The sequence below is a fragment of the Candidatus Nealsonbacteria bacterium genome, assembly GCA_011050465.1.
Taxonomy (GTDB): domain Bacteria; phylum Patescibacteriota; class Minisyncoccia; order Minisyncoccales; family RBG-13-36-15; genus RBG-13-36-15.
In genome coordinates this window covers 1-230,686 of record DRFQ01000009.1, presented here as the reverse complement: position 1 = coordinate 230,686, position 230,686 = coordinate 1, and the positions used below count along the sequence as shown (strand labels likewise).

At 36.9% G+C, this 230,686-nt stretch carries 233 protein-coding genes, 6 tRNA genes and 3 pseudogenes (1 of these 242 cut by a window edge); 113 read left to right on the top strand and 129 right to left on the bottom strand.

What is annotated here, in order from left to right; genetic code table 11:
• The 5 genes from ENH66_03100 to rplU all read left to right on the top strand — a co-directional run.
• Positions 1 to 1,766: the 3' portion of an HAD family hydrolase gene (locus ENH66_03100; protein HDZ54666.1), read on the top strand. 949 nt of this gene lie to the left of the window's left edge; only the last 1,766 of its 2,715 coding nucleotides appear in the window; its start codon lies beyond the left edge, outside the window; the stop codon is at positions 1,764 to 1,766.
• A gap of 9 nt (positions 1,767 to 1,775) precedes the next feature.
• On the top strand, positions 1,776 to 2,906 hold the full coding sequence (locus ENH66_03095) for an amino acid permease (GenBank protein HDZ54665.1): 1,131 nt from the start codon (positions 1,776 to 1,778) through the stop codon (positions 2,904 to 2,906).
• Between the two features lie 8 nt (positions 2,907 to 2,914).
• Entirely contained in the window at positions 2,915 to 3,871 is a 957-nt protein-coding gene (locus ENH66_03090; protein ID HDZ54664.1) for a sodium:calcium antiporter, read from the top strand.
• A gap of 51 nt (positions 3,872 to 3,922) precedes the next feature.
• Positions 3,923 to 4,954 carry a DNA recombination protein RmuC gene (locus ENH66_03085; GenBank protein HDZ54663.1) on the top strand — a complete coding sequence of 344 codons (1,032 nt, stop codon included), beginning with the start codon at positions 3,923 to 3,925 and terminating at the stop codon, positions 4,952 to 4,954.
• Between the two features lie 104 nt (positions 4,955 to 5,058).
• Complete coding sequence (gene rplU / locus ENH66_03080; protein ID HDZ54662.1) at positions 5,059 to 5,379, top strand: 50S ribosomal protein L21; 321 nt, start codon at positions 5,059 to 5,061, stop codon at positions 5,377 to 5,379.
• A gap of 16 nt (positions 5,380 to 5,395) precedes the next feature.
• Here the strand turns inward: rplU and recR are convergent, their stop codons facing one another.
• The 3 genes from recR to dnaB are packed head-to-tail and all read right to left on the bottom strand — an operon-like array spanning position 5,396 to position 7,727.
• A complete protein-coding gene (gene recR / locus ENH66_03075) occupies positions 5,396 to 6,052 on the bottom strand; it encodes a recombination protein RecR (GenBank protein HDZ54661.1) in 657 nt (218 codons plus the stop codon).
• Between the two features lie 39 nt (positions 6,053 to 6,091).
• Positions 6,092 to 6,313, bottom strand: a complete 222-nt coding sequence (locus ENH66_03070; protein HDZ54660.1) for a GIY-YIG nuclease family protein — start codon at positions 6,311 to 6,313, stop codon at positions 6,092 to 6,094.
• Positions 6,314 to 6,356: 43 nt separating this feature from the next.
• Positions 6,357 to 7,727 carry a replicative DNA helicase gene (gene dnaB / locus ENH66_03065; GenBank protein ID HDZ54659.1) on the bottom strand — a complete coding sequence of 457 codons (1,371 nt, stop codon included), beginning with the start codon at positions 7,725 to 7,727 and terminating at the stop codon, positions 6,357 to 6,359.
• Between the two features lie 119 nt (positions 7,728 to 7,846).
• Between dnaB and ENH66_03060 the strand changes: the two genes are divergently transcribed.
• On the top strand, positions 7,847 to 8,659 hold the full coding sequence (locus ENH66_03060) for a hypothetical protein (protein ID HDZ54658.1): 813 nt from the start codon (positions 7,847 to 7,849) through the stop codon (positions 8,657 to 8,659).
• A gap of 50 nt (positions 8,660 to 8,709) precedes the next feature.
• Here ENH66_03060 and ENH66_03055 read toward each other — a convergent pair whose 3' ends face one another.
• Positions 8,710 to 10,098 carry a cysteine--tRNA ligase gene (locus ENH66_03055; GenBank protein ID HDZ54657.1) on the bottom strand — a complete coding sequence of 463 codons (1,389 nt, stop codon included), beginning with the start codon at positions 10,096 to 10,098 and terminating at the stop codon, positions 8,710 to 8,712.
• A 58-nt stretch (positions 10,099 to 10,156) separates the two neighbouring features.
• Between ENH66_03055 and ENH66_03050 the strand changes: the two genes are divergently transcribed.
• The 12 genes from ENH66_03050 (at position 10,157) to ENH66_02995 (ending at position 20,697) form a co-directional block, all read left to right on the top strand.
• A complete protein-coding gene (locus ENH66_03050) occupies positions 10,157 to 10,747 on the top strand; it encodes a GtrA family protein (GenBank protein ID HDZ54656.1) in 591 nt (196 codons plus the stop codon).
• A gap of 1 nt (position 10,748) precedes the next feature.
• A complete protein-coding gene (gene dnaX / locus ENH66_03045) occupies positions 10,749 to 11,870 on the top strand; it encodes a DNA polymerase III subunit gamma/tau (protein ID HDZ54655.1) in 1,122 nt (373 codons plus the stop codon).
• A gap of 4 nt (positions 11,871 to 11,874) precedes the next feature.
• Positions 11,875 to 11,945: transfer RNA gene (locus ENH66_03040), tRNA-Gln, on the top strand.
• A 62-nt stretch (positions 11,946 to 12,007) separates the two neighbouring features.
• On the top strand, positions 12,008 to 12,670 hold the full coding sequence (locus ENH66_03035) for a hypothetical protein (GenBank protein HDZ54654.1): 663 nt from the start codon (positions 12,008 to 12,010) through the stop codon (positions 12,668 to 12,670).
• Positions 12,660 to 13,214 (top strand): hypothetical protein, encoded by a 555-nt coding sequence (locus ENH66_03030; protein ID HDZ54653.1) that lies wholly within the window; start codon positions 12,660 to 12,662, stop codon positions 13,212 to 13,214. The genes ENH66_03035 and ENH66_03030 overlap by 11 nt, the downstream gene beginning before the upstream one ends.
• A gap of 93 nt (positions 13,215 to 13,307) precedes the next feature.
• Positions 13,308 to 14,114, top strand: coding sequence for a hypothetical protein (locus ENH66_03025; GenBank protein ID HDZ54652.1), 807 nt, complete (start codon positions 13,308 to 13,310; stop codon positions 14,112 to 14,114).
• A gap of 483 nt (positions 14,115 to 14,597) precedes the next feature.
• Positions 14,598 to 14,861: a GIY-YIG nuclease family protein gene (locus ENH66_03020; GenBank protein ID HDZ54651.1), complete on the top strand. Its 264-nt coding sequence runs from the start codon at positions 14,598 to 14,600 to the stop codon at positions 14,859 to 14,861.
• Between the two features lie 194 nt (positions 14,862 to 15,055).
• Positions 15,056 to 15,301, top strand: a complete 246-nt coding sequence (locus ENH66_03015) for a hypothetical protein (GenBank protein ID HDZ54650.1) — start codon at positions 15,056 to 15,058, stop codon at positions 15,299 to 15,301.
• Positions 15,302 to 15,898: 597 nt separating this feature from the next.
• Complete coding sequence (locus ENH66_03010) at positions 15,899 to 17,212, top strand: helicase (protein HDZ54649.1); 1,314 nt, start codon at positions 15,899 to 15,901, stop codon at positions 17,210 to 17,212.
• A 365-nt stretch (positions 17,213 to 17,577) separates the two neighbouring features.
• On the top strand, positions 17,578 to 19,683 hold the full coding sequence (locus tag ENH66_03005) for a PAS domain S-box protein (GenBank protein HDZ54648.1): 2,106 nt from the start codon (positions 17,578 to 17,580) through the stop codon (positions 19,681 to 19,683).
• Positions 19,680 to 20,063, top strand: a complete 384-nt coding sequence (locus ENH66_03000) for a response regulator (GenBank protein HDZ54647.1) — start codon at positions 19,680 to 19,682, stop codon at positions 20,061 to 20,063. The genes ENH66_03005 and ENH66_03000 overlap by 4 nt, the downstream gene beginning before the upstream one ends.
• A gap of 34 nt (positions 20,064 to 20,097) precedes the next feature.
• Positions 20,098 to 20,697: a response regulator gene (locus ENH66_02995; protein HDZ54646.1), complete on the top strand. Its 600-nt coding sequence runs from the start codon at positions 20,098 to 20,100 to the stop codon at positions 20,695 to 20,697.
• A 683-nt stretch (positions 20,698 to 21,380) separates the two neighbouring features.
• Here ENH66_02995 and ENH66_02990 read toward each other — a convergent pair.
• Positions 21,381 to 21,638 (bottom strand): hypothetical protein, encoded by a 258-nt coding sequence (locus tag ENH66_02990; GenBank protein ID HDZ54645.1) that lies wholly within the window; start codon positions 21,636 to 21,638, stop codon positions 21,381 to 21,383.
• A gap of 186 nt (positions 21,639 to 21,824) precedes the next feature.
• Here ENH66_02990 and ENH66_02985 point away from each other — a divergent pair, with 186 nt between their 5' ends.
• From ENH66_02985 to ENH66_02910, 16 genes are all read left to right on the top strand, one after another.
• Positions 21,825 to 22,133, top strand: a complete 309-nt coding sequence (locus ENH66_02985; GenBank protein ID HDZ54644.1) for a hypothetical protein — start codon at positions 21,825 to 21,827, stop codon at positions 22,131 to 22,133.
• Positions 22,134 to 22,322: 189 nt separating this feature from the next.
• A complete protein-coding gene (locus ENH66_02980; protein ID HDZ54643.1) occupies positions 22,323 to 22,775 on the top strand; it encodes a hypothetical protein in 453 nt (150 codons plus the stop codon).
• A gap of 14 nt (positions 22,776 to 22,789) precedes the next feature.
• Positions 22,790 to 22,993 (top strand): hypothetical protein, encoded by a 204-nt coding sequence (locus tag ENH66_02975; GenBank protein HDZ54642.1) that lies wholly within the window; start codon positions 22,790 to 22,792, stop codon positions 22,991 to 22,993.
• Between the two features lie 25 nt (positions 22,994 to 23,018).
• Positions 23,019 to 23,231: a hypothetical protein gene (locus ENH66_02970; GenBank protein HDZ54641.1), complete on the top strand. Its 213-nt coding sequence runs from the start codon at positions 23,019 to 23,021 to the stop codon at positions 23,229 to 23,231.
• A gap of 420 nt (positions 23,232 to 23,651) precedes the next feature.
• The gene (locus ENH66_02965; protein HDZ54640.1) at positions 23,652 to 23,855 is read left to right on the top strand and encodes a hypothetical protein; all 204 of its coding nucleotides are present in this window, start codon (positions 23,652 to 23,654) and stop codon (positions 23,853 to 23,855) included.
• Between the two features lie 132 nt (positions 23,856 to 23,987).
• Positions 23,988 to 24,191 (top strand): ASCH domain-containing protein, encoded by a 204-nt coding sequence (locus tag ENH66_02960; GenBank protein ID HDZ54639.1) that lies wholly within the window; start codon positions 23,988 to 23,990, stop codon positions 24,189 to 24,191.
• Between the two features lie 447 nt (positions 24,192 to 24,638).
• The gene (cyaB, locus tag ENH66_02955) at positions 24,639 to 25,205 is read left to right on the top strand and encodes a class IV adenylate cyclase (protein HDZ54638.1); all 567 of its coding nucleotides are present in this window, start codon (positions 24,639 to 24,641) and stop codon (positions 25,203 to 25,205) included.
• A 300-nt stretch (positions 25,206 to 25,505) separates the two neighbouring features.
• On the top strand, positions 25,506 to 26,189 hold the full coding sequence (locus ENH66_02950; GenBank protein HDZ54637.1) for a hypothetical protein: 684 nt from the start codon (positions 25,506 to 25,508) through the stop codon (positions 26,187 to 26,189).
• A gap of 85 nt (positions 26,190 to 26,274) precedes the next feature.
• Positions 26,275 to 27,027: a putative folate metabolism gamma-glutamate ligase gene (locus tag ENH66_02945; protein HDZ54636.1), complete on the top strand. Its 753-nt coding sequence runs from the start codon at positions 26,275 to 26,277 to the stop codon at positions 27,025 to 27,027.
• 140 nt (positions 27,028 to 27,167) lie between these two features.
• Entirely contained in the window at positions 27,168 to 27,557 is a 390-nt protein-coding gene (locus tag ENH66_02940; protein HDZ54635.1) for a hypothetical protein, read from the top strand.
• Positions 27,558 to 27,892: 335 nt separating this feature from the next.
• Complete coding sequence (locus tag ENH66_02935; protein HDZ54634.1) at positions 27,893 to 28,183, top strand: hypothetical protein; 291 nt, start codon at positions 27,893 to 27,895, stop codon at positions 28,181 to 28,183.
• Between the two features lie 155 nt (positions 28,184 to 28,338).
• Complete coding sequence (locus ENH66_02930) at positions 28,339 to 29,337, top strand: HD domain-containing protein (protein HDZ54633.1); 999 nt, start codon at positions 28,339 to 28,341, stop codon at positions 29,335 to 29,337.
• 100 nt (positions 29,338 to 29,437) lie between these two features.
• Positions 29,438 to 30,019 (top strand): hypothetical protein, encoded by a 582-nt coding sequence (locus tag ENH66_02925; protein HDZ54632.1) that lies wholly within the window; start codon positions 29,438 to 29,440, stop codon positions 30,017 to 30,019.
• Positions 30,020 to 30,287: 268 nt separating this feature from the next.
• Complete coding sequence (locus ENH66_02920; protein HDZ54631.1) at positions 30,288 to 30,518, top strand: DUF2007 domain-containing protein; 231 nt, start codon at positions 30,288 to 30,290, stop codon at positions 30,516 to 30,518.
• A gap of 2 nt (positions 30,519 to 30,520) precedes the next feature.
• Positions 30,521 to 31,138 (top strand): hypothetical protein, encoded by a 618-nt coding sequence (locus ENH66_02915; GenBank protein ID HDZ54630.1) that lies wholly within the window; start codon positions 30,521 to 30,523, stop codon positions 31,136 to 31,138.
• 237 nt (positions 31,139 to 31,375) lie between these two features.
• Positions 31,376 to 31,636: an RNA-binding protein gene (locus ENH66_02910; protein ID HDZ54629.1), complete on the top strand. Its 261-nt coding sequence runs from the start codon at positions 31,376 to 31,378 to the stop codon at positions 31,634 to 31,636.
• A gap of 199 nt (positions 31,637 to 31,835) precedes the next feature.
• Here the strand turns inward: ENH66_02910 and ENH66_02905 are convergent, their stop codons facing one another.
• The gene (locus ENH66_02905; GenBank protein HDZ54628.1) at positions 31,836 to 32,579 is read right to left on the bottom strand and encodes a hypothetical protein; all 744 of its coding nucleotides are present in this window, start codon (positions 32,577 to 32,579) and stop codon (positions 31,836 to 31,838) included.
• 294 nt (positions 32,580 to 32,873) lie between these two features.
• On the opposite strand from ENH66_02905, the gene ENH66_02900 reads away from it, so the two are divergent.
• The 8 genes from ENH66_02900 (at position 32,874) to ENH66_02865 (ending at position 39,772) form a co-directional block, all read left to right on the top strand.
• Complete coding sequence (locus ENH66_02900) at positions 32,874 to 33,164, top strand: hypothetical protein (protein HDZ54627.1); 291 nt, start codon at positions 32,874 to 32,876, stop codon at positions 33,162 to 33,164.
• A 239-nt stretch (positions 33,165 to 33,403) separates the two neighbouring features.
• Positions 33,404 to 33,907 carry a hypothetical protein gene (locus tag ENH66_02895; protein ID HDZ54626.1) on the top strand — a complete coding sequence of 168 codons (504 nt, stop codon included), beginning with the start codon at positions 33,404 to 33,406 and terminating at the stop codon, positions 33,905 to 33,907.
• 232 nt (positions 33,908 to 34,139) lie between these two features.
• Complete coding sequence (locus ENH66_02890) at positions 34,140 to 36,398, top strand: hypothetical protein (GenBank protein HDZ54625.1); 2,259 nt, start codon at positions 34,140 to 34,142, stop codon at positions 36,396 to 36,398.
• A gap of 15 nt (positions 36,399 to 36,413) precedes the next feature.
• Positions 36,414 to 37,016: a hypothetical protein gene (locus ENH66_02885; protein HDZ54624.1), complete on the top strand. Its 603-nt coding sequence runs from the start codon at positions 36,414 to 36,416 to the stop codon at positions 37,014 to 37,016.
• The gene (locus tag ENH66_02880; protein ID HDZ54623.1) at positions 37,016 to 37,543 is read left to right on the top strand and encodes a hypothetical protein; all 528 of its coding nucleotides are present in this window, start codon (positions 37,016 to 37,018) and stop codon (positions 37,541 to 37,543) included. The genes ENH66_02885 and ENH66_02880 overlap by 1 nt, the downstream gene beginning before the upstream one ends.
• A gap of 80 nt (positions 37,544 to 37,623) precedes the next feature.
• Positions 37,624 to 38,106: a PH domain-containing protein gene (locus tag ENH66_02875; protein ID HDZ54622.1), complete on the top strand. Its 483-nt coding sequence runs from the start codon at positions 37,624 to 37,626 to the stop codon at positions 38,104 to 38,106.
• Positions 38,107 to 38,160: 54 nt separating this feature from the next.
• Positions 38,161 to 38,568 carry a hypothetical protein gene (locus tag ENH66_02870; GenBank protein ID HDZ54621.1) on the top strand — a complete coding sequence of 136 codons (408 nt, stop codon included), beginning with the start codon at positions 38,161 to 38,163 and terminating at the stop codon, positions 38,566 to 38,568.
• A gap of 202 nt (positions 38,569 to 38,770) precedes the next feature.
• Positions 38,771 to 39,772 (top strand): hypothetical protein, encoded by a 1,002-nt coding sequence (locus ENH66_02865; protein ID HDZ54620.1) that lies wholly within the window; start codon positions 38,771 to 38,773, stop codon positions 39,770 to 39,772.
• A gap of 60 nt (positions 39,773 to 39,832) precedes the next feature.
• Here the strand turns inward: ENH66_02865 and ENH66_02860 are convergent, their stop codons facing one another.
• From ENH66_02860 to ENH66_02850, 3 genes are read right to left on the bottom strand one after another with little or no spacing between them, the layout of a single operon-like run.
• Entirely contained in the window at positions 39,833 to 40,492 is a 660-nt protein-coding gene (locus tag ENH66_02860) for a hypothetical protein (protein ID HDZ54619.1), read from the bottom strand.
• A 2-nt stretch (positions 40,493 to 40,494) separates the two neighbouring features.
• Positions 40,495 to 41,469: a methionyl-tRNA formyltransferase gene (locus ENH66_02855; protein HDZ54618.1), complete on the bottom strand. Its 975-nt coding sequence runs from the start codon at positions 41,467 to 41,469 to the stop codon at positions 40,495 to 40,497.
• 11 nt (positions 41,470 to 41,480) lie between these two features.
• Positions 41,481 to 42,149, bottom strand: coding sequence for a hypothetical protein (locus ENH66_02850; GenBank protein HDZ54617.1), 669 nt, complete (start codon positions 42,147 to 42,149; stop codon positions 41,481 to 41,483).
• Between the two features lie 221 nt (positions 42,150 to 42,370).
• Between ENH66_02850 and thpR the strand changes: the two genes are divergently transcribed.
• The 14 genes from thpR to ENH66_02780 all read left to right on the top strand — a co-directional run bounded on the left by thpR (position 42,371) and on the right by ENH66_02780 (position 58,558).
• Positions 42,371 to 42,943 (top strand): RNA 2',3'-cyclic phosphodiesterase, encoded by a 573-nt coding sequence (thpR, locus tag ENH66_02845; GenBank protein ID HDZ54616.1) that lies wholly within the window; start codon positions 42,371 to 42,373, stop codon positions 42,941 to 42,943.
• Between the two features lie 17 nt (positions 42,944 to 42,960).
• Positions 42,961 to 44,334, top strand: coding sequence for a UDP-N-acetylmuramate--L-alanine ligase (locus tag ENH66_02840; GenBank protein HDZ54615.1), 1,374 nt, complete (start codon positions 42,961 to 42,963; stop codon positions 44,332 to 44,334).
• Between the two features lie 912 nt (positions 44,335 to 45,246).
• Positions 45,247 to 46,797 carry an isopentenyl-diphosphate Delta-isomerase gene (locus ENH66_02835; protein HDZ54614.1) on the top strand — a complete coding sequence of 517 codons (1,551 nt, stop codon included), beginning with the start codon at positions 45,247 to 45,249 and terminating at the stop codon, positions 46,795 to 46,797.
• Positions 46,798 to 46,840: 43 nt separating this feature from the next.
• On the top strand, positions 46,841 to 47,299 hold the full coding sequence (locus ENH66_02830) for an NUDIX hydrolase (GenBank protein ID HDZ54613.1): 459 nt from the start codon (positions 46,841 to 46,843) through the stop codon (positions 47,297 to 47,299).
• 115 nt (positions 47,300 to 47,414) lie between these two features.
• The gene (locus ENH66_02825) at positions 47,415 to 48,863 is read left to right on the top strand and encodes an aspartate--tRNA ligase (GenBank protein ID HDZ54612.1); all 1,449 of its coding nucleotides are present in this window, start codon (positions 47,415 to 47,417) and stop codon (positions 48,861 to 48,863) included.
• A gap of 23 nt (positions 48,864 to 48,886) precedes the next feature.
• On the top strand, positions 48,887 to 49,795 hold the full coding sequence (locus tag ENH66_02820; GenBank protein HDZ54611.1) for a D-alanyl-D-alanine carboxypeptidase: 909 nt from the start codon (positions 48,887 to 48,889) through the stop codon (positions 49,793 to 49,795).
• Positions 49,796 to 49,803: 8 nt separating this feature from the next.
• Positions 49,804 to 50,880, top strand: coding sequence for a hypothetical protein (locus ENH66_02815; protein HDZ54610.1), 1,077 nt, complete (start codon positions 49,804 to 49,806; stop codon positions 50,878 to 50,880).
• A 171-nt stretch (positions 50,881 to 51,051) separates the two neighbouring features.
• A complete protein-coding gene (gene murD, locus ENH66_02810; GenBank protein HDZ54609.1) occupies positions 51,052 to 52,407 on the top strand; it encodes a UDP-N-acetylmuramoyl-L-alanine--D-glutamate ligase in 1,356 nt (451 codons plus the stop codon).
• The gene (gene ftsW / locus ENH66_02805; protein HDZ54608.1) at positions 52,404 to 53,516 is read left to right on the top strand and encodes a putative lipid II flippase FtsW; all 1,113 of its coding nucleotides are present in this window, start codon (positions 52,404 to 52,406) and stop codon (positions 53,514 to 53,516) included. The genes murD and ftsW overlap by 4 nt, the downstream gene beginning before the upstream one ends.
• 214 nt (positions 53,517 to 53,730) lie before the next feature.
• A complete protein-coding gene (gene murG, locus ENH66_02800; protein ID HDZ54607.1) occupies positions 53,731 to 54,879 on the top strand; it encodes an undecaprenyldiphospho-muramoylpentapeptide beta-N-acetylglucosaminyltransferase in 1,149 nt (382 codons plus the stop codon).
• A gap of 10 nt (positions 54,880 to 54,889) precedes the next feature.
• Positions 54,890 to 56,443 carry a glutamate--tRNA ligase gene (locus ENH66_02795; protein HDZ54606.1) on the top strand — a complete coding sequence of 518 codons (1,554 nt, stop codon included), beginning with the start codon at positions 54,890 to 54,892 and terminating at the stop codon, positions 56,441 to 56,443.
• 79 nt (positions 56,444 to 56,522) lie between these two features.
• Entirely contained in the window at positions 56,523 to 56,978 is a 456-nt protein-coding gene (locus tag ENH66_02790) for a hypothetical protein (protein HDZ54605.1), read from the top strand.
• A gap of 168 nt (positions 56,979 to 57,146) precedes the next feature.
• Positions 57,147 to 57,665 (top strand): MarR family transcriptional regulator, encoded by a 519-nt coding sequence (locus ENH66_02785; protein HDZ54604.1) that lies wholly within the window; start codon positions 57,147 to 57,149, stop codon positions 57,663 to 57,665.
• 713 nt (positions 57,666 to 58,378) lie between these two features.
• Positions 58,379 to 58,558 (top strand): hypothetical protein, encoded by a 180-nt coding sequence (locus ENH66_02780; GenBank protein ID HDZ54603.1) that lies wholly within the window; start codon positions 58,379 to 58,381, stop codon positions 58,556 to 58,558.
• Between the two features lie 325 nt (positions 58,559 to 58,883).
• On the opposite strand, the gene ENH66_02775 is transcribed toward ENH66_02780, so the two are convergent.
• Both ENH66_02775 and ENH66_02770 read right to left on the bottom strand, forming a co-directional pair.
• The gene (locus ENH66_02775) at positions 58,884 to 59,216 is read right to left on the bottom strand and encodes a YtxH domain-containing protein (GenBank protein HDZ54602.1); all 333 of its coding nucleotides are present in this window, start codon (positions 59,214 to 59,216) and stop codon (positions 58,884 to 58,886) included.
• Positions 59,217 to 59,236: 20 nt separating this feature from the next.
• Positions 59,237 to 59,455, bottom strand: a complete 219-nt coding sequence (locus tag ENH66_02770) for a hypothetical protein (GenBank protein HDZ54601.1) — start codon at positions 59,453 to 59,455, stop codon at positions 59,237 to 59,239.
• Between the two features lie 174 nt (positions 59,456 to 59,629).
• Here ENH66_02770 and obgE point away from each other — a divergent pair, with 174 nt between their 5' ends.
• Positions 59,630 to 60,601, top strand: a complete 972-nt coding sequence (gene obgE, locus ENH66_02765; GenBank protein ID HDZ54600.1) for a GTPase ObgE — start codon at positions 59,630 to 59,632, stop codon at positions 60,599 to 60,601.
• A 184-nt stretch (positions 60,602 to 60,785) separates the two neighbouring features.
• Here the strand turns inward: obgE and ENH66_02760 are convergent, their stop codons facing one another.
• From ENH66_02760 to ENH66_02740, 5 genes are all read right to left on the bottom strand, one after another.
• The gene (locus tag ENH66_02760) at positions 60,786 to 61,070 is read right to left on the bottom strand and encodes a hypothetical protein (protein HDZ54599.1); all 285 of its coding nucleotides are present in this window, start codon (positions 61,068 to 61,070) and stop codon (positions 60,786 to 60,788) included.
• Positions 61,071 to 61,270: 200 nt separating this feature from the next.
• Positions 61,271 to 61,450, bottom strand: a complete 180-nt coding sequence (locus tag ENH66_02755; protein HDZ54598.1) for a hypothetical protein — start codon at positions 61,448 to 61,450, stop codon at positions 61,271 to 61,273.
• Between the two features lie 610 nt (positions 61,451 to 62,060).
• Complete coding sequence (locus ENH66_02750; GenBank protein HDZ54597.1) at positions 62,061 to 62,633, bottom strand: hypothetical protein; 573 nt, start codon at positions 62,631 to 62,633, stop codon at positions 62,061 to 62,063.
• A 170-nt stretch (positions 62,634 to 62,803) separates the two neighbouring features.
• Complete coding sequence (locus tag ENH66_02745; GenBank protein HDZ54596.1) at positions 62,804 to 63,202, bottom strand: hypothetical protein; 399 nt, start codon at positions 63,200 to 63,202, stop codon at positions 62,804 to 62,806.
• Between the two features lie 434 nt (positions 63,203 to 63,636).
• Positions 63,637 to 63,831, bottom strand: a complete 195-nt coding sequence (locus tag ENH66_02740; GenBank protein ID HDZ54595.1) for a hypothetical protein — start codon at positions 63,829 to 63,831, stop codon at positions 63,637 to 63,639.
• A 287-nt stretch (positions 63,832 to 64,118) separates the two neighbouring features.
• Between ENH66_02740 and ENH66_02735 the strand changes: the two genes are divergently transcribed.
• From ENH66_02735 to ENH66_02550, 38 genes and pseudogenes are all read left to right on the top strand, one after another.
• Entirely contained in the window at positions 64,119 to 64,436 is a 318-nt protein-coding gene (locus ENH66_02735; protein HDZ54594.1) for a hypothetical protein, read from the top strand.
• Positions 64,437 to 64,965: 529 nt separating this feature from the next.
• Positions 64,966 to 65,313 (top strand): hypothetical protein, encoded by a 348-nt coding sequence (locus ENH66_02730; GenBank protein ID HDZ54593.1) that lies wholly within the window; start codon positions 64,966 to 64,968, stop codon positions 65,311 to 65,313.
• Positions 65,314 to 65,523: 210 nt separating this feature from the next.
• Entirely contained in the window at positions 65,524 to 66,567 is a 1,044-nt protein-coding gene (locus ENH66_02725) for a modification methylase (protein ID HDZ54592.1), read from the top strand.
• Between the two features lie 9 nt (positions 66,568 to 66,576).
• Positions 66,577 to 67,665, top strand: coding sequence for a DUF262 domain-containing protein (locus ENH66_02720; protein ID HDZ54591.1), 1,089 nt, complete (start codon positions 66,577 to 66,579; stop codon positions 67,663 to 67,665).
• Positions 67,666 to 67,743: 78 nt separating this feature from the next.
• A complete protein-coding gene (tcmP, locus tag ENH66_02715; GenBank protein HDZ54590.1) occupies positions 67,744 to 68,628 on the top strand; it encodes a three-Cys-motif partner protein TcmP in 885 nt (294 codons plus the stop codon).
• A gap of 7 nt (positions 68,629 to 68,635) precedes the next feature.
• Positions 68,636 to 69,397 (top strand): annotated as a pseudogene (locus ENH66_02710) (radical SAM protein).
• 114 nt (positions 69,398 to 69,511) lie between these two features.
• On the top strand, positions 69,512 to 70,456 hold the full coding sequence (locus ENH66_02705; protein ID HDZ54589.1) for a DUF4268 domain-containing protein: 945 nt from the start codon (positions 69,512 to 69,514) through the stop codon (positions 70,454 to 70,456).
• A 14-nt stretch (positions 70,457 to 70,470) separates the two neighbouring features.
• Complete coding sequence (locus ENH66_02700) at positions 70,471 to 70,761, top strand: hypothetical protein (GenBank protein HDZ54588.1); 291 nt, start codon at positions 70,471 to 70,473, stop codon at positions 70,759 to 70,761.
• 261 nt (positions 70,762 to 71,022) lie between these two features.
• Positions 71,023 to 72,459: a hypothetical protein gene (locus ENH66_02695; GenBank protein ID HDZ54587.1), complete on the top strand. Its 1,437-nt coding sequence runs from the start codon at positions 71,023 to 71,025 to the stop codon at positions 72,457 to 72,459.
• Between the two features lie 7 nt (positions 72,460 to 72,466).
• Positions 72,467 to 73,312: a DNA adenine methylase gene (locus tag ENH66_02690; protein HDZ54586.1), complete on the top strand. Its 846-nt coding sequence runs from the start codon at positions 72,467 to 72,469 to the stop codon at positions 73,310 to 73,312.
• Between the two features lie 40 nt (positions 73,313 to 73,352).
• Entirely contained in the window at positions 73,353 to 73,733 is a 381-nt protein-coding gene (locus ENH66_02685; GenBank protein HDZ54585.1) for a hypothetical protein, read from the top strand.
• Positions 73,734 to 73,855: 122 nt separating this feature from the next.
• Positions 73,856 to 74,128, top strand: a complete 273-nt coding sequence (locus ENH66_02680) for a hypothetical protein (GenBank protein HDZ54584.1) — start codon at positions 73,856 to 73,858, stop codon at positions 74,126 to 74,128.
• Between the two features lie 32 nt (positions 74,129 to 74,160).
• Positions 74,161 to 74,814 (top strand): hypothetical protein, encoded by a 654-nt coding sequence (locus ENH66_02675; protein ID HDZ54583.1) that lies wholly within the window; start codon positions 74,161 to 74,163, stop codon positions 74,812 to 74,814.
• A 5-nt stretch (positions 74,815 to 74,819) separates the two neighbouring features.
• Complete coding sequence (locus tag ENH66_02670) at positions 74,820 to 76,793, top strand: ATP-dependent helicase (GenBank protein HDZ54582.1); 1,974 nt, start codon at positions 74,820 to 74,822, stop codon at positions 76,791 to 76,793.
• Between the two features lie 98 nt (positions 76,794 to 76,891).
• Entirely contained in the window at positions 76,892 to 77,446 is a 555-nt protein-coding gene (locus ENH66_02665) for an HDIG domain-containing protein (GenBank protein HDZ54581.1), read from the top strand.
• Positions 77,447 to 77,624: 178 nt separating this feature from the next.
• Positions 77,625 to 78,554: an aspartate carbamoyltransferase gene (gene pyrB, locus ENH66_02660; protein HDZ54580.1), complete on the top strand. Its 930-nt coding sequence runs from the start codon at positions 77,625 to 77,627 to the stop codon at positions 78,552 to 78,554.
• A gap of 88 nt (positions 78,555 to 78,642) precedes the next feature.
• Positions 78,643 to 79,422, top strand: coding sequence for a radical SAM protein (locus tag ENH66_02655; GenBank protein HDZ54579.1), 780 nt, complete (start codon positions 78,643 to 78,645; stop codon positions 79,420 to 79,422).
• A 38-nt stretch (positions 79,423 to 79,460) separates the two neighbouring features.
• On the top strand, positions 79,461 to 79,802 hold the full coding sequence (locus tag ENH66_02650; protein ID HDZ54578.1) for a hypothetical protein: 342 nt from the start codon (positions 79,461 to 79,463) through the stop codon (positions 79,800 to 79,802).
• Between the two features lie 163 nt (positions 79,803 to 79,965).
• Positions 79,966 to 80,532 carry a hypothetical protein gene (locus ENH66_02645; protein HDZ54577.1) on the top strand — a complete coding sequence of 189 codons (567 nt, stop codon included), beginning with the start codon at positions 79,966 to 79,968 and terminating at the stop codon, positions 80,530 to 80,532.
• 78 nt (positions 80,533 to 80,610) lie between these two features.
• Positions 80,611 to 80,916, top strand: a complete 306-nt coding sequence (locus ENH66_02640) for an ArsR family transcriptional regulator (protein HDZ54576.1) — start codon at positions 80,611 to 80,613, stop codon at positions 80,914 to 80,916.
• A 21-nt stretch (positions 80,917 to 80,937) separates the two neighbouring features.
• Positions 80,938 to 81,171 carry a DUF2769 domain-containing protein gene (locus tag ENH66_02635; protein ID HDZ54575.1) on the top strand — a complete coding sequence of 78 codons (234 nt, stop codon included), beginning with the start codon at positions 80,938 to 80,940 and terminating at the stop codon, positions 81,169 to 81,171.
• Positions 81,172 to 81,227: 56 nt separating this feature from the next.
• Entirely contained in the window at positions 81,228 to 81,836 is a 609-nt protein-coding gene (locus ENH66_02630; protein ID HDZ54574.1) for an endonuclease, read from the top strand.
• A 221-nt stretch (positions 81,837 to 82,057) separates the two neighbouring features.
• Positions 82,058 to 82,615, top strand: a complete 558-nt coding sequence (locus ENH66_02625) for a nitroreductase family protein (GenBank protein ID HDZ54573.1) — start codon at positions 82,058 to 82,060, stop codon at positions 82,613 to 82,615.
• 21 nt (positions 82,616 to 82,636) lie between these two features.
• The gene (locus tag ENH66_02620; protein ID HDZ54572.1) at positions 82,637 to 83,251 is read left to right on the top strand and encodes a hypothetical protein; all 615 of its coding nucleotides are present in this window, start codon (positions 82,637 to 82,639) and stop codon (positions 83,249 to 83,251) included.
• A 235-nt stretch (positions 83,252 to 83,486) separates the two neighbouring features.
• Positions 83,487 to 83,990 carry a hypothetical protein gene (locus tag ENH66_02615; protein HDZ54571.1) on the top strand — a complete coding sequence of 168 codons (504 nt, stop codon included), beginning with the start codon at positions 83,487 to 83,489 and terminating at the stop codon, positions 83,988 to 83,990.
• A gap of 238 nt (positions 83,991 to 84,228) precedes the next feature.
• Positions 84,229 to 84,513: a DUF3175 domain-containing protein gene (locus ENH66_02610; protein HDZ54570.1), complete on the top strand. Its 285-nt coding sequence runs from the start codon at positions 84,229 to 84,231 to the stop codon at positions 84,511 to 84,513.
• Positions 84,514 to 84,603: 90 nt separating this feature from the next.
• Positions 84,604 to 85,398, top strand: coding sequence for an ATP-binding cassette domain-containing protein (locus ENH66_02605; GenBank protein ID HDZ54569.1), 795 nt, complete (start codon positions 84,604 to 84,606; stop codon positions 85,396 to 85,398).
• Between the two features lie 6 nt (positions 85,399 to 85,404).
• Complete coding sequence (locus ENH66_02600) at positions 85,405 to 86,220, top strand: ABC transporter (GenBank protein HDZ54568.1); 816 nt, start codon at positions 85,405 to 85,407, stop codon at positions 86,218 to 86,220.
• Positions 86,221 to 86,226: 6 nt separating this feature from the next.
• A pseudogene (locus ENH66_02595) lies at positions 86,227 to 86,313 on the top strand (prepilin-type N-terminal cleavage/methylation domain-containing protein).
• Positions 86,314 to 86,726: 413 nt separating this feature from the next.
• A complete protein-coding gene (locus ENH66_02590) occupies positions 86,727 to 87,527 on the top strand; it encodes a DUF362 domain-containing protein (protein HDZ54567.1) in 801 nt (266 codons plus the stop codon).
• Between the two features lie 41 nt (positions 87,528 to 87,568).
• Positions 87,569 to 88,006, top strand: coding sequence for a tRNA (N6-threonylcarbamoyladenosine(37)-N6)-methyltransferase TrmO (gene tsaA / locus ENH66_02585; GenBank protein ID HDZ54566.1), 438 nt, complete (start codon positions 87,569 to 87,571; stop codon positions 88,004 to 88,006).
• 320 nt (positions 88,007 to 88,326) lie between these two features.
• The gene (locus ENH66_02580) at positions 88,327 to 88,614 is read left to right on the top strand and encodes a hypothetical protein (GenBank protein ID HDZ54565.1); all 288 of its coding nucleotides are present in this window, start codon (positions 88,327 to 88,329) and stop codon (positions 88,612 to 88,614) included.
• A gap of 16 nt (positions 88,615 to 88,630) precedes the next feature.
• Entirely contained in the window at positions 88,631 to 89,836 is a 1,206-nt protein-coding gene (locus ENH66_02575) for a cysteine--tRNA ligase (protein ID HDZ54564.1), read from the top strand.
• Complete coding sequence (locus ENH66_02570; GenBank protein ID HDZ54563.1) at positions 89,829 to 90,554, top strand: PIG-L family deacetylase; 726 nt, start codon at positions 89,829 to 89,831, stop codon at positions 90,552 to 90,554. The genes ENH66_02575 and ENH66_02570 overlap by 8 nt, the downstream gene beginning before the upstream one ends.
• A gap of 155 nt (positions 90,555 to 90,709) precedes the next feature.
• Positions 90,710 to 91,078, top strand: coding sequence for a phosphoribosyl-ATP pyrophosphohydrolase (locus tag ENH66_02565; GenBank protein ID HDZ54562.1), 369 nt, complete (start codon positions 90,710 to 90,712; stop codon positions 91,076 to 91,078).
• Positions 91,079 to 91,131: 53 nt separating this feature from the next.
• A complete protein-coding gene (locus ENH66_02560) occupies positions 91,132 to 92,319 on the top strand; it encodes a hypothetical protein (GenBank protein ID HDZ54561.1) in 1,188 nt (395 codons plus the stop codon).
• A 984-nt stretch (positions 92,320 to 93,303) separates the two neighbouring features.
• On the top strand, positions 93,304 to 93,765 hold the full coding sequence (locus tag ENH66_02555; protein HDZ54560.1) for a hypothetical protein: 462 nt from the start codon (positions 93,304 to 93,306) through the stop codon (positions 93,763 to 93,765).
• Positions 93,766 to 94,482: 717 nt separating this feature from the next.
• Positions 94,483 to 95,439, top strand: coding sequence for a hypothetical protein (locus ENH66_02550; protein ID HDZ54559.1), 957 nt, complete (start codon positions 94,483 to 94,485; stop codon positions 95,437 to 95,439).
• Between the two features lie 78 nt (positions 95,440 to 95,517).
• Here ENH66_02550 and ENH66_02545 read toward each other — a convergent pair whose 3' ends face one another.
• The 9 genes and pseudogenes from ENH66_02545 to uppS all read right to left on the bottom strand — a co-directional run bounded on the left by ENH66_02545 (position 95,518) and on the right by uppS (position 101,755).
• Positions 95,518 to 96,756: a hypothetical protein gene (locus ENH66_02545; GenBank protein ID HDZ54558.1), complete on the bottom strand. Its 1,239-nt coding sequence runs from the start codon at positions 96,754 to 96,756 to the stop codon at positions 95,518 to 95,520.
• Positions 96,757 to 96,867: 111 nt separating this feature from the next.
• The gene (locus ENH66_02540) at positions 96,868 to 97,407 is read right to left on the bottom strand and encodes a hypothetical protein (protein ID HDZ54557.1); all 540 of its coding nucleotides are present in this window, start codon (positions 97,405 to 97,407) and stop codon (positions 96,868 to 96,870) included.
• A gap of 23 nt (positions 97,408 to 97,430) precedes the next feature.
• Positions 97,431 to 98,342, bottom strand: coding sequence for a flavodoxin family protein (locus ENH66_02535; protein ID HDZ54556.1), 912 nt, complete (start codon positions 98,340 to 98,342; stop codon positions 97,431 to 97,433).
• Positions 98,343 to 98,363: 21 nt separating this feature from the next.
• Positions 98,364 to 98,801, bottom strand: a complete 438-nt coding sequence (locus ENH66_02530; GenBank protein HDZ54555.1) for a hypothetical protein — start codon at positions 98,799 to 98,801, stop codon at positions 98,364 to 98,366.
• A 76-nt stretch (positions 98,802 to 98,877) separates the two neighbouring features.
• Entirely contained in the window at positions 98,878 to 99,192 is a 315-nt protein-coding gene (locus tag ENH66_02525) for a thiol reductase thioredoxin (protein ID HDZ54554.1), read from the bottom strand.
• Positions 99,192 to 99,345: pseudogene (locus ENH66_02520) on the bottom strand (DNA alkylation repair protein). The gene ENH66_02525 and the pseudogene ENH66_02520 overlap by 1 nt, the downstream one beginning before the upstream one ends.
• A gap of 637 nt (positions 99,346 to 99,982) precedes the next feature.
• Entirely contained in the window at positions 99,983 to 100,300 is a 318-nt protein-coding gene (locus tag ENH66_02515) for a hypothetical protein (protein ID HDZ54553.1), read from the bottom strand.
• Between the two features lie 355 nt (positions 100,301 to 100,655).
• Positions 100,656 to 100,955, bottom strand: coding sequence for a hypothetical protein (locus tag ENH66_02510; protein HDZ54552.1), 300 nt, complete (start codon positions 100,953 to 100,955; stop codon positions 100,656 to 100,658).
• Between the two features lie 110 nt (positions 100,956 to 101,065).
• Positions 101,066 to 101,755, bottom strand: coding sequence for a di-trans,poly-cis-decaprenylcistransferase (gene uppS, locus ENH66_02505; GenBank protein ID HDZ54551.1), 690 nt, complete (start codon positions 101,753 to 101,755; stop codon positions 101,066 to 101,068).
• 241 nt (positions 101,756 to 101,996) lie between these two features.
• Between uppS and ENH66_02500 the strand changes: the two genes are divergently transcribed.
• Positions 101,997 to 102,269, top strand: coding sequence for a 50S ribosomal protein L27 (locus tag ENH66_02500; GenBank protein HDZ54550.1), 273 nt, complete (start codon positions 101,997 to 101,999; stop codon positions 102,267 to 102,269).
• 151 nt (positions 102,270 to 102,420) lie between these two features.
• Here the strand turns inward: ENH66_02500 and ENH66_02495 are convergent, their stop codons facing one another.
• The 9 genes from ENH66_02495 to grpE all read right to left on the bottom strand — a co-directional run bounded on the left by ENH66_02495 (position 102,421) and on the right by grpE (position 111,124).
• Positions 102,421 to 104,064 (bottom strand): CTP synthase, encoded by a 1,644-nt coding sequence (locus tag ENH66_02495; GenBank protein ID HDZ54549.1) that lies wholly within the window; start codon positions 104,062 to 104,064, stop codon positions 102,421 to 102,423.
• A 111-nt stretch (positions 104,065 to 104,175) separates the two neighbouring features.
• On the bottom strand, positions 104,176 to 104,622 hold the full coding sequence (rplI, locus tag ENH66_02490) for a 50S ribosomal protein L9 (GenBank protein ID HDZ54548.1): 447 nt from the start codon (positions 104,620 to 104,622) through the stop codon (positions 104,176 to 104,178).
• A 10-nt stretch (positions 104,623 to 104,632) separates the two neighbouring features.
• Entirely contained in the window at positions 104,633 to 104,908 is a 276-nt protein-coding gene (locus tag ENH66_02485; GenBank protein HDZ54547.1) for an acylphosphatase, read from the bottom strand.
• 168 nt (positions 104,909 to 105,076) lie between these two features.
• On the bottom strand, positions 105,077 to 106,303 hold the full coding sequence (locus tag ENH66_02480; protein HDZ54546.1) for a S41 family peptidase: 1,227 nt from the start codon (positions 106,301 to 106,303) through the stop codon (positions 105,077 to 105,079).
• 113 nt (positions 106,304 to 106,416) lie between these two features.
• Complete coding sequence (locus tag ENH66_02475; protein HDZ54545.1) at positions 106,417 to 107,088, bottom strand: hypothetical protein; 672 nt, start codon at positions 107,086 to 107,088, stop codon at positions 106,417 to 106,419.
• 64 nt (positions 107,089 to 107,152) lie between these two features.
• A tRNA-Lys gene (locus ENH66_02470) sits at positions 107,153 to 107,225 on the bottom strand.
• 109 nt (positions 107,226 to 107,334) lie between these two features.
• Positions 107,335 to 108,396, bottom strand: a complete 1,062-nt coding sequence (gene dnaJ / locus ENH66_02465; GenBank protein ID HDZ54544.1) for a molecular chaperone DnaJ — start codon at positions 108,394 to 108,396, stop codon at positions 107,335 to 107,337.
• A gap of 213 nt (positions 108,397 to 108,609) precedes the next feature.
• Positions 108,610 to 110,532, bottom strand: a complete 1,923-nt coding sequence (gene dnaK, locus ENH66_02460; protein ID HDZ54543.1) for a molecular chaperone DnaK — start codon at positions 110,530 to 110,532, stop codon at positions 108,610 to 108,612.
• A 37-nt stretch (positions 110,533 to 110,569) separates the two neighbouring features.
• A complete protein-coding gene (gene grpE, locus ENH66_02455) occupies positions 110,570 to 111,124 on the bottom strand; it encodes a nucleotide exchange factor GrpE (GenBank protein ID HDZ54542.1) in 555 nt (184 codons plus the stop codon).
• A gap of 364 nt (positions 111,125 to 111,488) precedes the next feature.
• Between grpE and ENH66_02450 the strand changes: the two genes are divergently transcribed.
• Together ENH66_02450 and ENH66_02445 are read left to right on the top strand one after the other, a co-directional pair.
• Positions 111,489 to 113,102, top strand: coding sequence for a hypothetical protein (locus ENH66_02450; protein HDZ54541.1), 1,614 nt, complete (start codon positions 111,489 to 111,491; stop codon positions 113,100 to 113,102).
• Positions 113,103 to 113,235: 133 nt separating this feature from the next.
• A complete protein-coding gene (locus tag ENH66_02445) occupies positions 113,236 to 115,119 on the top strand; it encodes a phospholipid carrier-dependent glycosyltransferase (GenBank protein ID HDZ54540.1) in 1,884 nt (627 codons plus the stop codon).
• On the opposite strand, the gene ENH66_02440 is transcribed toward ENH66_02445, so the two are convergent.
• The 12 genes from ENH66_02440 to ENH66_02385 all read right to left on the bottom strand — a co-directional run bounded on the left by ENH66_02440 (position 115,116) and on the right by ENH66_02385 (position 128,938).
• Positions 115,116 to 115,952, bottom strand: a complete 837-nt coding sequence (locus ENH66_02440) for an FtsQ-type POTRA domain-containing protein (GenBank protein HDZ54539.1) — start codon at positions 115,950 to 115,952, stop codon at positions 115,116 to 115,118. The two genes, ENH66_02445 and ENH66_02440, sit on opposite strands and share 4 nt — an antisense overlap.
• A gap of 77 nt (positions 115,953 to 116,029) precedes the next feature.
• Positions 116,030 to 117,064, bottom strand: coding sequence for a peptidoglycan bridge formation glycyltransferase FemA/FemB family protein (locus tag ENH66_02435; GenBank protein HDZ54538.1), 1,035 nt, complete (start codon positions 117,062 to 117,064; stop codon positions 116,030 to 116,032).
• A gap of 52 nt (positions 117,065 to 117,116) precedes the next feature.
• A complete protein-coding gene (locus ENH66_02430) occupies positions 117,117 to 118,376 on the bottom strand; it encodes a DegT/DnrJ/EryC1/StrS aminotransferase family protein (protein HDZ54537.1) in 1,260 nt (419 codons plus the stop codon).
• A 1-nt stretch (position 118,377) separates the two neighbouring features.
• Positions 118,378 to 120,075 (bottom strand): UDP-N-acetylmuramoyl-tripeptide--D-alanyl-D-alanine ligase, encoded by a 1,698-nt coding sequence (locus ENH66_02425; GenBank protein HDZ54536.1) that lies wholly within the window; start codon positions 120,073 to 120,075, stop codon positions 118,378 to 118,380.
• A 6-nt stretch (positions 120,076 to 120,081) separates the two neighbouring features.
• The gene (locus tag ENH66_02420) at positions 120,082 to 120,858 is read right to left on the bottom strand and encodes an alpha/beta hydrolase (GenBank protein ID HDZ54535.1); all 777 of its coding nucleotides are present in this window, start codon (positions 120,856 to 120,858) and stop codon (positions 120,082 to 120,084) included.
• Positions 120,855 to 122,102, bottom strand: a complete 1,248-nt coding sequence (locus ENH66_02415) for a serine--tRNA ligase (GenBank protein ID HDZ54534.1) — start codon at positions 122,100 to 122,102, stop codon at positions 120,855 to 120,857. The genes ENH66_02420 and ENH66_02415 overlap by 4 nt, the downstream gene beginning before the upstream one ends.
• 78 nt (positions 122,103 to 122,180) lie before the next feature.
• On the bottom strand, positions 122,181 to 123,647 hold the full coding sequence (gene lysS / locus ENH66_02410) for a lysine--tRNA ligase (GenBank protein HDZ54533.1): 1,467 nt from the start codon (positions 123,645 to 123,647) through the stop codon (positions 122,181 to 122,183).
• A 220-nt stretch (positions 123,648 to 123,867) separates the two neighbouring features.
• On the bottom strand, positions 123,868 to 125,859 hold the full coding sequence (mrdA, locus tag ENH66_02405) for a penicillin-binding protein 2 (GenBank protein ID HDZ54532.1): 1,992 nt from the start codon (positions 125,857 to 125,859) through the stop codon (positions 123,868 to 123,870).
• Positions 125,831 to 126,352: a rod shape-determining protein MreD gene (mreD, locus tag ENH66_02400; GenBank protein HDZ54531.1), complete on the bottom strand. Its 522-nt coding sequence runs from the start codon at positions 126,350 to 126,352 to the stop codon at positions 125,831 to 125,833. The genes mrdA and mreD overlap by 29 nt, the downstream gene beginning before the upstream one ends.
• A 6-nt stretch (positions 126,353 to 126,358) precedes the next feature.
• The gene (mreC, locus tag ENH66_02395; GenBank protein ID HDZ54530.1) at positions 126,359 to 127,147 is read right to left on the bottom strand and encodes a rod shape-determining protein MreC; all 789 of its coding nucleotides are present in this window, start codon (positions 127,145 to 127,147) and stop codon (positions 126,359 to 126,361) included.
• A 233-nt stretch (positions 127,148 to 127,380) separates the two neighbouring features.
• A complete protein-coding gene (locus tag ENH66_02390) occupies positions 127,381 to 128,667 on the bottom strand; it encodes a hypothetical protein (protein HDZ54529.1) in 1,287 nt (428 codons plus the stop codon).
• Between the two features lie 64 nt (positions 128,668 to 128,731).
• Positions 128,732 to 128,938: a PspC domain-containing protein gene (locus ENH66_02385; GenBank protein HDZ54528.1), complete on the bottom strand. Its 207-nt coding sequence runs from the start codon at positions 128,936 to 128,938 to the stop codon at positions 128,732 to 128,734.
• A 591-nt stretch (positions 128,939 to 129,529) separates the two neighbouring features.
• On the opposite strand from ENH66_02385, the gene ENH66_02380 reads away from it, so the two are divergent.
• Together ENH66_02380 and ENH66_02375 are read left to right on the top strand one after the other, a co-directional pair.
• Positions 129,530 to 130,066, top strand: coding sequence for a hypothetical protein (locus tag ENH66_02380; protein HDZ54527.1), 537 nt, complete (start codon positions 129,530 to 129,532; stop codon positions 130,064 to 130,066).
• Between the two features lie 17 nt (positions 130,067 to 130,083).
• Entirely contained in the window at positions 130,084 to 131,736 is a 1,653-nt protein-coding gene (locus tag ENH66_02375; GenBank protein HDZ54526.1) for a hypothetical protein, read from the top strand.
• 50 nt (positions 131,737 to 131,786) lie between these two features.
• On the opposite strand, the gene ENH66_02370 is transcribed toward ENH66_02375, so the two are convergent.
• The 5 genes from ENH66_02370 to ENH66_02350 form a co-directional block, all read right to left on the bottom strand.
• The gene (locus ENH66_02370) at positions 131,787 to 133,397 is read right to left on the bottom strand and encodes a sensor histidine kinase (GenBank protein ID HDZ54525.1); all 1,611 of its coding nucleotides are present in this window, start codon (positions 133,395 to 133,397) and stop codon (positions 131,787 to 131,789) included.
• 9 nt (positions 133,398 to 133,406) lie between these two features.
• Positions 133,407 to 134,390, bottom strand: a complete 984-nt coding sequence (locus ENH66_02365) for a hypothetical protein (protein HDZ54524.1) — start codon at positions 134,388 to 134,390, stop codon at positions 133,407 to 133,409.
• Between the two features lie 110 nt (positions 134,391 to 134,500).
• Positions 134,501 to 134,902: an HIT family protein gene (locus ENH66_02360; protein HDZ54523.1), complete on the bottom strand. Its 402-nt coding sequence runs from the start codon at positions 134,900 to 134,902 to the stop codon at positions 134,501 to 134,503.
• A 186-nt stretch (positions 134,903 to 135,088) separates the two neighbouring features.
• Positions 135,089 to 136,051 (bottom strand): hypothetical protein, encoded by a 963-nt coding sequence (locus ENH66_02355; GenBank protein ID HDZ54522.1) that lies wholly within the window; start codon positions 136,049 to 136,051, stop codon positions 135,089 to 135,091.
• A gap of 2 nt (positions 136,052 to 136,053) precedes the next feature.
• Positions 136,054 to 137,226: an S-adenosylmethionine synthetase gene (locus tag ENH66_02350; GenBank protein ID HDZ54521.1), complete on the bottom strand. Its 1,173-nt coding sequence runs from the start codon at positions 137,224 to 137,226 to the stop codon at positions 136,054 to 136,056.
• A gap of 187 nt (positions 137,227 to 137,413) precedes the next feature.
• On the opposite strand from ENH66_02350, the gene aroE reads away from it, so the two are divergent.
• Positions 137,414 to 138,283, top strand: coding sequence for a shikimate dehydrogenase (aroE, locus tag ENH66_02345; GenBank protein HDZ54520.1), 870 nt, complete (start codon positions 137,414 to 137,416; stop codon positions 138,281 to 138,283).
• A 4-nt stretch (positions 138,284 to 138,287) separates the two neighbouring features.
• Positions 138,288 to 140,111 carry a hypothetical protein gene (locus ENH66_02340; protein HDZ54519.1) on the top strand — a complete coding sequence of 608 codons (1,824 nt, stop codon included), beginning with the start codon at positions 138,288 to 138,290 and terminating at the stop codon, positions 140,109 to 140,111.
• A 59-nt stretch (positions 140,112 to 140,170) separates the two neighbouring features.
• On the opposite strand, the gene ENH66_02335 is transcribed toward ENH66_02340, so the two are convergent.
• The 3 genes from ENH66_02335 to ENH66_02325 all read right to left on the bottom strand — a co-directional run bounded on the left by ENH66_02335 (position 140,171) and on the right by ENH66_02325 (position 143,383).
• Positions 140,171 to 141,904, bottom strand: coding sequence for a glycosyltransferase (locus tag ENH66_02335; GenBank protein HDZ54518.1), 1,734 nt, complete (start codon positions 141,902 to 141,904; stop codon positions 140,171 to 140,173).
• Between the two features lie 308 nt (positions 141,905 to 142,212).
• Positions 142,213 to 143,061, bottom strand: coding sequence for a coenzyme F420-0:L-glutamate ligase (gene cofE, locus ENH66_02330; GenBank protein HDZ54517.1), 849 nt, complete (start codon positions 143,059 to 143,061; stop codon positions 142,213 to 142,215).
• A gap of 112 nt (positions 143,062 to 143,173) precedes the next feature.
• Positions 143,174 to 143,383, bottom strand: coding sequence for a GNAT family N-acetyltransferase (locus tag ENH66_02325; GenBank protein HDZ54516.1), 210 nt, complete (start codon positions 143,381 to 143,383; stop codon positions 143,174 to 143,176).
• Between the two features lie 263 nt (positions 143,384 to 143,646).
• Here ENH66_02325 and ENH66_02320 point away from each other — a divergent pair, with 263 nt between their 5' ends.
• Genes ENH66_02320 through ENH66_02310 form a run of 3 tightly spaced genes read left to right on the top strand, consistent with a single transcriptional unit; the run spans position 143,647 to position 144,955 of the window.
• Entirely contained in the window at positions 143,647 to 143,796 is a 150-nt protein-coding gene (locus tag ENH66_02320; protein HDZ54515.1) for a hypothetical protein, read from the top strand.
• Between the two features lie 18 nt (positions 143,797 to 143,814).
• Positions 143,815 to 144,447, top strand: a complete 633-nt coding sequence (locus ENH66_02315; protein ID HDZ54514.1) for a transposase — start codon at positions 143,815 to 143,817, stop codon at positions 144,445 to 144,447.
• A gap of 34 nt (positions 144,448 to 144,481) precedes the next feature.
• Positions 144,482 to 144,955 (top strand): NUDIX domain-containing protein, encoded by a 474-nt coding sequence (locus ENH66_02310; protein HDZ54513.1) that lies wholly within the window; start codon positions 144,482 to 144,484, stop codon positions 144,953 to 144,955.
• Here ENH66_02310 and ENH66_02305 read toward each other — a convergent pair.
• The 44 genes from ENH66_02305 to lexA form a co-directional block, all read right to left on the bottom strand.
• A complete protein-coding gene (locus ENH66_02305) occupies positions 144,948 to 145,169 on the bottom strand; it encodes a hypothetical protein (protein ID HDZ54512.1) in 222 nt (73 codons plus the stop codon). The genes ENH66_02310 and ENH66_02305 overlap by 8 nt on opposite strands.
• A gap of 245 nt (positions 145,170 to 145,414) precedes the next feature.
• Positions 145,415 to 145,633, bottom strand: a complete 219-nt coding sequence (locus ENH66_02300; protein HDZ54511.1) for a hypothetical protein — start codon at positions 145,631 to 145,633, stop codon at positions 145,415 to 145,417.
• A gap of 129 nt (positions 145,634 to 145,762) precedes the next feature.
• Positions 145,763 to 146,206, bottom strand: coding sequence for a YjbQ family protein (locus ENH66_02295; GenBank protein HDZ54510.1), 444 nt, complete (start codon positions 146,204 to 146,206; stop codon positions 145,763 to 145,765).
• A 26-nt stretch (positions 146,207 to 146,232) separates the two neighbouring features.
• Entirely contained in the window at positions 146,233 to 147,270 is a 1,038-nt protein-coding gene (locus ENH66_02290) for a polyprenyl synthetase family protein (protein ID HDZ54509.1), read from the bottom strand.
• Between the two features lie 523 nt (positions 147,271 to 147,793).
• The gene (raiA, locus tag ENH66_02285; GenBank protein ID HDZ54508.1) at positions 147,794 to 148,141 is read right to left on the bottom strand and encodes a ribosome-associated translation inhibitor RaiA; all 348 of its coding nucleotides are present in this window, start codon (positions 148,139 to 148,141) and stop codon (positions 147,794 to 147,796) included.
• A gap of 145 nt (positions 148,142 to 148,286) precedes the next feature.
• Positions 148,287 to 148,694 carry a hypothetical protein gene (locus ENH66_02280; GenBank protein HDZ54507.1) on the bottom strand — a complete coding sequence of 136 codons (408 nt, stop codon included), beginning with the start codon at positions 148,692 to 148,694 and terminating at the stop codon, positions 148,287 to 148,289.
• Between the two features lie 193 nt (positions 148,695 to 148,887).
• Complete coding sequence (locus ENH66_02275) at positions 148,888 to 150,150, bottom strand: NAD(P)/FAD-dependent oxidoreductase (protein ID HDZ54506.1); 1,263 nt, start codon at positions 150,148 to 150,150, stop codon at positions 148,888 to 148,890.
• A gap of 301 nt (positions 150,151 to 150,451) precedes the next feature.
• A complete protein-coding gene (locus tag ENH66_02270) occupies positions 150,452 to 151,162 on the bottom strand; it encodes a UMP kinase (GenBank protein ID HDZ54505.1) in 711 nt (236 codons plus the stop codon).
• Positions 151,163 to 151,262: 100 nt separating this feature from the next.
• Complete coding sequence (locus ENH66_02265; GenBank protein HDZ54504.1) at positions 151,263 to 151,868, bottom strand: peptidylprolyl isomerase; 606 nt, start codon at positions 151,866 to 151,868, stop codon at positions 151,263 to 151,265.
• A gap of 233 nt (positions 151,869 to 152,101) precedes the next feature.
• Positions 152,102 to 152,341: an ATP synthase F1 subunit epsilon gene (gene atpC, locus ENH66_02260; GenBank protein HDZ54503.1), complete on the bottom strand. Its 240-nt coding sequence runs from the start codon at positions 152,339 to 152,341 to the stop codon at positions 152,102 to 152,104.
• Between the two features lie 3 nt (positions 152,342 to 152,344).
• Positions 152,345 to 153,721 (bottom strand): F0F1 ATP synthase subunit beta, encoded by a 1,377-nt coding sequence (atpD, locus tag ENH66_02255; protein HDZ54502.1) that lies wholly within the window; start codon positions 153,719 to 153,721, stop codon positions 152,345 to 152,347.
• Between the two features lie 2 nt (positions 153,722 to 153,723).
• Complete coding sequence (atpG, locus tag ENH66_02250) at positions 153,724 to 154,668, bottom strand: ATP synthase F1 subunit gamma (protein HDZ54501.1); 945 nt, start codon at positions 154,666 to 154,668, stop codon at positions 153,724 to 153,726.
• A 4-nt stretch (positions 154,669 to 154,672) separates the two neighbouring features.
• On the bottom strand, positions 154,673 to 156,211 hold the full coding sequence (locus ENH66_02245) for a F0F1 ATP synthase subunit alpha (GenBank protein ID HDZ54500.1): 1,539 nt from the start codon (positions 156,209 to 156,211) through the stop codon (positions 154,673 to 154,675).
• Positions 156,212 to 156,217: 6 nt separating this feature from the next.
• The gene (gene atpH, locus ENH66_02240) at positions 156,218 to 156,613 is read right to left on the bottom strand and encodes an ATP synthase F1 subunit delta (protein ID HDZ54499.1); all 396 of its coding nucleotides are present in this window, start codon (positions 156,611 to 156,613) and stop codon (positions 156,218 to 156,220) included.
• Positions 156,606 to 157,112 carry an ATP synthase F0 subunit B gene (atpF, locus tag ENH66_02235; protein HDZ54498.1) on the bottom strand — a complete coding sequence of 169 codons (507 nt, stop codon included), beginning with the start codon at positions 157,110 to 157,112 and terminating at the stop codon, positions 156,606 to 156,608. The genes atpH and atpF overlap by 8 nt, the downstream gene beginning before the upstream one ends.
• A 5-nt stretch (positions 157,113 to 157,117) precedes the next feature.
• Entirely contained in the window at positions 157,118 to 157,345 is a 228-nt protein-coding gene (atpE, locus tag ENH66_02230; GenBank protein ID HDZ54497.1) for an ATP synthase F0 subunit C, read from the bottom strand.
• An 88-nt stretch (positions 157,346 to 157,433) separates the two neighbouring features.
• Positions 157,434 to 158,171, bottom strand: coding sequence for an ATP synthase F0 subunit A (atpB, locus tag ENH66_02225; protein HDZ54496.1), 738 nt, complete (start codon positions 158,169 to 158,171; stop codon positions 157,434 to 157,436).
• A gap of 4 nt (positions 158,172 to 158,175) precedes the next feature.
• Entirely contained in the window at positions 158,176 to 158,433 is a 258-nt protein-coding gene (locus tag ENH66_02220) for an AtpZ/AtpI family protein (GenBank protein ID HDZ54495.1), read from the bottom strand.
• 241 nt (positions 158,434 to 158,674) lie between these two features.
• Positions 158,675 to 160,243 carry a hypothetical protein gene (locus tag ENH66_02215; GenBank protein HDZ54494.1) on the bottom strand — a complete coding sequence of 523 codons (1,569 nt, stop codon included), beginning with the start codon at positions 160,241 to 160,243 and terminating at the stop codon, positions 158,675 to 158,677.
• A 102-nt stretch (positions 160,244 to 160,345) separates the two neighbouring features.
• Positions 160,346 to 160,903: an RNA polymerase sigma factor gene (locus ENH66_02210; protein HDZ54493.1), complete on the bottom strand. Its 558-nt coding sequence runs from the start codon at positions 160,901 to 160,903 to the stop codon at positions 160,346 to 160,348.
• Between the two features lie 81 nt (positions 160,904 to 160,984).
• Positions 160,985 to 161,227 (bottom strand): hypothetical protein, encoded by a 243-nt coding sequence (locus ENH66_02205; protein HDZ54492.1) that lies wholly within the window; start codon positions 161,225 to 161,227, stop codon positions 160,985 to 160,987.
• 4 nt (positions 161,228 to 161,231) lie between these two features.
• Entirely contained in the window at positions 161,232 to 162,422 is a 1,191-nt protein-coding gene (gene xseA / locus ENH66_02200) for an exodeoxyribonuclease VII large subunit (GenBank protein HDZ54491.1), read from the bottom strand.
• A gap of 97 nt (positions 162,423 to 162,519) precedes the next feature.
• Positions 162,520 to 165,600, bottom strand: coding sequence for a PD-(D/E)XK nuclease family protein (locus ENH66_02195; GenBank protein HDZ54490.1), 3,081 nt, complete (start codon positions 165,598 to 165,600; stop codon positions 162,520 to 162,522).
• 299 nt (positions 165,601 to 165,899) lie between these two features.
• On the bottom strand, positions 165,900 to 166,163 hold the full coding sequence (locus ENH66_02190; GenBank protein ID HDZ54489.1) for a hypothetical protein: 264 nt from the start codon (positions 166,161 to 166,163) through the stop codon (positions 165,900 to 165,902).
• A gap of 227 nt (positions 166,164 to 166,390) precedes the next feature.
• Positions 166,391 to 166,591: a cold shock domain-containing protein gene (locus tag ENH66_02185; GenBank protein ID HDZ54488.1), complete on the bottom strand. Its 201-nt coding sequence runs from the start codon at positions 166,589 to 166,591 to the stop codon at positions 166,391 to 166,393.
• A 1,224-nt stretch (positions 166,592 to 167,815) separates the two neighbouring features.
• Positions 167,816 to 168,391 (bottom strand): ribosome biogenesis GTP-binding protein YsxC, encoded by a 576-nt coding sequence (gene ysxC, locus ENH66_02180; protein HDZ54487.1) that lies wholly within the window; start codon positions 168,389 to 168,391, stop codon positions 167,816 to 167,818.
• 195 nt (positions 168,392 to 168,586) lie between these two features.
• The gene (locus tag ENH66_02175) at positions 168,587 to 169,360 is read right to left on the bottom strand and encodes an aminopeptidase P family protein (GenBank protein HDZ54486.1); all 774 of its coding nucleotides are present in this window, start codon (positions 169,358 to 169,360) and stop codon (positions 168,587 to 168,589) included.
• Between the two features lie 271 nt (positions 169,361 to 169,631).
• On the bottom strand, positions 169,632 to 171,434 hold the full coding sequence (locus ENH66_02170; GenBank protein HDZ54485.1) for a hypothetical protein: 1,803 nt from the start codon (positions 171,432 to 171,434) through the stop codon (positions 169,632 to 169,634).
• The gene (locus ENH66_02165; GenBank protein HDZ54484.1) at positions 171,407 to 172,330 is read right to left on the bottom strand and encodes a hypothetical protein; all 924 of its coding nucleotides are present in this window, start codon (positions 172,328 to 172,330) and stop codon (positions 171,407 to 171,409) included. The genes ENH66_02170 and ENH66_02165 overlap by 28 nt, the downstream gene beginning before the upstream one ends.
• 26 nt (positions 172,331 to 172,356) lie before the next feature.
• Positions 172,357 to 173,394: a hypothetical protein gene (locus ENH66_02160; protein ID HDZ54483.1), complete on the bottom strand. Its 1,038-nt coding sequence runs from the start codon at positions 173,392 to 173,394 to the stop codon at positions 172,357 to 172,359.
• Positions 173,395 to 174,492: a hypothetical protein gene (locus ENH66_02155; protein HDZ54482.1), complete on the bottom strand. Its 1,098-nt coding sequence runs from the start codon at positions 174,490 to 174,492 to the stop codon at positions 173,395 to 173,397.
• 44 nt (positions 174,493 to 174,536) lie between these two features.
• The gene (locus ENH66_02150; protein HDZ54481.1) at positions 174,537 to 175,676 is read right to left on the bottom strand and encodes a hypothetical protein; all 1,140 of its coding nucleotides are present in this window, start codon (positions 175,674 to 175,676) and stop codon (positions 174,537 to 174,539) included.
• Positions 175,677 to 175,826: 150 nt separating this feature from the next.
• Complete coding sequence (locus tag ENH66_02145; protein HDZ54480.1) at positions 175,827 to 178,994, bottom strand: hypothetical protein; 3,168 nt, start codon at positions 178,992 to 178,994, stop codon at positions 175,827 to 175,829.
• 268 nt (positions 178,995 to 179,262) lie between these two features.
• Entirely contained in the window at positions 179,263 to 180,321 is a 1,059-nt protein-coding gene (locus ENH66_02140; protein ID HDZ54479.1) for a hypothetical protein, read from the bottom strand.
• A 476-nt stretch (positions 180,322 to 180,797) separates the two neighbouring features.
• Positions 180,798 to 181,358: a hypothetical protein gene (locus ENH66_02135; protein ID HDZ54478.1), complete on the bottom strand. Its 561-nt coding sequence runs from the start codon at positions 181,356 to 181,358 to the stop codon at positions 180,798 to 180,800.
• A 139-nt stretch (positions 181,359 to 181,497) separates the two neighbouring features.
• A complete protein-coding gene (locus ENH66_02130; GenBank protein HDZ54477.1) occupies positions 181,498 to 181,818 on the bottom strand; it encodes a cupin domain-containing protein in 321 nt (106 codons plus the stop codon).
• A 13-nt stretch (positions 181,819 to 181,831) separates the two neighbouring features.
• Positions 181,832 to 182,356 (bottom strand): histidine phosphatase family protein, encoded by a 525-nt coding sequence (locus ENH66_02125; protein ID HDZ54476.1) that lies wholly within the window; start codon positions 182,354 to 182,356, stop codon positions 181,832 to 181,834.
• A complete protein-coding gene (locus tag ENH66_02120) occupies positions 182,353 to 182,943 on the bottom strand; it encodes a hypothetical protein (GenBank protein ID HDZ54475.1) in 591 nt (196 codons plus the stop codon). The genes ENH66_02125 and ENH66_02120 overlap by 4 nt, the downstream gene beginning before the upstream one ends.
• Before the next feature lie 186 nt (positions 182,944 to 183,129).
• On the bottom strand, positions 183,130 to 184,095 hold the full coding sequence (locus tag ENH66_02115) for a hypothetical protein (GenBank protein ID HDZ54474.1): 966 nt from the start codon (positions 184,093 to 184,095) through the stop codon (positions 183,130 to 183,132).
• A 240-nt stretch (positions 184,096 to 184,335) separates the two neighbouring features.
• The gene (locus ENH66_02110) at positions 184,336 to 184,605 is read right to left on the bottom strand and encodes a hypothetical protein (GenBank protein ID HDZ54473.1); all 270 of its coding nucleotides are present in this window, start codon (positions 184,603 to 184,605) and stop codon (positions 184,336 to 184,338) included.
• Between the two features lie 11 nt (positions 184,606 to 184,616).
• Entirely contained in the window at positions 184,617 to 185,978 is a 1,362-nt protein-coding gene (locus ENH66_02105) for a restriction endonuclease subunit S (protein ID HDZ54472.1), read from the bottom strand.
• 6 nt (positions 185,979 to 185,984) lie between these two features.
• Positions 185,985 to 187,883 (bottom strand): hypothetical protein, encoded by a 1,899-nt coding sequence (locus ENH66_02100; GenBank protein HDZ54471.1) that lies wholly within the window; start codon positions 187,881 to 187,883, stop codon positions 185,985 to 185,987.
• A gap of 5 nt (positions 187,884 to 187,888) precedes the next feature.
• A complete protein-coding gene (locus ENH66_02095) occupies positions 187,889 to 189,844 on the bottom strand; it encodes an SAM-dependent methyltransferase (GenBank protein ID HDZ54470.1) in 1,956 nt (651 codons plus the stop codon).
• Between the two features lie 9 nt (positions 189,845 to 189,853).
• Positions 189,854 to 190,522, bottom strand: a complete 669-nt coding sequence (gene lexA / locus ENH66_02090; protein ID HDZ54469.1) for a repressor LexA — start codon at positions 190,520 to 190,522, stop codon at positions 189,854 to 189,856.
• A 216-nt stretch (positions 190,523 to 190,738) separates the two neighbouring features.
• Between lexA and ENH66_02085 the strand changes: the two genes are divergently transcribed.
• Complete coding sequence (locus ENH66_02085) at positions 190,739 to 192,055, top strand: recombinase family protein (GenBank protein HDZ54468.1); 1,317 nt, start codon at positions 190,739 to 190,741, stop codon at positions 192,053 to 192,055.
• A gap of 255 nt (positions 192,056 to 192,310) precedes the next feature.
• Here ENH66_02085 and ENH66_02080 read toward each other — a convergent pair whose 3' ends face one another.
• From ENH66_02080 to ENH66_02060, 5 genes are all read right to left on the bottom strand, one after another.
• The gene (locus tag ENH66_02080; GenBank protein ID HDZ54467.1) at positions 192,311 to 192,772 is read right to left on the bottom strand and encodes a hypothetical protein; all 462 of its coding nucleotides are present in this window, start codon (positions 192,770 to 192,772) and stop codon (positions 192,311 to 192,313) included.
• Positions 192,773 to 192,892: 120 nt separating this feature from the next.
• Positions 192,893 to 192,966, bottom strand: a tRNA-Gln gene (locus ENH66_02075).
• 38 nt (positions 192,967 to 193,004) lie between these two features.
• Positions 193,005 to 193,913 (bottom strand): ABC transporter permease, encoded by a 909-nt coding sequence (locus ENH66_02070; GenBank protein HDZ54466.1) that lies wholly within the window; start codon positions 193,911 to 193,913, stop codon positions 193,005 to 193,007.
• Between the two features lie 13 nt (positions 193,914 to 193,926).
• Positions 193,927 to 194,607, bottom strand: coding sequence for a cell division ATP-binding protein FtsE (ftsE, locus tag ENH66_02065; GenBank protein HDZ54465.1), 681 nt, complete (start codon positions 194,605 to 194,607; stop codon positions 193,927 to 193,929).
• Positions 194,608 to 194,685: 78 nt separating this feature from the next.
• Positions 194,686 to 195,847 (bottom strand): peptide chain release factor 2 gene (locus ENH66_02060; protein ID HDZ54464.1). Its coding sequence is split into 2 segments (ribosomal slippage): positions 194,686 to 195,786 and positions 195,788 to 195,847, totalling 1,161 coding nucleotides; the frame shifts between segments, so codons are not numbered across the junction.
• Between the two features lie 150 nt (positions 195,848 to 195,997).
• Here ENH66_02060 and ENH66_02055 point away from each other — a divergent pair.
• From ENH66_02055 to miaA, 6 genes are all read left to right on the top strand, one after another.
• The gene (locus ENH66_02055; protein HDZ54463.1) at positions 195,998 to 199,174 is read left to right on the top strand and encodes a DNA polymerase III subunit alpha; all 3,177 of its coding nucleotides are present in this window, start codon (positions 195,998 to 196,000) and stop codon (positions 199,172 to 199,174) included.
• A 103-nt stretch (positions 199,175 to 199,277) separates the two neighbouring features.
• Positions 199,278 to 201,035: a threonine--tRNA ligase gene (locus ENH66_02050; GenBank protein ID HDZ54462.1), complete on the top strand. Its 1,758-nt coding sequence runs from the start codon at positions 199,278 to 199,280 to the stop codon at positions 201,033 to 201,035.
• Positions 201,036 to 201,084: 49 nt separating this feature from the next.
• Complete coding sequence (locus ENH66_02045) at positions 201,085 to 202,689, top strand: hypothetical protein (protein ID HDZ54461.1); 1,605 nt, start codon at positions 201,085 to 201,087, stop codon at positions 202,687 to 202,689.
• 73 nt (positions 202,690 to 202,762) lie between these two features.
• Positions 202,763 to 204,058: a hypothetical protein gene (locus ENH66_02040; GenBank protein ID HDZ54460.1), complete on the top strand. Its 1,296-nt coding sequence runs from the start codon at positions 202,763 to 202,765 to the stop codon at positions 204,056 to 204,058.
• A 200-nt stretch (positions 204,059 to 204,258) separates the two neighbouring features.
• A complete protein-coding gene (miaB, locus tag ENH66_02035) occupies positions 204,259 to 205,587 on the top strand; it encodes a tRNA (N6-isopentenyl adenosine(37)-C2)-methylthiotransferase MiaB (GenBank protein HDZ54459.1) in 1,329 nt (442 codons plus the stop codon).
• Complete coding sequence (gene miaA / locus ENH66_02030; GenBank protein HDZ54458.1) at positions 205,584 to 206,474, top strand: tRNA (adenosine(37)-N6)-dimethylallyltransferase MiaA; 891 nt, start codon at positions 205,584 to 205,586, stop codon at positions 206,472 to 206,474. The genes miaB and miaA overlap by 4 nt, the downstream gene beginning before the upstream one ends.
• A 644-nt stretch (positions 206,475 to 207,118) precedes the next feature.
• On the opposite strand, the gene gatB is transcribed toward miaA, so the two are convergent.
• From gatB to ENH66_01945, 17 genes are all read right to left on the bottom strand, one after another.
• Positions 207,119 to 208,669, bottom strand: a complete 1,551-nt coding sequence (gatB, locus tag ENH66_02025; protein HDZ54457.1) for an Asp-tRNA(Asn)/Glu-tRNA(Gln) amidotransferase subunit GatB — start codon at positions 208,667 to 208,669, stop codon at positions 207,119 to 207,121.
• Positions 208,670 to 208,671: 2 nt separating this feature from the next.
• Positions 208,672 to 209,376, bottom strand: a complete 705-nt coding sequence (gene deoC, locus ENH66_02020; protein HDZ54456.1) for a deoxyribose-phosphate aldolase — start codon at positions 209,374 to 209,376, stop codon at positions 208,672 to 208,674.
• Entirely contained in the window at positions 209,315 to 209,719 is a 405-nt protein-coding gene (locus ENH66_02015; GenBank protein ID HDZ54455.1) for a (deoxy)nucleoside triphosphate pyrophosphohydrolase, read from the bottom strand. The genes deoC and ENH66_02015 overlap by 62 nt, the downstream gene beginning before the upstream one ends.
• Before the next feature lie 85 nt (positions 209,720 to 209,804).
• Complete coding sequence (locus ENH66_02010; GenBank protein HDZ54454.1) at positions 209,805 to 210,077, bottom strand: hypothetical protein; 273 nt, start codon at positions 210,075 to 210,077, stop codon at positions 209,805 to 209,807.
• Entirely contained in the window at positions 210,077 to 210,793 is a 717-nt protein-coding gene (thyX, locus tag ENH66_02005; GenBank protein HDZ54453.1) for an FAD-dependent thymidylate synthase, read from the bottom strand. Before thyX (ENH66_02005) ends, ENH66_02010 begins: the two co-directional genes overlap by 1 nt.
• Before the next feature lie 149 nt (positions 210,794 to 210,942).
• Entirely contained in the window at positions 210,943 to 211,482 is a 540-nt protein-coding gene (locus ENH66_02000) for a hypothetical protein (protein HDZ54452.1), read from the bottom strand.
• Positions 211,483 to 211,497: 15 nt separating this feature from the next.
• A complete protein-coding gene (gene thyX / locus ENH66_01995; GenBank protein HDZ54451.1) occupies positions 211,498 to 212,193 on the bottom strand; it encodes an FAD-dependent thymidylate synthase in 696 nt (231 codons plus the stop codon).
• A gap of 81 nt (positions 212,194 to 212,274) precedes the next feature.
• Complete coding sequence (locus ENH66_01990) at positions 212,275 to 212,871, bottom strand: dCTP deaminase (protein HDZ54450.1); 597 nt, start codon at positions 212,869 to 212,871, stop codon at positions 212,275 to 212,277.
• An 11-nt stretch (positions 212,872 to 212,882) separates the two neighbouring features.
• On the bottom strand, positions 212,883 to 213,305 hold the full coding sequence (rplK, locus tag ENH66_01985; protein ID HDZ54449.1) for a 50S ribosomal protein L11: 423 nt from the start codon (positions 213,303 to 213,305) through the stop codon (positions 212,883 to 212,885).
• Positions 213,306 to 213,308: 3 nt separating this feature from the next.
• A complete protein-coding gene (gene nusG / locus ENH66_01980) occupies positions 213,309 to 213,854 on the bottom strand; it encodes a transcription termination/antitermination protein NusG (protein HDZ54448.1) in 546 nt (181 codons plus the stop codon).
• A 116-nt stretch (positions 213,855 to 213,970) separates the two neighbouring features.
• Positions 213,971 to 214,156 (bottom strand): preprotein translocase subunit SecE, encoded by a 186-nt coding sequence (gene secE / locus ENH66_01975; GenBank protein ID HDZ54447.1) that lies wholly within the window; start codon positions 214,154 to 214,156, stop codon positions 213,971 to 213,973.
• Between the two features lie 155 nt (positions 214,157 to 214,311).
• Entirely contained in the window at positions 214,312 to 216,306 is a 1,995-nt protein-coding gene (gene gyrB / locus ENH66_01970) for a DNA topoisomerase (ATP-hydrolyzing) subunit B (GenBank protein HDZ54446.1), read from the bottom strand.
• Positions 216,307 to 216,518: 212 nt separating this feature from the next.
• Entirely contained in the window at positions 216,519 to 218,624 is a 2,106-nt protein-coding gene (locus ENH66_01965) for a phenylalanine--tRNA ligase subunit beta (protein ID HDZ54445.1), read from the bottom strand.
• Positions 218,625 to 218,790: 166 nt separating this feature from the next.
• The gene (locus tag ENH66_01960; protein ID HDZ54444.1) at positions 218,791 to 219,735 is read right to left on the bottom strand and encodes an NGG1p interacting factor NIF3; all 945 of its coding nucleotides are present in this window, start codon (positions 219,733 to 219,735) and stop codon (positions 218,791 to 218,793) included.
• Positions 219,736 to 219,740: 5 nt separating this feature from the next.
• Entirely contained in the window at positions 219,741 to 220,790 is a 1,050-nt protein-coding gene (locus ENH66_01955; protein ID HDZ54443.1) for a phenylalanine--tRNA ligase subunit alpha, read from the bottom strand.
• Positions 220,791 to 221,046: 256 nt separating this feature from the next.
• The gene (locus ENH66_01950; GenBank protein ID HDZ54442.1) at positions 221,047 to 221,811 is read right to left on the bottom strand and encodes a hypothetical protein; all 765 of its coding nucleotides are present in this window, start codon (positions 221,809 to 221,811) and stop codon (positions 221,047 to 221,049) included.
• Positions 221,760 to 222,506, bottom strand: a complete 747-nt coding sequence (locus tag ENH66_01945; GenBank protein HDZ54441.1) for a hypothetical protein — start codon at positions 222,504 to 222,506, stop codon at positions 221,760 to 221,762. Before ENH66_01945 ends, ENH66_01950 begins: the two co-directional genes overlap by 52 nt.
• A 465-nt stretch (positions 222,507 to 222,971) precedes the next feature.
• Here ENH66_01945 and ENH66_01940 point away from each other — a divergent pair, with 465 nt between their 5' ends.
• On the top strand, positions 222,972 to 223,847 hold the full coding sequence (locus tag ENH66_01940) for a hypothetical protein (protein HDZ54440.1): 876 nt from the start codon (positions 222,972 to 222,974) through the stop codon (positions 223,845 to 223,847).
• Between the two features lie 210 nt (positions 223,848 to 224,057).
• Here the strand turns inward: ENH66_01940 and ENH66_01935 are convergent, their stop codons facing one another.
• The 9 genes from ENH66_01935 to ENH66_01895 form a co-directional block, all read right to left on the bottom strand.
• Entirely contained in the window at positions 224,058 to 224,864 is an 807-nt protein-coding gene (locus ENH66_01935; protein ID HDZ54439.1) for an RNA polymerase sigma factor, read from the bottom strand.
• A 92-nt stretch (positions 224,865 to 224,956) separates the two neighbouring features.
• Positions 224,957 to 225,032: transfer RNA gene (locus ENH66_01930), tRNA-Asp, on the bottom strand.
• A 153-nt stretch (positions 225,033 to 225,185) separates the two neighbouring features.
• Positions 225,186 to 225,258, bottom strand: a tRNA-Met gene (locus ENH66_01925).
• Positions 225,259 to 225,307: 49 nt separating this feature from the next.
• Positions 225,308 to 225,382, bottom strand: a tRNA-Met gene (locus ENH66_01920).
• Between the two features lie 212 nt (positions 225,383 to 225,594).
• Positions 225,595 to 226,089 (bottom strand): hypothetical protein, encoded by a 495-nt coding sequence (locus ENH66_01915; protein HDZ54438.1) that lies wholly within the window; start codon positions 226,087 to 226,089, stop codon positions 225,595 to 225,597.
• 9 nt (positions 226,090 to 226,098) lie between these two features.
• Entirely contained in the window at positions 226,099 to 227,583 is a 1,485-nt protein-coding gene (gene gatA / locus ENH66_01910) for an Asp-tRNA(Asn)/Glu-tRNA(Gln) amidotransferase subunit GatA (protein ID HDZ54437.1), read from the bottom strand.
• Positions 227,584 to 227,595: 12 nt separating this feature from the next.
• The gene (gene gatC / locus ENH66_01905; protein HDZ54436.1) at positions 227,596 to 227,883 is read right to left on the bottom strand and encodes an Asp-tRNA(Asn)/Glu-tRNA(Gln) amidotransferase subunit GatC; all 288 of its coding nucleotides are present in this window, start codon (positions 227,881 to 227,883) and stop codon (positions 227,596 to 227,598) included.
• A 134-nt stretch (positions 227,884 to 228,017) separates the two neighbouring features.
• Positions 228,018 to 229,070, bottom strand: coding sequence for a rod shape-determining protein (locus tag ENH66_01900; GenBank protein HDZ54435.1), 1,053 nt, complete (start codon positions 229,068 to 229,070; stop codon positions 228,018 to 228,020).
• 123 nt (positions 229,071 to 229,193) lie between these two features.
• Positions 229,194 to 230,507 (bottom strand): hypothetical protein, encoded by a 1,314-nt coding sequence (locus ENH66_01895; protein HDZ54434.1) that lies wholly within the window; start codon positions 230,505 to 230,507, stop codon positions 229,194 to 229,196.
• Positions 230,508 to 230,686 lie beyond the last annotated feature (179 nt).

The window sequence follows — 230,686 nt, the reverse complement described above, 5'->3', positions numbered from 1 at the left end:
CTGAAACCCTAGGTTCAACTTCTGTAATTTGCACAGATAAAACCGGAACTTTGACCGAAGGAAACATGCAGGTGGCTGGAATTTATACCGGCACTAAAGAACTTTTAAGCGACGGACAAAAATATTCAGAACGAGTTGATAGAGATGGGGTTGAGTCTCATATTTTAGCTCTAAAAATTGCTACTTTATGCGGCGAAGCTTTCATTGAAAATCCTGATAAACCCCTGGAAGAATGGATTATTCGGGGCAGGCCAACCGATAAGGCTTTATTAGTAGCCGGCATCCAGGCTGGTCTGGATAAAAAAGAGTTAGAAAAAGAGCAGCCAAAAATTATAGATCTTCCTTTTAGTTCAAGCCTGAGACACTCTGCTTCTCTCCACCGTTTTTCAGAGAGAGAAAATATCCTTTATATTTTAGGAGCCCCGGAGAAAATTCTAGAGAAATCAAGATATATAGAGATAGATGGAAAGCAAAAATTATTATCAGAAGAAAAAATCAGAGAATTAAACAAAAAATATGAGACATTAGCTGTTCAGGGACAAAGGATTTTAGCTACAGCTTATAGGAAAATAGCCGTCTCTAAGGAAAAAGCGCCAAGCTTAGAATCATTTGAAGAATTTTCCCAAGATTTAATTTTTGTAGGCTTTATTGCCTTAAGAGATCCCTTAAGAAAAGAAGCGAAAAGGGCAATTAAAATTTGTCGTCAGGCAGGAATAAGGATTATTTTGGTTACCGGGGACCACAGGTTAACCGCAAAAGCCGTAGCTACTGAGATAGGATTTAAAATCTCAGAGAAAAATATTTTTGAAGGAGAAGATTTAGATAAACTATCCGACGAAGAGTTTGCAAAGAGATTAAAAGAAATTCAGATTTACGCCAGAGTTGAACCTAAACATAAGATAAGAATTATTAAGGCCTGGCAGGATAAGGGAGAGGTGGTGGCAATGACCGGCGATGGTATAAATGATGCCCCAGCCCTAAAAAAGGCTGATATCGGCATAGCTTTAGGCTCAGGGACCGATGTTGCCAAAGAAACCTCTGACTTAATCCTTCTGTCAGATTCTTTTGATATCATTGTCGCTGCAATTGAAGAGGGAAGAGCAATTATCGATAATATCAGAAAGGTTATTACTTATGTACTTTCTGATAGTTTTACTGAAGTGATTTTAATCGGAACAGCTATAATGATAAGCAGGATTACTGGCAATTCTTTCATTCTGCCGGTTACAGCCGTCCAGATTTTATGGGTGAACTTGATTGAAGATGGCTTGCCAAGCGTAGCTTTAGCTTTTGAGCCAAAAGACAAAGACTTAATGGAAAGAAAACCCTATGGACATCGTATTCCATTAATGACCAAGGAAATGAAAGTTTTAATTTTCATTATCGGCATTATAACCGATATTATTCTTTTGGGATTGTTTTTCTGGTTAATTAAATATTCGGGATACAGAATCACTCATATTCAGTCAATGATTTTTGTTGGATTAACCATAGGTTCACTTTTTTATGTTTTTTCTTGTAAAAGTTTGAGAAAGAATATTTGGTCTATCAATATATTCTCTAATAAATTTTTGATTTTTAGTTGGTTTATTGGAGTAATAGCTTTACTGGCCGCTCTTTATCTTGAGCCCCTTCAGAAACTTTTAGGTACAGAACCTTTATTGAATCCTTTCGACTGGGTACTTCTTTTAAGCTTGGGGTTATTGAATCTGCTGTTAATTGAGGGCGCTAAATACTATTTTATAAGAAAGAAAAAATTTGATTAAAGAAAATAAATGAAAAAAGTAATTTACGCTATATCTATTCTTTCTGGCACCATTATCGGAGTCGGTCTTTTTTCTTTGCCTTATATTACTTCAAAAGTTGGGATTTTTGTAATGTTGGGCTATTTTTTAGTTTTGGGGGCTTTGGTTATTATTTTGCATTTATTTTTTGGCGAATTATCTCTAAGAACACCAGATTTTAAGAGATTACCTGGCTTTGCTAAGATTTACCTTGGAAAATGGGGTCAACTCGTAGCCTATATCTCAACAATCTTGGGATTATTTGGAGCACTTCTGGCTTATTTAATTATTGGCGGACAGTTTTTAGAAAGTTTATTGTCACCATTCTTGGGCGGTAATTCGTTGTTTTATACTTTTTTCTATTTTGCTTTCGGGGCTATTTTAATTTTCTTTGGAATTAAAGCTATCTCTAAAATAGAATTTTGGGGATTAATTTTATTCTTTATTGTTTTAGTTATTATATTTTTACGTGGCCAGCCTTTTTTCGAAATGAAAAATCTTTTTATTGCCCCGACTTTAAATTTAAATAATTTTTTCTTGCCCTACGGTGTTATTCTTTTTTCTTTATGGGGGGCATCCTTAATTCCCGAAGTAGAGGAGATGTTGGGAAGAAGAAAAGACTTGCTGAAAAAAATAATTCCCGTTGCCATTTTAATTCCAATTTTAGTTTATATTTTTTTTATTTATATAATTTTAGGAATTACCGGACCTCAAACCACCGAATCTGCCTTGCTTGGCTTGCGGAATTTTTTAGGCGATGGAATAGTTTCATTGGGGCTGCTCTTTGGCGTTCTGACGACTTTTACTTCTTTTATTGCTTTGGGGCTAACCTTAAAGAAGGTTTTTTGGTATGATCTGAAAATAGGGAAAAACTTGGCCTGGGCAATTACTTGTTTTTTTCCTTTGGCCTTTTTTTTAGTTGGTATTAAAGATTTTATCCCAGTAATATCTTTTGTTGGAGGAATAATGATTGGCATCAACGGAATCTTAATTCTTTTAATGTACCGGGCCTGCAAGAAAATCAGTCGTTTCTCCCTCTTTTATTTTTTAACATCTTTTCTAATTTTAATTTTTATTCTCGGAGTTTTATATGAAATATTTTATTTCTTAAAGGTGTTTTAATCTACAACATGACTTTTGTCTATATTTTAATTTTCATTATTTCCGTTCTTTTGCTTTTCTGGGCAGGCACTTTTATTATTGATAGTTTAATGAGAATAGCCAAATTTCTAAGATGGAAAGAATTTGTGGTAGCTTTTTTTGTTATAGCCATAGCCTCTTCTATTCCTAATTTTTTTGTTGGAATAAGTTCAGCTTTACATGGAATTCCTCAACTTTCCTTTGGTGATGTGGTTGGGGGCAATATAGTCGATTTAACGGTGGCTGTTGCTTTAGTGGTTTTAATCACCAAAGGTTTGCCAACTACAAGCAATTTAATCCAGGTTTCTTCATTATTCACAATCTTAATTGCCATATTGCCCGTTGTTTTGATTTTAGATGGGACATTGGGCAGGGTAGACGGGATCTTATTGATCGGATTCTTTTTCTTTTATGTTTTTTGGCTTTTTTCCAAAAAAGAAAGATTTATTAAAGTATATGATGGACAGAAACTCCCCATTGTGAAAGAACTAAAGACCTTCTTTAAGGATATTGGGAGAGTGGCTATCGGTATAATATTGCTATTATTGGGAGCAGAAGGAATTGTTAGGTCGGCCAGCTTTTTTGCCATCAGTTTTAATTTATCTTTACCAATAATTGGGGTTTTGATTGTTGGCACCGGAAACGCGTTGCCTGAAATCTATTTCGCCATAGCTTCTGCCAGGAAGGGTCGAACCCGGATGATTTTAGGGGATTTAATGGGTTCTGTTATTATTGCAGCCACTCTTGTTTTGGGAACCGTGGCTTTAATCCACCCCATTGAAATTTCAGATTTCTCCCCATTTGCCATTGCCAGGCTCTTTCTGATAATTTCAGCCATATTCTTCTTCTTCTTTATCCGAACTGGCCGGAAGATTACCAGAAAAGAAGCCCTATTTTTACTTCTGATTTACTTGATTTTTTTAGTCTCCGAAATATTTTTTACATAAACTCAAGCATCGTTCGTTGATTTTTTCTTTAAATTATTATAGAATAATTTAATGACAGAGATAGTAACTGGCCTTTTAGTTTTAGTTATTGTAGGATTGATGATAGTGATTTTTCTGGTATCAAGGAAAAAACCGGAGAAACAGTCAGAATCATTCGTAATACTCCAGCAACAGTTAAATAATATTGCTCAGGTTTTAGATAGCAAATTATCCGAATCAACAAAAGCTATTCAGACTCAATTCGGCCAAAGTACCAAAATTATTCAGGATGTTACCGAGAAGTTAACAAGGCTAGACGAAACCAATCGTCAGGTTGTAAGCTTTGCCGATCAACTGCGCAACCTTCAAGATATTCTGAAGAATCCCAAACAACGAGGTGTTTTGGGCGAGTATTACCTGGAGACTGTTCTGAAAAATGTTTTACCGCCAAGTTCTTATCAAATGCAATATTCATTTAAGGATGGCAGTATAGTTGATGCTGTAGTATTTGCCAACAAACGGATTATTCCTATTGATTCAAAGTTTAGTCTGGAAAATTATAACCGTATACTGGAATCGCATAATCCCGAAGACAAGAGAAGATATGAATTGTCTTTTATTGGTGACCTTAAGGCTCGGATTGATGAAACGGCCAAATACGTAAAACCGGAAGAAAACACAATGGATTTTGCTTTTATGTTTATTCCCTCAGAGGCCGTTTTCTATGATTTACTTATTAATAAGGTAGGAGTAGTTACCGACGACACAAACAATCTAATTCACTATGCCGGAAAGAAAAAAGTTATAGTTGTTTCTCCGACATCCTTTCTGGCGTATTTACAAACTGTTTTACAGGGCCTGAGAAATCAAAAGATTTCCGAGCAGGCTCAGGAAATCATCAAAGAAGTGGAGAGACTGGGCAAACATTTATCGACCTATAGCGAATACATGAAAAGACTTGGCAATCATCTGGGAACAACCGTGGGTAGCTATAATAAAGCTGGTAAAGAATTTGAAAAAATTGATAAAGACGTGGTGAAAATTGCGGGTGGGAAATCGCAAATAAAGATTAAACAATTAGATAGACCAAGAGAACAAGATTAATATAATATAAGAACATACTGGCAGTCATTAAAACGGCAGTAAGCCCAAAAGGTATATCCGTTTTCGACGGCTTACTGCACGGGGCAGGCAGTATCACAAAAAATATGACCTTAGCAGTGATTAAAACAGGAGGTAAGCAATATATTGTTTCCCCGGGAGATAAAATCAAAATTGAGAAATTAGAGGTTAAAGAAGGAAAAGAAACCACTTTCAATGAAGTTTTGTTATTGGAGAAAGGCAGAAAAATAGAGATTGGCACTCCATTTATAAAAGGAGCAAAAGTGACCGGGAAAGTTTTATCTCACGGCAAAAGGAAAAAAGTAATTATTTTTAAATATAAATCCAAGAAACGATATAAAAAGAAAAAAGGCCACAGACAGCCTTTTACCGAAGTAGAAATAACCAAGATTGTACTTAGCCAATAATGATTATTGGCTAATTTTATTTTCGCCCTTCTAAAGCGCTCTCAAGCGTTTCCTCGTCAGCATATTCTAATTCTCCTCCCACTGGTAGCCCCCGGCCAAGCCGGGTGATTTTTTTATTTAAAGGTTTAAGTTTTCTCTCAAGGTATAAGGCCGTAGCTTCTCCTTCCGTGGTTGGATTTATAGCTAAAATGATTTCCTGAAAATCAGCGTCTCGAAGGCCAAATTCTGCAGGATTTTTTATTCTTTCTATCAGTTTATTTATCTTTAATTTTTCAAAGTCTTTTTTCCTTAAACTGGAAATATTTCCGCCTAAAATAAAATAAAGACCTTTGTATTTTTTTATCTTTTCCAAAGAAGCTAAGTCGGATTCTTTCTCTACGACACATAGCAGGGATTTTTCTCGGGAAGGATTCCGGCAGATCAGGCAAAGATTTTTTCCTTCTTCATCCGCAGAAATTTTGCCCGGCAAAATTTGGACGGGCTCAAAAGGATTAAAACAAAAAGAACAGGATTTTATCCTTTTTTTAAGTTGAGAAATTAAAGAAACAAACTCTTCCACTTCTGTTTCTCCCATTCTTAACAAATAAAAAACAAAGCGGGTAGCTGTCCGTGGCCCTACGGTAGGAAATTTTGAGAACTGTTTAATAAGCTTTTGAATTAAAGGAGGATACATGTTCAGATAGCCCAAAGGGCTAGATGGACACCCCGCCCTCTAAGCACCAATTCTCTTTCTGAGGGCTCGCCAGGCACTTCCATAATGTTTTAATCTTCTTTCTCTTATCCTTGCTATTTTTTCTGACAGATAAGCTTCGTAATAAATTAACCGAGATTGATCTTTTCTTTGGTGTTGTTTAACCCTCTTTTTTAAATTATTAGTATAACCTATATAAAAATGACTGTTTCTTTTTCTTTGCAAGATATAAACATAATACATATAGCATAGAGGGCGGGGTTCTCGCTCGTTACGCTCGCTCGAATTATTCTTCGTAAGTTTTTTCCAAACTTCGGAAACTTACTTTTCCTTCGTCAAAATAAAGTTCAGCCTTACCAACGGGGCCATTGCGGTGTTTAGCCACAATAAGATCAGCAATATTTTTCTTCAAGGTTTCGGAACGATAGCGATCTTCACGATAGATAAATAAAACAACGTCGGCATCCTGCTCAATGGAACCCGATTCTCGTAAATCAGAAAGTCTGGGGATTTGGGGAGACCTTTGCTCCACCGCTCGAGATAGTTGAGAAATAGCCAAAACGGGGGTATTTAGTTCTCTGGCTAAAGCTTTCAATGAACGGGAGATTTCAGTCATTTGTTGAACCGGACTGGCAGCTATATTTCTGGGATCAATTAACTGAAGATAATCAATAATAAGTAATCCTAAACCCTTAGATGCCTGCAGCCTTCTTGCCATTGCCCTCATCTGTAAAATATTTGAAGTAGCAGCATCATCAATATAAATTGGAGCTTCAGATAACACTCCCAAGGCTTGTTGGATTCGTGAAAAGTCATTTTCTTCTCCTTCGCTGGAGAGCCGTCCTGTCCTCAATTTCCACAAATCAACATTGGCTTGAGCGGCAATCAACCTATCAACAACCTGATCTTTTGCCATTTCCAGAGAAAATATTCCCACCGGTACTCCTCCATCAACTGCTGCATGTCTGGCAAAGTCTAAAGAAATAGCAGATTTTCCCATTGTGGGCCTAGAAGCCAAAATAATAAGATCAGATTTTTGAAAACCAGAGATTAAATTATCCAACTTAGCAAAACCAGTTGGCAATCCTCTTATTCCTCCTTTTTGTTTGGATAATTTATCAATTCTTTCAAAGGCTTCTTCTAAAGTAGCTTTTACTGGCACAAAATCTTGGCTTAAATTTCTTTGGGCAACACTAAAAATTCTTTTTTCGGCTTTATCAAGCAATACGTCTATATCTTCTGTCTCGTCGAAACCTAAAAGTCCAATCTCATGGCTGGCATCAATTAAGTTTCTCAGTAGTTTTTTTCTCTGGACTATTTTAGCATAATTCAAAGCATGAGCAGCCGTCGGAACAGAGTTGATCAACTCTGTTAGATAGCTATTTCCTCCAACTACTTCTAGTTGGTCTTTTTCTTTAAGGCGGTTAGAGACCGAGAGTAAATCAATAGGTTCTCTTTTTTCGAAAAGATCGTTTATTGCCTGATAAATTCCCTGATGAACCGCCTGATAGAAATCACGGGCCTCTAAGAAGTCAGCTACTCTTAGGATGGCTGAATTATCCAGCATTAAAGAGCCCAAAATACATTTTTCAGCCTCAATGCTTTGAGGAGGGAGCTTATCTGGCAGCTTAAGGTTAGTGGTAGAATTTTGTTCCATTACATTTCTAATATAGCAGAGGTTAAAAACCGTGTCAAAGTTTTGACAAATTCTTTGATAACTTGTATAAAATTAATATCAAGAGGAAATAGCTATTTAACAAAAGAGGAGGGGAGATAATGGGAGAGACCGAATTTTCAGCTGAAGAGAAATATCAGTTTTATCAAAGACTGATGATGGCCATCTTTAGAATGATGCGTGATGCCCGTTTTCTAATTTGTTACCCTTATATTATCGAAGAAGAAGAGGAAGTATCTTTGGAAGAAGGAATGAAGAAGGTTTTCGAAACCCTGCCTGATTTTCCTTCTTGGCCAAAAGAAAAACAAATCCAATTATTAAATCTTAGATTTGGCCTGGAAGATGGGGAAGCACGGAGATTGGCCAAAGTTGCCAAGGAATTTGAAATAACTCGCGAAAGAATTCGCCAGGTTGAAGCTAGGATTCTTCGGGTGTTGCGTCATCCAAGCAGATCAAGGTTTCTCGTGAGATTTCTTCTTCCCACACCAGAACAAGAAGCAGAAAATCTCCGAAGATTCAAAGAACTGGAAGAGAAAAAAGAAGGATTAGAAACAACAATTCAAACACTAGGAGAGGAAATTAGAGATATAAGAGAGGAAAGGAAGAGACTGGAAATCTTCTTAAAAAGATTTAGTCTTACACTAAAAGATCTTGATCCAAGAACTAGAACAAGAACTAGAAGCGGACTTCGGGATGCCCTTCAGAGAGCGGCTTTACGCCGCCCCGGAACTACTCCAAGACTTGTAGTTATAGCCTACAACAGACTAGTGCAAAACGGAATTGACTCCCTTTCTCAGTTAAGAGCGATAATGGACTTTAATGAAGTGAACATTGCCGCAATCAGAAATCTCGGTCAAAAATCATTCTTGTTGATCAGCCAGGCCCTAGAAATGACAAAAGAAGAAACTAATTAACAATAAGGCGCCCCGCGTGGCGCCCTTTCATATTGTTTATAAGTTAAAGTTTATAGTTTTTTAACTTTTGGTCCCTTTTTAGTGTCTTTAAGCCAATAACCTTCTTTTTTTATTTTTTTTCTTATCTGGTCAGCTTTTTTATAATCTCCTCTTTTCCGATATTTTTCTCTTTCTTTGATTAATATCAAAATATTTTCAGGAACTTTTTCTTTTTTAGATTCCTTCCAAAAGATAAAGTCGAAAATTTTATCTATTTCTCTTAAAAATTTTAAAATATCTTGGGCATCTGCAAAAGTTAATCTTTCTTTGTCCAGGAGATAGTTTCCTTGAGTGATGAGGCGGAAAAGTGAGGCTAAGGCAACCGGAGTGTTAAAATCATCATTCATTGCTTTTTCGAATTCTTTCTGAGCCTGCAAAGCTGAATTTTTAGCCGGTCGTTTTCTACCTCTTAATCTCTTTAGTTTGTCTAAAAATTCATCAATTCTTTCTATCCCTTTTTGGGCCTGCCTCAATGCCTTTTCATTAAAGTCCTGGGGAGATCGATAATGGCTGCTAATTATAAATAGGCGAAGAACTCTAGTGGGCCAATTTTCGAGAGCTTTTTCAATAGTAATGTAATTTTTCAGAGATTTTGCCATTTTTTGACCCTTGATAGTCAATAAACCAGAATGCAGCCAATATTTAACAAAAGGTTTTTTTGAAATTAAAGACTCTGATTGGGCAATTTCGTTTTCATGGTGAGGGAAAATTAAGTCTTTAGCTCCCCCGTGAATATCAATCTGTCTTCCTAAATATTTCTGAGACATTACAGAACACTCAATATGCCAGCCTGGCCGGCCTTTTCCCCAGGGACTTGACCAGCCTGGTTCTTTAGAGGATGATGCTTTCCAAAGGGCAAAGTCCGAAGCTTCTTCCCTCTCATATTTATCGGTTTCTACCCTGGTTCCTGCCAAAGTTTTCTTCAATTTAATCCCCGAAAGTTTGCCATAATCTTTGAATTTTGAAACATCGAAATAAACAGAATTTTTCTCTTTATAAGCGCACCCTTTCTCGATAAGCTTTGTAATGAATTTAATTATTTCTTTAATATGTTTTGTTACTCTGGGATAATGATTTGCTTCTTTGATCCCGAGAAGGCGCATATCTTTCAAAAATAATTTTGTATATTCTTCAGATAAATTTAAAAAGGGGACTTTTAATCTTTTCGATTCTTTTATTACATCATCGTGAACATCAGTAATATTCATTATGAATTTCACTTTATATCCCTTATGCTCCAAATATCTTCTAATCACATCAAAGGCAATATAAGTCCTAGCATGGCCAATGTGTCCGGGACCATAGACCGTAGGACCACAAATGTACATTCCTATTTGAAGCGATCCACTTGGTTTAAAAGCCTCTTTTTTTCGAGATAGGGTATTATAGAATTTCAGCATATTAATCTATTTTATCATGCTTTGATTTTTTTGGAAATTCGTGATAAAATAATTGAACATGAAGAAAATTGATATTTTAGCAGCTTTAATTATCGGTGAGGCATCGGCCTTATTGGCTTTGGTTATCTTCAAAAACATTCGCTTGGAAATACCTTTTTTCTGGTCTTTAATAATTATTCTGCCAATCTTGACGTTATTCGGGCTTTGGATAGCTTCTTTAATCGGCAAGAAATTTCTCATTTTATGGCAGGCAGCAAAATTCGCTTTGGTGGGCATTCTGAATACTCTTGTAGATTTAGGAGTTCTAAATGTTTTGAGCTTAATATTAGGAATTACCACAGGTTTTGGTTTTAGTGTTTTAAAAGGGATTTCTTTCATTGTTGCTGTAACTAATAGTTATTTTTGGAATAAATTTTGGACTTTTAGAAAAAAAGAATCAACTGAACCAAAGAAAGAATTTACCCAGTTTTTTATTGTTAGCTTAATAGGGTTTGGGATAAATGTTGGAGTAGCTTCTTTGGTTGTGATTGTAATAGGCCCGCAATTCGGTTTATCAGAAAAGATTTGGCTGAATATTGGCGCAATAACGGCTGCTTTCTTTGGTATGGCCTGGAATTTCCTCGGTTACAAATTTATCGTTTTTAAATAATATGGGTTTGGTTCTTTATCGCAAATACAGGCCAAAAAGCTTTTCTGACATTATTGGCCAGGAACATATTGTTCAAACCTTAACTAATGCTATTTCTGCTGGGATGATATCCCATGCTTATTTATTTTCCGGTCCCCGCGGCAGTGGAAAGACCACCATGGCGAGACTTTTTGCCAAAGCGATTAATTGCGAGAATAGGAAGCCTGCCCGCCATGATGGAGGCGGGAACTTTGAGCCTTGTAATCAATGTTCAACCTGTTCAGAAATTAATCAAGGAAAATTAATTGATTTAATCGAAGTTGATGCGGCCTCCCACCGGGGAATTGATGAGATAAGAGAATTAAGAGAAAGTACACGATTTGTCCCGGCAAAAGCAAAATATAAGGTATATATAATTGATGAAAGTCATCAGATTACAAAGGATGCAGCTAACGCTCTTTTGAAAACATTAGAAGAACCTCCGGGTCATGTTATTTTTATTCTGGCAACAACCGAAATCCATAAAATGATTCCAACGATTCTTTCTCGTTGTCAAAGATTTGACTTTAGAAGATTAACCTTGCCGGAGATATTGAAAAGATTAGAAATAATTTCTAAAAAAGAAAACGTGAAGATTGAAAAAGAAGCATTGGAAATAATTGCTTTAAATTCAGGAGGTTCTTTAAGAGACGCAGAAAGTTTGCTGGATCAGTTAATTACTTTCTCTGGTCAAACAAAAGAAATTAAAAAAAACGACATTAAAGAGCTTTTGGGTATTGTTGATATTGCTTTAATCAGCCAATTTTTAGATTTCATCTCAAAGAAACAACCCCCCCGGGCCCTCCAGTTTCTACAGGAAAAAATAGAGCAAGGATTGGACATTCAAGAGTTCACCAAACAGTTTATCAATTACTTAAGGCAGGGATTGATCTTGAAGATTAATCCTGATTTGTCCAATCCAATAATTTCCGGCCTGTCTTCGGAGGAGAAATCGAAACTCCAGGCTCAAATAGCAAATTTTAAAGAACGGGATATTCAGAATATTTTAAATCTTTTTCTGGAAGCTGAAAATAAAATAAAGTATTCGTCAATACCGCAATTACCTCTGGAATTGGCAGTTATTGATGCCTGTAGTGTTGTTTAAACGGTGCGGGGTCGTCTAAAGGTAGGACAGCGGCCTTTGAAGCCGTCAATCTTGGTTCGAGTCCAAGCCCCGCAGCAGTCTTGTGCTCGGTATCGGTCGACCGAGACGGGTCATTAACATTAAATCGTTATATAATCATGGCTAAAGAACAAAAAAAATATAGTAAACTAGATAAAAAAACTAAGGAAACTACCTATGGTAATCCACAGTTTCCTTATTGTACGGTTCCTAAGTCGCTACGGAAATTTCTTGAAATGATTCCAGGAAAACCAAAACCACCCAAAATTAATGGTGGGACCCTAAAGGTATGGGGGCTCAGAAACGCAAACGACCAATCAATTTTACGCGTTCTTAAAAAACTTGATCTTTTATCGGCTGCAGGTGAACCGACTACTCACTATACGGAATTTATGAAAAAAGAGACTGGTGCTTCTGTACTTGGCGAACGAATTAAAGTCGTTTACGAGACCCTCTTTCAGAATGTGAAGAATCCAGAGAAGGCAGCAACTGAGGAACTGACAAGCTTTTTTAATATCAATTCTGGTGGCGGAGAAAAGACAATTCGCTTTCAAGTTGATACCTTTAAAGCGTTAGCTGATCACGCCACGTTTGATGGTGTCAGTCAATCGGGACAATCAAGCGCTCCCACCGTAGGCGATAATGGTGTAAGTAAGTCTACAAATGAACCAGTTTTAAGAATTGATCTACACATTCATTTACCAGAAAACAAAAGCAAGGCCGATTACGATGCAATTATAGAGAGTATCGCAAATCGTCTTTATAAGATTAATGGTGAATAAAAACATAAAACAACAAGCGGAGATTTGCGCAAGTTTAGCAGAATTCCGGCCTCACCTCGAGGAAAAATTAAAGACAGAATTATCTTATATAGATATTGTGTCTGCTTTAGAGCAGTTTACGGAATGTGTCCGGTATTTAAATACTCGGCGTTCTACTGGTGCAAAATTAAATCTTGAAGGGGAAAATGATGTTCAAGACGCGATCTATCTAATGTTACGTCCTTGGGTAACTGACTTGATTTATGAGAATCCAACAGAAAAAGTAGGTAACAGATTTGCTATTAAAGATTTTCTTTCAAAATCTGCCAAAACAGTTATTGAGGCAAAGTTTATTCGCGATAAGGTACATGGAAAACAAATATCGAAAGAACTTCATGATGATATTGAAGTATACCGTCACCATCAGCATTGTGAGCATCTAGTATTTTTTATCTACGATCCAGATTCTTCAATCCCTGATGTCGTCGCCCTTCGTGAAGAAATAGTTAGCGATAGGATTTATAGTGGTCGGCCACTCTACTGTCATTTAATCGTTCGACCATAAAAACATACTTCATAAAGCACTAACATCTTTTTAATTTAAAAATATTCCGACCGAAACACATCAATGAAATAGAACAATTGTTTTATAAAGAATATGGCAGAAGAAACTACAACTGAAGAGAATATAATAAGTAAACATAATTTCTATTTTGAGACTCCTTTGTATGAAGAAGTGGTTTTAGCGCAACTCGAACAAAATACATTCAATGGTGACGTAGACGCGTATAGTGCCAAGAATAGTTCGGAAACTACATACAATATAAATATGGATGAAATTGATACTTGGGATATATGGGCTAGTGATATCCGTGAACATGTAAACATTGGATTTTATCTAATAACTCTCACTTGCAAGAGAAAATCAGAAGATATTCTGAGATTCATTGTTTATAAAAATAGAGAAATCATTTTTAAGGTTGGGCAATACCCGTCGCTTGCGGATTTACAGTTCTCCGAGATTGGTAAGAAATACGACAAAGTACTTCTAACCGAAGACTTAAAGAATCTGAAAAAAGCAATTGGTTTGGTTGCACACGGTGCTGGTGCGGGGTCTTTTGTGTATTTACGTAAGATCTTCGAAAACCTCATTTTCGAGACGTATACAAAAAATGCAGTCTCTATCGGAGTTGCTGAAGCTGATTTTAAACAACAAAGGATGATGGATAAAGTGGAAACACTTAAAGCATTTTTACCAAGTCAACTTGTGGAGATGAAAAGTATTTATTCAATTTTAAGCAAAGGTGTTCATGAGTTGACCGAGGAAGAATGTTTGAGATATTTTGCACCAATTAAATTATCAATAGAGCTCATACTTGATCAGAAAATTGAGACACTTCAAAGGCAGGAAAAAGACATAAAGGTTAAGAAACAGTTGCAAGATATCCAACAAGAGCTCGCGTAAGATAGAAAAATTCTAATAAAAAAAAGATTACCCCCCGACCGAGACGCGTCAATGAGACACGCCTCAAACCCCCTAATTTCCCTTCAAAACACAGGTTCTAGACCGAGGATGCCAGTATTGAAAACAGAACACCCTTTATGGGTGTTACTGGTTTGAATTAATGCGTAGGGGATTGGATGAGAACCGCACAGAGGGGGTCGGGGAGATTGGGTATCTCCCCGTGTAGGAAAACAGGCTTCTGCCGTTGAGGCAGAAACGTTTGGGGTCCCCGAAATTCTAGCGAAGCGAATTTGGGGTAATACTTAGAACCCGTGGGTGTCTAAAGCGCAGCGAAGCGAGCAGTGAGATTCCAAGCCCCGCAGCCCTTCTTCACTTCATTCATCAGGGCCTTTGGCACTATAAATAATATTGAAGAAGGCACTGAGGCCGTTCGGCTCTGAGAGCCTCAGGCTCGAAGAGAGGAACGACGAAGTGACAAATAGTATGGTATTTTACGTTTACATCCTTGAATGTTCCGATTATTCTTTCTATGTCGGTTGTACTAATAGCTTAGAAAAACGTGTAAAACAGCATAACGAATCGAAATGGGGAGCTCATTACACTAAGATTCACAGACCAGTTGTTTTAAGATATTCAGAAGAATTTGAAACATTAAAAGAGGCTATGCATCGAGAGTCTGAAATTAAGGGATGGAGAAGAGAAAAGAAATTAAATCTTATTAAGTTCGGCAAACCAACCCTTCGGTAAACTCAGGGTTGTCCTGAGTTAAATCGAAGGACAATTATTTTAATCGAGCGAGCAGTGAGACTCCAAGCCCGGTATAAATCAATCGCCAACCTGTCCGCCTATGGAGGAGAAGGCGGTTTTTCATTGACGAATAACTAAGGATGTAATAGGGTTAAGTATCAAATAGTTCTTATACAACTCGGGAGGTGAAGAATATGACGGAGATAGTCGATAGCTCGAAAGAAAGAGCGAAATTCTATATAAGGATATATGTTATCTTGGCGGCCGTTTTCTTGTTTTTTCTTGTCATGGCAATTTTGATGGTAACTGGCACAACGGAAACAAGAAACCTTACTGCCTCTTATGGGATTCTTGCGATATCATCTTTTATGACTTTGTTCTCTCTGTGGCGAATGACAATATATCTTCGTGTTCTTCTTGAAAAAGAGAAAGAAAGTTAATTTTGATATAGTTCTTTATCATTCATAGCCTCAGGCACCAGCTAGAGGCTCTTTTGTTTTGCGGGCTTGACAAAACGGAAATGTGGGTGTATAATAAAGGTAAAAGGAGGGCAGCATAATGCATTGGCTCATTTTAGGCTACGCGGTTATCGCGGCCATATACTTCTCCGTTGCCATGGGGTACATTTCGGCCGTAGGGCTGAAATTAGAGGATGGTTCAACACCTTCGAGATGGCACTGGATTATCCTTGCCGTGGCAGGAGCGATATGCGCCGCTGTCTGGCCAATCAGTCTCTACTTGGGACTGTCTCAGGAGTCCACTAAATCGTAGCCATCATTAAGGGCTTCGGCCCAAGCCACCCGATGAAAAGAGCACAAACACTCTTCAACTACGGTGGCTCTTTTCTTTTTAAACAGCCAATAATTCCCTAGAAATGAGACACCAGAATATACCCTTAAATAGTGTCTCATTCGTCTCATCCCGGCCCTCTATGCTGTATGTTTATCTATTTGCTTAGAGGGCGGGACACCCCGACCGAGACGTCGTTCTTCACCTTTAAGGGAGGGTGATTTTTTGGTAGAGTAAAATTATAAAATATGACACAAAAAGAAGCATTAGATATATTAAAATTAGGGTATAATGTTTATCTAACGGGTCAGGCTGGAAGCGGCAAGACTTTTTTATTGAACAAATATATTTCGTATCTTAAAAAAAATAAAGTAAAGGTAGCTGTAACAGCATCAACTGGAATAGCCGCAACACATATGGATGGGGTTACCATTCATTCATGGTCTGGGCTAGGCATTAAAGAAAAACTAACAGACAGCAATATACGAAATTTATTGAAGAGGAGCTATTTGCAAAAGAGATTCCGGAATACTAATATTATTATTATTGATGAAATATCTATGCTTCATTCTTTCCAGTTTGATCTTATAAATAATATATGTCAGGCATTTAAAAATAATTTGACACCATTCGGAAACATGCAAATAATCTGTTCGGGGGATTTTTTTCAATTACCCCCTGTGCAGAAAGGCGGAGGTGATGGGGCAAAATTTGTTACAGAGTCCGAGGTGTGGCGAAATATGGACATGAAAGTCTGTTATCTACAAGAACAGCACCGACATGTAGATCCAAGACTATCAAAAATACTATTTGACATAAGGAACAATAAAATAAGAGATGAATCATTTCAGTTATTGTCGGGTAGAGAAAACAAAGAACTATCATCTGTCATTAAACCGACCAAGCTATATACTCATAATATAGACGTTGATGCCATAAATCATCTTCAGTTAGATAAAATAGAAGGAAAAGAGTTTGTATATGATATGCATTTGAAAGGAGAGCCTAAACTTGTAGAGTTATTGAAAAGAAACTGTTTGGCGTCTGAGGAACTAACGCTTAAGAAAGGCGCTAAGGTTATGTTTTTGAAAAATAATGTTGACAAAGGGTATGTTAACGGCACACTTGGCAAGGTAGTTGGGTTTGATAATAATGAATATCCTATAGTGAAAATATTTTCCGGTAAAAAAATCATCGCTACCCATGCGAGTTGGACAATCAAAGAGGACGATGTGGTAAAAGCTGAAATTAGTCAAATACCTCTTCGGCTTGCCTGGGCGATTACCGTTCATAAAAGCCAAGGGATGACCCTAGATGCTGCCGAAATTGATCTTAGTAAAGCATTCGAAAGAGGAATGGGATATGTCGCTCTATCAAGAGTAAAAACATTAGATAGTCTAAAACTTATAGGTTTTAATGAAACAGCGCTAGAGGTAAACCCAAAGGTCATTGATCTAGAAATAAATTTGATTCGACAATCAGAAGAAGCACAGCAACATATTAAAACATTGAGTATTTTTAGGAAAAGGAGACTACAAAAAGAATTTATACAGAAATGTTGATAGTTGGCTACAAATTTCTGAAATAGCGAAATATCCCTTCAGGCATCAGTAGGATAAGCTAAAAATGAGACACCAAAATATACCCTTAAATAGTGTCCCATTTGTCTCATCCCGGTCCTCTATGCTGTATGTTTATCTATTTGCTTAGAGGGCGGGACACCCCGACCGAGACGCGTTATTTACGAATTTTAAAATCGTCTAAAAGGCGATTTTTTTAATATCCATGAATTCAATCCTCAAGTGTTGCATTTCGGGGTTGAATATAGGTAGCAGCGGATCAACAAAATTCCTAGGCAGTGGTATAATAAAATTACTATAAGCCACACTTTTATCAATATTTTTGAAGATTCAGAAAAACAATTGGAATGATGAAGAAAACTCCACAATTTAAAATCAGTTTGAAAAAACTATTTCTTCCGTTGCTGCTTTTTATGATTTTCTTCATATTGACTGGTTTTGCCTGGTATAAAACAAAAGAAATTTTGAATCTGGAAAAGGAGGAGAAATTTATTGCGATAGTTACAGAGACCCATATCCATATTCAAGAAAGTATTGATAAATATATAAATATACTGTATGGCATGCGCGGTCTTTTTGCAGCAAGCCAGAAAGTTGACCGCAATGATTTTCGTGCCTACGTAAACTCTTTGTCGATTGAGGAAAAATTCCCGGGAATCCAGGCGCTTGAATTTATCGCTCGAGTGCCCCTAGAAGATAAAGAGACCTTCATGCAAGATGTGCGGGATGATATAGAAGGTATGATATCCGAAGGCTATCCTGATTTTATCATTTATCCTGAAGGAGAGCGCGAAGAGTACTTTGTAGTTACATACATTGAGCCTTTCAAGGGAAACGAGGAGGCTTTTGGTTTTGATCTTTTTTCAAATCCAGCGAGGAAAATGGCTCTTGAAGAAGCGAGAGACACAAATACTCCTGTTACTACAGCGCCTATCCGATTAGTGCAGGAAAAAGAAGAGCAGGCAGGATTTCTTATATTCCTTCCATTGTATGAAGAGGGCATATCTATAAAAACAGTCCAAGAAAGGAGAGAAGCGCTTAATGGTTTTGTGCTTGCTGTGTTTCGGGCTAGTGATTTTTTTGAATCGCTTTTGAGCGTATTTCCAGAATCCCAAAACTTGCACGTTGAAGCGGTGGATGAATCAGGGTCGATACTTTTTGTTCGTAAAGATTTTGAACATAAGGTTGTGCCGGAATTTAATGCGGAGCGAATAATTAATGTCGGGGGCAGGGATTGGAAGCTTTCTTTTCATGACCTTCCGAGCTTTGCCACTTTGATTGGCACTGAAAAATATACACCGCTTGCGGTTGCCGTAGGAGGAGTTTCTTTCAGCGTCTTGTTGTTCTTTGTTTTGTATTCTTTTACCCGAACACAAGTACGAGCTGAAAGGATTGCTGATCGCCTTACTAAAGATTTGAAGAAATTTCAGCTGGCCGTAGAACATGCTTCCGACCATATTATTATCACCGATATCGACGGTTTTATTTTATATGCTAACAAGGCAGCTGAGAAAATAACTGGTTATTCAAAGAAAGAAATGATTGGTCAAAGGCCGTCTTTGTGGGGGAAGCGGATGAAGCCGGAATTTTATAAGAAAATGTGGAATACTCTTAAGGTTAAAAAGGAGCATTTTATCGATCAGCTTAGTAATAAAAGAAAAAATGGAGAGATATATGATGCTGAAACGCATATTGCTCCGGTGCTTGATCAAGAAAACAATGTAATGTTTTTTGTCGGCATTGAGAGGGATATTACCAAGGAAAAAGAAATTGATCGCGCCAAAACTGAGTTTGTTTCATTGGCTTCCCATCAACTAAAAACTCCTTCTGCGCAGATAAAAGGGTTTATTGATAATATGCTTAGTGGTCTTACTGGTCCTTTGAACAAAAAGCAAAAAGAGTATTTAAACGATATGTTTGCTATTGCTGACAGAAACTCAAAACTTATTGATGATCTTCTTAATGTCTCGCGCCTTGAACGAGGAATGCTGACAGCTGATATAAAAAATGTACAAATCAGGAAAATACTTGAGATTGCTTTGTCTCCTCTTATGAAAATGGCGAAAGAAAAAGGCGTTACAATTAAAAAAGAGTATCCCGAGGAAAATTTTTATATTTTGGCAGATTTTGACAAATCAGTAGAGATTATTAGGAATATAATACATAATGCGATTGGATTTACTAAGCCGTCCAGCTCTGTTACAATAAGCTTGCATAAGGATCGAAAAGATGTTGTGATGTCAGTTCAGGATGAAGGTGAGGGTATAACACCAGAGAATCAAAAAACGCTCTTTGCCAAAGAGAAGGTTTTAGGCGGGAAAGTGAAAGCTGCCGGTGCGGGTTTAGGACTCTACCTTGCAAAACAGTTCATCGATCTTCAGGGTGGAAAAATAAACTTTGATACAAAGCCTGGGGAAGGAACTACATTTTATATTTATTTCAAGAAAAAATGATTAAAAAAATAAAGAAAAGAATACTCCTTATTGACGACGATTCTTTTATAAGAAAGATGTATAAGGAGAGACTTTTGGCAGATGGCTTTATAGTTGATGAAGCGGAGAATGGGAGAGACGGTTTGGAAAAAGTTAATTCTGGAGACTATGATTTTGTTCTGCTTGATGTGGTGATGCCTGACATGACTGGAGTCGAGGTTTTAAAAAAAATAAGAGCCAACAATAAGCTAGATACTTTACAAGTTATTATTTTGAGCGCATTAGGGCAAGAATTAGACATTAAAGAGGCTCTAAACGCTGGCGCCAAAGAGTACATAGTTAAAGATAAAACAACGCCACGAGAATTGGTTGAGAGGTTAAGAAATTTAATAAACACTTGATAACTGAATTGCAAAGTTATGCATAAAGAAACATATGAATAAAAAGGACAAGGGGACCATTTTAATTATTGAAGACGAAGCAGGATTCCGGCGTATTTATCGAGACGTTCTTGAAAATGATGGGTACGAGGTTTTAGAAGCTGAAGATGGGGAGAGTGGATGGCAGTTAGTAAAATCAAAAAGACCAGACCTGGTTTTATTGGATTTGATTTTGCCGAAACTGCATGGATTTGAAGTCTTAAAAAATATTCGTGCTGACGCAGCAATAAAGGATATCCCTGTTATTATTTTTTCAGTATTGGGAGGACAAAAAAATATTCAAAAAGGTCTCGAATTAGGGGCAAACGATTATACGGTAAAGGGCTTTTATTCACCGCGAGAAATATTAAGCAAGATCCATGCGTTATTAACAAAAGTGGATATTACAAAAAATATTAATTCTTACAAGCTTGAGGTAAAAGAAGGTAGAGCGGATGCGGCAAAATTACAACAGGATATTGATTTTTCAAAAGGGTTTCGATGTTCTCATTGTAAAACAAAAATGGCTTTAGAGCTGATTCCTGACTATACGCGCACTAATGGCCATTGGTTTGTAGCACATTTTGTATGCCCAAAGTGTAAAAGAGCATTCTAATGGTTTTCCTCAGGGGGAATCGAAGAGTTCTTTGACAGAAATTCTTGAGCACGATTTCACATTTCGTGAAGCATCACGGTTAAATTGAAGGATTTACCAAAAATATTAGGTAGGGGATAATAATTCTTGAGATTGTAATAAAGTTAATTGAGGATAGAGGATAAGTTCCACCCAATTTGTTGTTCTCCTTCTTCGTCCCGCCTTGCGGGACTTCGGACGGACAAGGAAAATCGTCCACCCCAGTACCATATGATACGGTGTAGGTACGAACCGGCTAGTTCTGTACCACGACTCCCAGTTATGAAAAGAAATCGCCAAGAAGGCGATTTTTAAGAAATATTAAGTAGCAGGGTATAGAACGCCCGAAATGAGACACCAAAATATACCCTTAAATAGTGTCTCATTTGTCTCATCCCGGCCCTCTATGCTGTATGTTTATCTATTTGCTTAGAGGGCGGGACACCCTGACCGAGACGCGTCAATGAGACACGCCTCAAACCTCCGAATTTCCTCTTAAATTGTGGGTTCTAGACCGAGGATGCCAGCAAAGTATAACACCCTACTTAGTAGTAGGGGTTTTTGTTTTGACAACAATTCTAATCTAAGTTAAATTAACTACGGATGGGGTTGGGAGGTGAAAGAAAGGAGGGCCACACCCCCAATTATCTATTTGCCAATCAACCTCATCCTCTAATATAGCCCTTTCCCAACTTGGAGGTGGAAATGATACGAGAAAGAAGAAAGCCGTTTCCGTTTATTGCATTTATACTCTTTCTTTTGACAATTATCTTGGCAACAGCTAATCTTGCCCTCAATCTTGATTTTTCGAATTTCGCTTTAATAGGAATCTTATATATAGTAGTGATTATCTGCTGGATAGAAACTCGAAGACAAGATATAACATTTTCTTTTGGGATGATAGCGTTTGGTATCACTGCCATTCAAATACTCTCGTATCTAAAATAAACCTTCATTATCTTTTTTCAGCCTCAGGCACTAGCCAGAGGCCTTTTTGTTTCTAAATAAATATTTGTTTTTTAGCCCTTTTTGGAGCTTTTTTACTTGACAAATAAATTAATTTATATAAAATTAACTTAGTTCATTTAGTCATTAAGGGAGGTGCATAAATGCTGGATAGCGTGAAACCTGCGATACCCGAACTGCCGAAAAACAGAGCAGAATTGAACGATTTGTTGAAAAAAGATTTTACCATTCTAAACGAAAGCGCAGCAGTTGATGCTTATACTGGCGGCGAATATCATCCTGGCGGTGTAGCCTTAAGTATCTTACAGAGGCAATGCCCTTATTGCCAGTTTGTATTTACTGCAAGCCGTAGAGAGGGTTGCTTTTCAAGCAATATTATCCCCCACGATTGTCCGAACTGCCATTTTCCAGGCAATGTTCTTAATGCCATCCTCGCACCAATAAAAGAATAAAAAAGAAACAACCGTTAAGCCCTTCGGGGCTTTTTTGTTTTTAACCTACTAAACAGGTTCTAATCTCATCCGCTAGATGACCCTAGTATTAAAAATCGCCAAGAAGGCGGTTTTTTTGATAAGGGTTGATTTTTTATCAAATCTGATTAAACTAAAGATAGTCCTAGTGTACAAAAAAGGAGGGTAAAAATGGAGTTCTTTGCAGTAACAACTACATCTGTCTATTTGGTGAAAGACGAAAAAGATGAAGAAGGTATCCCTATCATTGAGAAAATCGTATTAAGAGGGGAAAGTAAGATTTCTGTCGGACAAAGACTTAAGAATGGTAGATATGTGGGCATTACTCCTTGTGGAATTATCCTATATGATGAAGATCATCCAAGAGGAATTGAAAGGTCACCCCAAAAACCAGAAGAGGTAAATATTGCGTTTTATGGAGGAAAGACCACTCCGATAATTGCTCTTTTTTTAAGTAAAGATAAAGCTACGACCTGTCTTGATTCAGAGGATTTAGAACCAAGCGATTCCAGATGGGAAAACGAAACCAGGGAAGTGTTGAATTCTATCGGGAATAATCACCCCGTGTTAATTATTTCTTACTGGAGTCCAGACTTATCACAATTCCATTTCCCAGAGAATTAAAAGAAGGAGGAAGAATGATGGCATCTCTCAAAAAACGCCAAAAAGAGATATTAGCAGCTCTAAAAGAATTAGGCGGAACAGCCACAACAAGACAAATTGCAAAAAGGACAGGGCTACACGTTAATGGAGTCGCCCAATCATTAGGAGCTCTCTGCCAAGTTTACTGCCTTGAAAGACGAGGTGGTGAAACTAAATGGAAATTAGAAGATACCGAGTAGATTTCCAAGAAGAAAGGGTGAAAGAATGAAGGCAAGAGAACTCGCTGAAAACGCTTGGTTTAAATGGCCACCTGACTGGAGAGTATTTCAAAGGTTACCAGGGCCAATTAATATTATTGAGGAAAAGGAATGTATCCCCGTTAGGCCGCTCCAGCCGACCGCTAATATGCGAGGAGGCTATATACCAGTAGATGACACAGTAACTCTTTTCAAGGATAAATCAATAAGGCTTGCATAACCCAGACATCAATAACCTAAGCGGTGCGATAAATATCACACCGCCTTTTGTTTTTGTAGTAGGGTATACCCAAAATGAGACACCAAAATATACCCCCAAGTAATGTCCCATTTGTCTCATCCCGGTAGTAAAGCAGAGCTTACTACGGGACAGGTTTTAGCTTAAAATAGCCCCGACTTGTTCCTCCGTAGCTTTAGCGAAGGAGGATTTATCCGTCCGTAATCTTGGCGAAGGGGGACCGAGCCGCCTCATGCCCGAGGTATGTGACCTCGGGATTTTTGTTTTGCAGAGAGGGAGGTATAATGAAATAAAGAAAAAAAGGTCGTATTTATATTTAATAATTTAATCTCGGAAAATATGAATAAAGAATTAAATCCATTGGCACTAGGATATGCAGCAGCGATCATTTCTGCATTAATTATGTTATTACTGGGAATACTTGGCAATTTAGGAATGTATACCGGAGCTGTCGAAATGATGCAACAGTGGCACATTTTTTTCTCGTTAAGTATAGGTGGAATAATCGCCGGCATAATTGAAGCAGCCGTTATTAGCTTCATCTTGATCTACAAATTCGGCTGGTTATATAACAAATTAACCGGAAAGTTAGGAAAAACTGAATAGAAGTTTTGATTGAAGTATTGATTTGATAGTTTTATATTTAAAAGAGAAGCAAGATAATATGGGAAATCATATCGCTGGGCTGTTTTGATTTAAAAAATAGTGAGTAGCAGGGTGGGGAAAAAATAGTAAAATATGAATGGTCTCACAATGAGCCAACCTTGGGCAGAGTTGCTTGTCTCCGGGAAGAAAAAGATTGAGGTAAGAACAAAGAATACCAATCACAGAGGTTGGTTTTATATTTACGTTGCTAAAAAAGATACTAAAGAGAATGTGATTAAAAAATTTGGGTTTCGGAGCCTCCACCCAACAGTTTTAAAAATTTATAAAGAATGTTAAATTATAATTAAAAGGTCGATAATTAGATAATTAAGAAAGGAGATGAAAAAATATGAAATGTGCAAAATGTAATAGTCCTGCCGAGAACTGGAAGTGTGCAATCTGCGGTGAGGATGCGGATCAGCATGATTCCGGCCATACGCATGGTGATCCACCATCTGACCGTCATTGTATGCCTAAGTGTGCTGGATGTGGGCAAGCGGAAGTATTGTGTACATGTGTTAGTGAGTAGGTGGCTAAAGTGGACTCTCTCGATTTCGCTTAGAACTTTTGCTTAACGCAAAAGGAACGTGAAGCGATTCAGTGGGCTTTGTCGTTTGGGTAAGTTACCCAAGATCAAGCTCGAATTACGTTCCACCGCCAAGCTAAGCTAAAAAATCGCTAAGCCCGCCCAAGTTCGCCTCTGCGGCGAATTTAGGTGGGCAAGAAGGCGGTTTTTTTGGTAAGATGAATTATATGAAAAACGTTGAAGTTGAAATCCAAGTTATAATTAAAAACCCAGAAAAGATTGAAAAGAGATTAAATGAAGTAGGGAAATTTGTTAAGTCTCGCAAACAAATTGATAAATACTTTGTGCCGCCACAGAGAGATTTTTTTGCTAAAAATATGCCAGACGAATATTTAAGGGTAAGATATGAAGAAGGCAGAAATCATCTAAATTATTCTTTTTTGCATTTTAGTGAGGACGGTTGGTTAAGGTCAACAGATGAATACGAAACCTTTGTTGATAAACCAGAAATTGCTGAGGAAATTTTTAAGAAAATTGGATTGATTCTTAAAGTTACTGTTAAAAAGACACGAAAATACTTTGATTGTGGTGATTTTGAGGTAACCTTGGACGAGATTGAAGATTTGGGTGATTTTATGGAAGTTGAAGCAAAAAAGGATTTTGGTGGTGTAGACAAAACAAGAAAAGCCTGTTCTGATTTTCTGAATAACTTGAATGTTGAATACGAGATTCAGAAGGAAATGGGCTACCCAAGAATGTTATACAAAAAATTAAACAGAGCTTAAGTCTGAAATACAAACATATCTATCTAATCTCTGAAGCACGGTTCTAGCATCCTTTACGATGGCCAGCCACCTTGAGCGCGGCCTACCCTGAGTTGACCGACCTATCAGTAGTACCCCGTCTTCATCGTTTCTGTGGAGCGGCAGTAGCCCAAATTGCGTTGGCGAAAAATATTAATCAAGGCGGTGTGACATAAAGCCAAACCGCCTTTTTGTTTCTAAATTGATACACCGAATTGCCTTTACGAAAATTACACTCTATCATATAATAAAAATGAGTTTTTAATTATTAACTAATAGAAAATGGCTAAACAGAAAGTTTTATTTCTAATCATCTTTATTGTTTTAAGTTTAATTGTTTTTCAGATTCCTATTTCCGGGATTATCGGTTCAGACCAAAACTTTACTCTTTTTGAACTTATTGCTCCTCTTGGTGGAATGTTTTTGGGACCGTTTTTTGGTGCCCTCTCAGCTTTTATCGTCAGAGGGGCAAATATAATTATTACTCAGCAAACTTTAGATTTCTTGACTGTTATGCGTTTTCTGCCGATGATGCTGGCGGCCGTTTACTTTGGAATGAAAGGAAAAAAGATGGCTATAATTTTTCCTATTTGCATTATTTTATTTTTAGTTCATCCTATTGGCCAACAAGCCTGGCTTTTTCCTCTTATTTGGCTAATTCCTTTAGCTGCTACATTTGGAAAGAAAAGGTTAATTTTAAATAGCTTGGGTGCTACTTTTACTGCCCACGCTGTCGGTTCAACAATTTTTCTCTACGCTTTTGGCTTGACCCCTCAGATTTGGTTGGCCTTAATTCCTGTAGTTTTTATTGAGCGTGGTTTCTTTACCATAGGCATTTGGGCAAGTTATTTGGTGATGAATACCGTGTTGGACAAACTAACTGCGATTAAAGGAGTTCATATTTTAAGACCCCTGGTTAACAAAAATTATCTTATTTCTCCAAGATTCTTTAAATCTCACGCTTAAAATCTGTCTATTCTTTGTCTTTAGATACGGCCTTTTTATGGTAAAATAAAAAGGCCTTGATTTTTAATAAAAGCTATTAATCCTTATGTTCGTTAAATCAATCAAAACCAGGCCATTTATGCCCCCTAAAGATGATTTATTTTCTCTTATCAAGGAAAGTTTTTCAGATTTAAATTTAAAAGAAAAATCAATAATAGTTTTAGCTTCCAAAATCGTTTCTATCTGGCAAGGGCAATGCCTGAAGATTGATTCAATTAAAAACAAAGATGACTTAATTAAAAAAGAAGCTGATTTGTATCTTGATAGAGACAAAGTGCCCAAAGGTTATGTGATGTTGACAATGAAAGATAATGTCTTAATCCCGACAGCAGGCATTGATGAAAGTAATGGCAACGGATATTTTATTTTATGGCCAAAGAAACCATTTCAGGCAGCAAAACAAATTTATAGTTTTATTAAAGAAAATTATCATTTAAATAATTTCGGAATAATTATCGCTGATAGTCATTGCACCCCCTCAAGGTGCGGAACTACGGGAATCTCAATAGCCTATTATGGTTTTTTTCCCGTAAAAGACTATCGGGGAACTAAAGATATATTCGGCAGAGAAATGGAAGTTTCTCAATCTAATATAGCCGATTCTTTAGCTGCCTCAGCTGTTTTTATTATGGGAGAAGGTAACGAACAAACTCCAATTGCGATTATAGAAGATATTAATTTTATAAGATTTGAAGAATTTAACCCCACAGATTCTAATCCGTTAGACATAGATAGAGACGATGATATTTACGCTCCCTTGCTTAAAGCAATTCAATGGCAAAAAGGAGATAATCTCTAAAAAATTATAACTCATAGTCCATCGCCCACGGGTTGTCATCTCGGCTTGCCTTTTTTAATAAAGCCCATTAAAGTATAAGATACAAAGGAGGCGGCACCTTGTCAATTCAATAGAGATTGAGTAAGAGAGGAGGTTACGACATGAGAATACTGATGGGAATAACCGATTCCGAGCAAAAACATTATTACTCTTTAGGACTGGCCACACGACATAGGGTAGAAATTAGGCATTCACCCGAAGAAATAATTGAAATGCTTCCTCCTCCTGAAATAAGGGAACTCTGGGTCTATGACGCTATTGTTCTGGAAGCGTCTCTTGTTTCTCAATCTCCAGATTTGATAGCGAAAATCAGAGAAAGAACCCCAGAAGAAGAAGTATCTTTCAATACGCCAATTGTAGTATTCTTCACCCATGATGATCCTGAGCAAGCGAAAGAGTTAATAGAAAAAGTAGATGGGATGGTTCATTTTCCTTCCCATTCATCAGATATTCTGGTACGTGTAGAGTCTTTAACTAGCCTGGTCCGTTAGAAATAGCCACGCACGGAGGAGAAAGGAAATGACGCCATACGATCATACTGAGAAATTACGGGTAGAAGTATCTTTTCCAAGAAAAGATGATTATGGTGCATAGCAACGCTTTATTTTGCTTATGACTCTGACGGTAACTATCTCGGAGGTAACACTTGGTCAGAGAAATGGTAGTTTTTTAGAATCAAAGAGCGGGGGCAAATTGCACTCCGCCTTTTTGTTTCTAAAGAGAGTTAATTTTACCTGAATTTGTTGAAGAGCCTCTGACTTGACTTTTAATATGAGAATTATAGGATTACTCATAGAATCCTTAACAATCAGTTAGGAGGGAAAAGATGAGCAACCACTTCTTTGATGGTTGGGGAAAACACCTGGAAAAAGAGCTAGGTGTAAGACAAGAAGAAATAGATGTTTTGGGAGTCCTGGAAGATTCACCAAGAGATATGTCTAAACCGCCCCGTGATGGGAACCAGAACACGATGACACTTTCTACTTCTAAAGGACCAATCACTCAGACTGTTACCGATGAATGGCGAGAAGCAATCTTGGACGGCAAGGTCACAAAGATCATAATTGCCATTAAAGAAGCAATCGCAAGCGTTAGGTATGATTACGCAGAACGATAGCTTATTGGATACTCATTGACAAAGGCATCAGCAATAGGTTGGTGCCTCTTTTATAACCCCACAATTCTCCAGGCATCCGCAGTTTAAAAATAGTGAGTAGCAGGGCAGGGTATACTTAAATTCTTGAATCGCCAAGAAGGCGGTTTTTTGATAAAATGAGATATATTATGGAGTATAAAGATCGAATTTATGGAAAAAATGAGATAGGGGAACCGATTATTCTGGAATTAATGAAAAGCAAAAGTATGCAAAGACTGAAAGGTATAGATCAGCACGGACATTTTGAACCATATTTTCCCGACACTAAATGCGATAGGTTTGAACATTCGGTTGGTGTATTAATCTTGCTTAAAAGATTTGGAGCCTCCCTGGAGGAACAGGTCGCCGGTTTAATCCATGATGTTTCTCATACCGTATTCTCTCACGTAGGGGACTATGTTTATGGTTCTGAAGTAAGCCATGATTTTCAGGATAGTTACCACCAAGAATTTATCGAAAATTCAAAAATTCCTGAAATTTTAAACAGATACGGAATTGATTATAAGTTTATCTTGGACGAAACTAATTTCCCCTTAAAAGAAAGTCCGTTGCCAAATCTATGCGCAGATAGGATCGATTATTTTTTAAGAGACGCTGTATTGACTGGAAAGGTTAGCCTTGAAAAAATAAACAATTTCCTGGATAATTTGGTAATTATTGATAACCTCTGGGTTTTTAAAGACAAGAATTTAGCCAGGGAATACTCCTTGTTATATCTAAAAATGAATAATTGGTTTTGGTCAGGATTGGAATCTGCGGTAATGCTTAAGACTATGGGGGAACTATTAAAGTATGCTATTAATAAACAAGTTATCAGTAAGGATGATTTGTTCACAACAGATAGTAATGTATGGACAAAAATAAGGGCTGGGACAGCTCAGGACAATCATTTGGCTCGTTTAATTGAGAGAGCGGATAACAAATTTAAATATAAAGTGAGTGATAAAAATAATTATGACCTATATGCCCAAGTCAAATCACGAGCAGTAGATCCTCTAATCCTGGTAAATAATCATCTTAAAAAACTTTCTGAATTAGATCCTGAATTTATTAATCTTAAAAATAAATACTTACAACCAAAGGAATACTATATAAAATTCTTAGAGGCAAGGTAATGGCAAGTCGTCAAGAAGGCGACTTGATTTTTTTACTAGTATTGTTAAAATTTGTTTAGTTGAAGGGGGAAAGTTCTTTTAACACAGAAGGAGGTAAGTCGTGCTCCTTACTTTTGAGGAAGCTGTAGCTTTACTTAGAAACCACACTGAATGGTGGAGCGCTTGCTTCAACACGCAACAACCTATCTTCCAGTTTTTCAATAGAGAGTTTGTGGATGCATTGGCGCACTATTTAAAAGAAAGAAAAAAAATCTCGAAAAGCAGAAGAATAATCCTTGAAGTTGGAGCTGGCAGTGGTTTACTAAGTGAAGAACTAAGAAAGCGGGGAATTAATATAATAGCCACCGATGACGGGTATGAGGAAATTGTACCCGTTGCCCCAGTAAAACTTCTTGATTATCATGAGGCTATTCGTCGTTTTAGGCCCAATATAGTTATTTGCTCGTGGATGCCTTACCAAGAAGATTGGACTCCTGCTTTTCGGAGGCCCAAATATGTCAAAGAGTATATTCTTATTGGAGAATCTTATCGTGGATGCTGTGGAAGCGATAAGACATGGAAATACCATCCTGGTTTTGAAGAAGTATTTTTAAAGGGCATTAATAAATGGTCGCTCTGTCGGAGAGATTATTCAGAGCACAAACTTCACAGCGTTGTTATTTCATTTAGGAGATATAAATAAGTAAGCGGTGCGATAACATCACACCGCCTTTTGTTTTATTGAAAACATCATAGGATTTACAACAACTCCCTTGATTGATTCAGAATTAACTCAGGTTCTCGAATAAAATTAGCCCACTCAAATGTTCGAAGGCCCGCCTTGCCGGCGAGGTAGGTCGTCCACGACCCCCAGCACTTTGACTTCGTGGAACGAAGGCGAAGTGTCCTGAGTTTATCGAAGGATTGACCCGTATTGTTGCTTGTGGGGGAAGAAGGTATGATGAGAAAAGATGAAGTCAAAAGATTATATTCTTTTAATAACAATCAGCGAAGCAGAAGCGAGAATGATTCAAGAATTATTAAAAAAACAGGAGATACCTTCTGAATTACATCCATCTCCTATGGCGGATGTTCTTGCAGGTCAGGCCGTTCACGGCAACCTTCTTTATCAAGTGCGTGTTCCTAAAGAATCTTTAGAAAAGGCTAAAAAATTATTAAATCTTAATGAACCCAGCAAATAATTATGCCATTCATTGCTCAAGGCAAAATTAACTTAAAATACGTTTTAACTATTGTTATTCTGGCTGTTATTATTGGCGGAGGGATTCTGGCTTATCAGTCTTGGCTTGTTCCAAGAGAGGAAGTTGAGACACCAGAAGTAAAACCACCAGAAGGAGTGGGGCCGGAAGAAACTGAAGTATCTTCGACGAAAGAAGAAACTCCAAATGGACTTATTTCCACTATGTTTGGTGAGGTCATTGAGAGGTTTGGTTCTGAGGATTGTAAACAAAAAGGGAAAGAAGGACTTACTAACCAAGACTACGGTTTCGATTCCGAGCGTATAGATTTAAATAGCGACGGTATAGAGGAATTTATTTTCACGCCTGGATGGATTTGTGGTGAGTCTATCCGTGGTGCTTCGGGAAATGGCCCCTTTTTTATATATCAAAAGATAAATGATTCGTGGATTAGCATAGGCGGAGATATATGGGGCATGGATTACGAGGTAGAAGATTCTAAAACAGACGGACATAGAGATATATCAACTTTTGCGCGCATGGGATATCAAGAGCATTCGGATATGTTCTGGAGGTGGCAAAAGTCTGAATTAAAATATAAAGAAATAAGCCCTGAAGGATAGGTGATTATTGACTAATCTATTCTTTTGTAATTCCAATCACTAAACAGTTTGACAGAGGAAAATATTTCCTGTATATTGGAGAATAGCAGTTCTTTTTTTCTCAAGCACAAGTATAGAATCAAAAGAAGTGCCGTAATCTCTACGTTGAGAACAAGGTCGTTAACTCTTCGACAAAGCTCAGGGTTAATACTGAGCAAAGCCGAAGCGTTAAAATTTAATTAATAAATTTGCTAAAAAATGAATAAAAAACTTTATGTAGGAAGTCTTTCCTTCGATACTACTGAAGATGGTCTTCGTGATCACTTTGCAAAAGCAGGTAAAGTAGAGTCAGCGAATGTTATTATGGATAAAATTTCCGGTAGATCAAAAGGATTTGGTTTTGTGGAAATGTCTTCAGAGGATGACGCGAAAAAGGCGATAGAAACGCTTGATGGAAAAGAATTAGATGGAAGAACCATTGTAGTGAACGAAGCAAAGCCAATGAAAGAAAGGTTTTAAAAAACTCCTAAACCGATGAACAAAAAGCCCCTAAAGGGGCTTTTTGTATTTAAGAAACTTGAACTCAAATTTACTATACCCGAATCTCATATTATAATTTAGGTGGGTAAATTAGTGATTTCTTAGATAAAACAAAAAAGCCGCTGAGTGGAATGTTTAATTCCCGAACAGTGACTTTTATTAATAAAAACCATGATTTCTACAAGAACTTCGGCTTTTTCAGAATTTCATATCTTTCAAGATATTCTTGATAAGAAGCCAATGGTTTTCCGATTTCCTGGCTTGAAATCCCGTTTATCAACGGGAATTGTTGGGCTGAATGAAGGCCGTAACAGAGAAAGAATTCCTTTAGCGGCCTATCGTGCCCGAAGGCAGTTTTCACTCCCACTTCGATGATTTCATCAACCGAAGTGACGAGTGTAATTGATTCATTGGAAAGGTTCCCAAATTTTTCCTGAAGAGCAGTGATTTCTTTCCAACGTTGTTCGTCAAGGGCAACGGCCCAGTAGGATACAAGGGCACTAAAACCGTCGCGTTCGTTTTCCGGGTCACTTCGATCCAGCACCGATTTCGGTATAGTGTTAATGTAGTCGCCGAACGGCACCAGTCCCTCGGCAATAACTTGTTTTAGCTCATCGAGTATTTTGATATCATCGCTTGTCGGAATTTGGTCAATTGTGGGAACTTGGTAAAAACTTCTACCCGGCTTGATGCCGAGCAGGTCAAGTTCGATCGTAGAAGCCGTTCTTTTTTCAAGGCAAATTTCTTCCATTATTTCGCGACGGACTGTGTCTAGCGGGTTTTGGTCGCATTTAGCCGCTTCACCGATCCAATTGCCTCCAATAGGGCAGAGGCATCGGCGAAACGTCTTCATGGGGTAACCGTCATCTTTTAATTCAATAAAAATCTGACTTGGGTTTGAGGCTCTAATGATTATTGCCACGCTCGCTATATTATTAATCTTTTTCCTTTCCAAGAGTTCTCTCCTTTCAGGCCTTCTCCCTCGTTTATTCTTTTAAGCCGGGATTTTAAAGAGCAATGTTATTTATTATATAGACTTAATTAGAAAAAGTCAAGAGCACTAAAATCGTCCTAAGCTAATGTTTTAACCCCAAAACCCTCGAAAAATCCTCCTTCACCCTCGGGCCCAGGGATCTAATAAAAAATCGCCTTTTTGACGGTTTTTTGATACCTAAAAGATTGACAAAACTTTAAAAAAAAATATATAATATGGCATATGATGATGAACAAAATAGCGCTTGTTTTCGGGCTTGTAGTCTTGATTTTAATAGCAGGGTTTGTTATTTTGAGACCGGGAGATGAGGCCAAAGAAAGTGAAATTTCTTTTGAAGAAAATCAGCAAATTGAGGCCTGGATTCTTGAAAATGATTTAAATCAATACGGGGATTCTAAAGACACAGTTTATATTGGAGGGACCCCGCTTTTTGATGAAAAAACCGGTGAAAGCATTGATAAATACGAATACATTTTGAGAAATCATCCTAACAAACCTTGGCTAAGCCAGTAGCTTAAAAACAGACCCCGTTAGAGATTCCGGGAGCAAGAAGAAATGCAAAGAGAACAAATCTCTAACGGGGTAAATTATTATTTAAAAAATCAAGGAGGGTTTGCCCTCTTTTTGATTTGCCTCAGATACGAGGCTTAACCCTGTTAAATAATTTCGCCAAAAGCGAAATTGCCGCAAAGCGGCATTTAATAGGGTAAAGGTCGAACTTAATAAATAATTAATAAGTAAAAAGCAAAAAAATGAAATCTTTAATCGCTTCAATTATGATTTTAGGATTAGTTGGTATGGTCGTGGGAGTGGCGGTTCAAGGAGCTACCACAGACGATGTAAGTGCCACAGTTACTGCGCAGCTCGTCTCCGTTTCAGTATCCGATGGAATTGTTGAGTATGGAATCTTGGCTCTGAATACCACCGAAGATACTGTGACATTAGTTGATACGCAGACTGCGACAAACGACGGTAATGTTGCGGCAGACTTAAGTATTAGAAGCTCTGATGCAGTAGGTGGTACAACTTGGGAACTTGCAGTTTCAGCCGGCAGCGATGCATTTATTCATGAATTTTCCATCGATGCTGGTGTTTCGTGGGCCGCCTTTAATGTTGATAACGTTACCTATTCAACTCTTGTAAACAATGTTGCCGCAAGCGGCAATCAGACGTTTGACTTGAAGATTGGTACTCCGACTGCTTCCACTGACAATGTGGAAAAAACGATTACTGTTACCGTTCAGGCAACAATTTAATCACCCTAAGCATTCTTAATTAAGCTGTAACCGCTGGAGGCAAGTCAAGTCCCTAGCGGTTACAGTGCTTGAGGTTTACCCAGTTAGAAGTCTTGGGCAGAAAAAAATTCTAGAATTTTTTTCTGCTTGAGATTAACGGGGATATCTTTCAACTATGACCAGTTTTAATAAATTATTATTTAGGGGGAAAGACAGACTTCTAACAAGGGTTTATACTAAAAGAAAGTAAATAATGTCAAAAACATTTAAAATTTTCGTATTGATTTTAATTATTGGTGGAATGCTTGCCCCGTTAGAAATGGAATTTCTAATGGGGGTTGGTTTTGGTCAAGGTGCAGCCCAGGAAGAGCTACCAATTTTTGTTAAAGAAGAACCCTCAGAAAAGATAGCTAGGCCTCTTTATGTTCCTGATGAAATTGTTGTCAAATTTAAGCCAGGAGTAAAAAAAGAAGATGTAGAGAATTTTAATCGCCAGAAAGGAGTCGAGGAAAAATACGAGAGTCCTTATACTCATTTTAAAGTCTTGAAGATTCCTCCATTAAAAACTGTGGAAGAAATGGTTGAAATTTATAAAAAAAACCCAAACATTGAATACGCTGAACCAAATTATTATGCCTATGCCACCATGGTTCCCAATGACCCCTACTATTCCCTACAATGGCATTTTGATAACGCAACTTATGGCGGTATCCAGATGGAACAGGCCTGGGATATAACCACTGGAAGCTCAAGCGTAATAGTGGCAGTAGTTGATACTGGAGTAGCTTATGAAGATTACCCAGCTCCTGGCCACTGCCATATTGATACTTATCAGGCCTACGGCGGTTCTGGCAATTCCTGGTGGTGTGGCTTGAATAACCCCAATTGGTCAACGCCACCCGGTTATGGCAATAGCTGGAAGGATTATTTACAGCATTCCTTTGATTTAACAGGAGCGAGCGGAACTATTACTTTTTCTTACCAATACCGGCACGACCTGGAGGTGACAGCCGGAACCGCCTATGATAAGGCCTTTACTGAAATTTTAACCGATGGAGGCGATAACTGGATCATTTTAAAAACCTATACCAAAGACAGTAAGGTGCAGGGTCAGGTTGGCTGGAAAGCCGAATCTTTAAATTTAACCAGTTACGCTGGCCAAAATGTTTTAATACGATTTAGAGTTTATACTGATGAAACCTATAGCGACGAAGACGGGTTTTTTAATTCAGATGGAGCATTTTTTGTTGATGAAATTACATTAGAAGACGGTTCGGGCAATCTCTTTTACGATGATGTTGAGTTAGGGCCAGGAACCTGGGAAGCAACTCAATATAAGCAGGCACCAGATTTAGCCGGCACTAATTTTGTAGCTGGTTACGATTATATTAATGGCGATACCCATGCCAATGACGATAACTCTCACGGAACTCATGTGGCAGGAACTATAGCTCAGACTACCAATAATAGTTTGGGAGTAGCTGGAGTAGCTTTTAATACTACAATTATGCCAATTAAAGTTTTAGATGCTGCTGGCTCTGGGACTTGGCCACAGGTAGCAGATGGTATTTATTATGCTGTTGATAATGGAGCAAAAGTAATTAATATGAGCTTGGGTGGTCCCAGTTCCTCTGTTTTAGAAAATGCTGTTGCCTATGCTTATACTAATGGAGTAACGGTAATTGCTGCTTGTGGTAATAGTAATGTTAGTAGCTGCGATTACCCGGCTGCCTATAATGATTATGTGATTGCTGTGGGGGCGACACAGTATAATGAGACCAGAGCGCCTTATTCAAGTTATGGGTCTAGTTTAGACATTGTGGCCCCTGGGGGTAATACTGGAGTTGATCAAAATGGAGACGGTTATGTTGATGGGATTCTGCAAAACACTTTTGGCGACACACCAGTTGATTGGGCTTATTGGTTTTTCCAGGGGACATCAATGAGTACTCCTCACGTTTCTGGGGTAGTCGCTTTGCTTTTAGCCCAAGATTCTACTCGTACTCCAGATGATATAAGAAATATTCTTCAAACAACCGCCGAAGATAAAGGAGGTTCTGGCTGGGATCAATATTATGGTTGGGGATTAGTTGATGCCTATGCTGCTTTAACGTATGCACCGGCTGTTTCCATTACTTTGACCACCGATGGATTAGTTGAGTTTGGTGTTGTTGCTCTTGGAGTAATGGTAGATAGTTCCGGCGATGTTCAAACTGTAAGTGTGAATACAGGACCTGTTAATTTAGATGTCAAAAGTACGGTTTTTTCTGACAATGGAAATTCCTGGTCTTTAGACTCAACTAATGGAGCAAATCAAGTTAAATGGGAATTTTCCCCGGATGCCAGTACTTGGAATACTTTTTCAACTCCAGACATTCTTTATGATTTGGCAAATAATGTGGCTCAGGGGAACACTCAAAATCTATATTTAAGAATAACCATGCCTACTGCCACCGATTCTTCCGCTCAATATAGTTCAATAGTTACAATAGTAGCCACGACGGCTCCATAATGTATAATTAAATATATGAAAACAAATAAAATTTTACTAAGTTTAATCTTTTTAACAGTTGGTTTTTTGATAGCTCTGCCAGTTGTGGCCCGCATTGGCGTTGGAGTGAATCTCGGAAAAATAGAAATTGATGAACCCTTGAAACCAGGTGGAATTTATAATTTTCCCATTATCGGAGTAATTAATACCGGAGATGAGGCGGGGGATTATGAAGTTGAAGTAACTTATCATCAAGACCAGCCTCAACTTAGGCCAGCCCAAGAATGGTTCAGTTTTGAGCCCCAGCAATTTAATTTAGAGCCAGGCCAATCTCAAAGCGTGGCAATTAAATTAACCCTGCCGGTAAAAACAAAACCGGGAGATTATTTCGCCTATTTGGAGGCCCACCCAATTATTAAAGCCGGGCCGGGAACCACCATTGGAGTGGCTGCCGCCACCAAGACTTATTTCTCAGTCGTTCCGGCCAATCTCTTACAGGCAGTGATTTGGAGAGTATCTTCATTTTTTACAATGTATGCTCCCTGGACTTATGTCGTTTTATCAATAATAGCCGGGGCAATAATCATTACCATATTTAGAAAGTTTTTCGCCTTCCAAATCGGAATTAGAAGAAAATAATGCTGAATTATTTTAAAAAAACTACCATTTTTCTTTTAGCAGTTTTTATTTTAACTGCTGTTTTTTTCTCTGGCTCTGCCCAAGCCTCTTTCTGGGACATGATTAGAGCTTGGGTGACCATTAATCCTTTAGAGGTTGATATTTCTGCCCCCGAAGAAGCAGAAATAAACAAAGTTTTTAAAGTGGAGGCAAAATTAATTAATAAAGGAGAAGAGAAAATTGAAAATGCCAGAGGAGAAATTTTTCTTCCTTCAGGATTAACTTTACTTAAAAAATCTCCGATCCAAAAAATAGGAATAATTTCCGGCAAGAAAGAAAAAAGGGGTTCCTGGTCAGTGAAAGGAGAGGAACTCGGTTATTATCTTATTTCAGTTAAAGCTTCCGGGGAGATAGAAGGAAAAGAATTAAGCAAAGAATCAATCACCATCAAGGTAAAGATAAAAGAAAAAGCTGCTCCCGGGGAAAGACCCCGTTTTAATTTTTTTCAAAATATTTTCAATTTTTTCCAGAAGTGGCTCGATTCTTAAAATTTGACGGCGAATTTAGGTGGGCAGGAAGGCAATTTTCTGTTAAAATTAAAAATGTAAAATCCTAAAAACAAAATATTATGGCTAAGAATATTTGGGCTAACATATTAGAGGAAGGAGAGGAGATTAAATGGGGGTTTTCGGTGGGAAAAAAATACCGTCTATTACAAAGTCTAAAAATCGTCATACCTGGGATTCTAGTTATCTTTGCAGGCCTTTTGGGTATGCTGTTCTCTTTGCTCTTTACTGTTTTAGTTCTAGTGGGGATTTTCTTAACAGCTCTCGGATGGTTTGACTACTGGTATTTAAAAAAAGCTAATAATTTTGCTTTTACCAATAAACGTATATTATGCAGAAGGGGTTGGCTCGGCACTCGCCTTACAGTAGTGGGATATAAAAAGATTACCCATGTGGTGGTAGTGCAATCCTTCTGGGATAAATTCATAACCAATACGGGTTATCTTAAAATAGATACCGCAGGTATTTCAGGTACTGAAATAATTTTTTCCCATATAGAGGACCCTTATCTTATAAGAAAGAAAATGGAGGAATTAAGAGATTGATTCATTTTATAAGAAAGCGTTATAAATAAAAAAAATAAATTGATTCTATGAACTATGAAGTCTGATGAAGAATTGAAGAAGGCGTACCGATTCTATATTGGTAAGGATGGAATTATAAACCTCGAATTTTTAGTTTTATTGGATGATCCAAAGGATCGAGAGCGCATCGCAGAGCTTGTTGATGCGAGGGGCGACGCCATTCTTGCCAAGGATCCAGGTAGACAGTACAACTTTTTGATCGACCTTTCTCGTATTAAAAAGTTTAAACCCATGTCACCCAGAGAGCAGGAACGTTATATAAAGATGATAGCCAAACAACAAGTAAATAAGATTGCTTGTATTGGACTGAATCCTTTCTACAGAACGGTGGCGTATTTGATAGTAAAACTGTCCGGCAAATTGCCAAGGACGGGATTCTTTAATTCCAAAAAAAAGGCGGTGGTGTGGCTAAAGGAAAAATAAGTTTCCCTGCGGGGTTAGTGCCAAATTGGCGATTTTTATTTGAAAAGACAATTTTAATATTGACATATTTTTTAAAATATGTTATGTCGTAAGTGTAATAAGGTGAATTTCCCTGCGTCATCATACTAAAGGGGGAGTGTTCGTTAATAATTGAATATTCTGCACGAAACGCAAGAAACAACAGTGAGGAAAGGAATGGAACATGGTAACTCCTGAGGTTTCTCGTCCAAAAAGAAGCGGGACATACACCAAAAAAATTCAGATTAAGAGGTTTTCTCACAATCCCCTGATAGTTCCTGATCCAAATAGTTCCTGGATGAAAGTCGCCGTATTTAATTGCGGCGTAATCAAAGATGATAAAGATGGTTTTTATAAAATGTTATTTAGAGCCACTTCTCGCAAGGACCACCAATATTCTGATATTGGGCTGGCCTTGAGTGAGGACGGAAAAAACTGGTCTATCCATGATGAGCCGGTATTAAGAAGTGGCTTTAATCAATACTGTGCACGGGGAATTGAAGATCCGAGAATCATTCAATGGGTCGACGGATGGTATTATATCTTTACCGCCGTCAAATCTGCCACTGCCAAATCTGACAATGTGCGAGTGGGAATTTTCAGAACAAGAGACTTCTTTGAATATGAATGGGTAGGTTTTTCTTTTAATCGAGTAGACAGGAATACTGTGGTCTTCCCTGAACCAATAGGGAATTGCGCATTTTTGCTTCACAGAACGTATCCACATATCTGGATTTCAAGGAATGAAGACCTCAACCTTAATAACAACTGGCCGGATGGTCAGATTCTTATTAAATCAGAAGAATTATATCCAAATCCACGCAACGAAATTAAGCCCTGGAAAATTAGCATTGCCTCTCCACCAATCAAAACTCCAAAGGGGTGGTTATTGCTAATTAATACTTCTAGCAAAGAGAGTCGTTATGATGTGGAGAGGGTGGTATACAGCCTCGGATTCGCGGTTTTGGATCTACACGATCCAACCAAGGTAAACTATATTCATCCTGAGCCCATTTTGTGGCCCACCGAAGAATACGAAACTACTGGATGCGTGCCCAACGTATGCTTCTGTTGCGCAGCGGTAGATACCGGGGGAGATGACATCTATGTCTACTACGGCGGCGCAGATACCATTGTCGCCGGGGGCATACTTCCCAAGGAACAATTGGAAGGAATTTGTTACTAAATTATTAAAGTGGTCCATATCTGGACCACTTTTTGTTTTATACGAGAAAGAAAATATTTTTTAATTAATTCTTTTCACATATTCTCCGGTTTCTGTATTTATTTCAATAATATCACCTTCTTTAATAAAAAGAGGAACATTTATTTTAGCCCCAGTTTCTATGGTTGCTATTTTGGTTCCTGGCTGTGATCTATTGCCTTTTATACCCGGCGGAGCTTCAATAATTTTTAGTTGAATTTTTATCGGTAAGGAAACACTAATGACTTTGTCCTCGAAAATTATTGTGCTGACAACTTGGTTCGGTTTTAAGAACTGAGCCTGTGGGCCTATTTGTGTTTTAGTTAAATCAAAACGTTTGGCAGGATTATCTTTCTCGCAAAAGAAATATCGATGGCGATTCACCTTCTCGGAAGACGAAGTGCCAGAACCTTGTTTTCTCTCTTCTTTCGAAAATAAGAACCTGTCTTTGCCAGAACCTTGTTTTCTCTCTTCTTTCGAAAATAAGAACTTTACTTCAGTTTTTGAAAGATTGGCTTCTTCGGCAGTTTCGTTTTGATGAAAGTTTCTGGAAATAACATTGCCGGTAATAAGATTTTTAATTCTAGTTTGGATTATCACTCTTCGCTGAGCTTTCTTTAGAGGCTGAGCTTCCAAAATTTCATAAGGCTCTCCTTGAAGAATAATTTTCACTCCTTTTTTTAAATCAGCGTATGTTAACATAATTATTCTAATATTATTCCGACAAAATCAGGATGACCTCTTAAAAAATCTTCCGATCTTTGAGGTTTTTTACTTTCGGGCTGCAGTTCTTCAATAATCAGAAAATCTTTACCAGTTTGAACGGCAATTTTATTATTAGAAGCCTGAAAAGTTTTTCCCAAGGCGCCAAATGGACCATGAGAGCTCTGTATCAGAGTTTCAGCTTTTAGGATTTTAAATCTTATGTTTTGACCATTTTTTGGCCAGAAACAGAAACTTCCCGGCCATTTTTCGAAAGCTCTAATCTGCCTCTCAATTTCTTGAGCTGGTTTTTTCCAATCAATTCTTCCGTCCTCTTTTCTTATAATTTTAGTATAAGTTGCATCAGCTTCATTTTGGACGGCGGGCTTTATTTCTTCTTTTATCCATTTTGGAATAGTTTTTATCAATAGTTCTGCCCCTAAATTAGCTAATTCTTCCTCCAGTTTTCTATAAGTCCATTTCTCGTTTTTTATTCTTAATTTTCCGCCGGCTATAATTGGCCCATGGTCCATTTTGTTATTCATTAGTATTATTGTTGTTCCCGTTTCTTTATCTCCGGCCAGAATTGTAGATTGAACAGGAGAAGCTCCTCGCCAGCGAGGGAGTAGGGAAGGGTGAAGATTTAGAGAGCCATATTTTGGTATTTCTAAAATTTCTTTTGAAAGAATCTGTCCGTAAGCCGCAACAATGATTAGATCGGGATTTACTGCCGATAGTTCCCTTGCGACCGTTAATAGCTTTTTTGGCTGTAAAACTGAAATTTCATATTTTTCTGCCAGAACTTTTACTGGCGAAGGAGTTAAAATCTGTTTCCGGCCAACCGGTTTGTCGGGAGCCGTTACCACTAAAACAGGTTTAAGATTATCTTGAATCAATCCATCCAAAATAATTGCCCCAAACTTAGGAGTTCCAATAAAAATAATTTTTGGTTTACTGGTCATACTAAACATTATCACTAATTAGGAGGTTATTTTACAATTCGCCACTCAACTTCCGATTCTTTCCCGGCAAATTCTAACCAATTCCCGCCTTCATCAATGACATACCATTTCCTTTTGGTCTCTGACCAAACCATAGGGTTTTCTTGGAAATAGGGCTTCTTGACTATTTCTTTTGGTTTTAATTTGTCCAATTCCAGCCATTTTTTAAAAACGGTTTCAATGGCATAATCTAAATTTCTTGATGTTGCCCATTGAGCGACTTTACTAATAGCTTCTTTTGCTTTTTTTACAGAACCTGCCAATTCCAAGAGTTGTTTGGCCGGTCTGGTAAATCTTGAGTAAATTATTTTTTTCTTTTTGGCGTTTTTTTTAAGTTCCTTCAAAGAAAGACCTTTAGTTTCGAAATAATGAGTAATAATCTGCCGAATAGCAGTTTCCTCTTTTAACTCTTCAAAATATCTAATTTTCCCCTTTTTCAAGTATTCTTCAATTTTCTTGGCAGTACTTTCTCCAATCCTGGTTATTTTCTTAATACCTTTAATACCTTTTTCCTTATAAATCAAAGAAATATCTTTTTCCAAATTTTCCAGGGCTTTGGCCGCTCGACGATAAGCCGCCGGTTTAAAAGCCGTCCCTTTTACTTCCAAAAGCTTGGCGATTTCATTGAATATTTTAACAAGCTCTTTATTGGCCATACCCAGTAGAGGAATTTCGAATAGAATTTTTCTATTCCAATAATTTTAAAAATTTACGACCTTGAGTAGTTTTAAGATAATTTTCTCTTCTGAACCATTTTTTTTACTTAGGTTTTTATATAATAGATCTTCCTCCATAATCCATGGTCTTTCTGCTCTAACTATTTTAATTTTAACATAGATAAGGTATAATTTAAAGGTAAAAATAAAGATATAAAGACATGATCCATCGAATTTTCATAGCAGTCAACCTGCCAAAAGACATTAAAGAACAATTCTTAGCCCAGCAGAAAAGATTGGGAAATTTGCCAATCCGTTGGGTGAAGAAGGACAATTTACACATTACTTTAATTTTTCTTGGTCACCTTAAAGACGAAGAAATAGCAGAAGTATGCAAAACTACTAAAGAAATAGTTCAAAGAACTGCTCCTTTTTCAATAAAATTAAAAGAAGTTTGTTATGGTCCTCCGGGAAAAACTCCACCGCGAATGGTCTGGATTTTAGGCGAAAAATCTTTAGAATTAGCCAAGCTGAAAGATAATTTAGAAAAAGAGCTATTAACAATGCCTAATCTAAATCATCTTAAAACAGACATTCGGGCATTTTCACCTCATATTACTTTAGGAAGAATAAGGCAATGGGAATGGTGTCAGATTGAGCCAGAAGAGAGAATAACGGTAGAAGAAGAACTTTCCTTAAGCTTTGAAGTTAGGTCGATTGAAGTAATGGAAAGCCGATTAAAGAGGGGAGGGGCAGAATATATTATCTTAGAAGCCTGTCCGCTAAAATCATGATTTTTAACTTATAACCTATGAAAGTTCATTTTATTGGCATTGGGGGTATCGGTGTTTCGGCGTTGGCTCAATATTTCCTGAAAAAAGGAGACACAGTTACCGGCTCTGATTTGGTTTCTTCAGAAATTACAGACTTTTTGAGAAAACAGAGGGTTAAAATTTACATCGGCAAGCACAAAGAAACAAATATTTCAAAAGATATTGATTTGGTAATTTATAGCCCGGCTGTGAGCTCGAATAATCCAGAATTACTAAAAGCCAAGAGCTATAAATTAAAAACTAAGTCTTATCCTCGAGCCCTAGGCGAGATTACGAAAGGATATTTTACAATAGCTGTTTCCGGCACCCACGGCAAAAGCACAACCGTAGCAATGATTGCTTTAATTTTAATTAAAGCAGGTTTAAATCCTACCGTAATTTTAGGAACAAAGTTGAAAGAATTTGGCAACAGTAATTTTAGAATGGGCCAATTCCCCGGAGGAAAACCTCCCCATACCATCGCCTCCGGCGAGCTACGGGGCAGGTCGGTTTCTCGCCAGATAGATAAATATTTAGTCATTGAAGCCGATGAATGGCAGGCTTCTTTTTTAAATTATTTTCCCAAAATTATTGTTTTAACCAACATTGAAAGAGAACATCTTGATTATTTCAAAAATCTAACCCATATCCTTAGAACTTACAAAAAATATATCAGTCGTTTGCCAGAAGATGGAATCTTGGTATCCAACAGAAATGATGAGAATGTTTATCGATTAGCGACAAAGAACAGGAAGCCAAATATTTTCTATTCGCTTAAACAAAAAGAAGCAAAAAAAATGAAAAAGACTCTGAAAGTTTTCGGAGACCATAACGTCTCTAACGCTTTAGCTGCCTTGGCCGTTGCCAGGGTGCTGAAAGTCTCAGATAAGATTGCTTACGAAGCGTTGTCAGAATATAATGGGGCCTGGCGACGTTTCGAGGTTATACAAACAGATTTTGACGGACGGAAATTAACAATCATTTCGGATTACGCTCATCATCCAACAGAGATTAGAGCCACTCTGAAAGCTGCCAGAGAAAAGTTTAGAAAGCGGAAAATCTGGGTTATTTTTCAGCCTCACCAATATCAAAGGACTTATTATTTTTTTAATGAATTTGTTAAAGCTTTCGATTTAGCAGATGAAATTATTTTAACCGCAGTCTATGATGTAGCCGGTCGTGAGACAAAAAAAATTTCAAAAAAAGTGAGCATAAAAAAATTAGCCAGTTCCCTTAAAAAAAGAGGGGAGAGTGCCCACTTTATTGAAAATTTCCGGAAAATACCTCAATTTTTAAGAAAAAAAGTAAAACCGGAAGATATTATTTTAATAATGGGCGCAGGCGATATTTATACATTAGTTAATAAATTCTAAGAACTTTTTCTCCAGACAATAAAGTTCAAAAAAACAGAGCTGTAGTTACTTTAAAGGAGTTGACAGCCTCTAATAATAAAGAGAGAATAGAATAAAGGTTGATTTATTTTGTCAATTAAGTCCAAGTTTTTATCTGAAAGCAAAAATTTGGGTAAAACGTTAAACATGGTAGAACTTATTACTCCTATTATTGGAATAATCATAGCGTTGGTCATAATTGCAATAGTGGTTTATTTTCTGATAGTCAAGAGAAAAGGGAGAACGCCTAAGGGCCCAGAATTTCCTCAGCAGCCTTCAGAGCCTCCAACAATTTAAAAAATAGATTAATAAATAAACGAATTTTATGGATTTGCCATTAATTATTTTTGTTTTAGTAGTTATCGTTGTTTCGCTCGGTTACTGGCGGTATCGCCAAAAAGGAGTTAAAGCCGGTATTGAGAATAAAGCAGGAGAGGAAAAAGAATAAGTATTGCGTTTTATCAGTGTGGGGGGGGGATTGACCCCGTAGAGAAATTTTGACTGCTGCGGAACAGCAAAGCAAACAATTAGTCAAAATTTTTCTACGGGGTCAACTTTCTTTTAAGGATGGTTGAAATAGCTCATTAGGGAGGACAACGGACAAAAGGAAAGGAGGGCTAAATTGAACTCGAAGCCGAAAAAAGACCATAGTAATTTTTGGATCGGAATAGTAATAGGTTTCCTTGGAGGATATTTCTTGTGTCTTTTATTTGTAGGAAATCACAATAAGCAAGAAAAACCAAAGAAAATCCTTTAACAAAAAAGGAGAAGAAAATAATTGCGCGTTTTGGCTAAAGAGGACCCTGAGGTCCTCTTTTTATTTTTCCAACCAATTCCGCACTTTGGCTTTCAAAATACGCGGTAAATTGCTAAGATAAATTAGACAACAGCTTTATGGCAAAAATATTAATTGTAAACAAAAGAGACGAGATTATAGGAACCGAGGACAAAGAAAAATGTCATGACAATAATGGGATCTTGCATCGGGGTTTTTCCATTTTAATTTTTAATAACAAAGGGCAAATTTTACTTTCCAGAAGAAGTAAATTTAAAAGACTTTGGCCTTTATTCTGGGATAATGCCTGCAGCAGCCATCCTTTCAAGGATGAGAATTATGAGAGGACGGGAGAGAAGAGGCTTAAAAAAGAGTTAAGATTGACTTGCCCTCTTAGACTAATAGATAAATTCCAATATCAGGCTCAATATAAGAATACAGGATCAGAAAACGAAGTATGCGCTTTGTTAGTGGGAGAATATAACAAAAAAAAGATTAAACCTAATCCCGAAGAGATTGCTGATTGGAAATGGTTGGATGTTCCCGGGCTTCAAAAAGATATTGAAAATAGTCCTAGAAAATATACTCCCTGGCTAAAGATTGGTTTCAGAATATATTTGAAAAAGAAGAATATTTTAGGTGAAAAAATAGATAAAAAAAAGTTGAATTCGATTCTAATTAAACTCACAAAGACTGTTAATCCTGCCATTGAAAGAGTTTTGGTTTCTAATGTTGATAAAAAATTTAAAAAAATTGTCAGTTATCAGATTTCAACTGGCGGAAAAAGACTAAGACCGGCCTTGGCTATAATTTCCTGTAAGATGCTTGGCGGAAAATTAAAAGATGTTTTATATCCTGCCGCCAGCCTGGAAATTTTACACAATATGACTTTAATTGTTGACGATATAATTGATAACAGTAATTTAAGACGGGGAAAGCCAACCACTTGGGCAAAATTTGGAAAATCTATTGCCGAATGTATAGGAGTAAATTATTCAGCTGCTATTTTCCAGACAACAGGTAAATCCAAAAAATCAGCTCTGATATCTGAGCTTTTAGCTAAAACCTTAAAGATTGTTATGGGGGGAGAGATATTAGATATTTTATTTGAAAAATCAGGCAGAGAAAACGAGCTTTATGTTGTAAAGAATCGTTATCGAAAAATTACTGAAAAAGATTATTTTAAGATGATCGGTGAAAAAACAGCCTCTTTGTTCCGGACTTGCTGTGAATTGGGAGGAATAGTAGCTGGAGCTAAAAAGAAAGAGACAGAGGCCTTAAAGAAATATGGTTTTAACTTTGGGATGGCTTTTCAAATTCAAGACGATATTTTAGATATCTTTGGAAAAGAAAAATCTTTTGGCAAAAAGGTAGGTAAAGACATTGAAGAAAGAAAGGGAGGGAATATCGTTATTCTTTTATCCCTAAAAGAACTGAATACGGCCGGTAAAAATAAACTTTTTAAAATAATAAAAAAAAATAGAATTAATAAAAAGGATGTTAAAAAAGCAATACAATTAATCAGAGAAACAAATAGCAGGCAGAAAGCTTATCGGTTGGGCAAGAAATTTGTTCAAAAAGCAAAAGATTCTTTGGATATTCTGCCGAAGAACGAATGGAATACTACCTTGAAAAAACTGGCAGACTTTATTTTAGAAAGAGAAAAATAGACCCCGCACTTTTTGCTTGTAAAAGTACGGGGTAAACTAAATTATGGAAGATTTAGAAATTGAAGATTTTATTAATTTGGGAGTAGTTGCTAATAACAGGAAAGAGGTTTTGATAATCCGCCGAGTTATACAAGAAACCGGCAACGACGGTTCGATTTTAACCTGGGCTTTTCCCGGGGGCAGACAAAAACTAAAAGAGACCAGAACAGAATGCGTTAAAAGAGAGATATTGGCCGAGACCGGCTATGACGTTGAATCGATTAAAGAAATATCTTTAAGATCTCATCCTCACTTTGATGTTTTTATTGTGTATCATTACTGCAGGTTAATTAAACCAAAATCCATTGCCAAGCCTTCAGAACCCCACGAGGTAGCCGAAATTAAATGGGTCCAACCAGAAGAAATTAAAAAACTCTTTACAACCAATATCGATCCAAAGGTTGCCAGAGAACTCGGCATAAAAGGGGAAGAAGATTATTCAAAAAGAAAGAAATTCCTATAGACTTTACCTGAGCCTTAGTTTTTATATAAAATAAACAAAAAAGAGCGTCAAAAGGCGCTCTTTTTACCGGTAAATCATGCTTGATATCCCAAAAATCTTGCGTTATAATGAGCCAATGAAAAGAATTCTTAACAAAGAAACTCCAAAATACTTAGGGAAAAAGGTAAAAGTTGCAGGTTGGATTAATACCGTGAGATCTCACGGTAAAATCATTTTTGTTGATCTAAGAGACAGGTCGGGTTTTTTACAAGTAATTTTTACCCCTTCGACAAGCACTTCGGCCATGAGCTCAGTACCGAATGGCTCAGGGCAAGACCCCAGACAAGAGAATCTCTATGAGCTGGCAAAAAGCTTGAGATCAGAGTGGGTGATTGGTATAGAGGGTAAAGTTCAAAAGAGGCCACCTGGAATGGTAAATCCCAAAATTGAAACCGGCCAGGTTGAATTCAAACCCGAAAGGTTAGAAGTTTTTTCAAAAGCTAAAACCTTACCTTTTTCTATTGAAACTTCCGGTTACGAAATTTCAGAAGAAAAAAGATTAAAATACCGTTATTTAGATTTAAGAAGAGAAAGAATGAAAGAGAATTTAATCTCTCGACAAAGAGTAATTCAGGCAACGAGGGAATTTCTATTTAATGAAGATTTTATTGAAGTTGAAACGCCGATTTTAACCAAATCTACCCCAGAAGGGGCAAGAGATTTTCTAGTTCCTTCGAGATTACAGCCCGGGAGATTCTATGCCTTGCCTCAAAGCCCTCAGCAATACAAGCAGCTTTTAATAGTTGGCGGAATTGAAAAATATTTTCAAATAGCCAGATGTTTTAGAGATGAAGACCCTCGGGCCGACCGCCAGGCAGAATTTACCCAGATAGATATTGAGATGTCGTTTATTGAACAAAAGGATATTTTAAAATTGATTGAGAATCTTTATATTCATATAGTTAGAAAAACTTTTCCAGAAAAGAGAATTCTAAAAATTCCCTTCCCAAAATTAACTTATAAAGAAGTAATAAAAAAATACAAGACCGACAGGCCAGATTTAAGAAAAAATAAAAAAAATTCAGAGGAACTGGCTTTTGTCATAGTTTATGACTTTCCGATGTTTGAATGGTCAAAGAACGATAAAAGGTGGGTAGCTTGTCACCATCCATTTACCCGTCCTAAAGAAAATGATATCAGGAAAATTAAAGCAGACCCCGAAAAAGTTTTGGCTTTTCAGTATGATTTTGTTTTGAATGGCGCTGAAATTGGCGGGGGAAGCTTAAGATCTTACCGACCAGAAATACTTGAAGTAATTTTTGAAGTAATGGGTCACAAAAAACCAGAAATAAAAGAGAAATTTGGCCATCTACTTAGAGCTTTTGAGTATGGGGTACCTCCTCACGGCGGTATAGCCCTGGGATTGGAAAGATTATTGATGATTTTAAGAAATGAAAAGAATATTCGGGAAACGATGGCATTTCCAAAGACAGGAGACTCCAGAGACCCAATGATGGGAGTACCGTCAGAGGTTGAAAAAGAACAATTAAGAGAGTTGCATATCGAAATAAGAAAGAAGAAATAATATCGCAAAGGAGGGAATATTCTATGAGTAGAAATTTAAAGTTTTTTTTCATAGCTTTTTCGGCTAGTATATTTATTTGGGCAGGCATGAATATTTTGACTGACAATCTTGAAGATTTTTTATTTTCTGAAGTTTATCGTTTGTCTTCCCAACCATTATTGGCCCAAATCAATCTTCAAGTTTCCAGGAATCTGGACAAAGAAACCCCAGAGATTGAGGCTAAATCTGTTATTTCGGTTAAGATTGACAAACAAGGTAATGAAAAGATTATTTTTGAGAAAAATTCTGATGAAATTTTGCCGATTGCCTCTTTAACTAAATTGATGACAGCTTTTGTTGCTCTGGAATATTATGATTCTTCTGAAATGGCAAGAATTAGCAAGGAAGCTGTCGCCCAACCGGAAGATTTCGGCCAACTCAAAGTAGGGGAAAGATTATCAGTAGAAAACCTTCTATACATTACACTCATTGAATCGAGCAATGATTCAGCTTATGCGCTTTCAGAATTAATGAGCAAAGAAGCTTTTGTGGATTTAATGAATATCGAAGCTGAATATCTGGGTTTAAAAAATACTTATTTTACAGATCCTGCAGGCTACGATTCTGAAAATCACTCAACCGTTCAAGACTTAGTAAAGTTTGCCAGGTATTTACTGGATAAAAGACCAGAAATCTGGGAGATTACCGTAAATCCGGAGTTTGAACTTTATGATCTGGATGGTGTTTTTCATCATCAACTTCTAACTACTAATGAAATCATCAACGAATTCCCGGAAATAATTGGTGGTAAAACAGGTTATACTCTAGAAGCAAAAGGCTGCTTAATTTTGGTTCTTAAAGATAAAAGAACAGAAAATATTTTTATAAATGTTATTTTAAGATCAGATAATCGTTTTGAAGATATGAAGAAACTGATAAATTATGTCCGGTAGGAAATATTATGCTTTTTAATCAAGATATTTTTTTACTCTTAAATATAGTTAAGATTTTTGTATTGACGGCCACAGCTTTTGTAATAGCTATGGCCTTAACCCCCCTTCTAACCCATTTTTTATATAAATATAAGCTCTGGCGCAAAGAAGCAAGAGAAAAAACAATTACCGGCGAAGAAGCTCCTGTCTTTTTAAAACTTCATAAAGAACGAGAAACAAAAGTTCCTCGGCTTGGAGGGCTTTTAATCTGGGTAACCTGTCTTTTAATGGCAGTTTCATTTTTTGCAATTTCCAGATTTTTTGACAATTTTTGGGCTCAGAAGTTGAATTTCTTATCTCGTCCCGAAACCTGGCTGCCTCTGTTTACCTTGGTTACGGCCTCTATTCTGGGTTTCTTTGATGATATTTTTCAAGTTTTTGGCAAGGGAAAATATGTCGCTGGAGGGATCACTTTTACTAAACGGCTCTTGCTGGTTATCTTTATTGGCTTGATAGGGGCTTGGTGGTTTTACTTTAAACTTGGTTGGGACACTCTTCATATTCCTTTTGTAGGAGATATTACTATCGGACTCTGGTACATTCCTCTTTTTATTATTGTTATATTGGCTTCCTGGTCTGGCGGAGTGATTGATGGCTTAGATGGTTTGGCTGGAGGAGTTTTTGCTTCAATTTTCGGTGCTTTTTCGCTTATTGCTTTTGCTCAAGGGAAATTCGATTTAGCTGCTTTCTCGGCAGTAATCGCGGGCGCTATTTTTGCTTTTTTGTGGTTCAATATCCCTCCTGCCAGATTTTATATGGGAGAAACCGGAATGTTGGGGTTAACTACTACCTTGGCTGTGGTGGCCTTCTTAACAGATTCGGTGCTTGTTTTACCGATCATTGGAGGACTTTTAGTTTTAGAATCTGGCTCTGTAATTTTACAGCTTTTATCTAAGAAATTTCGGAAGAAAAAAATCTGGCTTTGCACTCCAATTCATCATCACTTTGAAGCCAAGGGCTGGCCTCCTTATAAAGTAACAATGCGGTTTTGGATTATTGGGGTAGTTCTGGCTATTATGGGAGTTACTGTTCGTTTGCTCGGTTAGCTCCTCAAATATCCCGGACAATTCGTTCAACGGACGGATGTCTCACCTGATCCACGGCAGGGCAGGTTTAAAAGGATACGCAAGAGTCCCGGCAAGGTACTACACCAGCAGGGCTCTTTTCGTTTTTAAAACCTATTTTTTGTTGAAAATTTATGTTATCTTGTAATTAGAATGAAGCTAAGTGATTTCAAAGGAAAAAAAGCGACAGTGATGGGATTAGGAATTATTGGCGGAGGAGTGGGAACGGTGAAATTCTTAGTGAAGGCCGAAGCCAAGGTTCTGGTTACTGATTTAAAGACAAGAAAAGAGCTGGAAAGCTCTTTAAAAAAAATAAAAGGGTTGCCTGCAAAATTGGTTTTAGGGAAACACAGACCCAGAGACTTTGTCGAAGTTGACTTAATCATCAAAAATCCGGGTGTACCAGACGATTCCCCTTATCTCAAAATTGCCAAAAAAAATAACATTCCAATAGAAACTGATATTGGCATCTTTTTTAAACTTTGTTCGGCTCCCATTATTGGGGTTACCGGCACCAAAGGCAAATCGACAGTTGTTACTTTAATCTACCGACTTCTAAAGAGTAAATATCCAAATATTATTTTGGCTGGCAATATCGGGACTTCACCCCTTGAGTCTTTAGAAAAGATAACTAATAAAAGCAAGGTAGTTCTTGAGCTTTCAAGTTGGCAGTTAGAAGGGCTAAAAAAACACAGAAAAAGCCCGAAAGTAGCCTTAATTACCAATATTTATCCTGATCATTTGAATCGGCATAAGAGCTTTGAAAATTATATCAATTCAAAAAAAATAATTTTCCTTTTTCAAAAGCCAAAAGATATTCTTCTTTTGAATTATGATAATTTAACTGTTAGGAAATTTTCTAAATTGGCGAAATCAAAAGTTGATTATTTCTCAAAAAGAAAAATATCTAAAGATTTAAAAAAAACTATTGGAAATTTAAATATCAAAGGAGAACATAATATTTCCAATATTTTAGCTGCCTTGTCGGTAGCTAAAATATATAAAATTCCCTTAAAGAATATCAAAAAAGTATTAAAAAGTTTCAAAGGAATTTCAGGCAGAGAGGAATTTATTGCCCGGGTTCAAGGAGTAAGATATTTCAACGATACCACAGCCACCATACCAGAGGCCGTAGTTTTAACGCTTAGAATGCTCTCCGAAAGATTTCCTAAATCAAAAATTATCTTGATTGCCGGCGGTCAGGATAAAAAACTGAACTATAAAAACTTAGCTAAAGAAATTTTAAAAAGAGTAGATCATTTAATTCTTCTTCCCGGAACAGCTTCTTTTAAAATTAAAAAAGAACTTAAGGCTTTAGAAACAGCGAAGAAATCTTCGTTATCAATTACTCCAAAAGTCGACTCGATGAAAAAAGCAGTAAAGACAGCTTCGAAGACAGCCGATAGGGGAGACATAATACTTTTGTCACCTGCTGCAGCCAGTTTTAATTTTTTTAATAACGAATTTGACCGGGGAGAACAATTCAATAAAGCCGTAAGAAAATTATGAAAACTCATCCACCCGACTATCCTTTAATCGGCACACTAGCCATTTTAATAAGTCTGGGCGTTCTAATTTTAGTTAGTGTTTCGGCTGTTCTTTCTCAAGAAAAGTTTGATTACCCGACCTATTATTGGTTTCATCAGATAAGTTATGGTTTAATCCCAGGATTAATTTTGGCTTTTTTAGCTTTTAAAATCCCACTATCTTTTCTTAAAAAATGGGCTTTTACTCTATTCATAATAAATTTAATAATTCTGGGATTGGTTTTTGCTCCTAAAATTGGTCTTCAGGCGGGAGGAGCATCTCGCTGGATTAATCTAGGGCCTCTTTCTCTTCAACCGGCTGAATTTTTGAAAGTTAGCTTTATTCTTTATTTAGCTGCTTGGTTCTCCAGCATAGCTAATCCTTCCGCTTTTCGACAAAGAAAACAAAAAGAATTTAATATAATATTGGGAGCTTTTCTGGTTATAATCGGAATTCTAAGCATATTTTTAATTTTTCAGCCCAATATTGGAACTTTAGGAATAATCTTTGCGGTTGCTCTCTTGATGTATTTTGCCGCAGGGACCCCCCTTTGGCATACAGCTCTTATAATCTCAATGGGCATAGGATTACTTTTTGCCTTAATAAAAATCGCCCCCTATAGATTGTCGCGCTTTTTGGTCTTTGTTAACCCAGAAATTGATCCTTTAGGAAAAGGTTATCAGATAAAACAAGCGCTGATCGCAATAGGATCAGGAGGAATTTTCGGTCTAGGGTTGGGTCTTTCCCGTCAGAAATTTGGTTTTTTACCTCAATCAATTGGAGATTCAATCTTTGCCATATTTGCTGAAGAGGGGGGATTTATCGGGGTCATCATTTTGATTTCTCTTTTTCTGTTTTTTGTCTGGCGAGGATTTAAGATTTTAAAAAAAGCTCCAGATAAATTTTCTCAACTAGCCGCCTTAGGTATTGTTTCTTGGATTAGTATTCAGGCTTTCGTGAACATGGGAGCAATGATAGGCATTCTGCCCTTAACCGGCATTCCTTTGCCGTTTGTCAGTTATGGTGGTTCACACTTAATAGCTGAATTAATTGGAGTAGGGATATTGTTAAATATTTCGAAAAACACATGATTACTCGGCAACGAAGTCTCAAAGTACCGAACTACAACTCCAAATCGCTTTCGCGATTTGGAGACCACACGAGGCCTCCAAAATTGCGAAGCAATTTTGGAGTAATAAAAGCTACTTTGAGAACTTGTTGCCTCGTTCATCCTCTATTCGTATATTCGTATTAATTAACCCTCCGGGGAGTCGCTCAATGCGACAGCGTAATTCGTAGGAATTTATGAAGATACTTTTTACCGGGGGCGGGACTGGTGGCCATATTTTTCCAATAATAGCTGTTGCCCGAGAAATAAAAAAACTTCAGATCTCCGCTCCCGAACAATCTAAAACAAAACTAAAATTATTTTATATTGGCCCAAGAGACCCTTTTGGGGAAATTTTCCTTTCTCAAGAAGGAATTAAGATAAAATCAATCTATGCTGGAAAATTTAGAAGATATCTTGATGCAGATGCTTTGGTCCAAAACTTTATAGATATTTTCTTTAAAATTCCAATAGGCATCTTTCAGTCTTTTTTCTATATTTTCTTTTTATCTCCAGACCTTATTTTCAGTAAAGGCGGCTATGGATCTTTGCCCCCTGTTTTGACGAGTTGGATTCTAGGAGTCCCAATTTTTCTTCACGAATCAGACGTAATTCCCGGTCTCTCTAATAGGATTTTAAGCCGGTTTTCCTCATTAATTTTCGTTTCTTTCCCGAAAACCGAGTATTTCCCGCTTTCAAAAACAGCCTTAGTAAGCAATCCGATAAGAAGAGAACTTTTAGATGGTTCTGTAAATGAAGCTAAAAAAGTTTTTAAACTAAGGGCAGAAAAAAACAGGCCTTTAATTTTAATTTTGGGTGGAAGCCAGGGAGCCCGGCGAATTAATGATTTGGTTTTGAATATTTTGCCTCAACTTCTAAATGATTTTGAAATTATTCATCAATGCGGCGACAAAAATTTCAAACAGGTTCGGGCTGAAGCTAATATTGTGATAAAAAAAGAACAACAAGAATATTATCATCTCTATCCTTTCTTAAGAGAAGGAGAAATAAAACATGCTTACAAAGCCTGTGATTTGGTAATCTGCAGATCAGGGTCAAGTAGTATCTTTGAGATATCGGCCTTCGGAAAACCCAGTATCTTAGTTCCTTTACCAGAAGCTGCCCAGAATCATCAGGCCAAGAACGCTCAAGTCTATGCCAAAACAGGAGCAACTTTAATAATCGAAGAGGCCAATTTAACTCCCCATTTTTTTCTTGATAGATTAAATTCTTTATTCTCTCATCCAGAAAATTTAGAAAAAATGAAAGAAGAAGCGATAAGATTTTCTCGGCCAGAAGCTGCAAAAAAAATTGCTCAAAGTATCGTTAGTTATTTATTGGGTTGAAAATGAAACTATGCCTGAAAAAAGTTTAGAAAATGAAATCCGGGTAAGATTCGCTCCGGCTCCCACAGGATTTTTACATATTGGGGGAGCTAAAACCGCTCTTTTTAATTATCTTTTTGCGAAAAAGAATAAAGGCAGTTTTATTCTAAGGATTGAAGATACAGATTTCGCAAAATCAAATCCCAGATTTGAAAAAGAGATTTTGGACAGTTTGAAATGGTTGGGCATTGAATGGTCAGAGGGACCCTACCGCCAGTCAGAAAGGCTGGACATTTATGCCAAATACTTAGAGGAACTTTTAAAAGAAGAAAAAGCTTACCATTGTTTCTGTTCGGAAGAAGAGTTAGAGGCTCAAAGGCAATATCGAATGTCGATTGGCCAGCCCCCACTATACGATGGAAAATGCCGTCAATTGACTGGAAAAGAAACAAAGAAGTATTTAGCCGAAGGCAAAAAATCTGTTATTCGGTTTAAAGTGCCGGTTAAGAAAATTGTCTTTCAAGATCTTATCCGCGGGCAGATAGAATTTGATTCTGGTTTAATTGGAGATTTTATTATCGCAAAAGATTTATCTCACCCTTTGTATAATTTTGTTGTAGTGGTTGATGACTACGAAATGAAAATAACTTATATCATTAGAGGTGAAGATCTTCTGCCCAACACACCAAAACAGATTCTGCTTCAAGGGGCTTTAAATTTTTCTCAGCCAAAATATGTTCATTTACCATTAATTCTTGGGCCCGACAGAGCTAAATTAAGCAAGAGACATGGAGCAGTGGCTGTTACAGAATATAGAAAAGAAGGGTATCTGCCCGAAACCCTGGTTAATTTTATGGCTTTCTTGGGTTGGAATCCGGGAATTGAGAGAGAAATTTATTCAATGCAGTCTCTGATTAAAGAATTTTCGCTTGAGAAATGTCAAAAAGGAGGGGCAATTTTTAATATCAAAAGATTGGATTTTCTAAATGGATTTTATATCCGCCAAAAATCTATTGAAAGATTAACTAAAATCTGCCTGCCTTATTTAATTGAGGCTGGGTTTATTAAGGCACTAAAAAATAATCCTGGTAATCCGGGCAGTCCGGATAATCCGGAAAAATTAAAACTTTTTGAAGAAAAAAAACCAAAATATAAAATTAAAGAGACAGGAGAGATTATTGAGTTAAATTATCTGGAAAAAATTATTGCTATTTATCAAGAAAGACTGAAAAAAATATCAGAAATTGTAGATTTTACTAGCTTTTTCTTTAAAGATAAATTAGAATATCAAAAAGGTCTTTTAAGGTGGAAAGAAGCATCGGATAAAGAAATAAGAAAATCCCTTGATAAATTAGAGAAGATAATATCTAAAATTAAAACAGAAGACTGGGATAAAGAAAATTTAGAAAAGCAAATTATGCCGGAAGCAGAGAAGGCGGGGGACAGGGGATACATGCTCTGGCCTTTCAGAGTAGCTTTAACCGGTAAAGAGGCTTCGGCGTCTCCCTTTGAGATTGCCGAGGTTTTAGGAAAAGAAAAAACTCTAAAAAGAATAATCAGAGCACATAATATATTATGTGCTTGACCGAGCGCCGAAGCACATAACTAACATTTTATGTGCTTGGTGCTTTGGAAGAAGCAAAAAAATTAATAAATAGAAAATAATGAATAAAGAACAAAGAATAATCAATAATGAGTCTCGCTCCCCGTTCCTTGTTTTTTGTTTTTTGTTTTTTGTTTTTAGTTTACTCCTGCCAAGTTTCGCTTTGGCTCAAGACGTAAAGCAGTCGCCGAAGGTGCCAGAGACTTTTGAGGAAGTTTGGTCTTTTGTTAAAAAAATCATTGAACCTTTACCAAGGGCCGTAAAGGGAGTTTGGCAGCAAGCTGTAGAGATTTGGCAAAGAATGGCGAATTGGTTCATAGACATCTGGGATTCTAAAATCTGGCCCAAGGTTGATTGGATATGGCAAAAGATTTTTGGTATTTTTAATAAAGAAGTGGAAAAAAGAAAAGAAGCAATACCCAGGGAGTTAGAAAAAGAAAAGCAGGAAATAAAAGAAGAAGTTTCCAAAGCCGGCAAAAACTTCTGGGAAAGACTAAAAGGCTGGATAAGGAAATAAAGGGTTTCTTAAATTTGCCCTCCCAAATTCGCCGCAGAGGCGAACTTAGGCGGGCTTGACTTATTTATTGAGGTTGTTAAGATATAAAATCATAGGCAGGAGGGTCTGTACCTTCCTAATTGAATAGAGAGTAGCTGCGAAAAAGGCGAACAAGGAAAGGAGAGAACGATGGGAGAAGATATTCGGCTTCTGTCAACCGTTGGTTCGGTTTACTTTTTTATTAGACAAAAAAATCAAAAAGGAGAAGAACCAACAGTTTCTCAGATTGGCGATGCCTTGGGTTTGACCAGACGAACTGTCTGGGGATTTTTTGACCATACATGTCTCTTAATTCAAGGGGAATATATATCTTTTGAAAAAATAGGTAGAAAACACTATCACTCTGCCAGCCGTAACCCTTTAGATATTATACAAAATGCAGACAATAATTCTCCCGAACGCCAATTTTTCACCACAGAAGGTTTCACTCTGCTTTATATTATAAAAAACCCTGGCTGTACCATAAAAGATATTGCCGAAGCAAGATACTTAACCAGAAGGTCTGTTTGGGGAATGGTGGGTAATCTTCGGAGAGCAAATTTGATTCGCATAGAAAAAGAAGGAAGGACACATCGCTACTTTTTTAACGCTAATCAAGATCTTATCTCTAGATTAGAAGAGGAAACGTTAAGAGCGGTGAATCATTGAAAAACCAATCTTTTTATAGCCTCTGGCTTATGCCAAGAGGCCTTTTTGTTTGTTTCTTGGCCCCCCACCAGTCCCAGCCAAGGCATGATGAATTTAAAAAAGCCATAAGGCGAAGCCGCCTATCGGCTTAAGTCGTTGTAAGTTCAATAGACTAACCTAGGATTGGTGGTGGGGTTGACTAAAAATGTAGAAGAGCTATAATTAACTTGGGAGAGAGAAGGTGGTTCTTGACCTCCCTCTTCACGCGGAGAGAGAGCTATCACCTTCACCCAAGGTGCCACGGGAACGCACGTGACCTGCTGTGTTCCCCCCATAACCCTGCCACTTTCTCTCTCCTACTAGTTCTTTTAAGAATGATTGCAGGAAAGGAGGTAAACCGAATTGATAAATGTTTTCAAGAAAATCATAGAACTGATTAGGAAGGATCCATGTCTTCTTCACCTTCCTTTGCTTGCAACTCTTTATGCAGAAGCTCCGGTTGGAGAACAGCCGGAAGACGCACAAGGGCACATTGCTCAAGAGCTCATCATAAGATGAGCTCTTACTATTTTTGCTCCGTCTCTAACGCGGGTTTTTTGTTTCCAAAGAAATGTTTTGCCTCCACATAAAATGTTTTTCGGGCTTTTTATATTGACAATCGTCCAGATTAAAGATAAATTGAATGCGGATGGGGTTGGAAGGTCAAGGAATCGAATAGGCAGTAAGGTTTATCCGTGGCGACCAACCAACTTCATCCTTTCAAACCCCTGAACGAGATTTTTCTCTACTACGGGACAAGGAAATCAGTACATTCCCAACTTGGAGGTGGAGAATATGACGGCAATAAGGAATATATTGAAGGCTATTACAACGTTTTTAAAGAACTGGCGCGGAAAACCTTGCATAATGTGTAACGGTACAGGTAGATTAAATGTAAGCTGCGAACGCAGCGGCGTGCCTGATAATTGTCCTGAATGTATCTTTAGCCAATGTGTGTATTGCGATGGATTAGGAAAGATAAAGTACAGTATTTACATCCCTTGGAGTAATGGTCTGGGCAGCTATTTTTGTCTATGAATAGTACCTTAGTTAATTTTGCGTTTTAAAACTCGCCATTCCGGCGAGCTTTTTTTTGTCCCATTGAACAAATTCGTCTTTTTCTAAAAATAGGAGAAGAGCAAGAAAAAACCCAGCGTGACGCACGCTGGGGTAAAAAATCAACCATTAATTGCACGAAGCTTATCTCGATTTTATCTTCTTTACCAAGTCAATCCAGATTTTTTTGAGGTTCCTGGTTATCGCTTTCACATCCTCTTTTTTAATCTTTTTCGCCTTGGTATAAGAATTGACCATCGTTTCCACAATATCTTCATATTTTCCTTGAGTTAGCTTCTTGGTTCTTCCGGCCTGTCGAATTATCTCCTTCTCCATCTTTTGGGCAATATTTTTCAGATCCTTCCTTAGTTTTTTGCCAGCCTTGGGAGCTAACAGCATTCCGGCAAGCACACCCAAAATCGCGGCTGCCAATATTTTTTTGCCTGTTCCTTTTTTTGTGGTTTTTTGGACTGTCATATTGTTAATATTTATATTTATTATTTTCTTTTTTTTCTGCCGATTATTGTCTTTTTAAGCATTGCTATTAGAGCTGTAATTAAACCTGCAAATTGCTCACTTTTTTCGCGAAATCGGTAGGTTATTTTTGAAATATCTCTAAGGATTTTAATTAAATAGTAAAATGTGACACAGATAAATATTGCGATAATCAAGAAAGAGATGGAACCTATAATATCAAAAATAGTTTCTATTGTCATTTTTGTCTTCCGTTTTAATTATAGGAAAAATATATAAAAAAGCAAGTAAAAATCCAGGATAAGGCTATATGAAAAAGCGTACAATCTATGCCAGATGTATGGGCTTCTAGCATCTATGGATTATATGATATTATAAGGTTGCTTTATAGTCCACGCGCAAAATAATTAAATAATATGCTGATTGACGACGTCAAAATTAGGGTGAAAGCTGGTGACGGCGGCAGGGGGGCCGTGGCTTTCAGTAAGGTTAAAATGACTCTCGGGCCTACCGGTGGGGACGGCGGTCGGGGAGGCAGTGTTTATCTTGAAGGGGTTTCTGATCTAAGTGTTTTGAATCAATTTCGCTACAAAAAAGAACTGTCAGCTGAAAATGGGGAAAACGGCAAAAAGGGATTCAACGACGGCGCAGACGGTAAAGACCTTTTCTTAAAGGTACCCGTGGGTACGGTCATTCATAATTTGTTCTTGAAACAGGATTCAGAAATTGTTTTTGTAGGGCAGCGTTCATTGATGGCTGAAGGCGGCAAAGGAGGGCGGGGCAACTTTAAATTTAGATCATCTATTAATACGACTCCCAGGGAATTTGAAGAAGGTTCTTTGGGGCAGGAATACGAATTGAGATTGGAATTGAAGATGATAGCTGATGTTGGGTTTGTCGGCTTGCCGAATGTCGGTAAATCCAGTTTATTAAACGAGCTGACCAAGGCTAAAAGTAAAGTGGCTAATTATCTTTTTACGACCCTGAATCCCAACTTGGGAGTTTATTACGGGCTCGTTTTGGCTGACGTCCCGGGCCTTATTGAGGGAGCTTCTTTAGGCAAGGGTTTAGGCATTAAATTCCTTCGGCACATTGAAAGAACAAAAATCCTTTTCCATTTTATTTCGTCTGAATCCCAAGATCCTTTGGCAGACTACAAAACCATCAGGAATGAACTTGAGGTTTACAATAAGGAGCTTTTATTAAAGCCGGAATACGTTTTTCTGACCAAAACCGACTTACTGCCCGAAAAAGACATTAAAAAGAAAATGGCCCTCCTCAAAAAAACAGGAAAAGAAGTGCTGGCTGTCTCTATAATAGACGAAAAAAGCCTGAAATTAGTTGAGGGAGTATTGCGGGAAATAATCAGGCAAAAGCAGGTACATTAAAAATACGTGTTGCTGTTTTGGTCGGTACGATAATTTCGTGCCGTTTTTTTTAGTTTCTGTCCTGTGAGCGTATCGGGGAAATAAAAAAGCCTCCTGACGAGTGTCGGGAGGACCTTGAGCCGGATTGCGGTTTATATCGGATTAATTAAAAGAACTTCTACCAAGAACCTATAAAGTAATTAGGTCAAAGATTACGATGGCTACCCTTGGGAGTTATCGGCACCCCTTGAGGGTTTGGTTTATTTTCGCATTTTGGACAATAAGGAACCATTTCATATTCGCACTGACCGTGTCCAGAAAGTGGAGTCGGACCATCCCAAACAGGATGAGCTATTTTTTCGCCTAAAATTTCTGTGCCACAGGTATGTGTATAGCACTTGTCTGGCTTTCTAGTACTCTCGGTTAGCACCAACCATTTTCCATCTTTGACTTGTCCACTTTGCCGTTTGTTTTCGGTTGTCTCTGCCACCTTTTTAACCTCCTTGAAAGTGCTGTCCTTCCTCTACGATTTTATATCATAACAACCTCAATAAATAAGTCAAGCCCGCCTAAGTTCGCCTCTGCGGCGAATTTGGGAGGGCAAGCCCAATAACTCCTTTTGAAAACAAAAAGGTCTCTGAGCGAGACCTTGAAGAAGGATTGAATAGTAAGTAAAGAACTAGAAATTATTTATTCGTCGGGTTCTTCTTCGGTTTCTATTAGTATGTCAATCTTTGCTATATTCCCTTTAGGAACAAGAACTGTCCCTACATTTTCTAGGGTGACAACAAGATCCTCACCCCCCTCATCAACCGCTCTCTCGACGCCTTGTAAAACTGCGCCGCCGCATAATAAAATCTCGTTCGCCATTACTACCTCCTTGTCGTTATGGCGACAAATGTACTATTTAATTCGATATTATTACATTTCTAGTTATTTGTCAAACAAAAACCCATCTAAAAGATAGGTAGAAAGTAAAAGGGCCACCGTTGTTGTTATGGGTGACCCTATAGGTGAGGACATAAGTCCTCGAAAAGTGCTGTGCCGAACAGATGGCAGGTATACGCGCGGATGATCTGGTTGATCTAGTGCGCCCAAGCTGGCCGGCGCCTGCGACAGCTCCACCATCTTGGGCTATTGGCGAACGTCTCCTTTCATCTGTCCAGCAAGCTGACCACCTTTTCAGATGAACAATTTGCTGAATAGCTGACAACATTTTTTCAAAAAGAACGAATATCAGTCAATAATAGCATTATACTCCCATACTTTGAATTTGTCAAGTTTTTCACGAGGGGCAACAACTCTCGGGCATTAAATCCTTGCCTCCATCTCAAACTTAAGCCAATGGTTCGATAGGCTTACCACCCTGAGCGGAGTCGAGAGATTAGCAGACCATTATCCATGGCTTCTTAGGTTACAAACGGCGAGCTACTATTGGTCATTAAGAACAAAAAAAGCCAAGTCGTATTGGTGACTCAGCTTAAAGCTGGACCAGCCATGGTCTCCCTTTACGGTTTTCGCGCACAAAATCCAGAAGCAAACTTTCTCTGAACAACTTTTTTGTTCTTCTTATGCTTGCTTCACGAGAAATTGGAACTCCCATTTTTATTCCATAAAAGAATAATTCTGTTAGATCTTCATCTACAAAAACTTGAATGCCTTGCTTGTGGGCAAACTTGGCAATTTTTTCTACGCAATCAGAAAAATGGAATCCGCTAACAATCAATTCATCAATTGGGCCAGGACATAATTCAAGAATGTCGTTTTCTTTGGGATATGTTTGATTATCACAATGATCAGCGAATGTTACTCCACAGGCCTCTATAGTATAGCTTTCTTCAAGTGAAAAAATATCCCACTTCTGAGAAAGGTCAGGTTCTTTTTTTTCGCTTGGTTTAGAAAAAAATACACAAACTACTTGGAACCCTGGATATCTTTCTCGCACAATCTTTTTATAGAGGGCAGCAAATTTTTTCTTTACGTCGGGCGGTTCTTCGCCAATGAAAACATCTATGTAGGGCTGGATTAGATAAAGCAACAAGAGGTATTTCACTTTTCTTACCCCCTTTTCGGTCTAAGCTGTAAAGGTGCTATGTTTGGATTTTTAGCCTATCATGTTAAATAAAAGAATTCAAGCCCGAGGCAAGCCGGAAAACAAAAAGGCCTCTTAGCGTGAGCCAGAGGCTTATATATCGAATCGGGATTGCCTGTTTAAGAATCTTTCTATTTTCGCCAGTCAACACCCCGTTCTTTTAGAATCTCATTCAGGATGTGTTCATTGGAGTCAATGGGAGGAGCCTCAAAGAATGAATCTGAAAGTTCTTCCTCGTTGGTTGACCTAAGAACAGCCAGTCTATTTTCTTCTATCGCACATTTCATTTCCACCAACTTCTCTGTAGGCAGTTCAGATAGCTCTTTCTTTTTGGCATGATGTTTTTTTACTCTTTCTATCTGATGGGGAAATCCACTGTAGGTAAAATGCAAAATTGTTCTAAGTTCTTTTTCAGACTCAAGTAATCTTTCAATCTCGGGGTCAGTTAGATTGATTGGGTTACCAAATAGTAACATCCATAATTCTTTAAGGCGGGTTTTCTTTTCTATTTCCGATGGGCTTTGAGCCATCTTTGATTCCCTTCTTCTTGGGAATGTGCTGTTTATTGCTACTTAACCATATTACATCCTTAATGATTTGTCAAAAAAAAGGCCACCGATGTTGTTGTTGGTGGTGGCCCTGCGATGTGGGACATACGTCCCAAAGAGCTTGTCGTAGAAAGAACTGTAAAGAGTTGATAGGAGAGAGAAAGTGACCAATGACCAGAGGGAGGTCATTCGTCCCAGGCCGCCCCAGCCTGGGTTGTTCGCGAAGGTAAAAGCGACCACCTCCTCTCTCCTGAGTTAATGATAATTCTTCTACAGCTTTAGTCAACCCCCCACCACTTTTTTAGGTTTGAGATAGAATGTAAACATAAAAGATAAAAAGTGGTAGGGGATCAAGAGAAAAACAAAAAAGGCCTCTGGCTTGCGCCTGAGGATATGAACGAAAGCTCTCTAATCGGTTACGACGGAACAGTGTCGAATTCCTCACTACAATCGCCGCAGAAATATGGCTTTTCATTCTCTGTTATTTTTTCAACAGCCAGTTCTGGTGTCGGACTTTGCATCAAAATGGCAACTATACCCACGAGCTTTTTTCGGTCAATAATGTCTCCTCCACAGTGTGGGCACTTTCCTACTACTTCGCTTCCTTTCATTGTTTTTACCTCCGTTGTATAAGGGCTATCTATTGATATCTAACCATATTATATTTTTAGTGATTTGTCAACGGTTGCACGTCGTTAAAGCCCTAATAATTTTTTAGCTTGTTCCCGCTATGGTATTTTTTGTGGATTTGTCGGTAGACAGATATCGATAGGCGGGGTGGGGAAGGAATTTGATTTTTTCCAAAAATAGGGCTATTTTGAGTTGACAAATAACTAAGGATGTAATATAATTAAAAATCGTTAATTAGTTCATTCATTCCTAAATAAGGAGGGGAAACGTGGACAGAATCGACCTAACCGAAATTTCAGAAGAGATGAAAGCCGCAGAAAAACTGGCAGCAACCAACAATATTGCTTTGAGTCTTTCTGATCTTCAAGTTGTAACGTTCGGCGATCCCTTTGGAATACCAAGCGATCTTTGTAACCGTGAGGTCTCGATCGTAACTCCAAAGGGAAGATTTATTTTTCTTCAAAGAGAAAGATTTCTTCAAAGAGGATCCCTATTTATCTGGGTTTCAGAACAGCTAACTTTTGAGCCAACAGAAGGTCAACGGCAAGTTCTACAAGGAGAAGATCTTCAAAAACTTTTGAACTAAGAGACATATTCTGTACAAGCCTCGGCTCAGCAGAGCATCGAGGCCTTTTTGTTTACCCTGAGTTTATCGAAGGGTTTGACAAATAACTAAGGTTGTAATAGAGTTAAGCAGTTCTTCGTTAGTTCGTTCCAAACTAGGAAATGAGGACAATGGATCAAAGTATAGAGAAGAGAAGTATCGCCCTAAGAATTATTTTTTTTGTGGTTGTTATGAGTATGTTAAATATCTTTTTTGGTTCCATTTTCTTGCATTTTATTATGGCAGTTAGTATGTGGATAGCCTCGTTCACCTTTTGGTTGCAAGAAGGCAAGAGAACCTTCATTTTACTATATGTATTATTATCGTTTTTTATAACGATTACAATTTTTACGACGGGGTATTAAAGAACCTTCACATACAATACAAGGTTTTTTTGTTCTTTCCATAGCCTCAGGCACCAGCCAGAGGCCTTTTTGTTTTGACAAAAAACTAAGGATGTAATAGGGTGAAGTATCAAATAGCTCTTATACAACCTGTGGAGGTGAAAACAATGGCAAAAAGAACAACAAGTGCAATAGTTCTAAGTGCTCGTCGTTCTGCCAGAAGAAGAAGCGGAACACACTCGATTTCAGCTTTCGTTGAGACTATTCGTAGAGTAGACCCAAAAATGGAAAAGGAAAGGGGAAATAAAACAAGAATCGTAGGAGAAGTTCGGCTTAGAGGCTCCATAGCAACAGAAAAAGCACCAAGGGTAGCACGATTAGTAGAAGAAGAATACTATTACAGACTATTGATAGGGAATAAATCAAAAATGAGTTTTGGCGGATGGCCATCTCGACACCTTACTATTTGCAAAGAGGAGCTTCCTGCACTAAAAGAACTTTTCGCAGCCCTCTAATCAAGAATTCCTTAGCCTCAGGCACCAGCCAGAGGCCTTTTTTGTTTCCCTGATACGTATAATCATGATGTGCGTCGCATAACGCATCTTGTGCGACATTTCAAGAAAATGTCGACAAATGTCGACAAATGTCGAGTATTTAGATCTTTGATAAATAGACAAAATAATCCAAAAGTGGCAAAATTAAGGTAGATTAATTAAAATAACCTTATGAAAACTAAATCTTTAAATACATCTTTCCTTAGAGCAAACAAAGCAAAGAAAGACGAGTTTTATACGCAGCTTTCTGATATTGAAAAAGAGGCGAAGCACTACAAGGACCAATTCCGTGGTAAAGTTGTGTACTGTAACTGCGATGATCCGTTCGAGAGCAACTTCTTTAAGTATTTTGCTGCTAATTTCAACGCGCTGGGGTTAACAAAACTCATCACTACGAGTTATGTTAAATCGCCGATTGCCGGCGGGCAATTGCCACTGTTTGAGGTGGAAGGACTAAAGCCGACGGGCAAGGAGCCGTTCAAAATCGAAATCAAAGAAGTGTCGGATATCGACGGCGATGGTGCGGTAAACCTCGACGATGTAAAGTATTTACTAAAGCACGACAAAAACACCGCAACCCCCTTAAATAGAGAAGGTGATTTTCGAAGCGATGAGTGCACAGAACTGCTCAAACGAGCTGATATAGTGGTAACAAACCCCCCGTTTTCACTATTTCGTGAATACGTTGAGCAACTTATGGAATACAACAGAAAGTTTTTGATCCTTGGTAATCAAAACGCCATTACGTACAAAGAAATTTTCAAACTAATTAAAGAAAATAGGTTATGGCTTGGATATGACAATGGCGGCACAAAGTGGTTTCAAGTTCCCGAGAACTATGACATACAAACTGAGTCGAGAATAAAAATTGAAGATGGTGTGAAATATTTTAGCATGGGCAATATCGCGTGGTTTACAAATCTTGATACAACAAAACGTCACGAAGAACTTACTTTGTATAAAAAGTACAGCTCAGAAGAATATCCCAAGTATGACGACTATGATGCTATCAATATAAATCGGTATGTTGATATTCCAATGGACTACAAAGGTGTAATGGGTGTTCCAATTACATTTGTTGATAAATATAATCCCAAGCAGTTTGAGATTATCGGCATAGACAGGTATGTCGAAGACAATCCAAATTACGGAAAAAGGTTTACGATAGACGGCAAAGAAATCTACGCGCGCATTTTAATTAAAAATAAAAAATAAAGAATTAGTATGAAAATTAAACTACACCAAATTTCAATACGCGAAGTGATCGAGGACTACAAAGACAGTGCCGAAGAAGGTGTTGTGGCTTATGGTGATAAACTCGATATTCGCCCAAAATATCAACGTGAATTTATCTATAACGATAAACAACGCAAAGAAGTTATCGAATCCATACGCAAGAATTTTCCACTCAATGTAATGTATTGGTTGAAAAACAAAAATTGTTTTGAGATGCTTGATGGTCAACAGCGCACCATTAGCATTGGGCAATATGTGAACGGAGATTTTTCACTGGATAATCTCTATTTCCACAACTTAACTGGCGAAGAAAAAAAACAGATTTTGGATTATAAGCTCATGATTTACATCTGCGAGGGCACAGACAAAGAACGCCTTGATTGGTTTAGAATTATCAATATCGCCGGTGAAAAACTGACCGACCAAGAACTGAGGAATGCAGTTTACACTGGACCATGGCTCTCCGACGCTAAATTAAAATTTAGCAAAACAAACTGCGCTGCGTATCTGCTGGCAAATGACGGTGGGCAATTAGTCAGCGGTAAACCAATCCGACAAGAATATTTGGAAACTGTTCTTTCGTGGATCAACTATGGAAAAATTGAAGATTACATGGCCAAACACCAACAATACATGAATGCCGACGAGCTGTGGGACTATTTCCAAAATGTAATAGCGTGGGTGAGGAAGACTTTCACGAATTATCGCAGAGAGATGAAGAGCGTGCAATGGGGTGAACCATACAATCAATTCAAAGACAAAAAACTAAGTGTCGATAAACTAGAAACCGAGATTGCTGAATTAATGCAAGATGAAGACGTAACGAAAAAACCAGGCATTTACCCTTATGTATTGACTAGACAAGAAAAATATCTCTCAATACGCGCGTTTACTGACAAAATGAAACGAGAGGCGTATGAGAGACAAAAAGGTGTCTGCACAAAATGCAAGAAGTATTTCGAAATAGAAGAAATGGAAGCTGACCACATAAAGCCTTGGCATGAAGGTGGAAAAACTATTTCAGAGAATTGCCAGATGTTGTGTAAACAAGACAATCGAACTAAATCTGGAAAATAAAATTATGGAAAATGAAGAAAATTAAATTACAGAAAATTGAACAGAGTAGAGGTCACTCATTAGGACGGTTTTTTGATTATGAAAAAATGTAAGTTTTATAAAAACGGTAATTGCGTAAATAATAACGATGGAATATGTCAAAAATATAAATCTAAAAATGACGGGTTGGCTTTGCGTTGTTCCGGTTATTGGTCAAAGGATAAAATTGAACATTTGAAATATTTCATTGATATTTTTTCGGGGGCGATGAAAAAGAAATGGCCAAAACTTTATTATATAGATTTATTTTCGGGCCCAGGAAAGTGTATTATTAGAGAGGGATTAAAAGAAATAGATGGAACCTGCCTAGAGGCAATAAATTTAAAGAATAAATTTACAAAATATTTTTTAATAGACAAAAATCCAGTCTGTATAAACAGCTTAAAACAAAGAGCAAAAGAAAAAAACAGTGTAGAATATTATAACGAAGACTGTAATTTGGCTATAGGAAACATTATAAAAAAATCTATTTCTGATAATTCTTTAAGTTTAGCCGTTATAGATCCCGACAGTTTGCAATTTCATTTCAGTTCTTACAAACAATTAGCAAAAAGGAAGATAGACTTAATAGTGAATTACCCAATAGCTTCTGTTGAAAGAGCGGTTTCTGCTGCCTTAATTAGAAAATTAAATTCTAAGAAATTAGATAAGTTCCATCCTGGATGGAAAGACATTGCTAATAAAAAAACCTGGGGAAATAGTAAAGAAATAAATATCAGAAATTTATGTAAGAATTATATCGATATGATAAAAGGTTTGGGTTATTTCTCGAGTCCGTCACTGGTCATATTTAAAAATATTAAAAACACCTCCTTATATTATTTAATTTTATTCAGTAAACACGAAAGGGGGATCGAATTCTGGGAGAAAAAAACCAAAGTCTTCAGGGCGAGAAATCCACAGAAGGCTCTTTTTGATATATAATAATAGTATGCAGAGAATCATTAGAAAATCTCTTTTATATAAAAGCGGGGTAGAATACGCTGATTATTGCATTAATCACGTTGAGGGATGTTCTCATGGGTGTACTTATCCTTGCTATGCAATGCTGATGAAAAAAAGGTGTGGGATCATTAAAAATTACAAAGAATGGATAAGACCTAAAATTGTTAGCAACGCCTTAGAATTATTAGATCTAGAAATTCCGAAATATAAAAAAGATATAAAATATGTCTACTTGTGTTTTTCGACAGACCCTTTTATGTATAAACAAAAAGAAGTAGTAGATCTTAGCTTAGAAATTATCAAAAGATTGAATGAAGACAATATAAAAGTGGTAACTATAAGTAAAGGTATATATCCTAAAATTTTGACTAAAAAAAATATTTACGGCAGGGATAATGAATACGGTTCGACTATAATCACTTTGTCTGAAAAATTCAGAAGAAGTAAAGAGCCATTCGCTGTGTCGATAGAAAAAAGAGTAAAAACCCTTAAGTTCTTACATAATAAAGGTTTGAAAACTTGGGTAAGTATGGAACCTTATCCTACGCCTAACCTTATTGAACAGGATCTAACCAAAATATTGGAAAAAATAGCTTTTGTCGATAAAATAGTTTTCGGTAGATGGAATTATAATGCCTTGACTACTTATTTTGATAGTTACAAAACATTCTACAATGATTGCGCCTACAGAGTTATAAAATTCTGCGAGGAGAAAGGGATAGAATATCACATAAAAGAAGGGACAGTTGATAGAAAATATTTCAGAAAGAGCGAAAACTACACGAATAGTTATAAGAAAGTGCTTTCAAATTACTGCCCGGCTTAGAAGAAAAAATCGAAGAATTAATTTAGAAATAAAATCATGAAAAAGCATATAGAAAGAATAAAAAAAGTTCCTTTAAGGGAAGTTTGGAAGAATGAAGCTAGAGATTTCACCTCTTGGCTTTTCGATAACATTGAAATTTTGGGAGAAGAATTAGATATGGATTTAACAGCCATTGACAGAGAAGGTGACGCGGGTTCTTTTTCTGTGGATATCATTGCAGAAGACGAAAACGGACAGAAAGTAGTTATAGAAAATCAATTAGAGAAAACAAACCATGAACATTTGGGTAAAATTTTAACTTATCTAGCAAATTTAGATGCAAAAATTGCTATCTGGATATCAAGTAACCCTAGGCAGGAGCACGAAAGAGCAATTGACTGGTTGAATGAATTTGGCCCAGAGACAGCTTTTTATTTAGTACAAATAGAAGCATACAAAATAGGAAATTCCAATCCGGCTGCCAAATTTTCCATTATCGCCGGGCCATCAGAAGGGTCTGAGACTATTGGTAAAAAGAAAAAGGAATATGCTAAAAGACACATTTTAAGAAAAGAATTTTGGACAGCACTTTTAGAAAAAGCTAAAGGAAAGACATCTTTACATTCAAATATTACTCCCGGTATTTATTCTTGGATTGGGACCGGTGCTGGCAAACAAGGGATAATTTACAGCTACGTAATAACAAAAAAATACGGTGGTTGTGAAATATATTTTGATAAAGGTAAGGATTATATAAAGCCAAATATTAATAAAATTCGTTTCGATAAATTATATAAACATAAGAATCAAATTGAAAAAAAGTTTAAGGGAAGACTAAATTGGGAAAGATTAGATAATGCTCGTGCGTCCCGAATTTCTATTAAATTTAAGGGGAAAGGATTGAACGATAAAGAAAATTGGGAGAAATTACAAGACAAAATGATTGATGCAATGATTCGTTTAGAGAGAGCTTTCAAAGAGTATATTCGACGTTTAGGCTAAAATAACTCAAATTTATGAAAATTGCTAAGTATAACTACAAATTCCCGCGGCTTACAAAAGAAGAATTTGAATTTTTTAAATGGAAGGATGTCAGTCTTTGGAAAAAATACAATGTAAATTGGACCATACAAAGGAAAATTGCTTCATCTTTAGAAGAATTGGCTGTTAAAAAGCTATTGGGATATGGCGGGTTTGAAAAAAATAAAGAAGAAGTCATTGAACATCACCTGAAGGCCTATAAATATAGCCCTTCTTTAGCATGTAGTCGTCCAGCCTTTAGAAAAGAAGCTGGTTTGAGTGTATAAATAACTAAAATTTAGCCTAAAAACGTCGCGCAAGGCACAAAAAGCGACAAATTCAGCTCAATATGCCACATCAATTTATGCAAATAAAATGTAAGAAGTGCGGAGAGTTTTATTGTCCTGTTTGTAAGGAAAAATGCCCAAAATGTGGTAAGGTTGATATTGCCGATGAAAAAACCATGAGAACCAGAGAACAAATGCGTTATCACATGAATCGTAAAAACTTGAAGAGTTAATTGATAGATAAAATTAAAATATAATTATATGGATGCAAAAAAACAATGGCGTGATAAAAAAGTATCTATAAGTGAACTAAGCTTGGATTTGCAAAATCCTCGGGTGCCAAAACACGTAAAAGAATTAAAAGATGTCAATCAAGTACGTAATTATCTTTTAGAAAAAGAAGGTGTAATGATGATAGCTAGAAGTATTGCTAATAATGGTTACCACAGGAGCGCTGTGGCTATTATTTGTGAAGAAAATGGGGAATCAATTGTATTAGATGGAAATAGGAGATTAGCTGCTTGTCAGTTGCTATTAAATCCTAAACTCGCCCCTGGTGCACGGAACAAAAAGGAATTAGAAGGTTTAGGTAAGATTCTTAATAAAAGACAACTTAAAAGTGTAAAGATTACTATTGCGCCCTCGCGTAAAGAAGCAGAAAAGGAAATTTGGGATATTCACGTAAACCAACTCTTAAAACCGTGGCAAGTTCTACAGAGATTAAGAATGTACAGAAATTTGATAGACGGGGGTGAATATACTGTTGATTCCGCCTCTAAGGAATATGGGACTACTACTGCAAAGTTTAAAGACGAGTTAGGCAAATTATATTTCTACGAATACATTTTAGACCAGGTTGAGGGCGCAAAAAAAGAAGAGGAGTTACTCAAAACAGGATTTAATACAATTGAAAGGTTAATTATAAGCGCAAACGGTAAAAAACTAATTGATTATTTAATCGACGATAAAGGGAATATCATCTTTAAAAATAGAAAAAATGCTGAAAGTAATCTGAAGAAATTACTCCCATATATTGTTGGAGAGAAAAAGATACCCGCACAAGCTACAAAAGATTATTTATTAGATAATGTATTTTCTAAAATAGATCCTATCAAGTTTCCTAAAACGAAGCTACGGAAAAAAAAGAAAAGCAAAAGAAGAAGTCCTAATATTCCAAGTCTAAAACTGAGAAGACGACGGAACTCAGTTAAGTATCCACTCCAAGAGGCGGTAGAGATAGTCGATCATGTTTTAATCCATTTTGATGCTGTTGCTGAACAATTGAAAGATAGATATAAGAATAGAGAAACATTGAATATGGGCGATGAATATGACGTACAAGATTTATTACACGCACTTTTAACTATGTTTTTTGATGATGTAGAGAATGAAGTATGGAATCCTTCAGACGGAGCTTCGCCATCAAGAGGCGATTTCTTGCTTCTTGATAACGGCACTATTATTGAAGTAAAAACAACTCTTAAAAGAAAAGGTGGCGACAAAAGCATAAGAAAAAATATCGAGAAAGAATTGAACGATGATTTAGTTAAGTACAGTAGACGTCCGGATTGTAAAAGAATCTATTTCTTTATCTATGATCCTGAAAAAAAGATTAAAAAACACTCTACCCTAGAAAGAGCATTTACCCACGATAGACTGAAGAACATCAAAGTATCTCTTATTATTAATAGAGGGTGATTTATATATGGAATTTTATTCTCCATTAAGATATCCCGGAGGTAAAACATTTTTAGCAGACGAGCTTAAAAGAATTTTGGTTGCCATTGGTTTGGATAAACCGACCTACGTCGAACCTTATGCGGGTGGCGCAGGGGTAGCCTTAACTTTGTTGTTTGACAATAGGGTCAGGCAAATAGTCATAAATGATCTAGACAAAACGATTTATGCATTTTGGAAATCAGTAACCCAGAATTCAGAACGATTTGCGCAGAAAATTATAACGACTCCAGTGACTATTACTGAATGGAAAAAACAAAAGCAAATTTATTTAAATAAGAATGCCAATATTTTTGAAAAAGGGTTCGCCACTTTTTTCCTTAATCGAACTAATAGATCTGGCGTAATGAATGCGGGGCCGATTGGGGGAAAGAATCAAGACGGTCCGTACAAAATAAATATGCGATACAATAAGAAAAAACTGGCTTTACGGGTTCGCAAGATTGGGAAATTTCAAGACCGTATTTCAGTATTAAATAAAGATGGAATACAACTTACGAGAAGATATTTAAATAGAAATAACACTTTTATTTACTTAGATCCCCCATATTTTAAAAAGGGTGCAATGTTATATCTCAATCACTATAAAGAGGATGATCACAAGAAACTCGCCGATTTATTAAATACAAATACTAACTATAATTGGGTATTGACTTACGATGAAGTAAAAAAAATCAGAGAATTTTATCCCGACAGGATGAGAAAACGCCTTAGTTTGAAGTATAGTGTCTATGATTCTTGCAAGATTAGAAAGGCTCGCGAGTTGATGATTTTTTCTGATTCAATCTCAAGAGCGAAAACTGCAGCTCGATAGTTATTTTAATCAAAATTTAGCCCGAAATTGAGGGAAATTTATGTATCACTCTATAATCATTGAGGAAAGCTTAGAAAATCCAAGAATTTTAGAGAATTATAGAATTCTTAGAACGAAGTTCTCAGAAAGGCAGAATTGGCATTTGCATATCGTTGAAATTACAGAACCGGTAGAAGACGCTATAAAAGAAATTCAGAATGCAATGATAGGGGATAGACCTGATTATTTTCACATTTATGATGAGGGAAAAGATTTAATTGTGATTTTTAAAGATAAAGTTTTTAATATCGATCCTAATAACAAATCCACCTGGCAGGAAGCACGTGCCTTCGGTGCGTTTAAATTAAGTATTCCGGCAGAACAACTCGATTTTTATCCTTCAAAAATATCCGAGGAAGACGAATGGTATAGCCGAGAGTAAAAATAACTAAAATTTAGCTCAAAGTCGAGGGAAATTTAACTTAAGAAAGGGTTTGACCCCTTTTTTTGTTTGGTATAAAATATAAGGTCGAAGATATAATTAACCAAAGTTAATAATTGGCTATGAAAAAAATCACCGTTAAAAAAGTTCGCGATGGAGATACTTTTCAGGGCCCGAGAGGACAATTTTATCGCCTTGCTGAAGTATATGCGCCAGAAAAAGGTCAAAGAGGTTATAAGAAAGCGAAAGAGATATTAAGGGAAATGATAGAGGAAGAGCAGGTTTATATTCAGGAGATAGGAAAATCATATGGTCGTCCAGTAGTGAAGGTGCGGTTGCCGGGCGAGAAAAGAACGATTAATGAGAAAATGAAGCGCGCTGGATTTGGAGAATAACAAAGTTAAAGAATTAATTAAGAAATAAAATTATGTTTAAATTAAGTCCATCTGACTTTAAGTATCTTTACGAGGATTGTAAGTATTGTTATTACCAAAAGATAAAATATGGCGTATCTCTTCCATCGATAGGAATGCCAGGAGTTTTTACAAAAATGAATTCGTTGTTGCAAAACGCGATTATTGGGATGGATTTAAGAGAGATTAATTCTGGATTGCCAGCAGGAAAAATTGAAGTAAAGGAAGGATTTCTGAAATCAAAACCCATACCTCCTACAGATGATTGTTATATTAGCGGTAGGTTTGATATAGTTTCTCGTTTAGAGGATGGAACGCATGCGGTTATTGACTTTAAGATAACCAATCCTGGTGAAGATAAACTTAACAAGTTTTTTCCTCAATTACACGCATACAAATTTTCTTTAGAAAATCCAGAAATTGGTTCTCCAAGGAAGGTGAGTAAAATGGGTGTTGTTGCTATAAGTCCAGAGGAAATTTTATTTCCTGGAGATGATGTTATTTTTAAGACAAAGCCACATTGGTTTGAAATAAAGGAAGATATGAAGGGGTTTTATTCTTTTATATCAGCGGTTTCTGCACTTCTAAATGGATCTACTCCGAAAGAAGACCCAAACAACTGTAAGTGGTGTTATTATAGAACCCGTACAGGAAAATCTCGTAATTAAAACATATGAAGAAAGAGTTTTTTATAGTCAGTGTTCTTTGGTCTCCTAGTGACGGAAAATATTATTTGATTCAGAGAAAAAGTAATAACGAGTGGTCACTCATTGGTGACAGAGTCAAATGCGACACCGATCTGATAAACATAGAAGGAACTGCCATAAAGAGTATTAGGCACAAAACAGGTTATGCCCACATAGAATGCAAAGGAGAAATTGGTAGAGTAGATCAAGATGATTCTGCTATTTCAAGGACAATACACTTTTTTCTTTTCTATTTATCTGAAGTGCCAGAAAGTGAAAAAATAAAAGAACAGAAAGTAGAGAAGAAAGGAAATTGGTTTACTTTTAAAGAAACTATAAGTAGGCTTACTCCTGAAGTTTCGAGAAGAATTTTATATCAAGCAGAAAGAAAAATACATACCGATGAAATAATTATATCAAGTAAACCTAAAATAGTTGTTGCGGCCGGGCCCGGAACAGGAAAAACTTTCTTGTTTGAGAAGGTTTGTAAAAAGAAAGAAAATGATAACAACCTTATCATGACCTTCATTAATGAATTAGTGAATGATTTAAAGTTTGGGTTAGGACAGTTGGCCGATGTAAGGACATTGCATAGCTTTGTTATGAATGAATTATTCCCAGGCTCCACAGAGAAACCCGAAGTTTTTATGCAAATAGCGGATGTTATAAGCGAGGACTTTAATATTATCGAGGGGAGAAAGATTTCCTTTAAGGATATTTTTAATGACTTATTGGATAGAAATAATTCTAAAGCTTTAGCTTTTTATTTTAAAAGAAGAAAATACTATGACTGTATTGGTCCGAGTTGTGCTGTCTACGATTTAATAAAGCATTTCGAAAAAGACAAAAAAGAAATACCTCAATATTCTCAAATATTAATCGACGAATTCCAAGATTTTAATAAGTTAGAAATAAAATTGTTAGATTTATTAGCTGATGAAAGCCCGATTCTGATAGTTGGTGATGACGATCAATCACTTTATGATTTTAAAAACGCTTATCCAGAAGAAATACGTTCTAGATGCCTTAATTTTAAAAGTAATTATTTTTATCGTTCCCTTCCTTTTTGTTCTCGTTGTCCAAAAGTAATAATAGATTCTGTTAATACTCTCATATCTAAGGCCGAGAAAGGGGGATTTCTAAAAAAAAGGATTCCTAAAAGATTTGAGTATTTTTGTTCAGAAGAAAAAGATGCAATATCTAAAAAATACCAAAACATCTCTTATAGGGGAGAAGTACAGAGGGTAGATTTCTTTATTGATAAGGATATTAAGGAGATTTTTGAACGAGATAGAAATTTTTCTGTATTAATAATTTGTGCACATGGATCTCCTAAGCAAAAAGATGAAATGGAAAATTATCTTCGCGAGAAAGGTTTTAGGAATATTCAGAATAAAAGAAAAGATGATATCAAAATGGAGGGGTACGAGCTTCTTTTAAAGGACAGTGATCGCAATCTTGGTTGGAGAATCCTGTCTAAGGACAAGATGAAATCAGCCGAATTTAAAAGAATCATCGTGAAGAGCAAATCAGAACAAGATGTTTTTAGAAGTCTATTACCCAAAACTATTCAAAGTGAGATTAAGAAAGTATTAAAAATATTAAAGAAGATTAATGACAACATAAAAATAAACGATGAGGAAAGAAAATTTATCCTCAATCAGTTTAGTTATAATCCTTCTGAAATTGCTTTTAATAAATTAAAAAAGGAAATAAAGGGAAGTAACGTTCGTAAAGAGGGTCACAAAGATATTTCTATTAAGATTGTTAATCCGCTGGGATCAAAAGGGCTTAGTGCGGATTATGTTTTTCTCGTAAATTTTAATGAAGACAAGGTGACAAATGAACTTTTGTGCCAATTTATAGTGTCTATCACGCGAGTAAAGAAAAAACTATATATTTATAGCCAAAAGAAAGATCCCCCCACTCTTATCGAATGGATCAAGGACTATTTAGAATAAAATGTTCTAGCATAATCCCATGTGGCCAGGAAGATTTTGTTTAAAACCAAATGTCGCACAAGGTATAAAAAGCGTCGTGGAGCCGTTAAGAGTAAAACATGAACAGAGATCAAGCTTTAGAATTATTAAAACAAAATCTTGATAATCAAAATTTAATTAAGCATTGCTTGGCAGTAGAAGCTGTAATGCGGGCTTTGGCTCGCCAACTTGGAGAAAATGAGGATCAATGGGGGATAGCCGGATTATTACACGACATTGATTATGAAAAAACTAAAGATGATCCAAATAAGCATTCTTTAGTTGGAGCTCAAATGCTTGAAGAGGCAGGATTAAGTAAAGAAATTTGCCAGGCAGTAAAGGTTCATAATGAAATTCACGGGATTCAGCCAGAAGCTCCAATGGACAAGGCCCTTTTTACGATTGATCCTTTAACTGGTTTGATTGTCGCGGCAACATTAGTTTTACCATCAAAAAAAATAACAGATTTAACTGTAGAAAATGTTTTAAACCGTTTTAAAGAGAAGGCTTTTGCCAGGGGGATAAATAGGGAAATTATTAAGCAATCCGAAGGATTACTTGATATAAAGTTAGAGGAATTTGTTAAAACTGGACTTCAAGCAATGCAAAAAATTAATAAAGATCTTGGATTGTAAATACGTCCAGCCAGAGGAGCCCGTTCGACAAGCTCAGGATAAAGAAAATTTAATCGCCTAAACAGCGATTTTTTCGAACCGGTCACTGCGTTCCCTGTAATTACTTCGTAATTAAGTAAACCAGTCATCGCTTCGCTCTTCCCTGTAATTATTTCGTAATTAACGATAGAATAAAAATATGCGGTTCAAGCATATAATTAGCGTGAAACAATTTTTAGATACGAACATTTTAGATAAGATTTTTCAGCTTGCAGATGAAATGAAAAAAAACGATAAGGCAAATAAGTTACAAGATTCTTTAAAAGGGAAGATTTTAGCGACAGTATTCTATGAACCAAGCACAAGAACAAGATTTTCTTTTGAATCCGCAATGCATAAACTTGGTGGAGATGTGATAACCACAGAAAGTGCCTCTCATTTCTCGTCGGTTACAAAAGGAGAAACGCTTCAGGATACGATTAAAGTAATAAGTGGATATGTTGATGCAATCGTCCTAAGGCATTATGAAGAAGGTTCAGCGAAAATTGCTTCAGGAATTTCATCTGTGCCTATAATAAACGCAGGAGATGGAATTGGAGAACACCCCACCCAAGCATTATTAGACCTATACACGATCCAAAAGGAGTTCGGGAAAATTGATAATCTAAAAATAGCTTTGATTGGTGATTTATTATATGGCAGAACAATACATTCTTTAATTTATCTGCTTGCTCTGTATAGAGGAGTGAAGGTTTATCTCATTTCGCCGACTCAATTAAAACTTCCTGAAAAGGATAAGGACTATTTAACACAAAAGGAAATAGAATTTGAAGAATTAACAAATTTAAATGAAGTTTTAGATAAAATAGACGTCTTATATATTACAAGAATTCAGAAAGAGCGATTTAAGTCTAAACAAGAGTATGAACAGGCAAAAGACGCTTATATAATTGATAAAAAAATTGTAAATCAACTTAAAGAAAATACAATAATAATGCATCCATTACCAAGAGTAAACGAAATTTCTCCCGAGGTAGATAATGATAAAAGAGCTGTATATTTCAGGCAAGCCCAAAATGGGTTATATATTAGAATGGCTCTTTTACGGTTGATTTTTAATAGTGAATAGCAGGGTAGGGAAATAAGAAGTCGCCAAGAAGGCCTTGCCCGTAGAGCTATGGCCGAGGGCGATTTTTTGATAGAGTAGAAATATGAAAATTAAATTAATTAAGGTAAAAGCGAAATCAATTTTTACTAGAAGCAAACTGCCGGGAGTAAAGTGGGCAATCAATCAATATGTTGGATGCCAACATGCCTGCCTTTATTGCTATGCCAAATTTATATCTAAATGGCGGCCGCCCAATTACGGAAAGTGGGGGACTTGGATTGAAATAAAGATAAACGCTCCAGAATTAGTAAAAGGGAAGTATGTAGACGGTTGGGTCTATATGAGTTCTATTACTGACCCCTATCAACCAATTGAGAAAGACTTGAAACTAACCAAGAGAATTTTGGAGAATTTAGACAAAAAAATAAAGCTTTCTATTCAAACAAAATCAGATTTAGTTTTACGAGATATAGATATCTTCAAAAAATTTAAAAATATTGAAATTGGCTTAACGATAAATAGTTTTGATGGCGAGACAAAACGCATCTTTGAGCCATTTTCGACCTCAAATGAAAGGAGAATTAATACTTTAAAGAATCTTAAAGAAGAGGGATTTAAAACCTATGCCTTTGTCAGCCCTATAATTCCAGGTTTAATAAACTTAAAAGATGTAATTGAGAAAACGAAAAAATTCGTTGATTATTATTTTTTTGAAATGATTAACGTAAGAGGGGCCGGAAAAGAATTCATGGACATATTAAAAGAAAAATTTCCTAAAAGTTATAATATTTTAAAAGATAGGAAGAAATTTCTAAAATTCATTCAGGAATGCAAGAATATTATCTCTTCAGAGAATATTGAAGTTCGAGGAATAGCAACCCATAATTAAAAATCGTATAAAAGGCGGTTTTTTAGTAGAGTTGAAGTATGAAAAAACATATACTAAGATTCAGAAAAATAGATAAGGGAATTTTTGATGACATTAAAAAGGGATTAAAAACCATAGAAACTCGTGCAGCTACAATTAAATTCCGCAATATAAAAAAGGGAGATACTTTAGTTTTTTTGTGCGATAAAGAAAAGTTCAATAAAGAGGTGATAGAAGTAAAACATTTTAAAAGCATTGATAATATGGCAAAAAACTTAGATATTAAGAAAGTAATGCCTCAAATTTCTTCTTTAAAAGAAATGAAAGCTGTTTATTATTGTTTTCCGGGTTATCAAGAAAAAATTAAGAAATTTGGATTAATCGCAGTAAGATTTAAATAAATTTTCTTATCAAACAGGTCCTAATATCGTCCGTCCCTCGAAAGGACAAAGTAGGGAACTGATGGTTTTTTTGGTAGAATATAGAAAGGAAACATCACTTAAAACATAAAACATTTACCCCAGCACCGAACTTCGTTCTGGTGCTGGGGTAAGAAAGAGAATTATGAATAATATATTAAGGAAATTAATCAAAGAGTATCAAGAAAATCAGGATTTATTATATGGAATCCAAAAACTTTCTAATGAAATTAGGGCAAATTCTAAAAAAGTAATTGCTTTATTGCGTAGAGAAAATATTAAAGAGAGTGAAAAGACGTTTAAAAATATAGAGGACCGATTTCAATTAATTAATGAAGTCGTTGAGCAGCACAAAGATTTATTAAATCAAAATTTCTATAAAGAAGCAGTGGAAGAATACATCGAGGCGATAACTTTCTATAATTTTCTAACCAAATCCAAGAAAAAAACTTCTAAGTTTATCAAAGTAGAACCTAAAGAATTTATTTCGGGAATTTGCGATTTTACCGGCGAGCTAGTAAGGAGAGCAATAACTATAGCCAGCCCTAAAAATCTTAAAGAATTAATTTCATATCAAAGAACAGTGGAGAATATTGTCCAAGAACTTACCAAGGTTGGTTTTCAGGGCAAACTGAGGCAAAAATATGATGAAACAGAAAGAAATTTAAGGAAGTTAGAAAATATTATCTATGATATTAAATTAAAAAAATAACCACCAAATAAGTTAAATTATTCCAATATTCTTGAGAATATAAGAATGTCATGATATCGTGTTAATATAATGAAGATTATGGCAAAAACGACAAAAACAGCAAAAATAGCAAAAACAGCAAAGCAATTGGAAAGGCATTTTAAGGGCGTGGCTAACCATCGGAGAATAGCCATCCTTATTTTAGTCGGCGAGTCAGAGGGGATTACTCTTGAAGGAATTGCTGAAGCGCTTGAGTGCAATATTAAAACAATTTCCGAACATACTCGTCGGTTAGTCCAAGCTGGGCTTCTAAATAAAAAATATCAGGGTCGTATGGTTATTCATACACTGTCGCCTTATGGTAAAGTGTTCTGCAATTTTATTATAACCTTCCAACATTCTTGAGAATATGAGAATGTTAATAAAATGAATTTATTCAAAAAACTTATTCGGAATACAACTTCGCCTTTTTGTATTTGCAGCAGATGCCCGAGCTACCCCGGCAAAAAAGATCCAAAAGTTTATTGCGAATACGGAAAAAGTGAATACCCGACAGATAAACGAGGCTGTATTTGTTCAAAATGTATAGTTTGGAAAATTAACCGTTTTAAAAATCAGTACTACTGCGAAGTCGGCAAGGATCCCAAGTCTAGAATTTAGCTCATCCTACGCCAAGGCTACGGACGAAAAAGCCGAAGTTGAACTTAAAATTGAGAATGAATGCTTTTGAGAAATTATACAAAGAGTTGAAAAGAAAATACGGGTTACCTAAAGGACAATGGGTTCTTTGGTGTAAAAGACCTAAAACCAGAAAAGAAAGAGAAGAAGTGATGATTGGCGCGATTTTAACCCAAAGAACGAACTGGAAAAATGTAGAATTAGCTTTAAATAATTTAAAGAGAACGAAGATAAATTCTTTAAAAAATATTTATAAATTAGGTGCTAAAAAGCTAGCACCTTTAATCAAACCATCGGGATTTTACCAGGTCAAAGGAGATTATCTTTTTTATCTGGCAGAATTTATTCTTAATAATTATAGTGATTCGGAAAGAATGAAAAAAGCAAAACTTAAGGAGTTGAGGGAACAATTATTAACATTAAAAGGCATTGGTCCGGAAACATCTGACAGCATTTTACTTTATGCTTTAGATAAACCAGTTTTTGTCATCGATGAGTATACTCGACGCTTAGTTCAAAAACGAAGCCTGGCCAAGGATTTATCCTACGCATTTTTGCAAAAACTATTCGAACAGAAACTAAGAAAAGATTTTCGATTATATCAAGATTTCCATGCTTTAATTGTCATTGACGGTAAAAATAAATAACTAACCCCAGCAGTATCCGCCTGAGGCAGAACTACGGGGCAGGAATTTAGGCTCCGGAATCAGTCGATTCAGGGCAGGCCTCCTTCTTCGCCCTTTGGGCTTCGGACGGACAAGGGAAGTTGAGCCAACCACTACCCAAAATAGGTATATGGGTAAAGAAAATTTATGAAAGAAAAAATTAAAAAATGTGATAAAAATTAAATAATCACGTTTAATATTTTATGGAAAACGAAGCTCTAAAAAATATTCTTACTCGCCATAGCATCCGGGAATTCACGGGGAATGAAGTTAAAAAAGAGGATTTGTTGACGATATTAAAAGCAGCGATGTCGGCGCCATCGGCCGTTAATCAACAGCCCTGGTCATTTGTCGTTGTGACTAAGCGGGAAACTTTAGACGCACTTTGTGAAAAGCTGCCTTACGCCAAAATGCTTTCAAAAGCCGGCGCGGCCATTGTGGTTTGCGGTTTACCCGACAAATCAAAGCTTTTAAATCTTGTGCTTAAAGTGGTGATAAAGTCGTTACTCAAAGATTTTTGGGTTCAGGACTGCTCAGCCGCCTCAGAAAATATTTTATTAGCCGCGCATGCTTTGGGCTATGGCGCGGTTTGGACTGCGATTTTTCCCGCCGAGGCATTAGTTAAAAATGTTCAGAAAATTCTAGGAGTTCCTGAATATGTTATTCCTTTAAATGTTATTCCGATTGGCGTGCCGGTTAAAAAAAACCAACCGCCAAAAGACAAATTCAAAGAAAACAACATTCATTGGGAAAAATGGTAAACTCTTTAATAAAATGACACTATGACTTCATTTTTTCTAGGCATAGCTGGGGGTTCAGGAACTGGAAAATCAACGCTCGCATTCGCACTTATGGATAAATATCCTAAACAAATCAGCGTTCTTCACTTTGATGATTATCAGAAAAAGAGTGGAGAAATCCCCATACTCCACGGGTTTGAAAACTGGGACCATCCTGAAGCAATTGATTTTGAGGAATTAATACACGACCTCAATACACTAAAAAATGGTGAGACGATTACGGTGTTTACGTGGTGCGACGAAAGACTAAACCCAGACTACGCACATAAAAAGAAAAGAGTGCCAATGGAGATTCAGCCAAAAGCTGTTATTATACTTGAAGGATATTTAACGTTCTATAAACCAGAAGTTAGAGAATTCCTCGACCTTATGCTCTATTGTGACGCTCCAGAGGAGATTCGTAACCAACGAAGAACAAAACTACGAGATGAGCATTATGAGGAATACATTGAAAAAATACTCCGTCCTATGTATAATCAATACCTTGAGCCAACGAAACAATATGCCCATCACGTCATTGACATTACGCAATTTACTAAAGATGAATTGGTTTTACGAATCGAAAAGATGCTCCCTTTCCTAAGATTAGATAGCTAAAGGAGTTAAAACCGACACCCTTACCTCCCTCACAATTCTCCAAATACCAGGTTCTAACGTCGTCCAAGCCCCGCATGGCGTTAGGATACCCTGTTGTGTTAAGAATCTCGAGGGGAAGATAATAGATAAAGACGATCTAAACTCTATTAAGGGTTTCAAAAGGTATAAAAACCGTCGTGAGTCCCATGGGACTATGCCCGAGGGAGTAGAGGATAATAAAAAAACATAAAATGAAATGGAACAACGAAATTTTACTAAAATTCCATTCATAATAGCAACTTTAGCTACCATTATACTTTTAGGGATTATTGTGTACCAGCTGGACATATTTACTTCTTCTACGGCCAGTATCTCTGATGTTTTTCAAAAACCAAGAACTATTACAAAAGAAGAATCTCAGAGAATGGCTGAGCTTCAAGAAAAATTGAAGAATGCTGAGGAATTAATGCAAGAAATAATAGAAGGAGGCCTGATGGATTATAGGTCGCCATTTCAATCGTGGTGTGATGAAAAGTATAATAAATTAGAAGAAGAGTGGGAAAGGAGGTTGAAGGAGAGTGGAACAAAGGCAGTCCAGGAAGAAATGAAAATCAAAGAAGAGACATGCAAAAAGTATCCTGAATTTTTTAAAATTGACAATATCTTTTTTTGCTCAGGAGGAAAATTAGAAAAACATATTAGAGACATTTATATTCCGAAATGTATTAGCTGGATAACTAACCAATTAGAAATCCCATAATATTAATTTATTAATCTGTAAAAAATATGAAAAATTCGCACAACCCAAATAGAAATCGAAACCGGACGAGACGCCGCAGATTTCTAAAAAGGCACAGGAAAAAGATTTCACCAAAACAAAGACACGGCAAAAAGCCGAAATAATTAGAGTATTCCTACGTCCCGTCTAAAAAAGGAGGATTTAGCTACAACCACAAAATCGCCATTCGGGCGATTTTTTGTTAAAATAGAATAAATCTATGAGAAGAAAGAGTAAAAAGTATTGGTCTGGATATGTGACAAAATACAGCAATGCTTTAGATTTGGATCGCAACGTATTTACCTGGAAAAATCCGAAGCGTATTGCAAGGTCATTAAAACTGTCGGCGGAAATAAGCTGTCGCCGCAAAGCTGAACCTTTTCAATCAGCAATGTCTATGCTTAATTTCTACATTAACCGGGCAGGAAAAAATTTGCCGTCAAAAAGGAAAAAAATCCTTGAGCAAGCAAAGGTTGAACTGCGAAAAGCGTTCAACCGGTTATGATCCCAAAAATCGCCTGAAGGGCGATTTTTACAAACCGGTCATTTCATTCCCTGTAATTATTCCGTAATTAAAGATAGAATAAATATTACTATGGATTCAATCATTAAAGTTGAAAATCTTACCAAAAAATTTAATAGTTTTTTGGCGGTTAATGATATTTCTTTTGAAGTCAAAGAGGGAGAAATTTTTGGTTTTTTGGGGCCAAATGGAGCCGGCAAAACAACAACTATTAATATACTTACAACCCAACTAAAGCCTACCAAGGGAACAGCAATTCTTGCTGGATTTAATGTTGTTTCAGATCCTAATAACGCGAGGCGATGTTTTGGAATTGTTTTTCAAGATCCTTCTTTAGATCTTGAACTTACTGCCTGGGAAAATTTGAAATTTCACGCTATGTTATATAATATTCCTGGTCCTAAAACGAAAAAGAAATCAAAAGAACTTTTAGAAATGGTTGGGCTTCAAGGCAGGGAAAATACTATTGTGAAAAAGTTTTCTGGGGGAATGAAAAGACGACTTGAAGTTGCCAGGGGTCTTCTTCATGAGCCTAGAATTTTATTTCTTGATGAACCAACGCTTGGGCTTGATCCCCAAACTCGAACTCATATCTGGGATTATGTTTTCAAAATTCAGAAAGAACACAAAATGACTATCTTTTTAACCACTCATTCAATGGAAGAGGCGGAAAATTGCACCAGAGTCGCTATTATTGATCACGGAAAGATTATAGTTCTTGATACTCCAGAACAACTTAAAAAAGCGACTGGAACAGAAACGATGAACGATATGTTTTTAAAGATTACTGGTCGGGATTTTCGTGATGAAGAAACTTATGACGCTAAAGAAAAAATACGTCAGGATCTAAAACTTAGGAATCGTTAAACTAATATGAAACACGAACTTAAAGCAATTTATATCATTTGGCTAAGGGAGATTATAAGATATTGGAGAAATTGGATAAGATCAGTTTCTAGTCTGATAATGCCGATTTTATGGCTTGTGATTTTAGGATCTGGAATTTCTGCTTCGCTAAGCTTTGCTCCATCAGGAACAGAAAGCTTTAACTACATTAATTTTATTTTTCCGGGAATTTTAGCAATGATTATTTTATTTTCTTCAATATTTGGAGCTCTAACTATTGTTTATGATAGGGAATTCGGATTTTCTAAAGAATTTTTTGTGGCTCCCATTTCTCGCACTTCAATAGTTATAGGCAAAATTCTTGGTGGGGCCACTACTGCCACTATTCAAGCTTCCTTAATGCTTCTTTTAACGCCGTTAATTGGAATAAAAATATCTTTTTTAACTATAATTATATTATTTCCAGCAATGTTCCTTATTGCTTTTGGAATGAGTTCATTGGGCGTACTTTTAGCTTCGCAAATGAAGAGTACGGAAAGCTTTCCAATGGTTATGCAGTTTATTATGATGCCGATGTTTTTTCTTAGCGGAGCTCTATTTCCTCTACAGGGAGTGCCAGCGTGGCTTGCTGGACTTGCACAATTTAATCCACTTACTTATGGAGTTAATATTTTAAGACATATAATTTTTAGCGGAGAAGATATATCGAAAGAAATTATTCAATCTTTTTCCACTACGATTTTCGGACAATCACTAACTTTTTCTATCAGTCTTCTTATTTTTCTTTCATTTACATTAATCGTGGTTTCTCTTTCTGCAATTTCCTTTAATAGGATAGAATAAATTGATATGATTTGTCGTAAAAAACAAGGATTTTCTTTAATTGAATTATTGGTTGTTATTGCTATTATCGGAATTTTAGCATCAATTACGTTGGTATTCCTTGTTAATGTACGAGGGAAAGCTCAGGATGTAAGACGAAAAGCAGAAATCTCTCAACTCGGAAAGTTCTTAGTGTTTTCTTGCTACCTGCCAGACGGGGGAGAAGGAGAATACGACCTTATTCCGCTGGTAAATGAAATTCTTGCCAAGTATCCTCAATATAGTAAATTTCTTTCAAATATACCCAAAGATCCTAAAACAGGCACTGAAGCCGAATCAAAATATATTTATACCGTGACAACAGATGGCAAATGTGCCCTTTACGCAAATCTTGAAAGTTCTTCAGAACCCGTAACTTTAGCGATTACGGTTCCCACGCCAGGAGGAGGAACAGGCGTTTTAAAAGCTGATAGTTCCGGATGGAATGGCAGCCAGCTTTATTTCCAATATTCTAATTAATTAAAGATATGGAAAAAGTATCAAAAGTAAAAATTGGAGACGATTTAAAAAAGTCTATTTTAGAATCGGTGAATTCAATTGGTGGTTTTAAGCGATTTATCAAGCCCGGAGAGGTGGTTTTATTAAAGCCCAATTTTAATACTACCGACCCCTTTCCGGCTTCTTCTGATCCGGAATTTATAAAAGCTGTGGTTGAGTTGGTTTATGATTGTGGGGTTAAAATAGTAATGATTGGTGATTCTGCGACCATGAGTTTAAATACTCGCAAAGTAATGGAAAAGCTTAAAATTTTTGATTTGGAAAAGATGAAGCGGCCTCCCCGGATTTATGTCTTTGAAGAACGGAAGTGGGTAAATAAAAAGATACCGGGCGGAAAGTATCTAAAAAACGTTTCGGTAACCGAATTTTTAGATCGAGCTGATAAGTTAATATTCCTTCCTAATTTAAAAACCCATTCTTATGCTGAATTTACCGGCAGTTTAAAGCTTTCTGTTGGCTTTATGAAACCAATCCAGCGTATTCGTCTTCACACAAGGCATCTCCAGGAAAAAGTAGCTGAACTAAATAAAATAATCAATCCCGATTTGGTTATTATGGACGCAAGAAAGTGTTTCATTACTAAAGGACCTGCCGAGGGTGAGGTTCGCGAGCCAGGTTTGATTTTAGCTTCAACTGACAGAGTTGCTATTGATGTCGAAGGTATAAAAATAATCCAGAGTTTTAATGGTAATTCGCTCAAAGATATCGATCCCTGGGAATTACCGCAAATTAAAAGAGCGATAGAGATTGGTATTTCAGTAAAAACTTAATAAAAATCGCCTAAACGGCGATTTTTTGTTAGAATAAATTTATGGAAATTAAATTAAAGCCGATTGGCTTTGCTAAAAACCAGGAAAAGCAACATTTTGGATCATGGGATAAGGTGGCTACTGATTTGGTTATTGATGAGAAATATCAAAAAGCTTTGAAGGGATTGGAGGATTATTCTCATCTTATCGTGATTTATTGGATGCACGAAGTTAAAACTTGCGATATCCGCCATGTACCGCAAGATAAAGTGGGCGAGGTGCCAGAAGTCGGAATTTTTGCCTGTCGCTGTGCCCAGCGACCAAACCCGATTGGCGTCTCAACAGTAAAGATTATCGGCATTAAAGATAATGTTGTAACCGTACAAGGTCTCGATGTTGTCAAAGATACCCCAATTCTTGATATCAAACCATATACGCCGCAATATGATGCCGTCACCGATGCCGAAGTTCCGGATTGGATCAATAAATTAGATTATTAACTAAAATAGAAGAGGGAATCACAAAAGGCGTAGAAAGGACATTTCTAATTCATAAACAAAGAGGCCAGCTGAGCTGGCCTCTTTGTTTTAATAAAAAAAAGAAGGGTTTCCGAAAAAACCCTGTTGAGGATGGGGAGGAGAGAAAGAGGTTTCTCTACGCTTCCACCATTTGGTGAGCCATGCGGCTCATTATTTAACTTAGTGTACTGCTTATTTAATAACAAATTCATAAAAGCATGTCAAGTGGAAAAGTTTTTTTAATCAAGATAGAGTGGGGGATTAACAGTGCCAAAAAAGCGGTTTTCTGGTAGAATTTAAAAATGGATGTTGAAATTAAAAAAAAGGAACAAATTGAGAGTGGATGGAATTTTTTGGTTGGGATTGATGACATTGAATATGCAGTAACGCTTGATAAAGAATATTGGGAAAAATTAACCCCTTCGACAAGCTCAGGGCAAGCACACGGTCAGCTCACGCCGGAAGAACTTGTAAGAAAATCTTTTGAATTCTTGCTTGAAAGGGAACCGAAAGAATCAATCCTTAGAGAGTTTAACCTCAACGTGATTAGTAAATATTTTCCCGAATACGAAAAAGAGATAATAAAATAAAAAGCTTGTTAATGTTATGAAAGGACTGAAAATCTTTAATTCGCAAACAAGAAAAAGAGAAGTCTTTCGGCAAAATTCCAATAAAAGAACAGGCATTTATGTTTGCGGCATTACCCCCTATGACGTTACCCATTTAGGGCATGCTTTCACTTACGTTTTTTTTGACGTGGTAATCAGATATTTAAAGTTTCTTGGTTATAAGGTTATCTATGTGCAAAATCTGACAGATATTGATGATGATATCCTGAAAGAATCTGCTAAGTTGAGGAAGAATTGGAGGGAAGTGGTTAGAAATAATTCTCAAAAATTTCTGGAAGAAATGAAATGGCTCAACAACCTCCAACCTGATTTTTATCCTCGAGCTACTGATCACATCAAAGAAATGATAGAAATAGTTAAAAAGCTTCAGAAGAATGGCTTTGCCTATGAAAGAAAAGGAAATGTTTACTTTTCAATTAAGAAAGATAAGGAATACGGAAAGCTGAGCAAACTCTCGAAAAAGAAAATGCTGCTCATTGCCAATGAACGGGGCAATAACCCAAATGATCCCAACAAGAAAAATCCCCTTGATTTTGTTCTTTGGCAAGCCCAAAAACCCAAAGAACCCTTTTGGCCTTCTCCCTGGGGCGAAGGAAGGCCGGGTTGGCATATCGAATGCAGCGCTATGTCACAAAAATACCTCGGCGAAACAATTGATATTTATGGGGGAGGGTCTGATTTGATTTTTCCTCATCACGAAAGTTCAATCGCCCAGTCGGAGAAAGCAACCGGCCAGCCATTTGTCAGATATTGGCTGCATACTGGAATGCTGCGCTATCGAAGAAAAAAAATGAGCAAGTCTTTGGGGAACTTAATTTTAATTGATGATTTACGGAAAATATATAGCGCTAACACGATAAGGCTTCTGCTTCTTTCTCATCATTATCGTTCAGTTTGGGAGTTTTATAAACAGGACCTTCAAAAAGCGGAAAGGCTTGCTGATTTATTTAAAAGGGTTTGGTTTTTATCTTCCGGCACAGGTAGAACATTTAATGTGAAGAGCTATGAAAAGAGATTTTTTGAAGCAATGAACAATGATTTTGATACCAAGAAAGCAATTAGCGTTTTGGCGGAGTTAGCCAAAAAAACTTTAAGTGCCAATAGGAGTATGAGTTTGGCTGATGCCAAATCTTTCTTAGTTAAAACATTTAATATTCTCGGTTTATTAATTGAATATGAATGAAATTAATTTCAAAAATAAAACAATAATGGTAGTTGGCGCCCATCCTGATGACAATGATTTCGTCTGTGGAGCAACCGTTGCCAAAGCGACAAAAGAAGGATCCAAGGTCATCTATTTAATCGCCACCTCCGGTCAGAGGGGGAGTAGCGATGAAAATATTACCCCGGAGGAGCTGGGAGAGATAAGGAGAGCTGAACAGATAGAGGCAGCTAAAATTCTGGGCGTGGCAGAGGTTCACTTCCTGGATTATCACGATGGAGAATTGGTTCCCAACATTGAACTAAAAGAGAGGGTAGTTCGTTTTATCAGGCGATATAAACCAAATTTTGTTTTTACTATGAACCCCGTTCATTATTATTACAAAGAATATGGTTTTATTAACCACTCTGATCATCGGGCAATAGGAGAAGCTGTTTTAGATGCTACTTATCCTTTGGCCAGAGACAGCCTCTCGTTTCCCGAGCACAAAAAAACAGGACTTCAGCCCCATAAAGTAAAAGAGTTATTTATTACTACCTTTTTAATAGAAGATGCCAACTACTTTATTGACGTGACCGCAACTATGGATATCAAAATTAAAGCTTTAATGGTTCATAAATCCCAGATAGGGAACTTCAAAAATTTGGAAAAGAGAATTAAAGACAGAGCGGGTGAGTTTGGCAAGAAAGAAGGGTTTCGTTTTGCTGAGGCTTTTGTCAGGCTTCGGCTGCCAGAATAATCTTTTCTTAGAGTTAATGAAAGCGTGAAAAAATATGAGTTTGCTTAATAAGAAAATAAAATGGTGGATGGTAATCTTAATTTCTCTTATTTTTGGTTCTTTAATTATGTTATTTGAAATCCTATTGATTTAAAAATATAAAACAAAAATGGGGTATGAAAAGAATTTACTACAACAAACTAATTCGCGATAAAATTCCCGAAAAGATTAAAAAGAGCGGGGGAGACTTTAAAATAAAAAAATTAAAGGTAAAAGAATTTGAAAAAGAGCTTATAAAGAAAGTAGGCGAGGAATCAGATGGCTTGCTCGCAGCAAAAACCAAAAAGAAGTTAATTTCAGAGTTGGCTGATGTTTTAGATGTTATTCAGGAAATAAAGAGATTTAAAGGAATTACAAGCCAACAGATAAAAAGAGCGCAAAAAGAAAGCAATAAAAAGAAAGGTGGATTTAAAAAAAGATTATTTCTTTTTTGGTCGTCAGATACCGGTTATAAAACTAACGAACGAAGATATAAAAATTACTAAATATCTCAAACTGTTGGAGTAGGGGACTGACGGTTTTTTAGTAAAATAAGGTAATGAAAACCAAAATTTCAATCATTTTAATAATTTTAATCGGCTTAGGTGTAGGAGGGTTTTTTGTGTGGAAAAATATTTCTGTTCCCGAAGAAGAGACAGCCCCAGAAGAAGAACCTTCTTTAGAGGAAAAGGAAAAAGTTATTCCTCAGGCTTACCAATTAAATGTTTCAAGAGTTTTTGCTGGGGAAGTTCTAAAAGAAAAAGAAACCGAAGAGGGGCCGGGTTTATGTTATCTTGGAGCTTTTGCGATGTTGGCTTTATTTGATGATCCAGATTTAGATTTCACTGAAATCGTTGCCTATTCTGGGATTGGAGTAACAGCTAAAAATGTTGTTCCTTTTATTGGCTTAACGAATGATTTCCAAGGAAATTCTATTATAACTGGAGCCGAAAACCTTGGCTATAATTTTGGACTAGGACTTTTGTCTGGAGGCAAAGATTCAATCAATCATTTGCCACCGCCACCACCTCCGCCACCACCTGGCACTTCACCACCACCTCCGCCACCACCTCCGCCTCCAGCTGGATCAGAACCTCCAACTCAATTTAATTTTAAGGAAAGCGCTAAAGAAGTTAAATATTTTAGTAATAAGGAAGAAGCTACCCGCTATTTAAAAAGTATAATCTCCTCTGACAAACCAGTTTTGGTTCATTTAGATCTTTATTATGTTACCGATGATTTTGCCAAAATTTCTCCTAGCTGGGCATGGGAAAAATTTCATGCCTCTCACTTTATGATCGTTACTGGTTATGATGAGAATTATGTTTATATTAATGATCCTGACGACCCTGATTTAGCCATAAAAAATATGCCAGCTTCATACAAAAACTTTTTAGAAGCTTGGGAAAATGGTGCTAATCCTCAGATGGAGGGCCACAAGCTTGGTCCTTATTGGATGCTTTATCTTAAAGATAAAGCTAAAAGAAAATCAATAAAAGAGATAATGGCCTGGAACAGAGAGATATCCGAGAATGCTGCTTTCGAAATAGGAGAAGCTCTGAATTCTTTCTTCCTCGGGGAAATGGCGGTAGGCCGTTTGGAATTTGCAAAATTTTTGGAAAGGAATGGCTATCAAAATGCCGCTAATCTCTATAGAGAAGCTGGTAATTTATATTTGAAAAAACCCACGATAGACGAACTATCTTTAATAGCTGGCAAAGAAGAAGAAGCTAGGAACTCTTTCTGAATAAACCTCTTTTAAAGTACCTATTTTTTTGACAGGTAAGACTAAAGAGTTAGCGGAAAAAACTATAGTCTTATTGGTTTAATTATTGGAAAATTGTTCCAAAACCAAGGCGAGACAGGGTAGGGGACTAATAGTTTGTTTATTAACTTTAAAAGAAATTATCGCTGAACAATTTTTATTTTTTCCAAACATTTTTTTTATTGACAAAAAATTAAGTTTAAATTAAAATTGAAGACGGATGAGGTTGGGAAGTCAGTAAGATTAGAGCCGAACCCTCGCGTCAACCCTGGCCAACCAACCCCATCCATCAAGGAGGGGGTAAAGCTTACTGGTGGTAAACCCACGAAGTACGATGCCATTCTCCAAGGCTGGGGACAACCCGAGTTCTGGTTAATCCAATCCAAATTGTGTCCTCGGCTTTTTGTTTTGTGGTTGCCTCGGGCTTGACTTATATCGAATATTTTGTAGACTATTCTTAGCAGCATTACCAAGACAAGGAGGGGAAGGATGTCGACTCCCAGAGTGAAGTACAAGAGAAGGAACTTAGTTTTTCTTGCGCCTGTTCCAAATAACCATAGTTTCATTAGTTTACAAAAAAGGGCGCCAGAGGAAGTAGAAATTAATACAAGAAGGGGAACATGGACATATAAGGGTTCGACTAATGGCATTGGAAGACACCAAGTATTTTGGTGGTCTGGTGGTCGACCTATTGGCATTGGAGTTTATGATAGAACTAACTTTCGCCACCTTCAAGCCATGGTACAGTTTGTTATAAACTCAGAAAGAGGACCGTCTGCGTCGTTTGATTAATTTATTAGCTTGCTCTTTTATGAAGGAATATCATTAGATGCCTGCCGAAAAGCGGGCCTTTTTGTTTCCAAATGATGCCTCGGACTTGACTTATTATTTGAAAGCATTAGACTATTTTTAGGATGAATAGTTCCTTCAAAAGAAAGATTAGAGCTGGAAAAGGAGGTATTGGCTATGGACCAACAAGCCCAAGAAATCTTCCAGGCTATTACTGGAAAAGGTTGGGTTCTCTATTATAGAGGGCTTTCGGACGCGAGGATATCATACGATGAAACATTCGCAAGGGGTCCAGTCGATTCATTGGAAAAAGGAATTCTGTATATTCTTCTGCCAAAAACAGATAACCCGACCGACATGGCTGCGGTTAAGGATGTTATAGGTAGGCATCAACTCCTGCCAAAGATTACAGTACCCCGAAATGGATTCTCCTATTATGGACGAATACTTTATAAATTCAGTGGCATAGAAAAAGAGACCGAAGATGTATTAATACCAGACCAAGAACTATACTTCATTGGCATTGAACTTCAAGACAACGAGGTCAGAATACTTTCACCATCTATGAGCTATATGCCGTATGAAGTTTTCCTGGCAGCTATCCAATCTCTTGAAAACATAGGAGTACTAATCGGATAAGGAGGCAATTTTCAAAGCGGTGCTACGCACCGCCTTTTTGTTTTTAAAGAACATATTACCTCGGGCTTGATTTCTTTCTTATAAAAGGGTAGTTTAACAAAAAGGAGGACCGTACCTAAAAAATTGAATAAAGCTGTCCCAAAAGGAGGCAAAGTCCATGAGATGGTGGCAGGCAGAAGTTCTTTGTAATGGCGTTTATGTCCAGCCATATACTGACGGTCGAGTTCGAATCTCTACCATACTAGTTATTTACTGCAAATTCCAGGCTCCAAACAGTAAGGCAAAGGCATTAAGAAAAGCACGAAGAGTAATCAATTCCAAAAAAAAGGGTCATTTCAGAAACGATGAAATAACAGAGGTTCATTATATTCGAGTAAAGCGTTTATTCAAGAAAGACTATCCTCGTGAAAATGAATTTCTTGTTACAATTGAAGACTGTATCTGGCGCATCTTCTTTTTTTCTCGCTAGCGATTGGACCCAAAAACAATGTCAAATATATCTCGACGTCGTAAAGAAAAGAGGAGGATCAAGGTCAGCTTATTAAGCTGACTTTTTGTTTCTAAAATACTTTATATATAAACCTATAGGGGAGCACTTGACAAGGCCTTTTGCCCCGTTTATTATAGAGGTAGAGATAGTCGCACAATGTAGGTAAAGCGACATTATTATACGGGCTTAAAAAACTCCTCTAATAATGCCGGTTAATCTATTGCGATATGAAACAATCAGATAAACCAATTTTAAAACATATTCCCGATTTTTTAGATTATTGCGAAGTTGAAAAAGGTTTAGCAGACAAAACCCAGGAAAATTATAAGCATTACCTTGGGAAGTTTGTTTCGTGGCTTAAGGGAGCCAAAAAGGCGGATTTGAGACCCCATGAATTGACTGCTGACGATATCTGGACTTATAGACTTTATCTTTCCAGATTTCAGGGCAATAAGGGCCAGTCTCTCAAGAAAGTCACCCAGAACTACTATTTAATCGCCCTGAGAGCCCTTCTGGGCTATTTTACAGCTAAAGACATAGCTTCACTCCCCGCAGATAAAATAGGTCTTCCAAAGACAGCCAGCAAGGAAAAAACCGTAAAATTCCTTAATTTGGAGCAAATTGAGAAGCTTTTAACAACTCCCAAGTTAAAAGACACTATTGGCTTAAGGGATAAGGCTATTTTAGAGTCCTTTTTCTCAACAGGCCTAAGAATAGCTGAATTAGTTGCCCTTAACCAAGAGCAATTTGTTAATATAAGAGATAAGAAGGATTTAGAACTTAGTATTATTGGCAAAGGAAGCCATCCCAGAACAGTCTATTTTTCAGAAAGGGCTCTGTCCTGGATTAAAAAATATCTGGATACCCGAAAAGACAAAGAAAAGGCCTTATTTATTCATTATAGGGCCAGAAAAGATGCAGAGAGTCGTTTAACGCCTCGGTCCATAGAGAGAATCGTAAAAAAATACGCCGTATTGGCCGGTGTCCCCGTTTTTACTACCCCCCACACCCTTCGGCATTCTTACGCTACAGATCTGTTAAGCCAGGGCGTTGATTTAAGAAGCATTCAGGAGTTTTTGGGCCATAGAAATATTGTTACAACCCAAGTATATACCCATGTAACAAATAAACGTCTCCGTGATATTCATCGCAAGTTTCACAGCGGCAAAAATCTAAAAGAATAAAAAAACCGTTAAGGTCTATTCCCTGCCTCACCGGCAAGCGGGCCTAACGGTTTTTTTTATGACACTATTTCGTCTAATTTACTCTGACGATGTCGCCAAACTTGGTACATTAGAAAGACTTGATTCGTTGGGGACTTCATCTGAAGTTTTAAGTGCAAAGTGATAAGTGGTTTCTGCAGATAATCCTGATATTGTCATTGATTCTGTTGCACCAGCAACTGATGGGGTTGGCTCTTCTGTTGCCTGGGTCGCAGAGGACCAATTATCTGAAGTAATTTCTGATGTTGAGTAACGAACATCATAACTTGCAGCAGTTCCTGTGTTTCCGTCATCTCCGGGAGCGGTCCAGGAAAGATCGATTGACGAAGTTGTCTCATTTAAAGCAGAAAGATCAGTTACGGCAACAGGGGCTGTTGTGTCTTCCTCTAGAGTTATGAAAGAAGATTCACTTGAAGTCGTGACATTATCTGCATCATCAGTAGAAGAAACAACATAATAGTAGGTGGTGTCTGGGACTAAATCAAATATCGCCAAGCTGTGTTCTAATACCAATTCAGAATCGCTTACAGTCGGATCTGGCCCTTCTGTATCAACCGGAGTTGATTCGCTATGCCAAACCTTACTATCTGCTTCTTCATCGGTAACCCAGGTAATCATTGTCGAATTAGTTGTCGTCTCAATTGCGGATAATCCAGAAATTAGAGGTGGTGTGACATCCTCCTCCTCCTCCTCTTCTTCTTCTTCATCTAATTTTTTACTTATACCTGGAGGAAGTTCTTGCCCAGATGGTACTGCGGGTATATAGCCAAGTTTTTTTCTAATTCCAGGTGCAATTAATAATCCTGGCGGTACTTTCCCTGAACTACCAACGCCTTCTATGAGTAATTCATTTATTTTAGACAGCGTCTTTGGTCCGACCCGGCCAGCCTGTTCAATACCCGCTGCTCTTTGAAATTTCTTTACGGCGTTATAAGTTAAAGGACCGAAGTATCCCGTAACCAATCCTTCAGGATAAATTTCAGGGTCTGTTTTTAATATTTCTTGCAGTAATTCCACGTCTTCGCCGGTCATACCCCATTGTAGTTGTCGGATAAACCTGAGCGTTGTTTTAACTTCCTTTCCTGCTTCTTTCACTTCTGCTTTTGATTGTTGAAATTCCGCTATCTTTGCTTCTAATTCTTCGATCTGTTGCTGTAATTGTTCAATCAAGACCTGCAATTCAGCTATGCTTGCCTTTTTTGCTTCTGCCACAATAGGCACAACAAAAATACTAAGTATAAACAATATGCCAATGCCAATTCCTATAACTTTTTTCATTTTTATGTATCTTGTTTCAATAATATATTTTCCCTTTAATAGCGTTCGACCTTTTATGTTTTTTTTAACACAATAAAATTAACAAAGCAAATCTATAAATGTCGCACAATATTAATCAGCAAAGTACACAGGGACTCTTAACTCGTCGGCGTTTTCCGGCAAACCAGAAGGGTTGTCTTTTTCTAAGATTAACACTCCCCTATTTGTTGTAGGTTTCTGAAATTCCAAAGTAGCTTCAAATGGCACAAACTTATCTGTCATCCATTCAGAAAAAGCTTGGGCTGTAGTTGTAGCTAATTCTTTGCCATTTCCATCTTCTAATTGCACCGGGAAATCACCCTCAAAAAACCAGTATCCCCTGGCCTGCCCCATAATCTCAAGGGGGCTTTTAATTTTGGCATTTGGCCGGGGACTGTTGATTAAAATGAGATCTAATTTTTCTAACTCGTTGCCTATATCTTCAACGAATGTTCTGCCGTCTGTTTTACACTGGCGTGGATAAGATTCCAAAGCCGGATATCCTCGGGCTAAACATTCTTCAAAACTATTCACGGCAATGAAGGACTCCTCAGCTTCTTTGCCATTCCAAACTATAATGACGACAACCAGAACTATTATTAATATTCCCGAAAAGAGAATAAATTTCTTCATCAATATAACATAACTATTATACCCTAAACCATCCTAGAATAAATTCCGTAAGTTCTCGAACTTTTTTTAATCTGTTCTACTATTTCTTCCCCGATATGTTTCACCAATGACAATGTGTATTCATCTTTCTTTGATTCTCTGGTATCTGTTCTGTGGGTTGGATCGTCATACCAATTCACCCTATAGGCAACTCCTAGTTGCAGTATTTTCATTCCCATCATAGAACAAGCTTTCATTAGATTAGGAGTCACACTGTCGCCTTCTTTGCTGCAGTTAATAAAAGCTGTCCATTTGCCATAAAGTCTTTGTTTATATTTTGCTTTTGGATTTTTTGAATAGGATATGGAATTCTTCAGATTTTTCCCGTCGCCCCAAAGCTCCTCCACTCCTCCATCAAGAGCGCAAAGCCTTGAAATCATGGTCTGCAACAAAGCTGGCCGGCCATAATAATTGGTTGAGGTCGCAAAAATAATTCCATCAGCCTCTCTCATTGCCTTGTAAACCTGCCACATATCATCTTTTTCTGCGAATCTTCCTTCGTCACGAAAAATTTCAAAGAATTCTTTCTTACTGACCTTATCATATGCTTCTTCTATTGGTAATGCCGTTTTTTCATCGATAAACATATAATCATTCTGGAAAGCATAGCAATCGCACTGATTTGTTTTCTCATTAAATCGGCACTGGGCAGGACAAGTACTGTAACATTCCTTGCAGGCGCCAATTTTCAAATCTCTCAGATCAATTAACCGTGTTTCTGCCCCCTTCCTTCTCGCTGCTTTCAAAGTAAGGTTTAGGTAATACAAACTTACGGGATTTTCTCTTGCACATTCAAGTGAGCTTCTTTTCCCGCTCGAAATACCCAATATTTTTATTGATTTACCTTTACAAGAGTCTAATTTTCCCTTACATCGTTTATATACTCCTCTTTTCATATTGATTTTTTAATTTCCCGATTAAGCAGCCGTTTGGGTTTCCTCTCTGTTTTTTGTCTCCTTCCTAATAATTCTCCAATGATAGAGATATAAGGGCAAACCAACTAAAATCAAAGCTAAGTTAACAGAAGCATCCCGATGCCTTTTGGATGTGAGATAATCAATTTTTGATCTTCTTTCCTGCCAGTCTTTGTAATCTGTCAGCCATTGCCCAATGGCAGCTTTTTCTTCTTCAGACAGCCTTTCCTCATTTTCTTGAAGCTCCTCAATTTTTTGAATCGAATAAGGCATATAAGGCGGCTCTTTGCGGAGAAGTCTTTGTTCTTCTTCGGCTTTAGTAAAAACAAAGGCCCTAAGTCCCATATCAACAAAGCGAACTCCGCCGATAATCAAAAGCACCAAACCAAGCAAGGCAAAAAGATAGAGATAAATTGTTCTGATTAAAGGATAGTGTTTCATAGCTTAATTATATCAGGTTTATAAAAAAATAAAAACCGTTAATAAATTTTAGTACCAAATGGAACTTTTGTAGAATTTATAATAGTGAATTAATCTTATCGATTAAAACTTGCTTGAGACGTAAGCCGACTGCTTTTTCTATCGGTTTCCCGTTTTTAAAAATGATAAGAGTGGGGGTCGCTGGAATTTTATATTTCTGGGCAATTTCAGGATTCTCCATTATATTAAAATTTCCAACCTCTACCCTACCCTCAAACTTTTTAGCCACTTCTTCAATGATAGGTTCAATCACTAAACAAGGTTTACATCCCGGCCTCCAGAAATTGACTAAAACCAGCTTTCCGTTTCTTAAAACTTCTTCTTCAAAATTTTGACTATTAAATTCCAACATTATTTACGCAGTCTTTTTTGAACTGCTTTACTTGTTAACTCTCTGATTGCATCAGAAGCTATCCATTTGGCGCTTTTTGAATCTATTCTCTGAATCTCCGGCTGCCTTAATTGCTTTCCTGTTCAAATTTATATTTCTTTTCCCAATTTTCTTTGCGATACCTCATATAATATAAACAGAAATACCCAAAGTATTTTTCGGATTAATCCCGAATCGCGACATTCCGGCCACCGCCTTTTTGTTAGAGAGTGATTTTAGTTTTTTCAGAATTTCTTTGTATTATATTCCTCTCATTCTACTCCCTCGACAAACTCAGGGCAAGCACATTCGACAAATTCGACAAGCTTATTGCAGGCAGATTCAATGTAAACAAAAAACCTTGCCCCATATGAAGTTTTATACGGACGTAAATCACTCAAAAAAAATGAGCCCCCAGAGATTGCGTCAACGCGATGCGATCTCTGGGGGCTAGGAGGCGATGGCTTATTCACCAATTATCAGCGATCCATCGTCGGAGTCGAACGATCTTTCCTCGGATTGATTCAATTGCCAAGATCTTTTCGAGTCTCCTCGGATGAATTCCGAGTAAATTGGCTTCACCTATGTGAATCTTCAACTGCTCTGTTGAAGTAAGTCCGTTTCCGGCCGGTACCTCCCGTACTGGTTCCGTACTCATCAGAACCATTTCGCCACCTCCTTTCCGACTTCTTAAATTATATCAAATCATAAAAGAATGTCAAGCTTTTTTGTATATCTTTTTTATTCTAGTGAAATAAAAAAGGACGCTCGATTAATTGCGTCCTTTAGGATGATTCCTTGGATCAATAAGAGGACCGTAAGATTTTGGTCTTTCTTCACAATTAGGACAATATGGGACTTCTTCACAGAGATGATTGTCTATTCCTATTATTGGGAGTAATTCGTCTAAAATAGGATAAATAACGTGAACTGCTAGAATTATTTTACCACATCGGCATTTATAAGAACCATCCGGCTGGGATATGTATCGTTCCAATTGATTTTTATCCCTTACGAATCTCATTATTTCCAGTTCATCGGGCGTCAGAGTTCTACCAGAATAAAAATGGTTATTTATTTCCTCTACCATGTTTGGCTCACCTTCTACCTATACACAAAAAACTTATCTTTTCTTATTTACAAATTCCATGATATCCACGACGGATTGTTGAAACAAAATATAGTGTTCCTACGATTGGAATGACGCTTATAGACAGACAGATAAACAAAATTGCCACAATGGCAGCGAGAAAAATCTCAATTGCTTTAATTGTCCATTTGATTATTTTACCTATCCATTCAAGACTAGTCCGCATTTTGTCTTTTCCTCCTTCTTTGGTTGTAAAAGATACTAGAACTATTTTATAAAATTTCTATCAAAAAAACAAGCCCGCCTAAGTTTCTTCGAAATTTAGGTGGGCAAGCCCGCCGCAAGAGAAAGTTATTTATTCTCCAATAATTTCCTTTATTCTTTCTCTTTCTTTTTCAACCACTTCTCCTTCATACTCTCCGCCGTGAGCTGGAGTACCGGTATAAGATGGCTTCTTTTGATCTAAGTGTAGACTAAACAAAAGAACGCCCCTTCCTTTGTCTTCCTTTAGATAAAGATGGAATCTTGGATATTCTCTGCCCCGAAGCGGTCTTACAAGATTAAACTCTCCCCCTGTTATATCTTTTGGTATATACCCTAATTTTCTGGCTAAGTTTACAATATTTTCTTCTGGTCTTTCTATAATAAATTTCATATATCTTTCTCCATTTTAATTTAGTTTTATCTAAGACAAGATTTCGGAAACAAAAAAGCCATAAAGGTAGTTCCTAATTAGCTACTGTCTTTACGGCTATGATCGTTATCCTATTTCCCAAACCTTCTTTGGCGATGAGAATAATCTTCCAAAATTTCGTCTAAATCTTCCTCGGTGAAATCCGGCCAATATTTCTTTGAAAAATAAAGTTCGGAATAGGCTGTCTGCCAGATTAAAAAATTCGAAAGACGCTCTTCTCCTCCTGTTCTAATAATCAGATCGGGATGAGGCTCGCCCGAAGTCCAAAGGTTTGCCTCAATTAATTTTTCGCTAATTTTATGAAATGGAACTCTTTTTTTAATAATTTTTTTAACAGCTTCCACAATTTCGGCTTTCCCGCCATAATTTAAAGCAATATTTAAAATCCCTTCTCTGTTGTTTCGGGTCGTTGCTTCGGCCTTTTTTATTATTTCCTGCAGTCGAGAAGATAGTCTTTCTTTTTGGCCAATAATTTTAATGCGAATACCGTCTTCATCGATTTCTTTGATATTTTTTTGAGACAAGGCCTGTATTATTAGCTTCATTAAATAGCTAACTTCAATTTTAGGCCTATTCCAATTTTCGGTTGAAAAGGCAAATAGAGTAAGAATCTTAATTCCCTTTTTTTTGCACCACCTCCCTATCTTTTTTACTTTTTCTAATCCCCGCCGATGTCCCTCAAGAAAGGGCAAACTTTTATTTTTGGCCCACCTTCGATTACCATCAATGATAATGCCAATGTGATATGGAATTTCTTTCATGAATTTTGCGTCTCTTCAAATTGAATGAGTTCTTTTTCTGGCAAGGCGCCTGATATGTAGCCCGCAGCAAAAGAAAGCAAAGATATTAAAATAACACCAATTAGTAAAATTATATCATCTTGATGGTTTTTGACAAATTGCGGGATACTTGATAACATAGATGAGAATAAGGTATGGCCACCCCATCACTAAATTTACAACGGCAAAATTAGCGAGGGGTTACCATATTTACGCAGTAAATATGGCAAAGACTAAATCAGCAGGCGCAACAAAATTAGGGAGAGATTCTCTGCCAAAATATCTGGGAGTGAAGCTTTCTGATGGACAATTAGCCAGACCTGGAATGATAATTATTCGTCAGCGAGGCACCAAATTTATTCCCGGTAAAAATGTCAGACGAGGCAGAGATGACACTCTCTATGCTTCAAAAGAAGGTGTTGTTCGATTTAGAACAAAACGGATCAGACGCTTTGATAGTTCTCAAAAAATTGCTAAAATTGTTGATATAGAATAACCTTCTTCCTATAAATCTTTCTAGCGCCGTAGAAACCAATCTATGGTGCTTTTTAATTTACAAAAGAATTACATAATCAGTCGCTCAGCCCTCTTGCTGTATGTGAACAGTAGGCAATTATTTCATAATTAAGAGGAGAAGTGAAAGACGACTAGCTTGATTTTTTGAGGCAGGCTTTTATAAATTCTTTGAATAAAGGGTGGGGGTTTAACGGCCTCGATTTAAACTCAGGATGAAATTGAGTGCCCACAAAAAAAGGATGATTTGATATTTCAATAATTTCAACAAGATTCCTTTTTGGATTGATGCCGGCCATTATCATTCCTTTGGATTCCAAGACCTTTCTGAAGTTATTATTCAGTTCGTATCGATGCCTGTGGCGTTCAGAGACTGTTATGCTTTTCAACTCCGGATTAGTGCTGTAAGCTCTAAAACTTATTGTTCCGGGCTTTATTTTACATTTATAGATTCCTAACCTCATTGTTCCGCCATATCTTTTTCCTGATATTAGAGCTTTTTGCTCCGGCATTACATCAATCACCGGAGACTTACAATTTTTGGAAAATTCAACCGAACAAGCTTTCTTAATTTTACAGACATTTCTGGCAAATTCTACTACTGCCAACTGCATTCCCAGGCAAAGACCAAAAAAGGGAATTTTATTTTTTCTGCAATATTCAATAGCTTTTATTTTTCCTTCTATTCCCCTGTCTCCAAACCCACCTGGCACAATAATTCCATCATAATCTTTCAATTTCTTTACTGATTGAGAATTTTTTTCGTATGTTTCTGATCCTAACCAATGAATTTCAGGCTTCCGTTTGTGAAACCAACAGGACTGCTTTACTGCTTCAATTATCGAAATATAAGAATCCATAAGGGTAAATTTGCCTGTTTCAAAGTACTTTCCAACTATACCAATTTTTACCGGCTTTTTTGCTCTTTTTATAGTCTTAACTAAATTGGCCCAATCTTTTAGGTTGTTTTTTCTTGCTCTTAGCCCAAACTTTTTTAGAATTCGATTACCCAATTGATCTTTCTCAAAATTAACAGGTACCTGGTAGATCGATTCAATGTCGGGAGCGGAGATAACGTCTTCTAACGCTACATTACAAAAAAGAGAAATTTTTCTTTTTCTTGGTTCATCAACAGAAATCTGAGAGCGGGCGATAATGATATCTGGCTGAATACCGGCCATATTCAAAGATCTTACAGCGTATTGTGTGGGTTTTGTTTTCATTTCTCCTATAATTTTGGGTATAGGCAAATAACTTACCAATATAAAAAGAACCCCTCTTGGTTGAGAGAGTTTCATCATACGAGCTGCTTCCAAAAATAACATATTTTGATATTCCCCCACTGTGCCTCCGATTTCGATTAGAACAATTTCGGCTTTATCTCTTTTGGCTACTCTGTTAATTCTGGAGATTACCTCCAGGGGGATATGGGGAACAACTTCAACGCATCTTCCTCCGTAACCGAGATTTCTTTCCCGGTTTATCACGGCTTGATAGACTCTACCCGTAGTAATGTAGTTGTCGGTGGTTAAGTCCAAATCTAAAAATCTTTCATAATTCCCAATATCCTGATCACACTCTATTCCATCTTCGGTTACAAAAATCTCTCCGTGTTCAATGGGATTCATTGTTCCGGCATCGACATTAATATAAGGATCAATCTTAACAGCCGTAACCTTGAACCCTTTACTCTGAAGGATTTTTCCAATTGAGGCCGTTGTTATTCCTTTGCCGATACCCGACATTACCCCCCCCGATATAAAAATAAATCGTGTTATAAGTATTCTCCTCCACAAATTACGAATATCTACGAATCTACGCTGTTACTTAAAGCAACTCTCCGTAGGGTTGCTTCGTATATTCGCACTGATCGGTAATTCGTGGGGCTATTATTCTTCTTGGATTAAAATTACTCTTATTTCAGATTCTAAATTGTGTTCAAGTCTAATTTTGACCGGAAATTCACCCAGTTCTTTAATAGGTTCTTCAAGTAAGATTTTATTCTTCTTAATTTCGAAGCCCAATTCTTTTAATTTTTCTGAAATCTTTTGAGGAGTAATTGACTCAAAAAGCTGATCTTTCTCGCCAACTTTAACCTTAATCATTATTTCTTGCCCGTCAATACTAGAAGCTAATTCCTGAACTCCTTTTAATTCTTCTTCAACTTTTTTTGTTGAAATCTGTTTTTGGACTTCTAACCATTTGAGGGCTTCTTTTGTCGCTGGTTTTGCCAATTTTTCTGGAATTAAAAAGTTTCTGGCATGGCCTGCCTTAACATTTCTTACTTCATATTTCTTTCCTAAATTTTCAACGTCTTTTAGTAATATGATTTTCATAATTCTTAATTCAATATCTAATTTCGAAATCCTTAAATTTTCCCCTGTCTCTTTCCCATTCTACCTCAATTTTATCAACCTTCGCAAGAGCGGGGCCCTGTTTTGTCCATTCAATTAATTTTTCTAAATTTTCTTCTTCCCCTTCGGCCACAATTTTCACAGAACTTGAAAACTCATTTTTCACCCAACCTGTCAAATTTAACTCTTTAGCCTTTTCCAGAGTATTAGATCGATAAAATATTCCTTGTACTAACCCTGATACTAAAATAATAACTCTTTTTCTCATAACCCTATGCTTAATTGCTCAGCAATTACAGGGAGCTGAGCGACCGGTTTGTAAATCTCGGGCTTCGACTGAGCAGGTTCGTCCTGAGCTCACTGCCGAAGGGCTCAGCCGAATGTCCTGGGATTTTGAGGGTCGGTGATTTGCGGCTCGGCAACCGAACGATAAACTTTATAATTGTTCAATTATCTCTATAGCTTTTTCAAGCTGAGGGTCTTTCTCTTCTTCGTAATCTTTCTCGGTCATATCTATTTTGATGTCTGGTTCCAAACCAACATCAGTCAAAATATCACCTTTTGGAGTTAACCATTTGGCTATTGTAACCTTTAAAGATGATCCTTCTGGTAAATCTTCTAATTCCTGGACAGAGCCTTTTCCAAAAGAAGTTTCTCCAATGATTTTAATGCCACGGTTATCTCGAAGAGCAGCAGCTAAAATTTCAGAGGCTGAAGCCGATCCCTGATTGATTAAAATTACCATGGGATATTCTAAGAATAGTTCATTCCCCCCGGCTTTGTAGTCTTTTTTCTCTTTGCCTTCGCCAAAATCTTCAATGACCACAACTTGGCCTCTTTCTAAAAACCAACCAGCAATATCTTGAGATATCTCTAAATAACCTCCTGGATTATTTCTTAAATCTAAAATTATTTTTTTGGCTGGGCTTTCTAAAATGTCAAAAGCTGCTTTTTTGAAATCAACTCCAGCCTTTTCATGAAAATGATAAAGCTTTATATAGGCTATATCGGGTTCTTTCCCACCGGCTTCGCCTGGCGAGGCGAGTAATTCCCATTTTAATGAAGGTATTTCAATTACTTCTCTAATTAACGTAATTTCTCTTGGTATTCCCCAATCTTCTCGAAAAATTGTTAAAGTTACTTCTGTTCCTTTTGGCCCTCTAATGAAACTAACCGCTTCATCAATTGTCAGCTCACCTGTAATCGTGTCTCCAATTTTTATAATTTTATCTCCAGCCCTTAGTCCCGCTTTTTGAGCCGGTGTTCCTTCTAAAGGAGCAATAACTGTTAATTCGTTTTTTCTTATTCCGACCTCCATGCCGACTCCTTCAAATTTTCCAGAAACATCTTCTTTGAACTTTTTGGCCTCTTCGGGATTAAAAAAAACAGTATATGGATCATCCAAGGCATTTACCATTCCGGAAATAGCACCGTAAAGCATTACTTGATAGTCAAATTTTTCTTCGTCAACAAATTTTTCTTGAATACTTGCCCAAACCCTCCAAAAAAGAGAGAAATCGACTTCTTGAGATTTTCCTTCCTCAGGGTTTATGACTCCAAAAATTATCTTTGGTTCGACTGTTGTCCTGCCAACTAAAATTCCAAAGCTAAAACTTGTCAATGAAGCCAAAATTAAAAAACCAAAAAATATTCGCTTTTGCATTGTAATTATTTATAACAAAATTAAGAGGCGACGTCTATACTTTCTCATATTATATTACAAAAAAACCTGGTTATTCCGTTAGGAATAACTCAGGTATTTTTTTCGACAAGATGTTAAGGCTGTTGCGGGAACGTTTCGAAGGTATGCCCTCCTCCGTTTTTCCATTTTTTGAACCAGTCTGGATCTCCTGTGATTTCTATGATATTCAAAAGGGGTTGGTCATCTGTCGATATCTGATGAATAACTCTTGGTGTTATCACCGGGCTGATCGGATTAGCCATTGTTAAATGGTACGTCAATTGTTGCTGTCGATTCTCGGAGGTACACAATTTTGCCCCGCCGATAAGAGGATGATTTGTTTCGATCCATCTTGACTTTGAATGGTCATGAGAAGATGTCCTAGAGTCAGGAGGGATATATTGAACCAATAATCCCCACTTCTCGCTAGCAGCGTAATAAACGGCATTGGATTTCTGCTTTTTAGATCTCGATTCTAATGGCGGGTCAAAAATAATAAATCCTTGTGGTTCAATTTGTAAAGCAAGCCAATACGTCCTTTCCCGAATTTCTATTTTGATTTTTTTAAAGAGAAGCTGACTTCCCGAGTTCGTCATCATTTCGATAGTTTTCTGAGACATGGCTTGTGCGACCCGTATTTCATCAAAACTGCCAATAGCGACCGGCAGCCTTATCTGTATTCTTTGGTCCCATCCTTGAATGGGAAGAAAACCATCAGGCCAAATTACGGGATCTTTAGGAAAAAGTACAGCATCTTGTAGTCTCATCCTTGTCTTACCTCCTTTCTCGTAAAGGTACTATTGTCTTTTTGTGAAAGTGCTGTTTTTTATGTGCCCCGCGGAGGACTCGAACCTCCAACTTCCTGCTTAAAAGGCAGATACTCTACCAGTTGAGTTAGCGGGGCTCTTAAAATTTTAGTCATTGGGATGTGTCTGCCTCGTACCCTAATCCGAAGGATTTGTGGCATCAGGATTTAAAAATTAGGATTTAGCACTTCCGTTGAGAAACAATAGTTATATTCCTTCTTCTTTCAATTTTTCTAATAATTCCTTTTGCTTTCTTGTTAATTTTCTTGGGGTTCTAATGCTAAGCTCAATATAAAGATCACCTCTCCCATGGCCAGAAAAACGAGGAATTCCTTTTTGAGAAATTCTTAAAATGTTTCCTGACTCTGTGCCTCGTGGGATTTTTAATAAAATTTTTCTTCCTTCTAAAGTAGAAATTTCAATTTCATCTCCTAGAGCGGCCTGAGAAAAAGAAACAGGGATTTTCAGATATAGGTTATCTCCTTTCCTTTGAAAGATTGAATGTGGTTTAATCAAAATTCTGACATATAAATTTCCGGATTTTGCTCCTCTTCTTCCAGCTTCTCCTTTACCGTTAATTTTAATTACCTGATTTGAATCTACGCCAGCCGGAATAAATACTTTAATATTATCATTTCCTTTAATTCTTCCCTCTCCTTTACAGACATTGCAGGGCCTTTCCGGTTTTTGCCCTTCACCATTGCACTCAGGACAAATAATATGTTTAGTGAAAGAGCCAAAAAAAGTTCTTCTTATCTGTTGAACTTCACCCGCTCCCCGACAGGAGAAACACTCCTTAACAGGCGTACCAGGTTCAGCTCCTGATCCTTGACACCTTGAACAGGAAAGCATTTTATATAAAGAAATTTTTTTCTCTTGTCCCAAAAGAGTATATTCTAAAGGAATTTCAAGATTCATCTCAATATCTCTGCCTTTTCTTAAATCTCCTCGCGTCTTTGTAAATCCAAAAAATTCTTCAAACATTTCTCCTAAATCAAACTCGACTCCCTCTCCAGATCTGCCCCAAACATTTCCAAAATCAAAATCTGGACCTACTCCAGCCCCTTCAAAGACTCGGTCAAATCTATCATACTGATTCCTCTTTTCTTTATCAGAAAGAATCTGATAAGCTTCGTTTATTTCTTTAAACTTTCTTTCATCCCCGCCTTTGTCGGGATGGTGTTTATGGGCCAACTTTCGATAAGCCTTTTTAATCTCGTCTTGAGAAGCGCCCCGAGAAACACCTAAAATTTGATAGTAGTCTTTCATATCCCTACGAATTACGAATTATTACGCATATACGAATAATCTCTAAGCGAGGCAACAAGTTTTAAAGTAGCTTTCGCAGGCTCATCGGCATGGTTCCGCCGAAGGCGGACGAGAAGCCGAGAACGCAGACCCCAAAATCTCGGGCTTCGACTGAGCTCAGCCGAATGTCCTGGGATTTTGAGGGTCGGTACTTTGAGACTTCGTTGCTGAGCGCTACTTCTCTTTATACTCCCCCTCCTCAGCTTCTGGCTTTTTCTCATCCCGCCCTTGGCGAGGCTCTTGCCCCGTCTCCGAGTCGGAGCCATCGTCTTTTGGGGCTGACTTCTCTTCCTTGGTCTGACGGTATAATTCAGCTCCTGCCTTTTGAATAGCCTGAGATAATTCTGCGATCTTGCTTTTTGTTTCCTCTATAGTATCACCCTCTTTTATTTTTTTCAAATTTTCTATTTTTCCTTCAATCTCTTTTTTTAAATCTTGATTCATCTTAGAACCTGATTCTTTCAAGGTTTTTTCTGTGGTGTAGATTAAATTATCGGCTGAATTTCTCACTTCTACTAATTCTCGTTTCTTCTGATCTTCGGCTGTATGTGCTTCTGCCTCTTTTTTCATTTTTTCTATCTCTTCTTTTGAAAGACCGGAAGAACCCTCAATTCTTACTGACTGCGTTTTGCCGCTGGCTTTATCCTTAGCTGAAACATTTAATAGACCGTCTGCATCAATATCAAAGGTAACTTCAATTTGGGGAATTCCCCGAGGAGCAGAAGGAATACCATCTAAAATAAATCTTCCCAAGGTTTTGTTGTCAGTAGCCATTGACCTTTCTCCTTGTAAAACACGGACTTCGACTGTGGTTTGACTATCGGAGGCGGTAGAAAAAATTTGAGTTTTAGAAGTGGGAATGGTTGTATTTTTTTGGATTAAAACTGTACTGATTTGTCCCATGGTTTCAATACCTAAAGAAAGAGGGGTAACATCCAGAAGCAATACTTCTTTAATTTCTCCCCCCAAAATTCCTCCTTCGGCTGCAGCTCCAATTGCTACCACTTCGTCGGGATTAATTCCTTTATGGGCTTCTTTGCCGAAAAAATCTTTAAGCTCTTGCTGAATTTTTGGCATTCTGGTTTGACCACCCACTAAAACTATTTCATCAATATCTTTAACGTCAAGTTTTGACTCTTTTAGGGTTTTTTTGACAAGATCAATGGATTGTTCAATATAATCTTTGACCAAATTCTCAAGTTGAGCCCTTGTTAGTTTATAATAAAGATGTTTAGGACCTGAGGCGTCTGAAGTGACAAACGGAATGTTGACCTCTGTTTCCAGGGTTGTTGATAATTCAATCTTAGCTTTCTCGGCAGCCTCTTTAATCCGTTGTAGAGCCAAAGAGTCTTTCGATAAATCAATCCCTTGGTCTTTTTTAAATTCGGTTACCACCCAGTCCATTATTTTTTGGTCAAAGTCATCTCCACCCAGGTGCGTATCGCCGCCGGTTGCCTTAACTTCCACCGTATCTGTCCCAACGTCTAAAATTGAAATATCAAAAGTTCCTCCCCCAAAGTCATAGACAACAATTTGTTCTTCTTTCTTTCTTGTTAACCCATAAGCCAAAGCGGCGGCGGTGGGTTCGTTGATCACTCTTTTAACGTTGAATCCTGCGATTTCTCCCGCCACTTTTGTTGCTTTTCTCTGCGAATCATCGAAATAAGCAGGGCAGGTAATGATAGCATCGATAATTTTCTCTCCTAATTTTTCCTCAGCATCGTGCTTTAACTTCTGCAAAATCATAGCTGAGACTTCAGGAGGAGTGTACCATTTATCTCCTATCCTTACCTCAACTCCCCCGTCTTCTCTTTCTCTTATTTCATAAGGCAAGAGCTTTTTGTCCTGCTGAATCACTAAATCTGAAAATCGTCGTCCCATCAACCTTTTTATTGAAAAAATTGTGTTTTGGGGATTAGTAATCTGCTGTCTTTTAGCTACCACTCCTACTAATCTCTCGCCGGTTTTAGTAATAGCTACAACTGAAGGAGTTGTCCTGGCTCCTTCTTTATTTTCAACAATTTTAGGTTCTCCACTTTCTATCACGGCCATAGCTGAAAAAGTGGTTCCTAAATCAATGCCTAATATTTTTGCCATATAATTTATTTTATCTTTAAAATTTTATATACTTTGTTTATTTTGAAACTTTCACTTTAGCTGGCCTCAAAATTTTGCCGTGTAATAAATATCCTTTCTGAACTTCCTCAATGACAAGACCTGATTCTTTATCCCTGCCCTCCGAAGCTTCAGAGGAGAAGGGTTTTACTGCTACTTCTTCTATGACTTCCTGGAAATTTGGATCAAATTTTTCCCCCAGTACCTTTATCTCTTCTACTTTTTGATTTTTTAGAAGATCTTGCAGTTGATTTCTTATTTGAAAAATTCCCTTGATATGTTCGTTATTATTTAAATTTGCCGGTAGTCTCTTTTCTGCTAAATCAAAAGTGTCTAAGACTGATAATATTTTTAAGATTAACTCCTTATTGGCATATTTTAGAGCCTCTGAAATCCTGTTCATTTCCTCTTTTTTGTAATTCAATAGGTCGGCTCTCGAACGCTTCCAACCAGCCAAATACTCACCGGCTAGTCTTTGAAATTCTTTCAATTTTTCTTTCGGTTCATCAACGCTTAATTTTTTTTCTTTTTTATTGTCTTCTCTTTTATTTTTTTCTTCGGTGTTCCCTTCCATTTTTCAATCCTTCGATTACACTCAAGATTAGCCCTGAGCCTATCGAACGGGTTAATTGCCAAACTTTAAACTTTTTATTTTAAGCGATTATGTTGTTTATTTAGGAGTAAAAGTCAAGAATACTCATTTTATTTTACACGAATAAAAATTAACCGTCAACCTCCCGCATCGATGATTAATAACAAAAAACTCCACCCAAGAATCATGGCGAAGCCTTTCAGAAAAAAGGAACTGTTTTTTCCGTTGTACTTTCCATTCCCGAGTCTTTCCGCTGCCAGATAGTTTATTATATAAACGTCCATAATAATTTGTCAAGAAAACAAATTCACTATATTTTTTAATCCATATTTGTTAGAATACTTTAATGAAGAATAAAGGATTATTATTTTTGTTGCTTATTCTGGTTATCGCCTCTTTTTTTAGACTCTGGCAGTTAGATTCTATTCCACCAGGGCTCTATCCCGATGAGGCTATCAATGGAAATAATGCTTTAGAAGTTTTGAGAACCGGCAATCTTAAAGTTTTTTATCCGGACAATAACGGCCGCGAAGGCCTTTTTATTAATTTAGTTGCCTTATCTTTTGCTGTCTTTGGAGCTTCTGTCTGGTCATTAAAAATCGTTACTGCAATCATTGGGATACTCACTGTCCTTGGTCTATATTTACTAACCAAGGAACTATTTAGTCATTTAGCCATAAAACCATTTAATCATTCGGCTATTGCCCTTTTAGCTTCTTTTTTCCTGGCTATTTCTTTCTGGCACACTAATTTTTCCAGAATTGGCTTCCGGGGAATTTTAGTTCCCTTCGTCTTGGTTTTTGGCTTATATTTTCTAATGAAGGCCTTCCGGACCAAGAAGCTTTCAAACTTTATTTTTTCTGGTATTTTCTGGGGAATAGGTTTCTATACTTATATTTCTTTTCGAATGGCTGTCATTATCATAATTATAATTCTAATATTAAAATTTATAGAATATTTAAAAAAAGAAAGGTCTGAAATTGGCTGGGGCAGGATTCTCTGGAAAAAAATATATTTACGAGACGGCTGGTGGAAGGTTAATGTTTTTTTAGTCGTAATTATTTTAATAGCTCTGCCGATTGGGATTTATTTTTTACAGAATCCTGGAGATTTTATTGGTCGGGCCACTGGAGTTTCTATTTTTTCTCAACAAAGTCCAGTTATGGCTTTTGGAGAAAGCCTTGTTAAGCATTTGGGAATGTTCAATTTTTACGGTGATCCAAATTGGCGTCATAATTTTGCAGGATCCCCCATGCTCTTCTGGCCAATAGGAATCTTATTTCTAATTGGTATTGTTTTATCAATCAGACACTTAATTCAATCAATCAAAACTAAAAATTACCCGCTGTTTACTGTTTATTGTTTACTGTTCATTTGGTTCTTTGCTATGCTTTTGCCTGGCGTTTTAACCTATGAAGGGGTTCCTCATGCTCTAAGAGTAATTGGAGTAATACCGGTAGTCTATATTTTTGCCGCAATCGGAGGTTTAGTAATCTATGGATGGTTAAAAAATATAATCAAAAAGCCGAAGTTGCTTTTTGTTCTTTGTTTACTGTTCATTGTTTTTACTGGCTATTCTGAATTTAATAAATATTTTTATAACTGGGCCAAAAACTCAGAAGTAGAAAAGGCTTTTTCTAAGAATTATGTAACAATCGGAAACTACCTTAATTCTCTACCTTCTAAAATTAAAAAGTATGTAATAGTAAACGAACCCGGAGTACCTCTCTATGGAATTTCGATCCCGGCTCAAACCGTTATATTCATTGAAGCTGCTAAATTCAATCAGCCACGTTCAATCTATGTAAAAGCTGAGGATTTAAATAAAATTGAAACGGATCAAAAAGAAACTATAATTGTACCATTATATGACGGAAAACTATTTGATGAGCTTCGGAAGAAATTTCCCCAAGGAAAAGTTATAGAAACAAACAGCTTTTATCTTTACAGAATAGAATGAAAATGAAAACAGAAATGGGTAATAAACTAAGAATACTATTAATAATTTTAGGAGGAATTCTTCTTATTATTATCTTTTCTAAAGTCTTGGACTTAATTTTTGCTTTAATCTTTATTTTAATTTTCTAAATTCTATGTCAAAATTGAGGTCTCCAAATGACTTGACCTATATTATCGCTGGAATATTGCTTCTATCTATGTTCTTGATGGCTATTTTCAGTATACTCGAGGATTCTTTTACTTTTGACGAAACTGCCCATGTCTCAGCTGGCTATTCCTATCTAACTCAAAAGGATATGAGGCTTAATCCGGAGCATCCCCCATTAATCAAAGACCTTGCTGCTATCCCGCTTCTGTTTCTAAATCTTAATTTCCCAAAAGATGATTCATCTTGGATTCAAGACGAGAAACCTGTCTGGTGGCATCAATTCGATTTTGCCTATCAATTTTTATACCGTTCAGGCAACGATCCTGACCAAATCTTATTCTGGTCGAGGCTGCCCATGATTTTATTATTGATATTTTTAGGATGGTTTATCTTCCTCTGGACAAGAAAACTTTTTGGAAACAAGGCTGCGCTTCTGTCCTTGTTTCTGTTTGTTTTCTCACCTAATTTTCTCGCTCACGGCAGATTGGTCACCACAGATGTCGCCGCGGCGGCCGGAGCAGTTCTGGGTATTTACTACTTTCTAAAATTCTTAAAAACCCCTACTTATAAGAATATTATTTTAGCTGGTATTGCTTTTGCAATAGCTCAACTTTTAAAATTCTCTTTAATCCTTCTCTTTCCTCTTTTTATCATTATCTTCTTTCTTTGGATAATATTTAAAGTTGAGAAAGAAAAAATTAAACAATTTTTCTCTTATGGTGTAAAGATTATTCTGGTTTTTATCATTGCTTTTCTTTTAATCTGGCCTGTATACCAATATCATGTTTTAAACTTACCCACAGAAAAGATAGAAGATTATGCTCAAGAGTTTTTAAAAGACCATCCCCTTAATAATATTTTGCCTAATCTTCCCTTGAAACTGGGGACTCCCGCAGAAATTGTCGGTTGGATGGCAGAACGTCCGATTCTAAAGCCTTGGAGTCATTATTTTTTAGGTGTTTTTATGGCTACAGGAAGGGCGGCCGGCGGTAATACTACTTACTTTTTAGGAGAAATTTCAGCTGCAGGCTGGATTCAATACTTCCCTATTGTTTATATTATTAAGGAACCCTTGGCTTTTCATATTTTAACTTTGATAACTTTGCTTTTCGTCGCTTACTCAATAAAGAGGCTTTTGGCTTCGACTGAGCAGGTTCGTCCTGAGCTCACTGCCGAAGGGCTCAGCCGAATGTCCTGGAGGCAAACTCTTTCCCGTCTTAGAAATTGGATAAAAGATCACTTCACTGAATTTGTTTTCTTGGTTTGGCTTCTGATATATTGGGGAACAAGTTTAAGCAGCAACTTAAACATTGGCGTCCGACACCTGCTTCCCACCTTTCCTTTTGTTTATATTCTGGTCGGCGGCGGGATCATTGTTTTATTAAAAACAGAAAGAAATCGCCTGTTCAAACTTATTAAATACTCAATTTTAATTATTTTAATTCTCTGGCAGGCTGTTTCGGTTATAAAAACTTATCCTCATTTTCTTTCTTATTTCAATGAAACAGTCGGCGGGCCAAATAATGGCCATACTTATGCTGTTGATTCCAATCTAGACTGGGGCCAGGATTTAAAGAGATTAAAAACGTGGATAGAAAAAGAAGGAATTAATGAAATTTACGTTGATTATTTCGGTGGAGGAGATACAACGTATTATTTGGGCAAAAGATTTAGGCCCTGGCAGGGGAGGTGGAATCCAAAAAAGCTTCCCAAGGGAAGCTATCTGGCGGTATCTGTTACTCTTTTGCAGGGAGGAAAAGGCCAACCAGCTTATGGCTTTGACCAACCTGTAGGATATTATCTCTGGCTTGATAAATACAAACTTATAAAAAAAATCGGCTACTCAATTTTCGTATATTATATTGATTAATCTCCTGCTTTATATTTATAGTAGACCCTGGTGAACCTTAGCTCGATATAATCTAAATTCCCTCTTTCTTCCGGGGGGATTTCTTCTTTTAAAACCAAATTTAATTTTGTCAGCTGCCAGGAGATATCCTTTTGAAGATCAAAATAAATCTCCCAGCCTTCGGCGGTTTTAACGTTCAACCTTCCTGGATTAAGAATAACAAACTCTTCTATTTCTATTTCAAGATTTCCTTTTATGTGTTTTTTAATGTCGAGAATCGATACTAAAACATCTTCTTCAATGATTTGATCTCCCAAATTAAAAGAACTTATATCTCTTCTGTCTATAATCTTTGTCAAAACAATTTCGCCCGGAACCTTCTCAGATTCAGTAGAAATGTCATTTCTAACTAAGTCAAAAATTATTCCTTTTCTATCAAGTAAAAAACAATGTTCTGTTTGGCACCAAATTGCCAAATCCAATCTTTCTACTACAATAATATTAATAGTATCAGGGAAACTTTGACTGACTTTAACTTCTGCTATCTGGGGAAAGTTATCTAAAATATCATCTTTTATTCCATTTAAGTTAACCAAGAAAAGGCTTCTTGTCTTAAAAAACAATATTCTATTTTCTAACCTTTTTTCTATTAATAATTTAAGACTTTCTTCTGAGACCTTTTCTTCGCCGGTAACAATAGTTTGTTTAATCTGGAAAGTCTTTGAAAAAAATAAAAAATAAAAAATAGCTCCGGCAATAATAATGATTATAATGCCTAGCCAAAAAAATCGATTGCGTAAAATCGATTTTTTCTTTCTAATCCGGTAAGGTTTTCTAAATCTCCTGGTAATCATTGAAATTAGAACCTCTTTTGTCGCTTATTCTTTTCCAACCTTTAATTTATAAATGTTTAAACTTCCACTTTTAACATTTATAATCCCCTTCTGGTTTTTCTTAATTTCTCGACAAAATAATTTAGCCAATATTTTTTCGATAGTGGTAAATCCTGAGTTTTAACATATTCTTTTTCATATCCGCCAAAGCCTTTCTTAAATAAAGTAAGACCCGCCCAGGGATGCCTTGAAGAATCAGTTGAAGCAATCCCCCAGAAGTTATAAATTTTGCAACCTCTTTTTTTGGCTTCTTTAATGGCTTCCCATTGTAAAAGGTAAGATACGGGAATTTTCGGATATTTTAAAGATGAAGCTCCTTGATGATAGAAAGCAGTTCCCTGCCAATAGATTACAATAGCAGAACCTAATATTTCTTCTTTATATCTACCTAAAAATATTACTACCTGATTATCTGATAAAAATGCTGAGACTTCATTTTTGAGGTAGTCTAACGAAAAAGGAATAAAATTGTGTCGATCAACTGTTATTTGATAAAGTTCATTAAATTTTTCAACATTGTCTAACTTCTGACTGTTGCTAATTATAACATCTGGGTTCTTCTGGGCCTGGCGAATTAAATAACGAGTGGTTTTGCGCATTTGCATTAAAAGTTGCTCTTCGTCCGGCGTAATATCTAACATCCAGGTTAACTCAGGATGCATATGAATAGGGGCTTCCCTGAATCCCAGAGTTTTGAAGATTTTAATGTTTTCTCGGTTTCTTTCCCAAATCGGAGCAATTCTGATAAAGCTCGCCCCTTCTTCCCCGGCAATTTCTTTCAATACATTGATAAACTCTCTTAAAATTTGTTTTCTGTTCTCTGTTTTTTGTTCTTTGATAACTGGCCCGTGCGGACAAAACAAAAAAACTCCCCTCCTAGCTGTAATCTTAATAACCAAAGTTAAGCCCAATAAATTATCTTCTGTATAAACCCCCAATCTCCAAATCTTATTTCCCGTTACTTTCTGAAATTCCCCCCAGTTCCAAGATTGTAGAAAGGTCTTTTCATTAGTCCTCGATAAAAATTCTTCCCAGACTTTTTTATTATTTATTTCTCTAATTTTAAAGCCCATAACCCATAGACATATAACACATTTATGACGGCCGTCATAAATGTGTTAAGAATTAAAAATAAAGATGAGTGACTCGAATCAGAAAATCTACAATCTTTTTAGCCTCCTCTTGCGAAATATTAATATGGGTTGGTAAATTTAGAGTTTCTTTGGCTAATTTTTCAGCTCTTGGACAACTTCCAGAAATATATTTCATTTTCTCCAGATTGGTATCATGAGGGGCAATAGGAGTTGTGTACCAGTCCCCTATTAAAATGTTTTCCTGCCAAGCTTTTTTAATAATTTGATGAGCTTTTGAGTGTTTTATTGTAAATCTTAAAAAAACTTGGCCCTCACTTTTTTCTAACAACTCGAAAGAAGTATTTCTTAAATTATTGTAATAAAAATTAGCTATTTTGCGTCTATGGTTATTAAATCTCTCAAGTTTTCTTAGTTGATTTAAGGCAAGAAAAGAGAGAACATTTGGCATTTTTTTTGGAAAATAACCTGGTTTTTTTCCTTTTTTTTCTGTCCAATGAACAGCTTTTGACAAAATCTGGAGCCACTGAAAAACGCTCAATAATGTTTTGCCAAGCCTTAAAAAAGAATAGGTAGGCAAAATTAAAAAACTCATCAGAACTGGATGAAGTAACTGCTGAAAGATCCAAAAATTTGAGGGATAACTTACTTTTTCTTGAAATTCTTTAAGTTTTTTAGCCAGAATATCATCATCAGTTATCACCATTCCGCCGTAGACTGAGGATATAATTTTATCTCGAGAAAAACTAAAAAAAGCAGCCTTGCCAAAGGTGCCTACTTTTTTCCCCCGATAACTAGTTCCTAAAGAATGAGCACAATCTTCAATTAAAATTAGATTATTCCTTTGGCAAATTTCTAAAATCTTTTCCATTTCGGCTGCCAAACCAAAAGTATGCTGAATTACTAAAATTTTACTTGCCTGAGTAACTTTTTTTTGTAAATTTTCTGTGTCAATATTGAAAGTTTCTTTCTTGCAATCAACATAAGCTGGCTTTAAATTAGCCCACAAAATAGGACTTACGGCTGCATTACAAGTAAAAGCCTGAAGTAAAACCTCGGTATTTTCCTGTAAACCAAGTGACTTTAAAATTGCTAAAAAAGCCGAGCGGCCACTATTAAAAGAGACAGCATGTTTTGTTCCAAAATGTTTTTTAAACTCTTTCTCTAATATTCCAATGTCTTTTCCTTCTTTCCACCGCCAAGGTTGGAAGATTAATTTTAAAGCTAAGTCAATATCATCTTTTTCGGTGTTTGGCGAAAGCGATATAGAAATTGGTCGAAAATTACCAATCATATTATTTACTATTGACTAAAAAGTCAATTAATTTTTTCGGTACTCTGCCTTCTAAAAGAACAATATCGCCGGGACCCCAAAATTTTTTTATTATTTCGAAAATCTCTTTTGGGTCTTCGCTAAACAAAACATTTTCTTCTTTTTTCCCTTTTTCCAGGAATCCTTCTCCAATTTCCCGAAAATAATCTTTGGTTGTCACAATGACCGCATCGCAAGTTTCTCCAATTTTCTCCCCGATTTTCTTATGCATCTCCTTTGCCGTTCTGCCTAATTCAATCAAACAGGGCATGATAATCATTTTTCTGCCTCCATAAACCTTTAGGTAATCTAAAGCAGCAATCACTCCTTCTGGATTAGCCGAATAAGAATCATCAATTATTATTAGGCCGTTTATTCCCTTAAAAAGATTCATTGTATTCTTGGCTGGTTCAATTTTAAAACAACCTTCGACAATTTTTTCAGTCTTCATCCCCAACTCTTGAGCTACATAAATTGTAGCTAATAAATTAGATATAAAATGGTCTCCAGATAAATATACCTTAAGGTTGATACATTCCTCTGGGGTACAAGCTTTAAAAAAGACATAATTTCTTTGAACAATAACATTTTCTGCCCAGATACCGGGGATAAAATTAGATGGTTTTGGCCGAGAACTGGAAATTTTCTTTGGTTTCTCCGTCTTATTATAAAGGTCTAAGCAGTATTTATTGTCTCCATTAAAAATTGCTAAACCATTGTCGGGCAAAGCCTCAATTAATTCATATTTTGCTCTAATTATATTTTTTTGAGAACCGAAAAGGGCAAGGTGCTGTTCATTTATTCCGGTTAAAATTCCAATTTTTGGTTTGACAATATCACAAAGTAATTTAATTCCTCCCCGGCCATAGGCTCCCATCTCAACAATAAAAATCTCGTGCTCGGGCTTCAAATCTTTTAAAATACATTGGGAAATTCCAATTTCTGAATTTTGGTGCTCTTTTGTTTTTAAAACATTGAATTTTCGAGACAAAATTGTATATAAAAATTCTTTAGTCGAAGTTTTGCCATAGCTACCAGTAATACCGATCACCAGAAGATTTTTAAAGATCTCTCTTTTTCTTTTTGCCTTTCTGATAATTAGACATTTTGAAAGGACTGCAAAGGGCTGAAAAATTAAGACAATTACTGTAATAATTAAAGGTAAAGATAGGTCAAAAATTAATAACCAGAAAACGAAAAAATTTAAATCTTTCTCGAAATAAAGAAGAGAGAAAATTACACCGACTTCGAAAATTATTACAGAAAATATCAGAAAAATCATCTTTTTCGTTATAACGGGAATTTTTATTCTCTTTTTAGCAAAATCTAAAAAAGTTCTTAGTCCTTCGAAAAGATAAAGAACTAGAAGTAAAAAGGGGAAAAGATAATATAAAACTAAAAAAATAATTTTAGGGGAAATAAAAGGAATAAGATTCAACGAAGGAAAATTGGTTAGATAAATCAGGAAATAAGGAAAAGAAAGAAAATAGAAAAGAAGGAGAATTTTCGAAAAATTCAATTTATGAAAAAGAGTCTTCTTTCCTTTCTCGGTTCGGAAGTGATCGAAAAATCTGCCAATGTGATATTCTTTCAGCTGCCAAAGATAAAGATAAAAGAGAATAATTTTGACAGTACGAATCAGCCAAAAGATCGCTAAAATATGAAAAATATTGAATGACATGTCTGATTAGAATTTAATAAACTGTAAAATTTCCTTAGTAAATTTTTCCGGGGTTTCTAAATGAGGACTGTGGCCAATCTTAGGTAAAATGATCAACTTCGAATTAGAAATTTTTTCTTTCATAATATAAGCATATTTTACAGGCACTATTTTGTCTGTTTTGCCCCAAAGAATTAAGGTTTTAGTTTTAATTTGAGCAAGATAGCCAAAAAGGTCTTCAGCTAGAATTTTTTTAATGGTTTCTCTCATAGTTCCCTTAACTTTAAGATAATCTTTTTGGCGAATGATTTGATAAAAAGCATCTCTGGCTCTGTCTTTAAATTTCAGAAAAGGCCCTTTAGAAAATAAATAATCCCCTACTCGACCGAAAAAATAGAACATTTTAATTTTAAAATTTTTATCTGGTTTGATACCGGCTGAAGAACATAAAATCAAAGACTTTATTTTTTCTTGGTAATCCACAGCAAATTTTATTGCTACTCTTCCTCCAAAAGAATGGCCCAACAAGAAAAAAGGTTCTCTAATTTTCATCTCTTCAATAAAATCTTTAAACCACCGAACATAATCATCTACTGTCCAGGGTTTTTGAGGAGTTGTGCTTTTACCAAAACCCGGGAAATCGGGAATAATCACTTTAAATCCTTTTTCAGTTAATATTTTTTGAACTAAAAGCCAGGACACAGAAGATCCTCCCCAGCCGTGTAAAATTAAAACTAACTGGCCTTCGCCAGATATTTTATAATTAGCTTCCAAATCATTGATTAAGAGTTTTTTTTCTGTCATCTCCCAATCTTATTGAACTTCAAATATTTCTGGAGAGCCTTAGGGATATTGATGCTTCCGTCTTTTTGCTGATAGTTTTCAATGATGGTAATCAGGGTACGCGGGATAGCAAAGGCAGTACCGTTTAAGGTATGAATAAATTCTAATTTTTTGGTTCTGGAATTTCGATAGCGAATGTTTAAACGTCTCGCCTGAAAATCGGTGCAGTTTGAAGTAGAATGAGTTTCTCTATAGCGACCTTCAGATGGCATCCAGGCTTCAATGTCGTATTTTGCAGCAGCCGGCATCCCCAATTCTCCTGTGCACATTTGTAAGACCCTATAAGGAATTTTTAAAGATTTCATCAATTTTTCTTCTAAAGATAATAAAAATTGATGCTCTTTACGAGATTTCTCCGGATGACAAAAGCTCAACATCTCAACTTTATCAAATTGATGAACCCGCATAATTCCCTTAGTGTCTTTTCCATAAGCCCCGGCTTCTCTTCGAAAACAAGTAGAAAAACCAACGTATCTTTTCGGTAAATCTTTTTCTTGAAAAGTTTCATCTGCATACATTGCTCCAATTGATTGTTCTGAAGTTCCGGTTAAATATAATTTGTCTTTTGGTAGAAAATAAGCTTCTTCATCGTCGGTTTGCTCTAAATAACCCATACCCTGAGCCATTTCCGGCCTTAACATGACTGGCGGAACAATTGGTATAAAGCCCTCTTTAATTAAAGTATCAAAAGCAAGATTTATTAAAGCAAATTCAAGTAGAGCTGCCTCTTTTTTCAGGAAACCAAATCTGGTCCCGGAAACCTTAGCTGCCCTTTTTATGTCAATTAAATCTAATTTTTCAGAGATTTCTAAATGGTCTTTGGGATTGAAATTAAATTTCGTCTTCTCCCCCACTTCTTTCACGACTACATTGTCTTTTTCATCTTTTCCAACAGGAATATCCTCGAGTGGTAAATTTGGAATCTGAAGCATTAAGTTCTGAAATTCTTTTTCTAAGCCTTTTATTTTGGTTTCGTGACCCTTAATTTTAGATTTTAAATTTTTTGCTTCTTTTATTTCTTTGCCATCTGGTTTAGATCTGCTTAGTTTATTTATTTGTGATTTCCAGCCTTCATATTCTTGGCGATATCTTCTTATATATTTATCAATTGCCAAAAGCTTATCAATATCAACTTTGACATGTTTTTTGCGACAGCCTTCTTTGACAATTTGTGGACTTTTTCGAATGAACTTTATGTCTAGCATGAATTACATTGCTACATTGCTGAACTGAATTGATTTAATGAACAATATAACAATTTGACAATATAACAATTGAGCAATTTATTGCTTAGGTTTCATTGTCGGAAATAAAATAACTTCCCGAAGAGAATAAGAATTTGTAAGTAGAGCTACCAGCCTGTCAATGCCCATTCCAAAACCGGCAGTAGGCGGCATGCCATATTCTAAAGCCTCTAAAAAGTCTGGATCCTGCCTCTGAGCTTCCTCGAGCCCTTTCCTGTAAAATTTCTCTTGTTCTTCAAATCTTTTTTTCTGTTCTATCGGATCATTAAGTTCTGAAAAAGCATTGATTAATTCCCAGTTGGCAGCCACCAATTGGAAATTAGCCAGTTTTGAAGGATTATTCGGTAATTGTTTAGCTAGAGGAAAAGTTCCCAGGGGATGATGAATGATAAAAGTTGGCTGCCAGATTTTTGGCAGGCAGAATTTTTTGTAAATTTTATCTGCAATTTCTGCTTTTTGTTCCCCTTCTTCAATCTCAATGCCAAAATTTTTTGCTTCTTTTTTAAGGGCTTCTGGATGAATTTCTTCTATATTAATTTTTGTATATCTTCTTAGTATTTGAGAAAATTCAACTCTTGGCCAAGGGTTTTTAAAATTTATCACCTTGGTCCCATATTTAATTTTTAAACTTCCAAACGTCTTTTTAAGTAAAAACTCGAACATTCTTTCTGTTAACTTCATTAAATCTTTGTAATCAGCGTAAGCTGAATAAAATTCTAACATGGTAAAGTCTGGATTGTGAGATTTATCCATTCCTTCATTCCTAAAACACTTGCCAATCTCATAAATTTTTTCAAAGCCGCCAATTATCAACCTTTTCAGATAAAGTTCGGGAGAAATTCTCAGATATAAATCAAGATTTAAGGCGTTAAGGCGGGTTTTAAAGGGCTTGGCTTTAGCTCCTCCATAAATTGGCTGTAAAATAGGAGTTTCTACCTCCAAAAATCCTTCTTTTTCTAAAAACTCTCTGATTGTCTGAATGATTCTTGAGCGGAGTTCGAACTTTGTTCTAACTTCTTTGTTAAAGATTAAATCCAAATATCTTTTTCTATATCTTTCCTCAATATCTCGCAATCCATGCCATTTTTCAGGTAAAGGTAGAAGGGTCTTTGCCAAATTTTTAAAATCTTTAGTTTCGATGGTTCTTTCTCCTTTTTTGGTCTTAAATAAAACTCCTCTCACTTCAATGAAGTCGCCGATATCGAAATTATCCAGAAAGAACTGATAGCCCTTCTCGCCCAATCTGTCTTTCCTGAAAAAACCCTGGATTCTTCCTGTACCATCTTCAATATGGCAAAAAGTAGATCCCCCATGCTTTCTAATGCTTCTAATACGACCCACCAAAACTATTTCTTTTTTTGAACGGGAGATCGTGGCAAAGCTTTCTAAGCTATCTCTTATTGTATGAGTTCTTTTGGTTTTCTCTGGGTAAGCTAAAATCCCAGCTTTTTTCATGGCTTCTAACTTCCTTAAACGAGTTTTTTTGATATCTCCAAGATGTCCCATGTTCTTATTCTGTATTTTAACTGATTTTACCTCTTGGGTCAAAACCCCGTCAAAATTTTTCTACGTGGTCAAAATAAAAAACCTCCTTTTAGGATGGTTTTTTGTCAATAAAATACTAAAAATTATTATCTGGTGAACCTCCACACCAAACGAGGATATGCGAATTCATGAAACGCATCCTCTCGTCGTCAAGCCCTTAATGGTTTAGCGAAAATCCTCGTTATGGTGCGGGGGTGAAATACCACTTTAAGATTTCTCTGGCAACGGGTAGGGCCACCACCATACCCTCTTGAACATTTTCAACCATAATTGTTAAGACTATCTGAGGGTCTTCATACGGGGCAAAGACTGTTACCCAGTTATGATAATAACCTTCTTTGTCAGTTTCAGCTGTCCCGGTTTTTGCTGCAACTTTGACTGGCAAAGCGTTTAAAATCACCGAAGATCCGTAAGTAACTGCTTCCCGCATCCCCTCTCTGACAATTTCAAGATTCTCAGAACTAATAAAGTTATTTCTAATAATCTCCGGCTTAACTTCTTCAGCTGCTTGAGGTGAATCTGCCGAACCCACAACAATTCTCTGGACAGCCTGAGGCCGATAAATGGTTCCACCGTTAGCAATAGCCGCAAAAGCTGTGACAACTTGTAAGGGAGTAATACGAAGATAACCCTGACCAATCGAAAGATGATAGGTATTCCCGTCGTACCAGTTCTCATTAATAACTCTTTCCTTCCAGGCAGGATCAGGAATTAAACCTTCTTTTTCTCCGGGAAGATCAACCCCTGTTTTCTGGCCCCAGCTAAAAAGCTCTAAATATTTTTTTATTCTTGTGGGCCCCAGTCCTGCCTGATTTTCGTATCCACCCCCGATAGTATAGAAATAAACATTAACCGAATCAGCAATGGCCTTTCTCATATCTGTCCAGCCGTGAACCTTCCAGTCCTTATAGGTGTAGATAATCTCAGGGTTGTATTGATGAGGAACCTGAATATAACCTTGGGCTAAAATTTGTTTTTGAGGGTCAATTAAATTTTCTTCTAGGGCAGCCGCCGCAATTAAGGGTTTGATGGTCGAACCTGTAAGATATTCCCCGCTAATTACCCGATTAAAAAAAGGTTTATAGGGATTATTATAAAGATCTTGCCAGGTTTCTATGTCTATTCCCCTGCTGAAAAGATTATTATCAAAGCCCGGAAGACTGACTAAGGACAGAATTCCTCCGGTTTTCGGATCAATGGCTACCCCCACTCCTGCTTTCGCCCCGCTTTGTTTAAGCATAGAATTAAGCTCTGCTGTAATTTTTTTTTGTAAATCAGAATCTAACCAAAGAACTAGACTTTTTCCATCTTCTGGTTCTGAAATTAGATTTTCTAATTGAGTCTGTCCCAGAACATTTTTTTCAATTTCCCGCTTTCCAGGATTTCCTCGGAGGACCTTTTCGTAGGATTTTTCTAGGCCGGTTTTCCCTATATAATCTGCAATTGAATAATCTGTTAAGTTCTCAATTTCTTCCTTACTGCTCACTCTTCCAACATAGCCGATCAAATGAGCAAAATCGGTCCCTGAGATATAATCTCTTATCGTATTCATCTCTACCCGGCAGACAGAATTCTTCTCTTTCCCAGAAAAAATTGGATTTGTTTCTAACAAAATTAAGGTTGCCTGGTCTAAGTTTTCGGTAATTAAAACTTGGAGCAATTCTGAGGTTTCAATCTGGCTTCTTAAGTCTTCTATGTCTTTATTGATAATCTGCGAAAGCTTAGTTAAAATCTTGGACCTTTCTTCTTCCTTCCATGGAAAATCCCTTTTGTCGCAGACCAAATCAAAACTTGGCTGATTGAAAACAAGTTGATAGCCAACTTTATCATAAATTACTCCTCTATTGGGCCTAATTAAAAAAAATCTTGTCTTGTTATCTTGAGCTAAAAGAGATAAATCCTCATTTTTTACAACTTGAAGATAAAAGGTCTGGGCAAGAAAAACCAAGATTAGCAGCAAGAAAGAAAAATAACACCCCAGAATAATTTTTCTTGAAAGAGGGATTTCAAATTTCTTCTCAGATATATCTAGTTCCTCCTCTCTTTTTTTGGCTAAGCTGTCTAAAAAAATTTCCTGAGGCTCAATTTCTTCGCTGGAAGATATTTTTACTTTCTTGTTCTTAAGAAAGCTCTGGGAAGAAGAATCAGGTTTTTTTGGATAAAAAGCGGACATATTTTTTAAAGAAATCAATGAGGTGAAAACCAACTAAAAGTAAGACAAAACTATAGATTAACTCAACTGACAATAACGTTCCGGGGCTAATTCTAAAATAATCAATTTTTAAAGCGGGTTCCTGTATGAAATAAAGAATAAAATCCAAAAATAATTTATAAAAAATTAAGGCGGCCAGAGATAAAAGAGAAAACCAAAAAAAAGTCATTTTCTTTAAAGAATAACTTAATTTTTTCAAAAGAAAGGCCGTGATTAATAGCAAAATAGTTGTTGTGCCTAAAAGATGGCTAGAAAAAATATCAATAAATAATCCCCCAAAAAGGGATACGAAAAAACCAAGATTTTCTTTCGGATCTTCCAAGAGAACAAAAAAGATAACAAAAATTAGAATAAGATTTGGTAATTCCCCAGATATAGAAAAAGGGACAAAAAAACTTGTCTGGGCTAAAGATATAACATATAAAATTAGAATTAAAAACAGAAATTTTTTCATTATCTTTTAGAACTTTGAGATAATAAAAACATTTTCTAGTTGAGTTAAGTCAAAAAAAGGCGCAAGACTAGCTTCTTGGACAGGTTCAATATCGCTCCTTTTTATTTCTCCAACCTTTCCCACCAGAAGTCCCTTTGGGAAAATTTCCCCCAAAGAAGTTGTTACAACAAAATCTCCTTCTTGAATCTCTTGATCTCGGAGAACGTGGCTTAGAGACAAGCTAAGGTTCCCCTTACCTCCTACAACTCCCCGGATTTCTTTGTCTTGAATTTTAGCATCCAGGAAACTTTTTTTATTAGAAATAAGCATCACTCTTGCAAAACCTTCATAAACTTCACTGATTCTTCCTAAAACAATTTTAGACTCGGTAATTATAGGCTGCCCCTCAACAATACCGGCTGTGGATCCTTCATCAATTAGAATATAATCTTCATTAAAATCCTTACTAATGATTTCAGCAAACACAAGACTATATTCTTCCTGGAGACCAATCTCTAAGGCCTTTCTTAGTATTTTATTCTCTTTTTCAATCTCTTTTAAAGAAGCAATCTCAGAAAGTAGGCTTCGATTGTCTAATTTAAGACTCTCCATCTCCTTCTTGATTGTGTTTATTCGAATAATTGTCTCAAAGAAATTAGATATTCCTTTTCCTTTTTGCCAAAAAAATTGTTGAATGGGTGATGAAAATGAATAGAAGAAACTTTTAATTCCTCCCTGATAAAAATTTAAACTAATAATGATTAAAATTCCAATAATTATGATCGGAATTTTATTTCTTTTTAGAGAAATTTTCATATACCCCGTAGGAAGTTAAATATTTTCCGTTGTTATTATGTTTAACCATTAGATAATTATATAATTCACGGTTTAAAAGATAATATTGGATTTTCAGTAGAAAATATTTCAGCTATTCTTTCTGGGAAACTAATCTTGAATTCTTTACCTTTATTGTTATTCACGAAAATCCTTGCGTCTTCCTACGGGGTATAGATAAAATAATCTTTTTCCGGCTCCTTTTCGGTTGGCAATTAAAAATTAAGGATTTTTTTGGGGTTTTCAAAATAGAGTTTTCTAAGCACCTGCTCTTCCAGATTGAATCCTTGGTGCAAAATATCTTTTTCGCCAAAATCACAAGTATATTCTTTCAGTTGGTGCAAATTAAGATCACAGCTTATTCTTTGGTAAAGCCAATCTTGATCTTTATAGCGGGCTTGATCTAAAATAATATCTGAACCAAACAAAATTCGATCTTGATAGGTTAAGATAAAGTCTTTTATTTTGGGTAAGTCTTCTCTCAAATAACGGTGATATCTTTTAATACCCCCGCCCATTGAAAGATCAATATATAAATTAGGGTATTTGTCTAAAAGCCGAGCGCATTGATCGAGATTAATACCTTTAAAAATTGCAGAGCAATAATGGGCATGGATAAAGGTTACTTCGGGGAAATCTGAATAAACTTGTTCAAGCTGACTCTTTGTCTCTGGAACATTGATAATGCTTCCGTGAACCAAAATCGGGACCTGATATTCGGCTGCTATTTGGTAAACCTTATACATATTCTCTGAATTAAGAGGTTCATCATAAAAACTGGGATGACCGCCAAGGAGTTTTAAGCCCTCTCCCCCACTTTTAAGACATTCCTCAAAGACTTCTGCAGCTTTAGGATCTGCTTCGTCAATAGTACAAAAAGGAATAATCTTTTCAGGATATAATTTTTTAATATATCTAATTAAAAAGCTTTGGTGTATTTTATAGCCTTGATTATCCGGTCCCATACCCGTTGGCACAAAAATTATTTTGGAAATCCCCAGGCTTCCCGCCGCCCTCAAAAACTCTCCTATATCGCCGCCAGACCGATAATGTTCGTGCATGTCAATTTTTCCATAAAGCCCATCAAGAAGTAATTTATCTTTAATCAAAAAAAACTGTTCTGATATTTGCCCAGCTTTCCTTTGGGTTATTTTTTCATTGCTTCGGTAAGAAGAAGAAACTAGATTTAATATTTTGGCGAAATCAAGATAAGGATCTTCTGTAGATTCTAGAAAGTCATTTTCATTTAAAATAATTCCCTGGTCATTAAAGAAATCTTCTAAATAGTCGCCCAAATTTAAATGGTATAAGGGTTGGGAAGAATTGATCAGTTCTTCAACTTGTTTCTGAAGCAAAGAAAGGGCTAAAGAAATATCAATTAGTTTATCGAGTAATTCGTCTAATTTTGTTTGCTCTTCCTGAGATAAAGCCAAAGCCATTGAAGGATAAACAGCTATAAAAAAAACAGCAATTAATATAAAAATAATGAATGATAGTCTCATTATTATAAATCTAAGGTTTTCTTTAATAAAAGACCTTTATTGAACTACCTAACTGTCTTTTATCTTATTTACTCGTTATTTCTTTTGGCTTATCGGACACAACAAAACCAGCAACCAGATAGACAATAATGCCTGGTACAAAGCCGGTAAAGACAACTATTACAATCCAAACAACCCTCAGAATAACAGGGTCCACATTCAAATACTCTCCGATGCCACCAATAATTCCAGCGAGAATCTTATTCTCTTTACTTTTGTAAAGTTTTCTCATATTTATATTCACCCAGTAAAGAAATTTCTAAATTTTTCATTCGAAATTCTTCTACTGGGTTTACTTTAACACAACAAAAAACCCGAGACAATCCTTCGATAAACTCCCGCCCCTACTACCAGGGGCGGCAGGACAAGTAATCCTCGGGCGAATATCAAAAAACCGCCTTCTTAAGGCAGTTCTTGAAACTCAAAAAAAACATTATCTTTTTGTTTTGAAGATATTTTTAGGCAATCTTTTTTTAAGTCTCTGTTTTCTTCTGTCTTTTTTACTTTTTCTCATGTTGTTCTTAATTTTAATTCTTTTAAAAATAAAAGTCAATTTACCCTTCATAACCAGAAGTTTCAATGGAAAAAGGTAAGGTTTTAGCTTTTGAAAAAATCTCTAATTGTTCGGGTTTTCACTTTTTTCTCTAAGTATTTTGGAGTTTCTTTGTTGAGAATTCTTTTCATTGGACTTATTGTAATAGATTTTTCTTTATTTGAAAGCTTCTTTCGTTTACAAATACTGGCGAACAAGTTATAAATAAATCAGCTCTTCAAAAACTGAATATGGATTGTTCGAAACCCTGAAAGGAGGTAGAATAAGAAAATGATGAGGAAAATTTCACCAAAAATCTGGATTCCAGCGATAGTTACTATTTTGATAGTTGTTGGCCTGGCCATCTTTTTCGCCTGGCCGGAAAAAGAAGAAATTTCTGAAGAAATTAATGCTCCTGAAGTAACGCCTGCTGAAGAAGAAATCACTCCCCCACCCGGAATTATCTGGAATGTACCTGCGGGGAAAATTGATCCTGAAGTGGAAAAAGAAATTAAAGAAGCAATTTATAATAATGAGGATTTCATTTCAATGGGCAACGCCCTTAAAGAGAAGGGTCAATTTGTGAGCATTGAACAGTTGAATATGACAGAAGAATGGGCAGTCATCGGAACCGCAGCTCGTTTCGAAAGCACGCGGGAATATATAGGCACTGAAGGTGTGGCTTTTCTGTTTCGAAGAATGAATCAAGCCTGGGAGATAGCTTGGGAGGGTGATGAAAGATTCTGCCAATGGCTTCTTTTAGTACCTGATACTCTGATTTCACAGAAAAATAAAGAATTCTATCAGATGTTCTGTACAAAAGATTAAAAGAGGAGGTAAGGAAGGTGATCCGAGAATTAACGCTAGCAGTAGTGATAGTACTTCATTTCTTTTTCACCAGCTCAACTCTAAGCTTTGCCCAAGAAAGTCCTCACAAACTTCCTTATCCGGCGGGAAAGGAATATACAGTACGTCAAGGAAATTTCGGCTCTTTTTCTCATGGTAAACAGCATTTCAGAGGATATGGAATATATGCCTTTGATTTTACTCTAACGGATGGAGACCCCATGGTCGCCAGTCGAGCAGGTACAGTTTTCGCTGTCAAGGATAATTCAAATACAGGAGGCTGTGATGAAAGTTCCATCGGTCATGTTAATTATGTAATTATTGATCACGGCGATGGAACGTCTGCTCTTTACCTTCATCTCCAGTACAACTCAGTAACAGTTAAGGAAGGTGAATTAATTGAACAAGGGCAAGAAATTGCCCGAGCTGATAGTACAGGCTATGTCTGTGGTGCCCATTTGCATTTCCAAGTCCAGGAAACTCCTCAAGATAAATGGCATTGGTATACCCAATCTATCCAGATTTCTTTTTCTGATGCTGATGTTTTAGCTAAAACGCCGGATGGTGTTCCAATCGAAGGTGAAAGCTATGTCTCAGATAATGCCCTGCTGCCAAAAGTTTCAGGTGAAAGAATTGCTTATATTGGCCAGGATTCAAATTTGTATCTTATAAATAGTGACGGCACTGGGCAGAGAAAACTCCTTACTGGATCAGTTATGACATTTGAATGGCTACCGGATGGTAAACGAATTCTCTACAATCGCGGTGGCATGGATTCAGAAGGAGTGTTTCTTATTAATATTAAAACAGGCGAAGAAACACAGATAAAACAGGAACCTTTTATGGAACTATCTCCAGATGGAAAGCAGTTCCTCTATTGGGAGGGTGAATTTTCCAACCTGAGTCTCGCAATCTTTGATCTTGAGAACAGTTCTTCAAAGACTCTTCCAATTCAGCAGACATATCAAAGATTAGAGCTGGGAGTCTCACTTGAAGTCAATGCATTGATCTGGAGCCCGGATGGCAAAAAAATAGCTTATATCGATGATAACTTCATTGATATCCAAACAGGAATGAGAGGTACCGCTGTTTGGATGATGAATATTGACGCTCTCGAAAAAGAATTAATTTGGTCAAATACACTCGGGGCAGTAGCAAATCCTATCTTTCTGAGTTGGTCACCAGATGGTCAGAAAATAGGATTAGCTCGCGTTCTCGTCAGACAAGGATTAGGTAAGCTTACTTATGAGCTTTTCGATCTCGGTTCAAAATCCTCTCAAACCATACTCGACATATCTTATGAGCCAAGATGGTGTGGGGGCATATTACCAAAATTAATGGATGTGTATTGGACCAAAGAGAGTGCAAAGGTAATTCTCTCTTTTCCAGAGGATTGCTGGAGACTTACTTCATCTATCGTTGAAGTAGAACCTACTCTCAGCAGTTCTGGCCTCTGGTTATTGGAAGAAAGAAAAGAACCTAAACTTATATCCAAATTTTCCGGCTACAATGGCATAGATATCTCTCCAGATGGAACCTCTCTTGTTTTCTCGGGTAATCCCCCGCTTTATGCGGTTAACATTGACGGCACCGATTTAAGGAATATTGTCGAGTCGGGAAGCAGACCGGCTTGGCAACCAATTCAACACTAACTAAAGAGCGGCCTTCGGCCGCTCCTTTTTGTTTGAAAATATTTACTTGTTTATTTCACCGGCAGTTCAATATAAAAGGTTGAGCCCTTGCCTTCGCCTGGAGACTCAGCCCAAACTCGGCCGCCATGGACTTCAGTGAATTTCCTGGCGATATAGAGGCCAAGGCCTGTTCCGGCAGTCCAGTGTTTTGCTCCAGCCTTGCCGCGAGAAAAACTCTCAAACATCTTTTCTATCTCCTCTTCGGTCATTCCTTCTCCGGTATCTTTAATCACAGTGAGAATTGAACCCTGAGGAAGTTTCACAGAAGATTTTTTCTGTTCAGTTTCTACCGTTATTCCGCCTTTTTCTGTATATTTTATGCAATTATCAATGATATTTAAAATAACCTGCCTGAATTTATCTGCATCCACCGTAATCTCAGGCAAGGGTTTTGAAGGTTTTTCCCATTTCAGATAAATTTTTCTTTCGTCAGCCCTAATTTTTAATTCATCTACAACCGAAGAAATTATGTCCTCCAGCGAGATTTTCTGAAGGTCTATTCTCAATGTTCCGCTTTCAATCCTTGAGACATGCAACAAATCATTGACTAATTTGATTAATCTTTCATTGCTCTGATAAACTTTTTCCATAGGAGGAATGGTTCTCCCTGTCAATTTACCATAAGTTCCTTCAATCAGCATTGAAATATAACCCTTAATAGCGGTTAAAGGTGTTCTTAATTGATGGGAGGCAATGGAAATAAACTCGGATTTCGCCCGCGATAATTTATCAACCTGTTCATAAAGCTTCTGCAACTCCGCCCTCCGCTGGATTTCTCGAATAACACTCTGAATCAAGAAATAACCGAATACTATGAATAACAAAAACAGAGCGAATTTCCAGGAAAACTCTAACCATTCGGTCGCAGTTACTGCCTGCGCCAAAAGTAAAACAGCGATTATTCCTACTAATGCTTGCGTTAAAATTACGCGGATACCAAAAAGTTCTCTGGTCACGATAGCATATGCAGTAAAGCCTAGGAGAAAAATTACAGAATAGTTACCAAAAAGATAATAAGGAAAATCTGTATATTTCGAAGCTAAAAATACATTAAAAATAAGGTTCATTATAACAAAAATAAAGAAGCCAAAGAAGAAATATTGAGTCCTAAATTTTTCTTCTGTTGAGAGCCTAAAATATTTTTGAAAAAGTATTCCCGAAAATAAAACGATTATCAAGAATATTGTTGAATATACGAGAATATTTCCTTCTCCTAACACAGGAGAAACTCCCCATGCCTTAAACACAACATTTTTAACGTGGAGGTTAGTAAAAACTGTAATAAAGGAAAGACCAATTAGCCCAGCTAAAACAATTACATCTAAAAAAAGAGATCTTTTTTCTTTCCTTGGAAAAAAAATTGTAAAAAAGTACATACTACCCAAACATAAATATACTGGCACGAAAGATAATCTCGATAAAATAATAGCTTGATATGAGTTAGTTGAAATACTCGCAAAGTACACTAAAGTAATCCATAGGAGAGCAAAAATTGTCATTAAAAAGAATAGTTGATTAATCCTTGCTTTCCGATTAGTAAAATAAATCCAAAAAGCCATCCCAAGGCCAATAGTATTGACTAAAAGGAGAACAGCTTTGTTGATTAAAGTAAATTCAAACATAAAAAAAATTTACTTATATACTTGGCAACTTAATTCTGAAACAAGTAATTTCTTTAATCCAAAAAGAAATCTTTCAACATCAACTGACTTTATTTTTTTATTGAGATTATTGATCTCATCGTAACACTGTGCCCACTCTTTTAATAATTTTTTTTCAATTTTTGAACTTTCAATCTTTTTTATAATTTCTAATTTATTCTCCTTTTTGAAATCATTAACAGACAACGCACCAGAATCTATTGCATAAGCAAAAACCCCGCTAGTAAAATCTTCCTCTTCTATTTCTTTTTTCCAGCTACTGAGCCAATTACCAATTCTTGCCATTTTTTGAGCTTGCCAGAGAACTTCTCTTATTATTCTCAACTCTTGAATATTGAACTTAGAAGAACACATTAAATCAAGCATGCCACTGACTATAGCCACCATGGTGTGAGGTGGGTACAGCCAATACTCCGTTTTATTAATAAAATAATAATTTTTTGTAATAAGATAGTCGTGCTGGGAGCCGCTGAGGACTTGAACGATGTCAAAATTGAAAATATCTTTAAATTCTTTATATCGCGGGTATCTTTTTATTGTATGCGATATATAATTCCACAATTTTTTAGTAAAAAAAAGGTATTTTTTCTCTTTTTGATTTAAATAGCCAAATTTTATACAGTTTTCCAAAAATGGAATTTTCATTAATTCATTTAAAAGAACTTTATTTTGCAATTTATCAGCAGCATCATTTAAGAGAACTGCAAACATAATCAAAATTAAGGTTTTAATCTCCCATACAGATTTCTGATATTTTCTAATTATAGTAGGTAAAGTAATTATTTGAACAATCCTATATGTCCACTTCCAAATAAACTCATCCCTATCCCCTACTTTTTCGTATTCCTTTACCCATTTTTGAAGCTTCGGCGGCAGCTTAATTTTCTGAATTGCCTCAACCTCTTTTTTCACCCTCTCCGGCGTAAGTTGTTTTAAGATTTTATTGATTATCATAATCTTTCTACTATTTTACTACTATTCCCGTTTCAAGACAAACAAAAAAGAGGTTTGGCCTTAGCCATCCTCTTATCTATACAAATCCGCCAATAAGAAAAACTAAGTCTTTACTTTAATCTTTTGAAGCGGCTGGCAAATTCACTTTGCATACTCCGTAGCTTTTTCTCCGCAACCTTCCTTGCTCTTAATGGGTTAAGTTCGTTTCCTTTATTGACAGGTACCAAGTGGATGTGGACGTGTGGAGCTCCAAAACCCTCAATTGCTAGCCCGATGCGTTTCGCTGATGTGAGTTTTTTCAACACTCGAGCAATTCTCTTCACTGTTTGAAACATTCTGCCGTACAACGGTTCTGGTACAGAAAATACATCCCTTATGTATTTTTTGGTAATAAGAATGACGTGGCCAGGATTGATTGGTTTTACATCAAGAAACAATATAAAATCACGGTTTTCCCAAACCTTGAACGCTTCCTTCTGACCTTTAATTATGTTGCAAAACAAGCATCTCATAACCAAATTATATCAGAAATTTACAAAATAAAAAGGGGTAATCGTTCAAAGACGACTACCCTTTAAGAAGTGATCAGTTGTTGTAGGTACAACTGAACTTTGTGGTTTGATGTCAATTTTTTCAACCATCTATTTGTCTACTTTTTTGTCTGTCGGCATTAACCATCTTAGTGTCCCTTCTTATGGTTAGGAAATCGCTTGGTTAATTGTACTTCCAATGTCCTTTAATTGCCCAGCCACATAGTAAATACCAATATCTTCAATGAAATGGTCTATGATCTTTACACGGTTGGCATGAAAGTCGGGAGTATCTAGTGAGGGTAAATAAGCAAGGTAGTGAAAGTCTTTTCCGCCCATCATTGGCGAACAAGTTCGACGGATATATCTCGAGAAATTCTCATACAAATACAAATGGGGCCACCTATTCAGCGATCTTTCAACGTGTAACTTCGCCGCCGATTCGTAAACATGTAAGAAGAATACGGCAGCGATAGGTACTGTTTCGGTCTCAATCTCCACTCCTATTTGATGGGGGTGCACAATAGTTCGGTTTGTCCATGGGTCTCTATCACCGGAAGAAAGGAAGAATTTAACGAGATCTGGATGATGCTTTTCCATTGGATCAAGCCTCAACCAGAAGAATTTGGTTCCCTCATAAATGAAGGTTTGGCCTCTATCATAGCCGATAATCGCAATATCGTTTGCTACTAGCTTGTATCCGTATTCGCAACAGAGATGAAGAGCCATCGACGTCTTGCCTGCCCCTTCTTTACCCATAAGGAGCACACCTCGCCCATTTAGTGACACAGCTGCCGTATGTACGCTAGTCTGTCCTGCTGCCTGTCTTTGCATCTCTAAGAGGGCGTAAGCAAGATACGGAATGACCTCGCCATTCACGATCAGCTCAAGGTCTCCAGTGACTACAACCGATTTGTTATCTGCTGAGCAGGTTAATGAAAATTTTTCCTGGTCGTAGTAGCAAATCGAGTAGCCAGCATTAATTAGATCTTGCTTACAGGTATAGCCAGGAATAAACGCCACTAAGTCGGCATTTTTTAACGAAGGAAGTATCCTCTGTGTGCTACTGTAGATATCTACACCGTGTTTTCCTTGCCATAAACTGCAGAGAAACTTTGCTTGGCTACTCATAATTATCGCCTCCTTAATCTCGGAGATATCGCCTGTTTACGAACAAGGGCTGAAAGATAGTCGGCCTCCAAAATTTCTCTTTCAAGTATTCGATTAACCGCGGAAGAATCACGCGGCTGATCAAGGTCCACGATGAGATGCCTTGGTGGCTTCAATGAATCTCCGTTTACTGTAACAATGTAAACGCAGCACTCACATTCTAGCTCCTCAGCAATTGCTTTCGCCGCTTGGTTAGCTAGATATCCATAAACTTTACCGACATGGTAATTCGGGTTCTTGCCGAAAGGAGACTCCATTGTATAGGGTCTCATACAAGGAATAAGGCCATTAATCCTATTTCCTCGACCCACAGCCCCTTCTTCGCCACCCTCCAAGGCGGTTCCAGAAAGTAACAAGTAGTAGTCACCTTCGATTAGATTATCTGCTGTATTGATCTCCAAAGATGCCTCATACTCGTCACCCAACACCTCACGGCTTTTATCTAGAAGCATGGTCTTTATCTCTGTTAATTGCTCCTTATAAAAGTTAAGGTTCGGTGTCTCAAGAGATATGAATGGTATACACATCGTGACATCAATACGGCGACCTCTTCTTGTCGCCATAATCTTGATATCTTGTCCAATAAAGTTAAAGTGGGGTTCTCCGGTTTCAGAATAAAAGAAATTTTCCAGTTCGAGGACCAAAGTTTCGGTCAATGATAGTGGCCAGTAGCCAACGCAGCATGCTGTGTCATTTGCATGTGGCTTTTTGTAATCTGGAATATCATCTAATGACATCGGCTTGAACCAAGTTGAAAGATGGGAAAAAGAATTAGTCAGAGTAATAAACCCTAACCATTCTTCTACGTTGAAATGAGGAAGAACCGACTGAAGATATTCTTTAGCGGCTTTTTTCTGTATTTCAACATAGTCAATTGTTTTCCCACCAAAACTCACGCTCATTCTTCCATTGAGTATTAACTTTACCGGAGTAATCATTTCGCCCTCCCCAAAGCCAACACTCGCTTCACCGCCGATAAAAGCTATTTTATCAACGTTATGATGCAAGACAGCGCCAAATTGATCCAGACAATAGCGAGAATATTCCGCAGAAATGGCCTCCGCCACTCCATCTGCGAGGCAATCAGGGTGACCGATGCCTTTCCTTTCAACTATTTCGACTTTACATCTGTCCATGCTGAAATTACTGTTAGTAACCGTTATCTGTAGCACTGTTATACCTCCTCTATGTTTGATTTTTAAGGTTCATCCTAAATAATTAATAGCACATTAAAGCCCCTATTGTCAATAGTTGGTTAGTTGACTTTTTGATCTAAAAATGCTATATTTTAACATAATAATTTTAAATTAATAGCTAAATACTATGTATTATTCTGCATTATTAGGTAAGCCAGTAGATCACAGTATATCACCAGCATTATTTGAAATGTTGGCCGAAACTGCTAGTTTAGAGTATGCTCATCTAAAAATCGAAGTAGAGTCATTATCCGAGCTAAAAACCTCTCTTAGTTCTTTAAATAATCTTAAATTCAGGGGTGTAAACATAACACTACCCTATAAGATAAGCGTTATTAAATATTTGGACAAGATAGACGGCGCAGCTCGAAAAATTGGGGCAGTCAACACCGTTGTTTTTAAAAATAACAAATTCATTGGCCACAATACCGATGCAAAGGGAGCAATATTAGCCATAGAAAAAAAATTAAAAAAAGTTGGGGGAAATGACAAAATAGTTGTCCTTGGTGCGGGAGGAGCCGCTAGAGCTATCATATATAAGCTATATAAAAGATGTAAAAATATTACTATTCTCAATATTAATATAAAACAGGCAAATAAAGTCTCCGATGACATTTCAGTAAAATCAAATAAAAAAATCAATGCGGTGAAGTTAAATAATGAAAATATAGAGAAATTTTTAAGAAAATCAAATATTATTATAAATGCCACTCCTGTTGGAATGTTCCCAAAGTCAAATGAAGAAATAGTTAACCAGAAAATTTTTAACAAAATCGGTGATTTAAAGGGTAAATATTTCTTTGATGCTATATTTAATCCTTATAAGACAAAATTTCTATTGGATGCCGAAAAAAAAGGGGGCAAAGTTTGCTCTGGTCTTGATATGATGATTTACCAAGCAATCAGTGCTTTTAAATTATGGGTTGGTCACGATTTAAAAAAAGTCAATATAAAACTTATAGAGAAAAGGCTAATAAAGATTCTACAAAAATTTTGATAACATGAAGAGAATTTCAATAATTAATGATGAAATAAGTGATGACCCAAAACGGGTTGTTCTGTTTTTAAAACTCCACAAAATAAAGAATGTCGACTTGAGATCAATTAACGGTAAAAATGTCTTAGATATACCCTTGCCAGTACTAAGAAAATTGGCGATTTACTTAAATAGGAATGGTATTAAGGTAACATGTATAGCTTCTCCTATTTTGAAGTGGTATCCTTCAGGAATAAAAGCTAAAAAGGTAGGCAATATTAAAATTGATAGCTTTGGCTTTAATAATAAAAGTAAAGCTGACTATGAGAAAGTCTTTATTATCGCTGATATTTTTAAAACAAAATATATTAGGGTTTTTTCTTTCTTAAAATACAAAGACTTTAAAATAAAACATCTTGATAAAGAAATAGAAAAACTGTTAGATTTAGCTAAAAAGAAAAATAAAATATTGCTTTTAGAAAATGAACCTGCTTGCAATATTGATTCAGTAGATAGTTTGTATAAAGCTGTCAAAAGATACAATTCTAAACATTTGAGAGTATTGTTGGACATAGGTAATCTTTATAAACAAGGAAAAAAACTCCAGGATAAAGATATTGTAAAACTAGGTAAATATATCCGGTATGTACACATTAAAGACTATTCGCAAACGAAAAAAGAATACGTTCCTGTGGGCGCGGGTGATATTAACTACAAAAAACACCTTTCCTCAATTAAAAAGTTTGCTGATAAAGACTTAATTTTTTCTATTGAAACTCATACTAATAAAAAGAATAGATATCGTGATTCGGGTAATTCAATAAATGAATTGAAAGAGATTTTAAGTAATAAAAAAATACGATATGGGATAGTCGGTTGCGGAAGAATATTAAAGAAACATTTACTAGCAATTAAGGCTGATAAAAATTCAGAATTAGGAGGAGTATTTGATATAGATAAAAAGAAAATGAACTCAGTCGGTGAAGAACATTTTCGTAATTTAGGGGAGCTGATTGAAAATGTTGATGTTGTAGATATTTGTACTCCCCATCATACACATAAGGATATGATAATTAAAGCTTTGCGTTCTAATAAGAAATGTTTATGCGAAAAGCCCGTTTGTTTAAATGAAAAAGAAGCGAACGAAATTAGAAAAATTAAAAATTATGATAAAAATATCTTCGTAGTTTTTCAGAACCGTTTTAACCCTCCAATTTTATTTTTAAAAAAATTAATCAATAGTAAAAAAACGGGTAAGATTTTATATATTTTTGGTAATGTCAGATGGTTTAGAGATAAAGATTATTACAAAAAGTCTTGGCGAGGCAAGAAAAAACTTGAAGGTGGGATATTGTTTAACCAAGGAATACATATAATTGATATTATGATGGAAAATTTTTCTCCCAAATCAACAGTGAAAGTAATTAACTCATTTAGGAAGAAAATTTATCACAAAAAAATCAATACCGAGGATTTGTTTTTAGCACAATTCAAATCAGGTGATACTATTTTCAATCTGGAAGTAGTTGTTTCGTCGGTGCCTCGCAATTTAGAGAGTAGTATTTTTGTCATTTTTGAACGGGGATCTATTAAAATTGGGGGTGTTGCTTTAAATGAATTACTTTATTCTTCTTTCAAAGATAAATGTGATGTAGATTTTAAACCCGAAGTCAAAAATTCTCCAGTTTACGGTAATGGTCACAATATTTTAATCAAAAAACTTTCTGAATATTTACTGACGGGTAAAAAAGATATTAATTTAGTTAGCTTTGAAGAAGCTTATAAGAGAACTGTTTTTATAAATCAGCTATACAAAACAGCTAAAGAGATTAAATATAAAAATATATAATGTAATAAAAAACGGGCATAAGCCCATTAGTAAAATACATTTTTAAAAAAATTTTAATTTTAAAGTTTGCGTTTTAATAATTCAGCTTGTTTTTCTATCATAGCCTCAATCTTTTGTGGCTTTTCTTTTTCAATTTTTACCCAAAACGATATTACACGCCAAATAAAAATTGGTATTACTAAATTAGTAATATAAGGAATTAACTTCTCGTCAAAATTCCTTTTATAGCAATATTTTAAAAATAGCGATAAGGCTGTAGTCCAATGTTTATCCGATATAATAGGTTTTCCACTTCTTATCACTTCAGATATGGGTACAAAAGAATTACCCAGAAGTTTTTGATAATCTTTTTCATTTTTAATAAATTCAAATTTCATTCGTTTTAATAATGTGGGAACTTTTCTTTTGTGAGAATACATACTTAGTCGATCAATATTTATTCTTCTTCTACTTTTAATTATTTCAGGTTTGGCTTTTCTCTTTTTACTTTGATAAATCTTGGTTGTATGTATTGCTGAGGATAATATTTGTTTAGACATTGGCACTATTTTAGGAAAACTTTGTTTATGAAATTTTCTCCCTAGATAAGATTCTGCTATTTTGAATCCTCCACCGACAGCATGGCAGGTCATAAAGATATCTATACCATATTTTAGGGTTGATTCTATTAATGGCTGTTTTAATAAAAATTTACAAAATTTTTTACTTAATCCAAAATCACCCCCTATGGGCTGCCTAATCTTAACTCCGAATATGGCGTAGATCAAAGGATAAGTTAAGTGGTTGGTGTTACTACCCTCAAATCTATTACGGGTATAGACTGGCACAACATAATCACACTTCTTTTTTATCAATGGCTGCAAGAGAAGTCTCGGCCAGTTTTCATTTATTGTGTATATATCACTGTCAATAGTAGCTATATATTCTGCATCTAACTCCACACAGAGATTAAACAGTTTGATAAGATTTATGCCTTTTCCGCGAGATCTTCTGCCGGTATTATAATACTTTTTTAGACAAGTTGTTTCTGTATTCAAAAAAACAGATTTAGTATCATCTTTACTACCACTATCGAAATTTACAATTAAGCATTTGTGCGGATCATAGAACTTTTTTAACCCTTTATCAATGGTTTCTAAAACCTTTCTAATAGAATCTTCCTCGTTGTACGAAGGTAACCCAACAATGATATCTATTTTTTTGTTGTTTAGATGATCTGTCTTGTTTATATAGTAAACTTTAGTTTCACTAGGAGTTACTTCTATTTCACAAATGCTTGTATTTTTTAAATCAACTGTCTTAAAAATTTTCTTAACTGGAATTTTTTGCAAGATGGATAAAAACATCTTTATTGTACCTGCATGGGTAACGATTAAAACTTTATCATTGGCATGATTTTTGTTCAGCAGATTTATAAACCTATTTATCCTCTTTTTAACCCCTTGAAGCGATTCTCCCCCCTTAGCTTTTCTGGTCATGAAATCTCCGGGGATATCTTCCATAGAAATTTTATCCCATCTTTTTCCCTCAAGTTCACCCAATTTTGTTTCTCTTAAATCTTTCGTATAAATCACCGGTATTTTGGGTAGATATTTTTTTACTCTCTTTAGAGTGTCAGAAGCTCTTTTTAAATCAGAGCAGTATATAATGTCAAAATCATAACCTTTTAATTGCTTTCCTAAAAGCTCTGCTTGTTTAATCCCAGTATAAGTAAGTTTACCATGTTTTTGGCCCATGGTTATTTTTTTTATATTTTCGATTGTTTGTCCATGGCGGACTAAGTAGAGTCTCATAAACTTTTATCCAAATTGCTGATAATAGTATAAAACGCCCCTTTGGGCGCTATGTCGATCCGTTTAATTTGTATTTTCATCTTAGCAAAATAATACATAAAGTTAGACCACTTATTCGGTTTTATTGCTTCCTATATAAACCATAAGAAATTTCTGCCCTATCAATTTCTTCCAGAGATGTCTTTTTTATTATAAAATGGTTAAAAATCTATGTCAACAAAGGAGCAAGCCAGGGGCATATTATCTGAGTTCAACTCAAACCGCATCCATTCTATAAATAAGAATAAAAAGAGGGCATCTTACAATTTTCAGACGCCCTTTTTCTTTTTTAGACCATTCTTAATCTGCTCGGCAGCAATAAGGTCTCTGAGATGTCCGCTTTTCCTTGGATACCTTAACCCCCTCGCTAGTACTACCGGTATACCGACATTGCCCTGTCCCATAAGAAGCGAGGCGGCAGCAGCAATCTCATCGGCAAACGAGATACATATATTTCGTTTTTTTTGATAGAGGTCTTTACCTGAACTACTTCTTAGAAGGGCAGGAAACCCGGAAAGTCCTACCGTCATCCCAATGGAGCCATTTCGATACTGCACACCAAGGGAATCATTAATTAAGACTCCAATCTTTTTACCAGTTAGTTCTTCGATTTTCTTTCGTATTCTCCCTGCGCTCTTATCAGGATTCTCTGGGAGCATACTGACAAGCTCTTCTTCTGGATAACCAGTATTTGCTTTATCAATGCCGGCACTCGTGCAGATAAATCCGAGACGATGAACTGTTACAATTACACCGTGCCTGACCTCTAAGAAATTCCCTTCTTTCATCATCAGCTCAACGATTTTCGGATCTTTACCGCTGATTTCTGCTACCCTATGTGCTCTCCTTGAGGGTTGGACGGTTTTCAAAGAAATCAGTCTATTCTCTGCTTTCGAAACAATTTTTGAAGTCACGACTAAAATGTCTTTGTCCTGAAACTTCAGTCCCGCTGATTTCGCACATTCTACGATAATACTACCAAGATCATCTCTTTCTTGAATTAGAGGAATTCCCGGTATTGCCGTAAACGTTACACGGTACATACCCTTTTCCATTCTTACACCTCCTTTTTTTCGATGAACTGCCATAATTATATCGTTTCGTTGTAATTTTGTCAAATTTAGCCTTCAGGGATAAGACTCAAATCGAAGGCCTCTCGGTCGGCCTCGATACTGCGCTGACTAGTACCGGGGATTAAGTACTTGGAAACTAGAAAATCTAGATCCTCTTTTATATTTTTAAATTCATTGATCTCATAAAATCTTTAAATCCAATTTTTCTCCAAAAGCTTTCACCCACTTTATTCTTTACATGAACTGAAATCTTTATGTAACTTGTCTTATTTTTTTTAAACCAATCCGTTAAGTTATTAGCCATCTCCTTTCCTATTCCTAAGCGTTGATATTTCTTTTCTATAAAAGCAACAGATATTTTGACTATTCATCAGTTTGGTTTATAATACATCTAAGTTTTTAAAGGTTATATCACAATAAATGTTATTCTTCAAGAGAATATGGTAATGTATATACACATATGGCGGGTTTTACCGAAGCTGATATAGTTTCGGTATATGTGTGTAAATATGGCCAAAACAATTAAAGAGAAACGGTTAAGATGGATATTGCCCATTTTGAACAAAGAAGTAAGCATTACGAACGCCGCCAAAATGTGTCCCTACCGCTAAAAGAACATTAGAAAGGTGGCTGCATAACTACAAGATATACGGAGAGGAGGGATTGGAACCGAAATCTACAAGGCCCAAAACAAATCCCAAAGAAACGCCCATCAGGATAAAGGAAAGAATTATTGAATTGAGAAAAGAGAAAAAGCAATGCGCCTTGAAAGTGCAGTGAGACTTAGGGGAAGAAGGAATAAACATACATTACCAAACTATCCAGAAGATAATTAAAAATGAAGGACTGACCAGAAAATACAGGACAAGGAAGATTAAATACAAATATGTTAGAATTCCTTTAAAGAAGGGTGAGCTGGTAAAGATTGATGTAAAATATGTTCCAGATAAGATAAAAGGGCAGAGATATTATCAATTTACAGCCATAGATTGCGGCTCAAGGTGGAGGTATTTGCAAGCATACGAGGATGCTTCCAATCTCAGCGCGATAAGGTTTTTGAGAGAACTAATAGCCATTGCCAACTTTGAAATTAAAGCAATTAAGACAGATAATACTTCTTGTTTCACCAACAGGTATACAGGATATAATAAAAGCACAGACCCTTTAAACCCGAGGCTGCACCCCTTCGATATACTCTGCCAGGAATTGGGCATACCCCACCATTTGATTGACCCGGGCAAACCCCGGCAGAACAGTTTTGTAGAGAGATCTCACAGAGAAGATCAAGAGAAATTCTATGATGAAACTGAATTTAAATCTTTCGAAGATCTAAGATACAAATTAAGATTGTGGAATATGGAATACAACGACACAAAACATTGCGGACTTAACGGAAAGACGCCGAATCAAATGCTTAAAATTATTAACTAACCAAACCGCCAAAAGTGTGTATCTAAAACAAAAAATGGAAAAAAGATCTATCTTAAACCAATCAAAAATAGTTAATATTATATGCTCTGTCGCTATCCAGAAAGACGGTAAATATGCATTAATCAAAGAGGCGAAAAAGGAAGTAAGAAATCTTTGGAATTTTCCCTCAGGAAAAGTCATGTTAAACGAGAATCTTCTTGATGCTGCTGTCAGAGAAACAAAAGAAGAGACCGGATATGATTGCCAAATAGAAAGTCTTATAAATATATATTATTTTTATTGGGACGATATGCCTGGGTTGACAGTTCGATTTAATTTTTTAGGGAAATTAACTTCGGGGAAAAAGGGGAAATTTGCAAAAGATGTGCTTAGGGTCAATTGGTTGAGTCTCGAGGAAATTCAAAAACTTGCAAATCATAAGAAGCTAAGATCAAAAGCTACCTATCAAATACTAGAAGATCTCTCAAAAAACGTGAGTTATCCGCTTAACGTGATTAAATTTATTTAATCCAGAGCGTTCTCAATTTTTCTTTTTCGTTTTTAAAATATTTAAGATCATTAATAATTTTTTTCTCAACTTGATTTTTGTTCATAGATGAAGTTTCTAAAACAAAGCAAGAGATTCTGCCTAAATAAAGAGCCGGCAGAGAATCTATCAGCCTTTTCCTTGATTGAGCGTTCGCATTTTTATAAGCATAAAGATAGGTTGATAAAATTAGCACCCATAATTTTATGTCAAAGTTCACATTTTTTTCATTTGTGTGGTATAGAATTTCCAATTTTTTAAATACATTATTTTTAAATACTTTTTTATAAACGGATCTGTTTTTCGAATATATCCTTTTAAATGTCTCCCAAAGATCGTTAAAATTTACTATGACTGGGGCCGGGGTTGCGTCAAAAAAAGTATTTTGTTCCGCAACCTTATTAGAATTTCCGTCCAACCAATATTCGCTATATCTTACTGCTAAATTAAACAGTGTGCTAATTCTTCTTTTGATTTTTCATCTGAAAGGTATTTCTCGGGCCTACACTTCTTTCTGTGGATTAAAACGGACTGTGCCAACTCCCCTACTTCTTCATATAGCTTAAATAATACAAAGTCCTCGTCAATCTCAACATTGTATTTTTTACCATAATTGAAAACGTTCTCAACAACTTTTTTTTGAATTTCTTGGAAATCCATAATCTTTCTACTATTTTACTACCATTTTCGGTTTAAGACAAATAAAGCTTCGCCAAAGGCACCAAAAATCATTAAAAATAAACCCGCCCCGGCGAAGCCGGGGCGGAAAATCGTAATAATATCTATTCTTTACTCTCCCATAATCTGAATTTGGACTTTTCTTTTTCTAGCTTTATCCAGCTCAACGAATAAAATTCTCTGCCATTGGCCAAGCTGAATTTCTCCATTAATAAGGTTTAAAGTGAGATTAACCGGCAAATGAATGGCTTTGCAGTGAGAATGGCCATTAATACATTCATCATCACATATATTTACTGTCCTTCTGCCGAAGTCATCGTGATTATATTTTAAGGTAGTGGGAGCGATTCTTTCTAAATGGGCTTTGATATCTTCAATTAACAGGGGTTCGTTTTCATTAAGGATGAGGCCAACCGTAGTATGAAGGGTTTGGATATTAATAAGGCCATTTTTAATTTCGCTTTCTTTTAGAAAGGTTTTTACTTCATCGGTGATATCAATAAAATCAAATAGGCCTTTGGTTTGGTATTCAATTGTTTTATGGGCAGTCTTCATAATACTATATTTGAACACAATTTAATTTATTTTTCTCTCACAACAGTAAAATCTGCCAGGTTCTTTAAGATAATATTCCATTCATTTTGAGGCAAATTTCTCAAAGCATTTTTAGCTCTTTGAGAGAAGCTTATTCCTAAAGAAGAGGCTTTTTGATAACTATTAGTTTTTTTAATTAAGCTTATCGTTTCTTTGATATCTCTTTTAGTTATTTTGCCTTTTTTTCTTAATATTTTTAAGAGTTTCTTTTTATTAATCGAATTTAACTCTTTTAATGTAAAGAGAATGATTATGTTTCCTCCTTTTCTTTCTTCAATGTCCTTACCTACTTTTTTGCCAAAAGCTTTTTCTTCTCCAAAGATATCTAAAATATCATCTTGAATTTGAAAAGCCATCCCTAAATTAAATCCGTATTTTTTGAGTGCATTTATCTTTTCTTTTTTAGCCCCAGCGCAAATTCCACCTATCTCACAGCTGGTCTGGAATAAAGAAGCTGTTTTATTGCTGACCATCTTTAAATAATCTTTTTCAGTGATTTTTTTATATCTGTTCTTTGCCACATATGGCTCTTCAGTTCTCCCTGTCTGCTCAAATAAAATATCTAAAATTTCACCATCTACCAGTTTTTGTATTGTCTCAGCTAAAAGCTCAGAAATTTTAATTGGCTCTCTTGACCTTATTGCTCCTTGAAAGAGAAAGGCTGCATAATCGATGGTTATACATTGAGCAATAGATTGCCCAAATTTTACCCAAAGTGTAGGTCTTCCCCTTCTTAAAACACCATTATCTATCATATCATCAACAATTAAAGTATAATTGTGGAGAATTTCCAAGCTGGCTGCCGGATATAAAACGTCTTTTACCTTTCCGCCAAGTAATTGGCAGGATATTATTGCTAGGGCTGGCCTTAATCTCTTCCCACCAGTCAAAATTTGATAATTAGAGATCTCTTGAGTTTTCTTATCAAGACGGGAAGATAAAAGCTCTCTGATTGTCGGTTCAACCAACTTTGACATTTTGAGTAAAATTAATTTTAATTTTTCTTTTTTAAAATTAGAGGACATTTTAAATCTGCTTGGTCTTTATATCTTTCTACTATTTTACTATTCTTTCCGCCTCAAGACAAACAAAAAAGAGGTTTGGCCTTAGCCATCCTCTTATTTATTAAAATCAGAATAGCAAAACCCAAGGCTGACAGCTCTCGGGCGGTGGCTCTAGATTGATTCAATGTCGACTGACCCGGCTCAGTCTCTCCGAACCCTCCGATGGATTCCACAAGCTCACCACAGGTAAACTCGGAGTAGACCGCGCTCAAATAGGGATTGGAAATAGTTCATCAATCTGAAATAAAAAATGCCCCGTAAAGGGACGTGGTCCCCACGGGGCACTTTACGTCCCAGCGATGGGCTTTTCATTTTATAAGCTTTATCTTTTTTTCTTTTTCTGAACCGGTTTAATGCCAACGTTCTGCACTTTTCCTTTGAGCCGAGAGGGCTTACGTCGAGGCATTAAGCGTTTAATAATTGGTCGTTTACCTGGCTTTTTAAATTTTTGAATTGTTTTATTGCCCATGAATTCTTCCTTTAATTACTTTTTTAAATTTCTTCTGCCTCCTCTTTTTCGTTCGGCTATTTTTTTTCCTTTATATTGTTTTAATTCCCGCTGCAATTCGTCTTTCACCTCATTAATGGCCTGGAAAATTGTCTTTGCTACTGCTTCGGAACGCACTGATTTTCCGAGTAAATGAACCTGAACTTCAGCTCGATAGATTTTTCCCGATCTATGGTGTTGAGAAATTCGACCAATCTCCACCCAGGCCCGGACAACTGAATCCGCATTCTCAATAAATTTATCCAAACTGTTCATCGTTGTCTCAATATGACTGGAAAGATCAGGAGTTAATTCTAAATTGGTTGTTTTAAGAGAAAATTTCATATTTGTTTTTATCTTGTTTGCTTCATTATTGCATTATACCAAAAAATTTACCCCGCATAAAGCCCCGGATTAGAACGAAGTTCAGTTCGGGACTGGTCCAGCACCGTGCTCAGCTCTGGTGCGACAAAATTAGAAGATTGTTCATTTAAATACCATAGATATCCATGAAAATACCTATGAGTAAAGCTATAAAAGAGAAGATGAAGATAATTCCTGCGTTCCATCTTGATTTTGAGGTTACCGTGGTTTTGGCCAGATAATGAAGGGCTAGCTTCTTTTGCGGATCAATATCAGAATTATCTATAGCTTCAACCAGCTTATAATCTTGAATCAATTTTGCCTTTTTCCTGGCAATATTAAAACGATGGCCAAAATAAAGAATAAAGCCAATGGTGCCAATATACCAGGCAATCTTTACCCACAGAGGACTATACAAATTTAATATAATAATTATTCTATATGCGATGGTGGCGATTATTCCGGCCCAAAAGAAAAATAAACGAATGGGCTTGGGGTTTGGCTCTATAATTTTTAAAGATTCTTTCTCTTCCATATTCCCTTATTATACTAAAAAACCACCCGCCTTCATAGCGTTACGGCGGAGAAAACATTCTCCTCCACAAACGGACAGGTTGGCGATTTTTGTGTCTGCTATTCTATCAATTAGGCCTCTCGGTCGGCCTCAATACTACGCTGACTAGGGACCTTGAATAAAGTTACTGTATCCGTCCGCCTTGCCCATAGGCCTACGGCCGAGAGAACTTGGTTGCGGAATTCCCTGCAACATATCCCGTACTCCAACAAACCTGCAAATTATACCCTCCCGTAGGCCCATCAAGATTAAGTATTTCGCCTGCAAAATATAAATTATCGATTATTTTGGATTTCATTGTTTTAGCGTCTACTTCCTTTAAAGAAACTCCCCCGGAAGTGATTATTGCTTTATCAAATCCTAATAATTCCACAGGTGTCATTTCCATTCCTTTTAGTAATTTTACTAATTTATGGCGTTCGTTTTTTGTGATTTCATCAACTAATTTATTTTCATCAATACCAGACAGCTTCACGATAATATTTATAAGCTTTTTCGGAAGCAAATCATTCAAAGAATTCTTGAATAATTTCTTTTTAAATTTTATAAAATCTCTTTGCAATCTCTTGTCTAGTTTTTCAAAATCCAATGCTGGTTTTAAATCCAGGGTCATCTTAACTTTTCCTCTGGCTGCCGGCGGATTTAAAAGCTCTCCAACTTTTTTACTGACATCCAAAATAATCGGGCCGGTTATTCCAAAATGAGCAAAAAGCAATTCTCCAAATCTACTATCCTGCTTTTTATTGTTTTGATAAACGATTATTAAAACATTTTTTAAACTTAATCCCTGCGCCTGCTTCGGCCATCTTTCTTTTATTTTTATTGGAGTCAATGCCGGCTTTAATTCTACGATTGTATGTCCCAAATCTTCTGCCCACCCAAAGCCGTTTCCGCTAGATCCGAGGGTTGGATATGACTTTCCTCCGGTTGCAATAATATATTTATCAGCAGTAATTTCTTCTCCGTTCTCTAAAACAATAGCTCCTATTTTATTATTCTTTTTAATAATTTTTTTAACCGTTTTGCCCGCTAATATTTTGACTCCGTTTTTAATCAGACGGCTTCTCAAGACCTGCAAAACATCACTCGCTTTGTCGCTTTTTGGAAAAATTCTTCCACCCCTTTCTATTTTTGTTTTCAGTTTTAAATTTTCAAAAAAATCAACAACTTGTTTGGGCCCAAAAACAGAAAATCCATACAATAAAAACCTGCCCTCTCTTCCAAATTTATCAGCTAAATCCTTGCCATCAAATTTGGCTTGAGTGATGTTGCACCTGCCCTTTCCGGTAATTAAAAGTTTTTTGCCTAAAATATTATTTTTTTCAATTATAATAACGCGGGCTCCTGTCTCGCCTGCTCTTCCTGCCGCAATCATCCCGGCAGGACCTCCTCCAATCACTGCCACGTCGTATTTCATATTAATTTACTGTATCAAAAAACCGCTCTCAGCCATAGCCCTACGGGCGAGGCCCTCTTGGCGATTTGGAATGGATTTATTTATAACGATTTAAACAACAAAATAATTGAGAGAATTATCCCTTCTATTCTAAAACACAGAATACAAGTCTTTCTATTATAAAATTTTCTAACAAGCGGGATCCTGCTCCAAAGTTTATAATATATCTCACAAATAAATTTAGGAAATATGAACAGGCTAATAATTAAGCCAATCAAAATGATGTCAAAAATATCCATAGACTTATTTGGTTTTAATTTTTTTATATATCTGACTGCCGAGATAAAATAGTTCCTTCGAATTCCTCGCCTTTTAAAATCTTTCCCAGATTATTTAAATCTTTCCCATTGGCCACAATAACCTTAATATTTTTTCTCTCCGCCAGCCTTGCTGCCATAGGATCAACCGGAGTATTAAGGCCCGGCTTCCAGTCAGAAGGAATAAGTTGACAATAATCTTTCCAGGTCAATCTCTTAATAGGTCGTGCTTTCCTGTCTTTTTCAAAATCAGCGGTGTAAACATAGGCGGGTTTCCCTAAAATTATAACATGGTCAATCTTAAAATCTCCGGCAATTTGAATAGCAACAAAATCAGTTGACCAACCTGGCTCCCACCCAGATCCAATTATTATTGAGTATCTTCCGAACCCTTTAAGCTTAAAGCGATTGTCAAAAACAACCTCATTACTTTCCTTTCTAAATAATGTTCTTAAAAAATGGGCATTGAGGCGAGTAGCATGAATTCCCAGCCAATCCTTGTCCTCATCTAAAACTTTCGTTATGTTTGAAGCAGCCTTCTGATATTTTCTGGTAATCTTCCCTCCTCCGCACACAATAATAAATTTATTACCTTTTTTAATTTCTTTTTTTATAAACAGATAAAACTTCCGAAGAAAGGAAGTATTTATTTTTTCCGGAAAGGCAATTGATCCACCCAAAGCAATAATAAATTTTCTTTTTTTTCTCTGATTCATATTAGAATAAAATTTTGCTTTCTATCTTACCAAAAACTTTACCCCGCATAAAGCCCCGAACTGAACTTCGTTCTAGTTCGGGGCTGGTTCAGCACCGTGCTTAGTTGCTTGTTATCTTAATACTTTCGATAATTACATCATCGACCGGACGGTCCGGACCTTCTGTGGCTACATTTTCAATATTTTCAACGATATCAATCCCTGTTATTACTTTACCGAAAACAGTATGCTTGTTATCGAGACTGTTATTATCATTAGTATTGATAAAAAACTGACTGCCATTTGTGTTTGGTCCAGCATTGGCCATGGAAATGGTGCCTACAACATTACGGTTCTTTGAGTGGATTTCATCTGAGAAAGTATAGCCGGGCCCCCCTGTTCCCCATCTATCTTTCAAAGCATTGTCTTTACTGAGAGGATCGCCACCTTGAATCATAAACCCTTTAATCACTCGGTGGAATTTTACGCCATCATAAAAACCTGACTCAGCAAGCTTAATGAAATTCTCGACTGTTTTTGGCGCATCAGACGAGAAAAGCTCTAATTTAATCTCACCAAAATTAGTCTGCATTGTCGCAATCATATTAGTGTCGAGCGGAGTTATAATATTACGGTCCATGGATTCCTCTCCCCTATTTTGGACAATGAAAAAATAACCCCCCAAAATTAAAATTATTAATATAAAAAAAATATAGATTTTATTCATATTTTACTTCCGATACACTTTTAAGGCAGCTTAAATAAAGATTATCGTTTTCTTTTATAGCTTCTAATATTTTCAATAATTTTCTTCTTGTTTATAACTTAATCTTAGCAAAAAACAGCCTTCTCCTCCATAGACGGACAGGTTGGCGATTAACAAAGTTAACTAACAACTAAAAACTATCTACTAACAACTGAAAATGGTTCCAGTGGTAGGACTCGAACCTGTCTGATTTTTTAAGGAATTGTTAAAACTACTACTTTTTCGGGTTTAACCTCAAGGACGCCACCGTTGATTCTAAAATTCAATTCTTCTTTCTTGGTTTTGAGTTTAATATTACCTTTCTTTAATGGAGTAATTAACGGTATATGATTTTTTAGAATAGTTAATTCCCCCTCTGAACCGGGAAGAGTTACAGAGTTGGTTTTTCCCTCAAATAAGACTTTATCTAAAGCAATAATGAACAATGGGAACATAAATTAAACCGCTTCCTTAATGTCACCTTTCATGTAAAAAACCTGCTCATCTTTCTGATCATGCCTTCCTTCGAGAATCTCTTTGAAACCTGCGATCGTATCCCGAAGAGATACATATTTACCCGGCCTTCCAGTGAAAGCCTCGGCCACAGAAAAAGGCTGAGATAAAAACCTTTGAATCTTTCTGGCTCGATTTACAATTAGTTTATCATCCTCTGACAGCTCTTCCATTCCTAAAATGGCGATAATGTCCTGCAAGTCCTTATAACGCTGCAGCACTCTTTGGACTTCACGAGCAACTTTGTAGTGTTCCTGTCCCACTATTCTTGGGTCTAAAGCAGTGGAACCTGAATCTAAGGGATCAATGGCAGGATAAATTCCGAGTTCTGATAATTCACGGGATAAAACAATCGTTGAATCTAAGTGAGCAAAAGCAGTTGCAGGAGCAGGATCAGTAATGTCATCTGCCGGCACATAAATCGCTTGAACCGAAGTAATAGAACCTTTCTTGGTTGAAGCTATTCTTTCTTGTAATTCACCCATTTCAGTTCCTAAAGTTGGCTGATATCCTACGGCAGAAGGCATTCTACCCAAAAGGACTGAAACCTCAGAACCTGCCTGGGTAAATCGGAAAATATTGTCAATAAATAACAATATATCTTTACCCTGTTCGTCTCTGAAATATTCGGCCATACTGAGTGCTGAAAAACCAACTCTTAATCTGGCTCCCGGAACTTCATTCATCTGGGCAAAAACTAAAGCAGTTTTTGCCAAAACTCCGGATTCCTTCATTTCCCGATAAAGATCATTACCTTCTCTTGTCCTTTCGCCTATTCCGGCAAAAATTGAGTAACCGCCGTGCTCAATTGCTGTGTTACGAATAAGTTCCTGTAATAAAACAGTTTTTCCTACACCGGCGCCTCCGAAAAGACCAATCTTGCCGCCTTTAATAAATGGGCAAATTAAATCAATAACTTTAATTCCTGTTTCGAAAATTTCTGTTTTGGTTGATTGTTCATTATAAGAAGGCGGCTTACGATGAATTGAATAAAACTTGGGTTTCTCTGTTTTGACCGGGCCTTGCTCATCAATCGGTTCACCTAAAAGATTAAACATTCTTCCTAAAACTCCATTGCCAACCGGCACTTTTATGGGAGAATCTGTATCTGTAATTTTTTCTCCTCTTTTCAATCCATCTGTAGAATCCAGGGCAATTGCTCTCACCTGATTAGCTCCGATATGTTGAGCAACTTCAAAAATCAACTTTCGATTATCTTTCTTTTTCACTTCTAAAGCATTATAAATTTCAGGGAGATTCTCTGAAAATTCTGCGTCGATAACCGGGCCTATAACTTGTGTAATTCTTCCTATATTAGCCATATTTATACGTTAAGCGCTTCTCTGCCGGCTGTAATTTCAGATATTTCTTTGGTTATAGCCGATTGACGAAGCTTATTATAAATAATCGCAAGTTCATTAATCAACTTTTCTGCATTCTCAGAAGCATTTTTCATTGCCACCATTCGAGCTGAATGCTCAGAAGCATTGGCTTCTAAAATCATATGATAAATCTGAATCTTTAAAAGTCCGGGCAATAATTCATTTAAAACTTCTTTCGCTGAAGGTTCAAGTTTATACTCATAATTCCAGAAAGAAGTTTCTTTAATCGTCTTTTTATTATCTTCTAATTCAGCGTATCTCCCTTGTTTAGGAACGATTCCAGATACGATTTCTTTTATTCCTTCGATGCTGATTGGTAAAACTTGCCTAAGAACTACCTCCTGTTTTAAGGTTGAAATAAAATTTGTGTAAATCGCCGCAATTAAATCGTATTCTTCTTCTTTATATAAATCCATTATTAATGCGGCTATGTGGGCAGTATCTTCTACTTTTACTAAGTCTCCAATCTTGGTAAATTCAGCTCGAATATTATATCCACGCCAGGCTAAATAATCACGAGCTTTCCTGCCAATAGTAATAATATCTACCCTTTTATCTGATTTATCTGAATTCTCCTCGAGATACCTCAAGGATTTTTTTAAAACATTAGAATTTAATCCTCCGCATAAACCTTTATCACTGGTAATTACTATAAGAACCTTTTTCTTTATTGGTCTCGTTACCAACAACGGATGATATTTATAACCTGCCCTCCAACTCAAATTGCCAAGAAGCTCTAAAGCACTTTCGCAATAAGGCCGTGATTGTAAAGCTACTTGCTGACTTCTTCGCATTTTTGCAGCAGAAACCATCTCCATGGCTTTTGTAATCTGTTTTGTGTTTCCAACTGATTTTATTTTTCTTTTTATATCACGGGGACTAAGCATTAATTTACCCTGTTTTTATTAATTCATTAACTTGAAATTGAATTGCTTCTTTAAGCTTGCTCTCTACCTCCTCTGATAAATCAGACGTCTCTCTAATTTTATCTAAAATATCCTGCTGATGACGATCTTCGAGATAGCGAAATAATTTGTCTTCAAAATCTTTTATTTTCTCTAAAGGAAGAATATCTAAATAGCCGTTGACACCCGCATATATTAGACAAACCTGCTTTTCAAAAGGAACTGGTGCATATTGAGGCTGTTTTAGAATTTCTGTCAGTCGCTGTCCTCTCTCGATTCTCTTTCTAGTGGGTTCATCAAGTTCTGACGCGAATCGAACAAAGGCTTGAAGCTCTTTAAACTGGGCAAGTTCCAACCTTAACTTAGAAGATACTTTCTTCATTGCTTTAGTCTGAGCCGAAGAACCCACACGAGAAACAGAAAGTCCAACATTTAGAGCAGGCCTTATGCCGTGATAGAAAAGCTCAGATTCCAGATAAATCTGGCCATCAGTAATTGAAATAGCATTTGTCGGAATATAAGAAGAGATATCGCCAAGCTGGGTCTCGATTATCGGCAATGCAGTTAAAGACCCTCCTCCATGTTTTTTGTTAAGCTTAGCCGCTCTTTCTAATAACCTTGAATGCAAATAAAAGACATCTCCAGGATAAGCTTCTCTACCGGGCGGTCTTCTTAAAAGCAATGAAATCTGTCGGTATGCCCAGGCATGTTTTGTTAAATCATCATAAATTACCAGGGCATCTTCGCCTTTATCCATAAAGTATTCGCCGATAGCGCAGCCGGCATAAGGAGCAATAAACCACAGAGCGGCTGGACTAGAAGCTGGAGCCGAAATAACTATTGTATAATCCATGGCTCCTCTGGCCTTTAATTCTTCGACAATTTTTACAACCTTAGATTCTTTCTGGCCGATAGCCACATAAATACAAATAGGAGTTCTGTATTTTGTATCTTGAATCTGGTTTGTAATCGTATCAACCACAAGGGCTGTTTTTCCAATCTGTCTATCGCCGATAATCAATTCTCGCTGTCCCCTTCCGATCGGAATCATTGAATCAATAGCCTTAATGCCGGTATGAATCGGAGTGTTTACCGGTTCTCTTTCGACTATGCCAAAAGCTTTTCTTTCAATTGGATAATATTCAATATTAGTTGAAGGAATGGGGCCTTTCTCATCAACCGGTTCTCCTAAAGGATTTATGACTCTGCCGATGAGTGAACGATTTACCGGAACTGATAAAACTCTACCTGTACTTTTTACCAAATCACCATTTTTAATCTTACTAAAGTCACCTAAAATCATTGCGCCAACCTGATCTTCTTCAAGGTTTAAAGCCATGCCAAAAACGCTTCCTTCTTTTGTTACGAACTCAAGCATTTCGGCCGCCATAACGTTAGAGAGCCCGGAAACAGTGGCTATCCCATCCCCTATCTTTATAACATTCCCGATATTTGCCACTTCGGTTTTTGGCTTATACCCCTCTAACTGATTTTTTAATGTTTCGATTATATAATTTTTATCCATTATTATTTATTTTAATTTATCGCTCAGTATACTTAATCTTCTCCTGATACTGCCGTCTATCATTGTGTCTCCGATTTTTATGACCATTCCGCCCAATAATCCAGGATCTATCTTTTCTTTTAACTCAATCTTGTTTTCCCTGTTTAGAATATTTATTAACCGCTGACGAATTTTAATACCTATTGGCCTTGCTGATACCAGTTCAACTTCTTGAACTCCTTCCTGTTTTTTTGTATAAGTTTTGAATTCTCCGATTATTTTATCGACCAAGCTTAAATGATTATTCTTAACTAAAAATCCAACGAATTTAGAAATTTTCTCCTTAATTTCAGTTTTTCTTAAATCTTTAGTTATTTCATAAAGCAAAACAGCGTATTGTTTTGGAATAATTTTATTAGGCATTTTTGTTTAAAGCATTTAGCGTTTCTTCGGCTATTTTTTTCTCATCTTCTTCTTTTAATGTTCTTCCCAAAACTTTTCCTGCGGCTAAAATTATATATTTTGCCATCTCTTTTTTTATCTCATCCGTTATCTTCTCTCTTTCCATAGAAATATTAATTTTTGCCTCTTCGATCATTTTTTCTGTCTTCAAGCTGGTATTCTCTAAAATTTCTTTTTCTTTTGCTTCGGCGCTTTGCCTTGCTTTTGCTATGATTTGGACTGCTTTTTCTTCAGCCTTCATCGTTTCTTTTTCTTTAATCTTCTTAATTTTCTGCCATTCTCTTTCAGATTCTTCGGCCTTTTTCAGTCCATCTCGAATCTTTGTTTGTCTTTTTTCCAAAAGATTCAAAATCGGTTTATATAGAAATTTCTTCAGAAGGAAAAGTAAAATAAGAAAATTAACCACTTGGAATAAAAGCAGTTTCCAATCAATGCCAAGTTTACCGAATAAATCTCCCATTTAAATTAAGCGAACTTAATAATTATAGCAATAACCAAAGCGTAAATTGCGATAGCTTCGGTAAAAGCGATCGCTAAAATCATCGCTGTTTGAATCTTGGGGGCAGCTTCCGGATTTCTACCGATTGCCTCCATGGCTTTACCTGCCAAAATACCAATACTCAATCCTGGCATCATGGCCCCCAAACCGATTGCAAGAGCTGACGCTAATGCTTTCACTGCTTCTGTTTCCATAATCTTTTATAGTTTTAATTTTCTGAAATAGGTTCTTTAAAGAACAACTAACTTATTTATAAAATTAAAACTTTACTTTAATTAATTATTAATGATTTTTGCTGGTGGCGACCGTCAAAAAAACCAGTGTTAACATTGAAAAAACAAGAGCTTGAATAAATCCGACAAATATTTCAAGGAATAAAAACGGCAGAGGAACAAATAAGGGAACTAAGAAAAACATTGATGTTATAAGAACTTCTCCGGCAAAAATATTGCCAAAAAGACGGAAAGAGAAAGAAATAATTTTCGCCATTTCGGAAATAATCTCTAGAATTCCGGTAAAAAAATCAATAGGGCTTTTAAAAGAAATAAAATGTGAAGCATGCTTGAAAAACCCTACCGTTATAATCCCGAAAATTTGCACGGCAATCACAGAAAGAATCCCCAAGGCCAAAGTCATATTGAGGTCACTGTTCGTTGACCTCAATAATGGAATAATTGTTTCTTGTTGTTCATGGACTGCTTTGATACCCACCGAACCAACTCCTGGCAGGATTCCCATCCAGTTTGAAATTAATATAAAGAGAAAAAAAGTAACCACCAGAGGGAAGAACCTTTTTGTTTTCTCTTTATCTCCGGTAACGGTTGTCATAAAAGACACCATCTCCTCAATGAACACCTCCACTAAACATTGGACTTTTCCCGGCACCTCTCTTAATCTCCTGGTAACAAAACCACTAAATACAATCAAGAACGTCATGGCCAACCAGGCCATTATTAAGGTATTTGTTATCGGCCATCCTTGAATTTTTATTAAACTTTCAGGAAAAAAAGAAATATTCATATTTTTACTGATTCGAAATGTCTTCTAAAATTCTTTTAGCTTTTTTAAAAACTAATATCCCGGAAACCAATATCGACAAAAGAATACCTGACATTAAGAAAATCGGCGAAGTGTCATATTTATTATCCAAGAACCGACCACCTGCAGCTAATATTACAAGCGGTATGACAATAATATATCCCAATTCCCAGGCTAAGCTAAGGGTTTTCAGAAAAATCGCTCTCTCTTTTTTATCTTTTTCTCTTTTTTGGTTCACAACTATGGAATAATAAAAAAACTAAACTTAACCTCAAGCTTAGACTTTTTATGTTAGCGAATAGATGATCACTGTCTATATTATTGTTATTTTCGGACATTTTTACCCTTCAGAAAAGAATTGTAGCATAGTTTAAAAAATAAATCAAGAAAATTCAGAATTCCCGAAATAAAATCCGGGCAAAGTACCCAAAAACCCGCGTTCGACACGGGCTTTTGGGTTTTTCAATATTTCTAGCTGGAAATACTTACCATTTTTTACAAACCCATAAATCGTCCCCCATTCCTTGTGCAGACCGCAAGATAAGCATAGCATCTACGCTGTTTACGTTTCCGTCCCCATTAACATCTGCTCTTCTTTTCTGCTCGTCAGTTAATCTAACAAGCCCAACATCAAACTTCAAAACTAACTGAGAATCTCCTATGGCCGTTATGAAACCATCGTTATCAACATCTCCGAGACCCGAACAGACGGGTTTTTTGCTGCATACCGGGAAAGTATCTTTTAATCCTTTGATATACTGCGATATAAAGAGGGCGTCTACAGAGGTTATCTTTCCATCGTTGTCTACATCAGCTCTCTTTTTCTGGTCCTCTGTCAATTCTACATCTCCAACAACATGACTTAATACTAAGTTCGAGTCTTTGTCCGTGACAAAACCATCTTTGTCAACGTCTCCAAAAGAACCGCAGGGTGGTACTCTACGGGTTATTGGTGGTTGTGGTAGTGGTAGTGGTTGTGGTACTATTTCTTTAACCTCACACACAGGGAATGTCTTTCTAAGTCCTTGCGCATACTGCAAGATAAACATGGCATCCACGCTGTCTATATCTTTATTACCATCTACATCAGCTCTTTTTAATTGTTCCCAGGTCAAGGTCTGTTTTCCAACAACATACTCCAAGATAAGCTGAGAATCCGCCTTGCTTATATATCCATCTAGATTAATGTCCCCAAAAACTATATCAACACCTCCTAAAGAAAGACCGCAAGGAGGAATTTTTCCAATTTCTCTAATAATGGGTCTAATTGTACCGATAGACATTGTACTCTCTACTTTTTCCTGAGTAAGATTCACTGTGATTACCTTTTGTTCCTCTTGTCCACTGATCTTAAGAACCACATTTGCTTTCTTTTCCTCCTGTAGCCATGAAGATACCCTGAATCCATCGGCATATTCTTCTAGAAAGAGTCTTGATAGTTGTGTTGGCTTAACATTTATCTCAACGTCGGTACTTGTAATTTCACCGATCATTTCCTGAACATTAAGATCGTTTTTCGCAATCCCAATTACCTTTGCCTTTTCCTCGTCTGTTAGCTGAACGCTGTGAATAGTGCTTTCCGTAAGTATCTCTACGTTGTCTACTCTTTTTTCTTTAAGGTCTACCAGAACCAATGTGCCAACGAAAAATTCCATTTCACCTTTCTCACTTTTAATTGCTACCTCTTCTAAAGATAAAGGTAATCTATCCTCGGGGAGAGTAAACAGCACATAACCCTTACCTTCTTTTATCTTAACTTCTCTTATAGCGGCTCCTGTTTCTTTCATTATTTTCTGAATTTGGGGATCATTTTTGGCTATTGCCATTGCTTTAGCTTCTATTAGTTTTGGGTTAACGACGGTAACGCCTAAAACTACGACTAAAGCCAGAACAATTCCAGCGGGAACTAATTTTTTAGTCCAAGACATAATAATTTTTTCCTTAAAATATCCAGAGTTAAGCAAAGCCATTTTTAGCCTTTGTTGATGGCTTTGAATCTCAATGTGAGGTAAATTAATATTTTCTAATTTTTTCTCTAATTCTTCTTTTTTCATAACCCCGAATACTTCAGGCAATACAACTTCTTATTTTCCGACCTTTAACGAGTATTCTTCCATACTCTTTAATAAAACGCGTCGGATCTAAAAAAGTTGCATTTATTCCACAGATTGTCTTAATTTCTCTAAACCTCGATGGAGTAAAGATTTTATTGTTCCTTCTCTTTTCCCTAAAATTTCTGCGATTTCTTTAATCTGTTTTTTATCAAAAAATCTTAAGATGATTACTTCTTGATATTTAGCGGACAATTTGGAAATCTCTTTCTGAAGCACTAAAAAATCTTGGTGCTTTTTTAATTCTTCTTCAGCTTCAAGAATATCAGCTGAAGGATTTGAATTTGAAGTAGAAAATGGCTCTGGGATGCTCTCTAATGGAACTGGTTTATGCTTATTTTTCCTAAAGTAATTAGCAATTTCATTGTTGGCAATTCTATAAAGCCAAGAGGAAAATGGAATATTTTTCCAGTGAAACTGCCAGAGCTTTTTTAGGGCCTTAAAAAACGTCTCTGAAGTTATATCCTGGGCAATTTCAAAATTGGCAGTCCTTTTTAAAATATAGCCAAAAATCTTTGGATAATGTTGTTCGTAAAGCCTACCAAAAACTTCTGGATTTTGCTTAGCTTTTTGAATGAGCTTTTTCTCTTCTTTTAAGTCCATAAATCCATATTACGCTCCCGGGTGACAGTCACCTTAAGTTTGAGTAATAACCTGTGGAATGTCGAAAGTTCAACTTCCGATTTAACGTTTTTCTTTCTCTTCTTCCTCCTCAATATCTATCTCTTTTTTGATTTCCTCGAATTCGTTTTCAATAGCTTTAAGTCTTTCTTTGCTGACTTTGATAAGCCCAACCGCTTCTTTTACTTTATTCAATCCTTCTTCAACGTCAATTTCCTCCTGATTGTCAAACCACTCGGTAATCTTGGCGAGACGTTTAAGGTTGCTGTTTAAATTTTTTGCATCTAATTTTTCTTTAGCAGCCATAATCTTAATTTTTGTTTATATTTTTAACTTCTGAAATAATTTTCCCGTCTATTACTTTAATGTCTATATTTTTCCCGATCTTGACATCTCCCGTTCGTCTGACTATTTTTCCGTCGCAACTGGCAATGCTGTATCCCAGACGAATCTGGCGCTCCGGATTATTAAAAAAAACAGCTTTTTCCGCCTGTCCCAGCTTTTGATTAACTGCCAATAATAACGATCTGAATCCGGACAAAGATTTATTCAACGAGTCTCTCAAGCTGATTTTAGCATTTAATAAAGCGTTTTTAAAATTACGTAGGGAAATCTTTAATTCGTTTTCAATCGCCTTGTAATTGTCTAAGATCATTTCATAGCGATCAATAATATTTCTTTCGTATCTTTCCAAGAATAGCAGAGCTTGTTCCCATGATTCGTTAAGCAGATTGGCAGCGGCGGTCGGGGTGGATTCTGAAACATCGGCCGCCAAGGCAACAAGCGGCTCGTCCTTGTCGTGTCCGATGCCTGCGATTACCGGAACCGGGAAATTAGCCACTTCCCTGACCAATAATTCATTATTAAACGGCATCAACGACTCCAATGATCCCCCTCCGCGGATTATGACAAGAACATCTATATCTTGTTTTCTGAACGTTTTTATTGACGCCAATAAATCTCTGGTAGCTGTTTGGCCTTCAACCCGGGAATCAATCATTTTGATCTTAAAACCGAATTTCCCTATATTATTAAGAAAATCGGCCATAACCGCGCCCTGCTTAGAAGTGATAACTCCGATTCTCTGCGGGTATCTTGGAACGGGCCGCTTTTTCTCTTCGGCAAAAATACCCTCTTTCTCCAGTTTTTTCTTCAGTTCGTCGTATTGTTTTTTTAATCCGCCCTCCCCCGCCAGCTCAATCGTTTCGGCTATAAAAGACAACCTTCCCGAAGGCGGATATATTTCGGGGTAGCCGTAAGCCATAATTTTCATCCCTTCTTGCAATTTTATGTCATATAAATTATATCTTGATTTCCAGATTATACACTTCATTATACTTTGGTCATTTTCATCCTTCAAAGTAAAATAAACATGACCTGTCGGTCCAGCCTTTGCTTCCCCAACCTCCCCTATAATCTTCGCTTTGGAGCTTTTCAGCCCAATATTAAGAAGGGCGATAAACTCCGACACTGAAAAAATTTTATCAACAAACAATTCCATGGTTTACCCCGTTAGAAATTTGCTTTCTCTAAATTTTTTCTTTATTCTCATAATTTCTAAAGGAGTTTATCTTATCTATTGGATTAGGATAAATATTTTACCTTTCTGCGAAGTCACAGATATCTTTAAAGTCGCAAAATCCGCATTGCCAGCCGGGCGTTGCCTTAAAATCGCTCTTTTTTATTTCTTCGATCTCCTGAATGATTTTTTCTTTAAGACGACCTTTTTCCTTATCCGAACCCAGGAAAGACGCTTTCTTGCCGTCGTTCAAATAATAATAAATTAGTTCTTTCGGTTTTATTTTAAAAATCTCCTCAACCGCTATTTGATAAATTAATAATTGTTCCTTGTCGCTCAAGACCAATTTTTCTTTCGAATTTCCTGTTTTGTAATCAATAATCGCCACTCCCCCTTCCGTTTCATCAATTCTATCTATTACGCCGTATAAGGTATGCCCTCCTATTTTCAAATTAAACGGCATTTCTAAAGCAAGGGTATTATCAATTTTTAAAATCTTCGGCGGATTTTTTACAAATTCTTCGTAAAAATCTTTAACTATTTTCTTGCCGAGCTTGTAGTATTCTTCTTTTTGATTTTTATTTTCGTACCATTCATCAATCCAGTTTTTTTCGTAAATTTCCATCAGATCATTTAATCTCAACCTATCTTCCCGCCCCGAAAGGGCGAGGCTCGCCTCTTTCGCGGAAGAGGCGGCAAAACCAAACAAATTGCCTTGATTGTTTTTATTGTTTTCGTTTACGTATTTCAAAAAATTATAAAAAGTGTTGTGCATTGTTTTTCCGAACGAGAACACAGCCTTGCCTTTGATGGGAACTTTTAAAATAAAATTTAATTTGTACTGCAGGGGACATTTTTCAAAAGCGGCCAGTTGGGAAAAAGAAAAATGTCCGGGAAGATAGTCTGATCCTGTTTTTCTTTTACCCTTCGTAGCCGACCCGCGCTTCGCCGAAGGCTTCGGCGAGGCGAGAGCTACTTCGGCGAAAGGGGCAGTTTTAATGAAAGATGGCGCAAGCAAACTGTTTTTGGATGCAACCCTCCGGGGAGTCCCTCGCTTCGCTCGATCTGGCGAATGCAACCCTCCGGGGAGTCCGTTTCGCGTCCGGTCGGTTTCGGATTTATCTTTATAGCCCATTTCTATCAAAAATCGCGACAATCTCTTTTTCCTCACCAGGCCGTAATCCTCGGCTGAAGTGAAATAAAGCTCTTTTTTGGCCCTAGTCATCGCCACGTAACAAATCCTCCTTTCTTCCTGCAAATGGACATCTCCCTCGGGCTTGATGTCTTTAATCAATTCTTCGGGAAGCTCAATTAAATCTTTCCTTTCAATGGTCGGGAATCTTTTGTCCACCATATTGACCAAAAAGACATATTTGAACTCCAAACCTTTGGCTCCGTGAATGGTCATCACTTTTATCATATCCGGACCCTGTTTGGGATCAAACTCAAGCTTCCCCTCTTCTCCCGATTCTATTTCAAAAGTTATTTCTTCCATGAAATTCTTTAAATTTGGCTCTGTCGCGGCTTCTTCAAAATTCTTTATTCTTTTGTAGAACTGGTTGAGAATATCAATCTGCTCTTTATCGTCTTTATCCACCAGATATTTCAAATAGCCGGAATCTTTCAAAAAAGCTATCAGCATTTCCGAAACCGCTTTCTCCCGCGAAAGGGCGATGTGTTTCTTAATCAAGCTCAGAATAAAAGCGGTTTTTCTCTGCGTTTTTTTAGATATCCCGGAAACCAAAGGGAGCTCTTCCATCACCTCGTAAAGAGATTTTGTTTTGCGGTGGCCATATTGAGTGAGCTTCACTATATCATCGTAGGGAATTCCCAAAAAGGGCAGATTCAGAACCCTGTAAACCGCCGGGCTTTCGTGGTAATTGTCCAAAAGTTTGAAATAGGAAATAACGTCCAGAACACAGGGCTTTGCATAAAGCCCTTTTGAAGCCAAAAATTGATAGGGCAGACCCGCTCTTTCCAGGGCTTTTGTGAAAGAATTTGCCGCGTTGTTCGCCCTAACTAAAATAGCAATATCATTGTAATTTATCTCTTTATCTTTTTTTAAAACTTCCAGGATTTTCCTGATTGTTTTCCCGGCTTCCTCGTCCAGACTTTTGGCGTGGATATGCTCAATTATTCCTTTCCCCTTATTGTCTGCAATTAATTTTTTATTGATTTTATTCACGTATTCAAGCCGATCGGGATCGTTGGCTTTTATAAATTTGTAGGCCAAATCCAGGATATTCTGGGCAGACCTGTAATTTTTAACCAAAGATATTTGTTTTGCTTTCGGGAAATCCTTTATAAATTGGATAATATTGGCAAAAGACGCCCCCCTCCAGCGGTAAATCGCCTGGTCGTCATCAGCGCAGACGGTCAGATTGTTTTTGGGCGCCGCCAAAATCTTTATCAATTCATACTGTGACCAATTAGTATCCTGAAATTCGTCAACTAAAATGTATTTGAATTTTTCCCTGTATTTTTTCAGAATCAAAGGCCTTTTTTTAAATAGCTTCAGACAGTAATTTATCAAATCTCCGAAGTCTAAAGAGCTATTTTCCAGAAGCAATCTTTGATAAACGTGGAAGGCATTGGCCACTTCCTTTATCCTTTCTGTTTCTTGAGTTTCCGGCACATCGTCTCTGGTTTTTAATTTATCGGCGTATTCCAAATAATCTTCGGGGTAAATCTCCTGATCTTTGCAATGGGAAAAATGAGAAATTAAAGCCTGAATGAATTTAGTCGGATTGCCCAGGGGCTTGTAATAATCAAGTTCAAACTTGTCCAGGTTCTGACGCACCAAAAGCCATCCCGCCGTCGGTTCCAAAATCTTGAAATCGGCCGGTAGACCAATGTCCAGAGCGTGGTCTCTTAAAACTCTTTCGCAAAAAGAATGGAAAGTTAAAATCCATAAATCAACGTAACCGTATGGTAAAAGCCTATCAATCCTTTCCTCCATTTCTTCGGCCGCTTTCTCAGTAAAGGTAACAGCTAAAATTTCTTCCGGTTTGGCCATCCCCTTTTCAATCAAATAAGCAATCCTTTGGGTAATCACCGTTGTTTTCCCGGTTCCAGATCCTGCCACAATCAAAAGCGGCCCCTTGCTGTGGATCACCGCCTCTTTTTGCTCTTTGTTTAGTTTTTTTAAGTCTAGCTGCATTAGTTTTTTTTCGAGGCTTTTATTTGATTCTACCAAAAAATTTACCCCGCATAAAGCCCCGAACTAGAACGAAGTTCAGTTCGGGACTGGTCCAGCACCGAGCTTCGCTCTGGTGCTGGGCTCGGATCTGGCGCCGGGCTTAGCTTTTGTGCGGGGCCGCCTTCCTGCCCTCCTAAACCGAGCACATAAATGTTATGTGCTCGGTGCTTCGGCTGGGAGGGCCTAACGAGTTTTTATTGGAACGGACGCTACTAAAACAAAAAACCCGCAAGAATATTGCGGGTTTTTTGTTTATTTAATCAGCTTATATTTTTTTTCTTATTGATATCTTCTTTTTCTCTTAATTGCAAAGAAGTAAGCCATAAAATAAACGGTCTCCGAAGTTTATCTATGGGCCAGTAATCATCTTTAAAGAGTGATGTTTTATCTATTCTAAAACGAGAAAGTAAAGGAAGCGTGGCCTTAAGATTCGCAGGAGACAGCCTATTATGTTCCTCCAAAAACTGCTCTTTTTTGAAGTTTGGGCTTATAATTTTTCGAGCTTTTTTGAATCTTGGTATCATAAATAGTATTATTGAGTATTTTCCTTTATGATGATTGGGAAACTATTTGTAGTCCAAAACCCTTAGAGTCTCTACTTTAATCATACATTTATTCTTTTGAAAAAGCAAGTTCTCTGCTAAAAAAATCAAGCCCGAGAATGGGCTTGATTTTCATCTATCTGATTTTATTGAATCAACCCTTCGGTTATTACTCAGGGTTGATACTGAGTCTGCCGAAGTATCGATTCTTAAATACGAGTTACGTTTACTGCGTTGGGTCCTTTGTCAGAAGTAGCCTTCTCAAAAGATACCTTGTCACCTACTTTCAACTCTTCGTATTTTACATCCTTAAGTTCATTACCGTGAAAAAAGAGATCTTTCTCTTCGCCATCAACAGTAATAAATCCAAATCCTCTTTCTGTAAGAGTTTTAATTGTTCCTTCCATAATTAGATATAAATTAATTTAATTAATGTTTTAAGGTTTTATCCTAAAGTTTAGTTTCCCGAATAAACTCGACTAAATTTTCATTAGGCAACTATCTTATATATAAGATTAACATTTAAAAAACAATTAGTCAACCTAAAAAAATAAAGGCGGATAACAAGTCTGTTGACAGATTGAAAACAAAAACCCATCTAAAAGATAGATAGAAACATGAAGAGCCCGCCGAAGCGAGCTCTTGTTTTTGAGCCGAAGCCCTTAGCGCTGACGCACTCTCCGTACGGCACTGTGCATAACATATGCCGCATATGGAAGGACTACAAGCCCCAGAAGCATGCCATTCTCGCCAAACAACCACCATCCAAGCCCGTAAAAGAACAAGAAGACGGTTAGTATGACGAGGGCATGGAGGTTCCCGATTTCTCGGTTTAGTCCCTCCAAAACCTTGAAGGTGCGTGACTCTCTGATTCTCACTTTTTTCCTCTCTCTCCAAGATTACTCGGAGTCCGCATTTCTGCGGAAACTCGTTCTTTTCTCCACTCACAACCCACTAAGGTTTAATGAATTCTGAGTGGAGGAGGACCTGATGATGTTGGTGTGGTCCTCCTTAACAATTACCCTGCTTCGCCGGAGCGAAGCATAATGCCCAGGATTTCGGGCTAGCACCGCTACCTCCCTTGCTTGCCTGGCAAAAGGACGAGGATGACGATGGACATGAGTCCAAGAATGCTGATGATCGAGAACACTGATGCAACCATAGAGCTGTCGAAGCCTCGTGCCATCATAATTCCACCGGCACCTACGAGGAAGACTAGCATAGATCCTACTATTGCCGTCCCCCTCATCTTGACATTATCTCGGATAGCTTGTCTCGTGTCCGAGGCGAATCGATCCGCCGTCCTCATCCATATCTCAAAGAATTTCACCTAATCTCTCCTTCATTCTTTTGCTACTTTCCGTCCGAAACTTCCCTTCTCTTTTGATAAGAGAAATTTCGGAAGGACTAGCGTCTCAATTGTTACAATCCTTATTTATTTTCCAAAGTTCTATTCTCTAAACAAGAAACGGCCCTGGAGAGAGCCGTCTATGACAAATTTAATATTAAAATACCCGCTCTCTCTTACATCTACACCATAGCATATCTCTCTGAATTTGTCAAGTTTTTGGATATCAAAAAATCGCCAGATTGACGATTTTAAAATTCGTAAATCGCGGCTCGGTCAGCTTATTTTATACAAAACTCGCAATTTTTTTAGTTAATTCGTTTTTCCCTTCGTTTGTTTTGGCCGAATATCCCAAAACCGGTATATCTCGCACTTCTTTTTGAATCGAGGAAAGCTGTTCTCCCGCGGCGTCTTTAGTTAATTTATCAATTTTGTTTGCAATGATGACAATTTGATGTTTATTTGCCTCGAGAATTTTTATCATATCCCGATCGAAATCAGTCAAACCAACCTGAGCGTCAATAATTAAGAAAACTGCTTTGGGCCTCGTATTGGAAAACTCCACATACCAAAAAATCCTTTTGATTATTTTGTTGCGCTCCAGTTTCGAACGCATTGCATATCCATATCCGGGAAAATCCACAAAATAGAAAGAATCATTGATGCGGAAAAAATTCGCTTCTCGTGTTTTCCCCGGCATCTTGCTTGTTCTTACAAGATCTTTTTTGCCGACTAAAGAGTTAATCACGCTTGATTTCCCCGTATTGGAACGGCCAAAAAAAGCGACGTGCGGTAAATTGCCTTCCAGGCTGTAATCGTTCCCTATAACACCTTTAACAAATTCTGCCTTTGATATTTTCATAATTCTATTTAATTCTATCAAAAAACCGCCTTTTCCTCCACAGGCGGACAGGTTGGCGATTTTAAAGTTCGTAAATAACGCGGCTCGGCCGGGGTGTCCCGCCCTCTAAGCAAATAGATAAACATACAGCATAGAGGGCCGGGATGAGACAAATGAAACAGTCCTTAAGGGTATATTTTGGTATCTCATTTTGGGTTAAATTTTGACTATCTTTTTTTGGACTTCGGTAGTTATAATTAGCTTAAAATCTTTAGTTATATAACAATCGATTTCGCTTCTAATTCCGAACTTATTTTTAAAATAAAGCCCAGGCTCAATAGTAAACGGAATACCTGATTTTAATTTAGCCTTACTTTTCTCCCCAAAACGGAAATATTTTCCATGACACTCGGTAATTCCCAAACTATGGCCTAAGCCGTGAAGAAAATATTTTTCTAAAGCAAATTTCTTAAAATAATTCCTTGCCGCTTCATCAACATTCTTTGTTTTGGGAAGTTTTTTGTTCTTTAAAGTTTCCTTAATAAAATTTAAAGCGACATCTTGGGCAGTAATCACTTTATTGAAAATCTTCTCAATAGCTTTTGGTATATCTGTTCCAGAATAAGCTATCCAAGTGATATCAGCGAAGGGAGCGTTTTTCTCTTTTAATTTTGCCCAAATATCGATTAAAATTAAATTATTCTTTTTGATAATTTTTGATTTTCTTTTTGGCGGAAAATAATGAACAATTGCTGTATCTTGATCAACGGCCACGATCTGAATGGGATTATTTCTATCGGTTATTAAATTTTTCTTTCTAAACTCTGAAAGAATAAATTCGTGAACATCATATTCAGAAACCTGGCCAAGGTTCCTTTTAATAAACCGAAGCGCTTCATTTTTAACCAATTCTAATTTTTTGGCTGCTATTTTATGTTTCTCAATTTCTTCGTCTGCCATATATCTTAATCCTAACAAAAAATCGTTCATCTAGCGATTTTTTTTACTTATATCCATCTCGGTCGCCCTAACGGGAAGCCCTCACGGTCGGCCTCGATACTGCGCTCAAGGTGGCCTGCACTGAGCTTGTCGAAGTGCTGCGGGGCGTGAACGCTGTTCGAACCTATTTTATGAATACCAAAGAGTATTTTGAGGTGCCGGTTTTGGCATATAATTAACATTTCAGGTAGACTTTAAACCTGCTTTGATTATAGCAGGTTTAATTTTGGCAAACTATATGATGTTGGCTTCAGATCCTAATTTACTCTAATTCCTTTTCTATATCTTTAATTTCTTTGGCAACAATTTCTTTGGCAATCTTTAGGCTATCCTCTAAGCTATCTCGAATTCTTCTTTCTTTTCCGCTTAGACCAGGCCGAGAATCGAACATTCTAATCTGTTCGTTAATTCTTTTCCTCAAAAAACTAAAGGCTTTACGGAGGGCCTTCTCCGCTTCCGTAGTTTCCGTTTTAAGTTTTTTCCTCCAGAGTAAAATTCGATACCAAGCATAAAAGATAATAACGACGGTTGCAACGATTAAAATAAATAGAGTAACCACGGTAGTTAAATATTCTATTGTTATTTTCCCAAGTTTTAAAAAAGGAGGTAAGCCAATTTCAAAAAAATATTTTTGAGTAGGGTAGCTTAATGCTTCTCTCCCGTCTTTAGCCTGAGCCCAGAAACTATATCTACCTTGGACTAAAGCTTTCTCATAAACAAATTTCCAATCTCCTTGAGAATCAGTCTTAACTTCTTCTAAAATTGGCACCTTCTCTTCTCTTTGAATAAAAATTATTACCGAAGTTTCAGGTAACGACCTTCCTTCAATCTCTAAAATCTCCCCAATTCTAATTCTTTCGGGATAATTCAAAATACTTGGTTCTTCAATTGGTAAAATTTCGATTTCAATCGAATCTGAACTAAAATTTCCTGCCCTATCGAATGCCTTAACTTCAATCAAATGTTTTCCTGGGGACTGTGGCGGTACTTGATAGGGTTTTTCTTTTATATCAGCTGCTGATACTGTTTCTGAATATTCCTTGCCAATTTTTACCTCATAATAACTAATTCCCGAAGTATTATCTGTAGATGTAAAAAGAAATTTTGGTCGAGGATCTAGTGGGTCATCTTTTTGGGTTTCAATCTCGAACAACTCTGGAGGAACAGTATCAATTAAAACTTTCCTGTGCGTAATTTCTCCCCAACCATATTTATTTTTAAGTTGGATATGGAAATACCACACGCCATCATCAATATCTTCAAATTTTTTAGATTCCATTATGCCATCGGAAATTGGTCCTGGGTTAGCAATGGAACTCTTATAAAGCAAGAAGCTTACCCCAGTGACATCAGACGGCAGTTTCCAGTAGAATTCAGGGTCATTATTTGAATACCATTTTTCAGAATCGGGATGGGTAGATGAAGAAACCGTTGGAGCAATCGGTACTCCAATTTTAGGCGGAATATACTCTTTTTCTTCCTCATCTTGAGAGGTAACTTCTTCTGAGTTTAGAGTATAGCTTGCAGAATCCATAGCTTCTAATATGCTTGTTCCCCTACCATCATTAGCTAATACTGAACCGGAAGAAAAAGCTAAAGATGCATTTCCAGTATTTTTTGCTTTAAAATTTATGGCAAGGATTTTCCCGGTTAATCCTATAAAGCCGGGGTTCAACACTATACCCTCAAAATTAATTGTGCCGATACTGTTGGAAAAAATTGGTTCCTGTACCCATAAGCTAAAGATAGATTCGCTTTTAGAAATAGAAATAACATTTAATTTGTCTTTAGGAAAAGAGACGACACCAGAAGCCGCATTCATTGTTTGGTCAGTACTCGAAACATACACAATAACAGAAAAAATCTGGCCAACATTATAAGAATCAACGGAAGGATAAAAATACAGATCTGCCGCTAATACAAAATTAGGCAGTGTCAAATTAATAATCGTTAAAACCATACCCAATAAAAAAATGAAGCCTAAGCCAAATTTTTCAGTGCTTTTATTGGGTTTATAATGATGCCCTTGTTCTATATTTATTTTCTTTTTCTTAGAATCCGCCATAGCATATAGATAACGACGAAGCCTACTATGATTATAATATAAACGAAATAATTTTCATACCATTTTAGCGAATTTTGAGGATGCAATGTGGCAATCCTTTCGTTCCCCGCTCTGTCAATCGCCTTCACATAGATATAGCTTTTGAGTTTTTGATCCCGCAAAACGTACGGACTCTCTCCACCTTGCCATTCTTCTTTTTTTATTAAGCCTTGCAGAGAACCGCGCTGACTAGCTTCTAAGATTTCGTAATGATCTATCCCTGCTCCTTTATCTTGAGCAGTAAATACTAAAAAATACTTTCCATCAAATATTTCTGAGTCTTGAGCAATAGTTAGCTCAAATGGTTCTGGCGAATCGCTATCTACAATCTCAGGAATTGAAATTTCAGAAGGTGACATTTGCCCAGATATAAGAAATTGCAAATCAGAAGTTGTTACCGTCGCCTCTGTGCCCTTTCCGTCATTAAGTAATGTTTTGGCGCTATGAATCTCAATTATGCCCCTACCTTCTTTTTTCGATTCAAAGATAATAGAAAAAATTAAACCCCTCTCTCCTATATAACCGCCGGGAGTAATTCCTGAAAAAATAACTTGTCCCGCAGATTCAACTCTTGCCCTTTCAATCCAAAAATTAACAATAGAATTGCCGTCTCTTATTTCTTTTAATTCTAATAAATCTGCTGGAAATATAATCTTTCCTTCTATCGCATTAATATATGCTTCCTCTGTATCGAGAAAAATACTCGCTTCAAATTGAGCATCTATCTTCATTTCTTGACTCTTAGAATCTATAAAGACCCTAGCTGCAAAAACCTGCCCGGCAACAAAAAGTAGTACCGAAACTAGCAATATTATTAGGAAATAATTTGGGGTTTTTAATTTTATTGGTTTTTGCATATTGAAATATTAATCAAATGAAGTTCTTATCCTGTCCAATAAAATGCCATAATACTAAAATCCACTAAATCAATTTTGCCGTCGTTATTTAACCTCTCGGCTTCCTTTCGGGCAAATTCAGCGCTGATCGACCGTTTATACCAATAGGCCGCAATAGAAAAATCAACAAGGTTTACTCTACCGTCATTATTCAAATCGCCTTTTAAAAATTCTGGTTTTTCTTTGAAAACTGTCTTGGTTCCAACATTAAAAGTTACCGTTTTACTAAAAGAACTAATAATCCCATCTGCAGCAACTTTTGATTTGGTAAGATGTTGTCTTATCGCTAATGGACTAGTGTCGAAATTATATAAATAAATACCGTCTGCATCAGTATTAGTTTTTACAAAAATTTCCTCTTCTGAATTAATAGAAATAGTAATTTCGCCTTGAGGCGCGCTCTGCCCGAAAATAGCGATATTGTCGCCTCGCTTCACTTCGCTTTTATCAACATCAATTGTGGGTGCAAGAAAAATACCACTGATAGTTGTAATGGCACCTCTGGTAACAAATACTGGAAATGTAAATAAACTAGAGCGTCTTTGTTTATTATCCTCACCATAAACCGAAAATATATAATTACCGGAAGACAAACCGGATAATGAAATATAAAAATTTGCATCAGGACCTGCTATGGTGGTTATTGCTACTTGGCCGTCCTTTAAAACGGTAACTTTGCTTAGTGGATAGGCCCTACCACTAAAATTTACTGCAGTTTGCGGCGGAGGCGGAATATAGGCTCCTCCGCCACCTCCTCCGCCTGAGCTACAACCAAAAGTATTAAAAGTACAATTATCGTTACAACTTAAAGTGCCACCAGTAAAACCACGGCTCACACAAGTTTCCCCATTTAAATCAGAGCCATCGCATTGTTCATCTCCTCCTTTAACGTCATTACCGCAATCTTCTACGGTGGCTGAAATAGTAACAGTTTCTTCAGCAGCGTGAATATGGAAAAAAGATGTTACACCTAAGAAAATGAGAATAATTATTAGCGATAAAAAGTAATTGATAAAAGGCTTCATTCATCTTTTAATACTTCGTTTTACTTGGCTTCTTTTGTTTTTACGAAGGTTTGTTTTTATTTTCTTCCTCGCTTTGGTTGTGTTGATTTCTTTAGGTACTTGCATCTGTACGGCCCTTGCGATAATCCATTGGTTATATCTCTTTATTGCTATTTTACTAAGAAGACCAACAACCATCACCACAAAAAGTATAATACTCAGAAGCTGCCAGGGAATAACAAAAAAGCTGAAGCCAGCTTCAGCTTTTTCATTTTCCGCCCCATAATTTAAGTTTAGCTGAGTAGTATATCTACCAAAATGAAAATCGCTCCATTGTCTTTTGACTGCTCCAAAAAATCCAACTTTCTCATCATCCTTTTGTGCCTGCCTCGTATTGAGCTCGCCCTCCTTCTGGGTTATATCCCAGGTCACCTGAAACTTCCGAATAGACTGGGGCAATACATTTCCCTCAGATTCGTTTGCTGGGAGAACAGCTGAGATTCTGCCAAATATATTCTTTATCGTTATCTCTCCCTCTGGCTTCACGCGGTCACCCCCACCGTTTTGAAAACGGTAGGTAAGCGTTATGGGTAACGAACTGAAAAAGCTTTGTTTATCTTGAGCGTTAAATTCTAGAAGTCCTCCTTCCTCTTCTATTTCTCCGCTTACGCGGAGCAATATGAGAACACCGAGTTTAACCCCAATAGAAACCCCTCCTTCCTCTTCTGCTCGGGGAGGAGAAGTGCTCCAGAAAATGGCTGCAAAGTGGCCTCCGGGGTCAGCGTCCTGGGGTACTATAATGGTGTAGGGAACTTCTTTTTTCTCTCCTTGCTCTATGGTTACTTGAGAAGCAGTTTCAATCCACGTTGCCAGTCCTTCTGCGCTTTCAATAAATGTTGGTGTGCCTGTTTCTCCCAGAGCTTCAAAATTTTCAAGAGAAGAATAAAAAGTTCTGGTTCCTTCCTGTTCATTAATAAGCAAAATCACGCCTTTCACGTTTGCTCCGGGGTCGGCAGCAAGTTCCACCCGCACCGGGGAAACGGTGAGAGCCTGTGCTCCTTGAGGTAAAAGCATTACCCCAATAGCCAAAAAAAAGCCAATGAGTACCCAAAATTTCATGATGTTATGCTATCACGCCAGCACGGCATCGAGCAAGAGAGCTCCTAGAAGTTCCCGGTTGCAATGTAGGTTATGTTGGAAGTGTAGTCGATGTGGGCCTCGGTGTTTGCGGCAATGTTGGTTATGTAGTAGACAGAGATTGTTTCTGCGGCGGTTTGAATAGTTTCAGAGACAAGTGTGGCAGTGGTGCTTTCAACAAACTTGAAGTTGTTGGAGGCCTGCTCATATCCAGAAGCAATAGTCGCGTTGTCGCTCACGGTAACCCCAATGGCAAACTCCTCTGAGCCGGGAGTTCCGTCCGCATCTCCGGTAATGGTGGTGTTGCCGCTATCGGAAATTTTATCTGAACCAGACGTGAGCGCGGTACCGTTGTAAGTAACACTGTAGCCGGATGTACTGTTGGTACCTACGGTCATGGTGTGGCCAACGACTGACGAAGTGCTTCCGTCTGCGGTATTATCTGCCCATTTTGCTGCCCCAGCGCCCAAGGTGCCAAAAAAGATATCATTATCATCAACGGTAAACGTTAGAGAAGCAACGACCGTGGCAGTTGTCACTACTATATCGTCAGCTATGAGCGTTACCACTATGGTACCGGTGTCGTTAAAGGTACCCAAAATGTCTATATTCTTGCTGCCCGCAGTGCTGTTGGTAATCTGGTTTGATCCTCCACTAGCATTGGTACCAATCTGTATCTGCACACAGGCGTTAGTTGCAATAGCAGCGGCTCCCACGCCGTCTGTTGGGGCAGTGAAGGTAAGGATATCGTTTGTGGTGTCAAAGTCCAGTTGCCAATCGGTGGCGGTAGCGGAAGCTGCAAGTGTCTCCTCGTTGCTGAATGTTGGAGCGTCGCAGTCGCTCTGGGCACCGGCTGAGTGCGCCAAATCCACGTCACCAATCGCTAAGCTGCTGGTATTCCACGAGGTATCGGTAGCTCCAATGTCAATGATGATGGTGTCTGTGGACTCATCAGCTCCCGTTGGCGTGCGGAATATAATCTCATGGTCAGTTACGGTACTTGCCTTCACGGTAGTGAGAGTGTCTCTCATGTTCAGCAAGGTAGCTGCCCTTGCAATCTGCACGGGCGGCGCTATCAACAACACCAGCACTGCGACAATAAGCCCCAAGCTGGTAAGGACTTTTTTTATATCTATGTTTCTTCTTATAAAATATAGTTGGTTCATTGGCAGTTTTTGTATTCCTTATCGACCAAGGGAAAGGAATAGTTATATTGGCTGATACGAAACGTAACCTTTTTATGGTTTTTATTTATTATAACAGAATACCAGTATCAAGCAACAACATCAATAAGCTGGTTGTGGAAAACCTATAAACTAAAAGTTTCCGGTTGCAACGTAGGTTAGGCTGGAAGTGTAGTCGGTGTGGGCCTCGGTGTTTGCGGTAATGTTTGCTGCATAGTAGAGCGAATATGTGGTGCTCACGTCATCGCCGTCTGCGTCTGTTGCAATCACATCCGGAAAGTTACCAGTAATGAGGGCATAGCTGTCAGCTGGACTATTGTCATAATCAGCATCAACCGTACCGTTTCCGCCAGAAGCCGTAATGCGCAGACCAAACTCTTCTTGCCCGGTGGTAAGAATAGCTTCAGAAGCCATGGCAATAATGGTATCACCACCCGAAGTAAGCGTGGTTCCGTTTACGGTTATGGTGTATCCGTTGGTGACGTTTGTTGAGGCGGCGAGCGTATGGGCAACCACTGCTGTAGTGCTTCCGTCTGCGGTATTATCTGCCCATTTAGACGCCGAAGCGCTCAAATCACCAAAGAATATATCGTTGTCGGAAATACTAAAGGTTAAAGTTGCGCCGCCGGTTGTCGTTAAAGGAGAGCTGGCGTTCGTAAATCCTGTATTCCAGTTTCCGTTATCATCCTTCTCAAAATGTTTATATGAATATTGCGTACCGACAGACAAAGCGGTAGTGCTACACTCATCTGCACCAGAACCATCAACCCCGCTGTAGGCCGTAGAAGAAGTACCGGTATTCTCTACACAAGCCACCTTTGCTCCGCCAATGGTATCATCAAGACTATAATTAGTACCTTCTGCTGGCACATCGGCCCCAGGAAGGGAGGCTTGCCACCGCAGTACGATTGAGCGATTGTAATCGGTACTGTTGGAAGTCGTCCAGTTGATTGTTATTTCAGTATCTGAAGTAACACTACCACTTGTGGATGTGGCGTTATTGGGCGATAAGTTGTCAATGGTTATCATGGCACTGCCGGTATCTGTTCCTGCCTGGGTGTTGGTACTGGTAAAAGCGGTAATGGTTCCGGTTATAGCATATTCTGCTCCCTGGGGAGCTGGCATGTTGGCGTGAGTTTCTGGAGTGATTCTGACCTTAAACTGCGTTGATGAAGCTGTAACCGGTATTGGTGTGCCACCGCTAAAATTGAGTGTGTCACTTGAGGGACTGGAAATTGCGGAAAAATATGTCGTTAATCCATTATCGTTTGTAATCCGCACCTCGCTCAAATTATCTGAATCACCTGCCCCAAGAGTAACGGTTACGGCAGTAATGGAATCAGTGCCGGTGTTGGTAACGAAAGTGACTGCATCAAGATCAGTAATCCCGCTTTCCGGTGCAACCGTTGAATCACTGGGGTCAGTACCATCACCAATGGTAGTAGTTGCGATAATAGAAGCAAGCCCAGATATCTGAATGATAAGCCAGGAAGTTGAGGAGTCCTCTCTAACTGTAACAACATTTTTAAGTATTGTTTCAAATAAATATACAAAAGTTCCACCCACCCAATTAGTAGAATCATATTTGTTCATAAATCCTTGTTCCGTATATGCTGAATCGTTCACGCTTAACTCAACATCAAAATCATTAGTAGATAATGTTAAACCACTGCTTCTCAACCGCGTATAACTGCCACTACCAGTACTTTGCTTACTACCAGAGATGGCAGCACCTCCTGAAATAGTTAATTGAGCATAAACAGTTACCACATCACCTCCGAGACTTACCAACGTATTATTATACTGATGCACCGTCTCCAGTTTATCTATACCCCCTGAAATACTCTGTTCAATAACAATTTTAGCATTAGCAATATAGGCGGCGTCAGAACCGCTTGAAGAATAAATGCGCACTTCATATTCATCATCATTGGTTATATCCCAGTTGTCTGACGAGTTCAAAGCACTTGCGCCACGAACTCGCGTCCAACTAGTGCTATTCACAGAAATAGTACTATTACCAACTACTGCGCTATTGGTGCGGTTATAAAGCTCTGCGTATGCGGTAGATGTTGTACCCGGTTCATACGTTACTTGAATATCGACTTGCGCCGCGTGGATAACATCGGCTCCTCCCTGTCTGTCACCGAACACATTAACATCAAGGTTTTCTACATCGCTCCATCCCCAAGTGCCCGGAGCATTTGTATCGCTTGTAATGTCAAAATAAGGGCTCCAGGCGGCAACCCCGGTTTCACAGCTATTCCCGTCGGGAACCGCCGACCAAGTGTGCCCGTCTCCCTGCGATGAACCGGAAAAATACGGGGTTAAGGTAATCCATCCGTTATCAGCGTTATCTTGGCAAGCATAAACTCTTAATTCCACTTTTGTGATTGTCTCGCTTTTTGCACCGCATGTGGCGTCGCACGTGCTTGCGGTGTTGCGTTGATTTTCATCGGAGCCGCCGGTTACCGCGAAGTTGCTCGTTGAACCGTCAACCATCTGCGCTGGGGCGTTGGTCCAGGCGGTACCGCTGTCGTAGGCGTTGAAATAATAAGCGGCAGCGGAGAGTATTGCTGAAGCTTTAAGAGACGCCTCAAAATAAGCGTTAATGTCTGTCCCGTATGTTCCTGAAAACATATCCTTGTCAAACATATAATAATTTGGGTTTGCAAGGGTGCTCGGACTTCCTGAGGTTGCCGTCGTAGACTGATTATCCCCAGCTTCAATTTGAGTAACGGTATCTGTAATTTTTGTGCCGTCGGACTGGACAATTATGAGGCGGGCGGCTTTGAGCGAAACCCAATCATTCACGGCTTTTACCCTTACAGAATAATCGGTATTGCTCTGCAAATTGGGGAGCGTACCCAAAGTAAGGGCGCTAGATCTTACTCTTGTATAATTACCAGCGCTAGAATGGGTTACTTCACTATTTGCAACTTGTGTTCCGTCAGAGCTAAAAAGAGCTACCTTGACAGTATCGGTCTCGGCAAACACCATTGCTACTGCTTCAAAATAAACCACAGCGCCAGGATATTTGGCACTATCCCAACGGATCAGGCCAAGACTATTATCGGTTGGCTTATAAGAACCCAGCACCTCCGACTCATACTCCTGGTCAATAATATTTATCTGCTGCTCAATTGTTCTTGTTGTAGCATGTACGTCTTCAACTTTTGGAGGAAAAGGAGGATCGTGCCACACTTGTGGCCAGCCAGAAAAAATCCAACCCGCCACCATCAAAAGGATAAGGCAAATCGCCAAAAAATTCCCTAATTTATTTTTAACAATTTTAGCCATTATTTCATTTTACCAAACTAAAAACAGAAACAAAACCCCGAGGCTGTACGCCTCAGACAAAGGGCCTCTCGGTCGGCCTCGATACTGCGCTGACTGTTGCTGCGGGGCTGCGACTCGAACCGCCTCGGTCTAGTACCGTGACGGCACCTGGACTCGAACCAATTTTGTACGGGAATCGGTCTCCCTCGATACTGAGTTGTGCTTGGCTGGGACGATTTTCGGAGAATTATTTCGGACCAATAAAATACCGTAACCTATACTAAAAAAGTTAAACAACAGTTTTATAGTGCTCAATCAGCCCTAGCATTTGATTTTTTCCTTCCTTAGAAATATTCAATTTGTTAAGGCAATTTTGAGATTCCACTGCATATTTGGAAATTAATTCTATCGCCTTGTCTTTTGCTCCACAATTTAGCAAGATATTTGTAACTCTTTCTAATTGGTCTTGAGGTATTTTTTTATTTCCAAAATTTTCTTTAAGAAAATCTCGTTCCTGTTCGCTTGCGAGTTCTAGCGCCACAAAATATGGATGAGTTATTTTCCCTTGTCTAAAATCTCTATATTTGGCCTTTATATTGAAATCGGTCTTATTAATAAAATAGTCAGAGTAGTCATCGACAAGTTGGTAAAGTATTCCGAACTGAACGGCAAATTTTTCTATTAGTTTAACTTCTCTATTATTTAAATCAAGTAGAATCGCAGCCATTTTCATAGGAATTATCGTCGAGTATGAAGAGGATTTAAGCATGCAGGTGGTTATTAACCGATCTAATGTAAAATCATCAATCAATAATTCAATATTAAGAGTATCCATTTGTTGTCCAGCCAACAGGTCAATGTTGCAGTTAGTTAAGAGCTTGCATAATTGTTTTTTCTCCCTATCATCAAGAGAATCGATACTTAATAAGTTCTTGTATGCGAGTGAGTGTCCAATATCACCCGCTATTATTGCCATTCCTTCTGCAAGTCTTAATCTGTCCGAATCATTTTCTAGTGAGGTAAAATCTTTGAGGTATTGCCCGGTTATGTTTAGCACCCCATAACGCTCTAGGTCATTATCAATGATATCATCGTGAATCAATATATAATTATGTAGAAGCTCTGAAGAAAGGGCAACTCGTAGTAATTTATCGAAATCTTTTCCACCATATGAAGAGTAGGTTAAGAAAGCGACATAAGGGCGAAATCGTTTCCCACCTGCTAGAGTTAAAGACTTCATCCTTTCCAATAGTTTTGTAAATTGCGGGGTTGGTGCGATTTGTATTTCATCAGAGTAGAATTGCTCTAATTGACCTTCCAACTTTTTTCTAAAAGTTAATTTGTCCATTTACATAAATTATATTAAAGAATTGAAAGTTTAAAATCCGAAGAAATCCGTAGAAATGCTCTGGCGCTACTACTCGAACTGCTCCTTTTTTGTTCGTAGAGTTCTATTCCTAGACGGGTACGGGTTTAGGACGTCCTAGACCCGTCAAGAAAATAGCTTCAAAATAGGCCTCTCGGTCGGCCTCGATACTGCGCTGACTGGTGCTGGGGGGCTGCGACTCGAACCGCCTCGGTCTAGTACCGCGACGGCACCTGGACTCGAACCAATTTTGTACGGGAATCGGTCGCCCTCGATACCGAGTTGTGCTTGGCTGCGGGGCTTGGACGACGTTAGAACCATTAGCTGGGCAGAATTAGTTCAATATCCGGAGCTTGTGTTGAAACAATCAAGGGAATTGTTGGGTGTTTAGTAACAAAAAGGCGGTTTGACTTGATGTCGCACCGCTTTTAGGATAAGCTCGCGTAATTTTCTATTTGTTAATCTACATATTTAATTGGAGGACAGGCATTCTTGAGTCTTGTCGCGGTCGTTTCTCTGATGGCTTTGCCAATTGTGCTTCTCCAACCCCTGGAAAAAACAGTAAGTAGCAAGGCTAGAATCAGAATGAGGCCGATTAGTGAGGCAACAGCGAGACCTGTTATCTTACCAATGTCAGTTCCCAAAGACTGATTGAAAGCAGAGAGGTAGATAATCGCGCCTAGGACGCTAATAGCTATTGCTATCTCCCAAGGGGCGAATCTTTGATAAGTCTTCCCGTTGAATTTATAATTGTAGCACATCCTGTCTTTGGTATATTTGTTTTTGTCTTCTTTGCGGATAAAATGGTAGCCGAGAAACCAGACTATGGGAACTACTATCCCAAAGAGCACGATGCTTCCGAATATCAAGATTAAAGTTCCACCAATTAACCTACCCCAAAGAAAGTTGCAGGCATTCTTGGTGTTTTCAACGTTTGTATCAGTAATAAAGCTTCCCCAAAGCCATTTTGTGTATCTATAAAGGAACGAGCTTCTCTTTATTGTTTGAGGCTTCATCATTTAACCCTCCTTACCTCTTTGTTGGAAATGATGCTAAGAATAATCTATCAATTTGCCGCAAATAAGTCAAGCCCAAGGCAACTCTCGGACGAATATCAAAAAACCGCCTTCTTGGCGATTTTTATTGCCTTATGCTTAATTAGTCTCCCCTACTTGCTAATTTCTTTGGTTCAATCATAAACACATATGATTTCACTTTAGACGAAGGTTTATGTTTTATTCTTTTGGGAATTACGCAACCTTCTCCTTTATTTAGTATCATATTCCCTAATTCTGTCTCAATTAAAATTTTACCCTGATAAACATAGAAAAATTCATCTTCCTTATCGTGCTTATGCCAATGATATTCTCCTTTGAATAACGCTATTCTTAATGTATAGTTGTTAAAATCAACTACATCAATAGGCTTCCAAGATTTCTTAATTTTTCTAATAATCTTACTAATTTTAAATTTCTTCATATTTTTTATTTAATTAAAACTCGTATTTCCAGTATGGCTGCCATTTAAATGGCACGCTTAAGCAATCTTCAAGGGTTTTACCGCCAGCAAGCGTATCTAAACCGAATTGGGTAGCACGATGACCAACAACTAAAACTGTCTTTTCTGGATGGTTTTCTTTTAGCTCTTTATAAAACTCGTGAATTCTAACCATTGCCAACTCATAACTTTCTCCATTAGGAAAGGACTCTTTTATCCTTTCTTTTTTCATATAACCTACAACTTCGCTTGGCTTGCCATTGAGATCACCGTAATTAAGCTCTCTTAGCCTTTTATCTGCAATAACGGGATATTTGTCATTAAACGCTATTTTCACTGTATCTACAGCCCTTTTTAAATCTGAACAACAGATTAAATCTATCTTTATATCTTTAAACCTCTCGCCTAATTCTTTTGCTTGTTGGATACCCAATTCAGACAACTCAACATCTTTCCAGCCAGAAGCAATTTCAGCTTCATTATCTTTTGATGTTGCGTGAGCAGCGAAATATATTTTCATATTTTATGCTTGGTAAAAATATATATTCCCCTTTCTTCTCCGTCAAACTTCTTGCTCATTCCTTTAATGAGCCTATCTAAGTCAACTTCCCAGAATTTTTTTGAAAGAAAACGAGGGTCACCAACAATAACTTTCGGCTTCTTGCTTAAAATAATTTCACTAATCAATAATGCGTGTCCATATTTCTCTTTAGGTTCTATTATTGACATATAAGTAACCGGCATTAAATCATTGCCCTTTTTCAGGCTTTCTATAATCAACTTTGCCGCGTCTTTAATTTCTGAATAAAAAACCTTCTTGGCCCGTAACGGAATTCTGTGTTTTTTGAAAAACCTGTTCATTTTTGAACCATCTGTTTCATTAGTTCCCCAGCCTCTTTTTGGAGTTTTCTTTCCTACTTTTACCTTACTAATAAATAAATTCTTGTGTTTTTTAGGCACCATTAAACCTAATGCATTTCCTATTGTTTCTTGGTCAACTAATTTCAAACCCCTTCTTAACAAAATCCACTGAATAGCACAAGGCACGCAACATAATTTCTGTTGAGTTAAGGGAATATATGGTGGGTTAATTTTTACTCGTTTCATTTTTCTATTCTATCAAAAAACCGCCTTCTCCTCCAGAGGCGGACAGGTTGGCGATTTTGAGGCCTCTCGGTCGGCCTCGATACTGCGCTGACTGTTGCTGACATCCTTAGTCTAGAACCTGTGTTTTAAGGGGAAATTAGGGGGTTTGAGGCGTGTCTCATTGACGCGTCTCGGTCAGGGACGAATTTATCCAGTCACCAATAATGTTAAATCTTTTGATGGTCCAGAATAACCATCCCCCTTGACTACATATCTAAGTAAGTATTTTCCTGGAATTGTTGGCATTTTAAGTTTTAGAGTCCTTGGAATATATTGACCTATACTTAAATCACCAAGATCAACTTTAACTGTTCGGATGTTTGGTGGGTTATAGTCTGCCGATTGCCTCCAACTACTAGTTTCGGGAGGATCAATTAACTCTAAGCCATCAGCGACATAAAACCATACAGATGCGTTTCTTAGAAGAGAGCCTTTTATTAGCTCCGTCCTTAGAAAAATATTTAATTCTGTTGACGGCGCTATATTTAACGGAAAAGCTATATCTTTAAACTCTACAGAAACCTCTTCTTTTGTGCTTTGATAATATTCTTCCAGCGCATCTTTAAAAGCTGTTTTTATATGCCTAAAGTATTCTCCAGATTTTTTCTTGGTGGTTGTCTGTTGTACGAGTTGAAGACTTTTATAAATTTTTATAAAACCGTATAAAAATAAAAGTGTTTGTGAAAAGAAAATTAAATAATAAGATATATCAAAATTTCCCGATAGATTTCTAAGCGGGTCAATTAAAATAGAGAGTAGAAAAGAAAAACAAGGATATACAACAGTATTTCTAAGATCAATAGCGCTATATTTAATTTTTATATCCCTAATTTTCTTTTCAGTTTGCTGCCGTCTACTTTGTAATCGTGTTAAATTTTCATCAAGTTTGTCGGTGATATATCCCTTCCTTTTAGTTTCTTCTAAGGCTGTTTCCACCTCTGTTATATCTTTTTGTATGGTGATTTTATCATTGTCTCTGGCAGCTTTTTCCTCTTGTTGCGCATGTCCAATAGCGTCGCCCAACAAGGTAACGCTAAACACAAAAACCATTGGCGAAATAGCCAGAAAGACAAGGTCCAGATTAACTATTAAATTGGATAGTTGATCAATCATTATATTGCTGGCTCAGGACTCAAATCGAACAAGTCTCGGTCACTTGACTTAGCATAGGATGGCTGTGTACCTCAGTTCTGAACCCCAGTTTTAAGGGTGTTTTGGGCGATTTTGGCCGTGTTCCATTTAGGCGTCTCGGTCGGGGCTTTTTAAGCTAAAATGGGACAAATGGGACACAGAAAGGGGGTGTTCCATTTGGGATAGTATGACGTACCATTTTAAAAACGACCTGAGGAAATTCTATTTATAACCCCTACGCCTCATTTTTTCATTAATACTCGTTTTTTCGCCTGGTATTCTGACGGTTGCAACTTTTCTACCATAAGATGTGCCCTCAACTTTAACAATAAGCTTTTCGCCTTCAATAAGTTCTTTTAAGGTTTCTTTGGCCTTTTGATACCCCCGCTCTCTTTTTTCGGGAGCATCAACATTAGCTAAGCGGTAAAATCCACCCCTTGTGCCCTGAAAGGTGTCACCATCTGTTATTTTTTTAACTTTAATTTTTGTCATAATATTTTTGATTATTTCTCAATTAATTCTTCGACTTTTTGTTTGGCTTGTTCTAATGATTCTTTTGCTTTTTTGCGAGCTTCGTGGGATTGGCGAACCAAATCAGCAATTTTTTGCTGGGTAGATTTAGGTAAAATTGGAATTGAACAATTTTTAATTTGTTCTGGTCGCCAGTGGATAATTACTGAACCACCGGTATCTCGTTCTACTTGTGATTGACCAACAATAGAATTTATCACTAAAGCTAAATATTCTGGTTCGATTTTTGTTTCGGGTTTTAATCTTAAAATTCCGCCGGCAATTATTCCCTCAATTGATTCTTTTAATAAATAAGCCATGCCCGGAGTTGCATCTTTAGTTAGTAAAATTTCTCCTGCTTTTGGCTCAAAATCTTTTTTTAGTTTCTGATATAATTCTTCGCTTAAATATTTCTGATCCTTATCAATAATCCCCTGTTTTGAAAGATTGCTCACTCGAACAAATAACTTTCCCTCTTTTTGATATTTCTCACTTCCTATCTCAATCCCCTTTTTTATTGAAACTAAATCAGCAAGTTTTTTTATATTTTGGTTTTTAATTTTTGATATTAATTTCTCGTGTTTCGGCTGAAAGTACTCGGCATCAATACGGTTAACTAATTTTAAATCTGAAAGATTAACAACATAAGACAAATCATCCCCGACTTCAAAATCTTTTAAACCCAATTCTTCTAAAAGTAAATCTTCAGCTTGAGAATAAAATAATTTAGTATTTTCATATTCCTCCTTTGCCTTCGAGACCAACGAACCAATCAATTCCTGTTGTTGTTTTGGTGGAATAAATACTGGCAATAATCTCAAATCATCAATATTAAGTCCTGTCTGAACTGCGCCGCGTACATTACGGCCTAATAATTTTCGACCATAAAGCGAATTAAGATAACTAATAAAATAGTAAGGATTTATCGATTCGCTACGAAAAACTGTACTCTTACAGCTAAAAATTGCTGGAGGAACAGAATTATCAATAATAGCAGCATTTCCAAGCGTTCCAACAACTGAAATTAAAATATCATTTTCTTTTAATGAATATTTTTTAAGTCTTTCAAAGTCTTTTTGGGGTATATATACGTTATCATCGTCAGAAAGGAAAAATTCTTTAACGTCTTTTCCACGAACATACCGATATTTCCCGTTTAAAACATAGTTTTCAACATTAAATTCTGAGCCAAAGGGTCCCGTAATAAAGTTTCCTTTAATATCTTTCCAGAATTTATATGATTCGGTTTTACACAATCTATTTTTTAACTCTAAATATTCCGGTTGATAATATTCCGCATCAAGACGCAAACCGCCTTCTAGTTGTGATTTTTGGATTATGAGATGAGTAACCATAAGTAGTTATTTATTCTTTCCACGAGCAACTTTTTTAGCTAAACTTTCTAATGCCTGTTTTGTTATATTAATCTCAGAAATTTTTGAAATATCTTTTACGCTATCAAAATATTGATCCCAATTATCAAAAATAACTTCCCATAGACTCTCTTTCTCTTTTCGGGTAATTTCGGTATTATAGTTATTCTTGTACCATTCCTTAATTTTTCCCCAACGAGGATGACAAAAGTTTTTCTTAGTTAATTTAGACCGATTCTTTTTAAAATATTCCTTGCATGATTTCTCCCATAATCTTTCAGGGACTAAATCCTCAATCGTTTTATAATTATTCTGATCAACTATTTCATCTAAGGAAAATAGAAGATTTCTAAATCTCTTAGATTTACGATCTTGAGAGAACCGTTTTTTACTAACATCATCGCCATCATAAAGGCCGATGGCATGCAAATTAGCTTGTAGTAATTCATCAACCCTTTTTTTAATTGTGGTAAATCCACGCGAATCAAAGATAGCTATCTTATTTAAATTAATAATCGGTTTCTTTTCTAAATAAGACGCTATTTCATTAAGTCTTCTTCCTATATCTAATAATAAAAACTGGTCGGTATAACCCTCTACGACAATATTAAAGTCATTGGCTTGTCCCACATCTGCCAGTGAATACCCAAGTGAATGCCGAAGTAATTCATCGTTCTTTACATCATATTTAGTAGGTTGCTTAATTTCAGGGTCTCCATTTTTTCTTTGTAAAAATTTTACTTTTGACCAAGAATTACGATCAATTAAAAATGGAGATTGGGTTGCAAAAATCACTTGATTTTTTAAAGCAATTTCTGTAAAACGCTCTCGTAACTCTTTTTGACCACCGGGGTGTAATTTCTCACCCGGTTGATCAAATAAAATAATCTTATTTTGCAACTCACCTCTTGATCTAAAATCAAGCAAAAAGGAAAGAAACCATTTTAAACCATCGCTTCTTACGCTTGGAGGAGTTCTGCGACCTCCTTCGTATATATCAAATCTCAATTTATCTGTTTGATAAAAAAGTTGTAGTTCTATATTGCTTTGCTTCCATGTTTTTTTGATAATTTTGTTAAGCGACTTACTAACATCATCAAGATATTTTTGAATCTCATGATCTTTACCTTTAAAACTAGATAAGGCAGTATTAAAATCTGTTAGATTTCCTTCGGAGCAAGCAATTAAAAATAAATTTTTAACTGGTAAAAAGTTATCTGGCGCTGTTAAAAATTTATCCCAGAATACATGGTCTGGAAGATAATGTTTATCTTGGTCATATTCCCAGTATTCTATTTCTGGAAGAAAATCTTTAAAAATTTTATCTATAACATCTGAGTCTATTTCTTCAGTCGTAAGTTTCGTTATTTTATTCTCTCTAGCTAGTTTCGCTATAGCAAATTTATTATCATTATCCCCAAAAATTTTTTCGTTTTGTTGTAATTCTATCTCTTTTCCTTTGCGAGCCTTAAATTTCATGGGCTGACCACTAGTATTCTTCCATTGATTTCTATATTCAATTTCCCTTAATGAAAAACGTTGATCTGATAACATTAATTCATTTGTTTCACCACTTACGATTAAACAAATCAGATTTTTATCCCTGAAATTTTTAATACTTTGTTTAAAATATCCGAACAGGTCTTTACTTTTAAGTTCAAAAAAATACCTAAGTAATGGCATTTCGTTTCTTGATGCCCTAATACTGCCCATTTTCGTGTCATTTTCATTAAAATCCTCGGATAACAATTGTATGGCTCTAATTATATTACTCTTCCCGCTCTCATTTGCTCCAACTAAAGTAGTAATAGGCTCAAAAATTAGTCTTGAGCCATTTTTTATATTTCTGTAATCTTCGAATTCAATTGCTTTAAGAAATAATTTCATAATTTCTATTCCCAAAAACTAAATTTTTGTTTTTTGGCAAAATCAACAAATGCTTCGGCGATCTCACCGAGGTCGTGGTCTAAAACTTTACGGCCTTTGGCATCGTGAATATAATTTCCTTTATCATCTTTTTTATACACATAATCTCCGGAATTATCTTTGCCTGGCTTTTTTGAAACCGCCATAAAAATTTGATAATTTTTAGGTGGTTTTTCTTTTTCATTCCATTTTTGTAAAAATAAAATAGAAGTTTTGGTTCCAGCATGAGGTTTAAATGTGTTAACATGGAGTCCGACTACGGCTAAAATCCTTGCTTTACTAAGAACATATTCTCGGACAAACTCCATATTAGTATTATTTAAGACGCCTTGCGGCAAGACGATTGCCATTCGGCCGCCAGGACGAATGACGTCAAGAGAACGCTCAATAAAAAGAATGTGCCTCTCAACATTATTCTTTAATTTGCCATCTTTTTTAGCAAGTTCATATTGGCGCAACAATCCTGACTCGGGATTTTCTCCGGCAAAAGGCGGATTGGTCAATAAAATGTCAAAATTCAAATACCTATAAGTAAGTTGATTTTCTTTTGCTTCAGATGGATTTTCCAATTTTAATAAAAGCGGCTTCAACGCTACTCGTGCCTCCTCGCTTTCTACTCCTTGCCAGTCCCGAGCATCAAGTGAATCACGTTTAAAAATATGATGTCTACCATCACCTGCAATAAGCATTAAAGCCTGGGAAATACGACGCATATTCTCGTCAAAATCCAACCCAAAGAGGTACTTTGCTGCATAATCATTTTTTGCTGCCTCTGTGGTTAATTTCTCCCAAACATAATACATTGTATGTAAAAGAAAACCGCCGGAGCCACAGGCGGGATCAATAATATATTCGTCAGCTTTAGGATTCGTCATCTTTACACACATTTTGATGACATGCCGAGGTGTAAAATACTGTCCTTTTTTACCTTTTGAAACTTCCGTGATTAAATATTCAAACGCACTATCAATAATTTCCAGTTCGCCTTTCCCTAATTCAAAAAGACGAACATTTTCCAAAAATGGCACACAGATATTAAGCCTTGCTGAAGAAAGCTTAATACGATCTGACTCTTCAAAAGTATCTGGCCATTCTTTAATTGCATTTTTAAAAAGCTGGTCGTTGATCACCTCAAATGTTTTCTCGGGATCACGATATTTCCTAAAAAGCACTTCTTGGTTCTCGCGCCGCTCACGTGCCAGTTTTTCATCATAGAGTTTGGCATAAATTATTTTAAAGATTTCTTCAAAAACATTTGCTCCAGAACCAGCGAGAGCTAATTCTTCTATACGTTTGATAATTCTAACAAAATCAAATTTTGGATTTAATTCGGACCAAGTTTTTTTGATTTCAAATAAATCGTCGATGGTTTGATCGGCTCGAGGTATATCACTTAAAGAATCTTGAAACTCTTTTGGATATGGTCTATATAATATTACTCGCTCTTTACCATTTGACCAAACCCCTATTTCTGAACCTTCGGCAGAAAGATAGCTTTTAAGTTGTTCAATTCCTTTCTTTTCGGTTGGACTTTTAATCTCTAGGATAATAAACGGCGTGATTTTATCTTTTTTATAAACAACGATGTCAGCAGCTTTGGCGTGAATCTCTCGACCAAAGTGAATACTTTTTTCTGTATCTATACGATCAAAAGGATATTTATACTGAGTATTAAGTTTGTAGAGCCAAAGTTGTCGAATAATTTCTTCGGGTTTACCCTGCTTTTTTGATTCATCAAAAACAAGTTTTAGTTTTTTTGATTTAATGTCTTTAATGTAAAATTTATCTCGACTTTCCTCGGTAATTTCTAAAACTTTTTCGAAGTCAATTTCTTCGAATTCTTTTAAACCATAGGTTATTTCTGGGTCGCGAAAAATTTTATCAATTATTTCTTTGGTTTTATTGAGTTTTTTAGTTGGCATAGATTTTAATTATTTAACCGGCTTCCAATAGCCATTTTTAAAAACAGAAATAACCTTTCCTATAAGTCGACTTTCTTCGGTAAAAAGAATAATATTATATTTTGGATTTTCCGGCTTAAGATAAACATATGGTGGTGTATCTTCTGAAATAAAACGCTTGATAGTCGAGTCGTCCCCTACTTGAGCTAAGACAATATCGCGAGAGGAAAATTCTTTTTGATCCTTTACTAAAACAACATCGCCGTCTTCAATACCGGCATTAATCATTGAATCACCGGAAATTTTCAAAAGAAAAACTTCGTCCTTAAGTTTTTTAATATCCGAAGAAACTGATTGCCATTCTCCCGATATTTCTATAGCCTCAATGGGTGCTCCTGCACTTGTAATGCCTAAAAAAGCAGCAAGTGACGGTTGGCCAAGCATCCTATATCCTAAAGGCAACATTGCTAAACCTCGAGCCGAAGACTCATTTCGTTTAATAACTCCCTGTTTTTCTAATTTTACCAAAAGATCGATAATCGATTGGTTTGAGGACACATTTAATCTTTTTCTCATTTCTTCAAAGGTTGGCGGATATCCAGTGTCCTTAATATATTCGTAAATAATAGATAATAACTCTTTTTGTCTTCTGGTAATAATTTCTTTTTTTATAGTCATTATATTATAATACCCGACCATTTGGTCGGGTGTCAAGAGATTAACCTGTGAATAAGTTTGATTTCTCTTAAAACTACCTTAATTCTGCCATTTTGGCAGTTTTTTGTCTATCCATGAAATTAGTGAAGAATTTTGGGTTGAAAAGTTGTCAACTGATGGGGCCTGGACTCATCAGAGCCGTTGCGGCATCCTCTCCTTGAAAGGTCGAATTATAATAATTAAGGACTATTCAAGGATATGGAACAAGCGACAAAAGAACGACTTAATAATTTTCAATCCCCTGTTAAGGTTGATATACGTTACTGCCTGTATGCCAGAAAATCAACTGAAGCAGAAGATAAACAAACTCTTTCTATAGAATCGCAGGTAAAAGAGATGTTGGTTTTGGCAGAAAAAGACAACCTCAAAGTTGTAGATATCAAGCGCGAATCTCATTCTTCAAAGGAAGTCGGCCAAAGAGAGATTTTTAATCAAATGCTGGCTGAAATAAAAGAAGGAAAATACAATGGTATTTTAACTTGGGCTCCAGACCGGCTGAGCAGAAATGCCGGAGACTTAGGTTCTATCGTAGATTTGATGGATAAAAAGCTTCTATTGGAAATAAGGACATTCGGGCAAAGATTCACTAATAACCCGAACGAAAAGTTCATGCTTATGATATTGGGATCTCAAGCTAAGCTCGAGAATGACAACAAAGCGGTAAATGTGAAGCGAGGGCTGCGAACCAGATGCGAGATGGGACTTAGGCCGGGAGTCGCTCCTACAGGCTACCTCAACGAAAAACACGCTGATAAAAAGTGCCAGGCGAGGATTGACCCAAAGAGAGCTCCGGTTATAAAGCAGATGTTTGAAAGAGTGGCAAGCGAACAATGGAGCGGACGTAAGGTATATCGTTGGCTGAGAGAGATAAAATTCAAAACTAAAAACGGCAAGCTGCTTGTGCTTGCCAACATTTATCTCATTCTCCGAAATCACTTCTATTACGGAGAGTTTGAATATCCAGTGGGAAGTAACAAGTGGTATATTGGCAAGCACACGCCGATTATAAATAAGGAATTATTTGATAGGGTTCAGACGACGCTTAATGAAAACTTTATTCCAAAAACCGAGAGCAAAGAATTCGCTTTCACGAAACTGATTAAATGCGGCTATTGCGGTTCGGGAATATCAGCTGATGAAAAGTTCAAAAAATTAAAAGATGGTGGTGTAAACCGCCACGTCTATTATTTCTGCACGAAAGCCAGAAATATTGATTGTAAAAATCCTGCTGTCAATGAACCAAATTTAATCAACGAGTTGATAGAATTGATGGATAGAATTGATTTAGATGAGTTAGGGGTAAAATCAAGAATAGAACAGGAAATCACAAGATTCAATAAATTCAGGATCGGAGTACTGGGCCATAAAAAAGAAAATAATAACGTTGATATCGATATACGAAATTACGCAAAGTATCTTCTCAGAGAAGGAACGCTGGTTGAAAAAAGAGAATTCCTCTTCTTTCTGAAAAGCAAACTAATTCTAAAAGACAAAAAAATCCTGCTGGAAAAATAGTAAAAATAAAAACCGCCTATTATAAAGCGGTTTTTATTTGCTTTCTAACTATTTTTGCGCTTGCGCTTTCTCCTATTTTCTGATAAAATATAATTGAGCATGACTCTTATTCCTTCCAAAAAATCATTGCTATCGATATCAGTTTCATTGATGTTATTCATAATGACTACGGATTTGGTATTGACAAATGTCTCCTCTTTGACTACACTGCCTGTAGGCAGTGTAGTCAAAGCACCGCGTTAATCTTGGGCTTTTTTATGAAAGAAACTTCTTAACGAATTGCCCAAATTTCAAAACTATTCCCTTATCTACATTGAAAATTTTAGAATCTATTAATGGAATGGGCTTAGGCCCATTTTTTGTTACGGTCATTATAAAAAAGTAAGGCTTTCTGGGACGAACTAATAATAAATGACTACCAGGCCAATATCTCTGCATTTTTTCATATCTCCAAATAATATTTCTACCACTAGCGCCCTCACCTTGGTATCTGATTTGGAGCAAATTAACGGAACGATCCTTTTTATTCATGACAATAAAAGATGGGCTAGTGAGTAATACTTCCGCGGCCTTACCGTCTTTTGAGACGCCTAATTGTACAAGGCGATCAGGGATACTTTCATGTCCGTAATTTACGACTAAATAATCAGCGTCTTGAAACATTAAGCTAGTAATAATACTGGCAATTCTTCCCTTAATAATGCTTTCGAAATTCATATATAAATTTCTTTTTATAAATAATAATTCATCCTTAATTCTGTTCTATTTTCAAAAAAAGTCAATAACTAAAAACACCCGGCAATGCCGGGCATCTCGGTCACCTGACTTAGCATATGATGGCTGCGGGGCTAGGATTCGAACCTAGATTAAATGCTCCAGAGGCATCCGTCCTACCGTTAGACGACCCCGCATACGCCTCCTCGGCGTATCTACCGAAGAGGCAGAATGTTTAAACTTTCAGATATTTCCTGATGGCTATCATACTAGAAATTATACTAAGGCCGATGCCAGCAGTAAGCTGGATTAAGAATAAGGTCCAAAAATTATTAATAAAATAACCGAAAAGACTGAATCCTGATAAAATGGTTTCGAGTTTTGGACTCAAAAATAAATTTATTGAAGCAACAAGCAAAATGGTAATAAAAATGGCTATCATTCCTACCATTATCCCTTGAGCCAGAAATGGCCCCCTGATAAACCAGTTGGAAGCGCCCACCAATCTCATTGTTGCAATTTCCTCTTCTGAACTATAAATTGCTAATCTGGTGGTATTGAAAGCAACAACAATCGCAATTATTCCCAAAATTAAACTAAAAATAATTCCGGCAAATCTAATATTAGAAGAAATATCAAAAATTTTCCCAATAACAATTTTATTCTGGTGATAATCTACTTTCTCAATTAAATCCTGGAAAGGGGCGCCTTCTAAAAAATTAGCTAAAGCTTCATATTGATCTACCTGCCAAGCTTTAATATTTAAAGAAGCCAATAAAGGATTATCTCCTACTTCAGCCAATGCTTCCATTAAGAGAGAATTGTCTTTGTGTTTCTGGGTGAAACGATCCAAGGCTTCTTCCTGTGATACATATTCGATGCTCTTTACTTCTGGAATCCTGCTAATTTCTTCTTTTGCCTCCAAAATCTCTATTTCAAGAGAGTCTTTTTTAAAATAAACTGAAACGTCAACTTTTTCTTGAAGATTTAAAACTAGATATTGAACAATCCCCTGGAAAAAATAGAGAAAAGTAATCAAGGAAATAGTCATTACCATAATAGAAACCGTAGCAAAGGTAAAACCGCCCTGACGGCGAAAATTCAGGAAACCTGCTTTAATAATCCTTTTTAAAGAAGTAAACATAAGGAATTTTAATTTAAAGAGTAAACCTTCCTATTTTATCGTCTCTAAGTATCGTACCTTTCTCAATAGTGATCACCCTTTTTGACAAGGTGTTTACAACCTCTTTATTGTGGGTAGCCAAAATGATTGTTGTTCCCATTTCATTAATCCTTGACAATAGATGAATAATCTCCCGGGTATGATATGGGTCTAAGTTTCCGGTTGGCTCGTCAGCTAAAATAACGTCCGGCCGATGAATCAAGGCTCTGGCAATAGCCACTCTTTGACGCTCACCCCCTGAAAGCTCTGGAGGAAAATTAGAATATCTGTGGCTCAGGCCGACTATTTCCAGCACCTGGGGAACATTTTGCGAAATTTCCAAATCAGAAGCTCCGGTAACCTCTAAAACGTAAGCTACATTTTCATAGGCGGTTTTATTTGGGAAAAGCTTATAATCCTGGAAAATAGAGCCGATTCTCCGGCGATATTGGGGAATCTTTGAAGAAGGAATTTTATGAACATCTTGATTATCAAAAAAAACTTTTCCCCGAGAGGGTTTCTCTTGGGCCAGAAGCAATTTAAGCAGGGTTGTTTTCCCGGCTCCTGATTTTCCAACAATAGAAACAAACTCTTTTTTTTCTATCTTAAAAGAAACGTCTTCTAAGGCGACAATGGTTGAGGAATAAATTTTGGCAATATTTTGAAAATTAATCATAAAGTATGATCCGAATCTACGAATCTCATCCGAATGCTCCGGATAAGATGTACACCCAAGGAATGCGTGATATTCAGATTATATTTTAATTCCGGCTTCAATGAATTGGCCCAGATTACCGTCTAATACTCCTTCTACGTCTGAAGTTTCAAGATTGGTTCTCAAATCTTTAACTAATTTATATGGATGAAGGACATAAGACCTGATTTGATTTCCCCAGCTGGCTGAAATAGCTTTTCCCTGCCCTCCGGACGTCGCCTCGGGCGAACCTCGCTTTAGGCGGGAAGCTTGCCGTTCGGCGGCTTTTATCTGAGATATTTTTTCTTGCTGTTCAGCCTCTTTCAATTGATAAAGTTTTGAATAAATCATCTTCATTGCTCTCTCTCTGTTCTGTCCCTGCGATCTTTCTGCCTGGCAAGAGGCCACAAGGTTGGTTGGCAAATGGGTAATTCTGACAGCTGTTTCCCGACGATTAACATGTTGGCCGCCGGGCCCCGAAGCTCGATAAAAATCAATTCTCAAATCTTCTGGTTTGATTTTGATTTCATCTTCTGTCTCCTTTTCAATTTCCGGCAAAACTTCAACTAAAACAAAAGAGGTATGACGAAGTTGCTGGGGAGAAAAAGGCGAAATTCTAACCAACCTATGAACTCCTGATTCTTTTTTTAAAAAGCCGAAAGCATAGTGCCCTTGAATTTCTAAGGTTACGGATTTCGTCCCAATTCTTCCGTCCGGCCCTCCGCCTTCGCCAAAAGACTGATGTAAAATTTTGGTTCTAAATCCCCTGCCATAGCAAAATCTCTCATACATTCTCAACAGCATCGTTGCCCAGTCCTGAGAATCCTGTCCGCCGGCCCCTGCATAAATAGAAAGAACAGCTGAAGATTTATCATACTTTCCGGAGAGAAAAGTTTTGAATTCTTCTTCTTTAATTTTTGTTTCCAGAGATTCAATCTTGCTCTCAATGTCTTTTACCTCCTCTCCTTTAATTAATTTATTCAATTCTTCCAAATCGTCCAGTTCCTTTCTGAAACTCTCGAGTCTTTCTGTTTCCTCTTTCAAAAGGGCGATGTCTTGATTAATTCTGACTGCTCTTTTCTGGTTTTGCCAAAAATCAGGATTTTCTCTTTCTTTTTCCAGCTCTTTAATTTTCTCTTTCTTTTTCTCTAATTCAAAGACAGTCCATCAAATGATGGAGTTTATCTTGAAGTTCGTTTAGTCTGGAAGATGTGTTGGGCATTTTTCTTTTCAGCCTCATTTTAGCAAATTTTTAGGGAAAGTAAATCCCTGCAACAATTAGAGATTATTTCTGGTTCAATATAAAGATTGGCTTTTCTTTTGCCCAAAAACTTTATATAATAGGATAATCTCTAGAATCAGCCATTAGAATATGACTCAAAGGTTTACCCACCTCCATGTTCATAGTCACTACTCACTGCTCGATGGTCTGCCAAAGATCGACGAGCTTTTAGATCGGGTAAAAGAGTTGGGAATGGACTCGATTGCTTTAACTGATCATGGAACTCTATATGGAGCGGTTGAATTCTATCAGAAAGCCAAAGAACGAGGTTTAAAACCCATCCTGGGGGTAGAAGCCTATCTGGCCTATGAAAGAATGGATCAGAAAAGACCTAATATTGATGATAAAAGATATCATTTGACTCTCTTGGTGAAAAATGCTGAAGGTTACAAAAATCTGGTAAAGCTTATTACCAAAGCCCACCTGGAAGGCTTTTATTATAAACCAAGAGTCGATATGGATTTACTGAAAGAATACGGAAAAGGATTAATTTGTCTGTCCGGCTGTCTTCAGGGTAAAATTTCCAGATTAATTTTAGCTAAAAAGACAAAAGAAGCTGAAGAGTTGGCTTTCAAGTTCAAAGAGATTTTTGACCAAGATAGCTTTTATCTGGAAATTCAACACCACCCTAAAATAAAAGAACAGGGAATTGTCAATAAAGGTTTAATAGCGCTTTCAAAGAAAACAAAAATTCCTTTGGTAGCCACCCAGGATGTCCATTATTTAAAACCAGAAGATGCCGAAGCCCAAGATATTTTAATGTTAATCAATACCGGGGCTAACTCTAATGATCCCGAAAGATTAACGCTAAAGACTGATGATTTCTCTTTAAAAAGCCAGACCGAAATGGCAGCTGCCTTCAAATCAAAGCCGGAAGCAATCGAAAATACTCAGAAGATAGCCGATTTATGCAACTTCCAATTTGAATTAGGAAAAACAAAGCTTCCCCAGTTCCCTCTTCCTGCAGACAAGACAGCAGATGAATATTTAAAAGAACTTTGCCATCAAGGACTAGAAAAACGTTATAAGAAGTTGCCCAAAGAAACAATTGAACGTTTAGAATATGAACTTTCAATAATTAAACAAATGGGTTTTGCTTCTTACTTTTTAATTGTTCAGGATTTTGTTAAATGGGCAAAAGGAAACAGAATTATTGTGGGCCCTGGACGAGGATCAGCTCCCGGTTCTCTGGTTTCTTACTTATTAGATATTACCACTGTCGATCCTCTGAAATATAATCTTTTATTTGAAAGATTTTTAAATCCAGAGAGAATCTCTCTTCCCGACATAGACCTTGATTTTGCCGACCGAAGAAGAGACGAAGTAATAGAATATGTTGCCCAAAAATATGGTCGAAACAAAGTTGCCCAAATTATCACTTTTGGAACAATGGCGGCGAAAGCCGTCATCAGGGACGTAGGAAGAGCAATGAATTATCCTTATATTTACTGTGACCGAATCGCCAAGATGATTCCCCTCTCTTTTACCCTCAAAGAAACCATGGAAAAAGTGGCAGAATTCAAACAAATCTATGAAACAGATTCTCAGGCAAGAAAACTAATAGATGCTGCCAAAAAATTAGAAGGTGTGGCCAGGCACGCTTCAACCCATGCTTGCGGAGTGGTAATCTCAAAAGAACCCTTAGAAAATATTGTGCCTTTACAACACCCGACCCAGAACGAAAAAATTGTTGTTACCCAATACGAAATGGGGTCTATTGAAAGTCTTGGTCTTTTGAAGATGGATCTTCTGGGGTTAAAAAATCTAACCATTATTGAAGACTGTCTGGCCCGAATTTATGTGATACGAGATACCAAGATAGATATCGAAAACATTCCCCAAAATGACAGAAAAACTTACAAACTTTTACAACATGGAGACAGCACGGGCATCTTTCAACTTGAGAGCGACGGAATGAAAAGATATTTAAAAGAGCTGAAACCAACTGAATTTGAAGATATAATTGCCATGATAGCTCTATATAGACCAGGCCCCATAGAACTTATCCCAGACTATATCAAGGGGAAACACAAAAAGAGAAAAGTAGAATATTTACATCCTGATTTAAAGCCAATCTTAAAATCTACTTATGGAATTTGTATTTTCCAGGAACAATTAATGCAGATTGTCCAGAAATTAGCAGGTTTCAGTTTGGCCGAAGCTGACATTTTAAGAAAAGCAATTGGTAAAAAAATTAAGTCTTTATTGGTTGCCCAGAAAGAAAAAATGATGAGAGGAATGAAAAATAACGGAATAAGAGAAGAAGTTGCTCGAGAAATTTGGAGATGGATTTTACCTTTCGCTCGTTATGGTTTTAATAAATCTCATAGCACAGCTTACGCTGCTATTGCTTACCAAACAGCCTATCTTAAGGCCCATTATCCCATTGAGTTTATGGCTGCTCTTCTAACGTCTGAAAAATCCGATATTGAGAGAATTGGCTTTTTAATCACAGAATGTAAGAAAATGGGCATTCAGATTCTTCCCCCTGATATAAATGAAAGTTTTAGAAATTTCAGCGTCGTACCAAAAGAAAATAAGATAAGGTTTGGACTTTTGACCATCAAAAATGTTGGCCATAATGTTGTCGATGCAATTATCAAGGATAGAGAAAAAGGAGGAACTTTTAAATCGATCCAAGATTTTATCTCCAGAATCGACTCTAAGGATTTAAATAAAAAATCTCTGGAGAGTTTAATTAAAACCGGAGCTTTTGATCAATTTGAAGAAAGGAATAAATTGCTTTCTAATTTAGAGAAGTTACTTGAACATAATCGAGAGATCAGAAGAGCTAAAAATCAAGGACAAAAAAGCCTGTTTGGAGAAGGGCATAGTTTTAATTCTAACTCTAATTTTGTCCTTTCAGAAGCTTCTCCGCTTTCTCAAGCAGAAAAACTTACCTGGGAAAAAGAGCTTTTGGGTCTTTTCGTCACCTCCCATCCTTTAGAGGGTTTCAAAAAAGTCTTTGAAAACGTCTCGCCTCTTTCCAAGGTCTCTAAGGGTCTAGCTGGAAGATTTATAAAAACGGGGGGAGTCATTTCTAAAATTAAAAAGGTTATCACCAAAATGGGGAAGCCGATGCTTTTTATAAACTTAGAAGACCAACACGATAGAATTGAGGTTATTGCTTTTCCTAGAGTCATTGAAAAAAATCCCACTATTTTCCAGGAAAATAAAATTGTTCTGATTTCGGGAAGAATAGACAACCGGGGAGGCACCCCTAAAATAATCTGCGAGGAAATTGAAGAGATTATAGAAACCAGTTAAATGGTTACATCGCTACATTGTTAAATTGTTATATTGCGATATGAATTCCGAGAACGGTTCTCGGTTTTTTTTACTTTCTTTACATTCGTGATAAAATAAGAATATGAAAAATATAGAGATAATCAGACATTCTTTGGCTCATATAATGGCTCATTCTGTTCAACAGTTCTATCCGGAAGTGAAGCTTGGTATCGGCCCCATAATTGAGAATGGTTTTTATTATGATTTTGACCTGCCAAAAAGTTTAACCCCCGCCGATCTACCGAAAATCGAGAAAAAAATGAGGAGCCTCCTTCAGCAAAATATTACCTTCAAAAAAAGGTTAATTCCAAAAACTGAAGCAAGAAAGATATTCAAAAATCAGTCTTATAAATTAGAGTTAATAAATGAAATAAAAGACGACAGAGTGTCTGTTTATGAATCAGGCGATTTTGTAGATCTTTGCAAGGGCCCTCATGTTAAATCGACCCTTCAACTTCGTTCGGGGCAGGCGAAAGAGATTCCAGACGCTTTTAAATTGACCAAAATTGCCGGAGCGTATTGGCGTGGATCTGAAACAAGGACAATGCTCACCAGGATCTACGGAGTAGCCTTTAAAACAAAAAAAGAACTCGATGATTATCACAGGAAGCAAGAAGAAGCTAAAAAAAGAGACCATCGACTTTTAGGCCAAAAATTAGATTTATTTTCTTTTGATCCTGAAGTAGGAGCAGGGTTGCCTTTATGGCATCCGAAAGGAACAATACTGAGGAAAATCATTGAAGACTTTATTAATCAAGAACTATTGAAAACAGGTTATCAGTTGGTTAGTTCTCCTCACATTGGAAAAGAAAGCTTATTTAAAACCTCTGGCCATCTAGATTTTTACAAAGAAAACATGTATTCCCCTTTTGAGATTGAAAAAGAGAAATATTATTTAAGGCCAATGAACTGTCCTTTTCACATTAAGATTTATAAATCTAAGATTAGAAGCTACAAAGATTTACCGATTAAATTTTCTGAGTTCGGAACAGTTTACAGATACGAAAAATCCGGAGTTTTGCACGGTCTGGTTCGAGTTAGAGGCTTTACCCAAGATGATGCTCATATATTTTGCACACCAGAGCAACTGGGAACTGAATTAATTTCTGTTTTACGTCTAACTCTAAAAATATTAAAAACATTCGGATTTAAAAAGTATGAGGTTTATCTTTCCACCCGCCCTAAAAAATATACTGGAGAGTTAAAAAATTGGGAAAAAGCCATCAACAGTTTGAAATACGCCCTGAAAAAAACAAAATTGAAATACCAGATAGATCCTGGCGAAGGAGTTTTCTACGGACCAAAAATTGATATCAAAATAGAAGATTCTCTGGGAAGACCCTGGCAATGTACAACAGTCCAACTTGACTTTAACCTACCAGAAAAATTCAATATCTCTTATATAAATAAAAAGGGTAAAAAACAAAAGCCATTTATGATTCATAGAGCTATTTTAGGAGCTCTGGAAAGATTTATAGGTATATTAATTGAGTATTATGCGGGATCTTTTCCTTTGTGGCTCTCCCCTGTTCAGGCCTGGGTAATTCCAGTAGGATCTCGCCACCGAAAATATGCACAAGAAATTGGCAAGAAGTTTGAGACCTTGGATTTAAGATATGAAATCAGGGATACGGCCGAAACCGTTTCTAAAAAAATAAGAGAGGGAGAAATTCAAAAAATTCCTTATTTATTGGTTGTTGGTGATAAAGAAAAAAAATCAAAATCAGTAAGAGTCAGAGAAAGAAATAGAGGCGATATCGGACAGATAGAATTAAATAAATTTTTAGAAAAAGTCAAGATAGAAATAAAAAAAAAGACATTCAAACATATTAACATCTGAATGTCTTAATAAATCCGGATGAAAAATGTTTAAATACTAACGCGTTTATATGGCAATAATTTCTCGGCAAACCCAAGAACTCATCCAAAAATACCAAAGTTGGCATCAATCTCTGCAACAAAAAGAGGGAGTTTCTGTCTTGCATGTTGATGAAATAGCCTCGAAGGTAGCAGCTTTCTACGAAAAAATAAGAGGAGTTATTGAATGGAGAGAAGAACATCTTTTAAGGAAAACGGCCATTGAGAGAGTGCTGAAGAGAAGATTTTTTTTAATGGAAGATGGGGAAAAAATTGCCGGACCTCTAGTGTTAGAACTGATTAGAGGCGGACATTTTCTAAATGATAGCATTGAAGAAAAAAAAGTTGAGATTGTCCAGAAGCTAATTCAAAAGTATATCTTTATCATAAGAAACAGCCCTTCTCCTGATAAAGAAAAAATAAAAACCCGGCTTTCTAGTTGGCTTTTGGGAATTACTGCTTGTGAAATTGAAGAAGTTCTTGACCCTCCCCAGAGAGAAAGAGCTTTGATTGACTATATGACAGAGCTTATGAAGGAAAAGATAGAAGTAAAAGAAGGAATTTTTGTAATTAAAGGAATATCTGAGAAAGAAAAGCAAAAGCAAATTTATATTGCTGCCCAGAGAGCCCTTTTTAAATTAGACTCTCCTATTATCAGCTATCATCTCTTGGAATTTTATTATCCCCTGTGGCAGAATCTTCCTCAGGAACAATTGGAAGAAATAGCCAAAGATATTTATTCAATCTGGAGGAGAATTGAAAAAGATCTAAAAAGCTCTTTAGGTGAAAAATTCTATCAAGTCTGCGAAAAATATGATACGCTTTATTTAATTCTGGGTGATATTCTAACTAAAAATCCAATAACTGCCAGAGAGAAGATATCTCAGCCGGAAACTTTAGAGGATTCAGTGAAAGAGGCATACGGTAAACGGTCTTTGAGATTAAAAGAAAAGCTTTTTCGAGCCGCCCTCTATAGTATTATTTCTATTTTTGCTACAAAAATGCTTATAGTCCTGCTCATTGAGATTCCTTTTGAGAGATACATAACCCACCAATTCAATTATTCTGCTTTGGGCTTAAATATTCTAATTCCTCCCCTGCTTATGTTTTTAATGATTTTAACCGTCCGGCCGCCCTCTAAAGAAAATCTCCAAAAAGTAATATGGGAGGTTATGAAGATTGCTTATGAGGGTAAAAAGAAAGACATCTATCCAATAAGACCATCCCCGAAAAGGGGTCTCATTATGAAAGGAATTCTGCTTGTTTTTTATCTGCTGAGTTTTTTTGTTTCTTTTGGCATTATTATTTGGGGACTCCAAAAATTAGACTTTGGAATTCTGTCAATTATAATATTTATTGTTTTCTTGTCGTTAATTCTTTTTGCCGGAACGAGAATCAGGCACAGAGCCAAAGAGCTTCAGGTTGAGGAGGAAAAAGAGACAATAATAACTTCGGCTCTTGATTTCTTAACTCTTCCCCTTGTCCAAGTCGGAAAATGGCTGTCTTCGCAGTGGGAAAGGGTTAGCGTTCTGATGATTGTATTTAACATTTTGATTGAGCTTCCGTTCCAGTTTTTCATCGAATTCTTAGAGCAATGGAGGTATTTCCTAAAAGAGAAAAAAGAAGAAATACATTAAAATTAAATTTTGTATTGTAATACAATAAAAGTCGAGTTAATAAATAATCTTAAAAACTAATTTACGTTTTAATATGACTAAACTGATTGGAATAATAGTAATTAGCGCTTTTTTTGTCTTTGTCGGAGGTTCAATCGCTTTCGCCCAAGAAGCGCCTGTTGATGTAACTGAAGAGGTTAATCTTGACGAAGATATTCAACCTCAAGATTTAGGCGTGGGAGACCCTCGGATTCTACCAGATCACCCTCTGTATTTTCTAAAAAACTGGGCCAGGGATATTCGATCTCTTCTTACTTTCAACTCGGTAGCCAAGTCTGAATTAAGATCTCGATTTGCCAATGAGAAATTGATAGAAGTAAAAAAGATGATAGAAAGAAAGAAAAACCCTGAAGCAATTAAAAGAGCCACGGGTAATTATCAAAAAGAGATAGAAAGAGTTAAATCAGAGACTGAAAAAATAAGAGAAAAAGCAAAGGAAAATCCGAAAGTTGATAAATTCTTAGATAAATTTATTCACCAGCAAATCTTGCACCAAAAACTTTTACAAAAATTAGAAAATCAAGTGCCAGAACAAGCTTTTGAAAAAATAAAAGAAGCCAGAGAAATGCATTTAGAAAAATTCGGGGATGTGATGTTAAAATTAGAAGATAGAAGAGAAAAAATTGGTGAAAAATTGACAGATATTTTAGAAGCACAAAAAGGAAGTCAATTTAAGCACTTTAAGAATCTGGAGATTTTATCAGAATTAGAGGAAAAAGTGCCAGAGGAAGCAAAAGATGCAATAAGAAGGGCTCAGGAAAATTCTCTGAAAAGATTACAGGGGAATTTAGAAAAAATGTCGCCCGAAGATCAAGAGAGATTTAAAGAATATTTAGAAAAAATCTCTGGAGCAAAAGAAAAACATCTTGAAATTTTAGAGAATCTTAGATCGGGAATCCGGGCAATCCCTGAAACACCCCGGCTCCTAGAATTAAAGAAAAGATTAGACGAAAGCAAGGTTAATATATTAGAGAAAGTAAAAGAGGGATTAGAAAGATCAAGTATTCCCCTATGTCCTAAATTCGTCTGGACTGATCCAGGTCCCTGTGAGAAAGGAAGAATTATTATTGAAAAAGATGTCAAAGGCTGTCCCCTGCCTCCAAAATGTGTAATTCCAGGAGAAGTGGAAACTCGACCCTTACCCATCCCAGCACCAGAAGTACCACCATTTCTTGAAAAGGAAGCTTGTATTGCTTTGTGGGATCCGGTCTGCGGTAAAGATGGCAACACTTACAGTAATGGATGTTTTGCTAAAATAGCAGGAATAGAGGTAGAGCATAGAGGAATATGTGGGAAAATTCTTGAAGTAAGGCCTGAGATAATGAGGTGAAAAGCGAATCTTATTGTGAAACAGGTTCTGATTGTTCTTGCGGAGCAAGTAAGGTTACCGGACAATGTTCTTAAGAAAAACGGTCTTGAAAGGGCCGCTTTTCTGTTTTAGAATGACTTGTATGAAATACACATCATCACTTACGGTCACCCCGATACCATCCGCTTTCAGTGGAGCTACGGGGCAAGAATGAACAAATTATGAAAAAATATTGGATTATTACATTCGGATGCCAGATGAATCATTCAGATAGTGAGAGAATTGCTACTGTTTTGGAAAATATTAAATATCAGCCAGCTTTAAATATGAATGAGGCCGATTTAATCCTGGTTAATGCTTGCTCGGTCAGGCAGTCAGCTATTGATAGAATTTGGGGCCAAACTAAAAAATTCCAAAAATTAAAAACTAAAAATTCTGAGCTAAGGACTGTGATAACAGGCTGCGTCTTGAAAAAAGATAAAGGAAAATTTGCCAAGAATTTCAATTTAGTTTTAGATATCAATGATTTACCAGAATTACCAGAAAAACTCTTAACAATAAAGCAATTTAGCAATTTAACGATTAAAGACAGCGCATTACAGAATGAGTCTTATTTGAGGATTGAACCCGAACATTCCGATAATTTTTCTGCCTACGTACCAATAATGACAGGCTGTAATAATTTCTGCACTTTTTGCGTTGTCCCTTATACTCGAGGTCGCGAAATCTCCCGGCCAGCCAAAGAAATTATTTGCGAGGTTCAAAATCTAATTAAACGAGGATACAAAGAAATCTGGCTATTAGGGCAAAATGTAAACAGCTATAAATTTAAAGGGGCTAATTTTCCGAAACTTTTGAATATGGTAAATGATATTGGGGGCGATTTTTGGATTCGCTTTACCAGCTCTCACCCCAAAGACTTCTCGGCAGAATTAATCAATATTATGGCCAGTTGCGAAAAAGTGACTGAATATTTAAATTTACCTGTCCAGTCCGGTGATGATGAAATTCTAAAAAAAATGAACCGACCATATACTATGGAAATATACAAAAATATAATTAGGAAAATCCGAAAAAAAATTCCTAATATTACTCTATCTACCGATGTTATTATTGGTTTCCCGGGAGAGAAAGAAAAAGCATTTGAGAATACAGTTAAGCTTTTTAAAGAAATAAAATATGATATGGCTTATATCTCTCAATATTCTCCAAGGTCAGGAACAAAAGCTGCTAATTTCAAAGATGATATCCCTCGCTTAGAAAAAGAAAGAAGGTGGAAGATTTTGACCAATATTTTGAGAAAAACTGCCTTAGAGAAAAATAAAAAATACCTTGGAAAAACATTAGATGTATTAATAGAAACGGAACGACCCCGCACCAGAAGTGTGGGGCAGGCAGGTTCGGTGCGGGACAGGCACGGATATTTATATGGAAAAACACGGAACTATAAAACTATAGAATTTAAAGGTCCAAAAAACCTAATCGGCAAATTCACTAAAATAAAAATTGTTGATGCGTTTCCTTGGAGGTTAAAAGGAGAAATGATATGAAAAATAAATTGATAGTTATTCTGGGACCAACGGCTTCTGGAAAAAGTCATTGGGCAATAGAGCTGGCCAAAAAGTTCAACGGCGAAGTTGTCTCTGCTGATTCCCGACAGATTTATCGAGGAATGGATATTGGTACAGGAAAAATAACGAAAAAAGAAATGAAAGGTATTCCCCATTATCTTTTGGATGTTGCTTATCCAAAAAAAAGATTTACAGTCGTTCAATATCAAAAATTAGCTCAGAGTGCAATCAAAAAAATCTTAAAGAAGAGAAAAAATCCATTTTTGGTTGGGGGGGCAGGATTCTATATTCAGGCTATCGTTGATCAAATTTCGATACCTAGAGTAAAACCTGATTGGAAATTAAGAAAAAAATTGGAAAAGGAAGAAGCCAAAGATCTCTTTGGACTGTTAAAAAAAATAGACCCACAGAGAGCCAGAAATATTGACAGACAAAATAAAAGAAAGCTAATTAGAGCGTTGGAAATTTTAGTTAAAACAGAAAAACCCGTACCGCCTCTATTGAAAAAACCTCCTCAATTTGAGATTTTAATTATTGGGATTAAAAAGTCCTCTCAAGAAATAAAAAAATTAATTAAAAAAAGGCTATTGAAGAGATTAAAACAAGGAATGATAGCTGAAACTAGAAGGCTGAAAAAGGCCGGTCTTTCCTGGAGAAGATTAGAAGAATTTGGTCTGGAATATAGATACATATCTTTATATCTACAGAGGAAATTAGATTATCAGCAGATGCTAAAAAGATTAGAGAAAGAAATTGAACATTTTGCCAAACGTCAAATGACTTGGTTCAAAAAAGACAAGAGAATCCATTGGTTGGAAAAATTAGAAGAAGCAGAAAGATTAATTGAAGAATTTCTGAAAAAATAAATAAGAGATCCCTAGGGGACCTCTTATTCCAATGTGCTTCTTCCGAGAACGTCTATCTTTAGAATCGGCTTACCAAATCATCTACGGCATCAAGGTCTTGTTCCATACTCCCTGGGCGGCAAGAGCCAAAGAGAATTTCCGTCTGTCTTACTCGCCAATGCCCAAACAAAGCTGCCCAGGCGACGAAGCTCTCGGCTACCGAAACCCAAAAAATAACAAAAGGAAATAGAATGGGATAGCGCGGTGATCCGAACAACGGCGGCTCATCCCTCCAAATCCCTTCATCATTGATCACTGTCTCTCTCATTGTCCTTCCTCCTTTCGAGAGAACCTTATCCGTTTTCCTCTCCTACAACGGATATTTACCATGTCGAGGATTGCTTTGTCTAGCTCTCTTTGGTTCAGCTGAAACCTTCTGTTGGTTGTTATTTTTTTCTTGAATAAGTAATGGATTCTCACAAACAATTATCTTATCTCCCTCAATCATTACTTGATCTTCATGTGCAGACCAACCACACGTCAGACAGGTAAAATAATCATAATCAACCATCACTTGTCTTTCTCCGTTACGCGGACAGATGAGCATGCCCCCCCCTCCTTTTGTTAAGGTTCAAGTCAGAGTACTAAAATTAGTATAAATCTTATTAAGTTTTTGTCAACTCTTTTTCTAAAATATCTTTTACTGTTTGGGGATTAGCCCGGCCCCTTGTCTCCTGCATTACCTGACCAACTAAAAATTGTAAAGCGTTTCCTTTGCCATCCTTGAAATCATTAATTGCCGTCTGATTTTTATTTAAAACGTTTTTTATAATTTTCTCAATCTCTGATTCATCAGTAATTAAGCTAAGTTTTTTCTCTTTAATAATATGGGATGGATCGGCTCCTGTTTTAAACATTTCTAAAAGAACCTGCTTGGCAATTTTGCTTGATATTTTTCCTTCATAAATCAAAGCTATAAACTCAGCGAAATTCTCTGGGGTAATTGGAAAATCATCACCCGCCACCGAAGCCTTTTTTAAAAGCCTTTGAAGATCCGTCAATACATAATTTGCCGCTAACTTAACGAATCTCTTGATTTCTCTATCAGATAGTTTGGTTTTAAGTTCTATCGACTTTATCCAATCCTTAAGTTCCGATATAACTTTCTCAAAATATGCGCCAAGGTCTTTGTTTTGAACAAAAACTTCTACATCTCTCTCGTCCAAATTATATTCTTTGGCAAATCTTTCTCTTTTTTGTTGAGGAAGCTCGGGAATCTCTGATTTAATCTCTGAAATTTCTTTCCCTGTAATATGAAGAGGGGGTAAGTCGGGCTCTGGAAAATATCGGTAATCATAAGCCTCCTCTTTCTCTCTCTGAGATAATGTTACTCCTCTGCTTTTGGACCAACCCCGCGTTTCTTGAATAACTTTCTTGCCAGATTCTAAAACTTCAGTCTGCCTCTTAGTTTCATACTTTAGGGCTCCTTCTACTGCCCGAAATGAGTTCAAATTTTTAATTTCTACTTTTGTTCCTAATTCTTTATCGCTTTTTATTCTTTGTTTTGCTTTTTCGGCCGGGAGTAGGCTTAAATTAACTTCTACTCTCATCTGCCCCTTTTCCATATTAACATCAGAGACTCCTAAATATCTTAAAATTAATCTCAATTCTTCTGAAAACCTCCTGGCTTCTTTTGCTGATCTTATATCGGGTTCAGTCACCAATTCCATTAAAGGAATGCCAGCTCTATTAAAATCGACCAAAGAATAATCAGTGCCTTCTGGATGTAAAAGTTTTCCAGTATCTTCCTCTAAATGAATTCTTCTAATTCTGACTTTCGATTGCCTGCCTCGCCCCTCTTGTAAACGGGGCGGGATGAAATTGCCTAGGGTCACTTGGAGATAGCCTTCTTTACAAAGAGGAAGATTATATTGAGAAATTTGATATCCTTTGGGTAAGTCTGGATAAAAATAATTTTTCCGGTCAAATTTAGAATTTTCTAAAATTTGGCAATGTAAAGCAAGACCTGTTTTTATTACTTTTCTAACTGCTTCTCGGTTAATCACCGGCAGGGTACCGGGATGCCCCATGCAAATCGGGCAAATATTATTATTAGGATGTTTTTCGTTTTGATCATTCGCGCAACCGCAAAACATCTTTGATCGAGTCTTCAGCTCAACATGAATTTCCAGGCCAACTATTGGCGTATAGGTCATAATTATTCTTCTTTAGCTTCTCTAATAATCTCTATTCCCGAACTTGTTCCGATAATGTCCGCGCCGGCTTCTACCATCATTTTGAGGTCTTGATGGTTCCTAATGTTTCCGGCAGCTTTAATTTCGAGGCCAGGAGCAGACTCTCTCATTATTTTTAGGTGTTTTGCTTTTTCTTTTAATTCAAGCTGATCCAAAGGATCTTTAGCTGTTGAAGTTTTAACGCAAACAGCTCCCGCCTCTTTAACAATTTCTGAAGCCTTTCTTATCTCTTGGTCTGTTAAATACCCGGAACCAATAATTACTTTGGTGGGTAAAATTTTTGAAATTTCTTTCAAATCTTCTAAAATCTCGCCATATCTCTCGTGTTTTACAGCGGGGACATTAATTACGATATCCAACTCATCAGCTCCCTCAGTTTTAGCTTTTTGACAAATTTTTAATCTTTCTGGATACGGACTATCACCAATTGGTGAATCAATCAAAACAATGGTCTTAATGTCTGTTCCTTTCAATTCTTCGCTGACCAATTTTATCCATTCTGGATTAATACAGACTCCCCGAAAGCCATATTTTTTAGCTTCCTGGCAGGTTTTCTTTATATCTTCTTCGGTGGCCTCGGGCCTTATATTAGTATGATCGATAATTTTAGCAATGTTCATGTTTTTGTATTTTTTTAATAAATGGTATGTCGGCCTTACAAAAATCATAATTAGTCATCTCTTTGGGCGTAATCCATTTATAATCTCTGATAACGAAATTTTTTATCTTTCCCGAGAGGAAATCACATAAAAAAGCCAATAATATTATATGTCTTTGATCATCATAAACAAAGGAAGAATAATCGAAAAACTTTCCTACTTTTATATTTATATCTATCTCTTCTTTAATTTCTCTTTTTAAGCATCTTTTAGGATCTTCTCCAAATTCTATGGCCCCACCCGGGAATTCCCATTTTTTAGCCAGATGTTTCCCTTCGAGTCTTTGAGTAATTAAATATCTTCCTCTCCTTTTAATTATCGCTGCTGTAACTATTAATAGCTCTTTTTTCATCTTCTTTTTATCTTAACAAATTTTAGGAAAATAAAAAGCCCCAAACCAGAGCAAAACTCAGTTCGGGGTATGGCTCCTGAAAAATTCAGGAGACTTTCAACTGCTTACCTTCTAGAAATCGGGAAAAGATTACCTTACATCCCTGATCCCAGCAAGTAGTCACATGAACTACTGCCTCCTTAAGGTTTTCTAAGGTATGAGAAAATTGAAAAGAAGATACTTCTTTTAGAGTTGTCCTGGCCTTATAGCAAGAAATCTCATCTGTCGCAACCGCTACTATCATTCTCTTGTTTCTTATTAAACGATTACACCATTCCTGGAAAGCTGTGTCTTGGGGACTGCCTTTAAACGTATCCATTAATCCCCTCCTCTCAGTATGGCGCTTTTTCCATCTTTTGCGATAACAAAATCATCGAAAATTACCGGTATTCTTTTTTGAACTTCCCGCAAGAGATTAACCATCACTCGTCTAATCTCCCAATGGGCATCCTTGGCACATCTCAACCTGAAGATATGCCGCCATTCCCTCAAATTACAGGTATCCACGATTTGAGATTTTATGCCAATAGGCAAGACTTGTCTTGCATCTTCTGGTTTCCAGCTTGCTTTCCTCAAACCACGGTACATCTGTTCATTTAATTTCATCCATTCACCAAAAGAAACAGTAAATATATGAGGAATGGATACTACTCCTATCTGGTCGAATATCTGTAATGTCACCAATTTCTCATCGGGATCTCTATCCGGCGGAATAACCACCCCGAAATCACTTTCGTCCACCCGGCGGGTCGACTCTTGGGTGTAAGCCACCAATCGATGACGCACCAATTCGTGGGTAAAACCCCTCGAGACATTATTAAATTCGACAGTCATTGATGAATGTTCAAGAACGCTTTCATGGCCAATCTTTCGCAACATCCGTACAAACTTAGTCGCAGATCCCTTGGTTATCCTATTTCTGGACTGATATGAGGTTCGACCGGCAAGTTCAATTAACTCAAGAGGACTTTCTCCGGCTGACCCCGCCATAATTGCTAAAATTCGGTGAGAACCCGCATTCTGAAGAATCTCCATCTTACCCTCCTTTCAGAGGTCCAGTTTGGCGTATAAAAGAGCTTTAATTCAAGAAAAGACCTCCTCTATTGATTCTTTTCCTCTGGTTATATAATATAAACCCTCATGTTTTTTGTCAAAGGTATGAAGACAAAAATCTCCAAATTTTTCTATATCTGTTTTTCTTTCTTCTTTGTCGAGACCCGGCCGCCCTGCCACTGACCCCGGTATAAATTTGTCTTTCCTCTCACTTCATAAAACATAGCGTGAACAACTCGGGCCCCGAGTTCAATTTTTATTTCACAAGAACTAAAATTAGCAATGCCAAAAGTCAATTCTCCTTGATAGCCCGGCGAAACATTGCCGGTAAAAAGCATTAATCCAGATCTGAAAAGTGTTGTTCTTGGTCTAAATAAAATTAAAATATTCCCTGGCGTGTTAACTTTCTCAATAGTCTTCATTAAATAATATTTACCGGGTTTAAAAATAAAGCTTTGTTTCTTTTTAGGGTTATATTTGGCCAACAACTCCGCTTTCGGCGTCTTTCGTTCTTCCCGGCCCAAAAATCCATTTCCTGAAATTTCATAAATTTCTCCCAATCTTAAGTCAAAACCAGCCCCCTCGGGGCTTTTAAGTTCTCTCTCTGAAAGATTTTCCACCAACTTTTTTTCCTTAACTAATTTTAATAATTTATCCACCCCTAATATCATAGTTTGTTGAATTGCCTAAAATTCTGATTTATTTCTTAATTCTTTAAAATCTTCGAAGAATGAAGGTGTCCACTGCATGCAAATATCGAAAAGAATTGAGACCATTCTTCTAATCTCCCATTCCGCAGCCTTGTCCAGTCTTAGTTTAAAAAGATGACGCAAAGCTCTGGCATTAACATAAAAATAACAGGAAGTTGCCCAAAAAACTGGCATTATTTTTCTGGCATCTTGTTTCGTAGACCCTAGGGTTCTCTTTTTTTCATATAGATCAATGGATTGTTTGGCAACTGTTTCATCTATTTTCAAAAGTTCTTTTACTTTTTCTTCCTCATTTATGTAATCATAAGTATTATAAACAAAACAATTTTGACCTGCCGAAATATAACGAGTACTTCTAAAGGTCCAGCCAACTCCGACTTTATGTCTTGTCCACTGAGCCTGTAGGGATTTGGTTGTCCCAGAAAAATAAAAAACAAATTGGACAGCTTGCAATGGAGTGTCGTGGCCAAGCTTTATCAGGGTTCTATTAAGCCTTATATCGTCTTCTTTTGTTCCTTTTGATTCATAAGAAGCCCTGGCTGTAAAGGCAGGAAGAGTTTCTGGAGTACAAAGATGCCTGTACTCACCGACCGGTTGAGTCATGGCAACAAGTTTAATCTTGGGTTCTACTGCCCGAAACAAGTTTTTCCTTAAGTCTTTCCACTTATCCATAGTTTATGTCCACGGGTGAAAATTTATTTTCATCTGGGACGAGTGACGGAAATTCAAGCGATTCACGCTCCGTGACATCGCTTATATTGATTTTTTCTTTTTTTTGAATTCTTCTTCCTGATTTAGCCTGCTTGCACGAGGAGATTTCTGGTAAGCATATTTGTGATCCTTTTGTTTTAAATAAGGCACCTCAACGGGACTAGAAAGAGTCTCAAAGGTTATAGCGCAAATTCTCATTCCAGGATATAAAGCCACCGGCATAATGCCTAGGTTACCGAGTTCAATTACCGCTTTCCCTTTCCAGCCAGGGTCAAAGCGGGCGGCAGTGATATGAATAACTATCCCCAATCTTCCCAGAGATGACCTGCCGTCAATTCTAGCAACTAAGTCGGATGGAATTTCAATAGATTCTTCTGTTGAAGCGATAATAAAATCCCCGGGTTGCATAATCAATGGTTTTCCCGGAGATGGTCTAATCTCAAACATTATTTTCTCAATAGGGAATTTTGCCTTTAGGTCGATGAAAGGAAATTCAGCTCGTTTGAAAGTCTTGAAAACCTTTCCTAGCCGTAAATCTAAAGAACAAGGGCCGAGTTGGTCTTGAAAATTAGGTTTTGGGGTAATTCTAATTCTTCCTTCTTTTATGTATTTTTTGATATCACAATCAGATAAAATCATGGTATGAGGTGTTACTTTTCTATTTCAATTCCCATATTTTTTGCGGTGCCTTCAATAATCTTCTTGGCTTGTTTAAGATCATCTGTATTCAGATCTGGCATTTTTTTCTTAGCAATTTCCTCCAGTTGGAGTTCAGTAATCTTCCCTACCTTTTTTTTATTGGGTTCCCCCGATCCCTTCTCCACAGCAGCTGCTTTCTTCAAAAGCTCGGAAGCCAGAGGTTGTTTTATCTCAAAATTATAGGTTCTGTCTTCGTAAACAGTAATTTCAACTGGCAACTTCCATCCCTGTTGATTCTTTGAGGATTCATTAAACTTCTGACAGAATTCAGAAATGTTCAAACCGTGTGGAGCCAGGGCCGGCCCGACAGGAGGCGCTGGAGTAGCTTTGCCAGCAGGAATTTGTAACTTTACGATGGCTTTTATTTTTTTCATCTTTTATAATTTTTTGATCTGTAAAGAATCTAATTCTACCAATGTGTCTCTTCCGAACATATTGACAAAGACTTTAACTTTTCCTTTTTCTTCGTCGATTTCAGAAACTCGACCATCAAAATCTTTAAAAGGACCATCGGTGATTTTAATTGAATCCCCGACTTTAAAATCAATTTGAAAATGAGGGGTGTCTACTCCTATTCTTTTCTTTAAGATCTCTATCTCCTGAAAAGAAACAGGGACGGGGACAGTTCCCGCTCCGACAAAACCTGTAACATTGGGAGTATTCCGAACAATATACCAAGAATCATCTGTAACAACCATTTCGACTAAGACATAACCTGGATAAATTTTCTCTTCTATCACTTTTCTTTTCCCATTTTTTATTTTAATCTTTTTTTCTTTGGGAACCAAGACATTAAAAATTTTGTCTTCCATGCCCAAAGACTCGATCCGCTGTCTTAGACTTTTTGCGACTGCGTCTTCGTATCCAGAATAAGTGTGCAAAACATACCAGTTTTTTTGTTGGGTTAATTCTTGTTTTGGCATGCGAACGAAGTGAACACCGAGCACATAGTATTCTTATCGACTATAATTTGGTTTTCGCTCAAATTTTCTAAAATCTAACTTTATTTCGAAAACCAAACTATATGCTCGGTTATTCTTTATAAGATAAATTTACTTAAGAAAGTTGTGAAAATAAAATCTAAACTTCCCAAGAAAATTGCCACAGCTGTCGATATACCAATGACAATGATGGTATACCTTAAAGTCTCCTGTTTGGTCGGCCAATTAATCTTTCTCATCTCTAATCTGACTTCTTTTAGGAAAGTTATAATTTTTCTGAGCATATTTTTATTAAAAAAAAGGCTATAATTAATAAATTATCTTAAAAAGCCCACCTTGGGCTTTCTTATATTATAGCCCCCCTTGACCTTAGGTGTCAACCTTTCTGCTCTATCCAGAGCTAGCAGTGGACCTGTTAAAACGTTAATATTTCATAATTTTAAATGTCTAAATTCTGGACTTTTTTCGCGTGGGCCTGAATAAATCTTTTTCTTGGCATTACCTCTTTTCCCATAAGAGTATCAAAAATTTTGTCTGCTTCGCGAGCGTTTTCAACAGTAATCTTTTTCAAAATTCGATTCTCAGGATCCATTGTTGTTTCCCACAATAATTCTGGATTCATCTCTCCCAGTCCTTTAAAACGCTGGATGTTAATCCCGGTAATCTTTTCTTCTCTTTCTTTTTTGTCTCTACTCTTCTTTTTGTTCTTCTTCCCTTCCCTCTTTGTTCCACCCTGTAATTCATCAATGATATCTTTTTTATCATCTTCTGTGAAAGCATATCTAATTTTTTTTCCAGCCTGAATCCGATAAAGCGGAGGTTGGGCCACATAAATATAGCCAGCTGCAATGAGAGGTTGAAAATAACGATAAAAGAGAGTCAAAAGAAGCGTTTTAATGTGATTGCCGTCTGAGTCGGCATCGCACATTATAATAATCCAGTGATACCTGACTTTTTGGATATTAAAATCTTGAGCCACAGCCGTTCCCAGGGCAATAATTAAAGATCTGATTTCCTTGGAAGTTAAAATCTTATCAAGTCGAGTTCTTTCAACATTTAAAATTTTTCCTCGCAAAGGCAGAATTGCCTGGAATTTTCGATCTCTAGCCTGTTTCCCGCTACCACCGGCTGATTCTCCTTCAACAATATAAAGTTCAGATTCCTCTGGTTTTCGAGAAATACAATCAGCTAGTTTCCCTGGTAACATCAATCCATCTAGGGCTCCTTTTCTTAGGACAGTCTGTCTAGCAACCCTAGCTGCCGTTCTGGCTTTGGCTGAAAGAATACATTTCTCAACTATTGCTTTGGCATCTTGAGGATTTCTCTCTACGAAATCAGTTAAGGCCTCAGAAACTATTCCATCAACGGCTATTTTCGCTTCGGGATTCCCTAATCTCGCCTTTGTTTGCCCCTCAAATTGAGGATCTTTTATTTTAACTGAAATCACCCCGATTAAACCTTCCCTAATATCTTCGCCGTTTAAATTATCGTCGCTTTCTTTCAAAAAACCATTCTTCCTAGCATAGTCATTTAGGGTTCTAGTAAGAGCAGACCGAAATCCGGTTAGATGGGTGCCGCCTTCGCCAGTATAAATATTATTAGCAAAACTTTCTTCATAAACTTCGTACTCCTCGGCATATTGAAAGGCAGCTTCAACTAAAACTCCTTCTTTCTCGCCTAAACAGTAAAAAACATTAGAATGACGAGATGGTACTCCTCTAATTAAATATCTAATATAAGAAATCAACCCACCCTCAAAATAAAAACTATATTCTTTTTTCTCTTTGTTTCTTTGGTCAGAAATTATTATCTTTATTCCTTTGGTCAAATAGGCCTGCTGACGCAGGTGATTTAAGATTCTCTTGAAATCAAACTTAATTTCTTTAAAAATTTCGGGGTCTGGTTCGAAAATTACAGTCGTTCCTGTTTGTTTGCATCTACCTATCTTTTTGAGTTTTGTTTTTGGCTTTCCTCTGGCATATTCCTGGGAATATCTTACCCCCCCCCGGCAGACCTCAGCTTTTAGCCAACGAGATAAAGCACAAACTACAGATACCCCAACTCCGTGTAAACCACCAGCTATTTGATAAGCTTTACCGCCGAATTTTGCTCCAGCATGTAAGGTTGTCATTACAGTTTCCAAAGCCGACTTTCCTGTCTGAGGATGTTTATCCACTGGAATACCTCGACCGTTATCTGTGACTTTAACTCTATCATCTGGCAGAAGAACTATTTCCATCTGATTGCCGTGCCCCATCATGAATTCATCCAAACAGTTATCGGCACATTCCCAAACTAAATGGTGTAAACCATCCGGCCCGGTAGATCCTATATACATCGCTGGTCTTTTCCGGACGGGTTCCAAACCCTCAAGAACATAGATATCTTTAGCATCATAGGTAGTCTCTGTTTTCGCTCTCTTTGGCTTTATCATTTTTTTTAACCTTGCTTTTTTAATTTTGATTTTTTTGCGAACCATATGTGGTAAAATTCGAAGCACGAAATTCGAAACCCCGTAGTATAATTCGCTATCGCTCACTAACTACGGGGCAAGCAATACCTAAATTTAGAATTTGCCTGCCCTGAACTTAAATCCGAAAGATTTATAGTTCTGGGGTTTCCGATTTCGAATTTAGAATTTCTGATTTATTGTCTAACTTGCCATTCTGGCTTTTTTTCTAGGGCTTTTATTATTTTTTGATGAATTTTATCAATTTCGGATGATTTCAAAGTCTTATCTTGGGCTTGATAAATAATATGGAAAGCTAAATTCTTCTTACCTTCCGGCAGTTCTTGCCCTTCGTAAATATCAAAAAGATCTACATCCCGGACTACCCTGCCGCCAACCACATTAATTATATTTAAAACCTCCTCAACCAAAATTCCTCCGGGCACCAAGACAGCTAAGTCTCTAACCGCTGCAGGATAACGAGATAACGGCCTAAACTCGTGCTCTTCTGAACATAATTGAGCTAATTCATCAAAATCAATCTCGAAAAAGACCAAATTCTCAGTAATCTTTAGCTTGTCTAAAATCTTGGGAGAAATTGTACCCAAAAACCCGATTTCTTTTCGGTCAATCTTAATTTCAGCCGATTTTTTTAGTTGCCAAAAAAATGTCCTGCTTTCCGTTGGGGCGGGTTTGTAGAAATCATACCAGATATTACTTATCCCTAATTGATTTAACAAAGCATCAATGATTCCTTTTAATTCAAGAAATATTTCTGATTGAGAACGAGAACCACCTTCTTTTTTTAAAATAGCAACGCTAAGCATTCTTTTCTCTGTCATTCTCCTTTTTCTATATATTTTTCCTAATTCAAAAATTCTAATATTGTCGAAATACTTCAGGTTTGTTTTAAGATTAACCAATAAATTGGGAATTAAGCTTGGCCTTAAATATTTTTGTTTGACGCTGGCTGGATTTTCTATCTCAATTAATTCTTTAACTTTATAACCGAAAGTTTCTCTTAATTCTTCTCCTAAAAAAGAATAATTATAAACTTCGGTAAGGCTAAGTTCTTTGAGAATTCTCTTTGAAAAATCTTCCCAGAAAATTAAATTATTTCTTCTTGGGGGTGACAAAACAGTTAAAGGAAAAGTTGCAGGAATATTTTTGTAGCCGTAAATTCGACTAATTTCTTCTATTAGATCTTCCGGTAAAGAAATATCCAGTCTTCTGGTCGGAATTTCAACCTGGAGTTTAAGTTTTGAGAGTTGAGAGATTTTGAACCCAAGATCTCTTAATATCTTGGTTATTTCGTTCTTCGAAATCTTTACACCTAATAATCTTTCGACATAATTTAAGTCTAAATTTACTTTTTTCGATAAAACTTTTTTTGGATAAAAATCAATCAAATCTTTCTGTATTCTCCCGCCGGTAATTTTCTGTATAAGAGAAGCTGCTTGATCAACAGCTATCTCTGTCAGGTTGGGATCAATACCGTGTTCAAAACGCAAGGAAGCATCGGTCTTTAAATTCAATCTTTGGGATCCCTTTCTAATAATCTGAGGGTTAAAATTAGCTGATTCAATTATAATGATTTTTGTTCTCTTGGTAACTTCCGGAATCTTTCCTCCCTTGATACCAGCAATTGCTATAGGTTTTCTATCGTCTGCAATAACTAAAATATTTCTATCTAAATCATATTTCTCCCCATCTAATGTAGTAATTTTCTCGTTATTTCTGGCAAAGCGAACAATGATTTTTTGGCCTTCCAATTTTTCGCCGTCAAAAGCATGAAGGGGCTGGCCAGTCTCCAGCATTACATAATTTGTAATATCAACTATGTTATTAATTGGCCTCAGTCCACAAACTTTTAATCTTTCTTGGATAAATTTTGGTGAAGGACCAACTGTTATTCCATGCAAAATCCTGGCAGTATAGCGAGGACAAGCCCGCAGATATTTGACATCTACGCCCATAAAGTCTTTAATTTTGGAATTTCTGTCTTCAATAAATTTTTCTTCTTTAATGCTTCGACGCTGCTCAGCATTAACCCTGAGCCTTGTCGAAGGGTTAATTTTTAGTTTCGTGCTGGTTATGACAGCTACTTCTCGGGCTATTCCTGTATGAGAAAAACAATCCGGTCCCCTATTCGGCAAAACATCAATATCTATCATCCAATCTGAACCCGCTCTTTTTATTTCATTAACCTCAAAACTATGCATATTTAAAAGATCTGCCAGTTTGACAGGCTCTGGCAGTTTGCCCGAAATAAGGTCTTTTAACCAATTATAAGAAAATTTCATAATTCTCTCTCATTTTTCTTAAAAAGCGAGGTAGCAAGCTTCAAAGTAGCTTTCGGAGGCTCGACGGCATGGTTCCGCCGAGGGCGGACGACGAGCCGAGAACGCAGACCCCAAAATCTCGCTGGGATTTTGAGGGTCGGTACTTTGAAGCTTCGTTGCCGAGCGGTTACACCCTTTTTACCCTAATTAATCCTGAACAGGGAACGATTTCGATTCCCTTTTTTTCTAATTCATCTAAAAACAAATTCAGGCCAATGGAATCTGAAGACATATGGCCGGCAATAACCACATTAATGTGGGCTTTTTCTGCCTCCTCTCTATGCTTTTCTGATATATGCATGCCAATCACCGTTCCTGCTCCTGCCTGAGCCAATTTCTCATAAATTTCAGCTGCTCCCTCTGTTCCCCCTGTCAGTTCGGTAAGAACAATTTTCCCTGTCCGATTCTCTTCATCTCCAACGAAAATTCTGGGGCCGGCCCCAATTCTAATAGCTTCTCTGTATTCTGGAACTTCTCTGAGAGATTTAATGATTTCTCCCAAAGTTTGAGGATCGTCTTTTTTTAATTTTTCTTCAATAAATCTTGCCACCAAATTATCAGAAGGAGTGTGAATGCACAAAAAAGAGATATTCAAGATTTTAGCCATATCCACTGCTCGGTTATGATTAACAGGAGCTATGCCTCTTGCCACTTCCTCAATTCTTTTTCTTAAAAGTTTTTCAGCAATATTGACTGGCACGCCATATTGAACAAGCACATCAACCTGAAGCTGCATCACATCATCCAGTCCGGCTAGAGCCTTTCCTCTTGGATGATGAGACAATACTAAATCAATATCGCCCAGGTCTTTGGCCAATAAAAGCTCTCCCCCATCAATGTCAATACCTACTAAAATCTTTTTAATTTCTTTATCCGGATCTCCAAATAGAATCCGAGTATCAGAAAAAGGAACAGTTAACCTCTCTTTATCAAAGTCTTCTTTCTGATTCTCGTCCATTTTCTCATATTTTTCTTTTAGTCTTTTCAATAATCTCTCGATCCCCTCTTTTCCCCGAAAATCACTATCTATTCCCATTCTAATCGCCAGATTGTAAATTTCTTTTATTTTCATAATTTTTAAAATTGATTTAAAAATCTTAGGTCACCGCCATAAAAAAGGCGGATGTCGTTGATTTTATATTTCATCATTGCCAATCTGTCTAAACCCATCCCAAAGGCAAAACCTTGCCAGTTTTTAGGATTCAGACCAGCGGCTTTGAGGACATTAGGATGAACCATTCCAGCTCCCATCATTTCCATCCAGCCGGTCTGGGAACAAGCTGAACATCCTTTGCCCTGGCAATTCGAACAACTCATATCTATTTCAAAAGAAGGTTCAGTGAACGGAAAATAGCTCGGCCTCATGCGTATCTTAGTTTCTTTTTGTCCTCCTTTGCGTAAAGCTTCGGAGGATCCAGAAAAAAATCTTTTGAAAAACTCCTGGATTATAGATTTAAAATGGGCAGTTGAAGTTTCTTGATCAACCACTAATCCTTCGACGTGATAGAAATTAGTTTCGTGGGAGGCGTCAGTTGCTTCGTGACGAAAAATTCTTCCGGGCACAATAATTTTTATAGGAGGATTATTTTTTTCCATATATCTAATCTGGACCGGAGAGGTATGAGTTCTTAAAAGTAATTTACTGTCTTTTAGCCAAAAAGTATCCCACATGTCGCGAGCCGGATGATCCTTGGGAATATTTAAGGCATCGAAATTATACCATTCGGTTTCAATTTCTGGCCCATCAACCACCGAAAAGCCCATTGCTTGAAATATCTCCTCAACTTGTCTTTTGACTAAAGTTAAAGGGTGCAAATGGCCAGCCAAGGGTTTTTTGCCGGGAATAGTAATATCAATCCATCCTGTTTCTTTGGCGACCCTTTCAATGGAACGTATTTTTTTTGTTTTAACTTCTATTTTTTGTTTGATAATGCTTTTAAGCTCATTCGCCTCTTTTCCAGTTTTAATCCTTTTTGTTTGAGACAGGTTTTTTAAAGAACGTAAAATCCCGGTAATTTCGCCTTTTTTACCTAAATATTTTTGGAAAACGTTTTCAAGTTGTCTCAATTTTTTAGCTTCTTTTAGATCTTTTTCAATCTTTTTTTGAAGCAATTTTAGATTTGGCATACCCCGTAGAAGAATTTTGAATGAAAAATTTCTTTGAAATTTTCTTTCTGCCCGAAAGAAATTTCGAAATTTCTCTACCGGGCATTAAAAAACTCTTTTATACTCTTATTTTACCTTGAAATTAAGCAAAAATCAAACTGTGAATAACTCGAAAACAAATAAAAAGGTCGCTGAATCCAGCGACTTTAAAATTATAGTATAATTATTGTTTTCCGACCAGTTTTTTCCAGTGAGTTTTTAGCCTTTCACCTAGGCTTCAAAACAAGACGGAGTGTCCTGCTATTTCATCGAGAATTTTTTGAAGAGCTCCAACTTGATCCAAGCTCTTAAAAATGGGGCTACAGCAGACTAAAATATCAGCACCTTTATCTACAGCCTCTCCTGGGGTGACTTCTTGTTCATGCCTTGTATCTGAATACCACCTGGGCCGAACTCCCGACACCAATGTTGTTGTGTTAAGGTCTCGAACTACCTCTAATGTGGTGCCTGGCACAATTATCCCGTGGCAACCAGCCTCAATAGCAACTTCAGCAAAATGCCTTACCGTCTCTTTGAACGGCCTCCTGAAGTGTCTTCGGCAATAGGCATCATTATAGTGGGTCAATACAGTAAGACCCAGTACTTTAGTATTGCTTCCTTCGGTTACTCTAAGAGCTTTCTTAAGAAGATCGTCGGCTAAAGCATAGATATTTGTATACTCTACTCCCATCTCAACTAAAGTCTCAAGAACTGACGTCATAGTTCTTGAACCATTCCACATCTTTAGATCGACGAATAATGGTCTGCCCCAATTTTGAATATTTCTAATCTTTGTTCTTAAATCCTTATTCGGGCTCAACAGATAATCCAGGTTAACCTTGAAGCCGAAATGTCCTTCTATATGCAATAAAAATCTATCAGCGATATTAAAGGTTTCTTCTTCGTTGTCGGCTAAGCCGTCTAGGGCTACAAGAAAAAGTGGTTGATTCATCAAAGAGTTCCTCCTCTTTCGATTGGCCTTAGGCCTTTGGTCATCTGCCATTCTAACGGATTGGTAAGAAATGTCCGGTAACTCTCAATAGCTTGCTGAGAAAAAATCAGATGCTTTTCTGCCACCGTCAAGAGCTCTGGTAGAGTCAAAAGATATATCATCTCAATCCCACGCTCTTGAAGAATTCTGATTGCCTCAGGATTATCATAAAAAAGAATAGTTGCTGCGTAATTAACCACATGTCCTGCTTCTCTTAATATATCGGCACTATTGCAAGTAGTCTGGGCGAAATTGACCAATTCTTCTACGACCAAACCATTGGCTCCTGGCGGAATCTCTGGATTGCCAGCAATCCCAGTAATCAACTCTTTCTGTCCGCCCTTTTTCCGAGCTTCCCGGATGTAAACAAAGGGTATGGTCTTTCCAAGCAACAGTTCTAGTTCTTCGCTAAGTTGCCAGCCAGGGATTATTCCTCCGGTAACATTACCGGCAACAAAATCCAGGCGAGGAATTTCCCTTGCCACCTTAATGGCTAACTGTTTGATGAGAAGCTTTATTGTCTTTTTTCGTCCAACCAGGTCTTTAATCATCACATAACCGGGACCCCAATTACCTGAGGCGTAGAGAAAGGGCTGTTTTCCTCGAGGAAGCGTTTCTACTTCCTCATTCGTTACTTTCAGGGGAACATTTCTAATTTCTACCGCCCCTGCCTCTAAAATATTCAAAGCGTTATTCTCGATTCCCATTCCGTCTACCTCCTTGCTTGATCGCGTCCTCTTTATCTTCCCTTATTCAATTGTTAAAGAAATGCCTCCTGTTCTTGTTTCTATCAGATTAGAAGGATATGGTCAACCCTTCACCTTTAGCTAAAGGTGAAGGGTCAAGAAAAAATGACCTCTCAGCAAGAGAAAGGCCATTACACTACGAAAAGAGCAATAAATGATAAGAGCTGTCGGGTGACCCTCAAGAAAGCAACTAGCTCGTGACTCGCCACAAAGGAACGTATGCCCCTAGGGGGTGCTAGAGGGAAATGCGTTCCCAGGAGGTGCGACGACGAAACGTCTCGAGGACCACCCTTATATCTATATATCCTTTTTCAAGAACCTCTGTCAAGCTCCCCTTTTAGAAAATTTGACAATTTAGGATTTTTCTATCAATATAAACTTGAGAAAAGAATTGCTCTTGAACAACTTAATAGGAGGTGAAATCCAATGGAAACGCTGATCAAGGAATTTCTCGTCTTTATGCAAACAAAAAAAGCAGCAGCTAATAATACACTCTTGAGCTATCGACGGGACTTAAGTGAGTTCCTAAGATTCTGCGCCAATCATCCAGGACAGCCAACCGTAAAGACAATGGACTCAAAAATCATTAGGGATTATAACGAATGGCTGAAGGAACAGAATATAGCTAGCGCAACAATAAATCGAAGGCTTGCCGCTCTAAGGTCTTTCCTTGGGTATTTGAAAGCCAAAAAACTGATAAAAGAGAATCTTGTGGAAGAAATGGCTTTTTATAGAGAAAGCCCAAAAACAATTTTTGAGGTTTTAACCGATAAAAAAATAAAAAAACTTCTGGAAATTTTAGCCAAACGTGCTACTCCAAAAGGAATTAGAGATTCGGCAATGATAGAACTATTCCTGGCTACTGGAATACAGCCTTCGGAATTAGTATCGCTAGACTTAGAAATGGCTGATTTAGGTGCAGAATATCCCGAAATCAAAATCTGCCACCGGGGAAATATAAGAAAAATTTCTCTTCCTTTCCGGGTAGTTTTGGCTCTATCTGAATATATACAGAAAGCAAGGCTAAAACTGATTAGTGGCCGATCCGAAAAAGCACTCAAAGAAAAGGCCCTTTTTCTTAATCAACGCGGCGAGAGACTGACCCGTAATGGTGTCTGGTGGATAATCCGAGAATGCGCTCATTCAGCTAACCTAAAAAATGAAGTAACTCCACGGGCCTTAAGATACAACTTTGCTGCTCGACAATTAGCCCTTGGGGTTTCTTCTGAGAAACTCCAGCAATTACTTGGTCATACTCACCAACACTCTGTAGATCGTTTCCGGGAAAGACTTCAAATCTAAAACTAAGCCACTGAAGTCAAAGTGGCGGCCGCTGCCGCCACTTTTTGTATTTTAGAAAGGGTAATGGAATTTGCTCTAAACAAAAAGTGATACGGATAAAATAAAAAGCCGCCAAGTTATGCTCGGCAGCTACCTTTCAGTTACTTTTATTGAATACGATTTTAATAACTGAAACTCAGCTAGTTACAAAATAAATTGAACAATCTCGTTCTATATTTTCAGCGTGTATGGATTCTCTTTAATAATTTCTTTGAAAAAATCTTCCGGTAAAGATGATAAAACCTTAAGAATATCCGGAAATCGGTAGCCTCTTTCTTCCAGGATCTTTGCCACTTCAAGAGAAAAGACTTGATGTAATGGCGCTGAGGTTTGCGGCAGCCCAGAGTCCAAAACATGCTTTGCAGCTTCAATTACATCAATAATAGAAAGGGTTCCTCTATTATTCTCGTTATTGTCGAGTCTATCAGCTGAAACTGCCAGCCTCAAAACTTTGATGGCTTTATGCTTTCTTGTTTTTACACAACCCTCTGTAACGTCTAAAATCTTAGCGATTTGTTTTAGTTTGAAACCGAAGAAAATAATCAAAGCAATTACTAATTGCTGCCCGGATATTAAATTCTTTATTGCCTGCAAGAGCCAAGTGCGTTTAACTTTCTTCTCAATGATATCGACGAGATTATCGGGAATATGTAGATCAATTTCATCGAGCCTGATAAACCTTATAACGTTTTTTCTTTGCCAACTCACAACGATATTGTGGGCTATGCGAAAAAGCCAAAATCTGGGCGATTCTGGGCCTTCTTTCATTCTAAATCTTCTGTAGCTCTCAAGGGCTTTAAGAAATACTTTTCCTGTCAGATCTTCGGCGATCTCAAGGCTATTAGTTCTTGCCTGTATATAGCGTAGAATACGCCTGTAGTACTGAGTATACACTTCTTTAAAATTAGGTTTCTGTGGAATTTCAGCTGCTTGTACCAAAGTGCTATCATTCTTATTTGTTAAGGTGCTGTCCGACATCTCTCACTCCCTTTCTTGTGGTATTGTACTGCCGTTCGTTTTTTTTATTATATCAAGATGAATTTTTGTCTTGCACTGAGCTTGTCGAAGTGCGGGCGCGACCGGATTTGAACCGGCGATCTCTTCCGTGACAGGGAAGCGCGTTAAACCAGGCTACACCACGCGCCCAAATTTTGGTACGAAATTGACAGAAAAACGTGCTTGCTCCGTAGTATCCGAACGGGCTACACCACGGGTCTATTCGAATTTTATGCCGAGGGTGGGACTCGCCCAGCCATCCGACTGGACGCCTCGTCGAATGACGGGACGAACCCGGCGTTATGCCGGTGACAGGATTTGAACCTATGACCTTGGCCTTATGAAGGCCCTGCTCTAACCACTGAGCTACACCGGCAAATTCCAATTCTACCAAAATAGTTATCGGTCAAATTTGCTTTACAATATTGTTGCGCCGGTAGGAGTTGAACCTACTGCTCCTGCTTATGAGACAGGCGAGATAACCGTTTCTCCACGGCGCGTCGTTCATTATATTACGAAAAAGACGGGAGGGTCAACCCCCCACCTATTTTACTACTCAATCTTAAGTTTAACCAAAATATACAAAATATAGAGGTTAAATTCCTGCGACACACTCTCATGAATAGTGAGGCCCACCTTCGGTGGACTGGGCTATTCGCCCATCGTGTGTCTCCAGTATGTCAACTGGCAAAATAGGTGGGGGGATGAAGTCTCAAAGCACTTGTAGCTCTTGAAGAGTTTTTTCGTAAATTTCTAAAGCCCTCTGGCCCTGATCTAAAGAAAGTTGATAGTCAGGGTCATAAACAATATTATTACGGATCTTGTGAGCCTCTAGAATCTGATCAATATTGGGAAGCCTAATAGACGTAATTTGTTTTAATTTCTCACCCACGGTATCTCCATCGTAACCCATTCTTTCCAAGGTTTCATTTAAAAGATTATCGGCCTCAATTACTGCTAATTTATGTTCAGCCTCAGAGGACAAATCTAACCTGCTTTTAATCTTATTCCACTGTTTAACAATTTTTCTCGTTCCATAAGGCTTATAAGACAACACTTCGGTTACATCACGCAAATAAACAGTTATCAAGTAATTACTTTTAACGATAAAATAAATAATACTAATAATTAAAAACAAAGAGATTGAACCAAAAACAATTTTTAAAACTAAAATAATTGTGGGGTTGGGGGATAAGAAAAATTCCATACTCTGATTTTAATTTTTTTCAAAAAATATTTGGTTTTCTTCAAAAAATTGACCAAATTCTAAAATCGTATTCTCTGAAAAAGGCTTCCCGATTATCTGAAGACCAACCGGGAGCTTTCCTATCTTTCCAACAGGAATAGATATTGCCGGCAAACCAGCTAAATTGACCGCAATGGTGAAAACATCTGAAAGATACATGGTTAAAGGGTCGGTAATTTTTTCTCCGATTTTAAAGGCTGGCGTTGGCGAAACGGGAGTTAAAATTAAATCTACTTTTTGAAAGGCTTTTTCAAAATCTTTCTTAATCAAAGTCCTGACTTTCTGCGCTCTCAAATAGTAAGCTTCGTAATAACCCGCAGATAATACATAAGTGCCCAACATGATTCTTCGTCTCACCTCCTCTCCAAAACCTCCTTCTCTCGATCTTAGATAGACATCTAATAAATTTTTGACCTCTGCCTTCCGGTCTCTGGTTATAGAATGTCCGTACTTTATGCCATCGTATCTGGCTAAGTTTGCTGAAGCTTCAGACGGCATAATAATATAATAACTGGCTAAAGCGTAATCTGTGTGAGGAAGAGAAATTTCTTCAATTTTTATCTTTAAACTTTCGAGCTTCTCAATCGAATCCCGGATTATTCTTTCTACTTCTGGATCCATTCCTTGAATAAAGTACTCTTTAGGGACACCGATCTTTAAAGTCTGTGGGCTGTAGTTTGTAGTTTGCCGCCTCTGGCGAGCCTCGCCTCTGGCGGGTAGTTTTGGTAATTCAACCGATGTTGAATCGAGGGGGTCTTTCCCTGCAATCGCCTCAAATACAATTTTAGCATCCTCTACTGTCTTTGTTGCTAACCCTATCTGATCCAAAGAAGAAGCCATAGCAATTAAGCCATAACGAGAAACTGCTCCATAGGTAGGCTTTAAACCAACTACCCCGCAAAAAGAAGCTGGCTGACGGATAGAACCTCCTGTATCAGAGCCTAAAGCATAACAACACATATTGGCTGCTACGGCAGCTGTTGATCCTCCCGAAGAACCACCAGGGACCCGCATTAAGTCATAAGGATTCTTTGTTGTCCCAAAAGCCGAATTCTCAGTCGAAGAACCCATGGCAAATTCATCTAAATTAGTCTTTCCTAAGATAACTGCTCCTTGCTCTTTAATTCTTTTTACCACGGTAGCATCGTAAGGAGCAATATAGGCCTCTAAAATTTTTGAAGCTGCTGTACATCTCACGCCCTCGACTAGAATATTGTCCTTAATAGCCAGAGGAATTCCTGCCAACATACTAATTTTTTTCCTCTGACGAATTAAATCATCAATCTTTTTTGCTTCAGATAGCGCTGAGTCGAAAGTAACTGTTAAATATGAAGAAATTTTTTTATTTAAATCCTCTGTTCTTTCTAAAAAAGCTTTAGTAAGTTCAAAAGATGATATCTCTCTCTTGACAAGTTTCTCGTGAGCTTTAGTAATAGTAAGTTCATATAATTCCATAACATTTAGTATCTACAAAATGCTTTTAACTTTTACATATCTCTCCTTCTCTTCTGGCACGGCCTTAATCAAACCTTCTTTAGTTTCTGCTTTTTGGAGATTTATTTTATCTTCTCTTGTTATATTCTCAAGTAAAATTGAATAAGAAGTTGGCTCAATCCCAGAAACATCTGCTTTTTCTAGTTTAATAATGTAATCTAAAATCTTCGATAATTCTTTCTGGAATTTAATAACTTCCCTTTTGGTCAAACCAAGCCTGGCGAGTTTGGCGATATGTTCTACTTCTTTTTTGGAAATCATATTTAATGAAAATTCTAAGCACTAATATCTAAATCCTAAACAAATTCAAAATTCAAATGTTCGAAACTCAAAACTGTTTTGGATTTTGGTTATTTGATATTGTTTAGGATTTCGAATTTCGAATTTAGGATTTCTTAACGGGGTGATTCTGAATAGTCGGTTTCGACCACCACTTCTTGTAATTCATCAAGGTTTTCTAAAACTTGCCCGGCTCCTCGGACAACAGCAGTCAAAGGATCATCTACAATAACTGTTGGCATTTTTGTCTCTTTTGTAATTAAAGTGTCTAATCCCCGTAAAAGACTTCCTCCTCCAGCCAAATATATTCCTTTTTTCATAATATCAGCCAACAGTTCTGGTGGAGTTTCTTCGATGGTTATTTTAATATTGTCGACAATCTGCCTTATCGATTTTTCCATTGCCCTCCTTACCGCTTCATCAGAAATAGTAATTTCTTCCGGCAAGCCCGTTACCAGGTTTCTCCCTCTTAATGGTAACTGTCTCTTTTCTTTCATAGGATAAGCAGACCCAATACCTGTTTTAACTTCCTCTGCCGTTCTCTCCCCAATTAAAAGTTTATACTCTTGTTCTGCAAACTGAATTATATCTTCATTGAGTTTATCTCCAGCTATTCTTAAGCTTCTAGAGAGAACCATTCCTCCCAATGAAATTACCGCCACCTCGGTTGTTCCTCCTCCAATATCAACAATAAAGTTTCCTCCAGCTTCCTGGACCGGTAATTTCGCCCCGATAGCCGCTGCCATTGGTTGTTCAATTAAGAAAACTTTTCTGGCGCCAGCGTTTTGAGCTGCGTCTTGGACAGATTTTTTCTCAACTTCAGTTACTCCGCAAGGAATACCGATAATTACTCTTGGTCGAGGACCAATAAACATTTTCTTCTTTTGAGCTTTCTCGATAAAATATCTCAACATTTGTTCTGTAACCTCAAAATCAGAAATAACCCCATTAACCAAAGGCCGAGTAGCAATAATATGGGCCGGAGTTCGTCCAACCATCTTTTTTGCTTCGCTTCCGATAGCTAAAATCTGTCCGGTTTTTTGATTAACTGCTACTACTGAAGGTTCTGTTATAACAATGCCTCGTCCCCGAACATAAACCAGCGAATTGGCAGTTCCTAGGTCAATAGCTATATCTTCTAAGAAACGGGAGATAAATTTTTCAAGCATACTCGAAAATTTCTAATTAACCTAATTTCTAATCAATGCCTAATTTTTAAATATATAATTTCTAAAAATTTTAGTCATTGGTCATTAGTTATTAGGATTTGATTGGTCATTAGAAATTAGTTATTAGTCATTTAAGAATTGTGATAATTGTTTTATCTTAACCAATTGAACTTTCTTTTCATCTCTTTTCTTTATCTCTATGCTTTTTCTCTTCAACGTTCTTTCACTTACTACAATCCTGTAAGGAATACCGATTAAATCGGCTTCTGCAAATTTCTCCCCCACTCTTCTTCCTTTCCTATCGTCGTACAGTACTTCAATTTTTTGTCTTTGTCCACCTACGCCAGAGGCTTCGGTGGATCCTCCGTAGCTCATCTTCTTGGGAGCGAAGGAGGATAAATCTCGATATAGCTTTTCAGCTGCTTTTCTAACTTGTGGCGAATCTTCAACGGGAATTAAATGAAGCTTAAAGGGAGCTACCTCTTCTGGCCAAATAATTCCTTTGTTATCATAATGCACTTCAGCAATTGCTCCCATGATCCTGGTAGATCCTATGCCGTAACAGCCCATAATAATTAATTTTTTCTTGCCATCTTGATCAATAAAATGAGCATTGAAATCTTTGGAATATTTCGTCCCTAAAGGGAAAATGTTTCCAACTTCAATAGATTTTCCTTCTTTAAGGCTGTTTTTACAAACTGGACAATGACCTATTTTTTTAAGCTTGGCTATCTCTTTGTTTTGGGCGAAATGATGTCTTGAACAGTAAATAACACTATCTTCTCCGTCCTCAGACAGAACTTGAAACTCGTGAGTATATTCTTTTGTAAAGCCAGCCCCCGAGGCTTCAGTAACAATTATCTTAAGCCCACATCTCTTAAAAATCTTAAGATAGGACTTTTTTACAATTTCATAATATTTTTTAAAATCTTTTTCTGAAGTATGGAAGCTGTATAAATCTTTCATCCCGAATTCCCGGCACCTCAATAAACCTGATTTTGCCCTTAGTTCTTTCCTGAATTTGGCCTGAATCTGATAAACATACAAAGGAAGATCGGTATAAGACTTTATATGTTTTGAAATTATATTGGTTAATATTTCCTCATGAGTGGGACCCAAAGCTAATTCCTGACCAGAGGTATCAAGGGTTTTGTACATAATCTTGCCTATCCCCTTTGACCATCTGCCGGTCTTTTCCCAAAGAAATCTTGGTTGTAAAACCGGCATCAGAATTTCTTGCCCGCCGATACTATTCATTTCTTTTCTAATAATATTCTCAATATTTTTTAAAACCCGGAGTCCTATCGGTAAAAAAGTATAGATTCCGGCCATTTCTTTGTGGATAAAACCTCCCCGAATTAAAAGCTGGGCATTTTTGCTTTCTTCATCTTTTGGGGTCTCTTTTAAGGTCTTAGTAAAAAGCTGAGATTGTCTCATATCCTACGAATCACATTAGTACGAATATACGAATAATAAGTTAGTGAGGAAATTGACCCCGCTCCTATGCCTATTGAGATACGAATGAAACAAAAAAATGAATTAGACTTAAATTCCTATCATTAATCGTCCACCTCAAGTTTTAGGGGCGGGGTCATATTTCCGAACGTTTACTTTGA

Excerpts from the sequence above, each read along its gene's own strand:
- ENH66_03095 (HDZ54665.1), top strand. The coding sequence starts at position 1,776 with ATGAAAAAAGTAATTTACGCTATATCTATTCTTTCTGGCACCATTATC.
- ENH66_03090 (HDZ54664.1), top strand. The coding sequence starts at position 2,915 with ATGACTTTTGTCTATATTTTAATTTTCATTATTTCCGTTCTTTTGCTT.
- ENH66_03085 (HDZ54663.1), top strand. The coding sequence starts at position 3,923 with ATGACAGAGATAGTAACTGGCCTTTTAGTTTTAGTTATTGTAGGATTG.
- rplU (HDZ54662.1), top strand. The coding sequence starts at position 5,059 with ATGACCTTAGCAGTGATTAAAACAGGAGGTAAGCAATATATTGTTTCC.
- recR (HDZ54661.1), bottom strand. The coding sequence starts at position 6,052 with ATGTATCCTCCTTTAATTCAAAAGCTTATTAAACAGTTCTCAAAATTT.
- ENH66_03070 (HDZ54660.1), bottom strand. The coding sequence starts at position 6,313 with ATGTATTATGTTTATATCTTGCAAAGAAAAAGAAACAGTCATTTTTAT.
- dnaB (HDZ54659.1), bottom strand. The coding sequence starts at position 7,727 with ATGGAACAAAATTCTACCACTAACCTTAAGCTGCCAGATAAGCTCCCT.
- ENH66_03060 (HDZ54658.1), top strand. The coding sequence starts at position 7,847 with ATGGGAGAGACCGAATTTTCAGCTGAAGAGAAATATCAGTTTTATCAA.
- ENH66_03055 (HDZ54657.1), bottom strand. The coding sequence starts at position 10,098 with ATGCTGAAATTCTATAATACCCTATCTCGAAAAAAAGAGGCTTTTAAA.
- ENH66_03050 (HDZ54656.1), top strand. The coding sequence starts at position 10,157 with ATGAAGAAAATTGATATTTTAGCAGCTTTAATTATCGGTGAGGCATCG.
- dnaX (HDZ54655.1), top strand. The coding sequence starts at position 10,749 with ATGGGTTTGGTTCTTTATCGCAAATACAGGCCAAAAAGCTTTTCTGAC.
- ENH66_03035 (HDZ54654.1), top strand. The coding sequence starts at position 12,008 with ATGGCTAAAGAACAAAAAAAATATAGTAAACTAGATAAAAAAACTAAG.
- ENH66_03030 (HDZ54653.1), top strand. The coding sequence starts at position 12,660 with ATGGTGAATAAAAACATAAAACAACAAGCGGAGATTTGCGCAAGTTTA.
- ENH66_03025 (HDZ54652.1), top strand. The coding sequence starts at position 13,308 with ATGGCAGAAGAAACTACAACTGAAGAGAATATAATAAGTAAACATAAT.
- ENH66_03020 (HDZ54651.1), top strand. The coding sequence starts at position 14,598 with ATGGTATTTTACGTTTACATCCTTGAATGTTCCGATTATTCTTTCTAT.
- ENH66_03015 (HDZ54650.1), top strand. The coding sequence starts at position 15,056 with ATGACGGAGATAGTCGATAGCTCGAAAGAAAGAGCGAAATTCTATATA.
- ENH66_03010 (HDZ54649.1), top strand. The coding sequence starts at position 15,899 with ATGACACAAAAAGAAGCATTAGATATATTAAAATTAGGGTATAATGTT.
- ENH66_03005 (HDZ54648.1), top strand. The coding sequence starts at position 17,578 with ATGATGAAGAAAACTCCACAATTTAAAATCAGTTTGAAAAAACTATTT.
- ENH66_03000 (HDZ54647.1), top strand. The coding sequence starts at position 19,680 with ATGATTAAAAAAATAAAGAAAAGAATACTCCTTATTGACGACGATTCT.
- ENH66_02995 (HDZ54646.1), top strand. The coding sequence starts at position 20,098 with ATGAATAAAAAGGACAAGGGGACCATTTTAATTATTGAAGACGAAGCA.
- ENH66_02990 (HDZ54645.1), bottom strand. The coding sequence starts at position 21,638 with ATGGCAGTGATACCAAACGCTATCATCCCAAAAGAAAATGTTATATCT.
- ENH66_02985 (HDZ54644.1), top strand. The coding sequence starts at position 21,825 with ATGCTGGATAGCGTGAAACCTGCGATACCCGAACTGCCGAAAAACAGA.
- ENH66_02980 (HDZ54643.1), top strand. The coding sequence starts at position 22,323 with ATGGAGTTCTTTGCAGTAACAACTACATCTGTCTATTTGGTGAAAGAC.
- ENH66_02975 (HDZ54642.1), top strand. The coding sequence starts at position 22,790 with ATGATGGCATCTCTCAAAAAACGCCAAAAAGAGATATTAGCAGCTCTA.
- ENH66_02970 (HDZ54641.1), top strand. The coding sequence starts at position 23,019 with ATGAAGGCAAGAGAACTCGCTGAAAACGCTTGGTTTAAATGGCCACCT.
- ENH66_02965 (HDZ54640.1), top strand. The coding sequence starts at position 23,652 with ATGTTATTACTGGGAATACTTGGCAATTTAGGAATGTATACCGGAGCT.
- ENH66_02960 (HDZ54639.1), top strand. The coding sequence starts at position 23,988 with ATGAATGGTCTCACAATGAGCCAACCTTGGGCAGAGTTGCTTGTCTCC.
- cyaB (HDZ54638.1), top strand. The coding sequence starts at position 24,639 with ATGAATTATATGAAAAACGTTGAAGTTGAAATCCAAGTTATAATTAAA.
- ENH66_02950 (HDZ54637.1), top strand. The coding sequence starts at position 25,506 with ATGGCTAAACAGAAAGTTTTATTTCTAATCATCTTTATTGTTTTAAGT.
- ENH66_02945 (HDZ54636.1), top strand. The coding sequence starts at position 26,275 with ATGTTCGTTAAATCAATCAAAACCAGGCCATTTATGCCCCCTAAAGAT.
- ENH66_02940 (HDZ54635.1), top strand. The coding sequence starts at position 27,168 with ATGAGAATACTGATGGGAATAACCGATTCCGAGCAAAAACATTATTAC.
- ENH66_02935 (HDZ54634.1), top strand. The coding sequence starts at position 27,893 with ATGAGCAACCACTTCTTTGATGGTTGGGGAAAACACCTGGAAAAAGAG.
- ENH66_02930 (HDZ54633.1), top strand. The coding sequence starts at position 28,339 with ATGAGATATATTATGGAGTATAAAGATCGAATTTATGGAAAAAATGAG.
- ENH66_02920 (HDZ54631.1), top strand. The coding sequence starts at position 30,288 with ATGAAGTCAAAAGATTATATTCTTTTAATAACAATCAGCGAAGCAGAA.
- ENH66_02915 (HDZ54630.1), top strand. The coding sequence starts at position 30,521 with ATGCCATTCATTGCTCAAGGCAAAATTAACTTAAAATACGTTTTAACT.
- ENH66_02910 (HDZ54629.1), top strand. The coding sequence starts at position 31,376 with ATGAATAAAAAACTTTATGTAGGAAGTCTTTCCTTCGATACTACTGAA.
- ENH66_02900 (HDZ54627.1), top strand. The coding sequence starts at position 32,874 with ATGATGATGAACAAAATAGCGCTTGTTTTCGGGCTTGTAGTCTTGATT.
- ENH66_02895 (HDZ54626.1), top strand. The coding sequence starts at position 33,404 with ATGAAATCTTTAATCGCTTCAATTATGATTTTAGGATTAGTTGGTATG.
- ENH66_02890 (HDZ54625.1), top strand. The coding sequence starts at position 34,140 with ATGTCAAAAACATTTAAAATTTTCGTATTGATTTTAATTATTGGTGGA.
- ENH66_02885 (HDZ54624.1), top strand. The coding sequence starts at position 36,414 with ATGAAAACAAATAAAATTTTACTAAGTTTAATCTTTTTAACAGTTGGT.
- ENH66_02880 (HDZ54623.1), top strand. The coding sequence starts at position 37,016 with ATGCTGAATTATTTTAAAAAAACTACCATTTTTCTTTTAGCAGTTTTT.
- ENH66_02875 (HDZ54622.1), top strand. The coding sequence starts at position 37,624 with ATGGCTAAGAATATTTGGGCTAACATATTAGAGGAAGGAGAGGAGATT.
- ENH66_02870 (HDZ54621.1), top strand. The coding sequence starts at position 38,161 with ATGAAGTCTGATGAAGAATTGAAGAAGGCGTACCGATTCTATATTGGT.
- ENH66_02865 (HDZ54620.1), top strand. The coding sequence starts at position 38,771 with ATGGTAACTCCTGAGGTTTCTCGTCCAAAAAGAAGCGGGACATACACC.
- ENH66_02860 (HDZ54619.1), bottom strand. The coding sequence starts at position 40,492 with ATGTTAACATACGCTGATTTAAAAAAAGGAGTGAAAATTATTCTTCAA.
- ENH66_02850 (HDZ54617.1), bottom strand. The coding sequence starts at position 42,149 with ATGGCCAATAAAGAGCTTGTTAAAATATTCAATGAAATCGCCAAGCTT.
- thpR (HDZ54616.1), top strand. The coding sequence starts at position 42,371 with ATGATCCATCGAATTTTCATAGCAGTCAACCTGCCAAAAGACATTAAA.
- ENH66_02840 (HDZ54615.1), top strand. The coding sequence starts at position 42,961 with ATGAAAGTTCATTTTATTGGCATTGGGGGTATCGGTGTTTCGGCGTTG.
- ENH66_02835 (HDZ54614.1), top strand. The coding sequence starts at position 45,247 with ATGGCAAAAATATTAATTGTAAACAAAAGAGACGAGATTATAGGAACC.
- ENH66_02830 (HDZ54613.1), top strand. The coding sequence starts at position 46,841 with ATGGAAGATTTAGAAATTGAAGATTTTATTAATTTGGGAGTAGTTGCT.
- ENH66_02825 (HDZ54612.1), top strand. The coding sequence starts at position 47,415 with ATGAAAAGAATTCTTAACAAAGAAACTCCAAAATACTTAGGGAAAAAG.
- ENH66_02820 (HDZ54611.1), top strand. The coding sequence starts at position 48,887 with ATGAGTAGAAATTTAAAGTTTTTTTTCATAGCTTTTTCGGCTAGTATA.
- ENH66_02815 (HDZ54610.1), top strand. The coding sequence starts at position 49,804 with ATGCTTTTTAATCAAGATATTTTTTTACTCTTAAATATAGTTAAGATT.
- murD (HDZ54609.1), top strand. The coding sequence starts at position 51,052 with ATGAAGCTAAGTGATTTCAAAGGAAAAAAAGCGACAGTGATGGGATTA.
- ftsW (HDZ54608.1), top strand. The coding sequence starts at position 52,404 with ATGAAAACTCATCCACCCGACTATCCTTTAATCGGCACACTAGCCATT.
- murG (HDZ54607.1), top strand. The coding sequence starts at position 53,731 with ATGAAGATACTTTTTACCGGGGGCGGGACTGGTGGCCATATTTTTCCA.
- ENH66_02795 (HDZ54606.1), top strand. The coding sequence starts at position 54,890 with ATGCCTGAAAAAAGTTTAGAAAATGAAATCCGGGTAAGATTCGCTCCG.
- ENH66_02790 (HDZ54605.1), top strand. The coding sequence starts at position 56,523 with ATGAATAAAGAACAAAGAATAATCAATAATGAGTCTCGCTCCCCGTTC.
- ENH66_02785 (HDZ54604.1), top strand. The coding sequence starts at position 57,147 with ATGGGAGAAGATATTCGGCTTCTGTCAACCGTTGGTTCGGTTTACTTT.
- ENH66_02775 (HDZ54602.1), bottom strand. The coding sequence starts at position 59,216 with ATGACAGTCCAAAAAACCACAAAAAAAGGAACAGGCAAAAAAATATTG.
- ENH66_02770 (HDZ54601.1), bottom strand. The coding sequence starts at position 59,455 with ATGACAATAGAAACTATTTTTGATATTATAGGTTCCATCTCTTTCTTG.
- obgE (HDZ54600.1), top strand. The coding sequence starts at position 59,630 with ATGCTGATTGACGACGTCAAAATTAGGGTGAAAGCTGGTGACGGCGGC.
- ENH66_02755 (HDZ54598.1), bottom strand. The coding sequence starts at position 61,450 with ATGGCGAACGAGATTTTATTATGCGGCGGCGCAGTTTTACAAGGCGTC.
- ENH66_02745 (HDZ54596.1), bottom strand. The coding sequence starts at position 63,202 with ATGGCTCAAAGCCCATCGGAAATAGAAAAGAAAACCCGCCTTAAAGAA.
- ENH66_02740 (HDZ54595.1), bottom strand. The coding sequence starts at position 63,831 with ATGAAAGGAAGCGAAGTAGTAGGAAAGTGCCCACACTGTGGAGGAGAC.
- ENH66_02730 (HDZ54593.1), top strand. The coding sequence starts at position 64,966 with ATGGCAAAAAGAACAACAAGTGCAATAGTTCTAAGTGCTCGTCGTTCT.
- ENH66_02725 (HDZ54592.1), top strand. The coding sequence starts at position 65,524 with ATGAAAACTAAATCTTTAAATACATCTTTCCTTAGAGCAAACAAAGCA.
- ENH66_02720 (HDZ54591.1), top strand. The coding sequence starts at position 66,577 with ATGAAAATTAAACTACACCAAATTTCAATACGCGAAGTGATCGAGGAC.
- tcmP (HDZ54590.1), top strand. The coding sequence starts at position 67,744 with ATGAAAAAATGTAAGTTTTATAAAAACGGTAATTGCGTAAATAATAAC.
- ENH66_02705 (HDZ54589.1), top strand. The coding sequence starts at position 69,512 with ATGAAAAAGCATATAGAAAGAATAAAAAAAGTTCCTTTAAGGGAAGTT.
- ENH66_02700 (HDZ54588.1), top strand. The coding sequence starts at position 70,471 with ATGAAAATTGCTAAGTATAACTACAAATTCCCGCGGCTTACAAAAGAA.
- ENH66_02695 (HDZ54587.1), top strand. The coding sequence starts at position 71,023 with ATGGATGCAAAAAAACAATGGCGTGATAAAAAAGTATCTATAAGTGAA.
- ENH66_02690 (HDZ54586.1), top strand. The coding sequence starts at position 72,467 with ATGGAATTTTATTCTCCATTAAGATATCCCGGAGGTAAAACATTTTTA.
- ENH66_02685 (HDZ54585.1), top strand. The coding sequence starts at position 73,353 with ATGTATCACTCTATAATCATTGAGGAAAGCTTAGAAAATCCAAGAATT.
- ENH66_02680 (HDZ54584.1), top strand. The coding sequence starts at position 73,856 with ATGAAAAAAATCACCGTTAAAAAAGTTCGCGATGGAGATACTTTTCAG.
- ENH66_02675 (HDZ54583.1), top strand. The coding sequence starts at position 74,161 with ATGTTTAAATTAAGTCCATCTGACTTTAAGTATCTTTACGAGGATTGT.
- ENH66_02670 (HDZ54582.1), top strand. The coding sequence starts at position 74,820 with ATGAAGAAAGAGTTTTTTATAGTCAGTGTTCTTTGGTCTCCTAGTGAC.
- ENH66_02665 (HDZ54581.1), top strand. The coding sequence starts at position 76,892 with ATGAACAGAGATCAAGCTTTAGAATTATTAAAACAAAATCTTGATAAT.
- pyrB (HDZ54580.1), top strand. The coding sequence starts at position 77,625 with ATGCGGTTCAAGCATATAATTAGCGTGAAACAATTTTTAGATACGAAC.
- ENH66_02650 (HDZ54578.1), top strand. The coding sequence starts at position 79,461 with ATGAAAAAACATATACTAAGATTCAGAAAAATAGATAAGGGAATTTTT.
- ENH66_02645 (HDZ54577.1), top strand. The coding sequence starts at position 79,966 with ATGAATAATATATTAAGGAAATTAATCAAAGAGTATCAAGAAAATCAG.
- ENH66_02640 (HDZ54576.1), top strand. The coding sequence starts at position 80,611 with ATGGCAAAAACGACAAAAACAGCAAAAATAGCAAAAACAGCAAAGCAA.
- ENH66_02635 (HDZ54575.1), top strand. The coding sequence starts at position 80,938 with ATGAATTTATTCAAAAAACTTATTCGGAATACAACTTCGCCTTTTTGT.
- ENH66_02630 (HDZ54574.1), top strand. The coding sequence starts at position 81,228 with ATGAATGCTTTTGAGAAATTATACAAAGAGTTGAAAAGAAAATACGGG.
- ENH66_02625 (HDZ54573.1), top strand. The coding sequence starts at position 82,058 with ATGGAAAACGAAGCTCTAAAAAATATTCTTACTCGCCATAGCATCCGG.
- ENH66_02620 (HDZ54572.1), top strand. The coding sequence starts at position 82,637 with ATGACTTCATTTTTTCTAGGCATAGCTGGGGGTTCAGGAACTGGAAAA.
- ENH66_02615 (HDZ54571.1), top strand. The coding sequence starts at position 83,487 with ATGGAACAACGAAATTTTACTAAAATTCCATTCATAATAGCAACTTTA.
- ENH66_02610 (HDZ54570.1), top strand. The coding sequence starts at position 84,229 with ATGAGAAGAAAGAGTAAAAAGTATTGGTCTGGATATGTGACAAAATAC.
- ENH66_02605 (HDZ54569.1), top strand. The coding sequence starts at position 84,604 with ATGGATTCAATCATTAAAGTTGAAAATCTTACCAAAAAATTTAATAGT.
- ENH66_02600 (HDZ54568.1), top strand. The coding sequence starts at position 85,405 with ATGAAACACGAACTTAAAGCAATTTATATCATTTGGCTAAGGGAGATT.
- ENH66_02590 (HDZ54567.1), top strand. The coding sequence starts at position 86,727 with ATGGAAAAAGTATCAAAAGTAAAAATTGGAGACGATTTAAAAAAGTCT.
- tsaA (HDZ54566.1), top strand. The coding sequence starts at position 87,569 with ATGGAAATTAAATTAAAGCCGATTGGCTTTGCTAAAAACCAGGAAAAG.
- ENH66_02580 (HDZ54565.1), top strand. The coding sequence starts at position 88,327 with ATGGATGTTGAAATTAAAAAAAAGGAACAAATTGAGAGTGGATGGAAT.
- ENH66_02575 (HDZ54564.1), top strand. The coding sequence starts at position 88,631 with ATGAAAGGACTGAAAATCTTTAATTCGCAAACAAGAAAAAGAGAAGTC.
- ENH66_02570 (HDZ54563.1), top strand. The coding sequence starts at position 89,829 with ATGAATGAAATTAATTTCAAAAATAAAACAATAATGGTAGTTGGCGCC.
- ENH66_02565 (HDZ54562.1), top strand. The coding sequence starts at position 90,710 with ATGAAAAGAATTTACTACAACAAACTAATTCGCGATAAAATTCCCGAA.
- ENH66_02560 (HDZ54561.1), top strand. The coding sequence starts at position 91,132 with ATGAAAACCAAAATTTCAATCATTTTAATAATTTTAATCGGCTTAGGT.
- ENH66_02555 (HDZ54560.1), top strand. The coding sequence starts at position 93,304 with ATGGACCAACAAGCCCAAGAAATCTTCCAGGCTATTACTGGAAAAGGT.
- ENH66_02550 (HDZ54559.1), top strand. The coding sequence starts at position 94,483 with ATGAAACAATCAGATAAACCAATTTTAAAACATATTCCCGATTTTTTA.
- ENH66_02545 (HDZ54558.1), bottom strand. The coding sequence starts at position 96,756 with ATGAAAAAAGTTATAGGAATTGGCATTGGCATATTGTTTATACTTAGT.
- ENH66_02540 (HDZ54557.1), bottom strand. The coding sequence starts at position 97,407 with ATGAAGAAATTTATTCTCTTTTCGGGAATATTAATAATAGTTCTGGTT.
- ENH66_02535 (HDZ54556.1), bottom strand. The coding sequence starts at position 98,342 with ATGAAAAGAGGAGTATATAAACGATGTAAGGGAAAATTAGACTCTTGT.
- ENH66_02530 (HDZ54555.1), bottom strand. The coding sequence starts at position 98,801 with ATGAAACACTATCCTTTAATCAGAACAATTTATCTCTATCTTTTTGCC.
- ENH66_02525 (HDZ54554.1), bottom strand. The coding sequence starts at position 99,192 with ATGTTGGAATTTAATAGTCAAAATTTTGAAGAAGAAGTTTTAAGAAAC.
- ENH66_02515 (HDZ54553.1), bottom strand. The coding sequence starts at position 100,300 with ATGGTAGAGGAAATAAATAACCATTTTTATTCTGGTAGAACTCTGACG.
- ENH66_02510 (HDZ54552.1), bottom strand. The coding sequence starts at position 100,955 with ATGAAATTTATTATAGAAAGACCAGAAGAAAATATTGTAAACTTAGCC.
- uppS (HDZ54551.1), bottom strand. The coding sequence starts at position 101,755 with ATGAAAGAAATTCCATATCACATTGGCATTATCATTGATGGTAATCGA.
- ENH66_02500 (HDZ54550.1), top strand. The coding sequence starts at position 101,997 with ATGGCAAAGACTAAATCAGCAGGCGCAACAAAATTAGGGAGAGATTCT.
- rplI (HDZ54548.1), bottom strand. The coding sequence starts at position 104,622 with ATGAAAATCATATTACTAAAAGACGTTGAAAATTTAGGAAAGAAATAT.
- ENH66_02485 (HDZ54547.1), bottom strand. The coding sequence starts at position 104,908 with ATGAGAAAAAGAGTTATTATTTTAGTATCAGGGTTAGTACAAGGAATA.
- ENH66_02480 (HDZ54546.1), bottom strand. The coding sequence starts at position 106,303 with ATGCAAAAGCGAATATTTTTTGGTTTTTTAATTTTGGCTTCATTGACA.
- ENH66_02475 (HDZ54545.1), bottom strand. The coding sequence starts at position 107,088 with ATGAGACTACAAGATGCTGTACTTTTTCCTAAAGATCCCGTAATTTGG.
- dnaJ (HDZ54544.1), bottom strand. The coding sequence starts at position 108,396 with ATGAAAGACTACTATCAAATTTTAGGTGTTTCTCGGGGCGCTTCTCAA.
- dnaK (HDZ54543.1), bottom strand. The coding sequence starts at position 110,532 with ATGGCAAAAATATTAGGCATTGATTTAGGAACCACTTTTTCAGCTATG.
- grpE (HDZ54542.1), bottom strand. The coding sequence starts at position 111,124 with ATGGAAGGGAACACCGAAGAAAAAAATAAAAGAGAAGACAATAAAAAA.
- ENH66_02450 (HDZ54541.1), top strand. The coding sequence starts at position 111,489 with ATGAAGAATAAAGGATTATTATTTTTGTTGCTTATTCTGGTTATCGCC.
- ENH66_02445 (HDZ54540.1), top strand. The coding sequence starts at position 113,236 with ATGTCAAAATTGAGGTCTCCAAATGACTTGACCTATATTATCGCTGGA.
- ENH66_02440 (HDZ54539.1), bottom strand. The coding sequence starts at position 115,952 with ATGATTACCAGGAGATTTAGAAAACCTTACCGGATTAGAAAGAAAAAA.
- ENH66_02435 (HDZ54538.1), bottom strand. The coding sequence starts at position 117,064 with ATGGGCTTTAAAATTAGAGAAATAAATAATAAAAAAGTCTGGGAAGAA.
- ENH66_02430 (HDZ54537.1), bottom strand. The coding sequence starts at position 118,376 with ATGATTGGTAATTTTCGACCAATTTCTATATCGCTTTCGCCAAACACC.
- ENH66_02425 (HDZ54536.1), bottom strand. The coding sequence starts at position 120,075 with ATGTCATTCAATATTTTTCATATTTTAGCGATCTTTTGGCTGATTCGT.
- ENH66_02420 (HDZ54535.1), bottom strand. The coding sequence starts at position 120,858 with ATGACAGAAAAAAAACTCTTAATCAATGATTTGGAAGCTAATTATAAA.
- ENH66_02415 (HDZ54534.1), bottom strand. The coding sequence starts at position 122,102 with ATGCTAGACATAAAGTTCATTCGAAAAAGTCCACAAATTGTCAAAGAA.
- lysS (HDZ54533.1), bottom strand. The coding sequence starts at position 123,647 with ATGGGACATCTTGGAGATATCAAAAAAACTCGTTTAAGGAAGTTAGAA.
- mrdA (HDZ54532.1), bottom strand. The coding sequence starts at position 125,859 with ATGTCCGCTTTTTATCCAAAAAAACCTGATTCTTCTTCCCAGAGCTTT.
- mreD (HDZ54531.1), bottom strand. The coding sequence starts at position 126,352 with ATGAAAAAATTTCTGTTTTTAATTCTAATTTTATATGTTATATCTTTA.
- mreC (HDZ54530.1), bottom strand. The coding sequence starts at position 127,147 with ATGAAAATTTCTCTAAAAAGAAATAAAATTCCGATCATAATTATTGGA.
- ENH66_02390 (HDZ54529.1), bottom strand. The coding sequence starts at position 128,667 with ATGAGACTATCATTCATTATTTTTATATTAATTGCTGTTTTTTTTATA.
- ENH66_02385 (HDZ54528.1), bottom strand. The coding sequence starts at position 128,938 with ATGAGAAAACTTTACAAAAGTAAAGAGAATAAGATTCTCGCTGGAATT.
- ENH66_02380 (HDZ54527.1), top strand. The coding sequence starts at position 129,530 with ATGATGAGGAAAATTTCACCAAAAATCTGGATTCCAGCGATAGTTACT.
- ENH66_02370 (HDZ54525.1), bottom strand. The coding sequence starts at position 133,397 with ATGTTTGAATTTACTTTAATCAACAAAGCTGTTCTCCTTTTAGTCAAT.
- ENH66_02365 (HDZ54524.1), bottom strand. The coding sequence starts at position 134,390 with ATGATAATCAATAAAATCTTAAAACAACTTACGCCGGAGAGGGTGAAA.
- ENH66_02360 (HDZ54523.1), bottom strand. The coding sequence starts at position 134,902 with ATGAGATGCTTGTTTTGCAACATAATTAAAGGTCAGAAGGAAGCGTTC.
- ENH66_02355 (HDZ54522.1), bottom strand. The coding sequence starts at position 136,051 with ATGAGTAGCCAAGCAAAGTTTCTCTGCAGTTTATGGCAAGGAAAACAC.
- ENH66_02350 (HDZ54521.1), bottom strand. The coding sequence starts at position 137,226 with ATGGACAGATGTAAAGTCGAAATAGTTGAAAGGAAAGGCATCGGTCAC.
- aroE (HDZ54520.1), top strand. The coding sequence starts at position 137,414 with ATGTATTATTCTGCATTATTAGGTAAGCCAGTAGATCACAGTATATCA.
- ENH66_02340 (HDZ54519.1), top strand. The coding sequence starts at position 138,288 with ATGAAGAGAATTTCAATAATTAATGATGAAATAAGTGATGACCCAAAA.
- ENH66_02335 (HDZ54518.1), bottom strand. The coding sequence starts at position 141,904 with ATGAGACTCTACTTAGTCCGCCATGGACAAACAATCGAAAATATAAAA.
- ENH66_02310 (HDZ54513.1), top strand. The coding sequence starts at position 144,482 with ATGGAAAAAAGATCTATCTTAAACCAATCAAAAATAGTTAATATTATA.
- ENH66_02300 (HDZ54511.1), bottom strand. The coding sequence starts at position 145,633 with ATGGATTTCCAAGAAATTCAAAAAAAAGTTGTTGAGAACGTTTTCAAT.
- ENH66_02295 (HDZ54510.1), bottom strand. The coding sequence starts at position 146,206 with ATGAAGACTGCCCATAAAACAATTGAATACCAAACCAAAGGCCTATTT.
- ENH66_02290 (HDZ54509.1), bottom strand. The coding sequence starts at position 147,270 with ATGTCCTCTAATTTTAAAAAAGAAAAATTAAAATTAATTTTACTCAAA.
- raiA (HDZ54508.1), bottom strand. The coding sequence starts at position 148,141 with ATGAAATTTTCTCTTAAAACAACCAATTTAGAATTAACTCCTGATCTT.
- ENH66_02280 (HDZ54507.1), bottom strand. The coding sequence starts at position 148,694 with ATGGAAGAGAAAGAATCTTTAAAAATTATAGAGCCAAACCCCAAGCCC.
- ENH66_02275 (HDZ54506.1), bottom strand. The coding sequence starts at position 150,150 with ATGAAATACGACGTGGCAGTGATTGGAGGAGGTCCTGCCGGGATGATT.
- ENH66_02270 (HDZ54505.1), bottom strand. The coding sequence starts at position 151,162 with ATGAATCAGAGAAAAAAAAGAAAATTTATTATTGCTTTGGGTGGATCA.
- ENH66_02265 (HDZ54504.1), bottom strand. The coding sequence starts at position 151,868 with ATGAATAAAATCTATATTTTTTTTATATTAATAATTTTAATTTTGGGG.
- atpC (HDZ54503.1), bottom strand. The coding sequence starts at position 152,341 with ATGTTCCCATTGTTCATTATTGCTTTAGATAAAGTCTTATTTGAGGGA.
- atpD (HDZ54502.1), bottom strand. The coding sequence starts at position 153,721 with ATGGCTAATATAGGAAGAATTACACAAGTTATAGGCCCGGTTATCGAC.
- atpG (HDZ54501.1), bottom strand. The coding sequence starts at position 154,668 with ATGCTTAGTCCCCGTGATATAAAAAGAAAAATAAAATCAGTTGGAAAC.
- ENH66_02245 (HDZ54500.1), bottom strand. The coding sequence starts at position 156,211 with ATGGATAAAAATTATATAATCGAAACATTAAAAAATCAGTTAGAGGGG.
- atpH (HDZ54499.1), bottom strand. The coding sequence starts at position 156,613 with ATGCCTAATAAAATTATTCCAAAACAATACGCTGTTTTGCTTTATGAA.
- atpF (HDZ54498.1), bottom strand. The coding sequence starts at position 157,112 with ATGGGAGATTTATTCGGTAAACTTGGCATTGATTGGAAACTGCTTTTA.
- atpE (HDZ54497.1), bottom strand. The coding sequence starts at position 157,345 with ATGGAAACAGAAGCAGTGAAAGCATTAGCGTCAGCTCTTGCAATCGGT.
- atpB (HDZ54496.1), bottom strand. The coding sequence starts at position 158,171 with ATGAATATTTCTTTTTTTCCTGAAAGTTTAATAAAAATTCAAGGATGG.
- ENH66_02215 (HDZ54494.1), bottom strand. The coding sequence starts at position 160,243 with ATGAAAAAAGAAGAATTAGAGAAAAAATTAGAAAATATTAATTTACCT.
- ENH66_02210 (HDZ54493.1), bottom strand. The coding sequence starts at position 160,903 with ATGGACTTAAAAGAAGAGAAAAAGCTCATTCAAAAAGCTAAGCAAAAT.
- ENH66_02205 (HDZ54492.1), bottom strand. The coding sequence starts at position 161,227 with ATGGCTGCTAAAGAAAAATTAGATGCAAAAAATTTAAACAGCAACCTT.
- xseA (HDZ54491.1), bottom strand. The coding sequence starts at position 162,422 with ATGGAATTGTTTGTTGATAAAATTTTTTCAGTGTCGGAGTTTATCGCC.
- ENH66_02195 (HDZ54490.1), bottom strand. The coding sequence starts at position 165,600 with ATGCAGCTAGACTTAAAAAAACTAAACAAAGAGCAAAAAGAGGCGGTG.
- ENH66_02190 (HDZ54489.1), bottom strand. The coding sequence starts at position 166,163 with ATGATACCAAGATTCAAAAAAGCTCGAAAAATTATAAGCCCAAACTTC.
- ysxC (HDZ54487.1), bottom strand. The coding sequence starts at position 168,391 with ATGAAAATATCAAAGGCAGAATTTGTTAAAGGTGTTATAGGGAACGAT.
- ENH66_02175 (HDZ54486.1), bottom strand. The coding sequence starts at position 169,360 with ATGAACGATTTTTTGTTAGGATTAAGATATATGGCAGACGAAGAAATT.
- ENH66_02170 (HDZ54485.1), bottom strand. The coding sequence starts at position 171,434 with ATGGCGGATTCTAAGAAAAAGAAAATAAATATAGAACAAGGGCATCAT.
- ENH66_02165 (HDZ54484.1), bottom strand. The coding sequence starts at position 172,330 with ATGCAAAAACCAATAAAATTAAAAACCCCAAATTATTTCCTAATAATA.
- ENH66_02160 (HDZ54483.1), bottom strand. The coding sequence starts at position 173,394 with ATGAAGCCTTTTATCAATTACTTTTTATCGCTAATAATTATTCTCATT.
- ENH66_02155 (HDZ54482.1), bottom strand. The coding sequence starts at position 174,492 with ATGAAATTTTGGGTACTCATTGGCTTTTTTTTGGCTATTGGGGTAATG.
- ENH66_02150 (HDZ54481.1), bottom strand. The coding sequence starts at position 175,676 with ATGAACCAACTATATTTTATAAGAAGAAACATAGATATAAAAAAAGTC.
- ENH66_02145 (HDZ54480.1), bottom strand. The coding sequence starts at position 178,994 with ATGGCTAAAATTGTTAAAAATAAATTAGGGAATTTTTTGGCGATTTGC.
- ENH66_02140 (HDZ54479.1), bottom strand. The coding sequence starts at position 180,321 with ATGGACAAATTAACTTTTAGAAAAAAGTTGGAAGGTCAATTAGAGCAA.
- ENH66_02135 (HDZ54478.1), bottom strand. The coding sequence starts at position 181,358 with ATGATGAAGCCTCAAACAATAAAGAGAAGCTCGTTCCTTTATAGATAC.
- ENH66_02130 (HDZ54477.1), bottom strand. The coding sequence starts at position 181,818 with ATGAAGAAATTTAAAATTAGTAAGATTATTAGAAAAATTAAGAAATCT.
- ENH66_02125 (HDZ54476.1), bottom strand. The coding sequence starts at position 182,356 with ATGAAAATATATTTCGCTGCTCACGCAACATCAAAAGATAATGAAGCT.
- ENH66_02120 (HDZ54475.1), bottom strand. The coding sequence starts at position 182,943 with ATGAAACGAGTAAAAATTAACCCACCATATATTCCCTTAACTCAACAG.
- ENH66_02115 (HDZ54474.1), bottom strand. The coding sequence starts at position 184,095 with ATGATTGATCAACTATCCAATTTAATAGTTAATCTGGACCTTGTCTTT.
- ENH66_02110 (HDZ54473.1), bottom strand. The coding sequence starts at position 184,605 with ATGACAAAAATTAAAGTTAAAAAAATAACAGATGGTGACACCTTTCAG.
- ENH66_02105 (HDZ54472.1), bottom strand. The coding sequence starts at position 185,978 with ATGGTTACTCATCTCATAATCCAAAAATCACAACTAGAAGGCGGTTTG.
- ENH66_02100 (HDZ54471.1), bottom strand. The coding sequence starts at position 187,883 with ATGAAATTATTTCTTAAAGCAATTGAATTCGAAGATTACAGAAATATA.
- ENH66_02095 (HDZ54470.1), bottom strand. The coding sequence starts at position 189,844 with ATGCCAACTAAAAAACTCAATAAAACCAAAGAAATAATTGATAAAATT.
- lexA (HDZ54469.1), bottom strand. The coding sequence starts at position 190,522 with ATGGTCGGGTATTATAATATAATGACTATAAAAAAAGAAATTATTACC.
- ENH66_02085 (HDZ54468.1), top strand. The coding sequence starts at position 190,739 with ATGGAACAAGCGACAAAAGAACGACTTAATAATTTTCAATCCCCTGTT.
- ENH66_02080 (HDZ54467.1), bottom strand. The coding sequence starts at position 192,772 with ATGAATTTCGAAAGCATTATTAAGGGAAGAATTGCCAGTATTATTACT.
- ENH66_02070 (HDZ54466.1), bottom strand. The coding sequence starts at position 193,913 with ATGTTTACTTCTTTAAAAAGGATTATTAAAGCAGGTTTCCTGAATTTT.
- ftsE (HDZ54465.1), bottom strand. The coding sequence starts at position 194,607 with ATGATTAATTTTCAAAATATTGCCAAAATTTATTCCTCAACCATTGTC.
- ENH66_02055 (HDZ54463.1), top strand. The coding sequence starts at position 195,998 with ATGACTCAAAGGTTTACCCACCTCCATGTTCATAGTCACTACTCACTG.
- ENH66_02050 (HDZ54462.1), top strand. The coding sequence starts at position 199,278 with ATGAAAAATATAGAGATAATCAGACATTCTTTGGCTCATATAATGGCT.
- ENH66_02045 (HDZ54461.1), top strand. The coding sequence starts at position 201,085 with ATGGCAATAATTTCTCGGCAAACCCAAGAACTCATCCAAAAATACCAA.
- ENH66_02040 (HDZ54460.1), top strand. The coding sequence starts at position 202,763 with ATGACTAAACTGATTGGAATAATAGTAATTAGCGCTTTTTTTGTCTTT.
- miaB (HDZ54459.1), top strand. The coding sequence starts at position 204,259 with ATGAAAAAATATTGGATTATTACATTCGGATGCCAGATGAATCATTCA.
- miaA (HDZ54458.1), top strand. The coding sequence starts at position 205,584 with ATGAAAAATAAATTGATAGTTATTCTGGGACCAACGGCTTCTGGAAAA.
- gatB (HDZ54457.1), bottom strand. The coding sequence starts at position 208,669 with ATGACCTATACGCCAATAGTTGGCCTGGAAATTCATGTTGAGCTGAAG.
- deoC (HDZ54456.1), bottom strand. The coding sequence starts at position 209,376 with ATGATTTTTGTAAGGCCGACATACCATTTATTAAAAAAATACAAAAAC.
- ENH66_02015 (HDZ54455.1), bottom strand. The coding sequence starts at position 209,719 with ATGAAAAAAGAGCTATTAATAGTTACAGCAGCGATAATTAAAAGGAGA.
- ENH66_02010 (HDZ54454.1), bottom strand. The coding sequence starts at position 210,077 with ATGGATACGTTTAAAGGCAGTCCCCAAGACACAGCTTTCCAGGAATGG.
- thyX (HDZ54453.1), bottom strand. The coding sequence starts at position 210,793 with ATGGAGATTCTTCAGAATGCGGGTTCTCACCGAATTTTAGCAATTATG.
- ENH66_02000 (HDZ54452.1), bottom strand. The coding sequence starts at position 211,482 with ATGATATTAGGGGTGGATAAATTATTAAAATTAGTTAAGGAAAAAAAG.
- thyX (HDZ54451.1), bottom strand. The coding sequence starts at position 212,193 with ATGGATAAGTGGAAAGACTTAAGGAAAAACTTGTTTCGGGCAGTAGAA.
- ENH66_01990 (HDZ54450.1), bottom strand. The coding sequence starts at position 212,871 with ATGATTTTATCTGATTGTGATATCAAAAAATACATAAAAGAAGGAAGA.
- rplK (HDZ54449.1), bottom strand. The coding sequence starts at position 213,305 with ATGAAAAAAATAAAAGCCATCGTAAAGTTACAAATTCCTGCTGGCAAA.
- nusG (HDZ54448.1), bottom strand. The coding sequence starts at position 213,854 with ATGCCAAAACAAGAATTAACCCAACAAAAAAACTGGTATGTTTTGCAC.
- secE (HDZ54447.1), bottom strand. The coding sequence starts at position 214,156 with ATGCTCAGAAAAATTATAACTTTCCTAAAAGAAGTCAGATTAGAGATG.
- gyrB (HDZ54446.1), bottom strand. The coding sequence starts at position 216,306 with ATGATAAAGCCAAAGAGAGCGAAAACAGAGACTACCTATGATGCTAAA.
- ENH66_01965 (HDZ54445.1), bottom strand. The coding sequence starts at position 218,624 with ATGAAATTTTCTTATAATTGGTTAAAAGACCTTATTTCGGGCAAACTG.
- ENH66_01960 (HDZ54444.1), bottom strand. The coding sequence starts at position 219,735 with ATGAAAATAAAAGAAATTTACAATCTGGCGATTAGAATGGGAATAGAT.
- ENH66_01955 (HDZ54443.1), bottom strand. The coding sequence starts at position 220,790 with ATGCCAAATCTAAAATTGCTTCAAAAAAAGATTGAAAAAGATCTAAAA.
- ENH66_01950 (HDZ54442.1), bottom strand. The coding sequence starts at position 221,811 with ATGGCAGATGACCAAAGGCCTAAGGCCAATCGAAAGAGGAGGAACTCT.
- ENH66_01945 (HDZ54441.1), bottom strand. The coding sequence starts at position 222,506 with ATGGGAATCGAGAATAACGCTTTGAATATTTTAGAGGCAGGGGCGGTA.
- ENH66_01940 (HDZ54440.1), top strand. The coding sequence starts at position 222,972 with ATGGAAACGCTGATCAAGGAATTTCTCGTCTTTATGCAAACAAAAAAA.
- ENH66_01935 (HDZ54439.1), bottom strand. The coding sequence starts at position 224,864 with ATGTCGGACAGCACCTTAACAAATAAGAATGATAGCACTTTGGTACAA.
- ENH66_01915 (HDZ54438.1), bottom strand. The coding sequence starts at position 226,089 with ATGGAATTTTTCTTATCCCCCAACCCCACAATTATTTTAGTTTTAAAA.
- gatA (HDZ54437.1), bottom strand. The coding sequence starts at position 227,583 with ATGGAATTATATGAACTTACTATTACTAAAGCTCACGAGAAACTTGTC.
- gatC (HDZ54436.1), bottom strand. The coding sequence starts at position 227,883 with ATGATTTCCAAAAAAGAAGTAGAACATATCGCCAAACTCGCCAGGCTT.
- ENH66_01900 (HDZ54435.1), bottom strand. The coding sequence starts at position 229,070 with ATGCTTGAAAAATTTATCTCCCGTTTCTTAGAAGATATAGCTATTGAC.
- ENH66_01895 (HDZ54434.1), bottom strand. The coding sequence starts at position 230,507 with ATGAGACAATCTCAGCTTTTTACTAAGACCTTAAAAGAGACCCCAAAA.